The following is a 230,686-nucleotide window of genomic DNA, read 5'->3' on the forward strand; positions in this document are numbered from 1 at the left end:
GCCATTAATAATGTTAGTGCGGCTACTTAAGCTCATAGGGCCGACTACAAAATCTTTTAATAATGCTGAGGTGTCGGGTTGTTGCCCTTTTATTGAATCATCAATGCTAATATTAAGCATAAAAAATTCACCCGCTAATACTGGGTTTTTATCAACGCTTGCCTCCAAAGTGGTGGCGGCCATTAATGGCATGGCAGTTAATAGCAATAAACAGCAAAATAATCGCATTACCATGATTTTTCTACTCCTGTTGGACGACGTTGATATTGTCTTTTTTGGGCTTCTAATTGCATTTTGTTTCTTAATAAAATAGCGGGATCGTCGGGCACTTTTCTTAATAACTGATTTAGTTGCTGTGCTTTTTCTTTTTCTTCATTAGTGAGCTCAGCGGCTTGTGCCTGCATGGCTTGTTGCTGTGCCTGCTGTTTTTGCTCATCAGAGGGCGGTTGCTCACTCATTTCATTAGGTTGATTTTGCGGCTCATCTTGCTGCGGTTTATTCTGATCTTTATTTTCATTTTGTTGGCTTTGTGACTGAGCTTGCATATCAGGCTCATTCTGTTTGTCTGATTGCTCACCAGATTGGCCTTGTTCATCTTTTGATTGTTCCGAGGACTGATCTGATTGCTGTTGCTCACTATTTTGGCTGCCCTCTTCACTTTTATCTGCGTTGTTTTTCTCGCCATTTTTTTGCTGATCTTGTTTTGAATTATCTGCATCATCTTGACTTTGCTCATCTTGATTTTGCGAATCATTGCCTTGCTGATTTTCTTGGTCTTGCTGTTGATTCAGTAACTGCTCAACAAGCGCTTGATTCTCAGCGGCTTCACTAAAGTTATCTTGCTTTACTTGCGCTTGTTTATACGCGTCAATGGCAGCCTCTAATTGTCCTGCTTTAGCCAAGGCGTTGCCATAGTTATAATAACCGGTTGCTGACTTATCTTGGCTAAACTCATTTAAGGCAGCATCAAATTGCCCTTGCTGATAAAGTGCAGCCCCTTTGAGATCGCTTGAGCGAGCCTGGGCTGCTTGTTGATACTCTTTGTTGTTGTATGCCTCTAATGCCCGTTGATCCGTATTTTTAAACAGGGTTGGCAGCTCTGCGGCATGCGCATTTTGTTGAGGTAAAAAGCTAAGTAATAGTACTGCGCTAACTAATGCAGAACGTCTAAATAAATACAAAGCTAAAGGCAGTAAAATAAGCAAACCATAAATACCGGCGTCAATTCGCCATAAGGCTAAATTTGGTTTTTCACTTTTTAATACTTCACTGTTTGCTTGCGGTGAAAAAACGGCAATATCGCTATTGCTTGGCTGATAATCGGCAAACTGCCCACCACTATTTTTTGCAAGTCCTTCAAGTAATGATGCATTGAGGGTTGGCACCACAATTTGACCATAATTATCTTTTAAAAACCCGCCTTCAGGTAACTTTATAGGGGCTCCTTGTGCGGTGCCTACGCCGTAAATATTAAGTCGATATTGACTACTGTTGGTAAAACGGCTTACATCGCTTTGCTGTTGTTGCTCAATACCATCGGTGATCAAAATAATATCGCCATCGAGGTAGCCGGCTTGGCTTAGTAGCTCTTGTGCCATATCTAAGCCAGCGAGTACGTTTGAGCCTTTATCTGGCATAATTTCAGGGCTTAAACTAGGAATAAGGTTGGCAAGAGTCTTAGCGTCGTTGGTCAGTGGTGAAATGGTATAGGCAGTGCCTGCGTAAGCCACTAACGCGGTATCGCCTTCTTTGAATAGCTCAACCATATCGAGGGCTTTAAAACGTGATTGCATTAATCGATTGGGAGCAATGTCGGTGCTATACATAGAGTAGGACATATCCATGACAATAACGCGGGCACTTTTACTTTGAAACACGGGTACTTGTTTCTCTTCAAAGCTTGGCCCTGCACTAAATATAATCGCTAAATTGCAAAATAACGCAACCAGCCACAGCGGCTGGCGAGCTTTATTGTTTGATTCACTCATTACAAATGATGCCAAGTGCGGCGCAATAAGTGGCGCTGACTGGGTTTTTTTATGTTTTAGTAAGGCGATAAAAAATAACCCTGAGGCAGGGAGTAACAGCCATAAAATAGCAGGACGAATAAATTCAAAATCCATTAGTTTGGCTCCTTCATTGCGCGCACCGTTTTTATCAATGCCATTGTACTTATGAGTAAAATGGCCAGTAATAACGGATAATAGAACAAGGCTGTTTGTGGGCGAAAGGTTTGCTCATCGGCACTAATTGGTTCAAGCTTATCAAGCTCAGCGTAAATCTGTTGCAGGCCAGCGACATCTTTTGCTCTAAAATACAGACCGCCTGTTTGCTCAGCAATTTTTTTCAATAAACTCTCATCTAGGTTACTGCCCCCAGAGCCCATATTAAATAAACTAAAGCCGCGCGGGTTATCTGAACCGACTCCGATGGTGTACACTTTTATACCTTCTTCACGGGCAAGTAACAGTGCATCTTCTGGGTTTAAATTTCCCGCGGTGTTTTGTCCATCTGTAAGCAACACCACAATACGGTTACTTTCTTTTTTACTGGCAAAGCGTTTTACCGATAAACCTAAAGCGTCACCAATCGCCGTGGCGCGTCCTACTAAACCAATTTGCGCCTCAGAGAGCATTTTACTGACGGTTTTCACATCACGCGTCAATGGGGTTTGTAAAAAAGCGGTATCACCAAACAATATAAGGCCGAGTCTGTCGCCTTGGCGCTGCTCTATAAAGTCACTTAGCACTGCTTTAACCATGGTTAAACGGTCAACATATTGGCCATTGTAAGCCATGTCTTGTTCGGTCATTGACCCTGACAAATCCACAGCGAGCATTATATCGCGGCCTTCGTTGGGTAGCGATATGGGCTCATCTAACCACGTTGGATTTGCTGATGCGGTCACTAATAATAACCATAGCAACCACTCGATAATATTCAATTTACGCGCACTTGGCTCTATGCTTTGATTGCTTAAATTATGTGATGCAAAACTTGGAATGCGCAGACGCGTGTTGGCATCATTGGCGGCGGGTTTTAATAGTAACAATACTAAAGGCAGCGGCAGTAATAAAAACAGCCATGGCCAGCTAAATTCAAACATGCAGCGGCTCCTTTAGTTTAAATTGTTTAATGGCTTGGCGAAATTTATCACTGAGGGCTGCCTGTGTTTGATTAGCGTTATATAGGCTTAAAATTTCTTCTTCTGTAAAGCCAATAGCTGAAAGTTGGTTTAATGTGTTGCACCAATGCGTTGTTGATTGCGCGGCCAAACGCGGATCGTAATAGGTGATCACTAAACGCTTTAAAATGACATGTAATTGCTGCGCTGACTGTTGTTGATTAGCTAATGCAATGGCATCACGTTTTGGCTTTTTAAAGCGATAATTTTTATAAATTATGACAATTAAGCTACACAATAAACACACAGCAATTGCAATAACAACCCACCAAGCAGGAGCGAGTGGCCACCAGTCGACTTGGGTGGGAGCAATAATATCGTGTAGACCATCAAGTGGAGAGGTTTGCATGATTTATTTTCTCACTAATTGCAGTTCCAGCGCAGTGGCTGCATCAAATGATAATAGGGTGAGTCCAGACTTTGTTAAGCGATTAATGCGCGCGCTAAATGCGTGCTCGGCATTTTTGGCAAATCGTTGTCTAAAGCTCTTGTCCATTAAGGGCAGGGCAAATTGCTGATTATTAGCACTGACGGTTACCGTTTGTTTAAAAGCAGGTAATTGATGTTCAAAGGGGTCGCTAATATGACACCCAATCAGTTCGCAATGACGCGCTAAAAGTTCAAGTTGCTTAAAGCTGGCGTCATCCAAGGCGTTAAAATCAGACACGATATAAACCAAACTACCGGGCTTAGCTAAGTGATTTAAACGTTTGAGGTTATCGCTAAAATTATTCGCGGCCGGCTTATCAATGTTTTCAAGAGCCAGCTGATGCGCATCGCATAAATTATGGCATAGTTTTAATACCGCTTTTTCACGAGCGCTGGGTTTTAGCTCTAAATGCGAGTGCTGATTAAACACAATACCGCCAATTCTGTCGCCACGCTGACACGCTGACCACGCAACTAAGGCGCTAATATGTGCTGCTTGCACCGATTTTAACAGTAATTGCGAGCCAAATAGCATTGAGTTTGAAAAGTCAGTAAACACAAATACCGGGCGCTCTTTTTCCTCTTGAAAAAGTTTAGTGTGGGTTTCGCCTGTGCGCGCGGTAACGCGCCAATCAATAGAGCGTATATCGTCACCGTTTTGATAATGACGCACTTCGGCAAATTCCATACCCCGGCCTTTGTGGGGCGCAAGGTATTGCCCCGCCAAGGTGTTTTTTATTCTAACTTTAGGTGCCAGCTCAAGCAGTTGCGCTTTTGCTTTATAATACATCAGCTCTTTAAGCGATAAATTAACACCATGGCTATGGCTTAATTTAAGCCATGCCTGAGAATCAACGTGTGTTTGCATAACTTAAGGTACTGCGACTAGTTCAACAATACGGCTAATAACCTGATCTTTTGTAATACCATCGGCTTGTGCTTCGTAACTTAGAATAATGCGATGGCGCAATACATTATGTACCACAGCTTGTATATCGTCAGGTGATACAAAATCACGACCACTTAACCACGCATGAGCGCGGGCACATTTATCCAAAGCAATCGTGGCACGTGGGCTGGCTCCGTATTCTATCCAACGACCAAGTTGTTCATCTAAGTTTGCACCTTCTCGAGTGGCTATGATCAGTTGCACTAAGTACTGCTCTAATGGCTCGGCCAAATACAGACCTAAAATTGCTTTTCGCGCAGCAAATAAATCGGTTTGTGAAATTTGCTCAAGCACTGGGGCCTCATCATTAAGTGCTTCACCACGGGTTAAACGTAAAATATCAAGCTCATGCTCAGCACCTGGGTAATTAATACTTAGGTGCATTAAAAAACGGTCTAATTGCGCTTCTGGTAGCGGGTAAGTACCCTCTTGCTCAAGCGGATTTTGTGTTGCCATCACTAAAAACAGGTCACTGAGTGGATAGGTGTTTTTGCCCACCGTGACTTGGCGCTCGGCCATCGCTTCTAATAATGCCGATTGAACTTTTGCCGGTGCTCGGTTTATTTCGTCCGCTAAAATGAGGTTATGAAATAAAGGGCCTTTTTCAAATACAAACTCACTGGTTTGTTGGCGATAAATATCGGTGCCGGTCACATCGGCTGGTAATAAATCTGGGGTAAACTGAACACGCTGAAACGAGCCTTCAATACCTTTTGCTAAGGCATTAACAGCGCGTGTTTTTGCAAGCCCCGGTGGGCCTTCAACTAATAAATGACCATCGGCTAAAATAGCAATTAATAGTGCTTGAGTGAGCGCAGGCTGGCCAATAATTTGGGTGTCTAAATACGTTTTTAATTGTGAAAATGCGTTAGCTGCCATAATAAGTGGACTGTCCTCGTCAGCTTAAATAATACCTAAATTGGTTAGGTAACAAATACTGAGCTAGTTATAAGGTTTATAAGTGGATAACTCAAGAGTTAGACTGATTTTTTAAAAATAGTTCGTTATTTTTTAACGATTTTTTAGCCTAACATAAAACTTTGTAAAACCAGCTAAAAAAGCCTATTGTATTACCCTCATACAATGTATGTAGTGATTTACAATGGCGCTTTTGTATTAATTTACCTTTATCTATTGGCTTTATCACACGGGTTGTTTAGAATCGGAGAAAACATACAGGTCTGACCTGTCAGCGGGAGAGAATAATAAATGTCTGAGCAAAACATACTTAAAACACCAAAAGGCGACCGTATTGCCATCGTAAGCGGCTTACGTACTCCTTTTGCTAAGCAAGCGACTGCGTTCCATCATGTACCAGCGTTGGATATGGGTAAGTTAGTAGTTAATGAAATGCTTGAGCGATTAAATTTCGACAAGTCAGAAATCGATCAATTGGTTTTTGGGCAAGTAGTACAAATGCCAGAAGCGCCAAATATTGCGCGTGAAATTGTATTGGGTACTGGGATGCCAGTATCGGTTGATGCGTACTCTGTATCGCGTGCTTGTGCGACGAGTTTTCAAGCGATAGCAAACGTTGCCGAATCAATTATGGCAGGCTCTGTAAGCGTAGGCATTGCCGGTGGTGCCGATTCATCATCTGTATTGCCAATTGGTGTAAGTAAAAAATTAGCGGGTAGCTTAGTTGATTTAAACAAAGCACGTACGCTTGGTCAGCGTTTAAAAATATTCTCAAAACTACGTTTAAAAGATTTATTGCCAGTGCCGCCAGCGGTTGCTGAGTACTCAACGGGTTTATCAATGGGACAAACAGCCGAGCAAATGGCTAAAACCCATAACATTAGCCGTGAAGATCAAGATGCCTTAGCGCATCGTTCTCACTCATTGGCAACTCAAGCCTGGGCTGATGGCAAGCTTAAAGATGAAGTAATGACGGCTCATTTACCGCCTTATAAAAGCTTTATTGAAGAAGATAACAATATTCGTAAAAACTCAACGGTTGAAGGTTATGCCAAGCTTAAGCCGGTATTTGACCGTCAACACGGCTCAGTCACTGCAGCCAATGCAACCCCATTAACCGATGGCGCAGCCGCAGTGTTAATGATGAGCGAAAGCAAAGCAAAAGCATTGGGTTACGAAATTTTAGGCTACGTACGCAGTTTTGCGTTCTCAGCCATTGGCGTAGAAAAAGACATGCTAATGGGGCCGGCTCACTCAACGCCTATCGCACTTGATAGAGCAGGTATTACGTTAGCTGATTTAGACCTTATTGAAATGCACGAAGCGTTTGCATCGCAAACCTTAGCGAATATGAAAATGTTTGCTTCAGATAAATTTGCACAAGAGCACTTAGGGCGTAATAAAGCCATAGGTGAAATTAACATGGATAAGTTTAACGTGAACGGCGGCTCGCTTGCATATGGTCATCCATTTGCGGCAACCGGCGCGCGTTTAATTACACAAAGTTTATACGAGCTTAAGCGTCGTGGCGGTGGTTTAGCGTTAACGACTGCCTGTGCTGCGGGTGGTTTAGGTGCAGCCTTTGTATTGGAGAGTGCGTAATGACAGATTCAGTATTTAATTTAACGGTTGATGATAACAAAATAGCCGTAGTGACCATTGATGTGCCGGGTGAGAAAATGAATACCCTGCGAGATAGCTTTGCTGATGATTTAAAAGCATTATTAGCACAAGCTAAAGAGCACGCAGTTAAAGGTATGGTATTTATTAGTGGTAAAAGCGATAACTTTATTGCTGGTGCCGATGTTAAAATGCTAGACAGCGTGCAAAAGCGTGAAGATGCATTAGCTATTAGCGAATTATGCCATCAAGCATTTTTTGATATGAAAAAGCTTCCGTACACCACAGTTAGTGCTATACATGGCGCAGCGCTTGGTGGCGGTTTAGAATTTGCTTTAGCCTGTGATTACCGCGTAGGTACAGATAGCGATTTAACTAAAATTGGTTTACCAGAAGTACAACTAGGTTTATTACCTGGCGGTGGTGGTACACAGCGCTTAACTAAAATCGTGGGCATTCAAAAAGCCCTTGAGTGGATGCTAACCGGAAAACAAATTCGTCCTAAACAAGCTAAAAAAGCCGGTGTATTGGATGATTGTGTACCACAAAGCGTACTGCTAAAAGTGGCCAAAGAGTTTGCGGCAAAGAAAAAGCCACAAGCTAAAGAGCCTAAACTTGATAAGATCAGTCAGCTATTAGAGTCAAACCCATTTGGTCGTAACTTTATCTTTAAAAAAGCTAAAGAAAACGTTCTTAAAAAAACCGGTGGTCATTACCCTGCGCCGCTTGCAATTATTAAAGCGGTACGTGCAAGCGTAGAGCTTGATGAAATGAAAGCATATAAAACCGAAGCAGAAGGTTTTGCCACATTGGTAATGAGTGATGAGTCTAAAGCGCTGCGCGGTATTTTCTTTGCAACCACTGAAATGAAAAAAGAATGGCGCAATGATGATGCTCCCGCGATTAGTAAAACTGCCGTGTTAGGTGGTGGCTTAATGGGCGCAGGTATTGCCCATGTGAGTGCGGTCAAAGCTAAATTGCCGGTGCGAATTAAAGATGTGGCAGAGCAGGGCATAAGTAATGCCATGAACTACACATACAAAATTTTAGATAAGCGTCTTAAACGCCGTATTATGTCTAAAGCCGATATGCAGTTAACGATGAACCGTATTACCGGCACTACCGATTACAGCGGTTTTAAACACATAGATTTAGTGATAGAAGCCGTATTTGAAGATTTAGAGCTTAAGCAAGGTATGGTTGCTGATGTAGAGCAGCATTGCCAAGCGAATACTATTTTCGCAAGTAATACTTCGTCATTACCTATTTCGCAAATTGCAGCTAAAGCAGCGCGTCCTGAAAATGTAATTGGTTTACATTATTTCTCACCAGTAGAGAAAATGCCACTGGTAGAAATTATTCCTCACGAAGGCACCTCAAAAGAAACGATTGCTCGTGTAGTTAACTTTGCGCGTAAGCAAGGTAAAACGCCAATTGTGGTAAAAGATATGGCTGGTTTTTATGTTAACCGTATTTTAGCGCCATACCTGAATGAGGCGGCAAACTTAATGCTTGCCGGTGAGCCAATTGAAAAAATTGACGCAGCCTTAGTTGAGTTTGGTTTTCCAGTAGGGCCGTTGGCACTGCTTGATGAAGTCGGTATTGATATTGGTTCTAAAATCGCGCCAATTCTTGAAAAAGAACTCGGTGAGCGTTTTAAAGGCCCAGATGCTTTCTCGCGCATGATTGATTCAAAACGCTTAGGCCGTAAAACGGGTCGTGGTTTTTATGAATACGACAAGAAAGGCAAAAAGGTTGATGAGTCAGTCTATGAGCTACTAGGTGTAACCCCAGCTCCACGTTTAAATAAAAACGAAATTGCTAAGCGTTGTATCTCACAAATGCTTAATGAGGCCGTTCGCTGTTTAGATGACGGTATTATTGCCAGCCCGCGTGATGGTGATATTGGTGCTATTTTTGGTATTGGTTTCCCACCGTTCTTAGGTGGCCCGTTTAGCTATATGGATAAATTAGGCGCAGGTAAAATAAGCTCTGATATGTCTACTCTGGCTAACAGCAACGCTATTTTTACACCTTGTGATACTTTACTTACAATGGCTGACAAGGGCGATAAGTTTTACACAACAGCCGCTAATAAAGCTGAAGTGGAGTTAGCGCAAGGTGATGATAAATCAACTGACACTCCAAATGAGACGACTGAACAGAAAGATTAATGTTTTAAGTTAACGTAAAAAAGCCGCAAATTATGCGGCTTTTTTGTGTTCGATAATCAACAATAATACTTAATCAATCGAATTGGTAAAAGTTGCGTCTGGACGCTTATTTACAGTAACGCTTCAATGGCCTTTTTATCTTTATCAGGCATGTTGTCGACCACCAAATTAAACGAGTTATCAATCATACGCTCAATTTCACCCTGTGGTACTGAGCCATCTAAAATCACGGTATTCCAAAGACGTTTATTCATATGATAACCAGGAATAACGGCAGGGAAAATATCTCGTAATGATTGCGCCTCATCAGGATCGCACTTTAAGTTTAGCCACCAAATAGGCTCGCCATTTTCGTCGGTTTCACCCTCATTGCTAAGTGCAAGAGTGGCAAACATTTTATGATTTACTTTATACACATCAACATCTTTAGCAAAAGGCTGGGTTAGTTTAACTAACGGCTTGTTCATTAAATAGGTATGTACAGTTTGTTGGTTCATGAGCCATTCCTTGAGGTCATAATCGATAACTTAACCATAGCAGCTTTTTGCCACTAGATAACACGAGTTTAAGTCTAAATTACAGATTTATGAGTCAGTACGAAGTAAGAAGCTAATCATATCACTTTATTGTTGAACAAAATCAGTTTCGTGGTATGTTTCTCGCAATCAAAAAAACAATAGGAATTCACCCATGCCAAAGGCAAGTGATGTTAAAAAAGGGACGGCTATTGACTTTAATGGCCGTGTATTAGTAGTAAAAGATATCGTACGTTCTGTACCACAAGGTCGTGCCGGTGGTAGTTTATACCGTATGCGTTTATACGATGTGGTCACGGGTAGCAAAGTTGACGAAACATTTAAAGACAGCGACATGCTTAACCTTGCGGATTTAACCCGTCGTGAAGCGATGCTGTCGTACATTGATGGCGATGAGTATGTCTTTATGGATAATGAAGACTACACGCCTTACAACTTGGCTAAAGACGCGATAGCTGAAGAGATTCAGTTTGTTAACGAAGAGACCCAAGGCGTGCATGTTATTGTGATTGATGGTGCGCCAGTTGGGCTTGATCTTCCTTCAAGTGTTGAGCTTGTAGTTGAGGAAACCGACCCTTCAATTAAAGGTGCTTCAGCCAGCGCGCGTTCAAAGCCTGCTCGTTTATCAACCGGCTTAACTATTCAAGTGCCAGAGCATATTTCTACGGGCGATCGCATCCGTATTAATACTGCAGAGCATAAGTTTATGGGCCGTGCTGACAAGTAAGCCGCTATAAATCTATGATGATTAGCCGAGTATTTAAGTTGCTCGGCTTTTTTGTGTCTGATTTGCCCCTCAAATTGATTCAGCATTATTGCTGAATAGCAGCATGCGTTGCTTCAAATTTAGCCAATTTAACGCTATTATACGCGCCTTATTTTTGAGCTGGTTGAGGTGGTGGTGTTATTTATTTTGCTTAGCGGTGTATTTATAGCGCTTATGTATTTAGAAACCATTAAAAAGGGCATGCCTGTTAAACGCTGGTTATTTTTAGGTGGCGTGTTTGGTCCTGTTGCTTGGTGCTTGTTTAATATACATTATCGACGTGCATTGATACGCAATATAGGTGTAAATGCGTGTCTATGGCGTGCTTAACTGGTCGCTCTAATTAAACTGAGTTTTGATTGGCTTTGTTGTTGTTTTAAAAACGCAGTAAATTCATCTTTTGAGAGTGGTTTAGAGTAGTAATAACCCTGCAGTGTTTCACAGTTTAGCTCTTCAAGTATGCTTATTTGTGACGCTTGCTCCACCCCTTCGGCAACTACATGCAAATCAAGGTTATGCGCAATAGTGACGATAGAGTCCACCATATTGCGGCCACGTTCAGTCTTCATATCATCGATAAAGGCTTTATCTACCTTAAGCGTATTGAGTGGAAACTGCTTTAAATACGCAAGTGATGAATAGCCGGTACCAAAGTCATCCATTGCTAAGTGAATTCCGCGGGCACTTAAAGAGCGCATAATCGCAATGGCTTCTTGTGGATCGTCCATTACGGTGCCTTCAGTTATCTCAAGCTCTAAAAAGTACGAAGGCAGTTCATTTTTTTGTAAAATCACATCTATGCGCGAGGTTAGATCGGGTAGGCTAAATTGTTTTGCTGATAAGTTAACAGCAACACGGGCATTAAATAAACCTGCATCTAACCACTGTTTTACATCGCGACAAGCTTTGTTTAAAACTACTTCACCAATTTCAATAATTTGCCCTGTTTCTTCGGCAATTGGAATAAATACCCCTGGGCTAATAACCCCCTTTTTCGGGGTAATAAAACGTACCAACGCTTCCATTCCAGCAAGCTTACCAGTACGAATATTCATTTTAGGCTGGTAATACACCTCAAAATGATCTTCTTTTAAGCCAAAGCGCATTAGGTTTTCTATTTGCAGTCGTTTTACTGCTTGGCGGTTCATGGTGTCATTAAAGAACAGGTAGCTATTGCCTTTCTTTTTAGCATGATACATCGCAGTATCGGCGTTCTTTAATAGTATTTCGGGGGTGTTACCATCTTCGGGGAACAACACTATACCAACGCTTGAGGTGATAGCAAGTTCATGGCCTGCCATTTTAAATGGTGTAGCTATGGCCGCCAAAAACTGTTTAGCCATGCGAGTGATAGTGAGAATATCGTTGGTGTTTGACATAACTAGCGCAAATTCATCGCCGCCAAGGCGGTAAAATACGTCATTTTCACGGGTGAGCTTATTTAAACGCATAGCAAGCTTTGCCAGTAAACTATCACCTAATTGATGGCCTAATGAGTCGTTTATCTTTTTAAAGTTATCTAAATCAAATACGAGTAATGCATGATGAGAATGCTGCTTTGCAAGTTTTTGTAAGTCAGAAAAAAACAAATTACGGTTAGGTAAGCTGGTGGTGCGATCTCGATTTGATAAATTATTCAGTTCAGATTCGGTTTTTTTACGTTCGGTTAAATCTGAATACACCACCACATAATTGGTTATTTGATTTTGTGCGTTTTTAATTTCATCTATTGAAATTTCAAATGGCAGCAGAGCATGATCGCTATTGCGAAGCTTTACTTCTTCTTGAATATGTTCGTGCTTTCTAACGGTATTTTTTATGGATTCTATATAGCTTTTGTCGTAACCGGCTAAATGAAACTCTTTCTTTAGGTATTGCTCGCGTACGCCGCCAAACAAAGTTAAAAAGCTGGGATTAATATCCACAAGCCTAAAGTCTTTATCATAAATGGCCAGCGCATCAGTGAGTGACTCAACACATTTTGCAAATAAGTTAAGTCGATCTTCCGTTGATTTTAACTGCGAGATATCTCTGACTGTGCCAGTCATTCGCAGTGGGCTTAGGTTAGCGTCTTTTTCAATGATTTTTCCGCGGTCGAGCACCCAGTGCCATTTACCAAAGCTGTCTTTAATACGATAAGTTGCTTCAAAAAAAGTACTTTCTTCGGCAAAGTGTTTTTTTAGTAGGTAATCAACATGGGTTAAATCGCGGGGGTGGATCAAGCTTTTATTCGGTGGAAATTCTACTAGGTTATTACTATTCATCACGTATTTGTCATTGATACGAATAACTTTACCGGTTTTGATATTCCAATCCCATAGAGTATCACCACTGCCTTCTACGGTACTTTTTAATCGTTTTTCAGAAAGCTGTAATTGAGAGTGTGAACGCTTGAGTGAGTGAACAATCGTTAACAAATAAACCACAACTAACGACATTATTGCGCACACGCTCACGACCAACGCATTTAAATTCAAGTTAAACGATGACTCGAATGCACTCGCTGAGTAGGCTGTGGCCAAAGAGGCCAACAATAGAATGTATTTTATTATTTTTATTTTTTTCATTGTCTTACTTCTTATTAACAAAAGACAATCTAAATCAAGCGCGAGCAAGAGTCAAAGAGAATGCGAATAAAGTGGTAGTTTCTCAGACAAATTCACAGATTTGGCACTTAAAAGCTCATATCTTGGGCGATCTGCATTAAAAATTTCAGCGGCGTAGGCTTTTAAATGTTCAAGCGTTAATGCGTTTAAAGAATCCAGCAGGCGTTGCTGCATATTAAACCGATGATCGCCATTACCTATAGCAAGCCATAAACGTTGTGAACGTAAACGCAAATTTTTGTCTTTTTCAGCAATATGGGTTGTTAATCCATGTTTTTGTTGCAGCCAGTCTTGTTCTGTTAGTTCATTAATTGTTGCTAAATACTGGATAATAAATAAATTATGCCTGTGCAGTAACGTGGTGGGCTCAAATTTTGGTGATTGTATATAAAAGGCAATACCAGCACGGGTATTAAAAGGAGCGTATCCTGCCCCTACTAAATAACCGAGTTGTTGCGTGGTTCTGAGTTCATTAAAGTAATCTTGATTAATTAAATGATTTAGCGCCATCATTTTCACTTTTTCATTAACGTCATCGCTTTGTGCTTGGTAGTAAATCACCATGGCATTATCGCTGCAGGCAAGTTCAAGCTCGTAGCGGGTCACTTTAGTGATTTCATAAAGTGGGCGCTTTAAATCGTCGATAACGGCTGATTTTTTAAGGTGCTGGGCGACCTTCTTTTGAAACTCAAGCGCATCATTTTGCTGCCAATTACCATGTAAAAAAGACTCAACATGAAGGGCATTAAAAAACGCTTGTCTAAATTCATTAAACTGATGGAAACAGGTGTCTTTGAGTGCATTTGCTAACTCGTCAGGCTGAGGATTCCACGGCATTATTTTAGCGCCTAAAATACTAAATAGCTCACTAACGGGTTTGTTTTGATTGCTATTACGCCAGTGTCTAACTAATTGCTTTTTATATTCTGCAAAGCGTTTGGCACAAATTTTTACGTTAAATAGTGCATCAATCAGCTGATCGACTAATTCGAGTTGGCTTGAAGAAAGCCCCGCAGTGTGAAGCGTTAAGCCACCTTGATGAGAGGTTAAGTGATAACTTAAGCCCGCAAGTTCCGCTGGGTAAAACTGTTCGCCAACACTGTCCATGAATAAATCTGAAAATAACCGCGTCAGTGCCATATGTTTCACATCTTTTACTGCAAAGTCAGAGTCCATGGCTAAATAAAAATGCCCTTTGGCGACTCTAAAGGTGGCGTCTTGTTTAAACCAAAAGTCAAAGCCGGCTTCTTTTACCAGTAATGTTGGATGTCGTTGCTGTGATTCAACCGGATATAAAATGACATCTTTAGCTAAATAAGGATTAGCCGTGGGCAATAGCATTTCACTTTGTGGCTGGCTAATCTGTGCAAGTGCTTCGAGCCAATGTAGCGACAATTTTTCAATTTTATAGGGGGTGTTATACCAAGCAGCTGTGTGTTCAGGCTCTACATCAGGATGAATAAGCACTAAACGCATGTTGTGCGGAGTTAACCACTGCATAGCCATTTCATGCGTGCTGGCTTTAAAGCCCTCCATTAAATAGTCACCCTGTAAGTAATTAACTTCATCGTAATGTTGCATGTTAATACTTAAATTACTGACCCAATCAATTAGGCGAGACTTTTCTTGGTTATCAAATGCGATTTGTAATAGTTTTTGCTTATCTTGATATAGGCGAGGTAATTTGCTGGTGTTGTTATTAATTAAACAAATGTATTCAAACACCATTTCAATAATATCTTCGTAGTATTCAATGCCTTCATCGGTCAGCGCCATACTAATATTAAAGTCTTTGAAATTACTGCCATTAATTCCGCCACCTGCAGAGAGGGCATTGATCCAACCTTGCTCTTTAAGCACAGAATACAACGAGCCTTGCCCCTCATAACCTAGTAAGTGCGCAATAAAGCTGACCGTTTTATGACGATAAAAATCGTCAATGTTTGGCATGGCAAAGCTAATAATCAGCTTTTGTACATGCTTGTGTGGCTCAATATGAAGCAACTTACCCAAGTCTTGGCTGCGATAAAGCGGCGCTTCTATAGGTGGCTTTAATTGGTGTTTATCTCCCTTTATCTGGTAGAAATACTGGGTTGCCCATGCCTCAAGTGTATCTAATGACTCATTGGCACAAATCACTAACGTCATCCACTGAGCTTGGTAATGCTGATTAAAAAAGTCACGTAATTCATCACTAATACAGCGTTGTCTATCGGCTAACGTTTGTAAGTTGCCTACGGAAAATTTAGCAAAAGGATGTTCTGGGTTAACCGTTTCTTTATGCACTTGATAAATTCGACGGCCATCGTCTTTAATTTTTAATTTAAACTCAGCCTCAATAGCATTACGTTCTTTTTCTGTTTCAGCGGGGTTTAGTGTAGGCGCTATAAAAAACCGGCTAAATTGCGCTAATGCTGTTTCAATATGATGGTTATTAATATCAAAGAAATAGCAGGTATGCTCTGTGCCAGTCCACGCGTTGGTATTGCCACCAGACTGCGAGACAAAATTATTAAAACTTCCTGATTCAGGATAAAGGTCAGTGCCTAAAAACAACATATGCTCTAAAAAGTGCGCTAGGCCTTGTCTATCAAGTGGATCATCAAAGTGACCAGCGTTAACAGCCATGGATGCGGCAGCTTTTGCTGAGTCTTGATCGTGCACTAAAAGTACTTTTAGACCATTGTCCAGTGTTAGTGTGCGGTAAGCTCTGTTATCATTGGTGCTGATTTTCAAATGATGCTCCTGAAACTAAACGTATAATTGTTAACAACAGATGATAACTTCAGGAATGCAATGCTATTTACCTGAACATCATGAAAGAACTATTTTAAGAAAATAAATAGGTTTGAGTTATTAATATAGCGGAAATTCGAGCAAACTGGCTACTGTTTTATATTCTTTAATTGGTTGATTTTTTATGAAAACAATCTTGATAATGCGTCATGGTGAAGCAATACCGATGCACTCTGATGATGTCAGTAGAAATTTGACTCCTTTGGGCCATCAGCAGGTAGAAAAAATGGGGCTGTGGTTACAAAAAAAGCATGCTCCAACGGGGTTATTAGTGAGTCCTTATGTAAGAGCGCAGCAAACAGCTGAGGGTGTTAAAAAAAATAATACCTTTTTATTTGAGGAGACCTGCCAAGATATTATTCCTGAAGGTAACCCGCAGGTTGCTGCAGATTACTTAGAAACGTTAATCGCGCTTCATCCAGAATGCGATACTTGGCTTGTGGTTGCCCATATGCCTATGGTGAGCTATTTGGTTGATCAGTTGTGTGCTGGGCACATGCCTATTTTTAATACCGGCGCTGTTGCACAAATTAGTTATGATGAAACTCGCCACAAAAGTGATTTTATCACCATTAATGCACCAGCGAATGTAGATGCATAGCGTGTAAATTAGCATTTAGCTAAGCCACTTTCTATTAAATAAATGTCAATACTTTTAGGTATTTGTCTACAGTAGAATTGTTAACCACATACTAAAACTCACCACACTCAAAACTGTCGATAAAACAACCGCACTGGCTAACGTATCTTGATGTTGTTTTATTTGGCATGCAATTAAGTACGCATTAACCCCCAAGGGGGATGCGCTCAATAATACGAGTACTTTTAACAGCGACTCATTAATAGCAAATACATGTGAGCCTAACACTAATACTAAGGCGGGCAATATAACTAGCTTTAACAGGCTGGCAATAGCTGCCGCTTGCCAGTTATCGCTAATTTTATAAAAAGCTAAGTTTGCGCCTAAAACAAATAACGCACAGGCAATGGCAGGTTTAGCTAAAAGCGCTAAGCCATTAGTTAAATCAGAAAATAAAGTAATCCCTGCTAAATTTACCAATAAACCCGTGCTAATACTCAATACGACAGGATTGAGTAACATATTTTTGGCAAATGTTGACCAAGAAAACACATGACTGGCACTGTTTGCACTAATTAAAAAGGTAAGGGTGAACAATAGCGCGCTATGGAAGGTGATGATCATAAAAATAATGCCCATCATTTGCTCACCTAATGCTGCAATAATAATGGGCAAGCCCACCAATACGGTATTTGAATAACTACTGCCAAGGGCAAATACACTGTGACGTTCATATTGAGGATGTTTAGAGAGAGTGTAGCGGTCAATAATGAGCGCAAAAAAATAAATTAAAATAACGGGAATATAAAAGCTTAAAAAGCCATTTAAGCTCACGCTGGTTTTTAGGTCTGCCTGGGCCATATTTAAAAATAAAAAACTGGGTACACTAATGTAAAAAGTAAATTTACTGAGCCCTGTTATATGAATGCGTTCTAAAAACTGACTTCGGCTTGCTATGTAGCCGCATAACACAATAAAAATAAGCGGAAATATAATCGAAAATATATGCACTAAAAAAGACTCTTATTGATTGGCTCTAGTGCTCAGCGTCTAAACTCATCACTTTGCGGTAAGTTAATTAATATGAGTACCGCCCCTTTACCGCCATACTCAAGCGGAGCTTGGTGCATAGCAATTACATCGGGGTGTTGCACTAAATATTGCGGTACTTTATGCCTGAGGATATGGCCGCCAATTCCGTGTACAACACAGGCACAATAGTAATGCTTTTTTTTACACTCATGAATAAGCCCTGCGAGTTCATCTTTGGCTATCTCTTTATTTAAGCCATGCAGGTCGAGGGTTAAATCAGGAATAAAATCCCCTCGACGAAGTTGTTTGGCTAAAAAACGATCCTGACCCTGTTGTACATAATTAACGGTACCATGCGTGTCTATATCGGGTACATATTCATCAGAAAAGAAAAATTCTGACTGTTGTTGCTTTTTTTGCTGGGCAAATTGCTTCGCTTGTGACACTTTAGGTTTATTGCTAAAACGGTGAGTGTCTTGTTTAAATACACGCGCACCACTGATACTTTGACGGAACAAGTCAATGTCGTCAGGACTAATTAGGCTGTTTGAGTGGGGATCTTTTTTCATAGCGGCAGTCTAAACAAAAAAGCGGTAAAAATCGAGTAAAAAGGTGTGATACCCAAGCAGCTTTGAGGTGCATAGTACAGCGCCATTAGGGTTAGTTAAAAAGCGATTTATACTGCGTTATTGATTTGAACAATAGAGTGACTATTATTTGCAATCAAAGCCTTACCTAAATCGCTTTTAATACTAACTGCGCTCGCACCTAGAGGTGGCTTGGGTATACAATAGGGCAATCATGGGGCCAATGATGCGCCCCGATTGAGTTTATTTTTTTGAAAGTAGCAGGCAGATAATACTGATGAGTGAATTACTAATAGAAGAAGCAACCCTAGATGAAGCTGTTGCAGAACTTTCAACCTTACACGATTGGCTTCGTTGGACAACTAGTCAATTTGCAAGTAGCGGTATTTTCTTTGGTCATGGCACCGATAACGCATGGGATGAAGCGGTAAGTTTGTTATTACCGGCGCTTAGTTTGCCTATCGATGCACCCAAAGAGCTGATGCATGCGCGTTTAACCAGTACTGAAAAAAATCGTTTAGCGGGCTTGATTGCCGAGCGCATTAACGATTTTACCCCAGTACCTTACCTTACCAACATTGCATGGTTTGCTAACATGCCATTTTATGTGGATGAACGCGTATTAATTCCTCGCTCGCCTTTTGCTGAGCTTATTAATAATCGCTTCACCCCTTGGTTAGAAAAACCAGAGTCAGTAGGGCGTATTTTAGATTTATGTACAGGCTCAGGTTGTATTGCTATTGCCTTGGCACAAGCGTTCGAGAATGCGCAAGTTGATGCGGTTGATATATCCTATGAAGCGCTTGAAGTGGCTGATATTAATATCACTGACTATCAACTAAGTGACCGCGTATTACCGATTCAGTCTGACGTATTCAGTGGTGTACCTGGGCAAAAATACGACTTAATCGTAGCAAACCCACCGTACGTTGATGCTGAAGATATGGCTGATTTACCACGTGAATTTCACCATGAACCAGAGCTAGGATTAGCATCGGGACACGATGGTCTTGATGTAACACGTACTATTTTAGATCAAGCTAGTGAGCATCTAACAGATAACGGTTTGTTATTTGTCGAAGTAGGTAACTCTATGGTACATATGGATGCACTGTATCCAGGCGCACCATTTGAATGGATTGAGTTTGAACAAGGCGGATTAGGGGTGTTTGTTATTAGCAAACAACAACTAGATGCCTACTTTGCACAGTAATAATTAGTACTAGCCATTCATCCGAAATGGCTGGGCAAAACAATAGCCGAGTTAATCCTCGGCTATAAGTCATTAGGAATGAGGAAAGTTAATGGCAGGTAATAGCATAGGGCAGTTATTTAAAGTGTCCACCTTTGGCGAAAGCCACGGCGTTGCATTAGGCGGCGTAGTGGATGGCACGCCCGCAGGCCTTGAAATCACCGAGGCCGACATACAACACGATTTAGACAGACGCAAACCTGGGCAAAGTCGCTATACCACGCAGCGCCGTGAGAGCGACCAAATCAAAATTTTAGCGGGCGTTTTTGAAGGTAAAACCACTGGTACCAGCATTGGTTTATTAATTGAAAATACCGATCAACGTTCACAAGATTATGGCAAAATTAAAGACGTATTTCGCCCAGGCCACGGTGACTATACCTACTGGCACAAGTATGGCCTTCGCGATTACCGTGGTGGTGGCCGTTCATCTGCGCGCGAAACCGCTATTCGGGTTGCCGCAGGCGCTATTGCTAAAAAGTATTTAAAGCAATTTCATGGTATTGAAGTACGTGCGTGTTTGAGCCAATTAGGGCCAATTAAAGCCGAAAATTACGATTGGGATGAGGTGGAAAATAACTTATTCTTTTTCCCAGACGCTAGCAAGCTTGAAGCACTCGATGAATATATGCGCGAGCTTAAAAAGCAAGGCGATTCAGTGGGTGCCAAAGTAAAAGTAGTGGCTAAAAATGTGCCAGTTGGTTTAGGTGAGCCGGTATTTGATAGGCTAGATGCCGAACTTGCCCATTCATTAATGAGTATTAACGCTGTAAAAGGCGTTGAAATTGGCGATGGCTTTGATGTGGTTGAGCAAAAAGGCTCAGAGCACCGTGATGAGTTAACCCCTGATGGTTTTACCTCAAATCATGCCGGCGGCGTATTGGCAGGTATTTCTACAGGGCAAGATATAATCGCATCCATTGCGCTTAAGCCAACATCAAGCATTACCATTCCCGGTAATAGTATTAATACCGAAAATGAAGCGGTCGAGATGATCACTAAAGGTCGTCACGATCCTTGTGTAGGCATTCGTGCTATTCCGATTGCTGAGGCAATGATGGCCATTACTTTAATGGATCATTTACTACGTCAACGCGGTCAAAACCCACATGTTAACCACGAACATGGGCCAATTAAAGGCGCTATTTAAGCGCCTTACGTTTAAAACTATACTAAACGGGCAATAGTGCGTTTAGTATATACAGGCTATACATCTTTATTGCCGCTCAATAATTTAAATGTGCTCAGCGCACCTAAAAATAAGAGAGCTGTTAGTATGCAAAAAAACAATCAAGCTTCCATCTCACAAACTGAATATAAAGCCACCATAAAACGACTCGAAGAGTTTAGCCGCTTTACTGATAGCAGTATTGGTATTCCGTTTACTAAATTTAAATTTGGTGTCGAATCATTGATAGGGCTTTTACCTGTGATAGGTGATTTAGCAGGGCTTATTTTGTCTGGCTATGTACTAATTGAAGCGCAGCGCTTAGGTGTTAGCAAGCGAGTAAAAAGCCGTATTATTATAAATATGTTGATTGATTTTGTTGGCGGGCTCATTCCATTTTTTGGAGATATTTTTGATGCCATGTTCAAAGCAAATACGCGCAATACCCGCATACTTAAAAAGCATTTAAGCGATAAGCTAACCACAAACCCATAAACATTATTAGTTACAACGTGTGTAATTAGCCCTGTTATTAACTATTTATTTGGCATCAAAAAAGTACTTAGCGAGTATTTCTTTTTGTTGACCAAATTGATCAGACACTCCAATTCCAATCCCAATTATTTCCCCTTGTGCCTGCGGCGGCTCAGCGTGCAGCGCTTTTTGTACTAACGCTAATGCAGGATTTTTCTCATTTGCAAGTAGGGTTAAATGCGGCTGAAAATTCTGAAATACATTAGGGCTGCCATAACGTTCAAAAGCCACAAGTTTATTAGGGTAATGCTTTACCCAACTAGGCACTGGTGCTTGATGATCGCGAAGCGGCTCAAGCTTAAGGGTAACCTCATCTGCCAATCGTTGTAATTGATATGATTTTTCTAAATTTATAAATGCCCAATTACTTGGTGACACACTAAATCCATTGGCTTTTATCTCAAACGACTGATGTTCTTTGGCAATACGCTCTACCATTTGCTTAATTTCGTTTTGTGCTTCAAGTGGGTAATCCGTTAAATACAAGGTGGCGTGCACGGGTAACCCTTGTTGGTAAAACGTAGTAATTTGGTGCGTAGCTAATTTATCGCTGGTGTTAGCGACTAGCTCAACAATAGGCTTAGAAGGAATAGCAAATACGTTAATACTTATGCTTTTTGCATAACTGCTGGTAGAAGTAGCCAAGAGTGTTAAAAAAGTAAAAGAGATAAATAGCCACGAAAAAGAGCTGTGTTGTTTAACCATAAGAGTGAGTCAATTTAGGTTTTTGGTTGGCATATGGTAAGCGCAATTAAGTGATCAGTAAATAAGTGCATAAAGTTTTATATTTTTGATTTTGTGACTAATATTACTTTAGCTCCATACGGATTATGAATATTGTTTTTAGCAGTATTCAACTCTCTGTATTTATTGCTCTTAAAAGTGCTTCAAGGAAAGTTCAATGATATTTAAAGCGTTAAATAAGTTAAAAAGAACAGTGCGCTTTTCTATTCGTTTAACGGTTGTGGCTGTATTTGTATTGGCAACGTCTATTACCGCCATTATAGCCACTAGTTTACAGTATTACTTCAGCGAAAAAATGGCACTAGAGTCTAACCTGCTGCATTTCAATATGACCACGCAATCTGTTGCTGATTACCTATCACGCATCAATGAAAAATCTGAAAATACTTTATATATGATGGTAAAAAACACCTCGTTAGTCGGTGAAAACCTTTCAGATAAAACAGAGCTACGCAATGTATTAAGTGAAATGATGGATTTGAACCCTTTGTTTTATGCTTTTTATATGGGCTATAACAATGGTGACTTTTTTGAGGTTATTAATCTTGAAAGTAGTGTGATGGTTCGTCAGCGCCTTGGTGCAACTGATAATGACCGCTGGGTCGTTATTCAAATAAAATCTGAAGAAGGGCAAAGAATACAGCAAACGCTTTATTTTGATGCGTCATTTAGCTTAAGAGAAAAAACCAAAAAACCGACGTATTTTGATCCCCGCGAGCAAGCATGGTTTAAGCAAGCAAACTCACAGCAAGTAAACAAAACCAAGCCTTATCTATTTACCCATTTACAAACCTCTGGGCAAACGTATTCGATTAAAATAGCGGGTAAAAACCATGTGCTTGGCTTAGGGATTATCGTTGATAACATGTCTAATTATTTAATCGAACAGCAACAGCGTTTGGAGATGCACAGCTCAACACAGTTACTTATTTATAACCGAGAAGGAGAAATTATTGCATCAAATCAGCCCTTTAGCTCAACGGTTGAGGCAAGGCTAAATCGGTTGATACTGGATGAGCAACAGCAAAAAATAGTTGCCAAATATCCTACTATCACAGTTTCAAATGAAACCAATTGGGCACCTATGGATTTTAGTGTCAGTGGTAAGCCTAAAGGCTACAGTGTTGAATATATAAATGCGATTGCTGAACTGTTGGGTATTAAGATAAATTATGTTAATGGACTTAGTTGGCAAGAATTACTTAATTTATTTAAAAATAATCAGATAGATGTACTTCATCCTGTAGTTAATACCACAACGAATAATACCTTAGGTATGCTTAGTACACCCATGGTAAATTTGCCTTTGAGTATTGTTAACCACCAGAGCAACCCACCAATCACCCACATACAGCAACTTGCTGGTAAGTCAGTTGCAGTGGGTGAGGGCTGGTCAATTGTAAAAACATTGCAAGCGCAATTTCCAGAAATTAACTTAGTAGAGGTTCCCAATACAAAAACGTTGTTAACGCATGTAGCCAATGGTGATACCTATGCGGGAATAGACAGCAAGGCGGTATTACAATATATCCAACAACAATTTTTTATTGATGGGGTTCAGTATAATCAACTAGATGAAGAAAGTGCCGCGCTTTTTTCAAATGACTATCACTTATTATTTCATAACCAAGACGCTCAATTAAAAGCCTTGTTTGATTACGCCGCCACGCAACTTCCTCTGCAATTTAAACAACAACTTAGTGATAAATGGCTTAATACTAATCCAGAGAAAAAATCAAAAGTTGTAGGCACTGTTCCTGATGAGCAATTAATCACTTTATTGGATTATGATAGTAACTTCTCTAAGCTACAGTTAGTGAACATTAATGGTAAAGAACAGTATGTTTTTATTAAGCCACTATCTGATTATTTAGCGCTAGCCAGTACGGGCTATTTAGCCATTATGGTTTCTAAAGAAGATGTATTGAGCTCCACAAGAGAAAAAATAAAGCTTTCAATAATAATTACAGTTGCCTGCTTAATTATGATGTTACCAGTGTCGTGGTTTTTTGCATCCCCCATTGTCGGTCCTATTAAAACGCTGGTGGGTGAAAACAATAAAATTAAAAATCGGCAGTTTAAGCAAGTCTCAACCTTAAAAAGTCATATTAAAGAAATTAATACTTTAGCTTACTCTATGGTTGATATGAGTAAGTCGATACAGCAACATGAAGACAGTCAAAAAGCACTCATGGCGTCGTTTATCGAGTTAATAGCACAAGCCATTGATGATAAATCTCCCTATACAGCGGGGCATTGCGAGCGCGTACCTGAGCTCGGTATTGAGCTTGCTAAGGCCGCTTCAGAGTCAGAGTTACCCGCTTTTAAAGGGTTTAAGTTTAAAAATGATGATGAGGTTGCAGAATTTAGTTTAGCCGCTTGGCTACATGATTGCGGTAAAATAACCACTCCAGAGCACATAGTTGATAAAGGCACTAAGCTGGAGACTATTTATAATCGTATTCATGAAATTAGAACGCGTTTTGAGGTACTTTGGCGAGATGCCGAACTTGATTACTATAAATCATTGCAACACAGTCCTCAAAATCAGCTCGACTTAACCAAGCAGTTGGCAGCTAAACAGCAACAGTTGCTGGACGACTTTGCTTTTATTGCACAATGTAATATTGGCGGCGAAAAAATCACAGAAGCTGCCCTTGAGCGTTTAACTGCGTTGAGTAATATTACTTGGCAGCGTCATTTTGACGATAAGTTGGGGCTTTCACCAGTAGAAATGTATCGCTATGAAGGGACTGATGACACGCTTCCCATCACAGAAAAATTACTCAGTGATAAACCTTGGCACTTAATTCCTCATGATAAGCCGATTGAATATGATGAGCGTTTAGGGATTAAAATTGCCCCATGTAAATATAAATATAACCTAGGGGAGTTTTATAATTTAACAGTTTCAAGAGGCACTCTTACTAAAGAGGATAGGTTTAAAATTAATGAGCACATGATAAGTACGATACGCATGCTCGATACACTGCCGTTCCCTAAGGAACTTGAGCGCGTACCGCGTTATGCCTCTACCCATCACGAAACATTAATCGGCACAGGCTATCCGCGTAAACTCAATGCGGATGACTTATCGATACCAGAACGAGTATTGGTGCTAGCTGATATTTTTGAAGCCCTAACGGCGGCCGACAGGCCCTATAAAAAGGCAAAAACACTCAGCGAGTCGATGAGTATATTAGCCAAAATGGTGGCCGATCATCATGTTGATAAAGCCGTGTTTGAACTGTTTTTAAGTTCAGGTATTTATCTTGATTACGCTAAACGCTACCTCAGTGCTGAACAAATAGATGAGGTAGATATCTCTCAATACTTGTCATAACAACAATGAGCATGACTCAGCGTGTGTAAACTTAAAGAGATTTATGTGAACATCGCTTTAAATCGCTAGCTTTTTACTTTGTGCAGAAAAGTACGTACAATTCGCCTCGTTTTTAGTGCGCTTTATATTAGTTTTATATGGCTATAAAGCATCGGGTTCAAACGAGTATACGAAATATTTATGCATCAAATAGCGGATTTAATTTCTATTTTCGAACACACTTTTTTCCAAAGCTATAATACGCGTTTGGTAAAAGGTGAGCACGAGCCTATCTACATTCCCGCAAATGATACAACGCCTTATCATCAAATTGTATTTGCCCATGGTTTTTACGCCAGTGCGCTGCACGAAATAGCCCATTGGTTAGTAGCAGGTTCTCAGCGCCGCTTAGTTGAAGATTATGGTTATTGGTATTGCCCCGACGGGCGCGATGCTTTACAGCAAGCAGAGTTTGAATCTGTAGAGGTAAAACCTCAAGCAATAGAGTGGGCATTGAGTGTGGCTGCTGGGTTTGATTTTAACGTATCGGTAGATAATTTAAATGGTGAACAAACCTGTCGATTTACGTTTCAATCGCGTGTACATGCAAAGTTATTACAGCTGCTGCAAGACGGATTTAACCCACGTACTACAAGGTTACTAAAAGCACTGTGTAAATTTTATAACACAACGTGGCCTTTAAATGCTGCGCAGTTTTCATGGCATTCTCCCGAGGAGCTAAAAGATGCAGTTTAAGTTAGGGCTGATTGTAAACCCGGTTGCAGGATTGGGCGGTAGCGTGGCGTTAAAAGGCAGTGACGGCGAAGACACCGCCGCTAAAGCCATTGCATTAGGCGCTGAGCCTAAATCAAATAGCCGCACTAAAGCTGCACTTGAAGTGCTTGTACCTCATCAGTCAAATATTACTATTTATACTGTTAATGATGAAATGGGGGAGCAAACAGCAAAATCACTCGGCTTTAATACGCAAGTGGTTTATCAAAGTAGCTCACCCACAACCAGTGACGATACTGAAGCGGCAGCTCGTTTATTACAGCAGCAAGGTGTAGATTTAATTTTATTTGCAGGTGGCGATGGCACAGCACGTAATATTTGCCATGCGGTAGAAGACTCTGTACCTGTGTTGGGCATTCCTGCAGGGTGTAAAATTCACTCTGGAGTATATGCCATAACGCCAAAAGCTGCAGGCCGCGTAGTTGAAATGTTAGTTAAAGGTGAGTTGGTAACGCTAAGCGATGCCGATGTCATGGACATTGATGAAGTCGCCTTTCGCCAAGGAACAGTAAAAGCAAAACGTTATGGCGAAATGCAAGTACCCAGTGAAGTGCGCTATGTACAAGCGGTTAAAAATGGCGGTAAAGAAACCGATGAATTGGTACTTGCTGATATTGCCGCTTATGTGGTCAGTGAAATGGATGTCGATACCCTCTATGTAATGGGCAGTGGCTCTACCGTTGGCGCGGTGATGGAAGAAATGGGACTTGAGAACACGCTGCTCGGTGTTGATTTAGTTGAAGATCAAGCTTTAGTAGGCCAAGACTTAACAGCTCAACAATTACTTGAACTTACGACAGGGCGTGAGACAAAATTAGTGATCACCTTGATTGGCGGTCAAGGGCATATTTTTGGTCGAGGTAATCAACAACTCAGTCCTGCGTTAATTAAAGCGATAGGCCGCGACAATATTATTGTAGTGGCAACAAAAACCAAATTACAGGCTTTAAATGGCCGACCGCTAATTTGTGACACCGGCGATAGCGAGTTAGATGATGAATTAAGCGGTTATATCCGTGTAACCAGTGGGTTTAACGACCATATTATGTATGCAGTAGGTCATCAAGATGGGCTGCACCTTGAGGAGAAGTAACACATGAGTTTAGTAAATTACATAGATGCTGCGCAGCAATATTTTGATGATTTAGTGATAAAAGCCACTGATGATGAGCTATTTGCCGGCGGTTATTTACGTGGTCACTTTGATTTAGCGGTAGGGTATGCCCAAGTTGAGGAGCTAAATTTAGAAATTACTGAGCTAAACGACACCGTTGAAAAAAGCCTAGTAAAAGCCTATCGCAATGGCGAACTTAATGAAGACGATAAAGCACTCGTAGTAAGAATATGGGATGAAGTAAAAGCACTCGCATAAGCTTTTTTATTCATTTATAACTGCGCGGCCACTGAGCCGCGTTTTTTTGTGCCTAAAAAAGAACTTGTTTATTCAGTTAAAATTTACCTCATTCCTTAGATACGCTAAAGTAGCACAGTCTAAATTCTAGGGAACAAGTGAAATGAATAACAATAATGATGCGACAATGCCAACGGGCATAGTTGCGCGATTTTTAAATTTTGTTGAGCGGGTAGGGAATAAGCTGCCTGATCCAGCAATTATCTTTTTGTTTGCCATGTTATTAATCTGGTTTTTGTCTTGGTGGTTTTCAAGCGTCACATTTGATGCAATAGACCCTCGTACTGGCGAAGCCATTATCATTAATAACATGCTTGCCAGCGATTCGTTGGCCACTTTTTTATCTTCTATGGTAAAAACATTCACCGGTTTTGCGCCACTGGGTGTAGTGCTGGTTGCAATGCTAGGTGTGGGCGTTGCAGAGCATTCGGGCTTTATTAATACCGGCCTTAAATTAATGCTCAAAGTAACGCCTAGAAAATTACTAACACCCTCAATTATTTTGGTGGCTATTGTGAGCCATACGGCTACCGATGCAGGGTATGTGTTAGTTATTCCTCTTGCTGGGGTAATATTTTTTGCCGCCGGTCGTCATCCGCTTGCCGGTATTGCAGCGGCATTTGCTGGGGTAAGTGGTGGCTTTGGTGCTAACTTTATTCCATCTGGAATTGACCCATTACTGCAAAGCTTTACCCAAAGTGCAGCACAAATTATTAATCCGACAATGAGCATTAACCCGCTTAATAACTGGGGCTTTGCTTCAGCATCAAGTTTATTTATTGTGATGTTAGGTTGGTATATCACCGATAAAATTATTGAACCACGTTTAAAAAATTCACCCGTTGATGGCGAAACTCAAGACCTACCAGCATTTGAAGATGCGCGTAGTGACGAAAAGCGCGCCTTTCTTATTGCAAGTAGCGTAATGATTGCAGGTATTGCGTTATTAGCGTACGTATCCGCACCAGCTGATTCAGCGATGCGCAGCAGCGATGGCTCTTTAACAAACTTTAGCTCACCACTAATGCAATCAATAGTACCGCTGATATTTTTGTTATTTTGGATCCCAGGCGCAGTATATGGTTTTACCGTAGGCACCTTTAAAACCTCTAAAGACATGATAGATGCAATGAGCAAAGCCATGAATGGTATGGCGTATTACATTGTTATGGCATTCTTTTGTTCATTATTCATTGCTGCATTTAGTAAATCAAACCTAGGTGCATTGCTGGCAATTGAAGGGGCTCAAGTATTAAAAGCAATGGAGTTACCGAGCTCTGTAACGGTCGTAGGGATTATTTTCTTAACTGGTTTTGTAAACTTATTTGTTGGTTCAAGTTCGGCTAAGTGGGCACTATTAGGTCCGGTATTTGTGCCTATGCTAATGCAACTCGGTATTTCGCCAGACTTAACGCAAGCGGCGTACCGTGTGGGAGATTCTAGCTCTAATATTATCACCCCGCTCATGCCATACTTCCCACTAGTTGTGGTGTACTGTCAAAAATACGTTAAAGGCACAGGCATAGGTACGCTTATCGCGATGATGCTACCGTATTCAATCGCCTTTATGATTGGCTGGAGTATCTTCTTGCTAGGCTACTGGGCACTCGGTATCCCATTAGGACTTGATGCCAGCTACGTGTACCCAGCAGTAGCGCCTTAACAAATATAATCGCTATAAAAAAGTAGAAGCCCCACCATGAACTGGTGGGGTTTTTTAGAACTTTAAATTAAGCATAATTTATTTAATCGGATTAGATAATAACCCTCTTAGCTTGAGTGTGCATTGAGGGACTTAAAGTAAATGAATAACAATAAACAGATTAGTAGTGTATTTACATATTCATATTTTTGGATAGCTATAATTATACCGGTTGGCTTATCTTCTTTACTGATGAGTTTTATTTTTATAAACGATGGCCTATCAGTTGAATGGCCGAATAAGAAAACCTTATCTGTTTTCTTAGAGTATATGAATGTTCCCTTATGGATTTTAGGTTCAGCATTACCTCTTGCTACTCTAGCAACTGCTAACTTTCGTGCATTACAGTTTCAATCTAATTTGAATTACCAGGAAAGAACAATAAAAAGGCAAGAATTTGAGCATAAAATAGATCTTTATCATAAAGAGTTAACTCTATTTAAAGAAAAATTCTCTGCAGTTATATTTAATGGTAACTTTAAATGCATTCGACCTGAAGATGCTACATTAATTTTTACACGCTTTTATCCAAAACCAACAAAAAAAAGAAGATCCATATTTCGAGATAGATATTGAGAAAATAGAATATATATATGAATTTATGAAACTATTCGAGGCTAAAGTATTTGAATTCGGGAAAATAGCAAACACTAAAAGAAATAAGCTGAAGTTTATAAACTTATTGTTCCCAGACTTTTCGGAAGAGCAAAAAATAGAACAAGAGAATTCTATAAATATATATACATTAAAAATAGTATATCTTTTAGGGGTTATGGACGCGACTCTTTTACAAGTTTGTCACGCTATAGGTATTCGCCACTTTTCAATTCAAAAAGAGCCTATTACTTTAATTATAAAATTAATTATAGATATTTACGCATTACAAACTAGCTTTCTTGACGATGGAGAGTCTAAAAATAGCTTTTATTTCTCTCAAAAAAGACAAAGTGCCTTAGTCGATATTTTAAATTTATGGATAAAATATAGTTCAATTTCTAATGTTAAGGCAGATGAATATACCGCTGACGACTTTCGACATGAGTGCTTTATAACAGAAGTATTGAGAAGTCAGCCCAGATAGAAATTAATTACAAATACATAAAATTTGATTTCTTTTTAAAGAGTTATTCTTAATAAAGATTAAATTATATTTTACGATTAATTCTCTATGTTTTATATGTAGTTAAAAATTTAACGCCTAGCTGCTCAAACCTTTCACCTTGAACCTATTATCTTCAAATTTCAGACACAAAAAAACCTTGGCACTTTCATGCCAAGGTTTTTTTACTAAAGAGTCGTTGCTTACTTAGCGGTAAAGCTAACTGGGCGACGTTCTTTACGAGGGCCGCTACGCTTATCAGGGCGTTGACCATCTTTATTAAAGCTACGCTTCTTGTCACCAGCAGGGCGTTCAGAACGCTCGCCGCGTGGCTCAGAAGGGCCTTGATCTTGTGTTAATGTCATACCCATTGGGCGTTTACAAATAAACACTTTTTGGAAGTGATCAAGTACATCTTTAGGCATGTTTTGCGGTAATTGTACCGTACTGTGACTGTCGTGAAGACGAATGTCACCAATAAACTTGCTTGAAATGTCTGCTTCGTTAGCAATTGCGCCAACAATGTTCTTAACCTGAACACCATGCTCACGACCTACTTCGATACGGTATGTATCCATAGGACCTGCATCACGACTGTTACGCTCGCGTGGTTTACGCTCAGCGCGCTCACCACCACGTTCAGGGCGTTCGTTACGACGACCACGGTCATTGCTACGAGGATTACGATCATTACGTTCGTTACGCTCACGCGGTTGAATCTTAACTTCTTCAACTTTAATTGGTGATTGTTGCTGTGCTAAACACAGTAATGCACCCGCTAAGTCTTCAGGAGCCAGCTCAAGTTTTTGTGCCATGTTGGCAGCCACTTCATTGAAGAAAGTAATATCTTTGTTTTCAAGAGCAAGCGTAAGCTTTTCTTGTAATGCATTGATACGTTTTTCTTCAACAACTTTAGCTGTAGGTAATTCAACTTGTGCGATTTCAGATTTAGTATGACGAATGATATTTTTAAGTAAATAACGCTCGTTATGCTTAACGAAAAGAATCGCTTTACCAGTACGACCAGCACGACCTGTACGGCCGATACGGTGAACGTAGGCTTCAGAATCTTGTGGAATGTCGTAGTTGATAACTAAGCTTAAACGGTCTACATCAAGACCACGTGCCGCTACGTCTGTTGCAATAACAACGTTTAGCATGCCGCTTTTTAAACGATCAACCGTGCGCTCACGCGCTTGCTGGTTCATGTCACCGTTAAGTGGCGCCGCAGAGAAACCTTCGCGCTCTAATAATTCAGCAAGTTGCACTGTGTCGTTACGCGTACGTACGAAAACAATAGCACCTTCATATTGTTCAGCTTCTAAGAAACGAACAATCGCTTTATTTTTATGAACATGGGCATTCCAAAACACTTGTTCAACTGATGATACAGTTGAGTTGCGCGCAGAAATATGAACCTGTTCAGGGTTATTCATATATTTGCTGCTGATGTTTTGAATTTGCTTAGGCATAGTCGCAGAGAAAAGACATGTTTGCTTTTCACGCGGTGTTTTTTCCATGATGCTTTCTACATCATCGATAAAGCCCATACGTAGCATTTCATCGGCTTCATCAAGTACAAGTGCTTGTAAAGCATCAAACTTGATAGTGCCACGGTTTATGTGATCGATTAATCGACCTGGTGTAGCAACGATAATCTGTGCGCCACGACGAAGTGCGCTCAGCTGGATGCTGTAGCTCTGGCCACCATATAGTGCCAATACTTCAACACCACGAGTGTGTTTTGCATATTGTTCAAATGCCTCAGCTACTTGGATCGCAAGCTCACGGGTAGGTGTGAGTACAAGGATCTGTGGCTGTTTCACAGACGGGTCAATATTATTTAGTAATGGCAGTGCAAATGCTGCTGTTTTACCTGTACCCGTTTGTGCTAGTCCCAGTACGTCCTTTCTTTCTAGCAATAACGGTATACATTGAGCTTGGATTTCAGATGGTGTCTTGTAACCCAACTCTTCAACTGCCTTTAAAATTGCAGGAGAAAGATTTAGAGATTCAAACGTGACTGGTTCTGACATTAATACGCCTCAACGAATTTAAAGAGGCGCGCATTGTATAGGAAATGCGAGGCAAATGCTTGTATAAATTACAACTAATTTATATGTGTTTGATGTTGGTCGAAATTTAACCAGCTTCAATTGTGCGTTAATTGAGCTGGTTAACACTCTGTCTACAAAATTACTGGTAAAGGCCTAGGTTTTCTTTAGCATAAGCTTCAAATTCAGTGAATCCACCAATATGAGTTTGGTCTACAAAAATCTGCGGTACGGTTGGGCATGGTTTGCCTGCAGACTTCTCTAAATCTTCTTTACTGATACCTTCTTTGATGATGTCGATGTAGCGGTATTTAAAATCATCGCGATCATTAGCAAGTTGCTCTGCAACATCTTTAGCGCGAACACAAAAAGGGCAGCCTTCACGGCCAAAAATTACTGTTAACATAACGCTCTCCTCAAATTAGTTGACCCTAGTGTAACTAATTTCATTTTTTATTACAGTGCAAAAAAACGATTATTGCGTTCGCTTTTTTTAGGGCCTGTAAAAAAATAAAAATATTTTATAAAAAAATCTTGAAATAAAATTGCCCGCCCATAAATAGTTATTTGAGGACGCCTGATGGGTCTTCAGTAAATCAGAACTATTTGAAAATTATATTATTAATTAACTTTTGCCGTTACTTGTTCAAACGAAAAGTAGCAGCAATATATCGCTTAAATATGAGGATATTATTATGCGTACAGTAGATTTATCACCCCTATACCGTTCATTCATTGGTTTCGATCATTTAGCATCATTAATGGATGCCGCTGCACGAACTGATAAGCAGCCAAGTTTTCCTCCTTATAACATCGAAGCGCTTGATAAAGACAAGTACCGTATCACTATGGCAGTCGCTGGATTTAGTGAAGACGAGTTAACCTTGCAATCTGAAAACAACACTTTGGTTGTATCAGGCACCAAAGCAGGTAAAGAGCAAAATGATGAGCGTAAATTTATTCATCAAGGGATTGCCGAGCGTAACTTTGAGCGTAAGTTCCAGTTAGGCGACCACGTTAAAGTACTTGGTGCAGACTTAGCCAATGGCTTACTAAGCATCGACCTTGAACGTGAGATCCCAGAAGCGCTTAAGCCACGTAAAATCGAGATTGGCTCAGGCAATATGCTAGAAAGCAAATAGTTAAGCTAGCACACGTATTTTCCCTGTGAAAAGCCGCCATTTGGCGGCTTTTTGCGTTGTTAGTCTTTTAAGTTTATTTGCATTTGTTTTAAAGCGTTAATTTTATCTATCGCAACTTGCAGTTGTTCTTGTGAAAGCTTTTTTTGTCGGCCTTTAGCCAGTAATTCTTCAAGTTTTAATATTTTGGCTTGTGCAGCAATAACAAAACGTTGCTCTAGCTGTCTTTGCTGTTCAAGGTGGAAATCTTGATATGCCTGGTGATTATTTAAATCACCGCTGTACTGAGCAACTGGCTGAGTATTTTTTACTATGTTGGGTAAATAGGCAGGAGAGGTTATTGGTGGCAAAGGCTGAGGGCTCGTTTTGTTAGTTGTAACCGTGTTTAATTGCGTGCTTTTTAGCTCTTGGGTCATGTCAGCAGTAGTCAGCTCAAGTGACGTTATTTGCTTAACACTTTTAGCTTGGTTAAGGGAATCAATATTCTTTATCGTTGGTTTACTAGTATATTGAGTAAAAAGTGCGTACATACCAACACAAGCTACAACAACAGAAACGAAAACTTTTTTGCTCATAAAATTACTCCTGTCTTATTTTGCCACTTGAGCCAAGTATCCTCATACTGTTGTACCGCTTTTTGTTTTGCGATGGCCTTTGTTGCTTGGTATCGAACGGTTTCATCTTCTGGCGAAAAGTACTCAAACTGATGCTCATAACTGTGTATCACCACCCATTCACCACTGGGTGTACGTATAACAGGAGAAATAGTGTTTTCTTTAGTTGTGAACGCAAGTTGTACAACCCAGCTACTTTTGTTTTTACGGTTTAATTCACTGTTGTATTGAGCATATATATCTTGTTTTCCTGATATTACTAATGCTTGTTTTAGCGTTTTGTTACCGGCCAAGGTGCGAAAACCTACAGCATTGGCTCGATGAGCAAATTGAGCTCCATGGGCTTTTACGTGGCTTAAAAATTTAAACTGCGATTTATTGGCTTGATAAAATGCTTTAATTTCGCTTTTGTTTACTTGTTTCTCTAGTTTTTCAAGAACGGGGCTTTGCATATGCATCATTGTATTTATACCTAGCCAGCTTTGAATGGAGGGGCGCAGAATATCTCCTTGAGCTATTTCATACAGATGTTCAATATCAATATTCTGTTTTGCCAAAATCGGTTTGGCTTTTGAAAACGCTATATTGAATTGCCGTTTTTTTATTAATTCACTTTTGAATAGTTCACTATCTCCTCTGTGGAGTTTAAAGCGTACCTGCATTGATAATGCATCGACAAATTCATATAAATTAATAGCGTTATACAAAAGAGGGGTTAAATCAAACTGCTGTATTTTTTTGATGGCGCTTTGCACATACTGGCCATTTTTAGGGTAGGGCCCTAATGTGTGTTTAAGCCATTGCTTATCATAAGTTTCAAGCTTTATCGGGCTTGACTGTGCGCTTATAGCTAATTGTGAATCGAACAGATTTTTTAAGTAACGTTCAACATGGTATTGAGTACTAAAACCAACGGCAGATTGTCGTTTTATTATCGCAGGGGTTTTTAGCGCAGCTTGTTGTAATAAAAACTGATTCTCATACAGACGAGTTCTAACTTCATTGATTGTAATATCAGGGTTGTGCTTTAAATAAGCACGATGCATAAAGTTAATTTCATCACTGCTGTATTGTGTAAATGATGCCATTACTAGGGAGTGGTAAAACACGCCTAGTAATGTAATCACTAAAATAGCCATTTTTTTCATTAGCGAGCAACCATGGCGTGGTTTAATAAGTGCACCACCATTGCTATTGCATGGGGCACGACCTGCTTAGCTATATTAAGGCGATCAAAATGATCTTCTGAGTTGAGTACAATCCCACCTTGTGCATAAGAAAATGAACCGCCTTGAGTTAATAATGGGCGAACATCTTGGCTATTTTTATCTAAAGGCGAGAACGTTTGCATTGCTTGAGTAACGAGTGATAAATCGTTGAGCTGCTCTTGGTCATAGTAATCGTTTACCCAACTTTCCCAGCTAGAATGATTTAGATCTGATGTGGTCCATGTGTGGTGAGGCTGTAATAAATCAGTAGTATGGAACACAAACCCTAATACTTGGGGATTGCCGCTTTGTAAGTAACTTTGATACCAATATTGCCCTAAATTATCGATAGGTTGAAATGGCATTTCTTCAAAGTCATCGTACATAGAATAGGTTGAGTTGCTATCGATTCTGTAGTGAGATTCTGTTACACCATAACTGTTATATTTTGAAGAGTCGGCATTGAACCAACCTGTTTCTCCCCCTTTACCATCATCAAGATAGTCACCTTTAAGCCAAGCAGATGCAAGATTATCAATAGTTCCCCAAACGGTGAGCTTTTCATAATTATAACCACCAAAATCGTTTCCATGTTGGTCTGCACCTTGGGTATGATTTTGAAAATGCCAATAGCTTGTATATTTAACTATACTTTGCGCTGCTCCCCATACTGGCGCTTGAACACATGAACCTGTAATAGCACCACAGAAAAAGGTGTCTTCAAAGTCATCTACATCATAAGCAGCTTGTCCCAGCAGCTCGGCTAATTCAGAGATTGTCAGATTGTTTTGTGCAGCGTACTGACGTAGGGCAGCATATTCGGTGCTGGCTGGGTGTTGCTGCATATAATTTACGGCATCAAGAACAATACGTTTGTGAGTTTCTTGACTAAAAGCTTGAGCTTGGCTTGTACCGAGCAATAAAAGTGTCGCTGCCATTAATTGTTTTTTCATTTTATTCTCATCATAGTCTGGAGTAAGAGGTGCTATTAAAAAATAAGCTCATTACACTGACATGACAAATAAATTAAACATTTAATTAACAATATTACCTATTTTGGTACTTTAATATTAACTATCAAGAATGCTGCCGTCAATTGACGGCATTTATATTTAAAGCTTTTCAATATTATTTAAATAGTTGTTAGCTTGCTCTAAGGTTTCTTGGCGCAATGATTCATCTTGTTTATCCCAATTGCGATAAACCATGCCTATCCGTGGATTTTTTTCAAGCCGCTCTCGGTGTGTTTGCATAAATTGCCAATAGAGGCTATTTAACGGGCAAGCGTCTTTTCCTACTTTTTCTTTCACCTTATATTGGCAGCTTTTACAGTAGTCGCTCATTTTATTTATATAGTTGCCGCTAGCCGCATAAGGCTTGGTAGCAATGATGCCATCGTCAGCAAATTGGCTCATCCCTCGTGCGTTAGGCATTTCTACCCATTCAATAGCATCGATATAAACACCCAAATACCATTCATCCACTTCATCAGGGTTAATAGCGGTTAGTAAACAAAAATTACCTATTACCATTAAACGTTGAATATGATGGGCATACGCGCTGTCTAAGCTTTGTGTTAATGAGTGGCTTAAGCAGTTCATTTTTGTTTTACCATTCCAAAAATAACGTGGCAGTGCACGGGTTGCATTAAGCTGGTTTTTGTTAGCGTAATCGGGCATGTTTTTCCAATACACGCCACGCACATATTCGCGCCAACCCAGTACTTGACGAATAAAGCCTTCAACCTGAGAAATAGATATTTCACCTTGGCGTTGTTGGTATTCTTTGACCACACGGTCGATAACATAGCGAGGGTGTAAAATTTTGGCATTTAACGCAAATGATAACCGGCTGTGATAAAAGGTATCTTTATCAGGGCATTGATCTGTCATCGCATCTTGAAATTGACCAAAGCGGGGAAGTAAATGTGCACAAAAGTGATCAAGTGCGCTTATTGCTTGTTTACGGGTTGTTGGCCAGCTTAATTGGGTTTCTATTTGCCCAAAGTATTTTATTTTATGTTTATCTAAACGCTCAATGATGGTGCTAACATCATTTTTAAATAATTTGGGTTTGGGGATATCGGCTAAATCGCTTTTTGAAAACTTATTACGGTTATTAGCATCAAAGTTCCATTGACCGCCTTGAGGTTTGTCATCATCCATTAAAATATCAAACTGCTTACGCATTGCCCGATAAAAATGCTCCATAGTGACGTGTTTATCTTTTTTAAAGCGTTTGTCTATATCGTTAAATGCTAATAAAAAATGCTCGCTGTCACAGGCAGTCACAGCTAATTCGCTGTTAGTGGCAAAGTCGTGCAGTTGTGTTTTTAAACGGTACTCATCTGGGTATTGATATTCAATTGAGGTGCATTCATGTTGCTTAGCTAAGCGAGTTAAAAGAGCGGGTAGGTCATCATCGTCTTTGGTGTCATCTAACGTTAAATGCAACACGTCAAAGCCGGCATCTTTTAAGGCGTTAGCGAAGTTTTCCATGGCTTTAAAAAAGGCTGATATTTTTTGCACGTGATGCTTTACGTACTGCGCTTCTTGCATGAGCTCGGCAATAACAAACACGGTGTCATCGGATTTATCTTTAAACCAAGAATGAGCGGGGTTTAGCTGGTCACCTAAAATTAGTTTTAAGGTTTTGAATTTTTTCATAATGAGCCAAAATTATTTTTATACGCTGTATTTTAAAAAGCGATCGATTTCTACATGTCGTTTTAATCATAGAGCAAAGCAATAAACAGCATTGCTTTTTTTATCAACTTATTACTTATTGTGGTTGCTAATTTAGGTGTACATCTTTATAATAGCGGCCATTGTTTAGTAGGTTATAAAATTTACTAACAGCGATATTAAGTTATTAACTTTTTATCTATTGGCGCGGGATGGAGCAGTCTGGTAGCTCGTCGGGCTCATAACCCGAAGGTCGTTGGTTCAAATCCGGCTCCCGCAACCAATCTTAATAGTAGGTTTATACTTACTACTTTATATCGCGCATTCTAAGTAATGCGCGTTTTGCGTTTAAGCTAATGAAGTTTAATTTGGTCAGGGTACTGACTCGCAACCAAGCTTGGCCCTAGGCCACACAGTTTTGCGTTTTTTGGTGTGACGCCCCGCTTGGTTCGGGGCGTTGTTGTATCTGCACCGTTTGATTTGATGTTTATCGATTAAATCAAAATTTAAACTCAGTATTTTAGGGCTATAAGCCCTTTTTTTGTTTGTATGGAGGATTTTCGTGACAAAACTTGAACAAGATTTAGTAACCATGTTAACGCCTGCGGTAGAAATGTTAGGCTTTGAATTACATGGGCTTGAGTTTGTACAAGCGGGTCGCCATTCTACCTTAAGAGTATACATTGCTCATGAGGATGGGATTTCAGTTGACAACTGCGCCGATGCAAGTCGTCAAATTAGTGCGATTTTAGACGTCGAAGACCCAATTACAAACGAATACGATTTGGAAGTGTCGTCTCCTGGTGTTGATCGTCCATTATTCAAACAAGATCACTACGAGCAGGCGCAAGGAGAGGAAGTACGCGTGCGTACTAAGCTTCCACAAGATGGTCGCCGTAATTTTAAAGGCGACTTAATAGCAGTTAGCAGCGATATGATCACACTATCTAGCGATGGTGCGGAGCATTTAATCATGCTTAGTAACATTGAACGTGCGAACATAATCGCAAAGTTTTAATTCGAGTGCGAAGGAATAGGGCAAGCGAGGCATTACCCATGGCAAAAGAAATATTATTGGTTGCTGAAGCCGTTTCCAATGAGAAAGCGGTTCCAAAAGAAAAGATTTTTGAAGCTCTAGAGTTCGCATTAGCGACAGCGACAAAGAAAAAGCATGATGGTGAAATTGATGTACGTGTTGCAATTGACCGTAAAACCGGCGATTACGATACCTTCCGTCGCTGGCAAATAGCTGAAGTTTTAGAAGATGGTTCTTTAGAGAATCCATACAGCGAAATCACGTTAGAAGCTGCTCAAGTTGAAGAACCTGACTTGAAAATGGGCGACTACGTAGAAGAGCAGATTGAATCAATTAAATTTGACCGCATAACAACACAGATGGCTAAGCAAGTGATCGTACAAAAAGTACGTGAAGCAGAGCGCGCCTTAGTCGTTGAAGCATATAAAGATCAAGAAGGCGAGCTGGTAACGGGTGTTGTTAAAAAAGCAACCCGTGATGCAATCGTACTTGATTTAGGTAACAACGCAGAAGCGGTTATTTATCGTGACGACATGCTGCCGCGTGAAAACTTCCGCCCGGGTGATCGTATCCGCGGTCTTTTATATGAAGTGAAGCCTGAAGCACGCGGTGCACAATTATTTGTAACCCGTTCTAAACCAGAAATGCTGATGGAATTATTCCGCATTGAGGTGCCAGAAATTGGCGAAGAAATGATTGAATTACGCGCTGCAGCACGTGATCCAGGTTCACGCGCTAAAATCGCGGTTAAATCTAACGATAAGCGTATTGACCCGGTTGGTGCGTGTGTTGGTATGCGTGGCGCACGTGTTCAAGCGGTATCGTCAGAACTTGGCGGTGAGCGTGTTGATATCGTACTTTACGATGACAACCCTGCACAGTTTGTTATTAACGCAATGGCACCAGCAGAAGTGGCTTCAATCGTAATGGATGAAGATACACACTCAATGGATATTGCTGTTGAAGCTGATAACTTAGCACAAGCTATTGGTCGTAATGGTCAAAACGTACGTTTAGCAAGCCAATTAACTGGCTGGGAATTAAACGTAATGACCGTTGATGAAATGCGCGCTAAGAACGAAGCTGAGTCAGATAAGTTAATTAACTTATTTACTGAAAACTTAGATATTGATGACGAATTTGCATCATTACTTATCAACGAAGGTTTCTCAACACTTGAAGAAGTTGCTTATGTTCCGGCTTCAGAGTTTTTAGAAATCGACGGCTTAGATGAAGAAACAGTGGACGTATTACGTTCACGTGCAAAAGATGCATTAACAACGAAAGCCCTTAAAACGGAAGAAAGCTTAGAAGGCGCTGAGCCTGCTGAAGACTTACTTGCGCTTGAAGGCTTAGAGCGTCATTTAGCATTTGTTATGGCAAGTAAGGGTGTAGTAACACTTGAAGACTTAGCTGAGCAAGGCATTGATGAGCTTGTAGATATTACAGAGCTATCTGCAGAGAAAGCGGGCGAGCTAATTATGGCTGCACGTAATATTTGTTGGTTTGCAGACGAGTAATTTATTAACGGAGGTATTAGAGACTATGGCAGAAGTAAATGTTGAAAAACTAGCCGGTGATATAGGTACAACTGTTGATAAATTGCTACAGCAGTTTTCACAAGCCGGTATTACTAAACAAGCAGGCGATAATGTAACAGAAGCTGAAAAAGCAACGTTACTTGATCACCTAAGCAAGCAACATGGCGGTACTGGATCTGAAGGTCCAGCGCGTATGACATTGCAACGTAAGAGCAAAAGCACATTAAGTGTGACTGGCTCTACGGGTAAAGCAAAGGCTGTGCAAGTTGAGGTTCGCAAAACCCGCACTTACGTGAAAAAAAGTGCTGTTGAGCAAGAGCAAGAACAGCAACGTCTAGCCGCTGAAGAAAAAGCGCGTCTTGAAGAGCAGCAAAAAGCTGAACAAGAAGCCGCAGAATTGAAAGCGAAACAAGAGGCAGAACGTAAAGCGAAAGAAGACGCTGATCGTAAAGCCAAAGAAGAAGCTAAACGCAAAGCAGATGCTGAGCGTAAAGCGAAACAACAGCAGATGACCCCTGAGCAAAGTGCTAAGTCTGAGAAAGATCGCATCGAAGCTGAGCGTCTGCAAAAAGAAGCAGAAGAGGCCGCATTGAAGAAAGCTGAAGAAGAAGCGAAACGTCAAGCAGAAGAGGCAAGAAAGCTAGCTGAAGAGAATTCAGCACGCTGGAAGAAAGAAGAAGAAGAACGTAAGAAACGCGAAGAAACCGCGGATCACCACCTTACGACTTCAACTTACGCACGTGAAGCAGAAGATGTAGCAGATGCTCGCGAAGAGCAAGGCTCACGCCGTGCGAAGAAAAAGAAAAAAGCGCCAGCAAAAGATAAATTTGCAGCGTCTAAAGGTAAAAAAGGTAAGCTAAAAGCGCCAGCGTCATTACAGCACGGTTTCCAAAAACCAACGGCTGATGTTAAAAACGAAGTGCGTATTAGTGAAACAATTACAGTTGCTGAGCTTGCGTCACGCATGGCTGTTAAAGGCGCTGAAGTTGTAAAAACAATGATGAAAATGGGTGACATGGTTACGATTAACCAAGTTATTGACCAAGAAACTGCGCAACTTGTTGCAGAAGAAATGGGCCATAAAGTTATCATCGTTAAAGAAAACGAATTAGAGCAAACAGTACTTAATGACCGCCATGAAGATGGTAAGTCAGAGCCACGTGCGCCAGTAGTAACTGTTATGGGTCACGTTGACCACGGTAAAACATCGACGCTTGATTACATTCGTTCAGCTAAAGTTGCATCAGGCGAAGCCGGTGGTATTACACAGCACATTGGTGCATACCACGTTGAAACTAACGGCAACATGATCACTTTCTTAGATACTCCGGGTCACGCCGCATTTACATCAATGCGTGCTCGTGGTGCAAAAGCGACTGATATCGTAATCCTAGTAGTTGCAGCTGATGATGGCGTAATGCCACAAACTAAAGAAGCGGTACAGCATGCTCGCGCAGCTGGCGTTCCTTTAATTATTGCTGTTAACAAAATGGATAAAGAAGGCGCAGATCCAGATCGCGTTAAAAACGAACTAGCTCAGCTAGACGTTATCCCAGAAGAGTGGGGCGGCGATACACAGTACGTGCACATTTCAGCAAAAACTGGTTTAGGTATTGATGACCTGCTAGAAGCTGTATTAATGCAATCTGAGCTTTTAGAATTAAATGCGCCGACCGAAGGTATGGCTGCAGGTGTTGTTATTGAATCACGTCTTGATAAAGGCCGTGGTCCAGTAGCGTCTATTCTTGTTCAGTCAGGTACGCTTAATCAAGGTGACATTGTATTATGTGGTCTTGAATACGGCCGTGTTCGTGCTATGCGCGATGAAAACGGTAAAGATATCAAGTCTGCAGGTCCTTCTATTCCAGTAGAGATTTTAGGTCTGTCTGGTATTCCAGCTGCCGGTGATGAAGCAACTGTAGTTAAAGATGAGCGTAAAGCACGTGAAGTTGCACTTTACCGTCAAGGTAAATTCCGCGATGTTAAACTAGCACGTCAACAAAAAGCGAAGCTTGAAAACATGTTTACTAACATGACTGAAGGCGACGTATCTGAAGTTAACGTGGTACTTAAAGCAGACGTTCAAGGTTCAATCGAAGCAATTTCAGACTCACTAACTAAGCTTTCTACTGATGAAGTAAAAGTGAAGATTGTTGGTTCTGGTGTTGGTGGTATCACTGAAACTGATGCAACTCTTGCGGCAGCGTCTAACGCGATTGTGGTTGGCTTTAACGTTCGTGCTGATGCATCAGCGCGTAAAGTGATTGACTCTGAAAACCTAGATCTTCGTTACTACAGCGTAATCTACGCGCTTATCGAAGAAGTTAAGCAAGCCATGTCTGGTATGCTTGCTCCTGAGTTTAAACAAGAGATCATTGGTCTTGCTGAAGTACGTGACGTATTTAAGTCTCCAAAAATTGGTGCAATTGCCGGTTGTATGGTTACTGAAGGTACTATCAAGCGTAGCGCACCAATTCGTGTACTTCGTGATAACGTGGTTATTTACGAAGGCGAGCTTGAGTCATTACGTCGCTTTAAAGATGACGTTGCTGATGTTCGTAACGGCATGGAATGTGGTATCGGCGTTAAGAACTACAATGATGTTCGCGTTGGTGACCAAATCGAAGTATTTGAAACAGTTGAAGTACAACGTACTCTTTAATTGTTATTAGGTGGTTTTGGACATTCAAGGTTGTACCTCGATAGCCCAACATAACCTATGCTAAGATTTTAAATGGGGGCTCAGCCCCCATTTGTGTATCCATTATTTAGTTAGCTTATTATTATTTTTCAATAAGTTATAATTTTAGGAAAGTGAAATGAGAGAATTTTCTCGCACTGATCGTGTTGCTCAGCAAATTCAAAAAGAAATTGCGGTGATTTTACAACGCGAAATTAAAGATCCACGCTTGGGCATGGTGACAGTGTCTGCGGTAGAAATATCGCGCGATTTATCTTATGCCAAAGTTTTCATTACTGTGTTTAACACCGAAGATGAAAATGCAGCCAAGCAAAGTGCCAAAGTACTTAACGAAGCAACCGGTTATATCCGCTCGTTGCTAGGTAAACGTATTCGTGCGCGAATCATGCCTGAGCTTAAATTTGTGGTTGATAATTCATTAATGGAAGGGATGCGCATCTCTAACTTAGTGGACTCTATCATTCGTGAAGATAATGCTAAGCATGTTGATGATGAAACAGATAGCGAAGAAGGCACTAAAGACTAATGGCAAGACGCAGTAAAGGCCGTCCAGTTGATGGTATTTTGTTGTTAAACAAACCAGAAGGCATTTCATCAAACAAGGCATTACAGCAGGCTAAAGGTATTTATTTTGCGCAAAAAGCGGGGCACACAGGTGCGCTCGATCCGCTTGCGACCGGTATGCTGCCTATTTGTTTTGGTGAAGCCACTAAGTTTACCCAGTTTTTACTCGATACAGATAAAACCTATGTTGTGCGAGCAAAACTGGGTGAGCGTACTACCACGTCAGACTCTGATGGTGAAGTGGTCGAAACGCGTGATGTTAATGTTACTGCTGAACTGCTTACACAGGAAATTGCTAAATTTTTAGGTGAGTCAGATCAATACCCATCAATGTACTCAGCGCTTAAATATGAAGGCAAGCCTTTATATAAATATGCGCGTGAAGGCATAGAAGTTCCTCGCAAATGTCGAAAAATTAACGTATTTAGCTTAACGCTTGATGAGTTTGATGAGCAAGCCAACGAAATACAAATGACTGCCCATGTATCTAAAGGCACATATATTCGTACTATCGTTGATGACTTAGGTGAAAACCTTGGCTGCGGCGCGCATGTGATTATGCTGCATCGTAGTGCTGTAGGGCATTACCCAGCAGATAAAATGGTCACACTTGAGCAGTTAGAAACGTTATTAAATCAAGCGAAAGAACAAGACGTTGCGCCTTCTACTTACCTTGACGAACTATTATTGCCAATGGATACCGCGTTAGTTGATTTACCTGTTGTGGAAATTACTAAAGAGCAGGGAATAGCATTTAGCCATGGTCAAGCTGTGGTGCTAGGTAAAGAATTACCTGAAGGTGCAATAAAAGTTCTGGCTGACGGAATCTTTATTGGTACTGGTGAACGTAATCCTGATGGCCATCTAAAATCAAAACGTGGCTTGTCTAATCAGCAACCAGAGTAAAGTTTAACTTGTAGTTATGCTGATAATTGGTAGAATACGCCCGCTTAATCGTTTTGGCTGAATTAGTGATCGGCTAAAGCACCTATTAAATTTAACTTTTGGAGTTATTATGTCACTAAGCAATCAAGAAAAAATCGATATCATTGCTAAATTCGCACGCGCTGAAGGCGACACTGGTTCACCTGAAGTACAAGTAGCATTACTTACTTTTGATATCAACAAGCTTCAAGGTCACTTTGCTGATCACAAGCATGACTTCCACTCACGTCGTGGTCTGCTTCGTAAAGTAAGCACTCGCCGTAAACTGCTTGATTACCTTAAAGGTAAAGATATCTCGCGTTACACTGCGTTAATCAAAGAGCTTGGCCTACGTCGCTAAGAACTTGATTATCAAAAGGGGAGCTTTTTAGCTCCTTTTTTTGTGCTCACATTTTCTCGTCTTCCCCAGTACTTCTCAGTAAACCCCTTGAAATATCGAATAAAAGCCATACTATTATCTTTCACAAAGCGAATGTTTTTGACATTGCTGCAAGCACTATTTTATCTCGGTGCTAAGCTCGCAATTTTACCTGACTTTGTTATATACTATGGCGCGTAGATAAAAAGGTTTATCTACGGTTATTTACATCATTGCCAATTGTAGTACTTAATTGATTTCCAACTGAATACAATTATGTACTGTAATTGGTACTTTGATGAAAACTTAATTAATACTAAAAATACATTTAAGGAATATTTTAAGTGCAAGCAATTATAAAAGAATTTCAACTAGGTCAACACACAGTGACACTAGAAACAGGTGCTATCGCTCGTCAAGCAGACGGCGCAGTACTAGCAAGCATTGGCGATACGTCAGTACTAGTAACGGTTGTTGGTAAGCGTGAAGCTCAACCAGGTCAAGATTTCTTCCCACTAACTGTTAACTACCAAGAGCGTATGTACGCTGCTGGTCGTATCCCAGGTGGTTTCCTTAAGCGTGAAGGTCGTCCTAACGATGGCGAAACACTTATTGCACGTCTGATTGACCGTCCAATTCGTCCACTTTTCCCTAATGGTTTCGTAAACGAAGTACAAGTTATCGCGACAGTTGTTTCTGTAAACCCTGAAATCCAACCTGATATGGTTGCGATGATTGGTACATCAGCAGCACTTGCTATCTCTGGTATCCCGTTCAGCGGTCCAATTGGTGCATCACGTGTTGGTTACATCAACGGTGAATACGTACTTAACCCGACACTAAAAGAGCTTGAAGAAAGCCAACTTGATTTAGTTGTTGCGGGTACTGATAACGCCGTACTTATGGTTGAATCAGAAGCAGACGTACTTGCTGAAGACGTAATGCTAGGCGCAGTTGTATACGGCCATGAGCAATCACAGTCTATCATCAAGGCAATCAACGAATTTAAAGCAGAAGCAGGCAAGCCTACTTGGGATTGGACTGCACCTGAGAAAAACGTTGCATTAGAAGAGAAAGTAGCAACACTTGCTGCTGATAAAGTAGGCGAAGCTTACCGTATTACTGATAAAGTAGCGCGTAAAGAAGCATTAACTGCAGCAAAAGATGCCGTAGTTGAAGCGCTTACTAGCGAACTTGCTGAAGGCGAAACGCTTGATAAGCAAGAAGTAGGTAAAGTATTCGGTTCACTTGAGAAGAAAATCGTTCGTGGCCGTATCGCTGCTGGCGAAAAACGTATCGATGGTCGTGAACCAGATATGATCCGTGCACTAGATGTAATGACTGGCGTACTTCCACGTACTCACGGTTCTGCAATCTTTACACGTGGTGAAACGCAAGCATTAGTAACAGCAACACTTGGTACAGAACGTGACTCACAGTTAATCGATGATTTAACTGGCACGCACAAAAACCACTTTATGCTTAACTACAACTTCCCTCCATTCTGTGTAGGTGAAACGGGTTTTGTAGGTTCTCCTAAGCGTCGTGAAATCGGCCACGGTAACCTAGCTAAGCGTGGTATCCAAGCTGTAATGCCAACATTAACTGAGTTCCCTTACTCAATTCGTGTTGTATCTGAAATCACTGAATCAAATGGTTCATCTTCAATGGCATCGGTTTGTGGTACGTCTCTAGCGCTTATGAACGCGGGTGTACCAATTAAAGCCTCTGTTGCGGGTATCGCGATGGGCCTAGTTAAAGAAGAAGAAAACTTTGTAGTACTTTCAGATATCTTAGGTGATGAAGATCACTTAGGTGACATGGACTTTAAAGTAGCGGGTACAACTAACGGTATCACTGCACTACAAATGGATATCAAGATTGAAGGTATCACGCAAGAAATCATGCAAATCGCGCTTAAGCAAGCTAAAGCAGCTCGTTTACACATTCTAGGTGTGATGGACGAAGCGATTTCTGCACCTTCTGAAGAGTTATCTATGTTTGCTCCGCGTATTTACACGATGCAAATCCCACAGAAGAAAATTGCTGAAGTAATCGGTAAAGGTGGCGCAACTATTCGTCAACTTACTGAAGAAACAGGTACTACGATTGAAATCGGTGATGATGGCACAATCAAAATTGCTGCTACAGACGGTGAAAGTGCAGCAAATGCAATTAGCCGTATTGAGCAATTAACTGCTGAGCTTGAAGTTGGTACTATCTACGAAGGTAAAGTTGTACGTATCGTTGACTTCGGTGCGTTTGTAAATATTCTTCCTGGTAAAGATGGCCTAGTGCATATCTCACAAATCAGCACAGAGCGTGTTAACAACGTTGCTGATCACCTTAGTGAAGGTCAAGAAGTTAAAGTTAAAGTACTAGAAGTAGACCGCCAAGGCCGTGTACGTCTAAGTATTAAAGAAGCAATGGAATCAGCAGCACCTGCAGCTGACGAGTCTAAAGACGCGTAATTGCTAATCTTTCATCCAGATAATTACTGGATAGTATAAAAAGGGGCTGTTTAGCCCCTTTTTTTATGCTTTAATGTTAGCAACCTATTATGTTCAAGACGTTAAGTAACATATAACAAGAATGAACCTTACAAGACAGCTTATGTCTTATCTATTTGCTACTTACCTCGGTATTAAGGATTTTAATGAGACTTAAACATTTAGCCTTGGCATCTTTTGCTATTTTGTCTTTAAGCGCTTGTCAGGCTACTACTAAACCCGCTGCTATTATTAATGTGCCATTTACTGCGCCACTTGCATCAGACTTTAGAAATGAAATTGCCATTGCTCGTTTTTCAGAACTATTAAATAGGGCAGACTTAAGTAAAGAGCAACAAGCAAAGCTGTATTATGACCGTGGTGTGCTGTTTGATAGCTTAGGCATGACAACTTTATCGCGAATTGATTTTAACCGAGCAGTTAAACTGAAACCTGATTTGGCTGAAGTGTATAACTTTTTGGGGATTCAACATACCTTGATGCAGCAATACGAAAAAGCATACGAGTATTTTGATTCAGCCATAGAGTTAGACCAAGAACATGAATATGCGTATTTAAATCGTGGTATTGCTTTGTACTATGGTGATAGAGCGACGCTTGCAAAGGATGACTTTAAAACGTTCTTGGAGCGCTCTCCTAACGATCCTTATCGTGTGCTGTGGCTTTATTTAGCGCAAGCGGCACAAGATAAAACTCAGGCACTCGCTTCGTTAAAAGCTAATGCGGCGGCCCTTGATGAAAATGAATGGGCATACCAGCTTATTGCCTTGTATGTAGGTGATATGAGTGAAAAAGCATTTTTTTCAGGGATAGCCGATGGTGTAAGTTCACAACAAGAATATGCTCAACGTTTATGTGAAGCTTATTTTTACTTAGCTAAACAGCACCAAGCCGCAGGTGAGCTCTCAATTGCAACAGATTACTTTAAGTTGGCGCTGGCAACGAACGTTCACGAATTTATAGAATATAAATATGCGCGTTTAGAGCTTGAGTTGATGGCAAGTGAAAGCGCGGGCTAACTTTTTTAAATTAAGTATTTTATTACTGTGCGCTAGCTTAATTAGTGGCTCCAGTAATAAACAAAATAGCATTGGCTTTTGGCAAGTATTGCACGCCAAAGCCAATGTGATTGATAGTTATTGGCAATTCCCTAGTTACTTTGCATCGCATATTTTACAACTCCCCCCGACCTCATTAGCCACCTTAGCACGCAATAAAATAGCCCATGCACAATACGGATATGGGTTATCATTAATAGCCAATAATCAAACTGAAACCGCCAAGCTCTTTTGGCAAGCAAGCCTCGATGAGATAACAATTAAACAACAAAAACATCTCGCAGCTTCATTGCTTGCTCAACAGCGCTGGCAAGATTTAGCGTTATTAAAAGCCCACAATAAGCTCCCTAAAGGGGATGCCTTTTATCATTTACAGTTACAACAGCGTGCTCCCTTCGATGCATTAAACCAACCCTTTATGAATAAATTAGGGTTTTTGGTAGCGAGCGAGCAAATTGAGATACAAAAGCAATGCACATTTAATGTGCTAATGCTGAGCGATCACCGTGATGGTTTATATAGGCTCAACCACTTTGTGAAAAAATACGCACAACACCCAGAGCCTAGTAGTAATGCATTTTGTTTTTCAAAGCCTATATATGTTGGTAATGCAATTGGTTGTAACAGCACTAAAGCAACGCTTGCGCAGTGCGATTGGCAACAGTCATCACTTAAGCAGCGGCTTCCTAAAGGATTCGATTTTGCGATTATGATGCCCAAGCAAGGTACTGCCAATGTGCATCAGGGCTTAATGCATATTAACTCGCAGGCTAATTATGCAGTCTTTTTACATGAATTAATGCACTTTAATGGTTTTGAAGATGAATACGCTTTACCAGCAAAAAAACAAGCTTGGCTTTGTCAGCTTGAGGGGTTGGTTGCCCCTAACTTGTTTATTGCTCATAACACTGATGCGCCAAAAGGATGGCACAAAAGCAAAAGCTGTCAGCAAGGAGGTGTTGCTTATAAGCCAAGCGCACAGTGGTCTATTATGCAATATCAACAGGTTGGACTTTCAGAGCAATATCGGGCTTTGTGGCAAACTCATATAGAGCAACATGCAGATTTATTCCCGCGCTTTTAATCATTAAATAGAGTGCTTTTAGGTTGTTTAACCAATGATTATATGAGCCTATTAAAACTGCTTAAAAGCTGAGCCGGTTTTATCCCAGTTCATTAATTTATAGACTTTTTTGTTTGATTATTGCCCCGCTAGAAGCGCTTTCTATAGACAAAAACCGTGTTTATCAGTATAACTGTACGTATTAATGTTGTTAAAAAACAGATATAAAACGTATACCCAAGTCACTTTGGTATTTAATAATAACAAGTAGCGAATTGATAAACTTTATGATTCAAAAAGGCCCTTCATTATGACTTTGCTCTGGATACCCCTGTTATCCTTATTAGGCAGTGTTATTTCTGCATGCACCGGCAAACTTTCTCGAAATCAGGCAACGAGCCTAACGGCTATTACGCCTTTAGCCGCGCTTGCAATTACACTTTATCATGCGCCTGCGGTTCTCGCGGGAGAAACCATTCGTTTTAGCGCGCAGTGGATACCTGCTTTAGGGCTGGATATTTCCTTACGCTTAGATGGATTGAGTTTACTGTTTTTATTTATGATTTTAGGAATAGGGCTGCTGGTTATTTTGTATGCCCGTTATTACCTAAGTCAAAACGATTCACTGCCAAAGCTATTTAGTTACTTAATGTTATTTATGACCGCCATGCTGGGCATTGTTATGTCAAACAATGTGATTCAGTTATGGGTATTTTGGGAGCTAACCAGTATTAGCTCGTTCTTGTTGATTAGTTACTGGTGGCATAAATCAGAGGCGCGCAAGGGGGCGCGTATGGCACTGGCGGTAACCGGTGCGGGTGGTTTAGCATTACTGGGCGGCTTAATGCTGCTAGGTGATATTGTTGGAAGCTACAACCTAGACACTATTTTAGCTAGCAAAGCGATTATTCAATCACATGATTTATACGAATTAGCGCTGGTGCTAGTATTACTAGGCGCCTTTACCAAGTCTGCACAATTTCCGTTTCATTTTTGGTTACCCCACGCCATGGCAGCACCTACGCCTGTTAGTGCCTATTTACACTCTGCCACTATGGTAAAAGCGGGTATCTTTTTACTTGCGCGTTTTTATCCAGCACTGGCGGGTACCGACACTTGGTTTTTATTAGTCGGTTTGACGGGTTTAACTACACTTTTATTTGGCGCTTATATCGCGTTATTCAAACATGATTTAAAAGGCTTATTAGCCTATTCAACAATTAGTCATTTAGGCCTAATTACTCTATTACTCGGCCTAGACACACAACTTGCAACCGTAGCCGCTATTTTTCATATTATTAATCATGCTACGTTTAAAGCGTCGTTATTTATGGCCACGGGTATTATTGACCATGAAACCGGCACGCGTGATATGCGCAAACTCAATGGCATGTGGCGCTACTTACCTTATACGGCCACATTGGCGATGGTGGCCGCTGCCGCTATGGCGGGTGTACCGCTATTAAATGGTTTCTTATCTAAAGAAATGTTTTTTGCTGAAACACTGCATCAGCAGGTGCTTGGCTCTATGTCTTGGTTAATTCCGGTGCTAGCGACTGTTGCGGGCGCGTTGTCGGTGGCGTACTCATCACGCTTTATTCATGACGTGTTCTTTAATGGTGAGCCCATTGATTTACCACGTACCCCTCATGAGGCGCCGCGTTATATGCGTGTGCCTATCGAAATTTTAGTGGTGCTATGTATTTTAGTGGGTATTTTTCCACACTTTGCCGTTGACGGTATCTTGTCGGCTGCTTCACTAGCCGTACTTGGTCAAGCAATGCCTGAGTATAAATTGACTATTTGGCATGGTTTCAACTTACCTCTACTTATGAGTGGAATGGCGGTGATTGGTGGTTTATTTATTTACGTTAATCGTAAGTACTTGTTCCAGTTCCAGGCGTCGTTACCTCCTTTTAATGCTAAAAAAATCTTCGAGCGTTTTTTAGCGGTTGTGGTCAATTGGTGTCAAAACAAAATCCAATCAACAGAAAATGGCTCATTACAACGCTATGTATTTATTATGTTAGGTGTTGTATTACTTGCCTCAGGTTGGCCATTATTTGAAATGAAACAGCTAGCTGGCAGTGTACCTAACACCCCAGTTGATATTCAAAATGCTATAGGTGCAGGGCTACTGATTATTGGTGCTATTGCTACCGTTATTTGGCATCGAATTCGGATGGTGTCGTTATTAATGCTGTCGATTGTGGGATTAATGGTGTCGGTAGCGTTTACACGTTTTTCAGCGCCTGACTTGGCCTTAACGCAACTTACAGTAGAAGTTGCGACCATCATATTATTAATGTTGGCACTGTTTTTCTTACCGCAAAGTACGCCAAGAGAGTCAAGCTCGTTGCGTATTTTACGTGATGTGGTTATTTCCTCTACGGTGGGGGTAATTATTGCTAGTATTTGTTATGCATTACTGACCCGTCCTCTTAATTCAATTTCTGAATTCTTTGTTGCTAATGCTAAAACAGGCGGTGGGGGTACTAACGTTGTTAACGTTATTTTAGTTGATTTTAGGGGCTTTGATACCTTAGGTGAAATCACCGTGTTAGGGATTGCAGCACTGGGTATATTTAAACTGTTATCAAGAATTCCGCTTTATATGCCAGCAAGCGACAGTGAAGGGCGCCCATGGTCTAAAGACCGTCACCCTATTTTATTGGCTTGTATTTCACAAAGCTTATTACCATTGGCGCTATTAGTATCCGCTTATATTTTCTTACGTGGTCATAACTTACCGGGCGGTGGATTTATTGCCGGCCTAGTGACCTCTATTGCCTTTATTTTACAATATATGGCCCATGGTACTGCGTGGATTAATGAACGTTTTGATGTTAACTATCGAAAAATTATTGCATCAGGTATCGCTATTGCCATGTTTACGGGTGTCGGAAGTTGGTTCTTCGATAAACCATTCTTAACTACCTGGTTTGATTACTTTGATATTCCGTTTGTTGGTAAAACAGAGCTAGCTAGCGCCATTGTATTTGACTTGGGCGTGTACTTAACCGTCGTTGGCGCGACGCTAATGATCCTTGCGAGCTTAGGTAATATGACAGCGAACGCAGAGAAAGAAGAGGTAAATATTTAATGGAACTGTTATACGCATCTTGCGTTGGCGTGCTAGTCACCTGTGGTGTGTTCTTATTATTAAGAGCGCGCACATTCCCAGTGGTACTGGGGCTGACAATGATTTCTTACGCGGTTAATTTGTTTTTATTCTCATCAGGGCGCTTAACTATCAATAAAGCGGTGGTACTTGGAACTGGCGCTGATTACGCCGATCCGCTGCCACAAGCCTTAGTATTAACAGCTATTGTGATAGGATTTGCCATGACTGCGTTTGTGGTTATTTTATCGATACGAGGGCGAGCAGATTTAGGGAATGATCATGTTGATGGCACCCTAACCAGAAGTAAACGCAAGGAGAGAAAATGATTCAGCATTTAGCATCTTTGCCTGTTTTAATGCCTATGCTAGCGGCAATCATTCTGCTACTGCCACCGTGTGGCAAAAGTTTATTTGCACGGCGATTAACTTCAAGCCTAATGGCTATTTTAACCTTTGTAATTACAGTATTACTGCTGGTTCAGGTTAAAGATAACGGGATTATTGTTTATGCAATCGGTAACTGGTCAGCGCCGTTTGGTATTGTACTGGTAGCAGATATGCTCTCAACTTTACTGGTTACTTTAACCGCCTTTTTAGGTCTTGGTGTAGTTTTATATGGGTGTGCCGGCGATGACGAGCAAGGCAGCTTTTTCCATCCCTTGGTTCATTTTTTAATATTAGGGGTAAATGGTGCGTTTTTAACGGGTGATTTATTTAACGTCTTTGTCTTTTTTGAAGTGTTACTAATTGCTTCTTATGCGCTATTAATGCACGGCGGCGGTAAACCAAAAACACGTGCAGCACTGCATTACGTTATTTTAAACTTGGTTGGCTCAAGTGTATTTTTAATCGGCTTAGGTATTTTATATGGGGTATTGGGTACCCTAAACATTGCTGATATGGCTAATAAAGTACCGCAGTTAACCGGTGATGATGTTTATTTAGCTAAAGCGGGCGGGTTACTATTGCTTGTAGTATTTGCCCTTAAAAGTGCACTATTACCACTGCATTTATGGCTCCCAAATGCCTATTCAAGTGCGACACCTGTGGTTGCTGCATTATTCGCGATTATGACCAAAGTAGGTGTTTACGCCACTTTACGCGTATATACAGTGGTATTTGGTGAGCAAGCCGGTGAACTTGAGCATATGGCGCAGTCTTGGCTATGGGCGTTGGCCATTGCTACTATAGTGATTGGGGCAATCGGGGTGTTGGCAGCACAAGATTTACGTAAGCTTACCGCAAACTTAGTACTGGTTTCTGTGGGTACTTTAGTGGCACTGGTTGCACTTCAAAATATAAACGCCACAGCTGCACTATTGTATTATTTGGTGCACTCAACGTTAGTGACTGCAGCACTATTTTTACTGGCTGATTTAATTGCAACTCAGCGAGGTAAAGCCGGCGACAGATTAGTTGGCGGACGCGCAGTTAAACAACCATTCTTGTTGGGAGCGTGTTTTATTATCGCTGGACTAACCGTCATAGGTATGCCGCCACTTTCAGGTTTTGTAGGTAAAATTTGGATTTTAAAAACCACCTTAAACAGTGAGCAAGCACTGGTATTTTGGCCTGTTTACTTAATTATGAGCTTAGCGTTAATTGTTGCTATATCACGTGCAGGCACGAGTTTGTTTTGGGAGCATAAAGACAAAGGCGGTGAGGCTGCTGATGTTGCTAATGCACATACGTTGCAAGTTATCGTACTTGTTGGCCTGCTCACAAGCTCAATACTGTTGGTTGTTTTTGGTGATTTGGCAACGCAATATGCACTTGAAACAGCAACACAACTTCATGATATTAGTGGTGGTATTAATGCGGTACTCAAGGGAGGTCTGTAATGCGCTTAGAAGCTCGTTTTCGTTGGTTACCCACACCGTTTCGTAGTCTATTTTTATTTATAGTATGGCTATTATTAAATAACAGTGTGTCTGTAGGGCATATTATATTGGGTGCATTGTTAGCACTGCTTATTCCTTTATTTAGTATGTCGTTTAGAGATCCACAACCACTCATATTAAAGCCTGGCTTGGCGTTTAAGCAGTTACTTATTGTGCTTTACGATATTATTGTGGCTAATTTACAAGTGGCTTTATTAATACTGGGCCCTTCAAAAAATTTACGTCCAGGTTTTGTTAAAGTACCTATCGATTTAATGCATGAAATGCCAATTACTATTTTAGCTAGTTGTGTGTCTTTAACGCCGGGTACAGTAAGTGCTGAGGTTTATCCTCTCATTAAGTCACTTAATGAAGATGATGAACCTGCGCAGCGATATTTATTAATTCACGTGTTGGATTTAGATGATGAGCAAGCACTTATCAAACAAATTAAAGCACGCTACGAAGCTCCCCTAAAGGAGATATTTCAATGTTAGATACAGTATTACTGATTGTTTTTTCAATGGTTGGATTGTCATTACTACTAAATTTATGGCGACTTATTATTGGTCCATCAGTACCAGATCGTATTTTGGCGCTCGATACAATGTATATTAACGTTATTGCATTGATTATTTTATATAGCATCAGTATGGGAACAGGTTTATATTTTGAAGCCGCTTTGCTTATCGCAATGTTAGGCTTTATAAGTACCGTGGCAGTATGTAAGTATTTACTTCGTGGCGATATAATTGAGTAAGGTATTAAAATGATAAGTGAATGGATCGTATCAATATTGCTGTTGTTAGGTGGGCTCTTTATTTTAATTGGCTCTATTGGCTTAATTAAACTGCCGGACTTTTTTATGCGTTTACATGGGCCAACTAAAGCAACCACTTTAGGGATGGCAAGTATACTCACGGCTGCGATGGTATTTTTTGCCAATTCAGCTAGTGGCTTAAGCGTAAAAGAAATATTAATCACTATATTTTTATTAATCACGGCGCCCATTAGTGGTTATATGCTAATTAAAACCGCTATTCATCATAAGTTAAAAGCCAAAGATGGAACGAAAGGACTCGATAATATCGAAAAAGATTAACCCTAACAAACGACAAAAAGCCGAATAATGGTAGTTATTCGGCTTTTTGTTTTTTAGTTGTTCCCATTTACAACACTTATTGAACATGTGAGTATGGCGTAAATTCAAATACAAAAAGGATATTAATATGTGTAAGGTATTACTTTTATCACTACTTATTTTTTCAACTAACTTATATGCAGCGCAAACTACTAAGCAACAAAAAATTGATGAGCTGGTAGAGGTGATGGATATGGACGCCATGGTTGACTCTATGTATTCTCAAGTTGAGGGCATGATGCAAAATATGTCGGTGCAAATGGGTGTAAAGCCAGATGAAAAGCCAATATTTGATAAATATTATGCCGATATGACTAAGGTGCTAAAAACCAAAATGAGCTGGCAAAAAATGCAGCCTATGATGGTTAACCTTTATGATAAGCAATTTAGTGAGCAAGAGATTAGCGATATGCTCGATTTTTATAAAACAGAGTCAGGGCAAGCTATTTTGAAAAAAATGCCACAGGTGATGCAAGCATCTATGCAAATGTCACAATCTTTAGTGCAAGAAGCCATGCCTGAGATCCAAGCAATTGCTGGGCAGCTAGGTGAAGCACTTAAACAATCGCGTAGCGAAGCAAATTAAACTATAGTTAACCTAACTCGTAGCAAAATAACGTCTACATTTTCTAGCAGTCACTATTTTGTGACTGCTGTATTCTTCCTCTTCTTTAAGCAAACGTAATCACTTATTTAATGTGCCGATAACGCATTCCCTGAGTTTTAAAATAGCGGTTGACCTTTGTGTTACACATAGGTTTATTATATCACTATTAAAACCCGATGGAGTGAGTTATGTATGTTAAACAGCTAGCTAAAATCATGGGAGTGACCCAAGATACAGTGCGGCACTACACGCGTATAAAGTTACTTAACCCCATTCGTAGCCAAAGCAATGGCTATCAAGTGTATACCGCTGCCGATCAACAGCGTTTAAAGTTTATTATTAGTGCACGGCAACTTGGTTTTTCTATTAAAGATATTCAGCAAATAGTTGCTCAGTCGGAGCAAGGGAATTGTCCGTGTCCACTGACACGACAATTAATAGCAAAGCGACTTGAAGAAACAGAGCGGCTATTTCAAGAAACACTCAAACTAAGAACGCGTATGCAAGCAGCGGTAAAACAGTGGGAAAACTCAAGCGATGGTGCCGCAAGTGCTGATATATGTAGTTTAATTGAGACCTTTGTAGATCCCCTTAACGAACAAGTTAGTTCCGAGGAAGCAAAATGAGCAACAATAAAGACACAGTGCAAAATTTTATAATTGAAGGTGCCAATTGCGGCAGCTGCGTCGCAAAAATAGAAAAAGCGCTAAAAAGCGTATCAGGTGCGCAGCGTGTTGAAATGAACTTTGCTGATCGCAGTGTGCAAGTTGAAGGCAATGTGCCATCAGCAGAGCTGATTGAAGCAGTCGAAAATATTGGTTACAAGGCTAAGCCAATGAATAGCGAGTCGGAGCAAGACGCGCTAGATGAAAAAGCCAAAGCCGATAACGCACATTATAAAAAGCTAATGCGTAATATGGTATTGGCGCTAGGCGTTGGCGCTCCGCTTATGTTGTATGGGCTTATTTTTGATATGAGTGTCACCACCAACGCGCAGCGCATTGGCTGGTTTATTGTTGGTATAGTCACTTTAGTGGTTATGGCCATTGCGGGTAAACAGTTTTACAACGGCGCATGGCAGTCATTTAAAAACCACACCGCCAATATGGATACACTGATTGCGTTGGGCACAGGTACCGCGTGGTTGTATTCTATGGTGGTAGTCATTGCGCCAAGCGTGTTACCCGAGGTGGCTAGGCATGTTTATTTTGAAGCCTCAGCGATGATCATCGGTTTAATTAACCTAGGCCTTGCCTTTGAAGTAAAAGCCCGCGGTCGTACTTCTGATGCGATAAAACGCTTAATCGGTTTGCAGCCAAAAACCGCTCGGGTAGTGCGTGATAACGAAGAGCAAGATATAGCTATTAGTGAGGTACTAAAAAACGAGACTGTGCGTGTACGCCCCGGTGAAAAAATCCCTGTGGATGGTGAAGTCATTGAAGGTCACAGCTCAGTGGATGAGTCAATGCTCACGGGTGAGCCTATGCCAGTGAACAAAATTGAGGGCGATACCATTGTTGCAGGCAGCATTAATAAAAGTGGCACGTTGCTATTTAAAGCCACCCATATTGGCAGTGAAACCACACTTGCCAGTATTATTAATATGGTTAAACGAGCACAAAATTCTAAACCCTCCATAGGGCATTTAGCCGATGTAATATCCGGCGTATTTGTTCCTACGGTAATGATTATTGCAGTGCTCGCGGGCCTTGCTTGGCTTAATTTTGGTCCCGAGCCGAGCATTGCTTATGCGGTAGTGGCCGTGACTACGGTGCTTATCATTGCCTGTCCGTGTGCGCTGGGTTTAGCAACCCCTATGTCAATTATGGTTGGGATAGGTAAAGCCGCTGAATCGGGAATACTTATCCGTAATGGAGAAGCGCTGCAAACTACCTCTAAAATAACCACCATGATTTTAGATAAAACCGGCACGATCACAGAAGGTAAACCCACCGTTACCGATATCATTAATTTTAATGATAGCGATAAAGTACACGTCCTTAAGCTTGCTGCTAGTCTTGAAAGCGGCTCTGAGCATCCTTTAGCACAAGCTATTGTAAGTTATACTGAAAATGAAGATATCACGATTGAAAAAGTCAGCGATTTTAACGCTGTGACGGGGAAAGGTGTTACAGGCACATTTGATGGACAAACTTTATTGTTTGGCAATGAAGCGCTTATGAGCCAACATAATATCAGTATTGCAGAGGCAAAAGAGCAAGCTGAGCAATTAGCCAGCGCCGCTAAAACGCCAATGTATTTTGCTATTGATACCCAACTACAAGCCATTATAGCGGTAGCCGATCCGATAAAAGACGATTCAGCAGAGGCCATTAAACGTCTACAAAAAAAAGGTATCCATGTTGTTATGCTGACCGGTGATAACCAAGCTACTGCCAGAGCCGTCGCTAACAAAGTCGGTATTAAGGACTTTATTGCCCAAGTAATGCCTGATGACAAAGCCAGTGAAGTAACTAAACGCCAAGCTAAAGGTGAAATAGTCGGTATGACGGGTGATGGTATAAACGATGCGCCGGCACTGGCACAGGCCGATGTTGGGTTTGCTATTGGCACTGGCACCGATGTGGCGATAGAAAGCGCTGATATCACCTTAATGCGTGGTTCATTACAGAGTCTTGGCGATGCCATTGCGGTTAGTAGCGCCACTATAGTCAATATTAAGCAAAATTTATTTGGTGCATTTATTTACAATGTGGCAGGTATTCCAATTGCTGCGGGGCTGTTATATCCATTCTTTGGTATATTACTCAACCCGGTTGTTGCAGGTGCTGCTATGGCGTTGTCATCACTAACTGTGGTCACAAACGCCAATCGCCTGCGCTTTTTTAAACCCAGTAAATCGTAATTTTATAAATAGGAGTAGCATTATGTTGATGATCAATATACTCGGTGCGTTGTTAATTGCGGTTATTATATACTGGTTTTGGCTATACAAACCTAAGCAAGTGCAGAGTAATAATAACAAAATAACGATAGTGGTTAATAACGGCGTTTATTATCCTGCCCATATTAAAGTGGCTGCTGATAAAAAAATAACGCTGACGTTTAATCGACAAGACAGCGCCCCATGCGCCGAAACGGTGGTGTTTCCTTCACTCGATATCAGTAAAACGCTCGCTATGGGTGAAAATAACACTGTTGAGCTGCCGGCACTTAAAGTGGGTGAATATGCTTTTCATTGCCAAATGCAAATGTATAAAGGCACGTTAGTAGTGTCTTGAATATCAGATTAATAAAACTAAAAATGGCTCTGATGCGTATGTTCAAGCAGAAAACTTAGAAGGCGTAGTATGAATAAATTAAATCCTAAAAAACTGCTTAATAGTAAATGGACAGCGATCCCAGCAATTAATAAGGATAAACATTTTATTATTGTTGAGGTTGAGTTTGATGAAGACGGCAACGTCATTGAATGTATCACTGAGGCGGTAATGTCAAAAAAACAATACCCAATCCAGTGGCGCGATTTAAAAGATCAACAAAAATGGCTGCAAGGTTGGAAATAAAGCAGGCTGTTTAAAACACATTGCTCACGCTCATAGCCCTTATGAGTATGAGCGACTAGTTTATTGTTTTTTAGAGCAACACATTGCTAGCGACTCTCCTCTATTACAGCTTGTTTTCATCCCAATTCGCCATTTGGCAACAAAACGATAGTTTTTAAATCGTTCTTCAAAAGTTTTTATAAAAAATAATAGAAAAATTATTTTAGTTATTATATTTCAATGCGTTATGCGTATTATTTTATACCGTTAAAGTAAGTATGTCGGATGTGTTCAGAGTCGGTTTATTCTCATAACTGCTCTAAACATGATTTTTCCGGTTTTTTCATTCCCATGTCTCTTTTTATTATAATTTAACTTATTGATTTTAAATGTTTATTTATTTCAGCCTCAGTGGTTGTTGCTAAAAAGCAACAAAATCATGGTTTATTTTTATTAAAATGCTTCAAAATCATTCTAACTGCATGTTTTTAAATAACTTTAAAAACATGGCATCGAAGTTGTAATACCTAAGCTGTATTTAGCAAAAAACGTGATAAAGCACATCGCTTCATCACACAACCTAATGAAGGAATTACATTATGAAAACACTTAAATCAACACTGGTATTAATGGCTTTAGCTTCTTCATCAGCGGCTTTTGCAGCAACCGATTTTGACACACTCGATGTGGATGGCAACGGCGCTATTAGCCAAGCTGAAGCATCAGTTGACGCCTCACTTATGAGCCAGTTTACTGAGCTTGATACTGACCAAAACGGTGAGTTATCTAAAGCAGAGTTTTCTAAGGCGTAACCAGCTTTAGTGCTCAATACTACTACTGATTCTGAGTTGCCCAAGACAACCTAAATAGGCAAGGGAGCCTATGACAAAGAATCGCAAGGATATGAGGTTGATAGTTTTGAGCCAATTATTTTTTATTTGACGAACATTGCACACTTTGAAGGATTATATTATGAAAAAGTTACAATCAACACTGGTATTAATGGCGCTTGCTTCTTCATCTGCAGTATTTGCAAGCACAGACTTTGAAACGCTTGATGTAGATGGCAGTGGCACCATCAGCCAAGCAGAGGCATCGGTTGCTGCTGAGCTTATGGAGCAATTTGCAGAGCTAGATGTAGATGGTAATGGTGAACTTTCTAAAGAAGAATTTTCAGCGTACTAGTTTCCCTTAAGGATCTTTGAAAAGGACTTCTTACCATTTTAATTAAGGCATTTAGCCTAAGGATTAATTATGAAAACATTTACTAAAACACTCGCTTTAATTGCACTTGCTTCATCTTCAGCGGCTTTTGCTGCGGTTGACTTTGATTCTTTCGATACTGATGGCGACGGCGTTATTAGCCAGTCTGAAGCACAAGCTAACTCACAACTAGCTCAATTATTTGATGATTTAGATGTTGATAGCAACGGTGAGCTTTCAAAAGAAGAGTTCGCAAAAATTCAGTAATTACATTACGGATGAAAGCGTTTATGTAATTTATAAACGAGACATAAAAAGCAGCTAAGTAGTAAATACTCAGCTGCTTTTTTGTGCGTGGCGGGAAATAGTGTGTGCAGTTGTCACTAAAATAGTGCAATGGCATCAATGTATTTAATTTAATCTATTGATTTTTAAGTTCTTTAATTTTTGGTTTTAAACTTGCTTAGCTGTTGATTAGGGTATTTAAGGAGCCTAATTATGGCGAGAATGAGTTATATCAGTAGTGTAGAGCGCTATAACGAATATGAGCAGATAATACATAGCTTATTAGAATCAATTTTAATGAGTATAGATGACGGCATCGCTAATAATCGTGATATGCGCTATTTAACAAAGCATTATCCTTTTTTAGAATTACAATACTGTTTGGACGAGAAGGGCTCACAACAGGGCAATAACGTTTGTTTTAAACGTGCCTACAATAAAAAATTAGCACAGAGAGGCAATAATCAGGATTTAAGTGAGCGGCCTTATTTTTTAAATGTAAAAGCCTGTAATGCTATTTGTTTTACTGCGCCTTATATTTCTATTGCGACCAACCATTTATGTATATCTGCGATTAAAGAATTAAACAAACCTATCAATAATCAACATTATTTAGTTGTTGATGTAAGTTTAACGCAGCTTATTGAGTTTGTGATGGGTGATACCGCACGTGCGACTATGTCACCTTATTTTAAAGCAGGTTATGGCATTATTGTGGCGTGCTTATTTAGTTTGGTGCTTTTTTTACTCAACATCGTATTTATCGACATCTATGAATTAATAACTCACGTAAATAGTTCGTCCGATCCCCTAGAACCCTTTAGCATCATTATTTATATCACGTTAGCATTGGCTGTTTTTGATCTTGGCAAAACAATTCTTGAGGAAGAAATCCTCATGCATAAAGATATTTTTAGACACTCATCAACACGACGAACCATTACCCGGTTTATCTCTACCGTGTTAATTGCTATATCAATTGAAGCACTACTCACTATGTTTAAAGCCGCATTAGGGCAATCAGAGTATTTAATGCCAGCTATAGCGATGATGCTTGCAGTGGTGGGACTTTTAATTGCTTTAGCGATATATGTGTATTTAGGGGCAAAAGCTGAAACATTGCTTACACAGGCACGGGTAAAACTAAAATCCTCCGAGTAGGAGGATTTTAAATAGTAATGTTTAATTGTATTTATTGTTTGTCAGCGGTGCGTTTAGTTTTAAAGTCAGACTCGCTTGTCCATTTTGGCCAATCACCGTTATTCGCCAGTTGTGAGGCTATATCAACAATCAGTTCTACATCTTGTTTTACCCCACCTAATGACCAATCTGCTGAGTAATCGTCAGCTTCTTTATGGTATTTATGAGTGATGTAGTCAGGATCGGTATCACCTAGGCTCATAAACAGTAAGCTTGGCACACCTTGTTTGGCGAGTGAAAAATGATCCGATCTAAAAAATAAGCCATTTTGCGCACGAGGATCCAGTTTAACTTGACGTCCTTGCGCGTTTGCGGCTTTAGCTAAATAGTGTTCCATAGTCGAGAGGTCTTTACCGTACTGTAAAATATAGTCGGTGCTATCGAGTACGTTCATCCCATCAATATTTAGTAGGGCAACCATATTCTTTGTTGGGATCACGTCACCAGAGGCAAACTGCGCTGAACCAATTAAACCGGTTTCTTCGGCGGTGAAGTTGGCAAAAATAATCGAGCGTTTAAACGGTGTTTGCTGATGCATTTTTTGCATTATTCGAGCAATCTCAAGGGTGGCCGCGGTGCCTGATGCGTTATCAACGGCGCCATTATAAATTTTAGGACCGCTGTCGGTTTGTTTAGTGCCAAAGTGATCCCAATGGGCACTAATAACGATGTATTCATCTGGGCTTTCACTGCCTGTGATTTTTGCGACCACATTATGTGATTTTGCATGTGACACTTCGTTTTTAAATGCAAGGGTTGCTTTTAAATTCAACGCTTTAGCTTGAAATTGCTCACTAAGTGCTTGTTGCTTTAATTGTTGGTAATTTAAGTGTGCTGATGCAAATATTTGCTCGGTGGCATCGAGTGTTAGCCAGCCCATAACGGGCAATTCAGATGCATTGAGGTTGTTATCCATTAGACTGTATTTAGTGCCGGTATTTGAGCTTTCAACTACCCCCCAAGGGTATGCGGCAGGAGCTGTTTCGTGAACAATAAATACCGCTTTAGCGCCTTGGCGCGCGGCTTCTTCATATTTATAAGTCCAACGACCATAATAAGTCATGGCATTACCAGTAAATAACGTATCGTCTTGAGTGGCAAAGCCCGGATCGTTTACCAGCACAATAACGGTTTTACCAGTTACATCAATATTGGCGTAGTCGTTCCAGTTATATTCAGGGGCATTTATACCATAACCGACAAAGACCACATCAGAATTTCGAACATCAATAACTGGCTGCAATTGTTTAGTACGAGCAGTAAAGTCTTTACCCGCTTTAAAGCTTAAATCACCCATGGTCAATTGCATGTTTTGATCTGCGGTGATCATGGCCATTTTAACCGGATGTAAAAAATCACCGTTATAGGCACCAGTTAACCCTATGGCTTTGTATTGTTCACTCAAATAGCCAACGGTTTTTACTTCACCCAATGTTAAAGGACCGCGACCTTCAAAGTCATCAGAGGCAAGGGTTTTAATATGCTGTTTTATATTATTTAAACTAATGCCCGGACTGTTTTCGAGCGAGGAAGTGGGGGTTGCAGACTCTGAGCAACCCGTTAGTACAATAACTAAAAAAAATGTGATGGTTTTTATATAAGACATAATAAGTTAGGAAATAATATTTTTTCGACTATAACCCCAAACAATAACACAATGCGAATTTTTATCCCTTTTAAACCTATTTTTATGCAGCTTACCTCTTTGGCCCTTTACCCATTAATCGCCATTAGGTAAGTTAAAAATAATAACAAAAGGGATAAGTAATGAAGCAATTTAATCGTCGGGATTTTTTAAAGGCAGCCAGTGTAGCTGCCGCTGCAGGTGTGGTTAGTGGCTGCGCATCTAGTGGCAGTGTTCATACTAGCGCGCCTATGCAACAAGGGCGCTCCGTTATCGGTTTGGTCGCACCTAAAATGGATGTGGTGAGAGTAGGGTTTATTGGTGTGGGTCAGCGCGGGTATGGCCATGTAAAGCGTATGAGCCACATTGAAGGTACTCAAATAGTGGCTATTTGCGATACTCATACAGAGGTTTTAGAACGTGCCGCTAATTATTTAGTTGATACGGGAGTGGCAAAGCCTGCATTGTATAGTGGCAGTGAGCGCGCTTATCAACAAATGCTCGAACGACAAGACATTGATATTGTGATTATTTCAACACCATGGGCATGGCATGCGCCAATGGCTATCGATACCATGAACAGCGCAAAACATGCTTTTGTTGAAGTGCCTCTGGCACTGACTGTTGATGAAATGTGGCAAATTGTCGATACCGCAGAGCGTACGCAAAAAAACTGCATGATGATGGAAAATGTTAACTACGGCCGCGACGAGTTAATGGTATTAAACATGGTACGCCAAGGTGTATTTGGGAAGCTGTTACATGGCGAAGCGGCGTATATTCATGAACTGCGCTGGCAAATGAAAGAGCTTGAGCACAAAACAGGCTCATGGCGAACGCAGTGGCATGCAAGACGTGACGGTAATTTATATCCTACGCATGGATTAGGGCCGGTATCGCAATACATGAATATAAATCGTGGCGATCGGTTCGATTTTTTAACCTCAATGAGCTCACCTTCACTTGGCCGAAGCGCCTATGCGCAACGTGAGTTTGCTGCCGATCATCCCCGTAACCAGCTCAATTATATTGCTGGTGACATGAACACGACGCTGATTAAAACTCTCAAAGGGCGCAGTATTATGGTGCAGCACGATACGACAACCCCTCGGCCGTACTCACGACATAACTTAATACAAGGCACGAATGGCGTGTTTGCAGGTTTCCCTAATCGTATTGCCATTGAAACTGGTGGCTCAAAAAGTTTTCATGAGTGGGATTATGATATGAGCGCATGGTATGAGCAGTACGACCATCCCTTATGGACAAAAATGGGTGAAGAGGCGCAGCGCAATGGTGGTCACGGTGGCATGGACTTTTTAATGTTTTGGCGGATGATTTACTGCTTAAGAAATGGTGAACCGCTAGATCAAGACGTTTATGACGGGGCGGCATGGTCGGTTATTTCGCCGTTATCAGCCCAGTCTGTGAGTGAGCGTAGCCGCTCAATAGATATTCCCGATTTTACTCGCGGGGCATGGCAAACCGCACAGCCTTTGGGCATTGTAAGCTAAGCCAAATAAAAAAAGAGCGCATGCGCTCTTTTTTTATTTATTGGTTATGTTTATTAGCTACTTCTCACATCAACCTTGAGTTTAAGCTTTTGGCCTGGCTGTAAGTATTTTTGCCCAGCCAAGTCATTCCATTTAATTATATCGCTCACGGTTAAATTAAACTTAGAGGCTATACGCGCTAATGAATCACCCCGACGCACTTTATAAGTAATAGTGCGATTGGTGTTATTCGCTGACTCTTTAGGCTGATTTGCTGATTTATAAACAACCAATTTTTGATTTAAACGCAGTACTGCATTTTTCTTCAGCTTATTCCACTTAGCTAATTCACCTATAGTGACATCGTATTCGCGGCTTATGTCCCACAATGTGTCACCACTTTTTACCGTGTGTGAGAGCTTAGTACGCAAACTTTTATTAGCGGCCGCGCGTACTTGCTGAGGCAAATGTTCACTGTTAATTTTACCATCTGTTAGCGGCACTAAAATTTGTTGGCCAACACGAATTACGTTTGAATTAAGCTTATTTAATGACTTTATTGCATTGGTGCTAGTGGTAAATTTACTGGCAATTACCGACAGGCTATCACCTTTTTTTACTTTATATTGTTGCCAGCGAAGACGATTTTTAATGTCAGTTGCAGCCAATTTTTCTGTAAATTGCTCTACTTTATCGGTGGGTATTAATAAAAAGTGTGGGCCATCAGGGTCTGTTGCCCAGCGGTTAAATCCAGGGTTTAGTCTGTATAGCTCGGTAAGGGTCATGTCAGCCATGTCGGCTGCCAGCGCTAAATCAATTTGTGACTCAATATTGACCACTTCAACCACTTGCGCGTTAATGATAGGCTTCCATGACACATTAAAATCATCAGCGCGCTTTAATAAATCGGCTAATGCTAATAATTTAGGCACGTAGGCAGTGGTTTCACGAGGTAAATCAAGTGACCAAAAATCGGTAGGTAAATGCTTTTTACGATTCTTTTTAATCGCACGCAGTAAGCGGCCTTCACCTGAGTTATAAGCTGCAATTGCGTTCAGCCAGTCACCCTCAAGGGTTTTGTGTAAGTATGAGAGATAATCAAGCGCTGCGCGAGTTGATTGCACAATGTCGCGACGGCCGTCATACCACCAGTTTTGTTTTAAATCAAAACGCTCGCCGGTTGCTGGCATAAATTGCCAAATACCCGATGCGGTGCGATGCGAGTAGCCATAAGGGTCAAAAGCACTTTCTACTATAGGTAAAAGTGCAATTTCGATTGGCATTTCACGCTTTTCAATTTCTTCAACAATAAAGTGCAAATACGGCTCAGCACGTTTAGAGATACGATCTAAGTATGCTTGATGGCGCGCATAATAGTTACGCTCAGCGACCACTGGGCGATTTTGGGGAATATCGATAGATAATTGGTAACGAATACGCTCCCAAACATCGTCAAACACAGGGGCTTCCTCTTCGATATCGTTCACTTGTTGATATTGCGCGTTCATCATCAGCGCCGTGCTAATATCGTTTGGGCTTGCGCCTTCAAGCTGGTCTAGTGCCTGATTTTGTGAATCTGTGTTTAACGTTGTCAGTGTTTGACAACCGCTTAGCGTCATCACTAAGACCAATAAAAGAGGAGATTTATTCATAAATACCAATACATAGGGTAAAAAACTCGGCGAATACTACCCATAATGAGTCAACATTGCCACTTATGACCGTTAAAAGTTCCAAACAAATATGATTAGAAAATGTTAACTTGTTGTTTATTAACTAATCGTTTTATTATTGTTGTTGCTAGCGCATGTTTAACCTTGAAAGGTCAACAGGCCCAAATTAAAAATGATCTTTGAACTTTCTCAGACTAGCAAAGTTTTCCCAAGGTTCATTGTTTTTTGTAACTAAACAATATTCTTTTGGTATTAATTCTGTAATGTTTGGCAAATTACTACGCATAAAAGGGTTAATTTTCAGCTCATGGCCTATGGTACTTGGCAACGTTATTTCATCTTTATTACGCAATTCATCTACTTGCTGGCTGTAAGCGAGTAATTCGGGGTTTCGTGGCTCAACCGCTTTTGCAAAGGCCAAGTTTGCTTGGGTGTATTCGTGGGTGCAATACACTTTGCAATCACTTGGCAGTGCTCGCAACTTATTAAATGAATGCCACATTTGCTCTGGGCTGCCTTCAAATAAGCGCCCACAACCACCACTAAATAGGGTGTCGCCAGTAAAGGCAAGTGCATCATTAACATAACAAATATGATCGAGTGTGTGGCCAGGCGTGGTGATAATATTAAATGAGGTGCCTAAAACGGTAATCGTTTGGTCTTCATTTAAAGGCATTGTTATTCCTTTAAATGGACTGTTACTTGGGCCGTAAACCTCAACGTTTGGATACTGTTTTACTAATTGGGCAACGCCATCAGTGTGATCATAATGATGATGCGTTATCAAAATACCGCCTAGGGTTAAATTATACTGTGCTAAATGCTCAGTGACCGGCGCAGATTGGCCAGGGTCAACCACCCACGCTTGATTATTATGCTCGGTGGTTAAGCACCAAATGTAGTTATCAGAAAAGGCTTTAATTGCTTTGACTTGCACCATGTATCGTTGCTCTATAAAGTGGTATTTAATTAATATTATAACGAGCTTATATAATGAAACCAGCCCTTAGTTTTCAAGAAGGCCCCAAACCGTTGTCATGGCAACAGTTTCCGCATGGTGATTATTTACGTTGTGATATAGAACGCAAATTGTCGCCGTGGTTACCACGTATGTTTGGCTATCATATGCTTAAATTGGGTAATTTAAGTGGCGAGTTAGATACCAGCAAAAGTTCCATTAAGCATCAAGTATGCGTTGCAGAGCCAGGCCCTTATACCGGAGTGGTGGCTGACATAGACGAACTGCCTTTTTATGAGCACAGTATAGATGCGTGCATTATGAGCCATTGTTTAGAGTATCACTCAGATCCGCATCATATATTACGTGAGGCTCATCGTACGCTTATTCCCGGCGGTTATATTGCCATTACCGGTTTTAATCCTTTTAGCTTTTGTGGGTTAGCGCAATTACTGCCATTTAGTGGTCAAAAATTACCGTGGACAGGGCGCTTTTTTACCCCTGCACGCGTTAAAGACTGGCTTAATTTGCTTGGGTTTGAAATTGTGGCCGATGAGCGCTTTATTTATTCATCGTTGGCACGCGGTAACCGGTTGTCGCGGTTTGCGTTTTGGCGCAGCTTTACCAAGCAATATTTAAAACCTATGGGCAGTGTATATTTGCTGGTGGCACGAAAGCGTGTTGCGCCACTTACGCCAATAAAACCTAAGTGGCATGCACGGCCACAATTTGCGCCAATAAAAGGGGTAGGGCTTAGGCAGACCTCAAAGCAACATTATCAGCAAAATAAAAAATAGCATGATGTAGAGGGTTACGGTTGGTAACCTTCATCATCAATTAAGTTGTTGCCGCTGGCCGCATCACGGGCAAGGTCGTCAACAATTTCATTATATTTATGGCCACTGTGACCTTTTACCCATTTCCAAGTAACATCGTGCTCGGCGCAGGCTTTATCGAGACGTTTCCATAAGTCGACATTTTTAACCGGCTTTTTAGCAGAGGTTTGCCAACCGCGTTTTTTCCAATTGGTGATCCACGACTCAATGCCTTGTTTTACGTATTGGCTATCGGTAGTCAGGGTAACAGGACATGAACGATTAAGTGATTCTAGCGCAACAATGGCAGCTAGCATTTCCATGCGGTTGTTTGTTGTGAGTTTGTAACCTTGACTTAATTTTTTTTCGTGGGCTTCATAAATCATAAAAATACCATAACCACCGGGGCCTGGATTACCTAAACACGAACCATCGGTGTAAATCTCTACGGTTTTTTGCACTGTTTTACCTTGATATTATGTACAATAAAGTGATTATAGAAAGATACCAGAGTCAGGCTTAATTCGATATGGCACGCAGACAAATAGTTTTAGATACAGAAACCACCGGCATCGACCCTAAACAAGGGCATCGAATCATTGAGATTGGCTGTGTGGAGCTAATGAATCGCCGGTTAACCGGCAATAATTTTCACGTTTACATAAATCCACAACGCAGCATTGAAGAAGAAGCAATCGACGTTCACGGTATTACCAACGAATTTTTACGTGACAAACCGCTTTTTAGAGACATTGCCCAAGAGTTTTTTGACTATATTAAAGACGCAGAACTCGTTATTCATAACGCGCCGTTCGATATTGGCCATATGGATAATGAATTTGCGTTATTAAATCAAGGTTATCAAAACACCCATGATTTTTGTGGCGTGCTTGATACCCTTAAAATGGCGCGTGACTTGCATCCAGGACAAAAGAACAACCTGGATGCGCTTTGCCGTCGCTACGATGTTGATAACACTAAGCGGACGTTACATGGCGCCTTACTGGATTCTGAAATTTTAGCCGATGTTTACCTGGCAATGACCGGTGGACAAGTAAAGCTAAACCTAAATCAAAACAAAGATGACTCAAGTGAAGATCAAAAAGGCGGTATTAGACGCCTAAGTAGCGACAGGGCGCCTTTGGTAGTTATAGCAGCAAGCGAAGCAGAGCAAAGCGCACATCAAACGCGTTTAGACATTGTACAAAAGGAGGGCGGCCATTGTTTATGGCGCGCTGAATAGGGCATTATTATGAAAACGCTATTAGTAGTTTCACTGCTTTTAATTGCCGTGTGTTTCCACCCCGATGCACACAGCGTAAAGCAAGTTGAAGAGTTAAAAGGCAGCGGTAAACAAAATGAAATCCCGTTACTGGATAACCGTTTTCGTATAGATGACAAAATTGATGAAATAAAATTAATATTTTTTAGACGTCCTGGCTCGCCTGCCGTTATTTTAGTTAGACCCGATGGCACTAAGTACTTTGCAACCAATGCGGTAAGAAACACCAGCCTAGATTGGTACGACGAATTAAATTACGATCTAGTGGTTATTCGCAACCCTATGCCTGGGCCATGGCAAGTTATTGGCCAAATAATGCCACAGAGCCGTATTGTTGTAATTGGTGAGCTATCGCTTAAGGTTGATCCACTCCCTAAGATTCTTTTTCAGGGTGAAACTGTAAAGGTAACCGGTGAGATTTTAAATGATGGCGAGCCCATTCGCGCTAATCTTTTCAAAGATGCGGTATCGCTCAATGTGAGTTTTGTGAGTACTAATAATGAAAATTTTGAAAATTTTGGAGCGGGCATACAGCAAGTTACTGAATTTAAAGACGATGGCTACGGATTTGATGAAAGTGCAAAAGACGGTGTGTTTACGGGTGAGTTTACTTTAAATTTTACTCCAGGCGAGTGGCGGCCAGAACTTTATATTACCACCGATGTCCTTGAGCGACGAGTTGTTCAAGACACGATAGTTGTGCATGAGCCGCCTTTTAGTTTTACCTCAGTTGAAGCAACCGATGAGGGGGACGATCACCGTATTACTATAAATATTGATGAAAAGTTATTAAAGCCTGAAACCGTTATCATGCAAGGGAAAATTTATTATCCCAATAATGAAGAGCAAGTATTTTACTTAGACACTAATAACACCGCAGTAAGAGAACTGGCTTTACAAGATTACGGATGGGGACGTTACAACATTGAAATTTCTGTGTTTGGCTCAACAGTAAATGACAGAGAGTTTATGGCTACGTTGCCAACCTATTTATTTGAAATAGAAAGACCGATAGAAGTTATTCCTGAAATTCCAAAAGCGAGCCTCATTAAGGAAGAAAATATTCCAGAGCCTGTTATAAAACCAAAAGTAATGGCAACCGGTGTAATGGTAAGTTTAATTATTGGTGGGAATTTGGCCATATTATTTATTGGTTGGTTATGTATTCGTGTTTTTGTGCAGAATAAACCAATAAAACTTAAATTGAATTTTGCTTTTTTAAAGAAAAAGAAAGCAACCGAGGCAAAAAAATCAGAACAGCAAAAAACAACTGATGCAGAAAATGGCTCAAAAAATGACAAAACAGGTGAAATTTTAAACCTTTCGATGTCAGATGACTAAAAAACCTGTAAAAAAACAAAAAAGCCCTTGACGAAGTAGGGGCTGGTTCGTATTATTCACGCCGCTGTCAGGGGAGACTCAGACAGCAACGAAAATGCGGAGTGGTAGTTCAGTTGGTTAGAATACCGGCCTGTCACGCCGGGGGTCGCGGGTTCGAGTCCCGTCCACTCCGCCAATTTTCGACAATTTGTAAGTAAAAGCTGGAGTGGTAGTTCAGTTGGTTAGAATACCGGCCTGTCACGCCGGGGGTCGCGGGTTCGAGTCCCGTCCACTCCGCCAACACTTACACAACATATGGTTGTAAAACATATTCTTATTATGGAGTGGTAGTTCAGTTGGTTAGAATACCGGCCTGTCACGCCGGGGGTCGCGGGTTCGAGTCCCGTCCACTCCGCCAATAAGAAAAAATAACAGTTTAAATACGCGCTGGAGTGGTAGTTCAGTTGGTTAGAATACCGGCCTGTCACGCCGGGGGTCGCGGGTTCGAGTCCCGTCCACTCCGCCAACTATTTAAACACTGTTATATTACAAAATTTGTATGCTGGAGTGGTAGTTCAGTTGGTTAGAATACCGGCCTGTCACGCCGGGGGTCGCGGGTTCGAGTCCCGTCCACTCCGCCAACAAATTAAGTAATGACAAGTAAAAAGATATCTCTGCGGAGTGGTAGTTCAGTTGGTTAGAATACCGGCCTGTCACGCCGGGGGTCGCGGGTTCGAGTCCCGTCCACTCCGCCATTTGATATCGTAACAAAATTAGTAAGTGCATTACCCCATGCACATACCACTGCGGAGTGGTAGTTCAGTTGGTTAGAATACCGGCCTGTCACGCCGGGGGTCGCGGGTTCGAGTCCCGTCCACTCCGCCACTTGTTATTTCCTCAATAACAAGCAATAAATAATTTACTTATTAATAAATCCAAACATCATTTTTATCAGCTATCAGCTATCAGCTATCAGCTATCAGCTATCAGCTATCAGCTATCAGCTATCAGCTCGACTCTTATATACTAACCTGCTAATATTCTTGTCTATTCTTCAATATTCAGCTTCTTATCTCTGCATGAATTACCAAGAATCTAATCTCACTTTAAAAAAGGAAGCATTAAGATGAGTACATTAGGTCAGCAATTAAAGCAGCTAAGAAATAATAAAAAATTGAGCCAACCTGAATTTGCCCAGCAAGTAGGTATATATATCAAAACTTGAAAACGATAAATCAATTCCCTCGAATGAAATATTTAGAGCTTTATTGATAGCATTAGACCTTTCAATTGATGAGTTTATGAAGCCCCTTACCTACAGCCATGACAAAACAAGACTCATGCAAATACCCGATTTAGAGCTGTGGTTTAAAAGTAAAGCAGTAAAGAGCTCAGTCGCACAGCGTAAAATTATATACCTCGCTATGTTTCTGATTTCTTTTGGCTGTGCATTATTTTATGCAGGACATAAAAATTATCTGTTCAATGAGCGCTTTTACGAATATAAATCACTGGGTGTGATCAAAAATGATGAACCTCTAAATATATATACTCATTGGAGCAATTATATTATTGATTCAAACCGAGAGAAAAGAGAGGAAAAAACTCGTGAAATGCTGGCCAGAAGGGTACCCAGTTTTAAGTTAATGGATGAATACATCGGTGAATCATTTGTTGAAGAAGTCGAGGGAGGTAAACGACTTTATAACGTAAATGAACTCTCGCGAACAATACCACATGCAGGCAATAGTTGGTTTGAGTTTTTAGGTATTTTGGCTGCTGTATTTGGTTTGGCGTTCGCTTTACTGGAACCCAGATTAACCAAGCAATAAAAAAGTAATAAAAAGCCTGCGTACATGAAAACGCAGCAGGCTTTAATATAAATTGGCTTCCAATTATCCTTGTGGGCCAAATAACTCTTTTAAGTAAGTATCTAAAAAGTTGAGGTAGGCGTTTGAGGCGCTGATACGGTTTTCTTTTTTGCTAAAACCGTGTCCTTCATCATCAAATAATACATATTCTACTGGCACACCATTAGCTTTAACCGCAGCAACCAACTCATCGCTTTCAACTTGTAATACGCGTGGATCATTAGCACCTTGTATCACCATTAAAGGCTTAGTGATGTTATCGGCATGAAACAGCGGTGAAATAGCACGGTGACGTTCACCATCGGTGGCAGGATCGCCCATTTCATCGTAAAGCGCCTTTTTAAAGCTTTCCCACCATGGTGGAATTGAGTTCAGTGTGCGTACCCAGTTAGTCACACCAAAAATATTGATACCTACTTTGAACTCTTCCGGTTTAAAGGCAAGCGCGGCTGCGGTCATAAAACCGCCGTAGCTACCACCCATGATGCCGATTTTATCTGCATCGACCCAATCTAGGCTTTGTAAGTGTTTTTTACCGTAGATAATATCTTGTAGATCATCGGTGCCATGTTTTTTATCGTCTAAATGGAAAAATGTTTTACCATAGCCTGAGCTACCGCGGTTATTGACGGCAAAAATAGCATAGCCATGATTAACTAAATGTTGCTGCATTGCGCTATAACCAGTTCGGCTTTGCCCACCTGGGCCGCCATGCACCCAAATAAGTGCAGGTACTTTATTGGTGCTGCTGGCTTGTTTTGGTTTGTATAATACGCCCGGTATTTCTAAACCATCAAAACTTTTAAAGCGCACAATGGTGCTCTCTACTAAGTCGTTTTGATCTATATCTTCACTTAATGTGTTGGTAAGTTGCTTGGCTTCATTACTGCCAACTTGCCAAACAAATAAGTTGCTTGGTGAGGTATCTGAATTTAAATAAAACGCCATGGTTTTCTCATCGCTTGAGAAATTCACACCACGTAGATTTCCCGCAGGTAATTTAGGCATGGCAATTTCATCCCCTGTTTGCGTGTCTTTTACTGTGACCTTTGTGCTGGCATCAGCATTTACACCGCTTACTTGGTATCGCCCAGATTTAGAAAAATCAATAAAGCTAACGTCCCAATCATCTTTTAATGCTGGACTGTGCTTGCCTGTGGCGAGCTCATATTGCCACACCTCTGAAAACTCTCCTTTAGCGTCTGTTGAGTAGTATAAATATTTGCTGTCTACAGAGAAGGTCTCAGGCGTATATTGTGCTGGTGTATCGTGTTTTGAAATTAATTGCGGCTTGAGGGTTTTCTTATAGGTATCAAGAATAAACGTATCGCTGTCTTTATTGGTATTATTTTTAGACAGCGCAATGTAGCGTCCATCGGGGCTAATTGCGCCCACATCTAGTCCTTGTGTGTTTTGATAAACGGGCGTGACTTTATAGGTTTTGCTATCTACGCGATACAAGTCCATAAACTTGGCATCGCGTTGATTACTGGTAATAAAAAACTGACTGCCATCTTTAGTAAAGCCTGCAAAACTCGCGCGGGTTTCTTCCCCTGGGGTTAAATCTTTGATTGAACCATCAACTTCACGCACATAAACATGGTAGCGCTCATTACCGCCTGAGTCCTTGGTAAATAGTACACGCTCATCATTTGGGAAATAGCGAATAGGGTAGGTGCTGTCTTCAAAATTGGTTAGGCGCGTTTTGCTACCTGTTTTTACGTCAACTTCATACAAGCTGTAAATACCGCTTTCATCGCTACTAACTAGAACTTTATCGCTAGTCGGGGAAAAGCTACTGCCCATGATAGATGTTGTATCAAAAAAGGTTTTAGCGTTATAGGTTTTTACTTGTCGTGTTTGCTCAGTTGCCACAGGGGTAGAGGCTGAATTATTAGATTGACTGCAACCTGTTAATGCAATTGATACTGCACAGGTAATACAGGCAAATTTGAGGGCTTTTTTCATAGATACATTCCTTGGATTATAATTATGGACTTTTAGTGTTAACCGAAGGTTTTTTAAACGCAAGTAATTAGCCTATTCGAACTGCAATAAAGTGTTACAAACCATGTAGCCCACGAAAATAGAAAACCAGTTATAATTCACTTTCAAAATCAGGGAGTATTTATGATAGAAGTCATTGGGTTACATAAACAGTTTGCTGAAAACGTATTGTACAGTGGTTATAGTGTGCAGTTTTGTGCACCTAAAATATGCATTGAAGCGCCTAATGGCCAAGGTAAAACAACGCTGTTGATGATGTTGGCAGAGCTCGAAACGCGCCAAAGTGGGCAGATTTTATTTTCTAAAAAAGCATTAACCGAACCGCATAAACAAGTTGCTATAGCCTCAGACTGTATTGCTTTACCTGACTTTCTTACGGCAAAGCAAATTATTAACTTGTCCGTGAATACGCTGGGTTGTGATTGGCCAACGACAATAATAGATGGGTTTAATTTCAATGAATTTTTAAATACTCGTTTTGATGCGCTGTCGTCAGGTAATCAAAAGAAATGCCAGTTAATTTTAGCGCTTATGCGTGATGCACCTTATTTACTTCTAGACGAACCCAGCGCAGCACTTGATCAAGCCAGTATTCAGTATTTATTAGTACTGCTTGATGAATATCTAATAGATAAGCCAAATGGGCAAATAGTCATCACCTGCCATGAACCAGCGCCATTTATTGAGCGTGGCTTTGAGTGTATACCGTTATGATTGCAAATTTAAAACAATCAATCGGGCAATATCGCTCTTTTATGGATTATCGTTATCAGGCTTACAAAACTGAACTCACGCAATTATTGTTACAACTAAAAAGCTTTGGGTTGTTATTTTTAGTGGTGTTAGGCTCGTCAGTGTTGGGTTTGATATTGCTACTTTTTTTAGGCCTTGGAAAAATTATAGACAGCAGCGCAGCACCCCAATACGGTGCACAAATGGCTTTATTTTATTTGTTACTACAAAGTGTGATGCTCAGCGCAATGAAGTCAGCAATTAAAAATAGTAAGCAGCGGTTATTTCAGCAAACTATTGCACGATCAGTTTGGTTATATTTAGTCGATATTAAACTATTAACGCTCAGTAATGCATGGCTTATAGCCAGTGTATTAATTGCGCTAGATTTAACGCTATCACAATGGGTTAAAGTACCGCATTTTATTGTATTTATGTTGCTGCAGTTTAGCTTGGGCGTTTTGTGTTTATACAAAACCAGCGCACTGGTATATGGCTTTTTGTTTAGCACGATATTAGTGCTGGTTCCTATTCATATGCAGCCGCTCAATTATCATATGGGCTTTGCTTTATTGTTTGCGCTGAGCCTTTTTGTCCTCGTGGTTAATGTTAACGGGCGTATTGCAGTAAGTTCATTATTGGGCTTTTGGTTTTGTTATTTATTAAACCATTGTTGGACACTTGTTTGGCGCGTGTCGTTACTTTTATGTGTATTCATGGCATCAGCTGCGCTAATAAACGAACGTGCTGATTTAGTACCTATACTTGTGATATTAGCCATGGCTTTTATTGTACTCTTTAGTAGTTCATTGCAATTTGATTGCGGTAGGGTGTATGAGCAGTATCGATTGTTTTTTAAAACATGCGAGCAAGAACGTGCCTTTTATATTAGCCAGTTTTTACCTAGCATATTGCTGTTTTTATTAGCCACAATAAGTTATAGCGTTATTTTTGGTCACACTCATATTGTATTATTTGTCATTGGAAATATGTGGTGTGTATTACAGGTTTACCTTGCACAAAAAAAACCAGCGCATTATGCGCTGGTTTGGCTAATTTCAACAGGGTTGCTGCTAGCTTTACTAAACTAGTTAAGCGGCATCTGCCTTTTTAGATTTAGCTTTGCTATTACGCGCTGCTTTGCCGGCAAGTAAATCTGCAGGGTCAAAGTCGTCAACGTTAATAACGTCTAAGCGAGCTTGTTCAACAGCTGCTAACTTATCAGCTTCAGCTTGGCTTAAAATGCCGGCTTCTAAGCCCATTTGCGCCACTTTATCAAGTTGGAAGAATGGCAATTTAACGCCTTTCTCTTTACATACGCGTTCAAATAAAGGCTCTACCTCTAGCACATCTTTAAGCGTTTGCTCTTGACGACCTACAAGGTTAAGCGGCTCGTTTGTAAGGTATACATAACTTGCTAAACGATTACGCGTTTCGCTAGGCACTTGCAGTAATTGCGCTAGTTTATGCTCAAGTTTGTCGGTAGGTTTACGAACCGGGCGACCAAACGGGAATAACAATACTTTTAATACGCCACGAAGTGGTGCAGATGGCATATTGTTGATTAAATCAGCAAGCGCACGTTGACAGTGGTAAAGGTGATCCTGACAGCTCCACTGAACCAGTGCAAAATCTTCTTTTTTACGGCCTTCGTCGTTATAACGTTTAAGCGTTGCAGACACTAAGTAAAGGTAGCTTAATAAGTCACCTAAGCGTGCTGAAATACGTTCTTTACGTTTAAGTGAACCACCAAATACTGCCATACTAATATCAGACATAAGTGCAAGCGATGCACTAAAGCGTGAAGCTATACGATAAAACTCTGCCGTTTCGTCTTTGTACGGCACACTAGTAAAGCGAGCGCCAGTAAGTGCAAGCCACTTAGTGCGTACTAGGTTAGACATGGTAAAGCCAATGTGGCCCATTAGCGCTTTATCAAATACGTTAAGCGCTTCTTCGCGGTCTTCAATTTCACACGCACCTAGCTCGGTAAGTACAAATGGATGACAACGAATAGCACCTTGACCATAAATAATCATATTACGGGTCAAGATGTTTGCACCTTCAACGGTAATGGCAATAGGTGCACCTTGATAGCCACGACCTAAATAGTTATTTGGCCCAAGCATGATCCCTTTACCGCCTAGCACGTCCATTGCATGAATGGTGGCATCGCGCATTTGCTCGGTAAGGTGGTATTTAATAATAGCCGAAATCACAGATGGTTTTTCGCCTAAATCAACCGCGCCAGTAGACATACTTACTGCAGCGTCTGAGCTGTAAGCATAACCGGCAAGCTTCGCCATTGACTCTTCAACCCCTTCCATTTTACCAATTGGCAAGCGGAATTGACGACGAATACGGCTATAAGCACCGGTTGCTACAGCAATCATTTTAATGCCACCGGCTGAATTTGACGGCAACGTAATTGCACGACCAACCGATAAACATTCAACGAGCATACGCCAGCCTTGACCAGCCATTTCTGGGCCACCAATAATGTAATCAAGTGGTACAAAAATATCTTTACCGCGAGTAGGGCCATTTTGGAACGGCACATTAAGCGGGAAGTGACGACGACCGATTTCTACCCCAGGGGTATCTGTTGGGATAAGTGCACAGGTAATACCAGGCTCTTTAACGTCACTTAATAATCCATCTGGATCTTGTAATTTAAATGCTAGACCAAGAACCGTAGCTACAGGTGCAAGTGTAATGTAACGCTTGTTCCATGTAAGGCTTACACCCACTACTTCTTCGCCATTCCATTGCCCTTTACATACTACACCGTAGTCTGGAATTGAGCTTGCATCAGAACCTGCCTCTGGCGAAGTAAGAGCAAAACATGGAATTTCTTGACCGCTTGCTAAACGCGGTAAGTAATGATTTTTTTGATCTTCAGTACCGTAGTGCTGTAATAACTCACCCGGGCCTAACGAGTTAGGTACACCAACAATTGACGAAAGCAATGTTGATTTACTGGTTAGTTTTTGCAGTACACACGATTGTGCAAATGCAGAGAATTCTAAGCCGCCGTATTCCTTTTTAATGATCATGGCAAAGAATTTGTTATCTTTTAGATATTGCCATACATCCTGAGGTAAATCAGTTAGCTCATGCGTAGCTTCCCAATCGTCCAGCATACTACATACAACTTCAACAGGGCCGTCGATAAATGCCTGCTCTTCAATAGTAAGTTTTGGAACTGGATACTGATGAAGCTTTTTCCAATCTGGGTTACCACAAAATAAATCAGCTTCCCACCAAGTTGTACCGGCATCAATAGCTGACTTTTCGGTGTCAGACATGCTCGGTGTAACTTTTTTGAAGACCTTGAAAATAGGCTTGATAATATATTGCTGACGAATGCCAGTAACAGAAAGAGGCACTGCGATGATTAAAAAGATCACCCAGCTAATTAAACCAAAAGCACCAGCAAAGGTACCAATTAATAATGTTGCGGCAGAAACACCAAGTGCTGTGTTCCAACTCGCTCTGTGGTAAAGCGCAATGCTGAGCAGTGCGATTAAACCGAGTGTAAATATGAGTGTCATTGCTAATTCCTTAATAGAGGTCAGACCACCTCGTTTAGAGTAGCGCTAGTAACGCTAAGTTTCAAGTACATTACTTAGATTAAAGTGTAGTTATCGGTACGATTATTACAATGCGTTGTATGTTATACGAACAGTTTGGCTGTAATCGTTTATTTTGGCTTATCATAAAAAATATAAGCGTTAAAAAATCAATTAATCTAGTAGTAATATAAGTTTAATTAAGTAAATATACTTATGATTTTCAGTGTACGCTTATTAAAAATAGAACGATATTCTATGTTTAGCTTTTTAAAGGTTTATTTATTTTATGTGTGAATTACTTGGCATGTCGGTTTTTTAGATTTCATCCAGTATTATGTTGTCGCAACCCCCTGTCAAGCCCCATTTAACCTAGTCTAAAGCTGTTTATTTTGTCTCGTTCTGTTATTGTTATCGCAAGACAAACTGAGACCAAAACTGTGACCAATGTGGTGGTCACAGTTTCAAATGGCAATATATGAACTTTACAGACAAATCAATTAAGGCGCTTAAGGCCAAAGAAAAACGCTACGTATTAACCGAGTCAGGTAATTATGGGGAAGGGCGTTTACAAATAAGGGTTAGCGAATCTGGCGCTAAAACGTTTCGGGTTCAGTATCACATAAACGGTAAGCGCAAAGTAATCGGCCTTGGTAATTACCCTACTGTTGATCTTAAAAAAGCGCGTAGTAAACATGCAAAAATAGCAGTCTTGTTAAGTGACAATATCGACCCGCAAGAACACCAATTAGAAACTCAAAAAGCCGAGTTCGAATCATCGGCAAAGCGTACCATGTTAAAAATGCTCGATGACTTTAACGTATTCATAAGTACACGCTGGGCAGAGTCAACAATAGACCGAACTGAAAAGCTAATTAAAAGAAACATAAACCCGTTTATAAAACCCGAATTAATGCCCGACGAGTTCACAATCGACATGGCCCGCGACATTATTTACCGTGTTTATAACCGTGGCGCTAAAGAACAAGCGCGACTAGTTCGCAGCGTACTAATGAGCATATTAAAATTCGCCATAGATTTTGATAACTCACCAGAGCAATATAAAAAGCCAAACCTCTACGATATTAAAACTAATTTCATCAGAGACATTAATTTTGAAACGCCAAAAAACAAAGGCGAACGCTGGTTAAATGAAGCCGAACTAAAAAAAGTATGGAATGCAGACGACCTACCTTATTACACCCATCAATACATAAAACTGGCTTTACTGCTAGGTGGCCAGCGCGTAAACGAGGTTTACGGATCATACGTAAGTGATTTTGACTTAAAAAGCAAAACATTCACCATTCCCGCTAGCAGAATAAAAGTACAACAGCGGGGCGATCATATAGTGCCATTGTGCAAAACCGCAATTCCCATTATTCAAGAATTAATGCAACAAAGCGGTAAAGCAGGGCAAATGTTCCCGCATCGCGACAACCCAACAGCAACCGCCCATGTATCAACATTAAGAATGGCAATATTACGATGGTGCGAAAAAAACAAAGTGCCAAACTTTAATCCTCGCGACCTACGCCGAACGTGTAAAACACTCATGGGCAAAGCAGGCATAGATAAAATAAACCGCGACATACTGCAGCAACACAACAAGTTTGATGTATCAAGCGTGCATTACGACAGATACGACTATATGAAAGAAAAACGCCAAAGCATTGAGGTGTGGGAAGACTTTATATATTGTGCCATAAAGTAAGCTTAGTATTGTTAAAGGTCTGGAAAGAGCGAATAGCAGTCATTCAGGGTGCGTTAGCTTAGTCATAATAAGAGGATACTTTCCCCTTTTTCACATGTTTAAATAAGCTACATTAAGCATAATATTTATAAATGGTAATAACTTACACTATTTGTTATTAATATAAGTTCATAAAATAAGGATGTTTTCACGCTAAAATAGGGAAAGTGTCCATTGATAAAGTTGTTATACCTAAGGGAGAGCTCCTTGCAGCCTGAAACAAAACATAATTCAGCAACACGTTGCGGAGACATTCTTCGGAAAGCCCGTCAACAAAAAGATGATGTCAAGACAGTTGAAGCGTGGAGAATTGTTCTCGGTGATTCCAGCGATATGGAGTCTTTTGAAGTAATTCGCCTTGTTGAGCTTCTTCGTTCAGAGCTAAAAGCAACCGCTCGAAAACTGTCGAAAGCTGGTGTTCCTCAAAACATTTATAAGCCTCATTTCACGAAAGCTTATCAAGCCACAGCAGTGGAAAGCGTCAACGCTGGCTGGAAGAGCTTTAAACAACACATTACTAATGAACTCCTAGTTTGTTTGGATTTTTCGGCATTCATCATTCCGGAAAATGAGGCAGAATTTGACCAATCGCACATTGATACAATCGCAGAATTGGTTGCTGATCTAAGAGAATCATTGGAGATTTCAGAACTAGATTCAGAGCTTGAGCATTTTGTACTTGAACAAATATCGCTTTTGGAACGCGGGTTACATGATTTACAAATTCGCGGTAGTAAGGCGGTTCAAAAATGTTATGTCGACGGTTTGGGGGAAATCCTAGAGAATGCTGAAGTAATTCGGGAAAACTCATCCGAGCCAGTAGTCGGTAAAATTAAGATAGCTTGGGGGCACGTTCAATCCGCTACTGAAAAGGCTGCCAAGCTCAACAAGTCAGCGGATACTTGGGGCAAAATAATCGAAAAAGGCGCAACAGTCGTAGATCAACTGTCCAAATTAACTTAGGTATAACAACGTCTTGCAGCCGACCCGCTTTCCGCTACTTCCCTTCGGTCATCCGCTCCAAGCGGTCGGCTGAAGGCAGGCGTCATAAGCCTAATTTTATTTATACCTTCTCAACGGGTTAATATAAACATTTAAAATTTTAGTAAGAGGTTTTATGCAAAAGATTATGTTTCTTTTGGTTCCGTTGTTAGTTGCTGGATGTCAATCAACATCAGCTCCTAGCAAACAGACAAAACAATTAGAAAACTATACACACCTAGTGTGTCAGGTAAAAAAACAAAATGTTGGTAATTTTTCAGAAACAATCATCTTTGATAAGGACTATCAGACAATGACGATTGGTGACGAGACTTTATCCTGCACAAGTGACAAGTACAAGAACTGTGTGGCAAAACTTGAAACACCTACAGGCTACAAATTTTACACTGTTAGTACGTATACATACAAATATCCAGGATCAGGTTATTTAGATATGGCAGAAATCAATAATAAAATGCTTGTAAATGCATCGTACGCAGAGTTGGAGTGCAATCGCCGATGAGTAAATTTAAGTCAGTATTAATCATGTTTTCTTTGCTAAGTAGTTCGTTACAAGCATTCGAATTTGAGAACACAACTTGCTCAATAGCTAAAACAAAAAGTGATTCAAGCCCTTCCGTAGTCAAAGCTATTAAACTGGGTAAAGTTAGAACCATGACAAAGGAAGAATCCATAAAATTTGGTCGATGGGACCAAGTAACCGATTCTATGGACTTTATTGATGTTGAAGTTTATATCAATAATGGAAACGTTAATCGTAGTTTTTATAGAGTAGTGAACGGAACTTTGCATCAATCTTTCCCGTCAAGAGATGGAGAATATTCGTTTAGAAGAATCGTACCTTCAAATGATTCAAAAATTGGTAGATACGATCATGTCAATATTAAGGGCTCTACTCTAAAGGCCACTATTCTGAATACACTTAGTTGTGAAAAGAACTTGTTCTAATTTATTTAAACAGGCTTATAACAAGTGACTAAGGTTATGAGTGTCCGCAATTGGCACTTTTCGGACATTACAATTAACAATTCTTTCCAATGCACTATGCTCTATTTAATATAAACATGTTAATTAGAGTTCGCCCCTATGAAAATATTTTTCTCTATAATACTTGTAGCGTTGATAATTTATTCCCATGTTTATAATTTTCAGCAGAAAATACTTTATATTAGTGTCGATTCCTTTAATTTATTGCCGGGTTCGGATGAGTCAGTGATTGTTTCATTTGGTAAAAATGAAAACGACTTTCATGCGTTTGCGATAAAAAAGAAAGATATAAAGCAGGGCGTTGAGCTTGTATCAAAATCAAAAGATAACCCTAACTTTTCTGTATTTGCAGACTTAGAGGGTGAAGCGCTTGTTCGCTCTGAACAGGCAGAAACATTCGCAAAGGTTAAAATTTTGAGTGTTGATAAGCAAAACCAAAGAGCGGTATTTTTAGTTGAAGCTAATTTATTAAACATAAATACAAATGAGCTTAATAAATTAGATACAACAAAAGTGATTGTGAAAGGAGAGCCTTTTTTAAAGTTAATGTAACTTCTGTCTATCCTAAGGCTAAATTAGCCCTATGCATTCTAATTGACTGAGTTACAACACCTTCAATATTGTACTGGTCAAACTCTGTGAGCTTAACTGGTTCATTTTCTGGGTTGGCTGAAAGTAAAAGGTTATTTTTTAAATCTGCTATCTTGCAAACAAACAACCCATTTAACACCGCAACAATCACATCACCATGTTTAACTTTTGCCGCCCTATCTATAACTAATAAATCACCGCTAAATATTCCAACACCTTCCATGCTCCTTCCACTTGCTCGGCCAATAAAAGTAGAGTCACTTAAAAGGCTGTTATCTAAACTTTTCTCCAGCTCTTTTATGCCTGGTCCTACATCAACATTAGAATCAATCATCAAATAACCCTATTTATAAAAATAATTTAAATTAATTTTAGCCCTGTTTAAGCCACTTTTAAAACAATGTTCGGAAGAATAAAGGCTAAATAATGTGCTTTTTAACAAAAGCTATAAGACATTGCCACCATTAAAGTAAATAGTATAAAAGTTAAAAAAACGAGTAAAAAACAGGTGTTTTTAGTGTTGAAAACAGGTAAAACCGCGCACTATTAAATTGTTATAAATCAAGTTGTTCGGAAGATTAAACTGGGTTTATATACAGTGCTTTGAGTTGCTATTATAAAATTTATCATTACAATGAAATTGACTCCTTAATTAGGAATCTTTTAACAAACAAAAGGAACACAGTATGAACAAGCAATATGCACACGGAAAACTAGCACGCATCAATGCTGGTGTAGCAAGAAATAAAAATGGCGGTGGCGGCGGCGGTGTAGAGCCACCAAAAAAGAAGTAAGCCATTAAATCTATTAACCAGCATTACTGCTGGTTAATTACACAACCAAGGAAAACACATGATTGATTTTATAACCGCCACAGACTGGACAATAAGAGCTTTAGAAATGCTCATTATTGTATTTTTACTCGCAACGCTTAACAAACACCGATCAGCGTTATTTTTTGGTGGTAAGAGTAATTTAAAATCAATTGATGATCACACAATGCATTCATGCTTTATTGCAGCGATTACCGTGATGGTATTTCACTTTGTAAGCTCAAGCTTGGCGCAATACATAATTACAATAGAAATGAGCAAGCTAGCACTCAGGCAGTTTTTTTACTTCACCATGTTTAGCTGCTCAATGGCATTTGTTGTTGCGTTATTTTTCATGCATAGCATTAGGGGTTGCACGTTCTCAACAACAGCGCGTTTTTGCTTATACCTTGCACTAGCTCAAGCAGTTGTGCAGCTAATACAATTTATAATGCGCGGCCTGCTAGATAACAGCATGCTGTCACCCGCTTATAGTTTTAGCGTTGTTGCACTAAATATATTATCGCTAGGTGTTGTTGCTATATACCCAGTTAAAAAGTTTACTGACCTACTAACCAAAGAGGGAATTTAAATGCCGTTACTCATAGTAATGTTTATTTGTTTAACAATGGCGTTATGTATAACTGGGGTCGCTATAGTACGCGGCCAAAACACAACAGGCATAGAAACCATGCTTAAACATAAAATAAAGCACTTTATGCCAGAGGGAACAGCGGCCCAACAAGACGATTACGGTGTAGCCTACTCTATAGTTATGGATTTAGGCGCCACAATAGAGCAGCCAGATAACTGGGATAAAATAGAATCAATGAACGTGGCACATAAACGCGCCACCATATTTAGAAACCAAGCACTTAAAAAGCCAACTAACTTACCCCTTGCACAAGAACGGCCCATATTCAAACTTGTTAAATAACCCGCTAATGCGGGTTTTTAAATATTCGAGATATAAAAGTGGGCTTTTTTTTATCTTTCTTGGGTACTTCGTGTTCTTTAAAAAGGTCTTTATAGCCAAAGTCATGCAAGCTAGCGTGTACAATTTCTCTAATGGGGATAGTTATTAAAAACCTTGCGCCATCATCTTCTTCATTTTTAAGGAGATAATCAAAAATAGGTTGATAGTCAGTAACCAGTTCAAGTCGCAATTCATCATCACACCTATAACCACTCTTAAAAGGCAGCACCATAATATCATTAAGATGTTTGGCTCCATGAAATGCGTAGCCAACATAAACTTTTCTATTTGATAAAGTGAATGCTATCGGTATTCCTGTCTCATTACTTAAAAAGAATAGGCTAGAAAATTCAGATAAATCATCTGTATCAGCTATCTTACTAAAAGCACCGTACATTACATCTGCTTTAGTTGATTTTGAAAAAAGCATTGCAAGCAACAGAAATATCCATGGGGTTACGAATGAAAGCGACAATGCAATTAGGGAAACCTGAACAAAGTTGAGAAACCAAAAAGGTACATAGATTGAAGGAGCAATATCATTGAAAATATTAATCAATAAAGGGCTTAAAAAACCAACAAAAAAATAGTTGTCGGAGTCTGAGTTACACAGCCAATATAAAACAAAAGCTAAAACAAAAATACCACTGCCATAACAAGCTGAAAGTAAAAAAGTATGATAGCCGTTAGACTTACTGAACTTTGGTGAAGTGAAATGACTATTTTTACAAAAAATATAACCAACAATTGAAATTAGTAAGATAATAAAAACGGTAGGCTTAACCATAAAATTCCCTTTAAAAAAAAAGAGCCCTTAGGCTCTTTCTTCATTGCGTATGTAATCAATCTGTCGTTTAACTTCATCACTTTTTCTAAATGATTTCATATCAACTTTAAATGAACCGTTCTTACGCATAATCATTCTTATCTCATTATTTTTGCTTTCTTCTACACCAGGTGCAAAAATATCAGCTAGATAAATTCTTAATTGTTCCAACATATAGCCTCCTTAGTAAGATGCTAACAATGGACTTACATATTTATACAAATGTACATTTGTTTAAATGTTTACCGTGTAAATAAATATAACTGACGCCAAAGTCATAGACAAGTAAGGGATTATCCGTATTTGTCTCATGCAGTCTCAAACCGTTGTAAGTAGCAGCCTAGCGCTACATAGAACATTTAGTTATATACACTGTCAATATTCGAAAATAAGTATTTTTCTAATATTATTCTAATACTTTTTTAATATTTATCGTATTCGATTTTGGTTCGCCTTGTTAAAAAGTGCGCTATAAATTAATGTATAAACCTACATATTACGGAAAATAAAAGGAATAAGTATGATCAAGGTCGGAACGTGGGTGCTCGGGGTGTTATCACTTATATCAGTAATAATGTATTTTGATTTAGGCGATCACCTATCAGGGGTAATTTGTATGTTTGCCGCTGGGTTTTTCTTCCCGCCTGTGCTCAACAAAATAAACAAAACAAACAAAGAAAAAGCCGAATCAAAGGGCAAAACACATAAAGACATAACCCAAAAATCAGCCGTTATATTTGGCATTATCCTATTGGCCATTGCTGCTATTTTAAGTAGCGGTAGTAATACCGAAACCAATAACAACACACAAAGCACACCTACTGAACAAACCCAAGAGCGCAAACAGTTAAAACCAATAGATTTAATTTATCAATTAAAATCAAAAGTTGACGAGCTAGACTATTGGTTTAAAGGGCCATTCAAAGAGAGCGATAAGCTAAGATTTTATGACGTAAAAAAGAATTATGATAAACAGTTAGATGTTATCTGCAGCGATTTTGATAGGTTAGTAGAAAATACAGGCAATCTTAATAGTGAATATTATGATGAAGCACTTGCTTGCAGTAACTTTGAGTTAAGCCTTGTTCACGTAATTCAAAATTTAAATCACGGTACATATGCCGAAATACCAAAACTAAGGCAGAAGCTTGAACCAGCCTACCAAAACTTAAAGCAACAAGTAGATGAAGAAATAAAACGATTAAATAACAAGTAACTAAAAAGCCCGCTAAATGCGGGCTTTTTTATGCTGTTTTTTGGCTATTGGCGGGTTTGCTTGCGCGGGCGTCAATAATCGGTTTTAAGTCTTTTAGTAGTAATTTACCGCAGTCGTTAATATCAATTTTTTTATCTGGGTTTACCCTAAACCAATCAAGATGGAAAAACATCATTAACGATTTAATAGACGTATCAATAAACTGCTCTTCAAATTCTTCTTCATTTAACAAGCCAAGTTCATCAATCACATCGCCTGGTGCAAACTGCCCAGCGGCCGGATTTGTCTCGCCTGTTATAAGCCATAGCGAATATTTTTTAAATTGTGGGTGATTAGCAACTTTCAGCAAGGATTGAGTGCCAACATCATGATTGCCTGACTCATACTTTTTATACGAGCTAATGCCAATACCTACCAGCTCAGAAAATTTAATTTGATTTAAACCAGTAGTTCCGCGAATTAATTTAAATTTTTCGCCAAGTGAGATTGACATGGTTCATCCTTATGATCTACGATAGTCACACGGGTCATGATTATGACCTTTAAGAGTATATTAAAATCAATTTATGTTCCTTTTGCAGGTTAATAAAGCAAAAAGGCCTTTTAACTAACTAGGTTAGCATAAAAAGTACAAAAAAAGGAACTGTACACAGTGCTATTAAATACGATGAGGAATAAAGAATGGATACTAAAAAATACCGCACAACACTACTAGGTGAGCCTATTAGCGAAAGCGAAAAGTTTTTAAGAGCCAAAGATATTACAGAGCTTTGCTGTATTTCTCGCGCAATGATTTACAAGTTAATGGCTGCTAATAAATTCCCACCAAGTCACCGCATAGCTGGCGACCGTGTTTTTTGGTTAGCGACCGATATTAACATTTGGCGCTCAATGACACCGGAACACTTTCATAACCAATTTGGTGATCAGATAAAAGCCCAAGCAGAAGGTGCAGCAGCATGAACCAATCAAATATAGCCGATCACTACCGCCGCAATTTACGCGGCGAAGTTATCACCATTAACGACCGCTACTTACGCCCAGCCGATGTGGCAGAAAAGTGCGGTATTCACCGTTCAACAATTTACCGCTTAATAGAGCGCGGCCAGTTTCCTAAATCGCACAAGGCATCAAGCGGCCGTGTGGTATGGGTTGAAGAAGACATAGAAGAATGGATGCGCCTAGGCGCTGAAAAGTTTCACGAGTTTTACGGCCAACATAAAGCAAACTAGGAGCATAACCATGGCAAATGCATTAGTTAAACAAACCGAAAACGCACAACCTGCACCATTAAAAGCAGTAGAAGGGCGCCACATACCAAAAGGCTTAGCTGAAATAAAAGCATTAATGAGTGATAGAACGCGCACACCAGGTTATGTGTTTAATGCTGTTTTAACCGCTAAGCAACGCAAAATAGTGTGTATTGCTGCGGGGCTTAAACAACGTCATGTTGAAATGAGCTTTTATCAGTTTAATTTTCAAGAGCGTGATGCAGTTCGCAAAGGCATTTTAGCGTTACAAGACATTGTTGCCGCTTTTACTGAAGCAAATGTACTTGGGCGCGAAAACTTCGAAAGAACCCCGCCTAAGTTTGATGTTGTTCCGCATTTAGTTGAACAGTTAAAAACTGATTCACAAGCACATTAAGGAACGGCCATGACTCCCGATCAGCTAATCAATCAAGACAGTGGCAATGTTGAGTTTTACACGCCAGCTAAAGTTTTGAAGTATGTGCACCAAATGTTCTCCGTTGTTGGTTTAGACCCTGCAAGCAATTCGATTGCAAATAAATCAGTGAGAGCAATGAACTACTTCACTAAAGAAGATGATGCATTAACTCAAAAATGGATTGCAAACACAGTTTGGTTAAATCATCCATTTAATAAAGGTGAACTTGCCTGCAAACCAAAGTGCGTTAAAAAAATATGTAACGACCCGAGCTACCATAAGTATCGCGGCCACTGCATTACCGAAGATATAGCAAGCAACGGCGATTGGATTGACTACTACTTAGAGCAATTTGCACTAGGTCACTTTAAAGAAGCAATGAACATTACCTTTGTTAATAGCTCAGAAGCATGGTGCCAAAAGTTATTAAACGCAGGTTTAAGCTGTTTTATTGATGGCCGCACACATTTCAACGACCCACAAGGGAATGTAAAAAAAGGCGCACCAAAAGGCTGCTTTATTACCTACCTTGGCGATAGAACCGACGAGTTCCGCAAAATATTCTCAGCGCTTGGCGTTGTGAAATAACACCTAAAACAACACCCAAAGGAATACTAAAAATGACCACTATCAAAGACCAAGATCTATCTAAAAAACAGTTAATACTGAATATTGTTGAACACGCTATTGAGCAAGCCAATTTTACTATCCGTCTTTTAAACAAACGTAGCACCGTACACATGCTAATACAGTGCGAAGACACGCTAACCGACTTGCTACCAATCGTAAAACTGATTGCTGATGATGATGTTAATTTTGAACGAGCATACAGCTTAATGAGCATTGCATTAAATGCCGTACAAACTGGTGGCGAGCCAATGGAAATAGAGCTGTAGCGCCGTGGCTAACCCAATCCCGCTCGACCTTGACGCCCTTAACCTATCAAGCATAGCTAAGGGCTTAATTTCGTCTATTACTGATATTGACGACTTTAATTACCTTGCTAGTAACTTGGAAAAGGTGCCTGTGTCGCTGCAAAGTCGCATGGCCCGTAAATACATTGATCGTTACACCGAAAAAAAAGCGGGGAGCCAGTTCCGTGCTAATACATGGATGCACCGCACTATTGCGCGTTTAAAGCCTCGCTTTGGTGTTCTGCTCAGTATTACTCACAATATGCCATTGCCATGGCATATTCTAAGTAGTGTTGAAAAAACTAAAAAGCATGCAGGCACTCTTGCATTAGAGTGCCTTGAAAAAGCACTTGATGTAAGTGAGCAAAACCAGCAATTACCGTATGAAAAAATAGTACGCCTTACCTACGAAGGGGTTGCAGGGTATGCCAAACAGTTTGGCGTAAACGTGCCATTTTACGACATGCGCGAAGACGACCTACCACAAGCCTGTTTTGAAATCGCCTTGCTTAAACTGCAATGCGATAAATGGTGGGCTCGCCAATTAAAAACCCTGCGTAAACAGTTTTTGGAATTACTAGAAATTGCAACCGGCCAAGTGGGTAAAGACCTTTACTACGACAAAAAAAACCAAAAACCTAAACGCCGGGGTATTAGCCCGTATTCATCAAAACAAGCACAACGTGAATTTAGCTTTGCCCAAGCCAGTGGTCGCCAGTTCCTCGAAATGATGGAACTACAAAGCAGCGACGGCGATGTAATTAACTTAATTGAAGCCGTAAAAAGCGGCATGGCAAACCCTGCTAACCGCCGTAATGAGCTAATGCTACGCATCCGTGAAACCGAAGAACTAGCCGACGAAATGGGCTATGTTGCCATGTTTTACACCATTACTTGCCCTGCGCGTTTTCATGCCAATGCAAGTACGTGGGACGGTTCAACCCCTAAAGATGCGCAAAATTATTTAACCACAACATGGGCGCGGGCACGGTCTAAATTAAACCGCCGTGAGCTTAAGTACTTTGGTGTACGTGTTGTAGAGCCACATGCTGACGGGTGTCCGCACTGGCACATGATGTTATTCATGCCAAAAAACAAACTTCAAGAAATCAACGCTATTTTGCGTTGGTACTTTATTCAAGAGGATAAAAGCGAGCTTTACGATCGTTATGGCCCCGAGCTTACCCGCGCAAAAGTATTCAATAAATTTGTAGATATAAACACCCATGGCACCCACATAAAAACAGTAGAAGCCTGCGTTAAATACCGTGCAGGGACTGAGAAAACCAAGTTATTTAAAATCTATAAACAAAAGCGCAGCGAGTGGGGCTTTGCTAAAAAGAAGGCTAACGAAGTAGCCATACAACGCAATAAAGCAGAGGCCGAGAAAGCCAAGGCTGAAAAAAGAGAACCTAAAAAGTTTAAGGCGAAAAACCATAAAGCGCCTACCAAATTTTACCGTACTTTTAGCCCACGCTTTGACGCGGTAAAGCTCGATAAAAGCAAGGGCAGTGCAGCGGCCTACATTGCTAAATACATTAGTAAAAATATTGATGGTTACATGCTGACCGATCATGTTGACGCCGACACAGGCGAAAACCTGCAAGAGCAAGCCAATCCCGTTTTAGCCTGGGCAAGTACGTGGAATATTCGCCAGTTTCAATTTCAAGGTTCGCCAAGCGTTACGGTTTGGCGAGAGCTTCGCCGTATGCCAAAAGGCAAACCAATTAAAGACGAAATAATAGAGCCTATTCGGTACGCGGCAGATAACGCTAATTGGAAAGACTACGTAAAACTACAAGGCGGTATGTGTATTGGCCGCGCCGCTAACTTTAAATCAATGTACGAAGACACCCCAATGGGTAACGACTACGCCGAAGTAGTTCGCCGCATTAAAGGGGTTGTAACCAACATTGATTACAAAGCCGTGCTTACACGTTTGTTTAACAATGTGCATAACGTAACGGATGCAACCAGCTTAAAAACCCGTCTTATCGAATGGACAAGGCAACTCAAAGGTACAGCAGAAAAACTCGCAGCTAAGGCTAGCACCAACGTCGGCGCAGCCGACCTATCTTGGTCTAGTGGTAATAACTGTACGCCTATAGCCGTGGGCTCTAGCGCCGAGTTAATACTCGATATGGTGGGGTGTGATGAAAAACAGATCACAGAGGTTAAAAAGGATCTTAATAACGGCAAGAGGATCGCCAGAGACGACCAAATTTACCAAATTAAAAACGGCCAACTTCATGTTTTAGACGAAACCGCGCAAATAAAACACAACAAGCACCTCGCTATTGAATACCGAGCAAAAACACTCGCCCAAAAATCGGCAAGCTGGCATGTAACAGAGAATCACTGGCAGCAAGCTCGCCAATTAGTAGACCTTGCTTATCAATACGCCCAGCTAGACGGGCGCGAAACCCTTAATGCAACGCGCAATGAACTCGGTGAGTTCCATTACGGCGAGCCTAAAAACGGCCTTATCACCATTGGCGATTGGGACTTAGCAATTTTAGTAAACAATAACAGCGCATCAGCAATCAGCGACAACGATTGGTGGTCACTGGATTTAATGGCGTAGGAGAGAAAATGACTATTCAAATTTCAAAAGTACTCATGCCAAAGGCATGTATTAGTTGCCAGGCGTTTTGCCCAAAAGGATATGCAGAGGATCAGCACAGCCCGTTTATTACTAAATTCGACAAGCCCGCGCCTAAAACCCAATACGGCCAATGCGGGAAAACCAATAACAGCGTATTTGCTACAGAAATTTGCACCGGCTACCAGCAAGAACCTAACGCCGATGTATTTGCAGTAACCAATAGACCACAACCAAAACAACAGGAGAACAGCCATGGCAACAGGTAAAGTAAAAGCGGGTGACGTTTTCAACAACTGGACAGTATTAAACGAAGACCGCCGCAACCGAGGTGTGCAGCATTTTATGTGTAAATGCATATGCGGAACCACTCGCGTAGTACGTAAAGATAACTTAGGGCTTGTTCAAGGTTGTGGCTGTGATCGCAAAGCTTACAAAGCCCGCACTGGTGAAACCAAACCACGCTCTAAAAAAGCGCGCATTGTGTCACCCAAGACAGTAAGCACACCGATAAAAATATCACATCATGAAAACCAAGAGCCACGGCCGCAATATATTGAGCGCAGCAAATCAACCCGTGAACTATTAGAAGAACGTTTAGCACAAAAGCAGTTAGAAAAAGAATTAAGCGAATTATGGTGAACCATGAAATCAACAGTTAAACGCCGCAACTGGGTATTTCACTCAGTTGTTAAGTCAAAAATAAAAACACCACCCACAAAAAAGCCCGCATAATGCGGGTTTTTAATGGCTAATGCTTAAATTGTAGTAGCTCATATCCGATCTTACAGTTTAAAAGAACGGGTTTAGACTTCGCCTGACAGGCGGCTTTGAGCGATAACCGGACACTGAAAAAGTTAAATTTATTCCCGCTTTTTTGAGTAGGAGCCTAATTTTGTCCGATAACATTATTAACCGCCGCTTTGGTGCAAAATAACAAGCTTAATTCCTAGCTATTTTAATTACTTGTTTACAAAGGTAATTATTGGTGAAATTATCAGGGTATGTAATACACGCCGTTTTGGTGTGTTATAAACCACCAAAATGGTGTTCAATAAGCTGTTATGCGAACAAGGATGCTCATGCAATCTCATTATTATAAAATTTGGGACGAATTCATTTCAGAACGAAATCAATTATTTTCAAATTCAAAATTTGAAAATAATAATGAAAAATTCATTTGGGCATTATTTTCTAGAATTAATTCGTTAAGTGATGAAATCATTTTCCTAGCTAGAAATTCGCGGTTTACATCAAGCCAAATATTAATGAGAAGCGCGCTTGAAACTTACATTGATTTAAAATGTTTAGTCGACGACGATACATTTATCGATGTATTAATGCAGGCAGAAAGAAAATCAGAAATAACATACTTAAAAAACTTCGATCATAGTAATAGATACTACGGGTCAATATCTAAAGATAGTGTAGAGAATAAATTAAGTGAGCTTAATAGTTCAAATGACAAGTCTAAAGATTTTACTATCTATGATAAATTTAATAAAGCTAACGAGTTAGAAGCATACAAAACTGTGTACAACCACTTATGTCGGTTCTCACATGGTAATCTGACGGCATTAGCGTCTAAAAACTTTGAAGATGATAAAATTCAGCTGAACACTTCAATCACTGATTCTGAATTAATATTTATACTTTCATCTTCTATAAATTTAGCAATAGCATCTTCAATTGAAGTTTCAATCAAACTTGGCTTAGGAGAAGAACATATAAAGTTGTTCCAAAACTTTCTCAATGAAGTTAATGCAGTTGCGAAAAAGTTCGCATAACAAGTTACTCAAACGGACGCTAAACAGTTGGCTAGCGCTCGTTCCTCGCAATTTTAGCCAACTATTTTTCGCCGCTTAGTAGGGCGTTAGCCATAAAGCACTTAAAGGAATAATCGTGTCCCATAAAAAAGTCGAAATAACTGAGTACAACTATATAGAGAAACTGGAAACAACTTACTTTAATATTTCCGATACAAACCCATCTGTAAGTTGCACAAATCCACTATGTAATAACCCTAATGTTGCGGCTAAGTTTGATGTTGCTCAATTTAGTTGTGAAGGTAAAGAAAGTATTGGTCGAGACTGTAAAAGGCTATTCGAAGTAAAGTTAATTAACTAGTTAATTATGGCTAACAAGTCATTAAAGCAGGACAAAAAACAGTTGGTTTTTGCTCGTGCCTCGCTTATTTTAACCAGTTATTTTCTTGCCTATTAATGAGGCGTTACCACCGTCCGCTCATGGCACTTATGCGACTGTAAGATTTGATTAAGCCCTAACAATAAAACCTGACAGATAAAGTTAAGACTTATTCACTAAATGGCTAAAGCCCAATTAACTCTAATTGCTCTTCACGCGGTAAGTTTTTAATTAGCGATGCCGCTAATTGCGCAGTGGTTTTACAAGGCGGATTTAAGAAGTGATCAAACGATTGGGTAATACGAAACGTAGCCCCGCATTCTTTTGTATTGGTGCATGAACAATATAAATTAACAACATGGGCGCTTTGCTTTTCGCGTGATGTAATTGTTGCTTTAGCTTCGCAATTTGGACAAGTAACCCGCGCCATAATAACCACCAATCGTTAATAAAATACACTGTTATTATATACAGTGATTTTGTGTATAACAAATAAGCATTTAACTATTTATGTTTAACCTAAAAGCGCAAAAGTATTTCTAAATGGGTCTTGATAATTTACGAATATTTTAAAGTAGTGTTATCTTACTACTTAGTTATTAATCACTCTAAATTAAAGAAATATATATGAAAAATATTTTGGTGCTATTTACTTTATTCTTAACTGCCTGCAGTAGCACAGGTGTTATACCTATGGATGATGGAATTTACATGATTGCTAAAAGAAGTGCGCAAGTTGGTTTTGGTCCTCCTGATGGAGTTAAAGCAGATGTTTACATTGAAGCGAATCAATTCTGCGATAAGAAAAATAAGAAGGTTAAAACAGTAAAACTCGATATGACAAACTCAGGGTTTGCAAAGCCTGGTAATGTGTCACTTGAATTTAAATGTGAATGAAGTCAGTTGCCTGACTTCTCATTTATAACTTTTAACTATTCGGTTCTAAATCAAAATTTAGCTGTAATTTACTGCCAATTTCAGGATCCCTTGCCACTTCATCACTCATTAATTTAATAAGTGGTTTAGTCTCGTTTTTAAAATACATGGCATCGTATTTAGTCGGGTCGCCAAGGCCTGCATTGTTAGCCGGAATAATACCCGCCAAGCCCGGTGGAAAACGGTGGGCGTTGAGTATATCTTGCGCCGATACGTTTTTAACGTTCATAAACTCGTCTTTACTTTCAAAATTACCTACAGGGATTATTTGTAAGCCCTTTTCTTTACCGTTGGGTATGTTTACGAATAACGAACGGAAGTTACCCACGCCTTTACTGTCTTGAATTTTTTCTTTTATGTCGTCTTCAATGTCAGGGTCTAAGTTAGGATCAGTCGCATACATAATAAAACCCATGTGCGCGCCGTTTAAAAAGTACTTACGGCGGAACAGCGTTGCGTCTTCATTTAATAACGTGGCTTGTAACCCGCCTAAGTAATCGGCCAAGCCATACACTTGTTGCACGGGATCGTATTGGCGAACCCAAATAATGTCGCGCTTTTTATATTTTTTTACTTGGCTGTTACGCTCAAGCACTACCGCGCCACCATCACCGCCAACACGGGTACGGTAACTAGGCAGCGGGAACAATCGCACAGGTGTCCTAAAACCATTACGTATTTTTAATAGTGCCACATCACCAAATTGCACTAGGTTTAAAAAGCCCGCTTGTACTTGCTGCGCACTCATACCGCCATTAATAAAACGGCTCGCGGCCATGTTTGCACGGCTTTGCACTATGCCGCCGTGCTGGGCATTACGCCGTGTAAGGTTTGCTAATAAATGGCGGTCTACTGGTGGTTCCCAATACTGGTCGGTATCGTTATAAAATAGTGAGTCGTAATCGGTTAGCCACATGTCGGGCATTACTTGCTCAGGCAAGCCAAACACAACGGGCGCATTTTGTTTATTTTGTTGATCGTGCGGCTGGTCAGTTAACTGCTCAGCGTTTTGGTCTAATTCTGCATGGTCCATCGTGATTTTCTCTTATGTGCATGGTTAAGGGGTTCGTTAATAACAGCGTGGCTAATAGCAAAAAATACATCTGCATGGCCTATGGTGTTATCGCGGCTGGCTTTAAATGTTATGGCGCCGCCCGAGTCGGTACTGGTGCGGCGTATTGATAGGCAGCTCATAGCAATGTCTTTGTGGGATGCATCCCATTCAAGTCGGCCACCTTCAATCAGGTCTATCATTTTAAGTACTAATCGGGTTTTACTGCCTACGCTGTAATGTATGGCGGTGGCTTCACGCGGGTAAAGTGTGCTTAATGAATCAAATACCCCCGCACCAATGCCGGTGGTATCTACACCAATATAAGTAACGCGATACTTAGCGTATATTTTTTGAATTTCGCTCACGTGGTGCGAAAAGTTCATCCCGCGCCAATAGTGCTTTTCAAGTATTCTAAATTTTTCGCCCGCTATTTCAGGTGGGGCAACCACCACCAGTGCAGCGTTATCGCGGGTGCGTGATGGGTCGTAACCTAACCACACCTCACGGTTACCGAATGGCTGCACAGCATTGGGTTTGTGATCTTGCCAGCGGGTGGCATCAACCATGGCTTTTTCAAGGTCGCTGAATTTAAATATACTGTCGGCATCGTCCACAAAAATGCACATAAACAGGTTATTAAAATCATCGGCGTTGTATTCATCGCGCAGTTCTTCAATGTCGAACAACTCACAACCACCGCGTAGCGCATCTTCAATAGTAACTACATAGCGCCATTGTTTATCGGGGCACAGCCTGCCGTTATCGCGTAATTCATCAAAGCTGGGGAACTCAATTTCTTCACGTTCGGCACGACCTTGTCGCCAGTGATCACCCGTCCAAAATGTATAAGCAGGGTGCGCTTTAGTTGAAGGGGTCGAAAAATACGTTTTACGCCACTTTTTATGCGTGGCCATGGCACTGGCTAATTTGTTTAGCTCGTTAAACTTACCAATCCAAAAGTATTCATCTACATAAACATGGCCGTGGTAACTTTGCGCGGTTTTGCTGTTGGTACTTAAAAACCGTAATTCGGCATCACCGTGGGCAGTGTGCAAAGTAATGGGGTTACCGGTGAGCTCTATTTCAAAAAACTCTTGCGCAATGGCAATTATATAACTGCGGAACACCTCAGCTTGCGCACGACTAGCAGAGAGGAATATTTGCGGGTCGCCACTTAATACCGCATCTTTAAACGCTTCACCTGCAAAATAGTAAGTAGCCCCAATTTGGCGGCTTTTTAGAATATTACGAATACGCTGGTGCAAGTTTTCGTGCATGGTTTTTTGGTAACCAAATAACGAGTCGTACCAGGTGCCAAAGTCTTCAGCGGTTAAATGACTAACATCATTTTTTCGCTTACGGCCTTTGCTTTTTTTACTGTCTGTGCCGCCGCTATTATTGTTTTTATTACTGGGTTGGTTAGTGCTGTGGGGTTGTTCGGCCTGTGCTGCTTTTTCTTGCTGGGCGCGCTGTTTTTTAAGCTTAACGTGCTTTTCTATCAGCATGTCGAGCTCTTTTATTTGGTTGCCTGTTTTGTCGCTTACATCGGTAAGTATTAAAATGCGCCTTGCAATGGCTTCGTCTACGTCTTCTTCGCGCAGCATATCGCGCCAATTGTATTTATCGGCCCAATAGTAAATAACACGGTTATTTGGTAACGCCAGTTCCGCGCGTATTTCGTCGGGGGTGTGGTGGCGCAAATAAAGCCGTTTTGCTGCTTCGCGTATTTCGGGTGAATAAGCCATTACGTGGTATAAGTCGCTCATAAAATTAATAACTAGCCACAGTGTATTGGTTTACAATAAGCTTATAACCGCATAAAAACCCTCACGTTTCCTAAAACCCCAATCTAGGAATTACCAAAAAGCTAACCAATGTATTCAGCCTTTTTTTATGGCTATGCTGCGTTTAAATATTAAGTAACGCTGGGCTAAGTAATGGCAAAACAATCAGGTTGGGTAATAGCAGCAACAGAAGGTGCAACGGTAGACGGGCGCACCATTTCAAAAGAGTGGATCACTCAAATGGCTGCATCGTATTCGGTTGATGAATACACCGCGCTTATTTGGCCTGAGCATTTTCGTTCAAGTTGGGGCCCAAGCGAGGGCAAAAACTGGGGCACTGTTGACGAAGTAAAAGCCGCTAAACAAGGGGGCAAATTACGCCTGTTTGTAAAAATTACCGCTAACGACTACCTACTAGCTGCCAATAAAGACGGCCAAAAGCTGTTTATGTCTATCGAGCCAAACCCCGATTACAAAAGCGAAGGGCGCTGCTACTTACAAGGCCTTGCTGTTACCGACTCGCCAGCCAGTTCTGGCACCAGCCGCTTAAAATTCTCTATTGGTGATAACGAAGTAAATCACGAATATAGCCAACTCGAAACGCTACAACACAGTGACTTTATTACCACCAATAGCGAACCAACTACCCCAAATAGCAAACAAGCCAAAGCGCAAAGCTTAATGGCGCAACTATTTAGCTTATTTTCTAGTGATCAGCAGCCAGCCGATCAGCAAGATGAAATCACCGAGGAAGACACCATGAAACAAGAACAGTTTGACGCCCTCATGGGCAAGTTTGACGGATTAGAAACCAAGGTGACCGACCTTGAAACTAAATTCAGCAAGCCACCAAAAGCCGAAGAAACCCCGCCAGTTGAAGAGCCAAAAGACGACGAGCCTGAAAACGATAAAACCGCAGCAGGCGTAACCGCTGAGCAGTTTAGCCAGCTAATGGAAAAAATGGACGGCTTTAGCAAAAAAGTAGACGGCATAGAAAACAAATTTAATGCCCTTAGCCAAGAGCAGCAAGGCCAAGAGCCCGACCCAGTAGGCGGAGAAACCGTAGACCTGGTTTAACCAAACGCTTAACCACGTTTACCTTTATTAATGCATAACAGAGCGAGATAACGCATGCACTTAAATCAAACAGCCGCTGGGTTTTTACAAAAATACTCGGTGCAAGTAGCAAAATCATTCGGTGTGGAAGACGCATCACACAAGTTTGCCATTTCAGACCCAATGGAAACCAAACTGCGCGCCGCGCTTTTAGAGTCGGTCGAGTTCCTACGCATGATCACGACCATGCCAGTAGACCAAATTAAAGGTCAAGTTGTAAAAGTAGGTAACTACGGCATTGCAACAGGCCGTAAAGCCGGTGGCCGTTTTACATCAGAGCAAGGCGTTGATGGGCATACCTATGAATTGGTTGAAACCGATTCATGCTCAGCAACTACATGGGCGCTGTTATCTACATGGGCTAACGCCGGTAACTTAAATCAGTTTATGAAACTGATTAACCAAAATGCCACGCTGCGTTTTGCACTCGACATGCTGCGCGTTGGTTTTAACGGTGTATCAGCTGAAGCGACCACAGACCCAGTTACCAACCCAAATGGTGAAGACGTAAACAAAGGCTGGCATCAAATCGTTAAAGAAAAAGCGCCTGGTCAAATCGTGACTGACACAATCTATTTTGATCCTAAAGGTGCTGGCGATTACAAAACGTTAGACGCCATTGTAACCGAGCTTAAAAACACGCTTATTCACCCGTCATTACGAAGCGACCCGCGCTTAGTTGTACTAGTCGGTGCAGACCTTACTGCAGAAGCGCAAACGCAAATGATGAACCAAGCTGACAAGCCAAGTGAACAAGTTGCAGCCCAGCAAATGGATAAAAACATTGGTGGCATGCGCGCCTACACACCGCCGTTCTTCCCGGGTAAACGCATTGCTATCACTATTTTAAGCAATTTGCATATTTATACGCAAAAAGGCACCGCGCACCGCAAAGCCAAAGATGAAGAAGATCGCAAGCAATACGAAAACTCATACTGGCGTAACGAAGGTTACGCACTTGAAGAGTTTGAAGTCTATGCCGCGATTGACGAAAGCGCGATGGTTATTGGTCCTAACCCAGCGCCTTAATCATTAATTGCTAGGCCTAACCGCCTAGCTTTAACTCCAATTATTAAAAGGTAACCGTGCCATGAGTGCCATTGCTAATTTTAAAAAACGCCGCCTAGCTGAAAAAGCCAAAACAGGTGATGCACAAGCGACAATTACGCCTGAAACCACCGCGCTTAAATTGCTCTCGCAGCTACTGGGTTGCGACGAATCAAAAGCCATTGAAACAGCGCAAGAATACGTTGAGCAAAACATTACGTTTTTTTGTGAAGATGATTTGCCAACTCTGCATGTTGATAGCGAAAAAGAACAGATTGATGTTTCACCCGTTGAAGATGCAACCGACGAGCTAAACGAAAGCATTAACACTGCAAGCAATGCCGCAGGCGAAATTGAAAGCGCCGCAGATAAAGCAAGCGATGCTGCCAGCGATTTAGCCTACCAAGCCGACGATATTAACGCCGCTAATAGCGACTTAAAAGACACGGTTGAAGAGCTAAAAAAGCCGTCGGCGGCGCAAGAATCCTCCAGTTCAAAGAGCAAAACCAAGCAAAAAAACAGCTCGAAAAAGTAAGCCTAACTGGTAAAGGGCAATACGCCCCAAGCCTGCACTTACAGCTTATTGAATTAGAAGACGACTTAAAACGCTTAAAAAGCTATGTAACTCGCGCCGACAAAATCACCCACAAACGTGATGTGTTATTGCCAAAATGGTTACCCATTGTTGAAGAGTATTTAGCAAAAAAAGGAAAACAAAATGAAGACAACCCGATTTATGCGTACTGCACGATTTGGCTGTTTGATGTTGGCAACTTCGCTCGTGGGCTTGAGTTTGGTTTCAGAGCCATTGAGCTTAACCAACCCATGGCAAGCAGCATTCGCCGTAAGTGGCCTGGTTTTATTGCCGACACTGTTTTTGAGTGGGCAAGCACCCAAGCAGAAAAAGGCAACAGCATTGAGCCGTATTTTGGGCAAGTGTTCAGCAAGGTTGCGAACACATGGAAATTACCTGAGCAAGTTACGGCTAAGTACTACAAGTTTGCAGGCCTTGCGTTACTGCGCAGCAAAAACGGCGACATATCGCCATCGCATGTGGGCGACGTGCAACGCTTACAGCAAGCCGATGGCTACTTAGCCAAAGCCGCCGAACTGCATAAACACGCACAAGTTAAAACAGTAAGAAACAAAATAGCCATGAGATTAAGAGCCATTGCCGAGTTAAACGCTCAGTAATAGCCAAAGCTCCAAACCCTCCAGTGCACTAGCCGAGCGTTTAACGGGCGACCGTTAATAACCGCGTCGACGCTAACTGCACTGAACCCAAATTGAATAGGTATACGGTATGTCATTTGGATACGAAGCAACAGCACAAAACAGCATTGAAATAGATGCTCAAAGCGGCTGGCCAGCGTTAAGCACTGGCGAGTTTCGTGATCATCGCCGCATACCTGAGTTTTACGAAGAAACCGTAATAGCCGACTCATTAAACCGCAGCGCATTAGAAGTGCAGCAGCAACTAAGTAACTTTTTCATGAAACAAGCAGACACGGACGTCACTTTTACGCTTGTTAATGGTGTGCCTAACTTTAACGATAAACAACAAAGTGTTTACCGTGGTGCCGTGTATGCCCGTTCGCATGCCGATTTAATGGGGTATTTTTCAGCGGTTGACCAAAAAGACGCAGGCAACAACAAAGCCGATAGTGTTGATCAGCAAGATGCCATTTTAGCGCAGTCTAACCGCAGCATTCGTTTATTGCTTGGCCTTGGCCGCGCCGGAGTGCACACGCTATGAGCCAAACCATTACCCAATTACAGCAACTAACCGACTTTTTAAACACCAGTTTAAAAGGCGCTATTCACACCAACAACATAGATGCCTGGCAAGAACGTGGCACCTTAATAATAAGCGGTGAAGACAAAGGCCAAGACGGTTACCTAGTTGCCAAGTGGAAACACACCGGCGTAATAGCCATTGAAAAATTTCCGCATCGCAAAATTAACCCGTACAACTTGCTTGCTCTTATTGCTGCATTTTTAACAGACAGCAACTGGCCACGCGACGACTACGCCCTAGACGACCCTGAAATAGACATAGACGTAGTAAGCAAAGACAACGCAACCGTACTGATCGACGTGCAACTACTAGACGACATTGAGCTAATACCCGCCGACAACGGCCCTATTTTATTTAATGGCGCCCGTTATTACGTATCGCTAGCGCCAATCAGCATTGCCGAAGACGTAGACGTAAATATTAAGGGGCAATCATGAGTTTAGTGATCACCCCAAATAGCAAACAAGCATTAAGCGCTAAACAACAGTTGCAACTACTGGCGTTACCACCGGCTAAACGCATTAGGCTATTAAAAAAATTAGGCCGCTTTGAGCGTAAGCTTGCGCGCCAACGCATACGCACACAAACCACGGTAGACGGTAAAAAGTTTGCAGGGCGCAGCGACGGTAAAAAAACCAAAGTGCTTAAACGTATGGGTAAAACATTAGAACCCTATGTAAAAGCTAGTAAGCGCTTAGAGCTTAAACATAAAAATTCATTTACGGGACGCATTGCAGCGCTACACCAAGAGGGTGGCACAGAGCGAATGACTGCCAGCCGCATGGTGCGTATTCATGGCAAACCAGATTACCAAGCGCCGTGTACCCGAAGCCAAGCAAAAGCATTAGCCGCTGAGGGTTACAAAGTACGCAGGGCAAAAGGCAAAGGCTACCGCCGCGCCACTATTAAAGAAATTGCAGGCAGCTTAACTCATGGCAAAGCCACATTAGTGTTAAGTGAGTTACGCGGCCAAAAAAGCCGTAAAAGCTGGCAAATACCGGTAAAAGCGCGACCGTTTTTAGGCGATACAACCACCAACGTACAGCGCGAACTGGCAACAATATTAAACCAACTCAATAAACGAGGATAAACACATGTCACTAGGTAAAGTGCAAGTTAACAATTTGAATTTAGGGCAAGGTGACATCCAAGGTGTTGAGCGACACTTCTTGTTTGTTGGCCGTGCAGGTTCGGTTGATGAAGAAAGCCAATTATTTAGCATTGGCGCTAAAACCGACTTAGAAAAAACTTTTGCAGATAGCCCACTGCGCGATCAGCTTATTGCTGCGCAATTAAACGCAGGCCAAAACTGGACCGCAGCGGTTTACCCAATGGCCGAACTGGAAACCATTGTTGATGCCATTGACCGCGCCAACGAAGTACAAAGCTTTGAAATGGTAGTGGTATGTGCTGAGCAAACAGCAAGCGCAGAACTCACCGATATTCATGATCACCTAACATCATTGCAAGCCACATTAGGCCGTTTTGTATCGGCATTGGTTGCCGTGCCAGGTATTGATGTAGCCACGCAAACATGGCCCGCTTATGAAGCCGCAACCATTGCATTGCAAGCCGATATTGCCGCGCACTTAGTAGTACCTGTACCGCAATTACACGGTAATAACGTAGGCGTATTGGCTGGGCGATTATGTGACCGCAGCGTAAGTATTGCCGACAGCCCTATGCGCGTAGCCACTGGCAGTGTGTTAGGCCTAGGCGCGGCACCCGTTGACAGCGAAAACGAGCCGCTATCTCTTGCCACATTAGAAACCCTAGCAAATAAACGCATGAGTGTGCCGCAGTGGTACAGCGATTTTGAGGGCATTTACTGGAGCGATGCCCAAACGCTAGATGCCGCAGGCGGTGACTACCAATACCTTGAGCATTTACGCCCCGTGCATAAAGCCAGCCGCGAAGTGCGGGTATTAGCTATTCGCCGTGTTGCAAACCGTGCGCTTAATTCAACGCCTAACAGCATTGAGCTAAACAAGTCATATTTTATGAAACCGCTGCGCGCTATGAGCAAAAGCACCACCATTTTAGGCACGCAGTTTCCGGGTGATATTAAGCCGCCAGTAGAGGGCGATGTAAATATTGTATGGACCACAAACAAAGCGGTGGTTATTTACTTGGTAGTTCGCCCTTACAACTCACCGAAAGAAATTACCGTCAACATCATGCTTGATTTAAGCAGCAACTAGGAGCACTAACCATGCGTTTATCTGGAATGAATTTTAACGTGAACTTGGGTGACATTATGGTCCAAGTTGACACGGCATCACTGGCTATTACCGACAATAGCGCCGTGAGCCAAACAAGTGGCGTGCCTGATGGTTTTGTTGATGGCGATGTAGCGGCCAGCGGTGAGCTGTCGGTTAACGCCAGTAACTTTGCGCTTATATCGGATGCGGCAAAAAGTGCCGGTTCGTGGCGTGGCATGGAACCGTTCGACATTATGTTTTATGCAAAAACCAGCAAAGACGAGCTAAAAGTAGAAGCGTTTGGTTGCCGCATTAAGCTAAGCGATATTTTAGACATAGACAAAAAAGGTGGCCAAGCCAGCCTGTTTAAAATTCCGTTTGATGTAACCGACCCCGACTTTGTAAAAATTAACGGTGTGCCGTACTTACGCGCCGAAGAAATTGAAAACATAGTGCAATAAAAGGCAGTTAGTAAATGGATGATCTAGACCACTTAGTAATTGCACAGGAACGCGCTGAAAAACGATTTACCGATCAGCGCTTAAAAGGACTTAACAACAGCCGCGTGATCAGTGCAACGGATTGCATTGATTGCGGCGACCCAATACCCAAAGCGCGACAAAAAGCCATAAAAGGTGTGCAGCGCTGTGTACCGTGCCAATCGTTAAGCGAGTAGCAAAATGAACAAATTAAAAATCAGGTTGATAGGCGAGTTAATAGAACGTGAGGGCGGTTATGTAAATGACCCAACCGATCGTGGTGGTGAAACCATGTACGGTGTTACCAAGGCAGTTGCCCGTGATTTTGGCTTTACGTGTGCTATGCATGACTTGCCCTATCAAACTGCATTTTTAATTTACGAGCAACAGTACTGGGCACCGTTAAAGCTTAGCGATGTTAGTAAATTGAGTGAAACACTCACCGTGCAGCTGTTTGATTTTGCGGTTAACTCAGGCGTGTTAAGTGCAGGCAAGGCACTACAAAAAGCGTTAAATGTGCTTAACAAATGCCAAAGCCTTTACCCTGATTTAATAGTTGATGGCATAACCGGTAGCCGAACCATAAAAGCGTTAAATAGCTATGCTGCAGCGCGAAAAAATGATGGCTTAAATGTATTGATTGGTGCAGTAAGCGGCCAGCGAATTAGCTTGTTTATTGATATTGCGGCCAACGACGAAAGCCAAGAAAAATACACCTACGGGTGGTTACACCGCGTAGTTAATTTATAAGGAGCTAGATAATGGAATGGAAAAAAATTGCAAACACAGTAGGCGGTATTGCTGGCGCAGTAGCTCCTTTATTAACTGGCCCTGTAGGTTTAGCGGTAAGTATTGGTAGCCAAATTGCGGGCGCATTAGGCACAGAAAATACGCCAGAAGCGGTGGCTGCTGAGTTAAAAAATAACCCTGATGCAGCGCTTAAGTTGCAACAGTGGGCACACGAAGAACGTGAGCAAATACGCCAGGCTAATATTGAGCTGCAAAAAATTGCACTTGAAGAATACAAAGCGGATTTAAACGACCGCCAAAACGCACGAACTAACAATAAAGATCATTGGATGCCGTCAACGCTCACCATCTTACTGTTTGTTTTGTTCTCTGCGGTATTAGGTGCTTTGTTTTACGGCCCCGACATTGAGCGAAACCGTGACCTAATAGTGTATTTGGTTGGCAACTTGTTCGTGTTGCTAGCTAACGCCGCTGCATTTTGGTTAAGCGCTACTAAAAGCTCGAACGATAAAGACAAATTAATGAACCTAATGCAAAAAACGGCAGGACAAGGAGTAGCAAAATGACCCAAGTAGCAACGTGGCTCATGGTCGCCATTGCATTTATTAGCTTAGTGCTAACCATATTAGTGCCGCTGTTAGTGAGCTTGTTTAATGCCCACAAAGCCACGGCCAAAGAGCTAAGCGACCATAAAACCCATGTGGCCGAAACCTACGCCACCAAAACCGACTTTGAAAAATTAACTGATCGTATGGAAAGCCGTATGCGAGATGGATTTGAAACGTTACAAAAATTATTAACTACTCATTCTAAGGATTAACCCATGAACAAGAACATTACTTTAACAATAGCAGGTGAAGAACTGGGCTTTGACGTTACCACCGAAAATTATAACGGCTACCTAAACGACATTATGCCTAATAACAAAGTAGCGCCCGCGCATAACTTTGTAATGCGCTCGGTTGTTGATAGTGACAAAGAACAATTACGCAAAGTGTTAAGTGATTCGCCAGGCGCAGCAATGCAAATTTGTGGCTTGCTGCAGCAGGAGTTTGCGCCAGCAATTGAAATTAGCGTAAAAAAATAGAATCGCTGGTTGAAGCCATAGGCAACAACCAGCTTGAGCAATTGCTAACGTATCGGCGGCAAATATTGCCCCACGAAGACGATAGCGAACTAAACATTGCTCGGGCTGCATGGCTTATTAAGCGCCAGCGAGAAGATTTAGAAAACATAATTACCAATGCCGTGTGCAAAGCCTTTGGGGGCAAGTAAATGAGTTTACCGCAACAGCTAATGTTTACCGTTGGATTAGTTGACCAAATAACTAAGCCTATTGCCAAAATAAGCAATAGCTTAAATGGGTTAACCAATGACTATCAACGCGGCACCATGAAAATGGCGTCGGGCGTTGCGGGTATTGCGGCCAGTGGTTATGCACTGCAAAACGCATTGATGCCAGCCATTGAAATGGATCGTGCATTGGGCGAGGTTAAATCGCTTGGCGTGCGCGAATCGGCACTAAAGCAACTAACCGATACTTCATACGACTTTGCCCTTAAGTACGGCAAATCGTCTACTGAATTTGTTAAATCGAGCTACGACATACAAAGCGCCATTGCTGGGCTTAACGATGCCGATTTATCAGCGTTTACACTATCGAGCAACGTACTTGCTGCAGCCACTAAAGCGGATGCAGGCACTATTACCAATTACATGGGCACCATGTATGGCATTTTTAAAAACCAAGCTAATGCCATGGGTAAAAGTGAATGGGTTGAACAGCTAACAGGCATGACGGCCAGTGCAGTACAAGCGTTTAAAACAACGGGCTCAGAAATGTCGAGCGCGTTTACCGCCATTGGTGCGCAAGCAACCACAGCAGGTATTGCCATGAATGAACAAATGGCAGTTTTAGGTACATTGCAAGCAACCATGTCGGGCAGTGAAGCCGGTACAAAATACAAATCGTTTTTAGCCGGAGTGGGTAAAGCGCAAGACGCGCTAAACCTAACTTTTACCGACAGCCAAGGCGCGATGCTGCCTATGGTCGACATACTAAACCAAATTAAAGGCAAATACGGCGAAACCATAGACGTAGCCGAGGGCGACGAACTTAAAAAAGCATTCGGCTCAGCCGAAGCGGTTGCCACCATAAACTTACTGATGAATGACATTGACGGCCTAGGCCAATCAATCGATTCATTGGGTAATGTAACCGGTATGCAGCAAGCCGAAAAAATGGCAATGGATATGACCGACCAAAGCCAGCGGCTAGCACAAAGTTGGTACGTAATACGCGCCGCTTGGGGCAGTGCAATACTGCCAGTGTTTAATAAATTTGTAGGCCTTATTGCAGATATGGGCACTAGTGTTGTGTGGTTTACCGAGGCGTTCCCTAATTTAACTAAATGGATAGGCTATGCCGCTGTGGGTGTGCTTGGCCTTGTGGCCGCAGGCGGATTATTTACGCTAATGATGGGCGCAGGGAAAATGGCTATGGTTGCATGGACAGTAGGCGCCATGGCGTGGGGCGGTATAACGGCTGCACTCACCACTGGGTTAACTTTTTTAAAAGGTGCCATGCTGGCGCTAAATATTGTGATGTATGCAAACCCAATAGGTTTAATTGTGGCGGGTATAACCTTAGCAATAGCCGCTGTTGGCGCACTGATTTATTACTGGGACGATTTAAAAGCCACCATGGGCGAGTGGGGCTGGATAAAAGCCATTGGCGGTATTTTTAGCAGCGTTTGGGGCGGCATAAAAAGCATATTTAACGACACGATGGATTGGATAATAGACAAACTAAACCTGATCCCCGGTGTTGATATTGATACCAATGTTGCAAGCACTTCTGTTGCAAGTATTAGCGCAATAGAGCCAATCAGAAGTAAAGCCGAAAAAGGTGGCATTACCCAGCAAATTAGCAACGCTAACCAACAAAAATCGACACACATTGCCAGCGTAACGATTAACCCAGCTAAAGGCGATACCAATTACATGAACTTTGTTGAGATGCACTCATGAGTATTTATCGCGATTTACAAATTAAACATGGCGACGTGGTGTTAGATGCAGGGCACAACCCCATGTATTTAACCGATCGTGATGTGATTGCTCAAGACATTGTGCATGCCATTTTAGACACAGGCCTTGCAAACTTATTAGTAAGCGAGCGAGGAACGGGCGTTACACAGGACACCCAAACGCAAATAAAGCTATTGGTTGAAGATGATGTGCGCATTATGCCGGGCACGGTAAAAGTTGAGCAAAACGAGAATCAAAAAGGCCAATGGTGGGTACATGCTAAAACCATCGAATTTGGCGCTATTTCATCATTGATCATAGAGGCGCAATAATGGCTGATTTAACCCCAATAATTGACTTTAAACGCATTGTAGAAAAAGCGGGTATACCCACCACCGAAGAGGGCTGGAAAACGCTATTTAAACAAGACGTAGATGAAAGCGGCAGTATTATTGCTAACGACTCGCCTTATTCACCATTTTGGCGACTTATTAGCGCGATTGTGGCAAAGCCTGCCACATGGGTAGTGAACAAAATATTAATTGAAAAAATACTCCCTAATCTGTTTTTGCAAACGGCCACTGATAGCGAGTTTATTGAAGCCAAAGCATGGGAGCACGACCTAACGCGTAAAAGTGAAGAGCGAGCACATGGCAAAGTGCGATTTAATCGCGCAGCAATTACAGGCCCAGGTTTATTAATTAGTGCTGGCACGGTAATACAAACCGACGCGATAAATGGCACAGTTTACCGTGTGCTAACGGTTGATGATGTAATTTTACCTGAAAACCAAGCAAGCGTATTAGTGCCTGTTGTTGCCGAAAATGCAGGGTCAGCATACAACCTAGGCGCAGGTTATTACCATATTTTACCTGAGTCAGTAACGGGTATTGCCAGTGCAGTTAATGATGAAAACTGGCTTGATGCGCTTGGCGCTGATGCCGAGACAAACCAAGATTTAAAACTACGCACCCGTAACGCATTTACCGCTGCAGCGCCTTGGCACATTGACGCCGTTTATCGCGCTATTTTAACCCAGCGCAGTGGCCTTGATACCGACAATATATTTTTTGAACACGATGCACCGCGTGGCCCTGGTACTGCCAATGCCTATATTTTGTTAGACACAGGTACACCCAGCCAAAGCTTAATTGATGATTTAAACGAATACGTAATGGAAAAAGGCTTCCATGGTCATGGCGACGATTTACAAGTAATTGCCATGCCAGGTGTAAATGTGAGTGTAGGTGTAACTGTTTACCCGCATGGCTATTTATTAGCGACCCAAGTAACCGCATTACTAACAAACGTTGAAAACTTTATACGCAGTGCGTTTAGAGAAAACACAGATTACACAGTGACTAAAACACAGCCAGCCAGCCGCTTTAGCTTTAGCCGATTAAGCCAAGAGTTACATAGAGAGTTTGACGGTATTGACTCACTAAATTGGCATCAAACCGATATAACCAGCCAAAACAATGTACCGCGCTTAAACACGTTAACCATTGAAAACGGTAATGCACTATGAACATAAACTGGCAAGCGCTAACTAAAATGCCGTACTGGCTAGCTCGTCCAGCAAGTGAGCTGGATAAACTACGCCAAGCCGCTGTTATTTATTGGCAGCGTGTAGCCGACATGCTGGCATGGCCTGCAAAGCAACTTGACCCAATGACCGCCGAACTTGAGTTGGTTAATTTGCTCGCATGGGAGCGAGACATTACCCAAATACCTAACGAAACAGAGCTGATGTACAGAACGCGCGTTAAGTATGCTTTGCCATTTGCTAAAGGGGCAGGGAGCAAAAGCGGCTGGCTTGATATGTTTGAAAAGCTCGGTATGCCATGGATAACCATTGATGAGCGAATAAGCGTTGCAGATTGGGACGTTGTAAGCCTGCAATTGCTAGATACAGACTTAGGCGAACGCCAAAATTTAATAAATGCATTATGCCGCCAATATGGGCGAACGACTCGTCGTTATGAATACGTGACTATTGCAAAGCAAACGCTAGTTGCACCAATTAGATATTTTGAAGGCGATAGTGACTTTTCTGTTGCCACGTTATGCACAAACTTATTACCAGCAAACCGATTTATGACGATGGACAGCCAAGCTGAATTTACCGTCGCGCATGTTAAACAGGAGTACTAAACCATGGCACAAGTTATAACGATTGCCGGCGAAAAGCTATTTGCAGCAAAGGCGCAAGCGAATCAGCAATTAGATATTGATACGTTTATTTTTGCGAACGTGGCTGGGCAAGACTCAACCGCTGCAATTGATCGCAATGAGGAAATTCCAACTGGTTCCGTTGTTTTTCAGCAGGACGTTCAACAAACAGGCCGCATTAACGATAATGTAGTTGTTTACTCTACTGTGTTGGATAGCTTAACGGGTCCGTTTGAATTTAACTGGGTAGGCTTATATTCATCAGTTAACCAAACATTAGTTGCTATTAGCCATGTACCTACCGTTGCAAAAACGATTACTGCGCCAGGTAGTGCTGGTAATACGCTAAATCGTAACTTTGGCATTGAGTACTCAGGCATAGCTGATTTGGCAGGTATTAGCGTATCGCCAGAAACATGGCAGCTTGATTTTAGTGCCCGTTTAAGCGGCATGGACGAGCTAACTCGCCAGCTAGCTAGTGATATGAACGGCAAAGATTGGTTTATTGATGATGGTTTTAAAGTAGTTTCGCGCTCAACCGCCAATACATTTAGCGTAACACCGGGCATAGGCTATGTAAGTGGCCTGCGTGTGGAATTAAAGAATGAGCAAATATTAACTTTGCAAAGTTATCCGCAATTTGTATATGTAGATGCCTACTTTGATGGAAATGCGTCTAGTACATGGAAACCAAAAGTTGCGTTTACGGTTTCTGATGCGGAAATAGATGATTACATTGATGTGAATGGCACACAGCATTATGTACTTAAGATAGCGAAGATAACTGCTTTAGATGCGATTGACGACCTGCGAAATATAAATGGGTTAAAACAGCAAATTGAAAACCATATTAATGAAACTGAAAGCGCCCACAAAGCAAGCGCTATCTCTTTGGCTGTTAAAGCAAATGTGACTGTGAAACCCACGACGCTACAAGACACACTTGATTGGTATGGTGTGTATGTGGCGCAGTTTATTCGTTTGGGTGATGAAACGATAAGTGATGCGTTTAACAGAGCGTTAGATTATTGCCGAAGTGTGCCGTATAAAGGCACCCGCATTATATTCCCAAGAGGGCAGCTTTATAAATACGATGATGATCACAGAATCGGAAACTTGTCTCACTGCGTTATTGATTTAAACGGCAGTAAAGTACAAAGGCGTAGTGCTTCTACATTCTCGTCGACAACAACACAAATAATACCATCTGGTACGAGTTTAAATGCGCGAGAAATTTATGTAGCCGATGCGAGTAAGTTTAAAGTTGGTGATTTTGTTTATTCCATTAAGGGAGTTGGTTTAGACAATATAAGCTCGGATGCACGTGAAATATTGAGCATTGATGGTAATAAATTAACTATATCTGGTGCCTTTTATTACAAAGGAACTGAATATGGCAGTAATACGCCGACTGGTGCGATTATTTGTAAGCGAGTTAACTTTATTGGCAGTGGAGGTAGTTCGTTTGAAAGTACTATAAATGATAAGTTTGTAGTGTGTAACGGCGAAATAGACGGAAACGCAGCAGGCCAACCCTCTCAAGCATGGGTATTTAATTCTGAGATAGTGCTTATGTCTAATAAGGGCGCTATCCATAACATGACGATTCGTAATACAGCTGCTGAATGTATTGTTGGCCACGGTTTAGATGTAAGCAACAATCAGTTTTTCGATTTGGGCGGTTCTTGTTTTCATACTTCTGTACATGACAATGGATTACCAATTACAGGTGGTTCATGGTTTAGAGAAAACCAGTGTGAAAGAACGAACCTTGCAACTCAGGCTGTGAGTGGCCATGCAGAAGGACTTGTAACATTTAGTTGGGGAGCCGGCCGCTTAGTTGTAGCTAATAATATTTGTAAAGACGGAACGGAGCCGTTTTTAGGAACATTTGGATCGCCAGCAGAAGACAACCCAGATAAGTATTTGGTTGTTCATAATAATATAGTTGAGCGATTCCCAACGTTTATGAACTATTTGGCGGCAGATGCTTTAGGCGTTTCACTTACAGACAATATACTAATAGACACAGGTGTTGAACCTCAAGTTCAGGAAGCGATATACGCTAACCCTTCTATTAAATGTAGCGGTAATATTTCTGTGGGTAGCAATGGTCGCCCTACACTTGAAAACGTATCTCGCGATGAGCGGTTGGCAATTGGTAATGATGTACAATTGCAAGCTAGACAAAGAGCGGTAATTAGTGACCCAGGCGCACATGAAGGGCTAAGCTTGGCTTACACGCCAAATCCTATTAACGCACAGTTTGTATTACAGGGTTTTAATACAATTACGGAAGATGCAGTGCGTGTTAACAGAAATTACAAAAGAAGTTTATACACGGCGGGAGGGAATGCATCAGGCACGTTTACTGAATATTGGACGGATGAAGATCTTAACCTTGGATACCTTATAAACCCGAGTTCGGGTGCGGGCGGTAATTTTTCATGGGCTACTTATAATGGTGGTGTGCGTAAACACTTATCGATTGATGATGAAGGTGTATCTTTTAATGGAATGCAGTATGGGCGAGCTACTTATTATGGAGAAAAGGATGTTGATGGTAGTTGGCGTGTGATGATATTGGGAGGAGATTTAGTTCATCAAAAAAGAGTAGCAGGGAACTGGGTAACCAAACAAACTGTTGCTGGACAATAGTTGATATGCTTACCCTTAACTCGCTATCAATAACACTTAAGTCACTTCGCATTACGGCAAGTCAAGAGCTTGCCAGCGAAGACGCCAGTGGCCAATCATCAAGTACTGATCAGGCTGAAACCGGTATTAAGGCTAAAACGTTGGCTGTGAGTGGTTTTTTACCTTTCACTATGGCTGATAACTTGGCCGATTTGTTTAATTTAGCCGAAGCGACTGAGGGCGGAGCGCGTGTTATTTATCGTATAAGTAATCGCACAGCAAATACGCTGGGGGTTAAGCAAGTGCGTTTTAGCAGTAAAATTGAAGCTGTTGAACAAGAAACTACCCGACAATGGGCAGTGAGTTTTACGCTTAGTGAGTGCAGGTCGGTGCCTGAAAAAGTAGAGGAACGTGCTCCCCAAGCGCAAGCTAATCAGCAAGGCGGTGAAAGCGAAGTGCAATACGCTAATTTACAACAGCACCTTCAAGATAACTTTGCAAAATTGAGAACTGCATAATGGCCACCGCTAATGCTCGTTTTATTGCTCGCGCTCATATCAATAGTAAAAAAGTTGATATGAAAGATCACTGGGTTGTGCTGCAGGCATCAACGCCAGGCAATTGCCAAATAACCGTTAACCAAAAGGTTGATAAGTTAGCACCGGTGACGGTTGATTTAGGTTGGGGCGATATGATTGACCGTGTATTTAACGGCTATGTTGAACGTGTACTACCTGCAGTTAATGGCTGGTTTACGCTTTTTTGCCGTGAGTGGTCTGCATCACTTGCTTACAATTTAACGGTGATGCTGCGCCATCCAACTATGCGCCAAGTGCTTGATGAGATAACAGCACAAACGGGCGTTGATTTTGTAATACCCAATAAAGCCTATGCTGATACAGCCATACCGTGTTTTTACTCTGATAGTTCAGGCTATGCCATGTTAAACAACATAGGCCGTGCGTTCCGTATTGCTGATTTTGTGTGGTATCAACAGGGTAACGGTAAAGTGTTTGTTGGTAGCTATGCTGATTCGTTTTGGTTTGATAAACCTGTGACAATAGCAAAAGAACTCATGACTGATCATCAAGCTGGCAAAACCGCAAAAATGCCAGCCGCTCCAATGATACGCCCAAACGTTTCAGCCAATGACGAACGTATAACCGCCGTTGAGTTTCAAGGCACAAACATGCAAATAAGTTGGTAACAATGGAAAAAGCGATATTAAGAATTGTGCGTCGGTTGTTTCCAGAACTAACCGGCCAACTACATTTACCACGATGGGGTAGAGTAGTTGCATTGCCCGAACTACCGGCCATCGATGGCGAACGTGGCAGCGATGCGTTTTATCCTCGCTATGCTGTAAACGTTCAACTCATTGACGAAAATGGCACAGACACTAAATCAAAACCACTTCAAGCCGTGCCACTTCCATTACCAGGTGCAGGCGATAAAGCAGGCCGACTAGAACCGCCGGCTATTAATTCAATTGTAGAAATTGGTTTTGCTTACGGCAGAGCCGATAAACCATTCATTAGAACAGTATTGCCCTTTGGTTGGGACTTACCTGCAATCAAAGAGGGTGAAACCCGTACTCAAGTACGCGAAGGTGTTTATCAGCATATTGATGAACAAGGGAACTTTGAAAACAAAACAGATGAATCATTAAAAGAAATCATTGGCAAATTAGCCGACCTACAATGTGAAACCCGCAAAGTAATTGCAGGTAAAGAACAAGAGCATAAGAGCCCTAAGACCTGGCTCGGTAGTGACGACGAGAACGTACTTAAATTACTATCAGAACTAATGGCAACAGTAAAAGATATAGCAGCAGAATGCGCAACACATAAGCACACAATAACAATGCCCCCACCGATAACCGCCGCAGTGTTTACGAGTAAAGCAGGTGAAGCTGCAGCCCAAAAATCTAGGCTAGACCCAATAACAAAGTAATACACAAGCCACTCAAACAAGCCCAGCATCACGCTGGGCTTTTTAGTGCGTGCCACTCGCTGCAGTAAAGTTATCGCTATCTATGTTGGCCAGCGAGGTTCTAGCCACGGAAACTAACCCCACGCAGAATGTATGCCACGAAATCCGCACTCTTCCTCACCCTCCTGCGCGCTCTTTATCGTTATTTTTTTACAGTTTTAAAGTGCTTCATTTAAGGCGCCAGCCAGCGCCCTATATAAGACTCTTAGCGGATCAAGGATCTGAAAAGATCGAAACTAATTTCACTGTTTTGCAGTTTAACGGCCTGTTATCTATAAAGAATTTAAAATAATAAATCATTTAAACAATAACTTAGCTCGTTTACGTGAGGTTTTAAATATCAGAGCGAGTTTCTTAAGAGACAATAAAACTAATATAAAACAATAATTTAATCAAAAACAAAAATGAAATTGAAAAACACTAAAAAAGCATGCAAAAAAATCGATTTTTGTAAAAGCTAAACACATAACTGTTTGCCTTTATTCTGGTGATGTTTAACAATGTCACTATCAAGCTTATAAATAATTTAAATTTAGCGTTACAAAAACAAAACAACGACCAAAACTGTGACCAAAGGAAAGTTTTAATTTCATTTTTATTTATAAGTAATTATTTTTAAAGGTTTATTTGTTTTATGTGTGAATTACTTGGCATGTCAGCCAATGTGCCAACGGATATTTGTTTTAGTTTTTCAGGGTTGTTGGAGCGCGGTGGCAATACGGGGCCGCATAAAGATGGCTGGGGCATTACTTTTTATGAAGGCAAAGGTTGTAGAACCTTTAAAGATCCCGAGCCAAGTTACCAGTCAGAAATAGCTAAATTAGTTAAAGCTTATCCGATTAAAAGCGTATCGGTGATAAGTCATATTCGTCAAGGCAACCGCGGGCGAGTGTGTCTTGAAAACACCCACCCGTTTACTCGTGAGTTGTGGGGGCGTGAAATAACCTATGCTCATAACGGGCAGCTTTCAAATTATCATGATTTAAAACCTGAATATTATCGACCTGTGGGTAATACCGATAGCGAGTTGGCATTTTGCTGGTTGCTTGACAAAATTCGTGAAAAGTACCCGCAGCGACCAAGTAATATGGCGTCGGTTTTTAGATATGCGGCTAAGCTTTCGCATACGCTACGTGAAAAAGGCGTGTTTAATATGTTATTGACCGATGGTGTATTTGTTTTAGCGTATTGTACTAATAATTTACATTACATAACGCGCCGTGCACCGTTTGGTAAAGCAACACTTATTGATGCCGACATGGTGGTCGACTTTCAACAAGAAACCACACCAAACGATGTGGTAACGGTTATAGCAACAAGGCCGCTAACCAACGATGAACGCTGGCAAAAAATGCAGCCAGGAGAGTTTGCGTTATTTAAAATGGGTGAATTAATGTAGGTTGGTAGAGTAAAACGAAACCCAACTTAAAGTTTCAAATCTAAGTATTAAAATGAAAAGCCCAAGTTATGGTTATCACACTTGGGCTTTTCGTATTGCATCTTGTAAGTAATTTATTAGGGGGTTATTTCGTTTTTAACTTGTGCAGGTAAAGCCGGTGGATTGATCACGGTAAACCATTTCATCTGCACTTCAAACTGTTCCACACCTTTTTCACCTTTCCACATGCGCACTAGCATATAATCCATTTCTGGGGCAAACCATGCTAAGGCTTGGCGTTTGTCATTGTCGTATAAACGTTTTACTTTAATGGCTTCTACGTTACCAATCGGTAAGGAAATCATTTCGGTTTCTACCACTTCAAAGTCGTAGTCACGGCAATTACCTTTTTTATCAACCAGTGGAAACGAGAAACTAGTTTTTCCTTTTTTAAGTCCTTCTCGAACTTGCACTTGATAAGAAATACCATCTTGGAAGTTATCATGCCATTGGCATTTTAACGGGTAGTCGCTGGTGTTACTGGTGACAGTTTGTGTTTGACGATCAAAGTTAATTTCATACTTTTTGTCAGGCCCAGTCCCCGTGCGGATCATAGAGTACTGAATAGGCTCTACTTTATCGTTAGCAAAGCTAAAAGTTGATGACTCTTGACGTGAGTCAGAGAAAATCATCCATTCAATATCGCTATGGTAAGTGACTTGGTAGTTATTATTATCGAGTTTTTTAAGCGTCCGCTCGGCTGTACCATGATTTGCGCCTTTGCGCAAAATATCGTAGCTGGCTTGATACTGGGTTAACTCACCTGCAATCAGGCTGGTAGGAAGTAATAAAGTGCCCGCACATAATAGCCAGGCACTTAATTTTTTATTTTGGGTAGTGCGCGCCGTGTGCAGGAAGTTGTTTTTCGTCAAGAACTGCATAATCTGCTTCCATCGTAAGTCGTTGTTCACTGAACCACTTGACCACCAAAGGATAAATTATGTGCTCTTGCGCATGCACACGCTTAGCGAGCGTGTCTGCTGTATCGTCTGCTAATACAGGCACTTTGGCTTGAAGAATAACGGGTCCGCCGTCTAATTCTTCAGTTACAAAGTGAACACTAACGCCGTGAACGTCGTCTTTTGCATCAATTGCTCTTTGGTGGGTATTCAGCCCCTGGTACTTAGGCAACAAAGATGGATGAATGTTCAACATTTTTCCAACATATTTTTGCACTAAGTTAGGAGTTAGAATACGCATAAACCCAGCTAATACAACTAGATTTGGTTCAAAAGAGTCAATTATATGCATTAACTGGGCATCGTACGCTTCGCGTGAGTCAAACTCTTTATGGCTCAGCACGTGTGTGGCAATACCTGCATTTTTTGCACGCTCTAACCCATAAGCGTCTGCTTTGTTACTAATAACAGCCGCTATATGGGCGTTTATCTCGCCGCTTTCACAGGCGTCTATAATGGCTTGTAAATTTGAGCCACTGCCTGAGATCAAAACTACTAGACGAGTGGGTGCCATTACGCAGCACCACCTACAATTTCAACTTGCTCTTCGCCAGCAACGGCATCTTGGATTTCACCAAGGTGCCATGCGTTCTCGCCAAGATCTTTTAAGATATTTAAGCTATTTTCAAGCTCATCCGCAGGTACAACTAACACCATGCCTACACCACAGTTAAATGTGCGGTACATTTCGTGTGTTGTAATGTTGCCGTTTTCTTGCAACCAGCTAAACACACTTGGCCACTGCCAGCTATCACCTTTAACAACCGCTTTAGCAGATTCAGGTAATACGCGTGGGATATTTTCCCAAAAACCGCCACCAGTAATATGCGAAAGGGCATGCACGTCTACTTGCTTGAACAACTCAAGTAATGGTTTAACGTAAATACGTGTTGGTTCTAAAAGGTGCTCACCTAAGGTTTTGCCATCAATCACTTGATTAGTATCAGCGTTAGAGACTTCTAAAACTTTACGAATTAAAGAGAAACCATTTGAGTGAGGACCGCTAGAAGCAAGGGCAATAAGTTGATCGCCTGCAGCTACTTTAGTGCCATCAATAATTTTTGATTTTTCTACCACACCGGTACAAAAGCCTGCCATGTCGTAGTCTTCACCATCATACATACCTGGCATTTCAGCTGTTTCGCCACCAATTAGGGCACAACCTGAAATTTCACAACCTTTACCAATACCGGTTACTACGTCGGCTGCTGTGTCTACATCTAGTTTACCCGTTGCATAGTAATCTAGAAAAAACAGGGGTTCAGCGCCTTGTACTATTAAATCATTTACACACATCGCAACTAAGTCGATACCTACAGTATCGTGCTTTTTAAGGTCAATTGCTAAACGTAACTTAGTGCCTACACCATCGGTGCCTGCTACAAGTACGGGTTGCTTATAACCTTCAGGAATTTCGCAAAGTGCGCCAAAACCACCAATTCCGCCCATCACTTCAGGACGACGAGTTTTTTTAACTACGCCTTTAATACGCTCAACAAGTGCATTACCAGCGTCGATATCTACGCCCGCGTCTTTATAGCTTAGAGACTGTTTTTGTTCGCTCACAGGTTTTCCTCAAAATAGTTGTTTTGATGCTTACTTAGAAACGCGCGTATTTTACAACAATTGCAAGGGCGCGGCTAGTTGAAATCTGGATTTGATTTTAAAGACAAGGACACTTGTCCGCTAGTTGCTGTATTAGTAAACAAAAAAGCGCCCAATGGCGCTTTTTAATATGGAAATAAAAATTAATCCTACAAATTAGGCTTTAGCTGTAAGTATCGCTCTAAGTGGTGCAGGGTAGCCTTCAATGGTTTTACTGGTGTCAGCGGGGTCTAAAAAGTCAACTAAAGATTCGTTTTCCATCCAGTCAGTTTTACGCTGCTCGTCGAGCGTTGTAATAGCACAATCTTTAATTTGCACATCTTTAAAGCCAACACGTTCCATCCACAATTTTAATGCCGCAGTGCTTGGAATAAACCATACATTACGCATTTTCGCGTAGCGGTCGGTCGGTACTAATACGGTGTTTTCATCGCCTTCAATAACTAATGTTTCAAGCACGAGTTCTCCGCCTGGGCGAAGCTGTGCTTTTAATTGCGCTAAAAAGTCGATAGGGGAACGACGATGATAAAGCACCCCCATTGAAAATACTGTATCAAACGCTTTGAGCTCTGGCAGGGCTTCTACACCTAATGGTAACAAATGCACGTTTTCATCTGGGTTAAAGTGTTTAATTGCCTGAAACTGGCACAAAAATAAGTCAGATGGATCAATACCCACTACAAACTGAGCACCTTCACCGCGCATACGCCATAGGTGATACCCCGAGCCACAACCAATATCTAATACAGTACGGCCTTTTAATGGCTCAATATGCGGTAGCAGTCGATCCCATTTCCAGTCGCTGCGCCATTCGGTATTTATTTCAATACCGTGAACGTTAAACGGGCCTTTACGCCAAGGCATCATCCGTTTTAATAAATGCGTGGTTTGCTTTTTTTCGCCTTCAGACATTTCGCCAGGCGCACCTATTGCTACTTTGCTGACAATATCAACTTGGTTTGTTGATACCTCGGGTAAGTTTTTCAGCACTTTTTGCCATTGTGGCAAATCGCCATGACTTGCCTCTTGTTGCCAATGCTTTAATTGCGCAGGCAAGGTTTCTAGCCAGTGGCTAAGTGGGCTTTGTGCAATCGCAGCGTAAAATTGGTTAAACCATGCAGACATGTGTCACTCTCTAAATTATTTAATTGCTACCATTGAGCAAAAATTAAAACATTGATACCACACTTGGGTTTGGCTAAAACCAATGTCGCTTAAACGTTGTGTATGTGTACTAAGTGTATCGGGGCGCATTACGTTTTCAATGGCAGTACGCTTTTGGCTTATTTCAAGCTCAGAGTAGCCATTATGGCGTTTAAAGTCGTGGTGCAAGTCAATCAGTAAGTTATCGCACTGCTCGTTTTCGGCTTTAATTTTTTCACTTAATAACAAAACGCCACCGGGCTTTAAATTAGCGTATATTTTTTCAAGTACCGCTTTGCGCTGCGCTGGTGGAATAAACTGCAGGGTAAAATTCATCGCTACTACTGAGGCATTTTGAATATCAAGCTCGTTAATATCACCTAATGTAACCGTTACAGGAACGTCCGATCTAAATCCTTGTAAATGAACCTTACAACGCTCCACCATGGCTTGTGAGTTATCTACAGCAATAATGTGGCAGCTATCTGTTTGAATATTACGGCGCATACTTAAAGTAACCGCCCCTAACGAGCATCCTAGGTCATACAAATTTGAATTTGGCTGAGCATACTCACCCGCTAATTTTCCCATAGTACTTACAATAGTGGCATAACCGGGTACCGAGCGTTGGATCATGTCGGGAAATACTTCAACCACGTTTTGATCAAAACTAAAGTCTTTTACTTGTTGCTCAGAGGCATAAATACTGTCTTTTATACTCACGAAGGCAGTCTCTTTGAAAATAATAGTGCTATTTTAACATTTTATGCTGGATAGTCAGTGATAAATTCAGTAGCTTGACTAGAATTATGAAGAATAAGTATAAAAGAGATTATTAAATGAGCAAAAGTAAGGTTATTAGTACCGACGATATATTAGCAACATTATGCCACTCAGTAACGGGTGTACTTTCATCAGCCAGCGGCAACGAGATCAGCTATTCAGCCATGGTACAAAAAATAACGCGTACTTGTATGCGACCAGACATAGGCTGTTTTGTTTTATTTGACGGGGGCTTTACCGGCTTAGTTGTTACCAACTTTACGGCGCAAGCGGCCATGGAAATTTATGGCGATTATATGCGTAACATGGGTATGCCAGAAGACGAAATCGCACACAGCCACTTATCTGATGACGTTTCAAACGTGATGGGTGAGTTGATGAACCAAATAGTGGGCGACTTCACATCAAAAGTACGTGAACAGCTGCATACCTCTATTACCCAAAATCAGCCAAAAATGATGGCTATTAATAAACAAGTGCAAATATCGGTTGATACCACTATGGATCGTCCGCAAGCACGTCGCGTAACGTTTACGACTCGCAACCAAAATATCTTCTATTTAGAATTAGCGATGGATAAAACAGAGTTTATTAAACTTCACGACTTTGACATTGTAGAAGCGATAGACCCAGACGATATTATCGAAAATGAGGCTAAGCAAAAAGCGGATAAAGAAAAAGCGAAACAGCCAAAGCAAGATGATAGCGATGACGACTTTATGGCCGAATTAGGGCTTTAACGTTTTTACGTAGGCTGGGTTAAGTGAAACGAGACCTAACACGCTTTTAAGCTCTTAGCTGTCAGATTAGAAAGTGACAATAATAAAAACGCGATTTATATCGCGTTTTTTGTTAACGAGGGCTTTCATTGTGAACTCGTGTGTCATTATTTTGGCTGACCGCTGACCGCTGACCGCTGACCGCTGACCGCTGACCGCTGACCGCTGACCGCTGACCGTCAATTATACGGATTCTCACCCATCGCAATAGCCACACAAAAAATCCGTAAATCTAGCTCTAGCTGATGGTACTGTGGCTCCATATGGCAGCACAGTTTATAAAAGCCTTTATTGTGGTCTTTTTCTTTAAAATGCGCGAGTTCGTGCACCACTAATGCTTTTAATAATGGCTCTGGCGCGCGCAGTAAATCGCTGTTTATTGCTAAATCGTGCTTGCGGGTTTTACCTTGCATACGGTACGTGTGGGTACCGAGCGCATTGGTAACCATATCACCTTGTTTTTTAAACGCAGCGCGTCCAAATGGCGGGGCGTTTTTTAAATACTGCTTTTTAAGCTCAGTGGCGTAGCTATACAGTAACTTATCACTGGTAATACGATGCGCCTGCGGGTATTTTTTAAGTAAATACTCACTTACTTTTCCTGCTTTTATTAGGCTTAATACTTGCTCAACGATATTGGCAGGGTAGCCGGTAAAGTAACGTGCGTATTCACTCATTATTGTCTCTGTATTTTGAATTTATTTTTAAAAAAGTGCTTGCTGGTGGGCTTCTTTTTCGCCACTAAATGGATTGAGTACATTGTGATTATACCCCAAATCTTGGCAAAACTGGCGAGCCAGCAGCGGCGCTTGGCGGTTATCAGCGGTATGAAAAAACACATAAGGACTTTTGCCCTCATCAAGCCACTGAGTTACTTTGCTAAGCCAAGGCTGATAAAAGGTCTTATAATCGTTTTCTAAATCAGCAATAACAAAACGTGCCATAGGCTGCGAGCCCGTAGCAATAGCGTGAACTGGTAAATGCGGTTTTTTCTGTTGTGCGTCTATTAGCGCTTCGGTGGTTGGCTTTACTGCAAAGAGCGCCCGAGTATCCATAGCAATACGGTTTATATTATTTGCCATTAAAAGCTGATTAAGTGCGATTTCGGCCTCACCTTTTTTAAAAAAATCAGGGTGGCGTACCTCAACCCCATAGTTTAGCTCTTTAGGAAGTAACTCAATAAAAGCGGCAAGCTTAGCTAAATGTTGTGGCGCAAACGCTTTAGGTAATTGCAGCATTATTTGCCCTGTTTTTTCAAATAGAGGGGCGAATAAATTAAGCCAATTAGTTAGCTCATGTTGCACGTTAGTAAGTTGGAGTTCGTGACTAAAGCGCCGATGAAATTTAAAGGTAAATTTAAACTCATCAGGTACACTGGCAGCCCATCGTAATACAGTGTCAGGCGAGGGATCGGCGTAAAAGCTAGTATTACCTTCTACCGAATTAAAATGCTGCGCATATTCGCTAAGCATATCGGCATTTTTACACTGGCGTGAAAATAAATTTCCTTTCCATGCGCTGCTCGACCACTGCGGGCATCCAATATATAGCATACAAACAAAAGCCTTGTTATAAAGTGCCGGTAGTGTAACAAATAACAAAACAGTGCGCTGTAAATTCCACCCCGAAAGGTAAACACGCCCTAGCATCTTCAACCTACTTGGGTATAATGCAGGGCTTAATTTGATTATTTTGAATTGCTAGCGGCTTTATTTTCATTTTGGTGTTTATAAAAACTTTTAAAACAACAGTGTTTAACCGCTATATGCCTTTTATCTGACAGGAAAACTATGCGCTCTATATACTGCGGACAGCTAAATAAAACTCACGTAGATCAGGAAGTTGAACTATGTGGCTGGATCAACAAACGACGTGACCTTGGTGGACTTATCTTTGTCGATTTACGCGATAGAGAAGGTTTAGTACAAGTTGTATTCGATCCGGAAGTTGAAGGATTAATGGAAACAGCTAACAAACTTCGTCAAGAATTTTGTGTTCAGTTAAAAGGGATTGTACGCGCTCGCCCAGATAGCCAAGTAAACAAAGATATGGCAACTGGCGAAGTAGAAATTTTAGGCACGGGTTTAACGATTATTAACCGCTCTGAGCCTATGCCACTTGATTTTAACCAAGTGAACTCAGAAGAACGTCGTTTAAAATACCGTTATTTAGATCTACGTCGTTTAGAAATGAGCGACCGCATTAAATTACGTGCTAAAGCAAGCAGCTTTGTACGTCGCTTTTTAGATGAAAATGGCTTTTTAGATATCGAAACGCCAGTACTAACTAAAGCAACGCCAGAAGGTGCTCGCGATTACTTAGTACCAAGTCGTGTACACAAAGGTAGCTTTTACGCATTACCGCAGTCGCCACAGTTATTTAAGCAATTGTTGATGATGTCGGGTTTTGACCGTTACTACCAAATTGTTAAATGTTTCCGTGATGAAGACTTACGTGCTGACCGTCAACCTGAATTTACTCAAATAGATTTAGAAACCTCGTTCATGAGCTCTGATCAAGTACGTGGTATGACAGAAAAGATGATCCGTGAAATGTGGCAGTCATTACTAAATGTTGATTTAGGTGATTTCCCAATTATGCCTTACTCTGAGGCAATGAGCTTATATGGTTCTGATAAGCCAGACTTACGTAACCCAATGAAGCTAATTGATGTAGCCGATTTAGTAAAAGACGTAGAGTTTAAAGTATTCTCAGGCCCAGCAAATGATGAAAAAGGCCGTGTTGCAGTGCTAACTGTTCCAGGTGGTGCATCACTTTCTCGTAAGCAACTAGATGACTACACTAAGTTTATCGGTATTTACGGTGCTAAAGGTTTAGCATGGATGAAAGTAAATGACCGCGATGCAGGCGTTGAGGGCGTGCAATCGCCAATCGCTAAATTCTTAAATGAAGATGTGATCACGCAGTTACTTGAACGTACTAATGCACAAACAGGCGATATCATTTTATTTGGTGCGGATAAACGCAACACCGTAAATGAAGCCATGGGCGCACTTCGTTTAAAAATTGGTATTGATTTAGAAATCACTAATTTAGATAGCTGGGCACCACTTTGGGTTGTTGACTTCCCAATGTTTGAAGAAGATGACGAAGGCACATTACACGCTGTACACCATCCATTTACTGCACCAAAAGATATTAGTGCCAGTGAGCTTGAAGCAAACCCAGCAGCGGCTATTTCAGATGCTTACGATATGGTATTAAACGGCTACGAAGTGGGCGGTGGCTCGGTACGTATTCACAATGCAGATATGCAAGAAGCGGCATTTAGAATTTTAGGTATTGAAGCGCAAGAGCAACAAGATAAATTTGGTTTCTTACTTGATGCTCTTAAATACGGCACACCGCCGCATGCAGGTCTAGCGTTCGGTTTAGACCGTTTAGTTATGTTGTTATGTGGTACTGATAACATTCGAGACGTTATTGCTTTCCCTAAAACAACACAGGCATCGTGCTTATTAACCGATGCACCAAGCAAAGCTAACAGCGATTCGCTGACAGAGCTTGCAATTAGTGTAGTTGAGAAAGAATTACCAAACGAAGAATAAAGCTAGTTAAACCATAGTGTTTAGTTAGATCAAAACCCCTTAGGCTAAATACCTAAGGGGTTTTTTGTTTTGCATAACCCAATTTAGGTACTTTATATTTATAAGCGAGTTATTTAAAGAAAGTCATTATTTCCATCAGTCATTTTCAAACTTTACAGCAAATGAAAAGCGCTTTAGCGATATTTCTGATGAAGAAATATTCTCTTTTAAGACAATCATCTTTTATTAACATAATGGTGTTAGCACATGCTGTTAAAAAGAAAATTTTCAGGAAGTTATCAGTTCAAGTTTATTACTCATGTTACTAAACCAAGAACAAAAAAATATATTAACTTGAATCGGGGAGCTGCTTTGATCAAAGGCGAAACTAAAAAATAACTATTAAAGCACCTTTATAATATTAGGCTTATTATAAAGGTGCTAGATAGGAGAGTGGAGCAATAGTAATTGCTTAATTTATGCAAGATCTAACAGGATATGTGATCAAAAGAAAGATGCCAAATTAGCTGTTGTTTAAGCTAATTTGCAATTTTATATGTTTTTGTTATGTTCACTTTTTAACAAGGATGTTAGTAATATAAATATGGAGTCTTTCCTGCTTTGTCAGCTAACGGTAACTTGGAGGTTCGCTGATGTCATTTTCTGAAATATTGAGAAAGATCAATAATCATATTGGTACTCATAAAGTCCATTTATGTCCCAAAGTAAAAGGCCGTTTAGTTAATTACGGAACTCCTCTTGCTAATGTAAAAATATCAAGAACACTTAGTTATTCTGATGGTAAATACACAAAAGATGAGTGTTTTACAGATAGCAATGGCGCATTTGAAATGCCAGAAATGAGCTTAAGATCCAGCCAACCTGCTTTGCTATTAGCTGAAAGGTTTACTTCTCAGAGGATATTTGCGCATTATGAAAATGATGTTTTCTTATTATGGTCAAGTGAGAATTCAGGTATAAACACGAAACCTGCATACGCAAAGAAGTTACGGACCTTAAATGGTGATATTTCTGACGAAGAAATCTTATTCTCTTTTAAGGATAATGATCTTTTTCATGAATATAAAGGCATTAGTATATGCCGTTGGAAAGAAAATTTTCAAGAAGTTAACAATGATGATCTATACAAGTTTATTGGTCAGGATAGCTAAACCAGAATAAAAAATATATCAACTTGAATGGGGGCTGTTTTTGTCAAAGGCGAAACTTAAAAGGTAACTATTAAAGAACCTTTATAATATCAAGCAAACTAAACACTTGTTAGATAGTAGATTGGAGCAATAGTAGTTGCTTAATTTATGCAAGATCTGACAGGATATGTGATCAAAAGAAAGATGCAAGAGTAGCTGTTATTTTAGCTAATTTGCAATTTTACATTTTTTTGTTATATTGCTTTTTTTACATGGATGTTGGCAATATAAATATGGAATATTTCCTACTTTGTCAGCTAACGGTAACTTTAAGGTTTGCTGATGTCATTTTCTGAAATATTAAGAAAGATCAATAATCATATTGGTACTCACAAAGTACATTTATGTCCCGAAGTGAAAGGCCGTTTAGTTAATAATGGTGCGCCTCTTGCCAATGTAAGAATATTAAGAACACTTAGTTATTCTGATGGTAAATACACAAAAGATGAGTGTTTTACAGATAGCAATGGCGAATTTGAAATGCCAGAAATGAGCTTGAGATCCAGTCAGCCTGCTTTGCTAATAGCAGAGAAAATAAGATGGCAGGAAATTACAGCTCAATACGGTGGCGACAACTTTATATTATGGTCAAGTAACCCTAGTGGAATTTCTGTTATTCAAGAGTATGTCGATAAGTTGAACTCGTTGAATGGCGACATTATTAATGAGGAAGTTTTTTTTTCTTTTAAAGGTACATCGTGTCAGAATTCGTACTGTGCAAAAAGTATCTGTCGATGGGACGACGATTTTGTTTTAATAGATCTTGAAGCCGATTTTGAACGGATGATAAGCGGAATTTTATAATAAGGATATTGGAATGAGTACAAATATGAATGTATTAACACCGGAGTTAGCAGCATTGTTTGCTTCGGTAGCTTATGATGTAAACCGTAACGGCGGAACTCAAACAAGTCTCTACCATAGTAGGTTGGCAGTAGGGTTTTCTTTTGAAAGTGATAATTTGCAAGCAATTAGTGGCAGTGTTTTAGAAAGAATATTTAAACATACAACTCCTTTCGGCTGTATAGCAAAAGGCAAACGAGGGCCATTTGAAGGTGACTTTGTAATAGCCTTAAGAGGGACGGAAAAGAAGCGTGATGTTATTACTGATTTACACTGTGGTGTGAATACATGCGCTAATGGGCAACCTGTTCATGCTGGATTTAATAACACTTTTAATTCATTAAAGCAGCAGCTTGAAGATTACTTCAAATTAGCCGCTTCGCAATCAAAAACAGGTCTAAATATTCATGTTGTTGGTCATAGCTTAGGAGGTGCGTTAGCTAATCTAGCTACAAACTGGTTAAAGAAACACTTTAACGCTAATGTAAAACTATATACCTTTGGTGCACCTAGAGTGGGGTATCCAAGCTTTGCACTAAAAACCGTTTATGCGACCGATAATGGTATCTATCGTTGTGTCCATGCAGGTGACCCAGTTCCGCTAGTGCCTGTATGGCCTTTTGTGCATACCGAGGATGAATACATATTGCATGGTGCACCGACGATAACACCAAAAGCTCACAGTATGACGGAAGAAACACCAGGGTATTTACATACTGCTAGTTGCTTTAAGAGCTATGCTGCAATCAATAAAGGGAAGGAATCTAGATTAAGACGACAAGTAAAACTTGATTATGATAAGCGCTTGCAGGCTAGGCCCACAACTCGTTGGGCAAGAACAATTGGCGAAGCAATTATAACTCATTTACATGCGTCAGGCAGATTACATGCGATACAAGCTGATATTTCAAATACCCTTACGGTTTACGATAAAATTGCAAAAGTGTTAGCAGACAGTATTGATATATCAAAAGGTAACGCCGAAGATGTAAGAGGTATTTTGGGGCACATTCTCTCATTTTGTGGATTACCCTTTAAAGCCATTGAATTAACTTACAAGTTTATAAGGAGTACTTTAACTCTAATGATAAACACCTTGACCAGTATGGCAAAACTAGCACTCAAAGGTTTATAGCACGGTGCTTGGTGTGGAAGTTAAGTAAGGCAGGTATTGATTGGCAGCTTTAATTGCAAGCAGTTCACACACATCTGCATGTATTACTGTTGCTTCGGTTACGAAGACCAATCAGCACAATAAGCTGTAGTAACTGCAAATTTAACTGCAATTATTATCGATGAAATACAATTGCAGTTTAGCCGCAAGAGCTTACGGCTAATACGTTATTATATTTACTATTAGCAAGCAGGGCCATTTTTGTTGCGCGCGCTAGCAAGTGCGCGAGCTATGCTCAGTAGCTCAGGCGAAATATCATCCGCGCCATCTTTAATTAGTTTAGTTACATCACCTGATGAATATAAACTATCACGCGGTGATTTAATCCCAAGCTCTCTCACAAAGTCTTTGGTTTTACCTGTACTGCCGGTTTCAATAAACTTAAAAATAATACGTTCGTTGTTACTTTTCGGCTCGGCTTGTAACACTTTAATTTCTTCTTGGTAGGCTTCAATTCTACTTTGTAGAATGTCGATGCGTTGTTCAATGCTGCTGTATGATTTCATGAATGGATTCTTTTGCGATAATAGTAAAACAATAATCGCTATTATCGCACAAATTAGTAAAGGAGCGTGCTAACCTTTATAATAAAAATTAATACTAGTTAAAAATATATAGATAATACAATGAAATGCATGTTAAAAATTATAAAAAAGCGTTTAATATTAAGTGCGCTGACTTTAAGCACTGCGCTATTTGCATCATCAAGTTATGCCCAAGACGATGTAGTGATTGATGATAGTCGTAATCGCTCTATACCTGTAAATATTACCCTACCAACTAACCACCTTAAGTGCAGCGCGCAAGTCAAATGCCCAGTGGTATTTATAAATGCGGGGTATGGCATTAGCCACAATGAATACACTTTTGCGAGTAAGTTATTTAATGCGCAAGACTATTTAAGCATTGCGGTAGCGCATGAGCTTAAAAGTGACCCTGCACTTAATGGTGCGCAGCCATACCTGACTACCCGTATGGAAAATTGGCACCGGGGTGTTGTAACACTCAAGTTTTTAGTCAACGAGCTAAGTGTTAAATACCCTGAGTATGAGTTTACAAAACTCACTTTATTTGGTCACTCAAATGGTGGAGATATCTCAGCCTTGTATGCAGCTATTTACCCAAATGAAGTAAGCCAATTAATTACGCTCGATCACCGCCGCATGTTATTGCCACGCAATAAAAACATACATGTGCTCACACTTCGAGGTAGTGATTACCCAGCCGATGCGAACGTGCTTTTAACCGACCAAGAGTTAACGGTTTATCCCGTTACGCAAACGTTTATAGCAGAATCACGCCACAACGATATGTACGATGGCGGGCCTAAATGGCTGGTGGATAGAATGAGTAAAGAGGTAGCGGCGTTTTTAGATAATTAGCTAAGATATATATCAAGCCAACATTATGCTGGCTTGATATATAAAGGTTTAAGCTGACGCAGAATTTTTAGTGCGATCAAACAAAGCATGTATATTATTGCAGGTTACCCTTGGGGTGTAGCAAACTGCTTTATTGGTTGTTCCTTTATTTCCATATCTTCTGTAGGAATTGTTAAAAGTGAATAGTTTGTTCTAATTGTGATGATATCGGCAAATTTACCATTAATGTACAAGTTTACAAATGGGGTAAGTGTTCCCACCAGATACCTCTTACCTGGATCTAATGCAAACCTCTTTTCTATGCCTTTTAGTTCAATAAATTTGACTTCTAGGGGCTCGAATTCTAATGATGACAATTGCTTGTAGGCGCGTCTGCGTCCCTGTATGGGTTGCTCTGACATACCTGTATCTAAGTTATTCTCTTTTAAATCGTAATAACTATTTTCTTCAAATACATACATCGAGTTTAAATCGATTCCTTGCTTATTAAAAGCGAGAGAGCTTAGCTTAACTTTATATGGTGTTGTGTTAGCTAATCTGATATTCGTTATACACTTAGTATCTATATGACAAAAAGTGAAAGAGGAGGTAGCGATAGGACTTTCGATAGCTTCTTCATTAGCAAACGATGAGTAACTAATCAAACAAAATATAGTAATAATAATTCTTTTCATTGGGCTGCTCGTACTGCACTTTCAAATGCGTATGAAGAGGATAAAATTTCTTTTCTATCTTGGGCGCTTTGGTTTATTCGTGCGTTTCGAGCGATTATATTAAGCTCTTTCATAGCTGTTCTAGCGTTATATGCTGTATCTTCAGAAGTCCATACCGCGTGACTAAACTCGTGAACGATAGTATCAACTTTTCTGTCAGTTCCTACTTCGAAAAAGCTCTTACCAAACCCTATAATTCCATATCTATCATAATAAGTAGCATCTCCAAACCCTGTGCATTTATAAAGTTTATGAGGGGTTAAAAGCATTGAGCCGATAAGGTTTATTATTTTGCGTGCTTGGCGAATTAGAAATGTTCGTGTTGCCTCAAAATTAATTGAATTAATAAAACCATATTGTTTCATAATTGATTCGAATTTTTCTTTTTTCTTTTCATCTAAGTTAGCAGGGTTGTGTAATATATTAATAAAAGTTGTTAATGCTTTTGGGGTAATTAGCATAGCTATTTCAATTTGTTTTAGTTCAGATAAAGTTAACTCGATACCTGTTTTGTTTGTTACTTCGTAAATTGAAAAGTTATTGCGCTCATAGTAAGTATTTTTATTCATACTATTTATACCTATCCTTGGTTATATAATTTTACTAACAAACTACTAGAATTGTACCTATTATTCAACCTCTATATTTTATCTCAGATTGTGAGGTTGCTTCATTGAACATCTAAGATAGCGCAGCCACAGCTGCGCTATCTTAGATGTTCTTTAGTCACTCCACTAATTCACTCACCACCAAAGGGCTATTATGTAGCGTTTTATGCACAGGGCATTTATCGGCTATTTCGAGTAATCGATTTCGCTGAGCGTCAGTTAAATCTCCTTGTAAGGTTATTTTGCGGGTAATGGCCTCTAGATTGCCGGTTTTTTCGCAATCATCACAATCTTGGTTGTAATTGCGGGTATGGTTAAGCTCTACTTTTATATGCTCTAGCGGTAACTCTTTGCGACTTGCATACATGCGAAGTGTCATTGCAGTACACGCTCCAAGCCCAGCGAGTAAATGATCATAAGGGTCTGGGCCTAAGTTTTTACCACCAACATCAGTAGGCTCATCAGCAAGCCATGTATGGTTTTTAGTACTCACGTGCTGAGTGAATTGATGATCTTTTTCTTCAACTAATACACTGCCGTTAGTTAATTTTGCACTATAGGGTGTTTTCTCGTATTTAACATAGCGATTAGCCCACGTAGCAATGACATCGGCTGCGTAGTTAGCGTCTTCTTTATTGCTGAGTAAGTGATCGGCATTATCTAAACTTATAAAGCTTTTTGGATGCTTGGCAGCGGCGTAAATTTTTTCGGCTTCACTAATATTCACGGTGGCATCAATAGGAGAGTGCATAACCAACAAAGCACGCTTAAGCTTGCCTATATGGCTGTTATCGTATTTGGCGATGTCATCTATAAATTGCTTTTTAATCGTAAACTCACGCCCAGCTAAACACACTTTTGCTTCACCCGATTGGTTTATTTCATCTAAATGAGCAGCAAAGTTATGAGTAACATGCTGGGCATCTGATGGCGCGCCTATAGTCGTAATAGCTGACACTTCGGGTATATGCTCTGCTGCTGCAAGCACCGCAGCACCACCTAAGCTGTGACCTATTAATAACTGAGGTGCTTTAAAGTGTGTTCTTAAGTGATTGGCAGCAGCCACTAAGTCTTGAATGTTTGATGAAAAGTTACTGTTGGCAAAGTCACCGTCGCTATTACCAAGCCCTGTAAAATCAAAGCGTAATACAGCAATGCCTTGCTGAGTGAGTGCGCGGCTTATTCGTGTTGCAGCCGCTACATCTTTAGAGCAGGTAAAACAGTGGGCAAATAAGGCATAAAATTTCACCTCACCAGAGGGCTGTTCAAGTTGTCCAGCAAGTTCTAATTCACCGCTTTTAAAAGAGACTTTTTGTCGCATGGGAATACCTTAACTAATTGATAAAGTGTGTGGTGCTGATAAATAAGAGATTGGTACGGTGGGATGAAAATTCAATATTGGCATTATTTTGATCTCGATCAAGCTAGAAAGGGCTTGCCAATTGAGTGCGGACATATGTCCTTATAATTTCAAAGGGGTTTGTCTATCCTCGCACAGCATAAAAATGCAGCCTTTATTACTTGAATTAAGTAGTTAAGCTATATTTGAATGTAATACCAGTTTGCATAAACCTGTGATTAATTTAATGTATTAAGTCGTTGTTTATCGTCGTTTAAAAAACCTTATCTAGAACAAGTAGATATAATTTTTTTGCGTAGTTAGCATGTAATATTTAGTTAATTTAATGGATCTTTACTCAAGCGAATTGGTAAATGGCTTCTAACAACCTACTTACTGGAATGTACCATGCAATTACCCACAGTTGATTATAAAGCGGACGATGCGGCTGCGCAATTTGTTGAATCGTTGAGAAATACTGGTTTTGGCGTATTAAAAAACCATCCTATTCCGCAATCTTTAGTTGAGTCTATTTATAAAAATTGGCAAGACTTTTTTAACTCAGAGCAGAAGCATGAGTTTTTATTTTCAAAAGAAACGCAAGATGGCTATTTTCCACCGTCGGTATCAGAAGTTGCTAAAGGCCATACAGTAAAAGACATTAAAGAGTACTTTCATGTTTATCCTAAAGGCCGTGTTCCTGCTCAATTAGAAGCTGATGTGCGTGAGTACTACCGTTTAGCTAATGAATTTGCGGCAACATTATTAAGCTGGGTTCAGGCTGAAGCGCCTGAAGAAGTCCGTGCTAAGTTCTCTATCGATTTAAAAGATATGATTGCCCAGTCTGAGCAAACGTTGTTGCGTATTTTACATTACCCGCCAATGACAGGTGATGAAGAGCCAGGTGCTATTCGTGCTGCTGCGCACGGTGATATTAACTTATTAACCGTATTGCCAGCGTCAAACGAGCCAGGTTTACAAGTACAAAAAACCGATGGCGGTTGGTTAGATGTGCCATGTGATTTTGGTAGTTTAATTATTAATATTGGTGACATGCTACAAGAAGCATCAGGTGGCTATTTCCCATCAACGATTCACCGTGTAATTAATCCATCAGGTAAAGCAACAACCAAATCACGTATTTCATTACCTTTGTTTTTGCATCCTCGTCCAGATGTGGTGTTATCTGAACGCTACACAGCAGATAGCTACTTACAAGAGCGTTTACGTGAGCTAGGTGTAAAATAATCCTTTAGCATATGTAATGCTCAGGTAAATAAAAAGCGGCTGTTTAGCCGCTTTTTTAGTATTTGTGTGTATTGATTTGACACAAAGTAAATAATGGCATGCATTCTGAGCTACTAAAGGTATAATGCGCGCAACTGGCCACTTTGGCCTAATTTGAAATAGAGAGTTTATATGAGTTTTGATGGTTTAGGTTTATCACAGTCTTTAGTTAATGCGGTTTTAGAAAAGGGCTATGAAACGCCAACGCCTATTCAGGCTCAAGCTATCCCAGCAATTATTGCGCGTCGCGATGTAATGGCCGCAGCACAAACAGGTACCGGTAAAACCGCTGGTTTTACTTTGCCACTAATTGAGCGTTTATCGTCGGGCACTAAAGCAAAAAGTAATCATGTACGTGCGCTTATTTTAACGCCAACCCGAGAGCTTGCGTTGCAAGTAAGCGAAAACGTTGAAGAATACGCTAAGCATTCTGATGTGAGTTCGTTTGTGGTTTACGGTGGTGTAAAAATTAACCCACAAATGCAGCGCCTGCGTAAAGGGGTTGATATTTTAGTGGCCACACCTGGGCGCTTAATTGATTTACACAATCAAAACGCGGTTAAATTTGATAGCGTTGAAGTACTGGTTTTAGATGAAGCCGACCGTATGTTAGACATGGGCTTTATCCACGACATTAAACGCTTAATTGCAAAAATGCCTGAAAAACGTCAAAACTTAATGTTCTCAGCAACCTTTTCTGACGACATTCGTGCATTGGCCAAAGAGTTAATTAACGATCCGGTTGAAATTTCAGTCGCTGCCAAAAACACGACTGCTAAAAGCGTGACTCAATGCGTGTACGCAGTAGATAAAGCGCGTAAAACGGCCTTATTAAGCCATTTAATTCGTAGCAACAATTGGCAACAAGTACTGGTATTTAGCCGTACTAAACACGGTGCTAACCGTTTAGTTAAGCAACTGGAACGTGATGATATTGTTGGCGCAGCAATCCATGGTAATAAATCTCAGGGCGCACGTGTTAAAGCATTGGAAGGCTTTAAAAGTGGTGAAGTGCGCGTATTAGTGGCAACCGATATTGTTGCCCGTGGTTTAGATATTGTTGAGCTTCCACACGTAGTTAACTACGACTTACCTAATGTATATGAAGATTATGTTCACCGTATTGGCCGAACTGGTCGTGCGGGTGCATCAGGGCATGCCATTTCGTTTGTAACGGTCGACGATGCAGTGGATTTATACGGTATTGAACGCTTTATTGGCGAGTTAATTCCTCGTGCTGAAGAAGAAGGCTTTGAACCGGCTAACCCTGTTGCTGAGCGCGCCCTCGATGCTCGCCCACTGCCTGCTAAAAAGCCAAAGAAAAAACAACCATTTAATAAGCCTAAATCTGATAGCAGCAAACCTAATAGCAAAAAGCCTAACAATGGTGGCAATGGTACAGGCCCACGTCGTGGTGGCTCTAAAAAGCCAGCAGCAAAAACAGACGAGAATGCACAAAACCCTTGGGCAAAGCGTCAATCGGTAGGGGGCACTGGTCAGCGCCGTCGTCGTCCAGCAAATAACGACTAATTGTCACTGCGTTTAGTTAAACGCAGCTGCAAAAAAAGCGCTAGCTTTAAGGTTAGCGCTTTTTTTGTTTTTAATTTATCAGTAAGTAATTAATGCCTAGGCCAACAAACAGCGTAACGCTAACACTCAGTAACGTGCCTAGCATCACATATTCCGTGAGTTGTTTATCTTTACTGGCACTTAAGTCGCCAAATCTAAACACGGATTTGGCGGCAATTAAAAACCCAAGCCCAGCAAACTGATCTAATAAAATAAATGTCAGCATAAGTACTCGTTCGAGCATACCAATACTTTGTCCTGCTAAAGGGAGGCTACCATCACTAGAAAAGTGATTAGTTAAACGCTCTAACATCATTCTTATAAATACCGCACTGGGACTTAAAATAATAAGGTAACCAGTTATAACCCACAGCACTTTTTCGTTGAACAATAACGCCATAAAATTGTTAGTAAATTGCTGATTATCAGTGAGCCAAATGCTTATCACAACAAGGACGGTGATATGGGCAATTTGGTCTAATAAAAAAGGCACCACGCCTTTATTTGAATACGATTTTGCAATATCAATAAAGTAGTGGCTGATCATAATAATACTGGTGGCCAGTAATACGCTGCTTAGTTGTTGCCAGCCAAAGCTATATTCCCAAAGTGCAACAACGACAGCGCTGGTAACTCCGTGAATCAATACATGGTAGTAAAGTTTTTTTGCTTTAAAATGACGGGTGTTTCTGTCGTTTACCCAGCTCATGGGTTGCCAATAAAAATCAGCGAGTAAGTGGCCAATAATCAGTGCAACGAGTAATAGTGAAAATTCCATTAGTCATGTCCTTGCTGTATGCTTTTAAGCTGTTGTTGTGCATGTAAAATAAATCGTTCTATCAGCTGATAGTTAGCAAGATTAAGCAGCTTAGTAACGTTTTCTCGGCTGGTGTTGAGCTCATTAGCTAAGGCTGCATGGTTGTTATTAGTATGGGTTAAATATACATACAAAGCATTTGCTTGTTTTTGGGTTATTTTACACAGTAATACATCGACAAACGCTAGGTTTAGCTTAAAGCTCTCATCAACTGGTTGTTTTGCAATAGCAAATGTAAAGCGCTGGTTTGTCATTTTATCTAGCTCATGACCAGAGAGAGTAAACGCAGAGCCTGTAGCGGTTTTTATACTCGTACCAGGGTTATCTATGTGTCCCAATGCCATGCTTTGACGCAATTCATAGCCGGCAGATTTGAGCTGTAGATAGATAAGAATAGCGGTGGTAACTAACCGTTCACTTTTTTCTACTTGCAGCTGAAATGCATCCCCACGGTAAATATCCCAAGATGTTGTTTTATTACAATTTGCACGTAAACTTTGCTCTAGCTGATAAAGCATGGCATCGTATTGTTGTTTAGGTATTTTTTGCGATTTAATTATATCGCCGCTGATCACACCAATCATATAAATCCAGATAGATTATTTATATGTAACTAATTTTGGTTACATCTTAAAATGTAACCGTATTTGGTTACATTGGGTTTGGTAACTAATTTAGGTTACTTAACACGCAATTGCAAGTATTACTCATTAGGACATAATAATGACCTCACAACAAAGCAGTAAACCTCGTGTAGGTATTTTTGTCGATGTACAAAATATTTATTACACCTGTCGCGAGAGCTACGGTAAAAACTTTGATTACAATGCCTTTTGGCGAATGATAGAGCAACAATACGATATTAAATGTGCGTTTGCTTATGCAATATACCGAGGTGATGAAAAGCAAAATCAGTTTCAAAATATTTTGCGCGCTATTGGCTTTGAAGTAAAACTAAAACCCTTTATTCAACGCCGTGACGGCAGTGCCAAAGGCGATTGGGATGTAGGTATAACCATAGATATGTTAGAGCAGGGAAAGCAGCTTGATAAGGTTATTTTACTCTCGGGTGACGGTGACTTTGCGTTATTACTTGGGCACTTAAAAAATCAATACAATGTTCCGTGTGATGTATACGGTGCTGATAAATTAACCGCAGAGGTACTTAAGCAAAGTGCTGAGCAATTTCATTTAATTGACAATCAGTTACTACTTTAAAAAGTATAAGCGCTGCGTTGGTTCGGTGTATTTTTGAGCAGAATGCCCACCTTCAACATGAGCATTTTTAATACAGCGGGTGCATAGATTAATTAAGCCTAATTTAGGCTTTTTTTATGGCGGTAATAAATTGGGTTTAGTGGATGATTATGGTAATTTTAAGAATCAATTAGTATCAAGGAATTACATGCTTAACTACAGTAATATGCCATTAGACAGAGGCTCAAATGCGCGCAAAGACCCTACTTGGGTAGACGCAAAAAAAACAGCAGACAGCTTATGGCTTTTAGTTAAAGGCAATCACACCTTATTTGCTAACAGTAGCCCTGAGGTGGTGTATTTGGCTTACCTACAGGTGGCACATTTAGATTTAACGCAGGCTATTTTTTTAGGTTCAAATGAGCAGGATAATGCCGTATTTGCGCTAGATGTAACCGCACTCGAAGAGTCGTTATTAGCAACGATTATTGATGGCGCCCAGTTTGCAGATATTCGCCAGTTTGGTACACAGGTGGCGCTTGAAGATGGCTCAAATGCAGCGCTTGCCCGTGGGTTGTGTTACTGGCATGCCACTCATAGTTTTTGTGGTCGTTGTGGTACCAAAAATCACTTAGTTGAAGCGGGTCACTCTCGATTATGCGACAATCCTGCGTGTTTGCACCAGACTTTTCCGCGTACCGATCCTGCGGTTATTATGGTAGTAACTAGAACATTTTCTGATGGGATTGAACGCTGCTTATTGGGTCGCCAAGCAACTTGGCCAAAAGGATTGTATTCATCGCTTGCAGGCTTTGTTGACCCTGGTGAAACCCTTGAGCAAACCGTGATCCGAGAAGTAAAAGAAGAGGCGGGTATTACTGTGGAAAAAGCTGAATATATTGCTTCGCAACCTTGGCCGTTTCCTTCGTCAATTATGCTAGGTTTTATTGCCACAGCAAGCAGTGATGAAATAAGCACAGAGCAAGATGAACTTGAAGATGCAAAGTGGTTTTCTCGCGAAGAACTTGCGCAATTTAAAGATTGGCACCATCAAGGGGAGCATTTAAAGCTACCTAGAGCTGATTCAATTTCGCGTTATTTAATTGAATATTGGCGTACTCAGATAGAAGGATGAATCATGTCGAGCAAAAATAAAAATACTCAGTTAGTCTCATCAGGGCGCAAAAAAGCGTACACCCATGGCGTAGTCAATCCTGTGGTACAGCGTGCTTCAACGATTGTGTTTGATTCTGTGAGTGAGCTTAAAGAAGCGGCTAAAACACGCGGTGATAAAACGTTATTTTATGGCCGTCGTGGTACCACTACGCATTTTGCCCTGCAAGAGGCAATTACTGAACTCGAAGGGGGTGAAGGCTGTGCCTTATACCCATGTGGCGCGGCAGCGATAAGCCAAACATTGTTATCGTTTTTAAAGTCCGGTGATCATATTTTAATAGTGGATACTGTTTACGAGCCAACCCGTGATTTTTGCGACAAGATTTTAGCGGGGCTGGGCATTACTACGACCTATTATCCGCCCATGATTGGCGCAGATATAAAAGAGTACATTCAAGACAATACCAAAGTGTTGTTTTTAGAATCTCCGGGTTCAATTACCATGGAAATTCAAGATGTTCCCGCTATGGTGCAAGTTGCAAATGATCATAATGTGATGACGGTGCTTGATAACACTTATGGTAATGGTTTGCACTATCGCCCACTTGAACATGGTGTTGATATTAGTATTCAAGCGGCAACCAAATATATTGTAGGTCATTCAGATGTGATGATGGGCGTAGCTGTAGCGAATAAAAAATATTGGCCAACACTTCGTGAACACTCTTATTTACTCGGGCAATGCACCAGTGCAGATGATGCGTATTTAGCACTACGAGGTTTGCGTACCATGGCGGTGCGATTAAATCAGCATGAAAAAGCGGCTATTGAGGTTGCTAAATGGTTAGAGCAGCACGAGTTAGTTGATCATATTCGCCACCCAGCATTTGAAACATGTCCTGGGCATGAATTTTTCAAACGCGATTTTGACGGTAGTAATGGTTTGTTTTCGTTTGTAATGAAAACCGGTAACCAAAAGGCCATTGATGCTTTTTTAGATAGCTTGCAGCATTTTAAAATGGGCTTTTCTTGGGGAGGCTTTGAGAGCTTAGTAACGGCAAACCTATCAATGAAAGGGCTGCGCTCGCAAACAGGATGGGAGCATGGACCTGTTATTCGTTTGCACATTGGCTTAGAAGATGCTGAAGATTTAATTGCCGACTTACAGCAAGCATTCGCTATTTATGAGCAACATTTATAATTATTAATTGTTTAAATTACATTATTTGTTACAAAGCCTACCTCTGAGTAGGCTTTTTTTTGCTAGCAATTCAACGTGTTTACACTTAGTGTTGTTAAATAACGCTTATTTTAAAGCATGAACAACGTCATTAAGGATAGTCAATGGCAACACCATTACCAATAAACGTAGGGCGCTTAACTCAAATTGCGGGTTTTGAGCTTGTACGTATGTTTTTAACTAAACGAGGACTTATTGCACTGGCGGCTTTTGCGCTAGTGTGGCTTGTTATTTTACGTTACCCCATAGGGCAGGCAGTGGGCATTATCAGCTCCCCCGATTTTGAACAAATAGCCCGTGATATTTCCGGCTCTATTGGATTAAATAAGTTACTTGATTGGCCTGAAGCCGAATTTGCTATGTATTGGCTGATTGCCTTGTATAGTTTTCCTGTTTTTAGCTTATTTATTTGTAGTGATCAAACTGTGGGTGACAGAGAGAGGGGGACTTTAAGGTTTTTATCACTGCGCTCAACCCGCTTTGAAATACTCTTTGGTCGATTTTTAGGGCAGTTAGCGGTACTAACCTGTTTAGTTGGCATTACATTGGTAGCGACATTGGCGGTGCTCGGGTTTCGCGATCCGAGCTTACTTGCTGGTGGCGTTGGCCGTGCAGTTTCAATATTTTTAATTCTCATTGTTACTTTTGCGCCGTTTGTTGCGTTAATGAGTTTGATTAATACTTTTGCGAGCTCATCTCGCTTATCTATTGTGTTAGCCATTTTATATTTTACAGCCGGTGGCATTATTGTTGGATTGCTGGAGTGGCAAATACCCGCATTAAGTGTGCTTGATTATTTATTCCCTGGTGTGCAAATAGAGTTATTAGCGGGACAGAACTTACCGCTATTGAGTGCATTGGCTATTCCGCTTGTGCAAACAGCGGTGCTACTTGTGGTTGCGCAACGTGTTTTTGCAAGGAGCTCACTATGAAATCATTAATCACAGGGTGTAATTTAAGTAAATCGTACGGCTCAAAACTGGCTCTTAATAATGTGAATTTTGAGATTCAAAAAGGTGCTCCCGTTGCGCTTGTTGGCCCTAATGGCGCAGGAAAAACTACTTTATTTAGTTTGCTGTGCGGCTATATAGCCCCTAGCATGGGAGAGCTTGAAATACTCGGCCATAAACCAGGCAGCGCTGCTTTATTTAATAAAGTGAGTGCATTACCGCAAGATGCCCAGCTTGATCCGCGTTTTAATATAGATAAACAACTTAGTTTTTATGCCAAGCTACAAGGCATGAGTACTAAGCAAAGCCACGTAGAGGCACTTCGTGTGCTTGATTTAGTGGGCCTTAGCGAAATTGCAAAAAACCGCGCTGGGGATTTATCCCACGGTATGCGCAAGCGTGTAACCATAGCGCAAGCATTAATTGGCTCACCACAAATTGTAATGTTAGATGAAGCCACGGCAGGGCTTGATCCTATTCATGCCAGAGAAGTGCGCGAGTTGGTATCTCAGTTAAGTGACCAAGCGACGTTTATTTTAAGTTCACATGATTTAACTGAATTAGAACGACTGTGTTCCCAAGTACTCCATTTGGATAAAGGCGTATTAAGCGAGCACCAAACTAAAGCAGTGAACACCGATAAGCACTTTTACACCTTAATGCTTAGCGACGTGTATCAAAATGTGGAGCAACAACTCCAAGCACTTGAGGGGGTGAGTCGTGTTTATATGAGCCAGCACAAAGAGTACGTGATTGAGTATCAACCAACCAGTGATCCGCTCGATATAGCACTATTGCAATTTTGTCGCCAACATAATTGGCAGTATCGGCAGTTAGTAAATGGCCATACATTAGAAAATCAAATATTTAAACAGGAGAAACTATAATGGGACTATTTAGTGGTTTAATGGGTAATGCCAGTGAAGTGGATGACGCTGATTTAGAGAAAGTGTTGGCAAATACCCTTATTGAAGGTGAGCAAGTTGAAAAAGCGTATAAAGTTGTCCGTGATATGTTTATCTTTACTAATAAGCGACTTATTTTAATCGATAAGCAAGGCGTGACAGGGTCTAAAATGGAAATGATCAGTATTGCCTATTCTAAAATTACTAAATTCAGTAAAGAGAGTGCGGGGCACTTTGATTTAGACGCCGAGTTAAAAATATGGGTAGGTTCAGATCCAACGCCTATTAGCAAGGACTTTAAAGCAGGTGATAACATAAATGATGTTTATAGGATAATCAGCCAGTATTCATTATAGAAACAAACAAAAATCGGTGTAAAATTAAAGTAATTGTTTACAGCTTGTTGCGATTACTTTAACATAAATTACTCCAACACTTTCTTACAAATTCCCTAACAAATACAATTGCTTGATTCAGTTTTCGTTCAGTTTCGCGGCGTTAGCATACCCCCACTTTAGCAATGTAGTTAAAGTACAAAAACAATGTACATAGGGATGTTTCATTATGAAAAAGTTAGCAATTATTATTTCAGGTCTTTTATTATCAAGTGCTGCACACGCTGCAGATAGCTATCAATCAATCAGTAACTTAGGCTACACAGATACTGATAACAACGATACTATCAGCGTGGACTCTACTTACTACTTCTCTCCAAAGAGCACACTAGGTCCATACGACCAATTCGAATACATTAACAAGCAAAGCAACGTATTTGGTGGCTACGCTGATGACGATTTTGGCGATGTGACTGCTATTGGTGGTGAATACTTCGTTGAAGATTTTGTTGTTGGTGCGTCTTACCAAAATGCTGATTACAACTCTAACAACGAGTCATACACACTTTCTGCTGGTTACTTCTTCAACCCTGACTTACTTGCAAAAGTAAGATTTGTTGATCAAAAAGATGGTGATAACGTTACATTCTTTTCTTTAGCATACAACCACATGCTAAACGATACAGATTACGTAGGTATCACTGTAGAATCAGATGATGATTTTGATTCTCGTTCAGTAGCTGCTAAATACTTTGTTGATTTACAACAAGGTAACTACTTAACAGTAGAAGGTACATTTGTAAGCCTTGACGAAGCAGATGATCAATGGAACGTAGAAACAAACTACTATTTCTCTAAAGCGACTTCTGTATTTGCAGCTTACGATAAAGAAGACAACTACAGCTTTGGTGCTCAACACTTCATCAATAAAAACATTGGTTTAAAAGTGGGTTACGGCAACAACGCAGATGACTCAGATAACGATGCTTACTTTGCTAACATGCGTTTTCAGTTTTAATTAAATAATTAAAACCAGTTAAGTAGTAAAAAGCCCACATTTTGTGGGCTTTTTGCTGTGTGTAATAAATTAGTGACTTTACTCATCGTTATATTGTAATCGCAATAGAATAACTTCATCATTTAGTGGCACTCGTCTGACAGCCCATTGTATTTAAATTAAGATCGGTCATAATTAAATCAATGTTTTTATAACTGTAAAAGGAATGTGCTTATGTCAGTATTTATTATATTACTGGTTGTGGTGGTCGTGGTGTTTGCGATTAAAGATATCCGCCTTAATTTAATTACTCGACCTACTTTTAAGATGTTTAAAAAGGTGTTGCCGCCATTATCGCAAACAGAGCGAGAAGCCATGGAAGCAGGCGATGTTTGGTGGGATGGCGAGTTATTTAGTGGTGAGCCTGACTGGCAAAAATTACATAATTATCCGCGACCTAAGTTAAGTGAAAAAGAAACTGCATTTATAGATAATCAAGTTGAAACTTTATTAGCCATGCTTGATGACTATAAAATTGTACAAAAAGACAAAGATTTACCTTTAGAGGTTTGGGACTTTTTAAAAACCGAAGGGTTTTTTGCAATGATCATCCCTGAAAAATTTGGGGGTCTTGAATTCTCTGCTATTGCTAATTCCACCATAGTGTCAAAAATTGCGACTAAAAGCTTAACGGCCGCCGTAACGGTCATGGTACCAAATAGCTTAGGTCCTGGTGAGTTATTACTGCATTACGGAACAACTGAGCAACAAAATCGTTGGTTACCTAGCCTTGCAAAAGGCGACGATGTACCTTGTTTTGCATTAACGGGCCCAGAGGCTGGCTCTGATGCTGGCAGTATTCCAGATTCAGGCGTGGTGTGCAAAGGCGAGCATGATGGTAAGGAAGTGTTGGGACTGCGTTTAAATTGGTCAAAACGTTACATTACCCTTGCGCCTGTGGCGACTGTGTTAGGTCTTGCATTTAAAATGTACGATCCAGATGGATTGTTAGGCGATGAAAAAGAGCTCGGAATAACGTGTGCACTTATTCCAACTGATCACCCAGGTGTTAAAACAGGCGAGCGTCATTACCCACTTAACATGGCGTTTATGAATGGCACAACGTACGGTAAGGATGTATTTATTCCGCTTGATTGGATTATAGGTGGCCAGCAAGGGGCAGGGCGCGGTTGGCGCATGCTAGTAGAGTGTTTAAGCGCAGGGCGTGGTATTTCATTACCGGCATTAAGCACAGCAACAGGGCACTTGGCAGCTAAGATGACCTCGGCTTATACAGTTGTACGCCAACAGTTTGGCGTGTCAATTGGGCAATTTGAAGGCGTACAAGAAGGGTTGGCACGTATTGGTGGACTAACTTATGCATTGGAATCATGCCGATTAATGACAGCTGGTGCTATTGATTTAAAGCTAAGCCCGTCAGTAGTAACTGCAATTGCAAAGTACCACATGACAGAAATGGGTCGAACGGTAATGAATGATGCAATGGACATTCATGCAGGTAAAGGGATTCAGGTTGGGCCTAATAACTATTTAGCACACGGTTATATGGGTATTCCCGTCTCTATTACCGTAGAGGGCGCCAATATTCTTACCCGTAACCTTATGATATTTGGCCAAGGTGCAACCCGTTGTCATCCTTTTGTGTTAAAAGAAATGGAAGTTGCAGCAATGGATGACGATGATGCTGCACTTGAGCAATTTGATGGCTTGTTAATGAAGCACATTGTATTTGCACTGAGTAATGCAAGTATGGCCTTGGTGCATGGTTTAACTCGCAGCTACTTTGCTAAAGCGCCTGTGTGTGGAGAGACGGCCGTCTATTATAAACAATTAGGTAGAATGAGCCGAGGATTGGCGTTTACAACGGATGTTGCAATGTTGATGTTAGGTGGTGAACTTAAACGTAAAGAAATGATATCGGCACGTTTAGGCGATGTGTTAAGTCATTTATATATTGCATCAACGGTATTAAAGCGTTTTGAAGATGAAGGGCGTCAACAAGCTGATTTGCCTTTTGTAAAATATGCTATAGAGACATCGTTATATGCAATAGGCCAAGCATTTGATGGCTTCTTTAAAAACTTTTCTAATCCAGTGATTAACTTTGCACTTAAGCGTATTGTTTTTCCATTAGGTAACCATTATCACAAACCAAGTGATGCGATTGCCCAGCGTATTTGCGATCACATGACTCAACCAGGGGTATTTAGAAATAGACTTACCCATTTGTGTTATGTGGATGAAAATGCCGGAACGGGTGTTATGGAAAATGCTTTCTTAGCAATGCACGATATGCACAATCAATTTAAGCAGTTGAAACAGTGGCAACGAAAAGGCAAGGTGCCTGCCACCTATGATATTGAACAAGCGATTGATTACGCACTTGAACACGAGCTCGTAACGAAGGTTGATGGTGAGGCAATGCATCATGCTAATAAGCTAAGAATGCAGGCTATTGCGGTTGATAACTTTAAACCAGAAGACATCTAACGCTGAGTTATAATAATAAAGAAGATAATAAAAAAGCCTTAAATTTATGATTTAAGGCTTTTTTATGTTGTGTATTTTTTAAGCTCGAATATACGGTTATCGTTACTAAGGCTCCGAATGACTGATCAGCGCCCGTAAGGATCGGCGATGATTTTATCTACGTACCACTTACCTTTTATTTTAAGCATTTCAATGCTGCGGAAATCATCGATTTTTTTACCATTAAAATAACCGGTAAACACAATGTTTATTTTAGCTTGATTGCCATACTGTTCTCGCAGGCTTGAATTTGACATATCAATTTCAATCACAACTTCATCGTACTGTAAATTAATAAGACTACGCGCAAACTGTTTCGCCGTCCCATACGATTTCATTATGCGGGCTAATTTAGGTGTTGCGAAATCGCTGGCTTTTTGCAAGTTATGCTGGTTATAAAGCGCATCAAAATACACAGTAGCAGTGTCGCCTGGACGATCATTGTCAATGTACTGCTCTTTAGGTTTAGTATTTTCATTACAGCCAACGATCAAAATACTAAAAATGAGCACAAAAATGGTTAAAATTGTTTTCATATTTGGTCAGGTTGATTACTTATACATAAAGTGTGTGATGGAATGGAGAAGATGTAAAGAGGAGTGAACTAAATAGATAGTAACTTATTAAAAAAGCAATAAAAAAGGATGTTAAAAAACATCCTTTTTTAATCAGATCGCTTGATTATTGCACAAGCTCTTGTTCGCTAAACTCTTCGTCAAACATCGGGCTTGATAAGTAGCGCTCTGTTGCACTTGGCAAAATAACCACAATATTTTTATCTGCATTTTCAGGACGTTCAGCAATACGTTTCGCTGCAACCACAGCTGCACCTGATGAAATACCAACTAAAATCCCTTCTTTTTTCATTAGCTCGTGACACATTGCTATACATTCTTCATTAGAGACTTGCTCTACACCATCAATTATTGATAGGTCTAAATTCCCAGGAATAAAGCCTGCACCAATACCTTGAATCTTATGTGGCCCAGGTTTTACTTCTTCACCAGCAAGTGTTTGGCTAATTACCGGAGAGTGGCTTGGCTCTACAGCGATTGATTTTACATCTAAGCCTTTTTCTTTTTTAAGATAACGGCTTACACCTGTGATAGTTCCACCAGTACCAACGCCTGCAACAAAGAAATCGATTTTGCCATCAAGTGCATCAAAGATTTCTGGGCCAGTTGTTTCAAAGTGAATTTTAGGGTTTGCAGGGTTTTCAAATTGTTGTAATAAAATAAACTTTTCAGGGGCTGATGCTTGAATTTCTTTGGCCTTAGCAATAGCACCGTTCATACCTTTAGCACCGTCTGTTAGTACAAGATTAGCACCGAGTGCTTTTAATAGCTTACGACGTTCTAAGCTCATGGTGTTTGGCATTGTAAGCGTTAATTTGTAGCCGCGTGAGGCTGCTACAAATGCCAGTGCAATGCCCGTGTTACCTGATGTTGGCTCTATAAGCTCTTTATCTTTGGTAAGTTGACCTGATTTTTCAGCTTCCCAAATCATCGATGCACCAATACGGCATTTAATACTAAAGCTTGGGTTACGCGACTCAACTTTAGCGTATACATTCCCACCTGTAACACGGTTAAGTTTTACCAACGGTGTGTTACCGATGCTTAGTGAGTTATCTTCAAAAATAGTAGACATAATGTTCCTTTAGGTACAATCTGATCAACACATTAACAGTTAGTCTGTTAACTTTATAAGCCTACTTTACTGTGAGATAAAAAAAGTTAAAGTAAGCTTTGGCTATAACATATATTAATTCCGCTTATAACGGATTGAACTAAAAACTCAACCTGTTATTTTTTTAGTTATTAAAAAGGTGAACTTGAGGCCATTTGTTCGTTTTTAACTTTGTACTGTATTTTTTGTTTATGTAGTCGTTATTTAAACAAATCAACACTACATACTTATATTTTGTTGGTTAATTGTGCAAATGAACTGCGGTTGAACAGTTTATTGACACAAACTATTCAAAACATGATAAAAACACATTATCTAAATTCAATAAAGTAATCACCATGAAGTTAATCTTAAAATTAATTGCCGGTATTGTGGCCGGTATTTTAGTCGGACTCTATATTCCCTTAACTGGCGTTGAGCTTTTATACACAGTAAAAGAGCTTATTGGCCAGCTTATTAGTTTTACAATTCCACTGATTATTTTGTTTTTTATTGCCTCTGGGATTGCCGGGCTTCCTAAAGGATCAGGGCATTTACTGGGAAAAACGGTTGGTTTTGCTTACGGCTCAACAATTATTGCCGGTACCTTAGCGTTTTTATTAGTCACAGCGATTATTCCGTTCCTAAGCGGTGGAATTTCATTTGAAGCTGAAGCAGTCACCGAGGTAGGTAGCTTTATTGACTTAGAAATTCCACCATTAATGGGTGTAATGACTGCTTTAGTCACAGCATTTGTATTTGGTATTGGTATGAGCCAGCTAGGTTTAGACACATTAAAAACGGTGTCTGATCAAGGGCGCGATATTATAGATGGTTTACTTGCTAAAGTAATTATCCCAGCATTACCGTTTTACATTGCGGGTGTGTTTGCTGAAATGACCGTGGCAGGTACCGTTGTTGATACATTACAGGCCTTTGGTGTAGTACTCATTGCCGCATTAGTGATGCATTGGTTATGGTTGAGTGTGCTTTATATTGTATCGGGTCTATTACTTAAGCGTAATCCTATTGAGCTAATTAAAAACATGCTACCTGCGTACTTTACTGCATTAGGAACCATGTCGAGCGCGGCAACCATTCCAGTCTCTTTGCAATCAAGTAAAGCAAATAATGTTAAAGAAGATGTAGCTAACTTTACAGTCCCATTATGTGCCACTATTCATCTATCAGGTTCAACAATTACAATAGTTACCTGTGCTATGGCTGTGATGTTTTTATCGCCTAGCATGGAAGTACCTTCACTAATGGCTATGCTGCCATTCATTATGATGCTAGGTGTGGTTATGATTGCTGCACCAGGTGCCCCAGGTGGCGCGGTAATGTCGGCGTTAGGTTTATTAACTAGTATGCTTGGTTTCAACGAAGGTGCAGTGGCACTAATGATTGCGCTGTACCTTGCACAAGATAGCTTCGGCACTGCGTGTAATGTAACTGGCGACGGTATCATTGCTTTGTGGGTAGACCGTTTTAGTGAAAAAGCCTCAGCTTAAATCACTATGGCGTATTTACCTACGATAGGTAAATACGCTTTGACAATATTGGGTCATAGCGACCGACGGCGAAAGCATAATATTAGTTATGGTTTCGTATTATCTATGCTAATGTTGAAAATTAATTTTGTTAACTTGCATCTTATTAGGCTAGTGAGGGTGTTCCATTGATTAACGTACTTTTAGTTGATGACCATGAACTTGTGCGCACAGGGATCAGACGTATTCTTGATGACATACGTGGTTTTAAAGTAATAGGTGAAGCTAAAACAGGCGAAGAGGCTGTGCAGTTTTGTCGTCAACATGCGCCAAATATAGTATTAATGGATATGAACATGCCTGGTATGGGCGGGCTTGAGGCAACTAAAAAGATTTGCCGTTATTGTCCCGATGTAAAAATTATTGTGCTTACAGTTAATTGTGAAGACCCATTTCCGAGCAAGGTTATGCAAATTGGTGCTCATGGTTTTTTAACCAAGGGGGCAGGATCTGATGAAATGGTGCGTGCTATACGTTGCGTGCATGCAGGGCAACGTTATATTGCGCCAGAAATAGCACAGCAAATTGCGCTTGCGCAGGTTACTGGGCGAACTGATGAAAACCCATTTCAAAGTTTGTCTGAGCGTGAACTGCAAATTATGCTGATGATCACCAAAGGTGAAAAAGCACAGGATATTGCTGAGCGCTTAAATTTAAGCTCTAAAACAGTAAACAGTTATCGCTATCGTATGTTTGAAAAGCTTAACGTAGGGGGCGATGTAGAGCTTACTCATTTAGCCATACGTTACAAAATGATTGATATAGATATCTCTTACTAGTCGATATATATGTCTGAATTTGATCATGCCCAGTTTTTAAAAACATTATCGAGTGAGCCTGGCGTTTATCGCATGCTCGATAATGACAACCAAGTTATTTATGTCGGTAAAGCTAAAAGTTTAAAAAAACGGGTGAGCAGTTACTTTCGCAGCAACATTACCGACAGCAAAACCCGTGTTTTAGTGAGTAATATTTGTAATATTGAAGTCACACTTACTAATACAGAAACAGAAGCGCTTCTGCTCGAAAATAACCTCATTAAGAAATATCAGCCACGTTATAATATTCTGTTACGTGATGATAAATCGTACCCGTACATATTACTCACGAATCATAAGCACCCTCGTTTAGCCTTTCATCGTGGTAGCAGAAAAGTAAAAGGCGAATATTTTGGCCCGTTTCCAAGCGCTGGAGCCGTATCAGAAAGTTTGCGCTTAATGCAAAAAATATTTCCGGTACGTCAATGTGAAGACGCTTACTACCGTGCGCGTAGTCGGCCATGCTTGCAATACCAATTAAAACGTTGCTCTGCGCCGTGTGTTAATAAAGTCTCTGAAGATGAATACGCGCAGCAAGTTGATTATGTCCGTAAATTTTTAACCGGTAAATCCCATGAAGTAATAGCCGAACTTATCGCTAAAATGGAAAAAGCCAGTGAGCAGCTTAACTTTGAACTCGCAGCTAAAGTTCGCGACCAAATTATGCTATTGCGTAAAATGCAGGAACAGCAGTCTATCTCAGGTAATTTTGCTGAAATGGATGTTGTAGGTTTTGCCCATTTAAATGGCTTAAATGGGATTCATCTACTAATGATCCGCGATCATAAAGTGCTGGGTAGTAAGACTTACTTTCCAAAGGTGCCTAAAGACTCACAGGAGCAGGAAATCTTAACCTCTTTCTTAGGCCAATATTACTTAGCACCGGGAGCAACAGGACGCATTGCCAAAGAAATCATCTTACCATTTGAAATTGAAGAAAGTGATGCGCTCAGCGAAGCACTAACTCAAATTAGTGAACGTAAAGTATCGCTTAAAGTGGTTACCCGTGGTGAGCGAGCACAGTACTTACAGTTAGCCAATAAAAACGCATTAAATAGTATTACGGTTAAGCAAAGCACTCAAGACTCTATAAACAAGCGTTATGCTCAATTAAAGGCTGCCTTGCGTCTTGATGACATTAATCGCATGGAATGTTTTGATATCAGCCACACCATGGGCGAAAACACCGTGGCCAGTTGTGTTGTTTTTGATTCTCAAGGGCCTAACAATAAAGAATATCGTCGTTACAACGTCACGGGCATAACCGGTGGCGACGATTACGCCGCTATGGAATTTGCACTAAACAAACGTTATAACAAGTTAGTGGATGAAGATAAAATTCCTGATGTTATTTTTATTGATGGTGGTAAAGGCCAATTAGGTAGGGCAGAACAATACTTTGAAAACTGGCCGCATGCAAAAATGCCACTATTAGTTGGGGTTGCAAAAGGCACTAGCCGTAAACCAGGCCTTGAAACTTTACTTATTGACGGTGGGCGTAAAACTATTCCTATGGATTCGGATGCACCCGCACTGCATTTAATTCAGCATATTCGCGATGAGTCGCATCGCTTTGCTATTGCAGGACATCGAAATAAGCGTCAAAAACAGCGAACTCAGTCGCTATTAGAAGAAATAGATGGCGTTGGTTCAAAGCGTCGACAAACATTATTAAAATATTTAGGGGGCATGCAAGGCGTAAAAGCTGCTAATATAGAACAGCTAAAGAAAGTTCCTGGGATCAGTCCTGACATGGCTGAGAAGATATTTAACCATTTGCATGACAAGGGCTAGCCCTATGTGCGAATATAGAAAAAAAGACATATCCAAGTAGTTATGTGGAATATTCCAAACACACTCACAACGTTTAGACTCTTTCTTATCCCCATTTTTTTGGTGATATTTTATATGCCTTATTCATGGGCATTCTTTGTTGCTGCCTTTATTTTTTGGCTTGCTTCAATCACTGACATACTCGATGGCTATTTAGCGCGTAAGCTTGAACAATCAACGCCTTTTGGTGCGTTTTTAGACCCTGTTGCTGATAAAGTAATGGTGTGCGCTGCCTTGGTTGCTTTATCTGAGCATTATCAATCTTTGTATATGACTATTCCTGCACTTATTATTATAAGCCGTGAAATTGTTATATCGGCGCTACGAGAATGGATGGCTGAGCAAGGCAAACGCGGCAATGTAGCTGTATCCGATATGGGTAAGTTAAAAACCGCAGCGCAAATGTTAGCCATTATTGGCCTAATTTGGCAGTACGATACCTGGATGATGTATTTAAGCTATGGCTTACTTTATATAGCGACGTTTTTAACGCTCAGTTCTATGGTGCAATATTTAGTTGCAGCATGGGCAGAATTGACCAAAAATTGATTGTAAACGTCTAATAACGCACCATTTTAGATAAAAAATAATCAAACAGTTCAAAAGTAGCATTTTTTGTGTTGACGCGTTTAATAATCTCTGTAGAATGCGTCCGTGTTGAGAGGGCATAGCCCCCTAGATAAACAAAGCGGCACTAGCTCAGTTGGTAGAGCGCGACCTTGCCAAGGTCGAGGTCACGAGTTCGAGCCTCGTGTGCCGCTCCAGTTTATCTTAAAGCTAACCTAGTATTGAGGCGGAATGGCAGAGTGGCCATGCACCGGATTGCAAATCCGTTTACCCCGGTTCGACTCCGGGTTCCGCCTCCAATCAACACTCCACACGCTTTAATTAGCAAACTCGATGCCCGAGTGGTGGAATTGGTAGACACAAGGGATTTAAAATCCCTCGACTAACAAGTCGTGCCGGTTCAAGTCCGGCCTCGGGCACCACGTTGTGGTTTGGTTACATACACCAATATGTAACTTATAAAAAATATTATTTAGAATTAATATGATGCGGCACTAGCTCAGTTGGTAGAGCGCGACCTTGCCAAGGTCGAGGTCACGAGTTCGAGCCTCGTGTGCCGCTCCATATTAGTTTTATCCACTTGCTTTAAATAGCAAACTCGATGCCCGAGTGGTGGAATTGGTAGACACAAGGGATTTAAAATCCCTCGACTAACAAGTCGTGCCGGTTCAAGTCCGGCCTCGGGCACCACTTTTAATTATTGACCAAGTTAATTAAAAGTTGATAAATACTTATTTTATGAGGCACTAACTCAGTTGCCAGAACGTTTTACCGCGACATGGTCGCGCACCAACGTACAAATTACTGATAAAGTTTTATGCGGCACTAGCTCAGTTGGTAGAGCGCGACCTTGCCAAGGTCGAGGTCACGAGTTCGAGCCTCGTGTGCCGCTCCAAATTATTTGATATGTTTAGGCGGAATGGCAGAGTGGCCATGCACCGGATTGCAAATCCGTTTACCCCGGTTCGACTCCGGGTTCCGCCTCCAAATAATTACTCCACACGCTTTAACTAGCAAACTCGATGCCCGAGTGGTGGAATTGGTAGACACAAGGGATTTAAAATCCCTCGACTAACAAGTCGTGCCGGTTCAAGTCCGGCCTCGGGCACCACTTTATATTCTTTCCGTAAAATCTAATTAAATCATCATATCTTTATTACTAAGTCCCTTGAAGCACACTAATTTGCTACCCCCTGTTGTTAGCAATAATGGTTTGTTGCAAGGTCTGATACATACTCTTGGCTCACCAATAGACTGTCATTGAACACTTCAGACTTTTTTACAAGTTAATCAAGGTGTAGTGTAGGTCGTTAGCTAAATCATAAACTAGACTCTTTAATACCAATTCGCTTAATTAAGCGGTCTATTTTGAGGCAGGAAAAACGGGTTGATAGCTAGGCAAAAAAAATCGCTATTTAGTTGTTCTAAATGAGAATTTTTCAACACAGATAGCGACACGTTTAGCCCCGCAAAATGATTGAGTATTATTGCGGATTGGTATAATAAGCGCAGTGTTAGTTATTATGGTTATGCAGTAATGTTTATAAACCTAAGCAGGGATGTCGTTATAAGCATTCAGACCTACTACATAGGTTATTAAATTTACTTGTAGGATGATGCTTATAATGTTTGGATAAGGTGAGCTTATAGGTAGGTTGGGCGGCTTTAATAACGTCTATCTTCACACTAGTAATTTATAAGTGACTACTGTTATCAGTAACTTTTAGATTAAAGTTAAATCAATAAAAAACCCGAAATGACAATGGCCGTTTCGGGTTTTTAACTTGAAGTTATAAAAACTAATTATTTATGCCAAATACCTTTTGGAATAGTTTTATTGAGTTTGTCGTTCTTACTTGGATCAAACGTCGGTAACTTTCCGGCGCGTCGCTGAGCGTTATAATCTTTAGCAAGCCACACGACAACACCTGAGAGCATAAATAATGCGATTACGTTCACTATTGCCATTAAGCCCATAGATACATCAGCTAATGTCCACACTAGTGGTAATTCGCCCAATGCACCAAACATTACCATACCTAACACTAATAACCTGAAGATCAACATGCCAGATGCGTGGTTATGTTCTAAGAATAATAAGTTCGTTTCAGCATACGAGTAGTTAGCCACAATAGATGTAAATGCAAAAAACAAAATAGCGACTGCTACAAATGTGGCACCCCAGCTGCCTACATGTTCTTCAAGGGCTGCTTGTGTAAGCGCTATACCCGTTACATCTGAGCCTGGCACTAATTGCTCTGATAATAAAATAAGAGCAGCAGTTGCAGTACAAATAATAATAGTATCTACAAATACACCCAGCATTTGTACATACCCCTGTGAAACAGGGTGAGGTGGGTTTGGTGTTGCCGTTGCTGCAGCATTCGCAGCACTCCCCATACCGGCTTCGTTTGAGAACAAGCCGCGCTTGATCCCTTGGATCATCGCTTGCATTACCCCATAACCAATTGCACCGGCACCCGCTTGCTCAATACCAAAAGCACTTCTGATCACATGCATAAATACATCAGGTAACTCAGTGTAATTTACAGCACATATATAAAGTGCAACCACAAGGTAAGCAGCAGCCATAAATGGAACGGCTAATTCAGCAAATCGAGAAATGGTTTTTAGACCGCCAAATATAATAATACCTGACCCAATAACAAGAGCGATACCGACTATATAGTTAGGGATACCAAAGGCGACTTCAAAAGCCGCAGCAATAGAATTTGACTGTACTGCGTTAAAAACTAAACCAAAGGCTAAAATTAAGCACAATGAAAAGACAACACCCATCCAACGCTTACCAAGTCCGTACTCCATATAATAGGCCGGACCACCACGGAAGTTACCTTCTTCATCTCGTGTTTTATAAGCTTGTGCCAATGTACTTTCAGCAAAGCTAGTAGCCATACCAATTAAAGCAATTAACCACATCCAAAAAATAGCACCTGCGCCACCTAAATAAAGTGCAACGGCAACACCTGCCATATTACCAGTACCAACACGGGCTGCTAAAGATGTACAAAATGCTTGGAAAGAAGAAATGCCGCCGTCAGAGCCTTGACGACTTTGAAACATGACTTTAATCATATGTGGAAACTGTACAAATTGGATAAAACCAAGACGTATTGTAAAAAATAGCCCTGCTGCTATTAATAAGTACACTAAAATATGACCCCATAAGAGACCACTTATACTATTTATTATATCTGTCATGTGCGTTACCTAGTGAACGAGTTGTAAATATCGGGCGCAACTTACCACAAGCACAGTAAATAGTTTAGTAAACAGCGTAAAAAAATGAGTTATCCACAGGGTTTTGTGGGTAACATGTGTGTCTGGGTGGGGTATCTTTGGGGTAAAAATTAAATGCAAAAAAGCCTTTAAAAACGCTTGCGTTAAAATCGATTCGCCCTATAATGCGACCCCACTGAGACGGCAGAGCGCAACGCATAGCGAGGCAAGAGCTACTCAGTGAGTCGAGTAAAACTTAGTTTCGAAAACTTTTAAGTTTAACAAAATTAAGTGTTGACAAAAAAATAGGAAAGCGTAATATGCGCAGCCCTAGCGAGTTAAAGTTAAACGCTTTAATCGCAACGTTCTTTAACAATATAAAGCAATCATCTGTGTGGGCACTCGTACAGATTGAGTTCTAACAGCCAAGCTATTTAGGTAGTGAGGCAAACAAATTTAGAGTCTCAATTTAAACTGAGTGACCAACAGAATAGTTACTTAGGTAATTATTCTGCACAGTCAATTCAATATCGAAAGATATTAAATAAATTCAGAATTCATTGAGCTGTCGAAAGACATAAAACTTTTTAATTGAAGAGTTTGATCATGGCTCAGATTGAACGCTGGCGGCAGGCCTAACACATGCAAGTCGAGCGGTAACATTTCTAGCTTGCTAGAAGATGACGAGCGGCGGACGGGTGAGTAATGCTTGGGAACATGCCTTGAGGTGGGGGACAACAGTTGGAAACGACTGCTAATACCGCATAATGTCTACGGACCAAAGGGGGCTTCGGCTCTCGCCTTTAGATTGGCCCAAGTGGGATTAGCTAGTTGGTGAGGTAATGGCTCACCAAGGCGACGATCCCTAGCTGGTTTGAGAGGATGATCAGCCACACTGGGACTGAGACACGGCCCAGACTCCTACGGGAGGCAGCAGTGGGGAATATTGCACAATGGGCGCAAGCCTGATGCAGCCATGCCGCGTGTGTGAAGAAGGCCTTCGGGTTGTAAAGCACTTTCAGTCAGGAGGAAAGGTTAGTAGTTAATACCTGCTAGCTGTGACGTTACTGACAGAAGAAGCACCGGCTAACTCCGTGCCAGCAGCCGCGGTAATACGGAGGGTGCGAGCGTTAATCGGAATTACTGGGCGTAAAGCGTACGCAGGCGGTTTGTTAAGCGAGATGTGAAAGCCCCGGGCTCAACCTGGGAACTGCATTTCGAACTGGCAAACTAGAGTGTGATAGAGGGTGGTAGAATTTCAGGTGTAGCGGTGAAATGCGTAGAGATCTGAAGGAATACCGATGGCGAAGGCAGCCACCTGGGTCAACACTGACGCTCATGTACGAAAGCGTGGGGAGCAAACAGGATTAGATACCCTGGTAGTCCACGCCGTAAACGATGTCTACTAGAAGCTCGGAACCTCGGTTCTGTTTTTCAAAGCTAACGCATTAAGTAGACCGCCTGGGGAGTACGGCCGCAAGGTTAAAACTCAAATGAATTGACGGGGGCCCGCACAAGCGGTGGAGCATGTGGTTTAATTCGATGCAACGCGAAGAACCTTACCTACACTTGACATACAGAGAACTTACTAGAGATAGTTTGGTGCCTTCGGGAACTCTGATACAGGTGCTGCATGGCTGTCGTCAGCTCGTGTTGTGAGATGTTGGGTTAAGTCCCGCAACGAGCGCAACCCCTATCCTTAGTTGCTAGCAGGTAATGCTGAGAACTCTAAGGAGACTGCCGGTGATAAACCGGAGGAAGGTGGGGACGACGTCAAGTCATCATGGCCCTTACGTGTAGGGCTACACACGTGCTACAATGGCGCATACAGAGTGCTGCGAACTCGCGAGAGTAAGCGAATCACTTAAAGTGCGTCGTAGTCCGGATTGGAGTCTGCAACTCGACTCCATGAAGTCGGAATCGCTAGTAATCGCGTATCAGAATGACGCGGTGAATACGTTCCCGGGCCTTGTACACACCGCCCGTCACACCATGGGAGTGGGTTGCTCCAGAAGTAGATAGTCTAACCCTCGGGAGGACGTTTACCACGGAGTGATTCATGACTGGGGTGAAGTCGTAACAAGGTAGCCCTAGGGGAACCTGGGGCTGGATCACCTCCTTATACGATTTAGAACTTATTTGTTCGTAGTGTCCACACAGATGATTGTTAGTTAGTTTGCTCTTTGAGTTGACTAATTAATATGCTCTTTAAAAATTTGGAAAAGCTGATAATAAAATTCGTATGAATACAGTGTATTTGTACAGAGTTTTCAAAAGTAAAAAAGAATGATAGCAGTATCATTCAGTGCCATTTAATGAACGTTTCGTTTGTTGATTGGTATCTACTTTAGTATTCAATATTAACTTCTGGCGAAGTTAAACTGTCACAAAACAAAGACCCGTTTGGGTTGTATGGTTAAGTGACTAAGCGTACACGGTGGATGCCTTGGCAGTTGGAGGCGATGAAGGACGTATTAACTTGCGATAAGCCTAGTCAAGCTAGTAAAAAGCACTTGAGACTAGGATTTCCGAATGGGGAAACCCACCTGCTTGCAGGTATCGTTAACTGAATACATAGGTTAACGAGGCGAACGCGGAGAACTGAAACATCTAAGTACCCGTAGGAAAAGAAATCAACCGAGATTCCGATAGTAGCGGCGAGCGAAATCGGAACAGCCCTTAAGCTTATTATGTGTTAATGGAAGGCTCTGGAAAGTGCCACGATACAGGGTGATAGTCCCGTACATGAAAACGCATTTTAAGTGAAATCGAGTAGGTCGGAGCACGTGAAACTTTGACTGAATATAGGTGGACCATCATCTAAGGCTAAATACTCCCAACTGACCGATAGTGAACCAGTACCGTGAGGGAAAGGCGAAAAGAACCCCTGTGAGGGGAGTGAAATAGAACCTGAAACCGTGTACGTACAAGCAGTAGGAGCCCACTTGTTGGGTGACTGCGTACCTTTTGTATAATGGGTCAGCGACTTATATTTTGTAGCGAGGTTAACCGATTAGGGTAGCCGTAGGGAAACCGAGTCTTAACTGGGCGAATAGTTGCAAGGTATAGACCCGAAACCCGGTGATCTAGCCATGGGCAGGTTGAAGGTTGAGTAACATCAACTGGAGGACCGAACCCACTAACGTTGAAAAGTTAGGGGATGACCTGTGGTTAGGAGTGAAAGGCTAATCAAACCGGGAGATAGCTGGTTCTCCCCGAAATCTATTTAGGTAGAGCCTCGGACGAATACTTACGGGGGTAGAGCACTGTTAAGGCTAGGGGGTCATCCCGACTTACCAACCCTTTGCAAACTCCGAATACCGTAAAGTAATATCCGGGAGACACACGGCGGGTGCTAACGTCCGTCGTGAAGAGGGAAACAACCCAGACCGCCAGCTAAGGTCCCAAAGTCATAGTTAAGTGGGAAACGATGTGGAAAGGCCCAGACAGCCAGGAGGTTGGCTTAGAAGCAGCCATCCTTTAAAGAAAGCGTAATAGCTCACTGGTCGAGTCGGTCTGCGCGGAAGATGTAACGGGGCTAAACTATGCACCGAAGCTGCGGATTCAAAATTTATTTTGAGTGGTAGGGGAGCGTTCTGTAAGCGGTTGAAGGTGTACCGGGAGGTATGCTGGACGTATCAGAAGTGCGAATGCTGACATGAGTAACGATAATGCGGGTGAAAAACCCGCACGCCGGAAGACCAAGGGTTCCTATCCCATGTTAATCAGGGTAGGGTAAGTCGACCCCTAAGGCGAGGCCGAAAGGCGTAGTCGATGGGAAACGGATTAATATTTCCGTACTTGGTATAATTGCGATGGGGGGACGGAGCAGGCTAAGCAAGCATGGCGATGGTAGTCCATGTGAAAGTGTGTAGGCTAGCGACTTAGGTAAATCCGGGTTGCTGTTAGGCTGAGACACGAGACGAGTCACCAAGGTGATGAAGTTGCTGATGCCATACTTCCAGGAAAAGCCTCTAAGCTTCAGATTATACCGAATCGTACCCCAAACCGACACAGGTGGTCAGGTAGAGAATACTAAGGCGCTTGAGAGAACTCGGGTGAAGGAACTAGGCAAAATCGTACCGTAACTTCGGGAGAAGGTACGCTCCGATTGGTGATGAGACTTGCTCTTTAAGCTGATTGGAGCCGCAGTGACCAGGTGGCTGGGACTGTTTATTAAAAACACAGCACTGTGCAAAATCGCAAGATGACGTATACGGTGTGACACCTGCCCGGTGCCGGAAGGTTAATTGATGGGGTTATCTTCGGAGAAGCTCTTGATCGAAGCCCCGGTAAACGGCGGCCGTAACTATAACGGTCCTAAGGTAGCGAAATTCCTTGTCGGGTAAGTTCCGACCTGCACGAATGGTGTAACCATGGCCACGCTGTCTCCACCCGAGACTCAGTGAAATTGAAATCGCAGTGAAGATGCTGTGTACCCGCGGCTAGACGGAAAGACCCCGTGAACCTTTACTACAGCTTGGCACTGAACATTGAACCTACATGTGTAGGATAGGTGGGAGACTTAGAAGCAGAGACGCTAGTTTTTGTGGAGTCGTCCTTGAAATACCACCCTTGTAGTTTTGATGTTCTAACGTTGGCCCCTGAATCGGGGTTACGGACAGTGCCTGGTGGGTAGTTTGACTGGGGCGGTCTCCTCCCAAAGAGTAACGGAGGAGCACGAAGGTTGGCTAAGTACGGTCGGACATCGTACGGTTAGTGTAATGGTAGAAGCCAGCTTAACTGCGAGACAGACACGTCGAGCAGGTACGAAAGTAGGTCATAGTGATCCGGTGGTTCTGAATGGAAGGGCCATCGCTCAACGGATAAAAGGTACTCCGGGGATAACAGGCTGATACCGCCCAAGAGTTCATATCGACGGCGGTGTTTGGCACCTCGATGTCGGCTCATCACATCCTGGGGCTGAAGTCGGTCCCAAGGGTATGGCTGTTCGCCATTTAAAGTGGTACGCGAGCTGGGTTTAGAACGTCGTGAGACAGTTCGGTCCCTATCTGCCGTGGGCGTTTGAGAATTGAGAGGGGTTGCTCCTAGTACGAGAGGACCGGAGTGAACGAACCGCTGGTGTTCGGGTTGTCATGCCAATGGCATTGCCCGGTAGCTACGTTCGGAACTGATAAGCGCTGAAAGCATCTAAGCGCGAAGCAGGCCTCGAGATGAGTTCTCACTAGACTTTTAAAGTCTCTGAAGGGCCGTTGAAGACTACAACGTTGATAGGCAAGATGTGGAAGTGGTGTGAGCCATTAAGCTAACTTGTACTAATTACCCGTGAGGCTTAACCATACAACGCCAAACGCGTTTTATGCGACAGTTTAAGCAAGAAGTTAATAGACTAAAGTAGATACTTGAAGACTTTTATTATCAGAATTCCAAATTTTAGTAAGCTTGATTAAATCGAACTTACACCAAATTTGCTTGGTGACAATAGCGTTTTGGACCCACCTGACCCCATGCCGAACTCAGTAGTGAAACGAAACAGCGCCGATGATAGTGTAGCATTTGCTATGTGAAAGTAGGACATTACCAGGCTCCAAATAAGAGAAAGCCCGATTCGAAAGAGTCGGGCTTTTTTACGTCTGCAGGAAGTGAAAATACAGATGCAAGATAAAAGGTAACAGGTTAAAGGAAGAGAATTGATCAGAGCCTAATGCATACTCCATGCATCGGTTATGCATTCTCTATCGTTATCGGCACCATGACTCCAAACACGAAAAAGCCCGACTAGCAGTCGTTGGGCTTTTTCGTGTTTGGAATAAAGTGAAAATGCAGGTCAAGGTAAAAGGTAATAGGTTAAAGGAAGAGAGTTGATCAGAGACTAATGCCTACTCCATGCATCGGTTATGCATTCTCTATCGTTGTCGGCACCATGATATTCTACTGCCTTATAGCTACGAAGTAGCGCAGCGACTCTTAATACAAGAAAGTTCGACTTAATCAGCAGCTTTAGTCACTGTAAAAATATAATTTTGCTTTGTTAGTGGCTTTGATTTAGGATCAAAACAGTTTAAAACCAATATTGATTTGCCTGTGTATAGATTATTAATTAGCGCCTTATCCATTTTCTTTTGTGTTTCTGTATCTGCAGTTGAAGTAACTGATCTATATCAAGATATTTTGGTTGTAGAAGATAAATCTCGTGATGCGCGTTTAGACGCTAGTCGCAAAGCGCTTCTTAACGTACTAGTAAAAGTGAGTGGTGATAAAAGTGCAGATGAAAATCAGATAGCACAGCAACGCACCAAAGATATATCTGATTATATGCTTAAATTTGAATACGATGAGCGTATTCCTGGAACGCTTAAGTTACTAGTTAAATTTGAAGCGCGAAAGATCAATGCACTAATAAAAGATCTTAATTTGCCGTTGTGGGGAGCTCAACGCCCACTGGTTGCCATCTGGTTAGGCATTGAAGATAACAGGCAGCGAGAGCTGGTTACTCAAGAGAGTTATCCTCAGTTAGAGCAACTGATTTACGACAAAGCAAGCCGCCGCGGTTTACCGGTTGTTGTGCCTTTACTCGATTTACAAGACAGACGGCTTGTTGGTGTCCCTGAAGTTTGGGGAAATTTTTCTGGGCCTGTAGAAGAGGCATCTAAACGCTACAGTGCTGAGCGAAGTATTACTGCTAGAATGTATCAAGCGTTTAACTCTGATAATTGGGTACTAGATTGGCGCTTTACCAATGATGAAATGTTTGAATCTAACCGTATCACTGGCTATAGACAGCAAATTGTTGCGCAAATGATTGATGATTTAGCACAAGATTTAGCTGGTGAATATGCGATTGATCCTAATGCTTATTATGAGCAGCGTACTGCCAATTTAACTTTAAAAGGGACTGAGAGCTTTGTTGATATTGAATTGGCTAAGCGCCGCTTAATGAATCTAAGCGTAGTAACTCAAGCTGTTATTTTACGCAAAACACCCGATTCGGTTGAGTTTGAGCTTCATCATACGGGGACTGTGAGTGACCTTAAAAAAGCCCTTGGCCTGGATAACGCCTTTAAAGACTATGTTGATCCTCGTGCTTTTTATCACATAGTTGATGAGCAAAGCCTAGAGTATCAATGGGTTGTAAATTAATGCTAACTCAAGAGCCAATACAAATGGCATTGCCGGTTACTTTACCGGACGATGAAACATTTGCATCCTACTTTGGCGGTGAAGACTCACTCGAGGTAAATCATCTCAAAGATAGCTTTTCTAAGCTTGCTCACTCTTTTCAGTATACCTATTTGTGTGGCTTAGGAGATTCTGGTAAATCTCACTTACTATATGCTACCTGTATTCAAGCACAAGAGCGTGGCTTATCTAATATGCTGCTTTCCATGCGCGAGGTCATTCATTTTGGACCAATGGTTTTAGATGGGCTTGAAGCATTGGATGTATTGTGTATTGATGATGTGCACTTGGTAGCAGGCAATGATGCATGGGAAAAAGCGTTATTTAACTTTTTTAATCGCTTTAATGAGCCCAATAAAATGCTGGTAGTGACTGCCGATTTACTGCCTAACATGCTTAATATTAGCTTGCCCGACTTAGAATCCCGTTTAAAGTGGGGCACTACGTTTCAAATTCGTTCTATGAGTGACGATGATAAAGCACAGGCGCTGGTTAAGCGTGCAAATATGCGTGGGCTTGAACTGAGCGATGAATGTGCGCGATTTTTATTAACGCGTTTGAGTCGTGATATGCGTGCTTTATTGGATGTATTAGACAAATTAGATCACGCATCCATGGCTGCACAACGAAAATTGACTATTCCTTTTATAAAATCAACGCTAAAGCTGTAGTAGGTCTAGAATCTAGACCCTGCTTTCAGTTATCATTAGCTAACTAAATTGTAATCACCTTCTGTGAAAGATCAGGTATCGAATGAACTTAGAAAACATATTAGCGCAAGCACTTGAGGCGGTAGCCAGTGCCAGTGAAATCGCGCAGCTAGAAGAGATCAGGGTTAACTATCTTGGTAAAAAAGGCGAAATTACCAGCTTACTTAAAACGTTAGGTAAAATTGCCCCTGAAGAACGTAAAGAAGCAGGCCAAGTAATTAACCAAGCTAAGCAAGACGTGCAAGTTGCGATTAATGACAAGCGTGAATTGTTAGCAAGTAAAGCATTAGAAGAAAAACTAGCAGCAGAAACAATCGATGTAACTTTACCTGGGCGTGTTATGCCATCGGGTGGTTTGCACCCAGTAACTCGCACCATTGAGCGTATTGAAAGCTTCTTTGGTGAACTTGGCTTTGCTGTTAAATCAGGCCCTGAAGTTGAAGATGATTTTCATAACTTTGATGCGTTAAATATACCAGAGCATCACCCAGCTCGCGCCGATCACGATACCTTTTACTTTAATCCTAAGCTGGTTTTACGTACTCAAACCAGTGGTGTACAAATTCGTACTATGGAAACTGAGCAACCGCCACTGCGTATTATTTCGCCAGGGCGTGTATACCGTAACGATTACGACCAAACACACACGCCTATGTTCCATCAGGTGGAAGGGTTGATGGTTGATACTGATGTAAGCTTCACTGAGCTTAAAGGTATTTTACATGACTTTTTACGTAACTTTTTTGAAGAAGACATGGAAATTCGTTTTCGTCCTTCATTCTTCCCGTTTACAGAGCCTTCAGCAGAAGTGGACGTGATGGGTAAAGACGGTAAATGGTTAGAAGTATTAGGCTGCGGCATGGTTCATCCTAACGTACTTAAGTCTGTAGGCATCGATCCTGAAAAATACACAGGTTTCGCTTTTGGTATGGGTGTTGAGCGCTTAACCATGTTGCGTTACGGCGTAAACGATTTACGTGCATTTTTCGAAAATGACTTAAAATTCCTAAACCAGTTCCGTTAAGAGTGAAGAGATAAAATGAAATTTAGTGAAAAGTGGTTAAGAGAGTGGGTAAATCCTGCAATTGATACGCAAGCTCTTTCGGAACAGCTTTCAATGGCTGGTTTAGAAGTAGATGGCGTTGAGCCGGCAGCAGCCAAATTTAATGGCGTTGTGGTAGGTGAAGTGGTTGAGTGTGGCCAGCACCCTGATGCAGATAAACTACGTGTAACAAAAATTAATGTTGGTGGTGATGAACTGCTTGATATTGTATGTGGTGCACCAAATTGCCGCCAAGGTATAAAAGTTGCAGTTGCCACTGTTGGCGCAGTGTTACCAGGCGATTTCAAAATTAAAAAAGCCAAACTTCGTGGTCAGCCTTCACACGGCATGTTATGTGCGTTTGATGAGCTAGGTATTAGTGAAGAAGGCGATGGCATTATGGAATTGCCACTTGATGCGCCTATTGGTACAGGTTTACGCGAATATTTAGCGCTTGATGACAACATTATTGACGTAGATTTAACGCCTAACCGTGGCGACTGTCTTGGTATTAAAGGGCTTGCCCGCGAAGTCGGCGTACTTAACAGTATTGATGTAAATACATTAAGCATTCCAGCGGTAACCCCGACAATTGAAGACAAAGTATCTATTGAGTTGGTTAACGATGATGCCTGTCCTCGTTATTTAGGGCGTGTTATTAAGGGCATTAACCTAAACGCTGAGACGCCATTATGGATGGTTGAAAAGCTACGTCGTAGCGGTGTACGTTCAATCGATCCGGTTGTTGATGTGACTAACTTTGTATTATTAGAGCTTGGTCACCCAATGCATGCATTTGATTTAAATGCGATTGAAGGTGGAATTAAAGTACGTAGTGCAAACCCAGGTGAAGAGCTGGTTTTATTAGACGGTAATACGGCTAAATTAAATGAATCGACATTAGTGATTGCCGATCATCATAAAGCACTAGCCATTGCTGGTATTTTTGGCGGTGAGCAATCGGGTGTTACTGAAAAAACAGCTGATATTTTACTAGAAAGCGCATTCTTCAACCCAGTGGCTATTGCAGGACAAGCACGCAGCTATGGTTTGCACACTGATGCATCTCATCGCTATGAGCGTGGCGTAGACTTTGCACTACAACACGATGCCATGGAGCGCGCTACAGCGTTACTTCTGGAGATTGTAGGTGGTAACGCAGGTCCAATCGTTGAAGCTGTTGCTGCTGATAAGTTACCAAAAGTAACTGAAGTACGTTTACGTCGTTCACGTTTAGACCGTGTTATTGGTCATCACATTGACGATGCAAAAGTAACCGATATTCTTACGCGTTTAGGTCTTGATGTTAAATTTGACAATGATAGCTGGAGCGCTGATGTACCAAGCTACCGCTTTGATATTCGTATTGAAGAAGATTTAATTGAAGAAGTAGCACGTGTATACGGTTACAACAGTATTCCTAATGTGGCACCAACTGCAAAACTTAAAATGACCACACATGATGAGTCAACTGTTGCACTGAGCCGTTTTCGTAATGCGCTAGTAACCCGTGGCTATCAAGAAGCCATTACTTACAGTTTTGTTGATCCTAAAGCGCAAGCTATTTTACATCCAGAGTGTAACGCATTGGTATTGCCGCACCCAATTTCAATTGAAATGTCAGCGATGCGTGTAAGCTTAATGCCTGGCTTATTGGCATCTGTTGCGTATAACCAAAACCGCCAGCAGCCACGTATTCGCTTATTTGAACATGGCCTTAAGTTTATCAGCGATGAAAGCGCAGAAAATGGCGTTTACCAAGTGCCGGTTATTGGTGGTGTTATTACCGGGCTTGTGCATGGCGAACATTGGGTTGAAGAAAAACGTAACGTTGATTTTTACGACCTAAAAGGGGATGTTGAAGCATTACTTGCTATTACCAATGATGTTAGCCGCTTTGAAATTAAAGCCGAGCAATCAGATGGCCTTCATCCTGGTCAATCAGCCGTTATTTATGTTGATGGTAAAAAGGTAGGTTTCTTTGGTGCATTACACCCTCAAGCGCAAAAATCGTTAGATATCAATAACGCTACTTTTGTGTTTGAAATTGAAATGTCGGCATTAGAAAAAAGAAATTTACCGCAGGCTGTTGGGGTGTCTAAATTCCCATCAAATCGCCGCGACATCGCTATTTTAGTACAAGACAGCGTTAAAATAGGTGATATTTTAAACGTCATCGGAAAAGTTGGCGGAAATCAATTGGTTGACCTAAACTTATTCGATGTGTATAAGGGCAAAGGTATTGAGCCAAATTATAAGAGTTTGGCGATTGCTCTAACACTGCAAGCGGTTGATAGAACACTCGAAGAGAAAGATATCAATCAGGTAGTTGATAACGTGGTGGCCGCACTGGCCGAACAGTTTAATGCATCGTTGAGGGACTAGATATGGCGCTTACTAAAGCCGACATAGCTGAACACCTATTTGAAAAGCTCGGGATCAATAAAAAAGATGCCAAAGATTTAGTTGAAGCGTTTTTTGAAGAAATCCGCTCAGCGCTTGAAAAAGGCGAGCAGATTAAGCTCTCTGGATTTGGTAACTTTGATCTTCGAGATAAGAAAGAAAGGCCGGGACGTAATCCGAAAACGGGAGAAGATATCCCAATTTCAGCACGTCGCGTGGTTACCTTTAGACCGGGGCAAAAGTTAAAAACCCGTGTTGAAGTAGGCACAAGCAAAAAGTAAATAAAAAGGCAGCGTAAGCTGCCTTTTTTGTATCTGTATTATTATTTCCGGGGGGAAATAAACGTTCCTTGATCTATTTGCTGCAAAGTTTGCTCGGCTAACCTATCCAAACTTTCTAAACTTTTACCTTGCGCTATTAATTGTTGCTCAATTAACAGTATATCAATATGTTCAATACCAGAAAGCTGAGCTATTTTGGCAAAAATATAAGCATGTTTATATTGTTGGTGTTTATAAAACAGGCTGATTAAAGACATATAGATTTCAGGGTTCGGTTCATGCTTCGCTTTATTCAGCGCTAGCGTGTTGTATAAAAAATTAATCGCTTTTTCTTCATCAACCTTAATGTAATAAGACGCTAAGTAAAATTGCATCTCAGCACTTTGTTCAACTTCTGCAGTATGTTCTAAAGCGAGCAAACGTGTTAATGCACTTTCGTCATTGTTTCTTGACCAATGATAATAAAGCAAGCCCGGGTGGCTGGTGTGTTTTGTCTGTTGATAAATCCGTGCCATTTCCCTCATGCTCGTTAAGTGGGCATGTCGGCGAGCCGTGGTTTTGCTTTTTAGTTTTATGTGCTGAATGTTGGCTGCCAAAGCAATACATTGATTGTAATGCTCAAACGCTTTAAGTAATTGATATTTGTGTTCATCGGTTGGTTGTAAAGATTCAAGATGACGAGAAAAAATAGTACGTTCTCGCTGCGCTTTACAGTGACTATCTTGGTTAAGATCACTACATATGGCCGGCGATTCAACGCAAATATCTTCAACGGTTAAAGATTCTTCACAGCCTGTAAGCAACATTGCAAAGGCGAGGGTTATGCGCTTAAAAGCCATCCGAGTCTCTCAAATTATTAGGGTCTGTTGACCTTTCAAGGTTGAATTTGCAGCAGTCTGTTTGGTATTGAGACAAGGCAGAGCCTATGTGGTGTGGTTATTCCCCATAAATAGGCGATAACGTAGCATCAATGCCAAACAGGCGCTGCCCGAAGGGTTCTGCCTAGGTGCGATTTACTCTTTGCTGCTCGGTTTTGACTTAGCCCACTAGGTTACAAACCTCGCGCCGCGATTAAATTGTCCCTAGTTTGAACAAATTTTAATCCGCAAAGGTCAACAGACCCTCATATAGTATTATTCTAGCCTAAACTTTAGTCTCTAACAGTAGAGAATAAAATGAGATTAAATTAGAATAGGCCTGCCCGAAGGAATGCGTTGCTCTCAAAATTCGATGCATTCTTAGGCTATCCGTTCAAAATTGTTTAATTAGGTAAAAAAAATGACCTCATCTCACGAGTTAGAATACACAAGTAGCTGGCAAGAACGTCAAGATTACGCAGAAAGCATGCAGCCTATTATTGGTAAATTGTACCGTAATCGTGGTATCGAAATCGCTGTTTACGGCCGTCCATTAGTAAATTCAAGCACTATTGATATTATCAAGTCTCACAAATCAGTAGCTCAATTTGAAGGGACTAAACTGCGCCTACGTGAAAGCTTCCCATTCTTAGAAGCTATCAGCAAAATGGAATTAAATTCTGCCCGTATCGATATTGGTAAATTAGCATACAGCTATTTATACACAGATGCAGCGAATGGTCGTTCAGTAGAAGAGTTTGTTAAAGATGAACTTGCTGAAATTGTTGACTCTAAACCAAAAGCACCACGTGACGTTGTACTTTACGGTTTTGGTCGTATCGGTCGCTTATTAGCGCGTTTATTAATTGAAAAATCAGGCCCGTATGCCGATTTAAACCTTCGCGCTATTGTTGTGCGTGGCGGTAAAGATGGCGATTTAGAGAAACGTGCAAGCTTATTACGTCGTGACTCTATCCATGGTCCATTTAATGGTTCTATCACTATCGATAAAGAGCGTAATGCAATTAAAGCGAACGGTAGCTACATTCAAGTTATCTACGCTAACTCGCCAAGTGAAGTTGATTACAGCGCCTACGGCATCGAAAACGCATTAGTCGTTGATAACACAGGTATCTGGAAAGATGAAGCCGGCCTTGGTCAGCATTTAGAATCTAAAGGGGCTGCAAAAGTATTATTAACAGCGCCTGCTAAAGGTAATATTAAAAATATCGTTTACGGTGTAAACAACCAAGATATTTTACCGGAAGACAAAATTGTCTGTGCAGCAAGCTGTACAACCAATGCGATTACGCCAACACTTAAAGCATTAAACGATCAGTTTGGTATTAAGAATGGCCATGTTGAAACGGTTCACTCGTACACTAATGACCAAAACTTAATTGATAACTACCACAAAGCGGAACGTCGTGGTCGTGCTGCGGCGCTAAACATGGTTATCACTGAAACAGGTGCTGCGAAAGCGGTTTCTAAAGCATTACCAGAGCTTGAAGGTAAACTAACAGGTAACGCAATCCGTGTACCTACACCAAACGTATCGTTAGCTATCTTAAACTTGAACCTTGAAAAGAGTACAACGGTTGAAGAGCTTAATGCGTTTTTACGTGAAACAGCACTTCACTCAGACCTACGTGATCAAATTGATTACACAGCATCAACTGAAATCGTCTCTACCGATTTAGTGGGTAGCCGTTACGCAGGTGTTGTTGATTCTCAAGCAACGATTGTTGATGAAAACCGTGTTGTTCTTTACGTATGGTACGACAATGAGTTTGGTTATAGCTGTCAGGTAGTTCGCTGTATGCGCGACATGGCAGAAGTCTCATTCCCAAGTTTACCTCGATAAACACATGAGCTATTAAGAAAAGCCAGCACTTGCTGGCTTTTTTAGGCCTGAAGATTTTTAAAGTGAAGCGGTTATGGTACGCTTTATTAAATTGGGTACGCGTTTATACACTTTTAAAGTGCAGTGACACGTATTTACCTCTTGGCTAAGTGCCTTAGTCAAAGACACACAGTTAACTAATAGGTTTGTTGTAATGAAAATCAGTAGCAATTTCGACAGTGGTAATATTAAAGTTATTGAAGCCACCGATCCGTTAAATATTCAGCTAGAAATTAATAAAGATCACCAGTCTGAGTTTTATCAGTGGTTTCACTTTCGTCTTGAGACAACGCCTTATCAACTTCATCAGTTAAATATTAATAATCTTGATAAGTCTGCATACCCTGATGGTTGGGTAGACTACCAAGCTGTCGCTTCATACGACCGTCAAACATGGTTCCGTGTACCGTCTTCGTATGAAAATGGCACATTAACATTTGAGCTTGAGCCTGAGTGCAGCAGCGTTTACTTCGCCTACTTTGCACCTTACAGCTACGATCGTCATTTAGACTTATTAGCATGGGCGCAAAGCCAAGAAATTTGCCAACTAGAAACACTAGGCCAAACACTTGATGGGCGTGACATGAGCGTGCTTAAAATTGGTCAGCCAAGCGCCGATAAAAAAGTAATTTGGATCACTGCCCGTCAACACCCAGGTGAAACAATGGCAGAGTGGTTTGTAGAAGGCTTAGTACACAAGCTACTTGATGATGAAGACCCTCATGCAGCAGCGTTACTATCAAAAGCGGTATTTTATATCGTGCCAAACATGAATCCAGATGGCAGTGCACGCGGTCACCTACGCACTAACGCTAAAGGGGTTAACTTAAACCGTGAATGGCAAACACCCAGCATGGAAAACAGCCCAGAAGTTTACTTAGTGCTTAATAAAATGCGCGAAGCCGGCTTAGACATGCACCTAGACATTCATGGTGATGAAGCCATTCCATATAATTTTGTTGCCGGTAGCGAAGGCATACCAAGCTATGATGCACGCCTAAAAGGCTTAGAGGATAGCTTTAAGGCCGCGCTTTTAACTATTACTCCAGAGTTTCAAGATACGCATGGCTACGATAAAGACGAACCAGGTCAAGCTAACCTAACAGTAGGTTCATCAGCGACAGCAGAAGAATTTAAAGCACTTACTTACACAGTAGAAATGCCATTTAAAGATAATAATGACTTACCCGATCCAGATTATGGTTGGTCAGATCGTCGTTCTTATCAATTTGGACAAGATACTTTAGCAGCCATTGTTAATGTTGTAGACAACTTAAGATAAAACGTTTGTTTCAAAGGGTATCAATAATATTGATACCCTTTTTACTTTTAGCTAAACCAACCGTACCAAAAAATAAGAATCATTTACCCACCACAGCACTAAAACGTTTCAATACACCTTCTCGACAGATTTAATACCATATAGTCTAAATCAATTTGCACTTAGTTAAACCTTGTCTTAGCAGGCTCAATATAAATAAACAATAAGTTGTTTTGAAAATTAACTGTTAACAATATTGGGTACTTAAGTTAATATCGATTGAGCAATAAGAAAGACGGAAAAGATTAATCCCTTATTTCGTAAAGCTTATAACAGGTATTCTGAGTAGCAGAGTATGGTAATTAATAATAATAAATATAACTGTGAGGATGTTCATGGAAGCTTTTGTAAGCGCCGTTAATGATGTTGTTTGGAGTGATGCACTCATCTATTTATGCCTAGGCGCAGGCTTATTTTACTCCGTACTAACTCGATTTGCTCAAGTTAGACATTTTAAAGAAATGTGTAAGCTATTATTTAGCCCTAACACCTCAGAAAAAGGGATTTCATCTTTTCAAGCTCTTGCTGTCTCATTATCTGGGCGAGTAGGGGTTGGTAATATTGCCGGGGTTGCAGCCGCAATTGGTTTTGGTGGCCCTGGCGCTATTTTCTGGATGTGGGTTGTTGCTTTTTTAGGTGCAAGTACTGCATACGCGGAGTCAACATTAGGTCAAATTTATAAATTAGAAGAAGACGGCCAATACCGCGGTGGTCCAGCGTATTATTTTGACCGTTGCTTAGGGCAAAAATGGCTGGCTGTATTATTTGCTGTGTCGGCAATTATAGCCTGTGGGGTTTTCCTACCGGGCGTGCAAGCAAATGCTGTGGGCAACGCATTCACTCAAGTATTTGGTGATGGCACTATGGTGTCTACAAGTTTTGGTGAAGTAGGCAGTTTTAAACTGGTTGCGTTGGCCATTATTCTTATTGTTTTAGCGTTTATTATTTTTGGTGGTATAAAGCGCATTGCTAATTTTACGCAAATTGTAGTGCCATTTATGGCGCTTGGTTACATCGTATTGGCCTTAATTATCGTATTTTTAAATATAGACAAAGTCCCGGGTATTTTCTCGCTCATTATTGGTGATGCATTTACAGCCCAAGCAGGTTTTGGTGCTGCAATTGGCTGGGGTGTTAAGCGTGGAATATACTCTAATGAAGCCGGCCAAGGTACAGGTCCTCATGCTGCGGCTGCGGCAGAAGTTGATCACCCTGCACAGCAAGGTTTAGTGCAAGCTTTTTCTGTTTATGTTGATACACTTTTTGTATGTACAGCAACGGCATTAATGATTTTAATGACGCAGCAATACAATGTAGTCGGTACTTTGCCAGAAGGGCAATTCATTATACAAAATGTGGATGCGGCAACTGAAGTGGGATCAGCAGCATTCACCCAAATGGCGTTGTTTAGTGTATTTGGTAGCTTTGGAGAAGCGTTTGTAGGTATCGCTTTATTCTTCTTTGCTTTTACCACCATACTGGCTTATTACTTCATTGCTGAGACAAATATCGCGTACTTAAATCGCTACTTTAAAGGAAGTATTCCGCTTGTAGTGGTAAAACTTATGATTATGTTTATGGTAGCCTACGGCATGGTTAACAGTTCCGGTTATATTTGGACTATTGGCGACATAGGCGTTGGCTTAATGGCGTGGATCAACATATTGGGTATATTAGCCATTTTCTTTGTCGCTAAACCGGCCTTAACATGTTTGAGTGATTATGAAGACCAGAAGAAAAAAGGTGGCCAAATCACATTTGATCCCGTTAAGTTAGGGATTAAAAACGCCACCTTCTGGGAAAAACGTCTTGAAAAGCAATCTAAAGACGCTGAATAAACAGATCCCAATAACCTAATATCATCTATTGGGTTAAATTCAAAAAAGACAAAGAGCAATAAAACAAGTACAATGAAAAGCGCCGAAAGGCGCTTTTTTTATGCGTAGTATGGAGAGAGATGTATGGCGATTACTCGTTGCCCCAAATGTGCAAAATCAATTTCAGATAAACATTCGCAGTGTCCACATTGCCAAAGTAACGTTGCTGAATTAAATGCCGAGCAAGTTCAACAACTTCAACGTGAGCAGCGAATTAAAAAGCAGCAAATGTTTATGAACCACTCCTTTTTAGCGCTGATCTTATTTTTAGGTGGCTTCTTTTGTTTGTACTTCCTACAACCTCAAGAAAAAACACTTCAGTGGTATGCGTATACCTCGGCCATTGGCATTGGCTGTATTTGGTACCTTATTAACCGTATTATTTTAGTGACTCTGAAAAAGAAAAAATGACATGAATATTGACAACCTAGTACAGAATATTACTCCAGAATTATTTGAGCGCTTACAGTATGGTGCGGCAACGGGAAAGTGGCCAGATGGCACGCCTTTATCAGATGAGCAAAAGCAACAAACAGTGCAACTAGTGATGTTGTACCAAGCAAAAGTAGCACAATCAAACGAGCAGTTTACCATTGGTGCAAATGGAGAAATGATCCAAAAAACCAAAGCGCAACTACAAAAAGAATTCAAATCAGATAACGAAATAGCTAGGTTCAGTGAAAATGATCTTTAAACACCTTTTTACACCAAAATGGAAACACCCAAAGCAACAAGTTCGTTTAGATGCGATTGAAAAACTTGATGTGGCACGTGACGTAACAATTTTAAGCACCTTAGCCCTTGAAGACTCATCGGCTGAAATTCGTCGTAAAGCACTGCAAAAAGTAAACGACTTACCACTGTGGTGGAAAGCTTACAAACAAGATCAGGCATTGAAAGATGTTGCTGAACAACAAATCTCATCGGCTGTATTAAACAGTGAAAGTAGCTTGTCGGCGCAGATTAAAAATGAGTACATTGAACGCTTTGCACCGGTTAAAACCCTTGAAAAACTAGCATTTGCTGAAAAAGAACTGCAAGTGAGAGTTAAGCTATTAAAACGCCTAGCTAACCCTAAACTGATTGAAAAAGCCTTTAAAGAAGCAAACGAAGAGCTGCAAAAACAGTTAGTTGATTTAGTCATTACTCAGCAGTTAACTAAAGCACTGTTAAAGCATGCTCAAGGTGAAGCCAAAGTTGCGCTAGAAAGTCATCTTGAAAACGAGCGTTTAGCGCTTGAAATGCCATCGCAAGTTGAAAACGCAACCCGTGTTATTTTAGCCAAGCTTAATGCATTGCGTGATAAAAATGACTACGCCATTGTTGACCCACAAGCTGCAGAACTCATGGCGCAGTGGCAAGCTCTTGAATTAAAATGGCTAAGTGAAGAACATGTAAAAACCCTTGATGCTAAATATATATCAATTACCGATAAGCTTGATGCTCACATTGCCACATTAAAAGCGCAACATGAAATAGAGCAGCAACGTTTAGCGCAGCAACAGCGCCAAGTGTTAGCGTTAGCTACGTTAGAAGCATTAAGTGAAGAAATTGAAAATGCATTGCAACTTGGATTAGAAACCCCAGAGCAAATTCAGCAAGATTGGCTTAATGCAAAAGTAGCACAAGCAAAAGACACACTAGATAAAACGCAATTGATGGCTGATCAGCAATCAAAACAAGTGATTAATAAGCTTGAGCAACTATTTTTACAAGTAGCCAAGTTACCTGAGCTAACTACGGCGATCAAAGAATATAAAATTGCCTACAGTACGCTTATTGAAATAAAACCTGCAGAGCAACTTAGCGATTACGATCAACAGTTAACAGCGTTCAATGACACATTTAAAACTGCACGTAGTCACCTAAATGTACTTAGCACTGATTTACAAGCGTCATTCAAAACTCAGCTTAACAGCCATAAAAAGCAATTTTTAGCCGCAATGAGCGAACTCACTAAGCCGCTTGAAAAAACCCAGAGCCAAGCTAAACGCAAGGCACGTGATGTAAAACGTTTAATTGAAGAAGGGCGCTTTAACGTTGCATTTGGTGTATTTAAAGGCTTCGAAGAGCTATTTAACGAATTGACCGAAAAATATCAACAACCGTTGGTTAATTTAAAAGCAGACCTAGAAGCGCAATTAGCCGATGCTAAAGATTGGCAAAAATATGCGGCCGCACCAAAACGTGCAGCACTTTTAGAAGAAGTAACAGCGTTAGTTGATGAGCCGTGTAACGATCCACAACAGCGCGCTGATCAAGTTAAAGTACTTCGCAAGCGTTGGAACGAGCTAGGACGCCTTGATACAGAGCAAGAGAAACAACAGGGCAACGAGTTTGATGAAAAAATTGAGCTTTTATTTGCCCCTTGTCGCAGCTACTTCGCTGAGCAAGAAGTGCAACGTGAAGCAGCAAAAGCAGAGCGCGAGCAATTGATTGCTGATATGCATGCACTGCATTTACAAGCAACTGATACGGCTGATTTAGATTGGAAACAACTAGAAAGCAACTATAACCGTTTGCAAAAAGCATGGCGAAGTGTGGGTAAAGTTGATCCGAAAACATACCGCGTGTTGAACGAGCGTTATAAGGCAGAGCAGCAACAGGTTGTAGCGTCACTTAACGCGTTTCATAAAGGCAATGCCGCACTTAAAAATGAGCTCGTTGAGCAAGCACAGCAATTATCACAAAGCGATAATTTAGCAGACGCTTGCCAACAGCTAAAGCAGTTACAGCAACAGTGGCAAACCATAGGGTTTGCAGGCTTAAAAGCTGAAAACGCATTGTGGCAAAAATTCCGTCAGTTTAATGATGCAACTTTCACTAAACGAAGCGAAGAATTTGAACAGCAAAAGCGCGAACAAAGCGAGTCAGATAAGCTGGCAACAACTGAGCTGAATGAGCTTGAAGCAGCATTAAATAGTGTAGAAGGTAAAGCCCAATTACTTGACTTGCAAACCAAAGTTAAAGGGTATACACAGTTTAAATCGTTAACCCCTAAAGTGTCTGCTTTGTTATCAGCCATAGATGAAAAACTGACAGGCTTAGCGGCTAAAAATGAGCAAGCTAATTTAGATGCTTTATTTGTTGCACTTGAGAACAACGAGCCAATCCCGAGTCAATTTAATGGTGCAGTTAAAACAGCATTGAGCTGTGAGCAGCTGTTAACGCGTATGGAAATACTTGCGAGCGTAAGTTCGCAAAACTCATCGCAAAGAATGGTAGAGCAAGTAGCCATGCTTGATGATAAGCACCGTGGCGAACACGCTGATTTAAATTATTATTTAAAGCAGTTATTAGCACTCAGCGAGGGTTCAGTCACAGCTGACACACTAGCAAGGTTAAAAGTTATTTTTGCTATAAATTAAGCGCAATCACTTTTATCAACTAAAATGAAAAAGCCGCTATTAAAGCGGCTTTTTATTATGGTTACTTACTGCCTATACGATTAACCAATAGGGTTTTGCATGAAAATTTTTGTTTTTATTTCACTACTATTTTTAACTGCCTGTAACAGTACGCAGGGTATTTCGGTTTATTCATTTACAAATTCAGAGGTTGAGTCGTTACTAAATAAACAGTTACCTAAATTAAGTGAAAAAGTTAGCCTGATGGGCTTACCTGTGCAGTTTGATGTGAATGATTTAAGCGTTAATATTGGCCCAGATAATAGTGATTATGTTTTATTAGGTGCAGATTCTAGCGCCGAGATTAATGCTTTTGCATTAAAGTACCCAGTGCGCTTAAAGCTGCAAATACAGGGCACTCCTTTTTATGACAGCGAGAAAAAAGCGGTATTTTTACGTAATGTTAAGTTACTCGACTCAAGCATTGATGCCGGTGGCTTTAAAGGTAATTTAGAAGTGCTGGATAACGAGGCCATGGATGTAATGAATGCTTTTTTAGCCGTTAACCCCGTTTATAAGTTAAATATGAACGATCCTAAAATGGCATTATTAAGTAATTTACCTTTAGATTTAAAAGTAGTAGAAGGCGCTATTAAGCTAGTCCCTCGGTTATAATTTAGATCCAATAGGCGTAATAAAACGTATTAGTTGACCTTATTATTAATAGATTAGGTTAATTATGGCTAATGAGCGATCCGTTCCCACATCTCGACTTTCACGTTTTGCAAAGTTAGGCTCATTAGCCACTGGCGTCGCCACGAATATGTTAGTGGGCGGGGCTAAAAGTGCGCTTTCTGGTAAAGGCTGGGATAATAAAAGCTTATTGCTTCAGCCTAAAAATATTGAAAACCTAGCCACTCAACTCTCACACCTGCGCGGTGCGGCAATGAAGCTTGGGCAGCTGCTTTCAATGGATGCTGGCGACCTACTAACCCCCGAACTTGCTCAATTGCTGTCTTTATTGCGCTCAGATGCCAACCCGATGCCACACAAACAACTGGTTAGTGTTTTAAAAGAGCAGTGGGGAGAGGATTGGTTATCGCGTTTTTCTCATATTGAGCTCAGGCCGTTTGCGGCGGCGTCCATTGGCCAGGTTCATTTAGCTTATAAAGAAAATGGCGCGCAACTGGCAGTTAAAATTCAATACCCTGGAATCGCAAAAAGTGTAGTGAGTGACGTAGATAACGTGATCACTTTACTTACCTTATCGCGGTTATTACCTAAAGAGCTGGATATTAAACCCTTAGTGGCAGAAGCCAAGGCACAGCTATTAGCCGAGGCCGACTACACTCGAGAAGCTGAGTATTTAGCACGTTACAAAAACCTGTTAGCAGATAACGCGCATTTCAAAGTCCCTAGCGTGTATCCTCAGCACAGTACTGCGCAAGTGCTAACCATGGAGTATGTAGATGCCAAGCCTATAGAGGGCATTACATATTTACCACAATCAGAGCGAAGTCGGGTTGCTGAGCAACTGATTGATTTATTTTTTAAAGAAATGTTTGTCTTTAATTTAATCCAAACCGACCCTAACTTTGCAAATTTTCATTACCAACCTGAATCACAAAAAATAGTATTATTTGATTTTGGTGCCACACGAGAAATTACCCCAGCACTAAGTAATGCCTATCTAGCTTTATTTAAAGCTGGTAGTAATAACGATCGTGAGGGGGTGCTCAATGCCGCCACCGATATTGGCTATTTTAAAGATTCCCTCAAAGACAATTACAAAGAAAAAGTGATTGATTTATTTTTAATGGCCTGCGAGCCACTGCGCTATAACGGCGAGTTTGATTTTAAAAATAGCGCGCTTGCTAGCAATATTAAAGATGCAGGCTTGCAGTTAAGCGCACAGTCGCAGCAATGGCATACGCCTCCTGTTGATGCGTTGTTTATTCACCGTAAGCTAGCGGGCTTGTATTTAATCGCAGCACGGCTAGAAGCAAAAATAGATATTAAGGCATTATTTAGCTATTACTAGGTGCTAAAGCAAGAGAGAATTGGCATAATACTCGCGATATTTCGCGAGGTCTGCAATGATAAAAAACTTTTTAAACGATCCTACTTTATTACTTAATGCGGTAGGTGAGGGCATATATGGATTTGATTTATCTGGTAATGCGGTGTTTGTAAACCCAGCCGCAGAGCGAATGACGGGTTGGACGGCCGATGAATTATTAGGAAAAAAAATACATCAATATCATCATCATAGCCATGCCGATGGCACGCCTTATCCTGCCGATGAATGCCAAATTTACTGCACCATGTTTGATGGCAAACGCCGCGAGGTTAAAAACGAAGTATTTTGGCGTAAAGATGGCAGCGCCTTTGCTGTTGAATATACCTCCACCCCTGTTTATAAAAATAGCCAGCTTATTGGTGCCGTGGCCGTTTTTCGCGATATATCAGCGCAGCAGCGAACCCAAACCGCGCTCCAAGATGCTTTAGCGCAAGTAAAGCATTTAAGCGAGCAGCTCAAAGATGAAAACGACTATCTTACTGCCGAGCTAAATCAGGATTGGCAAGACTCAGGGCTAGTAGGGCGCAGTGATGTATTTCAACGTATGTTGCAGCAAATACAGTTAGTGAGCGAAACCGACAGTACGGTGTTGATACTTGGCGAAAACGGTACTGGCAAAGAGCTGGTGGCGCGTAACTTACATAGATTAAGCAAGCGCAATGAGCAGGCGTTTATAAAAGTTAATTGTGCGGCGTTTACCCCTAGCTTATTAGAATCGGAGTTGTTTGGACACGAACGAGGCTCGTTTACCGGCGCAAATGAGCGACGTAAAGGGCGTTTTGAACTTGCTGATAAGGGCACTTTATTTTTAGATGAAGTGGCAGAGCTGCCGTTAGAGTCACAAAGTAAATTATTACGAGTATTACAAGAGCGCGAATTTGAGCGAGTAGGGGGCAGCCAAACCCTAAAAGTCGATATTCGTATCATTGCTGCAACCAATCGTAACTTGTGGGAAATGGTACAAAAAGGCCAATTTAGAATGGATTTATACTACCGTTTGAACGTGTTTCCTATCAAAGTACCAGCACTAAAAGAGCGAAAAGAAGATATACCTTTTTTATGTCAAAACTTAATTGTTCAAATAAACAAGCGGCTAGGTAAGCAATTACAGGGGTTAAGTAACAAAGCTATCAGGCAACTACAGGCCTATGACTGGCCAGGCAATATCAGAGAGCTGCAAAACGTGTTAGAGAGAGAAGCTATTTTATCTACACAGCCCACACTGCAGTTAAGTCAGCCGCTAAAAGCCGGTGATGCGAATGCTGTTAACCCAACGCTTACACTGGATGAGGCGCAAAGGCAGCATATTATCTCCGTACTGATGTTATGTAACTGGAAAATTGCAGGCGAACAAGGCGCGGCAAATAAGTTGGGCTTACCTGAGAGTACGCTTCGCTCAAAAATGCGAAAATTAGCAGTGCATCGTACTCGTTAACTCGCGATATATCGTGCATGTCGTTAAGTGTCGCGAATTTTCGCTTGGGTAGTATATGTAAAATCAATTAATATCAATAAGTTAAATTAACTTTCACTGTGGTCTGAAAGTTGCAAAATCGTACTTAATACCCGTCACTATTAAGTAAGTAACATGAAGTTTGATATTAAAGAAGAAGACATGATCATTAAGCCCTACAAAGAAGAAGGGCCGATTTATATACGCGAGCAAAAAGGGTTTTTTCAGCGTATACGCCGTAATTTAGGTTGGCTGCTAATGCTCAGCTTTATCGCCATTCCTTGGATTCAATATAACGGTCAGCAAGCGGTTTTATTGGATGTGGCCACCCAAAAGTTTACTATTTTTGGCCTAACCTTATTACCTCAAGACTTTATGATTCTCGCCATGCTATTTATGGTGGGGGCGTTTGCCTTATTTTTTGTGACCAATTGGCTTGGCCGTGTGTGGTGCGGCTATACTTGCCCGCAAACAATTTGGATGTTGATGTTCTCTTGGGTGGAACAACGTATTGAGGGAACGCGTAACCAGCGTATTAAGCTTGATAAAAGCCCATGGGATATTACCAAGTGGCGTAAAAAAATCACTAAGCACAGTGCATGGCTGGTTATTTCACTCTTAACTGCCACTTCTTTTTTAGCGTATTTTATTCCAGCTAAAACCTTATACTTAGAAATGGTTAATTTTGAATGGTCTGGAATTACCAGTTTTTGGGTGTTTTTATTTGCGTTTTGTACCTATGGCAACGCAGGTTTCTTACGAGAAAAAATGTGCACAGTGGCGTGTCCGTATTCGCGCTTTCAATCGGTAATGTTTGATAAAGACACGCTGGTGGTAACCTACGATAGCGAACGAGGTGAAAACCGCGGCCCACGTAAACGCAAAGCCGATCCTAAAGCGCTTAATTTAGGTGACTGTGTAGACTGTAACTTATGTGTTGAAGTATGTCCTGCTGGGATTGATATTCGCAATGGACTGCAATATGAATGTATTAACTGTGGCTTATGTATTGATGCCTGTGACGATACCATGGATAAGTTTGGCTACGGAAAAGGCTTAATTAAATACGCCAGTGAAAAGCAAATGGCGGGGCAAAAAACTAATCCATTTAGGCTCAAGTTAGTGGGCTATGGCGCTTTAACTGCGCTGTTAATTATTTCTATGTTTGCTTGGATGCTACAACGTACGCCTATCGAAGCCTCTGTGCTTAGAGACAGAAATGCACTGTATCGGGTAAATTATGAAGGGTTAGTAGAAAACCCTTATACACTCACCATCATTAACAAAACGCAGCAACCTCTGCATTATTCTATTTCAATTAGTGGGTTAGAAGGTGCGAGCTTGCAAAGTCCTAACGCTGTGTTGGTAGAGCCAGGGTTGATGAAAAGTGTTCCTGTAACGGTTACTGCCGATGGATATGATATACCCACGAAGGTGAGTAAGCTGCAGTTTAAAATTACCGCACAAGAGGACAATAGCATTTCAATTACTAAAGAGAGTCAGTTTTATAAAAACTAGCCCATTCGGTTTTTCGTTGACTATACCTCGGTCGTGTAATTAATTTACTCGGCTGAGGTAAGCTGACTTTTTATAAATGCCTTAGCGCTTGGCAAGTCATCAAATAAGCAATCTTGTAAATGAGCGTCACGTCCTGAGCTGTGCATAATACGTTGTAGTTGCCTTATGGCTATGGGAGAGGTGAGTATAAAGGCACTCATTATGCAATTATTTATCCCCATTGTTTGGCTAACATCGATCATATTTTTTTCAGCGTCAGGGGTGGCGGCCACAACGTCGGGCGAGTGGCTAATATAGCCCCAAGGTTGATGTTTAAACGTTGCAATGGTGTCTAACAGAGCGGCTTTAAAGTGATTTAATAACTCAGGGTTTAAGTTGCCTTTAAATTGCGCAATAACAATATTACCCTCAACATAAAAACTGTAACTGCCGTAATTATTTTTAAATTCCAATAACCGCTCCTTTGTCTGCACCTTACTATGTGCTGATGAATACCATAACTATTACTTATTAATAATGTAGTCCAACGCACCCGAAATTGCCGCAACTTGCGCTAATATGCACTCTTCAGGGTTGGCCGTTGCACTATCTGGGTAAACTTCAGTGGTTGTAACGTAGGTTGCATCAGATAACCCCATGCATAAACCTAACTCTTTTGCTGCATAGTTTATTACCCCAAATTGTTCTTGAGGTACACCAATTAATTGTTTATTTTCATCGCTTGGAGCGATGTGTGTGACCTTTTCAACACATTCAATAATAGCTTTTTGAAAAGCAGGCTCTGGTTTGTTGCTGTCAGCGACTAAATAAAAACCGTCTGGTATATTCCAATTAGTATTTATTTTACCTTCGCGCGCTGCAAGTGCAGGGCGAAATTCACTGTTATCTGAATCAGTGGTTTCATGCAAATCGATATGCGCGATTAAATCAGTATTTAAAGATTGCACATAATTCATTACCAATGCAGATTCTTGCGCTGGGCTGCCTTCATAAAAAGAACGGTTTGGATCAATTGCCTCTGGGTTCCAGCGGTTTATTGTTTCATAACCCCATGGGCTAATGCAGGGAGTAATCACTAGATTAAATTTCTCTGCGTATTGAGTTGCCAATGTTTTTGCAAACCTTAACGCACCGTGTACTCCGCTGGTTTCGTAGCCATGTACGCCGCCAGTGATTAGCACTGTGTGTTTATTTTTATCAAAGTGTTGGGTTTTTAATGCAAACAAAGGGTAACTGTTTTGAGCATAATTAAGTTCACCATATTGATCTACAACAAGCGTATCTTTTAGCTCATTAATTAGCGTTAATACTTCATCGTTATAACTACGTTTAATTTTCTGGGCTTCAAGCCATTGGAGTTTATGATTGTTATTCCACTTTTCACCAGGGTTGCCAATAGGGTAGGTACTGTTATTCATATTAAACCTTTACGTTGAATTATCTCTGCGGGCTATAGAGCACATAGACCATAATGACGAAAATAAAGCGTTAGCTTAACGCTGACTAAAATAGCGCGCAAGTATATGCGATAGTCACTGCATTAGTTAATGGCTGAGCTTGAATGCGGATAGTGCCTTTGTTGCATAAAGTCTTCTAAAAACCATGCAGCAAATTCATGTCGGCCTTCTACATCGGCTTTGCTGTAAATATAGGACGCTTGTTGGCGTACGGTTTTTTCTTTTGTGTTTCTTAGTGCGCTTATTTCTTTAAAGCTTAAGCCTTTAAGTAATAACATCGCGACTTCTTGCTCACTGCGAGTCAATGTCCATTGTGAAAATTGGGTTTGAATAACACCACTGTATTCATGACGCGCATCCATCATTGCCTGTGATATGTTTTTAAGTTCTTTTTTTGAATGCACTAATTCTTGTTTCAGCGCATTAATATTGGCAGTACGCGCACGAATATCGCTAATTAAGTAAATAGCACAGGCTGCAGAAATGACAACGATTAAGCCCTCAGAAAAAATATGCCACTGCGGCACGCCTAAATGTATATCCGTTAGTACATCAAAAAAGTTTAGCACCATTATTATTAACAAGGTGGCTGCTATTAACTTGTCTCTCATTAAAACCTCTATTATCAATGTCTTATAAACACAATGGACAAATGTACCATAGCGTAATTTTCGCTATTTTTGGGTACGTTAAGGCGTTTGCCTGATGATTTAACCGTCTAAAAAAGTCATGGTTGATTCTATAAAATTAATCAAATGTGAACAAACGAAATGCTGTTAAATTTTACAAAAAAAATGCGTCATTTTTTGCGTATTCAATATACGTTATTTTTCTTCTTTACGGTGACTTTATTAACATTTAATCCTGTGTTTGCTTCGCAAAATTTAGCACCTGTAAGGCTTTCGTCACTCAGTGGTTTTGATGTTGAATTTGCGCCGATTCAAAAAACAGAGTTTATTAACGGGCAAAGTTTAATTGGTGAAGTCAATTTCAAACCTGGGGTCAATTATACGGTGCTGTTTGCGTTTGATGTACAGCAGGTTCGTTACTTATACCCTAACGGCAGCATGGTTGAAAAGGGCGCCACTATTGCAAGCGTTGAGGGCAGTGATGTACACCATTTTTTAGATGCCTATCAATCAGCAAAAGACATGCTCGCTATTGCTAAAAGCCATTACGACATAAACCAACAACACTTAAAAAACAAAATAATAAGAAGTTCTGAATGGGTTGAAATCACAAAAAGCTATTTTGAAGCCAAGCTAAATTTTGAACATATGCAACATCAAATGGCATTTTTAAACATTGATGATAATGAAAACGTGACCTTAGTGAGTCCAAAAACGGGCATTTTAAAACTCACTAATGAGTCGGGAAACCGTGTGATGGGTGACACCGCGTTTGATATTATCGATGCAAGTAGTATTCGCGTTAAGATTAAAGTCCCTCTTAGTTTTTCCAACACGTTAGCGCATTTCAAGCTGTCACAAAGTTGCAGCTTAAATATTGAGAGCTATGACAGTATTGCAGATAAATACCATCAAATAGTGTGGGCGTCGCCAAGCTCAAATGAGTGCCAGCTTAGACTGGGGCAAACTATCAAAGTCACACCGGTAAATAAATTAACGGGCTTTAAAATAGCAAAGTCAGCGGTGTTTGAATTTGAAGATGTTAATTACATTGCTTTAAAGTCTGGCGATAAGCTTGAGTTACTGCCGATTGAGCTCAAGGGTACACAAGGCAAAGACTATGTATTTACTGCTAACAAAAACCTAGATGATCAGCAGGTACTAAGAAGCTCGGTAAGTGCGCTACAGGGTATGTTGCTTCACTTAGGGAGAGAGTAAATGTTAAACCAGCTTATTAAGTTTTCACTTACTCAGCGTTTGTTTGTTAGTATTTTTGTTATTGTTGCTATGGCCATTGGTGCTAAATCTTGGTTAAGTATTCCGGTGGATGCTTTTCCAGAAATATCGCCCACCCAAGTTAAAATAGTTTACAAATTACCCGGCATGAACGCCCTTGAAATAGAATCGCAAGTAACACGGGTGATTGAAACCGAATTACTGGGTATTCCGTCACAGCAAATGCTGCGCTCTACCACTAAGTATTCTATTACCGATATTACCATTGACTTTGAAGAGGGCACCGACATTTATTGGGCCCGTCAGCAAGTTAATGAGCGTTTATTAAATATTTTGCCCACCTTGCCCAGTAATATTAGTGGCGGCATGGCGCCAATGAGCACGCCTTTGAGCGAGGTGTTCATGTTTACTATAGAAAGTACTCACTTATCGCTGATTGAAAAAAGAGAGCTTTTAGATTGGCAAATTCGTCCATTACTGCGCACTGTAACCGGCGTTGCTGATGTAAATAGCCTTGGCGGCTTTTCAAAAACCTATGAAATACTTCCCAATACTTTATTGATGCAACAGCATCAAGTCAGCTTTGATGAAATGAAGTTGGCAATCACGCAAACGAATCAAAACGGTGGCATAGGGCGCTTAGAAAAAGGCAACGACACCTTAATTCTGCGCACTGAGGGCAAATACACCGATATAACCGCCATTGAAAATACCGTGATTAAGTCCACTCAAAATAAGGTTATTCGGTTAAGTGATATTGCCACGGTACATGTTGGCAGTTTAACCCGTTATGGCGCAGTCACTAAAAACAGTGAAGAGGCGGTACAAGGGCTTATAATTGCGCTTAAAAATAGTAATACAGCGCAAGTTGTTGCAGATGTAAAAGATAAACTTCGCACTATTGAAGCGTCATTACCGCAAGGCACAAAAATTAATGTGTTTTACGACCGTTCTAACTTAATAAATACCGCAATTAGCACCATTACCAGCGCATTAGGCCAAGCGATTATTTTAGTGATAGTGCTACTTGCCTTGTTTTTAGGTGATATTCGCTCTTCATTGGTGGTGTCTTTGTCTTTACCTATGTCGGCATTGCTGACATTTATAATGATGAAGCAGTTTGATTTATCGGCTAATTTAATGAGTTTAGGCGGCTTAGTGATTGCCATTGGTATGCTGGTGGACTCATCGGTAGTTATTGTTGAAAATATAGTGAATCGGTTGGCTAACAATCAGCACCTCCCTCGGCTGCATGTTATTTATCGCGCCTGTAAAGAAGTCGCGGCGCCAGTGTTCTCAGGCACAATTATTATTATTATCGTGTTTTCACCGCTATTAATGTTAACAGGGTTAGAGGGCAAGTTATTTACCCCAGTGGCGCTCACTATCGTGTTTGCCATGCTAAGTGCGCTGTTGTTGTCGTTAACGGTTATTCCAATTTTAGCCTCATTGTTATTAAAAAATGAACCCGTAACCCAGCCTAAAATGGTCACGCTATTACAAGGTTTTTATACTAAAACACTTGCCCAAGCAATTAAAAAGCCGGTGGCTATTAGTGTTATATCGGTAGCTGTTTTAGTGCTCAGTGGGGTGTTATTTCAGGGACTTGGTAAAAGCTTTATGCCCGTTTTAGATGAAGGCGACATTATTGTGCAACTGGAAAAATCGCCGAGTATTTCCTTGCAAGCCTCGCTGGATATCGATAAACAAATTGAAGCCACACTGTTAAAAAACACCCCAGAAATCGTACAAATTGTTGCCCGTACCGGATCCGATGAACTCGGGCTTGATCCTATGGGTTTAAACGAAACCGATGTGTTTATGGAATTAGCGCCAAAAGATACGTGGCGTTTTGACTCCAAAGCGCTGCTAATCGAGGATATTCGACAAACACTTACGCAATTTCCAGGGGTAAATATTGGCTTTACTCAGCCAATACAAATGCGGGTATCAGAAATGCTCACCGGTGGCACCGGTGATATTTCGATTAAAGTATTCGGTAATAACATTGCGACACTTGCCTCATTAGCTGAAAAAATCACGGCACTTGCCACTAATATTGACGGTGCAAGTGATGTGCAAATGGCGCTTATCGAAGGGGGTAAATACGTAAATATTAAACTTATTCCTGAGATTGCCAGTCAGTTTGGTTTAACCACCGAAGGATTAAGCGATTATTTAAAGTCGCAATTAGAAGGCCTACAGGTATCGGCACTGCAAGAAGGAAACCGCGTGATCCCTATTGTGTTTAATGCACAAAAAGGCGAAAGCGCAGCACACTTTGAGTTATCGTCAATGAGCGCATTAAAACAAAAGTTAATTTTAATGCCCGACAACAGCCTACTACCACTTGAAGAGGTGGCTAATATTAGCTTTAAAACGGGGCCATTGTTAATAGAGCGAGAAAAAGCAAAGCGCTTTGCTTCTGTAAGCGTTAATGTGGATAACCGCGATGTGGTTAGTTATGTAAATGAACTGGAAGCTAAAATTAATAGCAGCATAAAGTTACCCAGTGGTTTTACCTTGTCGTTTGGTGGCGAATTTGAAAGCCAGCAACGTGCAACACAAAACTTGCTGGTGCTTATTCCTGTGGCATTAATACTGATTTTCATTATTTTATTTACCACGTTTAAATCCTTATCTAAATCAACGCTGATAATTGCTAATATTCCGTTTGCATTAATGGGGGGAGTGATTGCCCTATTTATTAGTAATGAATACCTCTCGGTGCCTGCATCGGTTGGTTTTGTTGCTTTACTTGGCGTAGCGGTACTCAATGGTATTGTGATGATCAGCTACTTTGAGCAAATAAAAATGTTTTCTGCCAATGTAACGCAGCGCATTTTAGATGGCGCAAGCAGACGCCTTCGCCCAGTGTTAATGACAGCCACAACCGCCATGTTTGGTTTACTGCCACTGGTATTTGCCACCGGCCCCGGCGCTGAGATTCAAAAGCCATTGGCGATTGTGGTTATTGGCGGGTTAATTACCTCAACAATTACAACACTTTATTTATTACCTATCTTTTATGGTTGGTTGGAGAAAAAACATGGCTGAACAGTTACTTTTTACCCTAAATGTACCCACAAACATAAAAGATGACGTGGTTGATATATTAATTGGCATAGACTGCATTACCGGCTTTAACTTAAAAAACATTGAAGGCTACAGTAAAGAGCACAGTGAATTTGACATTGCCGAGCAAGTAGAAGGGCATCGCAGCTTTTATCAGTTTGAGGTGCATATATTATTACCTGAACTTGCCATAGTAAAAACGGCGTTAAGCCCTGTTTGTAAGTACACGCCGTTAAAATATTGGGTTACGCCTATAGTTGAAAGCGGGCATATTGTTTAGCTTTTTGTATTAGGTTTATTTTATAAGCTACTTCAATTGGATTGATATTTGAGCTTATTTAATTGATCTTAACAACTTATCAATGTTTAATGAGGCGATATGTCTTAACTGATTTTTATTATGCACTTTCTCAATAAGTACTTCTTACTTAACGATCATCATACTGCCCATGATGAAGTCGCACACTGGCGGGTGAGTGCACTACGGATAATTTTAACGCTCGTTACTTTGCTCTGTTTTTTGGTCGTTTGTTATACATACACCCGCGCAATTGAATTTAACCTAATTTATATTGCAGTTATTACTATTAGTTTTTTCACTATTGCTTTTAGTCTTTTATTAGCAAGTAAGCGATTTTACACATTTAGTGCAAATGCACTTCTATTAACTATCGTTGCCGGTAGTTTATCAATGAATTTATTTTTAACTGACTTAGAGCTTGCCAAGGTGGGTTCTATGTTTATGTATTCATGTCCCATCATTGCTCTTATGCTACTCGGTTACAGAACGGCTTTGGCCTACGGTATTTTAAACATCATACCTTTTTACATGATTATTAATAATGTTGATTTATCCGGCTATTCAGGAATAGCAAGCCAATTACCAGAAGCTGACTTATATATTACAGGCCTAATATTTTTATTTTTTAATATTTGTATCCCACTTGCCACTGCGCGAACAATTGTTGCTGCCAAACGTTTAAACAAAACCATGTTAAATGCTAATAGCTTCCTTAAAGATAAAAACGAGCTTTATCGCACCTTATTTACTGAATCTAATAAAGCTAAAATTATTGTCGACGAAAATTTAGTAATTACAGATTTAAATCAACATGCTATTGAAATGTTTGGATTAAAAAACAGCTTGAAAGAAAAGGCTGTCAGAATTGATGGGTTATTCCCTGCACTTAATAGCAAAGAGTTAAATATAAAAAATCAAATCATAGAATATAAGAGTCGCTACTATAAGAGTAATTATCAGCAAATAGCAATGAGTACAAATTATCGAGTGTATGACTTTTATGATTGCACGCAAGAGCAGTTAATTAAACAAAACTTGTCTATGATGGAGCAAGAGAACAAACGTCTAAGGTTTAGAGACTCGCAAACGAAATTGCCTAATCGAGAGTGGTTTGAAATGCAATGCGATAGGTTAACGTCTAAATACCAAAAAGGGTTTTATATTGCCGTTACACAAAGCGCAAATAGTGAATATTTAAATTTAAAACTTAACAAAGCTGACTCGCAATCATTGCTAATTACTGCTTATAAGCGCTTAAAAGCAATGTCAGAGGGGCCTTTGCTTTGTGCGTCTATAGAAGGTGGCAAACTTGGCTTTATTATTGGTTCAAGCTCAAGTGAACAGCAAAACAAGTTATTAATACAAATTAAAAGCACCTTAGATCAAGCTTATGATGTGTTTGGTACTAATTACCAACAATCATTTTTATTTGGTTTTGCTAAGTGTCCTGAGCATGGTGAAAATAGTGCGATTGTTCTTAGTAATGCGTGTGAGGCGCTCAAACTCGCAGACTATAACTCGCCATTTAATGGTTACAATCAAAAACAATCACAGGCCTTTATGGAAAAGTATGAAATTTCCATGTTACTTGATGAAGCTTTGCAACAAAATGATCTGTCAGTACATTATCAACCTAAAGTGAATGCAAAAGGTGAATGTATAGGGCTTGAAGCATTAGCTCGTTGGCATAGCTCTGTACTTGGCAGTGTATCGCCCGCTGTATTTATTCCTATTGCAGAAGAGTATAGAATGATTAGCCGATTAACGGACTTAATTATTCAAAAAGTCTGCGCTCAAATTGCCCAATGGAGTAAAGTTGGTTTGCCACTTTTACCCGTAGCAATAAACATATCTTTACTCGATTTTAGCCAAGCTGATTTTATGTCAAAGTTGGTAAAATATTTGGCGGATTTTAATGTAAAACCGAATCAAATAGAATTAGAGCTTACTGAAACGTCACTTGAGGCTAACCAAGTTCACTCTCTAAAACTTATGCAAACTCTGCAAGATTGGGGGTTCACTATTACAGTGGATGATTTTGGTGTTGGATACTCGAATATTGCACGACTTGCTGATTATCCCATTGATAAACTTAAATTGGATCGCTCTTTAATAAGTAAGGTTACAAGCTCTACACGCCAAAAAAGCTTAGTTAAAGCCGTGCATGTGATGTGTGATGAACTTAATATTAAGTGTGTAGCCGAGGGAGTAGAAACCGAAGAACAGGTCCTAATAATGTCCGAAATGGGATGTAAAGAGTTTCAAGGCTATTACTTTTCTAAACCTATGAGTGCTCAGGTTTATGCTGAATATATAAATCAAAATGGTCTGCTTTTTACGACAAAAAACTTAGCTACGGCGAAAAGTAGCTGAATTTAACAACTAGGTTCTAGTGACCTTGTTGGATTGATATTTGTTTAAACTAGGGTAAAAAACTCTTTGGTGTTAAATGCTGCTGAAATATCTCAGCAGCATTTTAGCTGTACTAGCTTATTCAAACACTCCTTTTATAACTGCATGGGTGTTTTGCACCATTAATGTGCCGTTAGCCCATACATACTCAGGGGTTAGGGTCTCTTTATCGAGAAGGACAACATCCGCGTCGCTCGCTGCTTTAAGACGGCCTTTATCAACTCCTAAAATATCGGCAGGATTACTGGTTATGCTCATTAAAGCGTGCTCAATAGGGACGTTATATTCTTTGACTGCTTGCTGAAACGAGGTTAATAAAGATGCCTCTTTGCCCACCTCAAGCCCTAATAAATTAAAGTCTTTATCAAAAATAGGTAAACTGGCATGGCCATCTGAGCTCATAGTGAGTTGATTTGGTGCTACGCCTTGTTCTAAGCAGTAGGCAAGGGCATGGGCTGCTGCATATTCACCATGGGCTAAATCATAGTCGGTTGTGCTGGTGGTAAAGTCGATAGTACCGCCCTGATCACAAAAGTGAATACCGGCATCAAGAAGTGCTTTATTGCGGTTCATATGCGTAGGATAAAACTGTTTAAGCTTAATATCACTTTGCTCAGCCACCTGATGTAAAATAGTTAAATGGCTATCAACAGGGCCAACATGAATACTCACAGTGCCTTTTTTACCACTGAGCATACCGGCTACTTTGGCCTCTGCTGCCAATTCTGCTAATTGCTGTACCGTAGGTTGGCTACTACGATGATCAGAAATCGCCACTTCGCCAACACCTATAAACTCCTCTATATACATGATGTCGTCAGTAATTGAGTGGGTGAGTGTTTTCGCGGGTAAATGATACGAACCGGTATGGCAAAATACATTCAGCCCTTGCTCTTTTAGGCCTTTTGCTTTGGCAACCAAGTTGGTCAGTGTACGTGAGCTTGAATCGGTACCCAGTGCGGCCACCACCGTGGTGGTGCCCGATAAGGTTGCATCGGTTAGGTTCATTTCAGGGGTGCGGCTGGCAAATCCAGCCTCGCCACCGCCACCGGTAATATGCACTAAAGAATCAACAAACCCCGGCGCAACCAGCTTATTTTTACCGGCAATCCGTTTGACGAGTACACTGCTGTCGAGGGTTATATTTTCGTCAATAGCAATGATTTTACCACCGCCAATTAAAACATCTTGTGTGCCTAGGAAGGTAGGTGCATAAACGGTTGCACCTTGAATTAAAGTTAACATAACAAATTCTTTTTATTGATAATTAATAAAGTAAGCAAGAAATATAAAGCCGCTTGCTAATACAAAAAGTGCTAGGGCAAAGCGCCAAATAAACGCAGCCCATTCTCCCCAATCTAATTTCACTACCCCTAAACAACCAATTAAACTAGCTGAGGTGGGAATTAAAATGTTGGTTAATCCATCGCCTAATTGAAAGGCCAATACCACAATTTGCCTTGATACATTGAGCAAATCGCCAAGTGGAGACATCAGTGGCATAGTGATGGCAGCTTGCCCTGAACCCGATGAAACAAAAAAGTTAAATACACTTTGAAACACCAGCATTCCCCAAGCTGCAATGTAATCTGGCACACTGGCTATGCTGTTTGCACAGTAATAAAGCAGGGTGTTGAGGGTTGAGGGAGTGGTTAAATCACTACCCCCTAATAGTAATACAATGCCTTTAGCCAATGCGACCAATAACGCCGCTGGCAATAATTCTTGTGCACCGTGTTTAAACGCATCCGCGCACTCATTCGCGGTTAGCTTTTTAAACACGATGGCAATTATTGCACTGATAAGGCCAATGCAAAAAAACTGTGCAGCAAGCTCAGGAATATAATATTGGCGCGCCATCACCCCCCATACAACCCAAGCTATGCCCAATACAAACACTAATAATGTGAGTGCATCGGCTAGGCTAAGTTTAATCGTTGGCTGATCACCCGTTTTTTGGGGTTGTGTTTTTATCCGTTTTGCATAGCGCATAGTAAACACAAGGCCTACAAGGGTAAAACAAGCCCATGCTAACATACGAAAGCCCGCACCTGAAAACACTGGGATTTCAGCTATCGATTGCGCTATAGCAATGCTAAACGGGTTCATCCATGAGGTGGCAAAGCCTATTTGCGTGGGCACATAAGTTGTAAGTACAGTGACTTTAGCGTCGTAGCCAAGTTGTTGCATAATAGGGAGCAGCACAATACAAAAGGCAATAGCCTCTTCACCCATACCAAATACCGCGCCGCCTAACGAAAATAGTAAAAACAGTAAGGGAATAAACAGCCATTCAACCCGCTGGGTCTTATTAATAAGTGCCATAATACCGTTATTAATCGCACCGGTTTTCATAATAATGCCAAAGGCACCGCCAGTGATTAAAATAAACGCCATTACGCCAATCGCTGCACCATATTTATCACCCGATACGAGGCCTTCAAACAATACATTAGCTAAACCAATCTCGCCACCTTGTGCAAAAACAGGTGGTGATTGTTGGTCGTTAACGGCTTGATATTGTGAAAGCTGCACAGTATGGCTGTCAGGCTCAGCATTAAATACCCCAGGGGTAATAAATACCGTGGCCATATAGGCAATCACTGCCACGCAAAGCAAAATGATGCTTGCATCGGGCATAGAAAATTGTTTTTGTTTCATAATTTCACTTTAATAAAAGGTCATTCTGTTGATGCGTAAATAAACGCTTAAACGTACTTTAGCACTTAATAGGCAGTGTCACTGTAGCCATGACCTGTAATAAAAGGAATGCCGCAAAGCGTTTGCTTTGCGGCTAAGCGGTTAAAAACGGTAGCTAATACTTAATTTGTAATTAGCACCTAGGGCATTATGGTTGATTGAATCAAAGCCACGGCTTGAACCATAAAGTGTGGGTGGCTCTTTATCAAAAATATTATTGATGCGCGCGCGCAAAGTCAGCGATTTATTAACATAGTAACCCGCTGATAAATCCCAAACGAGCCAGTCATCAACCTGATGCTCACCTTTTGAGTCTAATACGCCAAGTGAATCTAGCTCATCAATTTCACGGCTACGCAGGCCTTCTATATCATCTTCGTAGCTGCTGGTGTAGTTTGCACCTAAGTTAAGGTAGTAACTTTGCGCTTCCCAATCTATTGACATACGCGCAATATTTTCAGGATAACGATAAGTTCCCACCAGCTTCTCTAACGAGTCAGACCCCGGTTTATTACGTTCAAACTCAAGGTAATGAGTGCCATCAAAGGCAAAGGTTAAATCGCCGCTTGGTAATACAAACCTATGGTCAAACTTAAAGTCTATGCCAGCTAATGTTTGTGTACCAGTGTTTTCAAGTGGGATTGCATGATCGCGAAACAGCGGTAAAAATAGCTCGTCATCACGTGGGTTAAATTCATCTATATAACTGCTTAAAATCTCAGTTAAATTAGCGCCGTCTTGCTCTATGTTTAAACCACTGTTGTCGGTGACATCACATAATGCTTCATCGTACGATATGCCTTGCTCGCCCGGTGGTACAATGCCACAGTGACGAAGTGACGCATCGGTTATGGCGCGATCTAACACAGCGGTCATGTTGGTATCGATTACTTCTTCATGATCAAACTGCCAATAATCAATGGTTAAATTAGTATTAGCCGAGGGACTCCATGCAAAACCGACACTAATAGCCTCAGATTCTTCTGCATTTAGATTTGGATTACCTAACTCTAACGAATTAACACTCACTTGGGTGCCATCACCCATACAGTATAAATCGGCTACAGCTTGGTTTGCACCACAGTCAAAAGTAGATTGTGTGGTTCTTAATTTAACGCCAGCCTGTGTTAATGATGGTGCTCTAAACGAGGTTGACCATGAACCACGAACAACTAACGAATCAGTTGGGCGATAGCTCAAACCTATTTTAGGATTAAAGGTGCCACCAAAATCATCGTAATGATCGTATCGACCTGCTGCTTGCAGCTCTATTTGCTCTGTGAGTGAAATACTTAATTCAGCAAACGCTGCATATTGAGTGCGATCGGCTTCTGATAAACTAGAGCCAAAGCCAAATACATCAACAAGATAGTCTTTATCTGCTTGAGCTTGTGAATCAAGCGAAGGAATGTCGCTTAGCTCTTCACGGCGTGCTTCTACCCCAAATGAGGCATAGGCAGGTAGGTCGTTAAAGGTAAATAGCTCACCATTAAAATTAGCATCCCAGCCGTAAACTGTACTTTCTCCGCTGCGTGTTGGGCGAGCTTGCGCTGTTGCCAAAACGGCATCATTAGCGGCGTCGCCTTGAAGGAAAGGGTTGTAAAAAGGCAGCAGTTCTCCCGATGCACAGTTTAAGTCAGTACCGTCATAACTTGCCAGCGTACCGTCTGAACATAGCTCGCCGGTGATAGCGCCATGGAACTGGTAACGATTATAAACTCCTGCAATCGCTTCTTGCTCTGAACGTGAGCGAGAAAAGGTTACCCCAGATTCCCAACCCCAATCACCAATTTCACCACTTAGACTGCTTACCAAGCGAAAGTTTTTCGTTTCTACTTCCACCGTTCTTGGGGCATTAAAGCGCGCATCAAATGCAAAACCATACACTTCTCGACCACTTTGGGTATCAAATGGGTCAATGTAGAGTTGATCTAATAAATCATTACTACCATCGGCATTATCGTAAATAAATAAGGCGTCTTCTAAAACATACGGGCCGTCGTCGTCATTAATTTGGTTAATAGGTGAGGGCGATGAGTACGCTTTTGCCTTGGTCTGACTGTAAAAAAAGTCAGTATGCCATTGCATACCACCAAGCTCACTATTAAACATAAAGCCGGTTGAAAGGCTTTCAAATGGCGTTTCTAGGTAATCATCTTGATTAGGGTAGTAAGCACAAATTTGTTCATCTAATTCAGTAGTAACTAATTCGGTTTTGCAGTTTGGTGATGGAAGTTCGTTACCATCTCGGCTGCTGAAATAATAAATATTAGGTGAGTTCTCCAGCTTAGGTAAATAGGAGTAACCATTCACTAAAGAGGGAGAGGCCGTGTAATTACGATCGGTCGCTTTAAAAGCGTTACGGTCATATATATCAGCAAATACCGTTAAGTTACTTTCGCCTATTTTTGTACCATAAACTAAGTTTAATTGTTTTTTACTTTCGTCATGCTGATCAAAGCTATCGGCAAACGAAGTATTAATTTCAGCGCCTTCAAAATCATCTTTTAAAATATAGTTAATAACACCTGCCACAGCATCGGCACCATAAACGGCTGATGCGCCTGTGGCTAAAATATCAATGCGCTCAATGGCGGCTAGTGGAATAGAGTTTACATCTACAAAGTTTTCAGTACCTGCAGCAAATGAACTAGGCGCAACTCGGCGGCCATTTATTAATGTCAGCGTTGCTGATGGCCCCATGCCTCGTAAGCTCGCTGCTGATTGACCGGCTGGTGTTGAAGTAGACGTACCGCCACTTTCAGAGGTTGAAAATGTGCCGCTTCCGCCCTTAAAAACAGATAAATCTTTGAGTAATTCATGAATGGTATTAGCGCCAGAGCGTTTGATTGCATCTTGGTCTAGTACGGTTAATGGGATAGTTCCCTCAAGATCAACGCCTTTTAAGCGAGATCCTGTTACTTCTACTCGTTCAATGTTGGTGTCGGTGTTGGTTTCTTGTGCATGTGCAAAAGTGATCGGGTTCAGTAATGCGCTTACTGTGGCCGCAATTGTTAGTTGACGAAACATCTTAAATACCTTTTGTCTTTTTAAGCGCACAAAAACATACAAACAGATCTGTGGCTTTTAATTGTTATATTTTTAGACAGGGCAGTGGTGAAATGACACGCTAAGCCCCTCACTGTGAAAAAGTGAGGTGGTGGGCTACTCGTCAAACCACTCCGAAAGGTAGTGTGGTGAGTAGAAATATGTTGTAAGCAAACGTGCTTTTTTAAACATAATTCTCATTCCAAAAGGTTTTTGACAAAGCCAGCAAAGGGGTGCTAGCTTACTCGCGTTTTAAAGTTCCTTTTTTTTATAGCAAGTGAGAGACGCTCTCGCAAGTTATTTCTTATAATTTTTTACATGAGTATAACATAATGGAACGAATATATTTACCAAACAAACGGTTAGCTAAATCGCGCATAATAACGGCTGTTTTTTCGTTTTTTATTGCTTTTTCGCTGCAGTTAAGCGCAAAAGAATCTGAACAAACGTTAGTATTAGTCGGCGGTGCACTCACAACGTGTGCTAGTTTAAGCCCTAAAAATTGTGAAAAAAACACACAAATTCCGGGTAAAATACATAATGTATTTGCGCTCTCCCACGCTAAAATTAGTCAAATAAAGCAACAATGGCCAAGTAAAAATACGCAAGCTAAAAACAAAACTATTAAAAATTTAGCAACAATGCAGGCTAAATCATCACCCACATTGTCAAAAAAAGAGCTGTTATGGTTATGGCGCGATATTGATAGTAAACAGCTCAATAGTTTAACGGATCAAGAATACAATTTTGTAATAGATATGCTTGAAGTAGCGCAGCTGCAGGGCGACAATACGCGACTAAAAGAGCAGGTCAATACCGCGCTTAATAGCGAATCCGCCGCGACAGATATTTTGCAATTTATATCGGGCAGTTTAAAAGTAAAAAGTACTAACCCGAGCATACTAGCCATTACCGCCTCAAGCAGAGACCCTTATGAATCTGCTGATTTTTACGAAGGATTACTTCGTTTTCCCAATGTAAATTCACAATGGCTTGCATTAACCCCTGCGCTTGCTAAAGCAATAACTACCAATAAATGTGATGATTTAAACACGCTTAGGCACTCTGAAATGGGGCTATATCAACGTGAACATATTTACCCTGATCGCACTCAAGCAGAATATTTGCTGTGTAAAAACGGCACAGACGCTTTAGTGCAGCTAATCAAAAATAGTACCGGTGTTATGTTTAATGGCGGCGATCAAAGCTTAACGCGCAAGGTATTGTTTGATGAAAATAATCAGCCATATCCATGGACAAAAGCGTTACAGTCTCGCCCTGTTGTTGTAGGTACAAGTGCAGGCACCGCAGTGCAAAGTGGCGGGCAAGCGCACGGTGGTAATGTGGTTATGATCACTAATGGCACAAGTTTATCGGCATTGAAAGAAGGCGCGCAAGCCATTGATGCGCCCAGTGAGCGCTCAAACAGCGATAGTTTAACTTACAACCGCTTTGGGGGTTTAGGCACATTTAGTTACGGTGTACTCGATACACACTTTAGCGAGCGAAACCGTACATTAAGACTAGGCACTTTGCTCGACAGCTTTGGTGCAAATCAAGCTCAACCCGCATTTGGTTTTGGTGTAGACGAAACCACCGCCTTAGTGGTTATTAAATCTGAATCAGGGAATTTAATGACCGTAATTGGTAAAAATGGTGTGGTGATGGTTAAATCAACAGGGCAGGCTCAGGCTGAAACTAAAACCTACAGTTACTCGTACTGGCCTGCTGGCAGTGTGATTGATATTAAAAATAATGATTTTACCTTAAGTCAGCGCAGTATTAGCCAAGCATTGCCAGCAATTAAAATACCGCCTTTGCCGGTTCAGCGTTTCGGCAGTATTTTAACGGATGCCAAATTGCGCTCTTTAACGCAAGCCATGTGCTTGAGCCAAGAACAAACAGCTGTTGGTCAGCAAGATGCGTTTATTATTAGTCTATCAACTAAGCCTGAGTCGGCTTATCACCGTATTAGTGCTGAGCAGTATGGCTGTGCGGTGAGTAATTTAGAAATTTCAGTGAGTACCTTTTAATTTAATTAAACACGCTGCTTAGTTGATTTTAGATTAAGCGGCCATACTATATTTAAAGCGTGTTATTAAATCACAACAAAAGGAAGGTTCATGAGTAAAGTAGCGGTTATTTATTTTTCTGGATATGGCCATACCAAAAAAGTGGCGGAATTTGTGGCTGATGGAGCAAACGCTCAGCTTATTGCAATCGATGAAAATGGTGATATTAAAGACACCGATTGGGATGCATTAAACAATGCAGACGCCATTATTTTTGGTGCACCTACCTATATGGGCTCATACCCTTGGCAGTTTAAAAAGTTTGTCGATGCCACCTCTAAAGTGTGGTTTACCATGGGTTGGAAAGATAAAGTGTTTGGCGGTTTTACTAATAGCGGCAGCCTAAATGGCGACAAACAAGTCACCCTAATTAGTATGCAAACGTTAGCTTCACAGCATGGTGGAATTTGGGTAAGCCTAGGGTTACCACCCGCCAATAAATTGGAATCAACCCGTCAAGACATCAATAACTTAGGCGGTTCGGTTGGCGTATTAGTACAATCACCTACTGATGCTGACGAAACGGCTATTCCATCAGGCGATTTAGAAACGGCTCGTTTATACGGTGAGCGCGTTGCTGAAATAGCAAAACGATTAAAGTAAAAATGACCTAAATTAAGTTTATTTAATCCGTAAAGCCACACTTAATTAGTGTGGCTTTTTAGTTTGATAGCCCCAGTTCTTGCTTATGCTCAAGTTGATATAAGCTTGAATATTCACGTTTATGCACTTCAAATAAATACGCTCTTAACTGCTCTTTACCATGGTGAATATGCTTTATTTTAGCTGCTATGCCACACTCACTGTGCCTAACGGGTTCTATGTCTAATGATATAGCCGCTTCATTGGGTAAAATAAATTGCATATTTTGTAACTCATCAAGTTCACTGTTTATTGATGTGGGTTTTAAAAATATTCCTGTGCTTGAGATAGATTCAATGCAAAAACCTTGGCTTTGAATATTTAATTCACTTAATCGCCAGCTACGTTGAGTGCCTTTAGTATCAATCACTTCTGGGGCTGCTAACACAGTACTGAAATGGCCTAATTCATCGGTTTTAAATTGAAGTGGAAACCACAGTTGGTAATGAGCTACTTCTGCTAATAGGGTTAATTTAGCCTGACCAAGTAAATGCGCAATACCATCTGGTATTGATGTTTGTACTGTTAGTTTTGTTTCATTAATTAATGCTGTACTTTGACTAGGTTCAAACAACCCAGATAAAAAGTTAATTTCTTCGTCAGACAAATCCATGTATTTTCCTTAATACGTAAACTGTAGATTCTATTCCTTACAAGGTTACTGCCCAATGAATGACCAGTTTATTATTTTGTAAGATTTGGCCTGTACGGCTTTATTTTTATACAATTTATAATCTCAACTTTCCTGGCTGAATTTATAAGTAATTGATTTAAATTAATTATATTTCATTTTAAGCTTGTTTAGTTAAATCACTGAATAAATCTTTTGGTATTCTAACCCCAATAACAGCAATAAGTTAAGTAATAAAGTGTACATAATTAAAGCGCTCTTCAACGTTTTTATACCAACTATGCGTAAATGAGACTTAGGTCTAGCTTACGAAGCATAAGGAAATACTTAGAATAGCGCCCAAATAATAATGGGGTTTAAGGGGTTCCAAATGCAATTAGAACGAATTCGTCGTAGTGACTTACACAACAAAGTGATGTCTGCAGAGCAGGCCAGTTTATTTATTAAAGACGGCATGACCGTGGGCATGAGTGGCTTTACTCGTGCTGGTGAAGCGAAAGCTGTACCACGTGCACTTGCCGAGCGTGTACGTGAAAACCCAATGAAAATTAACCTAATGACGGGCGCGTCATTAGGTAACGACTTAGATAAGCTACTTACTGAATCAGGTGCGTTAGCGCGTCGTATGCCATTTCAGGTAGACAGCACATTACGTAAAGCAATTAACAACGGTGAGGTCATGTTTATTGACCAGCATTTATCAGAAACTGTTGAACAGTTACGTAATCATCAGTTAACTATGCCAGATGTAGCGGTCATTGAAGCCGTAGCTATTACAGAAGAAGGCCACATAGTACCTACAACGTCAGTGGGCAACTCAGCAAGCTTTGCTATTTTTGCTAAAGAAGTAATTGTAGAAATTAATATGTTACACCAGCCAGAGCTTGAAGGGCTGCACGACATATACATTCCATCGTACCGTCCAACGCGTACACCCGTGCCACTAGTGAAAGTAGATGACCGTATCGGTAGTACTGCTATTCCAATCGATCCGGCTAAAATTGTGGGTATTGTATTTACCAATCAAAGTGACTCATTTTCAACAGTAACCGACCCAGATGCCGATACCGCCTCTATTGCACGCCATTTAGTTAACTTTTTTAAAGAAGAAGTAGCGCAACAGCGCATGCCTGCAAACTTAGGCCCATTACAAGCGGGTATTGGTAACATAGCCAACGCAGTCATGATGGGTTTACTAGACTCAGATTTTAAAGACCTCACTATGTACTCAGAGGTACTACAAGATTCTACCTTTGACTTAATTGATGCGGGTAAACTTAATTTTGCCTCTGGGTGTTCAATTATTTTATCAGAGCGTTGTAACGCACAAGTATTTAATAACCTTGAAAAGTACCGCGATAAGCTAGTACTTCGCCCACAAGAAATGTCGAATCACCCTGAAATTGTGCGTCGTTTAGGTATTATTGCAATTAACACGGCACTTGAGTTTGATATATATGGCAACGTTAACTCAACTCATGTGTGTGGTACTAAAATGATGAACGGTATTGGTGGCTCAGGCGACTTTGCACGTAATGCGCATGTATCGGTGTTTGTAACTAAATCAATTGCTAAAGGCGGCGCTATTTCAAGCGTGGTACCTATGGTAAGCCATGTCGATCATACCGAGCACGATGTTGATATTTTAGTGACCGAGCAAGGCCTTGCTGATTTACGTGGATTAGCGCCACGCGAACGGGCTGTTGAAGTAATTAAACACTGTGTACACCCCGATTATCGCAACGCTATGCTTGATTACTACGAGCGTGCTTGTGTACGTGGCGGCCATACGCCTCATATTTTAGAAGAAGCATTCAGCTGGCATACCCGCCTTGAACAACAAGGCACAATGAAGCAAAGCTAATACTTAAAACCCCGCATTTGCGGGGTTTTTACAAATACTTTTAATTTTGCTTTACAGAATGTTGTTATGACTTTGCCTATAAGGTGGTTTAAGTTTTTACTGTGTGCTGTAAAATAACCGCATATTATTGACAGACTCGCTATGGCGAGCAACACATAGAGCAACCACAATGGAAAACAAACTAACTGCAATCGACACCCTCGCTGAACTTGAAAGCTTTTTACTGCAAGTTGAAAACGGCGGCTTAGGTTTAACCGGCGTAGCAGGCGTGGGCATGGCAACTAACAATGCTGACGGCAGCCGTTTTGTCGCGGTGTTTGATGACAAGCAACAACTTTTATTAGCACGCGAAATTACCGAAGAGATTTTTCAAAGCGGCCAAGACATGGTGCGCAACGGCGTAGGGCGTAAGCATTAATTCCTTACTACTAATTTAAAAAGCGCCAAATGGCGCTTTTTTTGTGGTTTATTTTAAACAGGTGTTAAATATAAAATAAATTTATACTAACGGTGCTCTTTGTAATGGTTTTACTATATAGAAAAAAATAATCGATAAGGTGAGATTATGATGATTCAACCGTTATTAGGTGTTAGTTAGTATGGACTTTATTGCTATCGGACTTTTCTTTTTAGTCCTTCTAATCGCTTTATCTATTGTTTGGGGAACGCTAAAAACGGGAATTTCACCGATGATGAGCTCAAGCAAAGCGCGCCAAACTATGCTTGCTGCAATAAGCATGGATGAAAAAGGCGCATTAATTGATTTAGGTTCAGGTTGGGGAACGCTTGTTATACCGGTTGCCAAAAAGCATCCTAATAAACAGGTTATTGGCTATGAGTTATCGTGGTTTCCTTGGTTAATTTCAATGCTTTTTAAATATAGTTTAGGTTTAGATAACCTTACCCTCTATCGTAAAGACTTTAAAAATGCCGATTTTAGTACAGTGTCTACTCTGGTGTGTTACTTGTTTCCAGGTGGTATGGTAGCGCTTGAAGAAAAGTTAAAACATGACGTAGTTAATAATAAAATCACTATTGTGAGTAACACCTTCGCTTTGCCATCATATAAACCAACTAGAGTGATCAAGCTTAAAGATTTTTACCAAACACCAATTTATGTGTATCACTGGCAACCCAAATAGAGGAATATTATTTAGGGTCAGTGCTTAGTTGATGTCATATTTTTTATCCATAAGTTCATCTTCTCTGCAGACATTGGTTTGGCAATATAATAACCTTGCCCATGATAGCAACCCATACCGATAAGTACTTTTTCGAGCTCTTGTGACTCTATCCCCTCTGCAACTAGGTTATACCCAAATGCTTTACTTAGCGCCACGATACACGTAACGATGGACTTGTCTTCATGGTCTGATAGGAGCTTTTTAACAAAGCTTTGATCTATTTTTAATGTATCTAAAGGTAATTTTTTTAAGTAACTCAACGAAGCGTAACCTGTACCAAAGTCGTCTAGCGCAATACTTACCCCTAAATTTCGACAACCATTGAGAACGTCGACTGCTTGGTCAACGTTTCCAATTGTAGTGCTCTCTAAAATTTCCAATTCGAGGGTTTTTGGTTTTATATTATTAGTGCTGATGAGTAACTCTCTGAGGTTTTCAACAAAGCCCTCACTAAGTAAATGAGCTGGAGAGATGTTCACACTCATAGAAAGATGATTTCTTGTCCAAATTTTATGCTGTTTTAAGGCCTCAGCAAGTACCCATTCACCAATTAAAATACCAATGTGTGGATGCTCTAATGCCTCTGAAAAGTGACCAGGATAAAGTAAACCCAAAGTAGGGTGATTCCAGCGTATTAAGGCTTCAACGCCAATCAACTGGTGATCCATCAAATTGACCTTTGGTTGATAATGCAAAATAAATTCTTTGCGAGCAATGCCTTTTTCAGCAGCCAATAATAAATCATGTTTTGCATGCCTTAGGCTTTCTTCTTCTGGATCAAAAAACAGAATTCGGTTTGTTCCTGATCTTTTTGCTTGGTACATTGTTTGATCGGCTCTGCGTAAAATGTCATCACAAGTTAAGCCATCATCACTGGGAAGTGCAACGCCGATGCTGACTGAAATTTGAACGGAGCACGAAAACTCTGCTAATTTTATTGGGTCGTTTACCTCAATCAGCACCTCTTGTAACAGAGTCTCATATTCTTGTATCGTGTGCGCAGCCCCTCTTAATAAAAAGATAAACTCATCTCCGCCAATACGCGCGAGTGTATCTTCTTTGCGTAATGTGCTTTTTAGTCTTTGGGCAATAGTTTTCAAAACGAAGTCACCGGTTTCGTGACCGTATTTGTCATTAATGGGTTTAAAATTATCTAAATCTAAATAGGCAACGGCGAGCTTTTGCTCAGATGTAATGGCCTGTTGGAGTTGATCAATTAAAATAGGGCGGCTTGCTAAGCCTGTTAGGCTATCGTAGTGTGCCATGTCATGGAGTTTTTTTTCTAAGTTTGCGCGTTGAATGGAGCTAGATATAGAGTGTATCAACTGATCGCTTTTTAATTGATTTTTAAGTAAATAATCGCTTGCTCCTAGCCGCATAGCTTCTGCTGCTATTTTTTCATCTCCCAAGCCCGTGACCATAATCACAGCACAGTGGTTATTTTCAGTCTTTCTAATATTATTTAGCAGGGTAAGCCCCGATCCGAAACCTAATCGGTAATCAACAATGACACAATCAAACTCACCATGTTCAAGATAAGACATCGAGCTTTCAATAGAGGATGCCTCTGAAATTTTCGCCTGTATATTTGAGCGAGATATCATACGACGTATTTGTTCTCTATCAACCGCATCGTCATCAACAATGAGTAGGTTAATACTGTCGCAGGTTTCAAAATTATCTATTGAAGTTATCATATCCATATCTCTTGCAAAATGGCTTATTCAAGCTCAACGGCATGTATATAAGCATCCATAAGTGTCGCTAATTTGGCAAACTGCGGGCCAATTGCATGTTTCACCATATAACCTGCTACGTTGTTATGGTACGCGCGAGTGCGGTCGTTATCCTCATTGGAGGTTGTTAGTATAAATACAACGGTATCGTTTAATTTTTTATCTTTACGAATATGCTCTAAAAATTCAAACCCATTCATCACTGGCATATTCAGGTCTAGCAATACTAAGTAGGGCTCTGATATTACTTTTTGTTGTGCTTTTTCTCGTAACGCATCTAACGCCAGTTTTCCATTTTGTTTCCAAATTATTTTAATTTTAGGATCCACTTTTTTTAGGCTTCTTGTTACGGCTTCCGCGGCAACATCATCGTCTTCAACAAGCAGTATAGATAGATTTTTGATCATAAATTCTCTTTCCTTGCAAAGCGCGGCCACCAAACATGAAATGTAGACCCTTTTTGCGGTTCATTTGAGCTAACGGAAATGCGCCCACCATGAGCTTGTGCCAGACGCCGACTAATAGACAGCCCAATACCTGAGCCTGACTTATCGTCAGAGGTTGTTTGAAATAAACTAAAAATACGCTCGTAAGCCTCTGCTGGTATACCGGGGCCATCATCAGTCACAGTGATATGGCAAAGCGTATTTTCTGCTACACAACGAATCTCTATAGTTCCATCTTTAGTGTCGTGGTGTTTAATGGCGTTACTTAATAAATTGCGGACAACGGTTTCAAGTGGCGTCCATGCAGTGACGATAGTATCTAATTGAATGTCTTTATGAAGCTTCATTCCAGCCGGTAAATCTAACAGTTCGGTAACGTTAGAAATTAATTTATGCATATCGATTACTTGAGTATCTTGGGTAGCTTTACCCGCCCTTGCATAGGCCAATAAATTATCGATTAACGTCTCCATTTTATGAATACGATCATCAATACGCGTTAAGTTGTATTCTACTTCAGGCGTGGTAGTGCCTAAATCTTCTTTAATCCATTCAATTAAGTTTGAAATGCCCCGCAATGGAGAGCGTAAATCATGAGAGGCTACATAGGTAAACTCTTTCAGGCTTGTGTTATTTTCTTTTAGCTCAGTTTCCATTCGTTTTCGTTCTGTTATATCTAACAACGAAACAAATACCATGTCTTCATCATTGGTATTTATAAAAGGGCTCAAGCCCACTTCAACGGGGAATTCTTTACCGTCTTTGTGTAACGCGGTTAAATCTCTGCCTACTCCCATACTTCTTACACTGGGTTCACGGTGGAATGAATGACGAAGTGCTGAGTGATGTCCTTGGTAGCGCTGGGGCAATAGCATTTCCATTTTTTTATCGAGTAGTTCTATTTCACTGTAGCCAAAAGATTTGCATAACGATTGATTTACCGCTTGTATAATGCCTGCTTGGTCAACTATTAACACACCATGTGGCGCAGCCTGAATAGATCGTTGAAACATATTATTTGCGCGCAGCCTTTGCGATATATCAACCAATGTAGCTAAAACTAATTCTTGTTGTCCGTGTATTGGGTTTAAACCTATTTCAATTGGGATTTGTTTACCACTTTTTTGACTCGCAAATAACTCACGGCCTTCACCCATTAAGCGTTTTCGAGGGTTAGCAAAAAACTGACTCATCAAGTGGGTATGATTGGCTTTAAATTGAGCTGGAAGTAAACTATCTATGTTCATCCCTATGAGTTCTGAATCCTCATAGCCTAGTATTTCAGATAGTTGATTATTGGCAAAAAGGATCTGAGCATCAGTATTAACTACCATTGCCCCCATGGGTAAACAATTAACTAGTTGAGTTAAAAATGCTTCATCCATATTTACAGTTAAACTTGGTGAGTTAGATTTTTTATTTACTTTTTTAAGGTCCATCAAGCATCCCGCAAGTAAATTTAGTTCCCATAATATAGTAATAGTCGAACAAGTAATGAACAGCAAATCTAGCGAAAGATCATGTTATTTAAATGCTCATTTTAATGATTTCTTCTTATATTTTAGCGAGTCATTATGGACGTACTGTTCAGTGTAAGGTATATAAAAAAGGCGCGTTTCTTCCAGCTATTTACAAAAATAATTTCATACCAACACAAAGAGTTTAGGTTGACACTTGACCTGTCTATTACTCTATAGTTTACATTTAACATCGCACTTAAAAATGTATGGAGTTATATGTGTATCGTATTTCTGAGCTAGGTGCATTAGTTGGTTTGTCGAGGACAACTTTACTTTATTACGAAAAGCTTAATCTAATTTCTAGTAAGAGGTTAGAAAACGGCTACCGAGTATATAGCGAAAGAGATTTACAGCAGGTGCGTTTAGTTCAGCACTTACAAAGTGGTGGGCTGAGCTTGGCTGAATGTAAATCTTGCCTCGATAGTAAGTTAGATAGGTCTGTTCTTAAGTTTCGTTATGGCGAACTAGAAGAAGACATTAAACGAAAACAAAAGTCATTGGCTTTGTTGTCGTCCCTATTAGGAGAAAACAGTAGTAAGTCATGGCATGAAATGCTTAGCGAAGTCGCTCCAGATGCGCATATTGACTGGTTAAAAACTCAAGGGTTTAACGAAAAGCAAGCTCTAAGAATTAGATGGTTATCAAAAGATATGAACGAACATGACAAATATATGCAAGATTTTATGAACATATTTGCAGCACTAGAATCTTGGGGGCCTAATAGTGAAGAGGACACGAAAAAAGCGTTTCATTTACTTAGTAACAATCCTAAACGAATTTTAGAGATTGGTTGTGGTAAGGGTAACTCAACAATATCACTCGAAAGATTATCGAACGCAGAAATAATAGCGACTGACAATGATCAAAGTGCGCTTGATAAATTAGAAGATAAAATAAAGCAGCATAACTTGAGTGAGCGGGTATCAACTAAATGCATCAGCATGACAGAATTAAACTTTGGCACTAAAAAGTTTGACGTTATTTGGGCTGAAGCCTCGGCTTATGTAATGGGTATAGAAAACGCCCTAAAAAAATGGAAATCGTTACTCATCGACGATGGCGCTTTGGTTTTTAGCGATTTAGTTTGGTTAACTGACAGCCCAAGTCAAGATGCTATTGATTATTGGAAGAGCGATTATCCAGATATACAAACAGTTAATACTCGTAAATCACAAATAGAAAAAGCGGGCTACCAGCTTCAGCATACATTTACAGTATCAGAGCAGGCTTGGAAGAATTATTACGAGCCACTTGAACAGCGCTTACAAGATGTTGCATTAAAAATGACTGGGTCACGAGCTGTGGTTGATATTCAAAATGAAATAGATTTATATAAATCTCATTTAGGCGAATTTGGTTATCAGTTTTTTATTGCTAAAAGGCTTTAAGACATTAATAACCATGGGCTAAACCCATAGAATAAATAATTTTAGCTTAAACACTATCCATATTAACCGGTTGAATGGTGTTTTTAATTATTATTTGAAAAGTATTTAAACGAGGTGTGATGCCACATAATCTAAATACCATGGAAATCAAAAAGCAGAAAAACAGTCAATAAATTGGTTGGTGCGATAATTGTACGATATTTTTTTGTATTAAATTAGGTAGAACGAAAGGAAAATGGTTTTTATTGAATAAAACTAAGTTTTGAAGGGATTTAAATGGTCGGTATGGAGAGATTCGAACTCTCGACCCCTGCCACCCCATGACAGTGCGCTACCAAGCTGCGCCACATACCGACTTCGACTGCAATAGTACGTGTATTTTTAAAAAAATCAATAAGCATTTGTTTGTTTGGATGTTTATTGCGCAAGCGTTTAATATTAAGCGCTTGCGCCAGAAGTTTTACACGGCCTTACTCTTTATTTAACCACTGGTTGATCGTGTTATACATTTCATCTCGTAGTATTGGTTGCGCAGTTTTGTTAGGGTGTAAGTTATCGTTTTGCATTAGCTCGCTTTTGCCTGCTACTTTAAGTACAAAAAACGGCATTAAATACGAGCCTGTGGCTTTGCTAACACTGGCAAAACTATCGGTGAACATTTTACTGTAACGTGGGCCATAGTTAGGTGGAATATAAATTTCCATTAGCGCGGTTTGTGCATCTATTACTTGGCTTTTTTCAATTAGAGCGGTCAAGTTGTCTTGCATTTTAGTAACTGGAAAACCGCGTAGACCGTCATTAGCGCCAAGCTCTATGAGCACATGAGTTGGTTGATATTGCTCAAGCAATGCATCAAGTCTGCGCAGTGCGCCACCAGTGGTTTCACCGCTAATACTGGCATTAACTAAATTGATATTACGTTGCTCGGCATCGTATTTATCTTGTAACAATTGCACCCAGCCTTGTTCTTGTTTTAAGCCATAGGCTGCGCTTAAACTGTCACCAAGTATTAAAATCGTGTTGTTAGCTGCCGCAGTAAGGGGGTTAATAACTAAAAATAAAATAAATACAAAACGTAGGATTGAATGAGTCATATGTCAGCGCTTTCTCAATTAAATATAATTCAAGTAAATGGTTTGTCTAAAGTTGTATCTACCCTTGAAGGTGAGTTGTCCATCCTCAGCGACATCAGCTTTAATGTCAAGCACAGTGAGTCTGTTGCTGTTGTTGGCACGTCGGGCTCAGGTAAATCCACTTTATTAAGTTTATTAGCAGGGCTTGATACGGCAAGCAGCGGCGAAGTAATGTTAGATGGGGAGCCGCTGCACGAATTAGACGAAGAAGCGCGGGCCGCACTCAGAGCTGCAAAAGTTGGCTTTGTGTTTCAGTCTTTTATGTTGGTACAAAGTTTAACTGCACTTGAAAACGTGATGCTACCGGCAGAGCTTGCAGGTAAAGAAGACGCCAAAGAACAAGCGCTCGCTTTGCTTGAAAAAGTAGGCTTAAGCCATCGGGTTGATCATTACCCGTCGCAGTTATCTGGTGGTGAGCAGCAGCGTGTTGCGATTGCCCGTGCGTTTGTGGGTTCGCCAAAAATATTGTTTGCCGATGAGCCATCAGCTAACTTAGATAGCAAAAATGGCCATATGATTGAATCGTTATTATTTGATTTAAATAAGCAAAACGGTACAACCCTCATTTTAGTCACTCACGATGAAGCCTTAGCACAAAAATGTGAACGCATTATTCAAATAGAGGCGGGGGAGCTGGTACAAAATTCAACAGAGGAAATGGCAAATGTGGGCTAAATTAGCGCTTAAACTATTTTCTCGTGAGTTTCGCCGTGGTGAACTAACCGTAATAAGCGCAGCCATTGCACTGGCAGTATTAACCGTGCTTACTTTATCTATGGTAACTGAGCGAATTGCACAAAGTATTGCGCAAAAAAGCAGTGCATTTATAGCAGCAGATCGTGTTCTTGCCAGCAATCACGCCATAGATACCGCCTTTATAACCAAAGCAGAACAACAAAACTTACAAACTGCACAAATGGTGTACTTTGACACTATGCTGTTTGCAAACGATCAAATGCAGTTTAGCTCGGTAAAGGCTGCATCAAACAGTTACCCGCTTAAAGGCCAATTGAAAGTTAAGTCGGGTTTGAATGCTCAAACTGAGGTTGCACCCGGTGCGCCAAGCCCTGGTAACGTATGGTTAAGTGAGTCAGTTTTTTATAGCTTAAACATAAACGTAGGCGACCAAGTTGAATTAGGTGCCGCGTTATTTAATGTTGAAAAGGTGATTGTAGAAGAACCCGATGCGCCATTTAATGTGTTCTCTAGTAGCCGTAGGGTGCTCATAAACATAGATGATGTGGCAAAAACCGAAGTAATACAGCCAGGCAGTCGTGTATTTTACCGCCAGTTATATGCAGGTGATGAAAACGACATCAATAGTTTTTACGATTGGTTAAAGCCGCAACTCAAAGAAAACCAAAACTGGTATGGTGTAAAAGACCGCCAGTCTCCTATTTCAAATAGCTTAAACAGAGCCGAAAGCTTTTTATTGTTAGCAGGTTTGTTGGGCATTATATTAGCTGCAGTAGCCATTGCGGTGTCAGCTAAACGTTATTGTGAGCGCCAATACGACCCAGTCGCAATGATGAAAACTTTAGGCGGCAGCCGCGACATGATCCGCAAAATTTACCTTATGCACTTATTAATGGTGTGTACGATGGCGGTAGTTGTTGGCCTTGCTATTGGTTACGGTTTACAAGAAGTTGCAACTGGTTACCTTGCAAAAAGCATGGGAACCGAACTGCCCATGGCAGGGTTTAAACCGTGGTTAGTGGCCATTAGCACCGGGGTTATTTGTGCGGTTATGTTCTCTATTAAGCCATTGTTAGACTTATTTGATATTCCACCACTTAGAGTGCTTCGCCGTAATTTAGGCGATCGCCTTGCGGTAAGTAAAATCCATTTAGGACTTAGCGCCTTAACGGTATTTTTATTAATGTGGTTATTTAGTAACAATATTAAAATTACCCTTATTTTATTTGCCTCAACGCTTGCGCTTATTTTAGTGTTGTTTTTAATTTCTAAATTGATATTTGGCGGGGGCCGCAAGCTTGGTTTAAAGCCAGGTAACAGCTGGTCGTTGGCTATTGCGTCTATTCAAAAGCGCGCCAATGTTAATGCGGTGCAGCTAATTAGTTTTTCGCTAGCGATTAAATTACTGTTGTTTTTAATTGTGCTAAAAAACGACATTATTTCGGATTGGCAGTCTCAGTTACCAAGCGATGCACCTAATGCCTTTTTGGTTAATATTACGCAAAATGAGCTGGATCCGGTAAATGAATACTTAGCGCAAAAAGGCATTCAAGTGTCGGAGTTTTACCCAACGATTCGTGGCCGCGTGAATGCAGTAAATGGCGAAGCAGTAGCACGTGAAGTGTCATTGCAAGACAACGAGAAAAAAGACGAAGAAGCCCGCTCAGGCATTGGCCGCGAGCTTAACTTAACTTGGCTTAACGAAGTCCCCTCACAAAATGACATTATAGATGGCCAGTGGTTTGGCGATGACGCAGTAGCTGAGGCCTCACTTGAAGAGTCGATGATGAAGCGCCTTGATGTGAAAATGGGCGATACCCTCACGTTTTTAATTGGTGCGCAGTCGTTCGACGCTAAAATTACCAGTGTACGTAAAGTTAATTGGGCCACGCTTAAACCTAACTTTTTCATTATTTTAAGCCCTGATGTGTTGAGCAGCTTTCCGGCCACCTATATTTCATCAGTACGTATTGAGCCTGAGCAAAAGCGCGACTTTAGCCAGCTATTGCGAGCATACCCTACTATTACAGCGATTGATGTAGACAACTTTGTTAAACAAATTCAATCGACTATTGAGCAAGTGTCGTTAGCTATTGGCTTTGTACTGGCTATTGTGGTGTTGTGTGGCGCGTTGGTACTTATATCGCAGGTGCAAGCAAGCTTAGGTGAGCGCATGCAAGAAATTGTAATATTGCGTACGTTAGGTGCTAAAAGCCGATTAATAAAAAATGCCACCTTGTATGAGTTTTTATTACTGGGCGGTTTAGCCGGACTAGTTGCTGCATTTTTCAGTGATATAGCACTGTTAATAGTACAGCAGCAAATGTTTGATTTGGCAGGTAAGCTGCATCCTAATATTTGGGTTATTGGCCCCGTTGCTGGTGGCGTGTTTGTAGCAGGGTTAGGCTATTTTATGATTGCCCGTACGCTTAAACAAAATACTCAAGGCTTAGTGCGCGCTTTAGCGTAAACTTTGCGGCCAAATAGCGTTTAAATGCCTACTTTTTAAGTAGGCATTTTTGTTTTTGCTTTGTACTGGTAATTTATACAGTGCTCTGGCATTATTAGCACTATTAATAAATAACAATAATGAGAGTGCTGTTTGGCCATAATTTTAGGGATCGATCCGGGCTCGCGTTTAACGGGTTACGGTGTGGTTGCGCATCAAGGTGCCAAGTTTACATACTTAGGCAGTGGCTGTATTAAATTAGCCGATCATGACTTTCCCACCCGACTTAAAATGATTTACCAGGGCATTACGCAACTTATAGAGCAATTTTCGCCTGAAACATTTGCTATAGAAAAAGTATTTATGGCGCATAACCCTGATTCTGCTTTAAAGCTAGGTCAAGCCCGTGGTGCTGCGATTGTCGGTGCCTCTATGGCCGACTTACCGGTTTTTGAATACTCAGCACGGCAAATAAAGCAAGCCGTTGTGGGTAACGGTGGGGCAGATAAATCGCAAGTTCAACATATGGTTAAAAACATACTTAAACTGCCAGGTACGCCGCAAGCCGATGCGGCGGATGCGCTTGCAATTGCAATTTGCCATGCCCACTCTGAACAAAATTTAATAAAACTAGCGGGTAGCGCAAGCAAAACCGTTAGAGGACGTCTAAGGAAATAACAATGATAGGTCGCTTAAACGGCGTGTTAGTTGAAAAACAGCCCCCAGAAATACTATTAGAAGTGAGCGGCGTTGGCTACGAAGTACAAATGCCAATGACCTGTTTTTACGATTTGCCTAAAGTAGGCGACAACGCCATTGTGTACACTCATTTTGTAGTACGCGAAGACGCACAGTTATTGTTTGGCTTTAATAATAAAACCGAACGTGCGTTATTTAGAGAGCTGTTAAAAGCCAATGGAGTAGGGCCTAAATTAGGCTTAGCCATTTTGTCGGGCATGTCGGCGCAGCAGTTTGTAAGTTGTGTAAATAATGAAGATGCCACTGCCTTGGTTAAGTTGCCAGGGGTGGGCAAAAAGACCGCAGAGCGCTTAGTGCTCGAAATGAAAGACAGATTAAAAAATTGGGGTAATGACTTATTTACCCCATTTAGCGATAGCGCCGTAATAGAGCCTGCGAGCGATGCAACTATAGCCAATAATGCGGCCGATGATGCGGTTTCGGCGTTAGTGGCGCTCGGTTATAAATTGCCACAAGCGCAAAAAGCAGTAAAATCAGTAAGCAAACCCGATATGTCGACTGAGGTTCTAATTAAAGAATCTTTGAAATCAATGCTGTGAGTAAATTATGATCGAAGCTGATCGCTTAATAGATGCTGCTGAAAAAACCAACGAAGACACCATAGACCGTGCTATTAGGCCTAAGTTATTGGCCGACTATCGTGGTCAGCCGCATGTTAAGCAACAAATGGAAATATTTATTGAAGCTGCGCGCAGTCGTAGCGAAGCGTTGGATCACTTATTGATATTTGGCCCACCAGGCTTAGGTAAAACCACGCTTGCTAATATTGTGGCGAACGAATTAAACGTAAATATTAAAACCACCTCTGGTCCTGTGCTTGAAAAAGCGGGCGATTTAGCCGCATTGCTCACTAACCTTGAAGAAGGTGATGTACTGTTTATTGATGAAATTCACCGTTTGAGCCCGCAAGTTGAAGAAATACTCTACCCGGCAATGGAAGATTACCAGCTCGATATTATGATAGGTGAAGGCCCTGCAGCGCGTTCTATTAAGCTTGATTTACCCGCATTTACACTCATTGGTGCAACTACCCGTGCGGGATCATTAACTTCTCCACTGCGTGACCGTTTTGGTATTGTTCAGCGCTTAGAGTTTTACTCTGTGGAAGACTTATCGCATATTGTGGGGCGCTCAGCGCATTATCTTAGTTTAGAAATGTGTGACGATGGCGCGGCCGAAATAGCCAAACGTTCGCGCGGTACGCCACGTATTGCAAATCGTTTATTGCGCCGAGTGCGCGATTACACCCAAGTAAAGTCAGACGGTACGGTTAATGCTGAGGTGGCCCAACAAGCCCTCGACATGATTGACGTTGATAAAAGCGGTTTTGATTACATGGATCGTAAATATTTACTCGCCATCATCGAAAAGTTTATGGGTGGCCCTGTTGGCCTTGACAACTTAGCCGCGGCAATAGGCGAAGAGAAAGAAACCATAGAAGATGTGATTGAACCCTTTTTAATTCAACAAGGATTTATTCAGCGTACGCCGCGAGGGCGAATTGTCTCTGATAATGCGTACCACCATTTTGGCTTGTTACCTAAAAAAGATTAAATAACCAGAATAACTAGACTCTTTCTAAAGCCACTGTCATTTTAACGACAGTGGCTTTTTAGTATGAGCAAAAGCTAAATTTAGACGTATTTTACTTTGCCAATAATTCACTGAGCGTTAAGACATATCAGGCTATTGTGCGCCTGCTGTAACGTTACTGAGGCCGAGTGTAGCTGATTTGACAAATTGCGGGCAAAAAAAAGCCCGCAAATAATGCGGGCAAACAACAAGTTTAAGGAAGTAATCTAGGGAACTACGTTTTACTTATTGAGGTCATACCCCAAGAAGTAAAAAAGTAATACGAAATAAATCATATTACGAAGAACTGGATTCAATGAAATAGCTTTCATTTAATGCGCTAGCTCGGTATGGGAGAATAATACCGAAGCGGCAGAATTTGTTCAAACTAGAAAATTTATATTTTCAGATTAAAAAAACTAATAGCAAGGGTTTTCTGTTTTTACTTAATGTTGCATGTTAATTAACCATTAATTCTATAAGTTAATGAAATGCTTTGTTTATGTATATTAACATATAAACGTTCGGTATTAGTTTTACTATTACGTTAAGGTAAGCGTGTAGAGTTTATGAGTGCTTATGCATTAATTTTGAATAAACAGCGTATTTTTGTGACTCTTTAGTGAAATTAAGCGGGCTTATAGATAGCCTTATTGTTATTTATTTATACAGTAAAACAAGAGTTAAGTAGTAAAACTATTTTTTTAACGTTTTTTGTTGGCTATTCACAGCAATATCGTTGTCAGCAGGAAATACACTAGATACACTAGCTGAACTTTAATGGTGGCTAATGTGTTACAAAGTTACCTTACTCAAATAAATCAATTTGATGTTTTTAATTATTTAGGAGTTTAACGTGGGATCAGGGCTTAATTTTTTAGATCTAATTCTAGAAGCCAGTTTGCTTGTGCAATTAGTAATGCTAGCGTTGGTTGCTATGTCGGTTATGTCGTGGGCTATTATTTTTCAACGTAAAAAAGCCATCTCTGACGCCTTAGCAAATGCCAAAAAATTTGAGCAACGTTTTTGGTCTGGTGTTGACTTAAGTAAGCTATATAACGAAATTTCATCACGCGGTGGTCAATCAACGGGTATTGAAGCGTTATTCACCTCAGGTTTTAAAGAGTTTGCACGCCACAAAAAAAATACCTTTCAAAGTGCAGGCATTGTTATGGAAGGCACGCACCGTTCAATGCGGGTTGCGCTTTCTCGTGAAATAGAAAAACTAGAATCAAGCTTATCGTTTTTAGCAACCGTTGGGTCAATTAGCCCCTACATAGGTTTGTTTGGTACAGTATGGGGTATTATGAATGCCTTTATAGCCTTAGGTGAAGTAAAACAAGCAACCTTACAAATGGTTGCACCAGGTATAGCAGAAGCTTTGATTGCAACAGCAATGGGTTTATTTGCGGCTATTCCTGCCGTTATTGCCTATAACCGATTTGCTAATAAAGTTGAAAAGTTAGAATCTCATTACATTAACTTTATGGAAGAATTTGCCAATATTTTACACCGTCAAGCAGCTACCCAAATAGAGGCTCAAGCGAATGTACCAGCGTAAAAAGCGTCGCCCAGTCGCAGAAATTAATGTAGTACCATACATTGATGTAATGTTGGTGTTGCTTATTATATTTATGGCCACTGCGCCATTAATAACCCATGGCGTAAAAGTAGACCTACCAAAAATGGAAGAGTCAGACTTGGTTGATACCAAAGATACGCCGCCCATTATTGCCTCTATTGATTCGCAAGGTAAGTATTATGTAAGCATAGGTACTGATCCGGAAGAGCCAATGGAAGCATTAGATGTAGCCGCTGTAATTAAACTACAACTAATGAAAAACCCCGATACCCCAGTAATGATTAAAGGCTCAGGTAAAGTGTCGTATCAAGAAGTGTTACTGCTCATGGATTTTTTGAAGAATGCAGGTGTACCATCGGTAGGCTTAATGACCGAATCCTTTGAGGGGACCAAGTAGTCATATGAATACGTCGTTAATCAAATCAGTAATACTGCATTTAGCATTAGGGGGATTTTTGTATGCATCAGCAAACATTCATCAACCTAAACCTAAAGTAATGGAAGTGACGCTTAATGCCGCCATTCCTGAGCCAGAAAATGCGGTGTCTGCTGTGACCGTGGATCAACAGCAGGTTGAGCAAAAAATTGCTGAGTTACGCAAAAAAGAAGAAGATAAAAAGCGCGCTGAAGATAAACGCATTCGTGATTTAGAGCGCCGCGCAGCCGATGCACGTAAGCAAAGTGAATCTGAAGCAAGACGCATTAAAAAGCTAGAGCAGCAGCGCAAAGCTAAAGAGAAAGAAAGAGCTGAAGCCGAAGCTCAAGCTAAAAAAGCCCGCGAAATAGAACAACGTGAGCGAGCAAAGGCCAAACAAGCGCAAAAGCAAAAGCAAGAGGCTGAAGATGCTGCTAAAGCGGCTGCCGACAAACGCAAAGCCGAAGAAGCCGCGCTTAAAAAAGCGGAAGAAGAGCGTAAAAAACGTGCTGAAGAAGCTGAGCGTAAACGTCAGCAAGCATTGCAAGAACAAATACTGCAAGAGCAACTTGCCAAAGAGCAGGCTGCTCGTAATAAAATACGTCAACAGCAAGTAGTGAGTGAAGTTGATAAATACCGTGCATTAATTATGGCGCGTATTCAGCAAAACTTATTAATTGATGAAAAAATGAAAAACCAGCAATGCCGCATTAATCTCCGTCTTGGGTTTAATGGCTTGGTTACGCAGGTTAAGTCGTTAGGCGGTGATAAGTTAGTGTGTGAAGCTGCTTTAAGAGCGGTTCGCATGGCTGACACATTACCGGTATCGAAAGATAAAGACGTATTCGAACAATTAAAGAATATTAATATAACCATCGCGCCAGAGTTTTAAGGGATGACATGTTTAACAAAATTAAAATAGCCTGTTTAGTTTTAATATTAGGGTTTCAGGGCGTTGCACACGCGGCACTTGAAATTGTTATTACTGAAGGTATAGACGGTGCAAGACCGATTGCGATTGTGCCTTTTAAATACCAAGGTATTGGCCCTATTCCAGAGCAGCTTAGCGATGTTATTGCTGCTGATCTAATGCGCAGTGGTAAATTTAAGCCAGTTAGTGTTTCACAAATGCCTCAACAACCACATAAAGACGGCGATATTGATTACGGCGCTTGGGTTAATAAAGGCGTTGAAGCGGTTTTAGTGGGTGAAGTAGAACAGCAAACCAACGGACGTTACTTAGTACGTTATGAGCTTGTTGATGTTATTCGCGGCCAAATTACTGGTGGTGAAACACAAATGATGAGCAACGGTAAGCTTGTTCAAAGCCAAGACCATATTTTAGAAGCACGTCAAAGCGTAATTGGTGAAACTGGATTTCGTCGATACTCGCACCGCATCAGTGATGTTATTTATGAAAAGCTAACTGGCGAAAAAGGCGCGTTTTTAACAAAAATAGCCTATGTTATTGTACGTGATACCGAAGAAAAGCCTTATCAGTTAGTGGTTGCTGATTACGATGGTTTTAATGAACAAGTATTATTGCGTTCAAAAGAGCCATTAATGTCACCGGTTTGGTCACCTGACGGTACTAAGTTAGCGTATGTAACCTTTGAAAATCGCCAGAGCCAAATTTACATTCAAGACATTTATACGGGTAAACGCGAATTGATCACCAGCTACAAGGGAATTAACGGCGCGCCGCAGTTCTCGCCAGATGGTAAAAAGTTACTGCTAGTGCTGTCAAAAGATAAAACTGGTGCAACTGAGGTTTACTTATTAGACTTACTAACACGTAAAGAGACGCGATTAACACGCCATCGTAGTATAGATACCGAACCTTCGTGGTACCCAAATGGTGAAGATATAGTATTTACGTCGGAAAGGGGTGGTAATGCTCAGATTTATAAGTTAAATTTAAAAACTGGCAGAACGCAAAGATTAACCTTTGACGGTGACATGAACCTAGCGGGTTCTATTTCGCCAGACGGAAAAGAATTAGTGATGGTAAACCGTACTAACGGACAGTATCATCTTGCTAAGAAAGAGTTGGCTACAGGTGCGTTTCAAGTTTTAACACGAACTCGCCTTGACGAATCACCGAGCATAGCGCCGAATGGCTCGATGATTATATACAGCACGCTCCACAATAATAAACAGGTACTTGCGCTAGTATCGATGGACGGCCGTTTTAAAGCACGTTTACCTGTGCTTGATGGACAAGTAAAGGCACCGGCTTGGTCGCCATATTTACAGTAATAATTGCTGGTTTACTCAAAATAGGAATCTACTCAATGCAACTTAACAAAATACTTAAAGGCCTGCTAATTGCTGTGCCAGTAATGACACTAGCAGCTTGTAGCTCATCTTCAGATATCGACGAAAATGCAGCTAACCAGTCAAACCAAGCAACTGTTGAGCAAACAACAACGGATACAGTTGAAGTAGCCACAATGACGCCAGAGCAACAAGCAGAAGAGCAACTTCGTCAAAAGTACGAAGCGCTTCGTCAAGAGCAAATTATCTACTTTGACTTTGATAAAGCGACAGTTGAAAGCAAATATGCAGACTTACTTCGTGCACACGCTGAGTTTTTAGTTAAAAATCCTTCTGTTAAAGTATTAATTGAAGGCCACGCAGATGAGCGCGGTACGCCAGAGTACAACATTGCACTTGGTGAGCACCGTGGACAAGCAGTTGAAAAATACCTACAAAGCTTAGGTGTTTCTGCAAGCCAAATGTCAGTAGTTAGCTACGGCGAAGAAAAGCCAATGGTTAAGACTCGCACAGAAGCAGCTTTCGCTAAAAACCGCCGTGCGGTACTAGTTTACTAAGATAAGAGATATTATGAAGCCGAAAATTATTTTGGCAGCCATGATATTGAGCGGGAGCACCCAGTTAATGGCTGCTCCCGCTCCTGTTTCAGAAGCTGCAAGTTCACAGTCAAGCATTGAAAAGCGTTTAGCAACACTTGAAAGTATGATGCAACAGCGTAATTTTTTACAAGTAGAGTTACAGCAACAGCTCAATTTACTGCAAGATGAAGTTAGTCAAATACGCGGAGTAACTGAAGAGCAAAGCTATAAGCTTGAAAAAGTACTCCAGCGTCAACGCGAGCTTTATCAAGAAATTGAGAACCGTGTTAGCCAAGCGTATGCAAAGCCGACCGTTCCAGCGCCTACAACAGACTACACACAGCCAAGTAATGAGCAGAGCTACAGCAGCGATTTATCTGAAAACGAAGCGTACGAACGTGCTGTTGCGCTTATAATGAAAGATAAACGCTACGACCAAGCTATTCCAGAATTTCAAGCGTTCTTAACAACGTATCCAAATTCAGTGTACACCTCAAACGCACATTATTGGCTGGGACAACTATTAACGATTAAAAATGACGGTGTAAAAGCAGCCGAGCACTTTAAAGTAGTTGTTAACGAATTTCCAAATTCAAATAAACGCCCAGATGCGATGTTAAAGCTTGGTACACTTTTACAAGAGCAAGGTTTGAAGGCAGAAGCACAAAAAATACTGAATGAGCTTATCAATCAGTACCCAAGTACAACTGCTGCTAAATTAGCCACAGATCGCTTATCAAAATAAATGTTGATGCTTGATTAGACTGCTTTTTGTCATAAGCGGTCTAAAATTGCTCAACTAGACATAAAAACTTAAAAAAAGAGACAATTTCGGTTGCACTCATTTTATAAATAAGTATTATAAGCGCCCGCAGCAAACGAATGGTAACCCCACTCGAAATGCGACAAAAAGAGCGGGTCATTAGCTCAGTTGGTAGAGCAGTGGACTTTTAATCCATTGGTCGATGGTTCAAGTCCATCATGACCCACCATTCTTTATTGTTAATAAAGTTTGGTCTTAATCGGCGGATTTACGCAATGTGTTAACAAACACAATGAGCGGGTCATTAGCTCAGTTGGTAGAGCAGTGGACTTTTAATCCATTGGTCGATGGTTCAAGTCCATCATGACCCACCATTCTCTATTGAATGGTTATAATCGGCGGATTTACGCGTACTTACTTTTATAAGTAAATCAGAGCGGGTCATTAGCTCAGTTGGTAGAGCAGTGGACTTTTAATCCATTGGTCGATGGTTCAAGTCCATCATGACCCACCATTCTTTTTATATTAGAATGGTCTAATCGGCGGATTTACGCGTACTTACTTTTTATAAGTAAACCAGAGCGGGTCATTAGCTCAGTTGGTAGAGCAGTGGACTTTTAATCCATTGGTCGATGGTTCAAGTCCATCATGACCCACCATTCTTTACTGAATGGTTATAATCGGCGGATTTACGCAGCCTTACTTTTTATAAGTAAACCAGAGCGGGTCATTAGCTCAGTTGGTAGAGCAGTGGACTTTTAATCCATTGGTCGATGGTTCAAGTCCATCATGACCCACCATTCTCTATTGAATGGTTATAATCGGCGGATTTACGCAGCCTTACTTTTTACAAGTAAACCAGAGCGGGTCATTAGCTCAGTTGGTAGAGCAGTGGACTTTTAATCCATTGGTCGATGGTTCAAGTCCATCATGACCCACCATTCTCTATTGAATGGTTATAATCGGCGGATTTACGCAGCCTTACTTTTTATAAGTAAACCAGAGCGGGTCATTAGCTCAGTTGGTAGAGCAGTGGACTTTTAATCCATTGGTCGATGGTTCAAGTCCATCATGACCCACCACTTCTAGTACACTTTCTTAGACATGAAATATTTCCTACTATCTCCCTAATCTTTATTTATAAACTGCCTTGTTAGATTGCTATTATTTAGTGTTAGTTTCTCGTATAATTTGCACTATTAATTACACTGTAAATAAAGTGGACGAGAACAATGAGTTTAGCTCAAACTATTATGCCAGAAGGCTATATCTTTCCTCCTAAGCCAGCTCCGTTAACACAAGATGAAAAAGGCGAATATAAAGCGCGAATAAAGCAGTTACTGCAAGAAAAAAACGCGGTGCTTGTTGCTCATTATTACACTGATCCTGAAATTCAAGCACTCGCTGAAGAAACAGGCGGTTGTGTAGCCGATTCTCTAGAAATGGCACGCTTTGGCGCTAGACACGAAGCCGACATGATCATTGTCGCGGGCGTACGTTTTATGGGTGAAACCGCTAAAATTTTAACCCCCAATAAAACTGTGGTGATGCCAACACTTGAAGCGACTTGTTCATTAGATATTGGTTGCCCTGTGGATGAGTTTTCAGCATTTTGTGATCAACACCCAGACCGTAAAGTGGTGGTATACGCTAACACCTCTACCGCGGTTAAAGCGCGTGCTGATTGGATAGTTACCTCATCGTGTGCACTTGAAATAGTAGAGCACTTAGATGAGCAAGGTGAAAAAATTATTTGGGGCCCAGATAAGCATTTAGGCAGCTATATTCAAAAGAATACCGGTGCCGATATGATCATGTGGAACGGCGCATGTATCGTACATGACGAATTTAAAACCAAAGCCTTAAAAGACATGAAGGCATTGCACCCAGATGCGGGCGTACTTGTGCATCCAGAATCACCGGCTGAAATTGTTGAATTAGCCGATGCAGTTGGCTCTACTAGCCAGCTAATTAAAGCAGCGCAAACTATGCCTAATAAAAAGTTTATTGTAGCCACCGATCGCGGTATTTTTTATAAAATGCAGCAACTATGCCCAGAGAAAGAGTTTTTCGAAGCTCCAACGGCCGGTAGCGGCGCTACGTGTAAAACTTGCGCTCACTGCCCATGGATGGCAATGAATGGCTTACAAGCGATTGAGGAAGCACTGATTGATGCCAGCGGTAAAGAAGTGTTTGTTGACATGGATTTGCGCGAAGGCGCACTTAAATCATTAAATCGCATGCTTGATTTTACAGCCAATATGGCAAAATAATAGATGGCAATATAATGCATTAGATAAAGGCGATACTCAGGTATCGCCTTTTTTATTTGCTTATAGCTGGTTAGTTTGATTATTGAGCAGTTAAAAGCGTGATGTTAAAAAGGCCTTGCATCAAGCAAGTGTATTTCATACTATAGCGCGCTGTTGCAATGCAACATTGTGGAGAGATGGCTGAGTGGCTGAAGGCGCACGCCTGGAAAGTGTGTTTAGGTTAATCCCTAACGAGGGTTCGAATCCCTCTCTCTCCACCATTATAAATTATTGAAAATAAAAGAATAAGTACGTCAAATCCTCCTTTATTCTGCTCGGTGGTTCAATCGAGTGGTGCAATGTACTTAATCAAAGATAGAAATAATACTTATTATACTAGAATCCCTCTTCCTAAAGCATTACGGGACAGTGGATATCCATTTTCTGTAAAAATCTCCTTGAAGACCAAGGTCAGATCTATAGCAGTTGATAGAAATCTTTCAACCTCACTTTTTATTCGACGACTACTTCCTTATGTTTACTCTTGCGCCTCTGTTAATCAGTTCTCAGCATGGTTTCACGGTAAGGTCGCGGAGTTTAGAGAGCATAGCTTCAATAGCGACGTAATAGCTAATCAAGCAACTTTTGAGGGTAGCGAAATATTAGAGCCCTCGCTAAAAGTTAATTTATCGTCAGCGCTGGCTGAGTTTATTGAAGCAAAAGAAGCCGAGCAGATTTCATACCGCTCTCTTAATCAATTAAATCTAAGAATTAATCATTTTATCCAATGGTCAAAAGATCTTCCATTAAATACTGTCACGCCGAAAATGGCGATGGATTATCGAAATTTGTTGATAAATGAAGGCCGGAGTTACAAAACAAATCATAACTATCTATCAGCGATAAACCAGTTTTTTAAATGGTGCACTGTTCTGGAATATATCCAATCTAACCCTTTTGAAAAAATAAAACTTGGCCAGAAGCCAAGTAAGAAAAAGCATGAAGAAAGACTGAGATGGAATGAAGAACAGCTGGATCTACTATTTACCCATTTACAATCCAGATATCAAATTTTGAAACATTCTGAATTTAAACAAGCCGATCTCTGGGTGCCGTTATTATGTCTTTATGCGGGAATGAGAGTTTCTGAAGCTTGTCAGATTACTGTCGATTCTATCACTGAAGTTAATGGAATTAAGGTCTTTAACATCGACAGTGCTGATGAACATTCAAACTTAAAAACAGACAATGCTTACCGTCAAATTCCAGTCCATTCTCTTTTATTGGATTTAGGTTTTCTCAATTTCATTGCCAAGCAGAAGTCACGGGGAAAGAAATTACTTTTTAGTGAAAAGCCGGATGATGAGTATGGTGACTGGAGCAAAAAGATCAGTGCTCGATTTTTACGCATATTGAATAATTTAGGAATGAAAGCTGGTAATCGACCTACAATTTACGGATTAAGACATACATTTATTGACGAACTTCAACAGTTAGATGTTAATGAAAATATTGTTGCTGAATTGGTTGGACATTCTAAAGCAAATATAACGTTTGGAAGATATGGAAAGAAGTTAAACATTAAACTATTGAAAGAAAAAGTGGAGTTATTACCTAAAAAACTTATAAATCTGAAAATAATTGAAAAAAAATTTGAACAATTTCCACCAAAAAAATGATTAATGTTAACTCTATGAAAAATTTAGTATTTATTTTGGTGCTAATACACGATGAGTATTAACCAAACAATGTCGTATGGTGCTCATTGTGTATCAAAAAACCTATTAAAATCAGATGGTTGTAAGTTTTTTGATTTGACAGTTAATATCAATTAGTTATATCTTTGCCTCGCAGTTGCAATTCTGCAATTGCTTAAAAGGTAGTAACAATATGAGAATCGAAATATTTAAAATAGAGAATGAAACAAAATTAAGTGCTGTAATAGATCATGCCGTTCAATTGAAATGTTCAGGTTTGGCAGAGAGCACCATAATCGGACATATTAAAAAATCAAATCAGATTAAAGGCTGGATTGGCCAATATGCTGTAGGTCAGTTTAGAGAAAACGAATGGTTACAATTTGAAGCAGAGTTATTTGCAAAAGGATATGCACGTAGAACTATCAAGAACTTTATGGAAATTATTAATCCAACGATTAAACTTTTAACTAATTCGGGGTACTTGAAGTCTAACCCGCTTGGCAATAAAGGCTTTCCTGTAGCAAATAATAAACCACCAGAAGTATTCACAGTTAATGATATTCGACGCCTAATTACGATTGATAAATCATTTCGAACTGAAATTTTACTTATTCAGTTTGCATTGCTGACTGGGTTGCGAATAGGGGAGCTGCTTGCTCTGAACGAAGAGGGTTTTAACAGAGAAAATGGGCAATATCTCGTAGAATTCACCCTTGCTATGGGGGGATATAAAGTGACGAAAACAACATCCTCAAGGAGGCTAATAGATTTGTCTGAAAATGCGATTTCTATTTTGGAACAATTAATCTTGTTAGCTAAACAGCGCCGAACTTCGATAGTTAATGTTACTCAGAGAGATAATATTACTGTTCAAAGTTATACACGAACTATGCTGGCTTTTAACTCGAAACGTAATGAAATATTCAATCATGTTGACGACTTTAAAGCGGATTTTTTCAAAGCTCATTGTCAATCTCGAGGAATTAAATATATAGCGCCAAAAAATTTAAGGCATACTTTTGCAAGTCAACTTTTAACAAAGGGTATACCGCTAGCTTGGGTTGCTAAACAAATGGGGCACACAACAAAAGAAATGATTGAAAAGCACTATGGTGTTTGGATAAAAGAAGATGCAACAGAAACATACGACAAAGTTGAAGAGCATTTTAGTAAGTACTTTGAGCTTCCTAGTGTGAAAGCTGCAAACGATGATGTATTTGAAACCCAGCCAATTTCATTTTGGAAAAGATTACTTTTGACTTTCTGTAAAAAAGCAAGCTAGCAATTAGCTTATAGTAATTAAAGGCTCGAATAAGAATATGAATAATGCCTTTATTTACGAAACTACTAACTCATCAAAAATTAATTAAATTTATTTTTACATTTCAGTTTATTACCATTCTTGCAAAACCAAAATCTTAAAATACAGTTTTTCCAAATACTTATAGAAATTAACCAAGGCTATATTTTAGGTTTAATGTATATAAAACAAATGGCCAATTAAATCAGTGGTTTAGGCTTGTTGACTGTGTGAGTTATTTGTGTTTTTATTAATATAATCCTTGTAAAAATTAGTTAAATTCTTGGTGCAGGGTAGGTCAAATAATCACTATTATCATAGTTGTTATTTTGACTGTATGTCTGCTCCCGCAGTACATAATAATATTAATCAGACGATTAATGGATAATGCTTAAATAATAAAAAACAGGAAATAATAGCAGTCGTCATAACATAAAGGTAATGTTATGACTGAAAATCATACAAATACAGATGAACGCCGAGTTCATCGAATCACTACATATTTCTCAAAAACAGAACTTGCAGAATTCTTAAAAGCGTTTAAAAAATCAACTATTACTAATAGTAGTCAATTTATACGCCATCAATTAATGCTCTCAATTGATCCTGATGCAAAAATTGTCATCTCTATTCCCAAGATCAATAAAGATATAGCCATTGAAATGACAAACTGTGTTTCAGCTTTAAATCGTTTAGTTTCTTTTTTAGAGCAAGAGGTACTCACTGATGAAACAAGATCAGATGAGTCTAAAGTTGATAATCTGAATAAAGCTATAAAGTACGTAAATGAAGTAGATAAAGCTGCTTGGATGCTCGCTCACTTTTTTAAAGGTGATATTCACAAAAAGCATGTTATGCAAAATATGGCACTTATAACATTAAGTAGCAATGAATTGCTCGAATTAGCCGCTGTCTCCATAGCTGAGGGGGACTTCGTACAATGATAGTTGAATATATCAAAACTAAAAAACAAGATGCACGAGGCACAGCACCTATATTAGTAAAGTATATTTGTAATATAGAGAATGCCAATACAGGAAAAAGCCATGACACTGTTAAATTCATCGGTACGAGTTCTTCTCTGTGTGTACCTAACCCATTTTATTCGTTTATTTCCAGTTCTAAATTTGATGCTAGTAAAATGGAAGTGGATTGCAGTGCAATTATTGAAGAATTTGAGAAAGCTGAGAGTAAAAATCGAAGAGTTAAACATCCTTATCTTCATATTGTAATTTCGTTACGCGAAAATGAAACGCTAACGTCATCAAAATGGCATGAGTTAATAAAAGACTACGTAAATAAAATGGGGTACACAGATCACCATTGGTTTGCATGTTCGCATTCAAATACCATAAATCAACATGTACATATAATGCTTTGCTGCATCTCAAATACACCACCATACAAAAAACTCAAGGATGGTCAAAATTATAAAAAGTCAGCTTTAGTTCGACAAGAATTAGAAGAAAAGTACTCATTAGAGCACGATAATAATCCTTATATAGGTGACTTATGTAACAAAGTAAATAACCCTACGATTAAGACGAAAATTCATGAAGTTAGAAGCGTCATTGACAGAGTTATTGTTAATTCAAAGGCGGAACAATTATCATTGCCGGAATTTATAAAGGCTTTAATAAATAAAGGTGTTGGGTGTCATGTACAATTACAAAAGGGGGAAGTTAAAGGGCTGAGCTTTAGTATAGGCGGTAACTCGTTTAGGGCAAGTAAAATGGGTCTTGGGTATAAATTTAAAGACTTGCAGCAAAAGGGAATTTTTTATAATAAAGATGAGCATTGGGGAGCTGTAGAAGATTCTAACGAGTTAGAAATTAAGGTTACGGATTTAATTAGTAATGGCTTTAAACCAGCTGGAATGGAGCTAAGTGAGCCAAATCAACATTATGTTCTAATCCCTAGTCCGGAAGTAAAAAAGAATCCGTTAGACAAATCAAATCACAGTTATCAATTTTTTAAACTTTGGATTCCCGTTTCTACCCATGGAAAAACCAAACAACAAATTGAAAGTGAAATTATGCAAATGAAAATGATTCGACTACTGCTAAAAGTATATTTTCAGTGGTTATACTCTATAAATAAATCTAAACAAGAACAAAACGGCGTCAGATTTAAAAACTCAAATTATGGAATATCAAAAGGTATAAACTTAAGCAGTGAGCAACTGGGAAATATAGTTAAAGTGCCCAATAATTTTAAAATGTTAAAATTACACGATTGCTTACTAATTTCTAAAAAAGAGTTTCTACGCTTAAAAAGCAAAGACAAAAGAAAAATATCAAAACCGCCATCGCAATTTGCGATGGATATATCTATGTTTTAGATGTTCTCTTTCTGTCCCAAACTTGCCGTATTTTATATATATAAATATGATGATTTTGGGACACATTCAATTGTTTCAATCAAAATTATGTTGAATATTATCATTTCATATTCGTGACCCCCCACTTTTATCAAAAGTATACTAGCCCCCTAATAGGGATTGTTGGGTAACTCATTATAAGCTTTGCTCTTGATTAAATATTGGAGCAAAAAATGAAAGAAAGTAGAAAAATTATTAAGTGTAATTATGGTGAACGGTTTTATTTAGAAGCGGCAAATGACGAATGTTATTACACTGATCATAAACAATTAGAAAAGCAGCTAAAAAACAAGAGTGTGGCTGTTATATATTTAGCAAATTCAGTCAACCTAAAATACGTAGTTAACTTAGCTTTTAAATATCAATGCGTTCTATATATAAACAAAAACACCAAATATGACTTTTCAAATAGATATGACGATAAACAGTCGAAACTTGAAAATGCATTAACATTACTTAGTTTAGCTGAAGAGCCAAAACTGTTGAGTAACGCTGTCGAAATTGTATCAGACATACTTAAGCACCAAATTCCCTTTAAAATGTCCTTGTGCGATGCTCAAGGGCATTTAGAGCAAAATATTAACCCAAACCTAGATGTAAAAAAGGCTTTATCTCAGTTTTTCAAAAAATATCAACGACACCGTAAATATATAAAAAAGTACATAGAACCCGATGCTAATAATAATATAAAAATTGTTAAGCTCAGTTATCAATTTGAGTTACTAGATTATCTGAAGTCGCACAAAGGTATGTTTGTTCTTAAAAGTGGAATGGGCAGTGGTAAAAGTAAATATGGTGTCTCTGCTTATTTTAAAGACTTGTGCCGGAATTCAGAATATAAACCAACGATACTTACTCCAGATATTGCTTTATCAAAACAGATTGTTCCCGAGCAAGACTCTAGGCATTATCAAAGTAAAAATTTACCAAAGGATATTACGAGTTTGTCTGGCTTAGTTTGTTGTGTTAACTCAGCAACGACAAACGATAAATTTTTCAGGTACATACAGGAATCTCAAATCCTATTCGTGGAAGAGTTTGAGGAATGTGCTTTAGCGTTAACACAGCAGCTAATCAAAACAGGTAAGTTAAGTGAACGCGGAGACGCAATGGCACGTTTTTTTCAGTTACTTAATAAAGATAAAGTTATTATTGCGGATGCATTATTTAGTGATTTAAGTGCTAGACAAGTTATTGAAGCAACAAATAAAAACATCACAATAATTGAAAATACTGATCCAGTTCTTACTCCAAAAAGATCTGTAACAGTTATGAGCCGGAATGTTCATTTTAAACAATTGATAAATAATATTAATGCAGGCTCTACAGAAATAACGTTTTCCGATCAAGGCCAAAAGTACTCAAGTAAGTTTTTCCAAAGCCGCGACATTGTGAAAGCTAATGCTGAAAAAAAGCGGGATTCCGAGGTTAGAACACTAATTATAAATAGTACGTTTCTTAAGAGTAAAGGAGGTCAGGAGCTAATAAATGATTTTGAAAATAGGATTAACGAGTACGACTATATTCAAATATCACCCTCGTTAACATCTGGCTTAAATTTTGATTTTAAAGCAATAACTAGAACTAATTTATTAGCAGCTAAAACTATACTACCCACTCAATTAATTCAGTCTAGCGGAAGATTTAGGAGGGTTCTTGAAATACTTTTATCATTTTCACAGTCTCAAGGTATTTATCACCGTGACGCTGAAGCTATCAAATTCCAAGAGCTTATCGAAAATGTCAATGAAGACGAATACAGTGAAGAGGTTTCAGCAATTAACAATAATTCAGATGTTGAAAGGGTAATATCACGAATACAGCACAATAATTTCATGAGATATCATTATGAAAATAACGTATTAATCATGCTTGAACACCTAGGTGTAGAGGTTAAATACGACCGCCAAACTAAATTAGTAGAAAAATATCAA

The 230,686-nt window shown here is 40.6% G+C and carries 211 protein-coding genes, 25 tRNA genes and 3 rRNA genes (2 of these 239 cut by a window edge); 179 read left to right on the plus strand and 60 right to left on the minus strand.

The window, feature by feature from the left end:
• The 6 genes in view from ABZP26_RS05340 to ABZP26_RS05365 are tightly spaced (at most 3 nt apart) and all read right to left on the minus strand, a layout consistent with a single transcriptional unit that may run on beyond the window.
• Window positions 1–234, minus strand: partial view of a BatD family protein gene (locus ABZP26_RS05340; protein WP_368485435.1) — the 5' end (the start) only. 1,413 nt of this gene lie to the left of the window's left edge; the window shows 234 of its 1,647 coding nt (coding positions 1–234); it begins with the start codon at window positions 232–234; its stop codon lies beyond the left edge, outside the window.
• Window positions 228–2,123 carry a VWA domain-containing protein gene (locus ABZP26_RS05345; RefSeq protein WP_368485436.1) on the minus strand — a complete coding sequence of 632 codons (1,896 nt, stop codon included), beginning with the start codon at window positions 2,121–2,123 and terminating at the stop codon, window positions 228–230. The genes ABZP26_RS05340 and ABZP26_RS05345 overlap by 7 nt, the downstream gene beginning before the upstream one ends.
• On the minus strand, window positions 2,123–3,106 hold the full coding sequence (locus ABZP26_RS05350; protein WP_368485437.1) for a VWA domain-containing protein: 984 nt from the start codon (window positions 3,104–3,106) through the stop codon (window positions 2,123–2,125). Before ABZP26_RS05350 ends, ABZP26_RS05345 begins: the two co-directional genes overlap by 1 nt.
• Entirely contained in the window at window positions 3,099–3,533 is a 435-nt protein-coding gene (locus ABZP26_RS05355) for a DUF4381 domain-containing protein (protein WP_013464506.1), read from the minus strand. The genes ABZP26_RS05350 and ABZP26_RS05355 overlap by 8 nt, the downstream gene beginning before the upstream one ends.
• Before the next feature lie 3 nt (window positions 3,534–3,536).
• A complete protein-coding gene (locus ABZP26_RS05360; RefSeq protein ID WP_024602812.1) occupies window positions 3,537–4,481 on the minus strand; it encodes a DUF58 domain-containing protein in 945 nt (314 codons plus the stop codon).
• Between the two features lie 3 nt (window positions 4,482–4,484).
• On the minus strand, window positions 4,485–5,441 hold the full coding sequence (locus ABZP26_RS05365; protein WP_368485438.1) for an AAA family ATPase: 957 nt from the start codon (window positions 5,439–5,441) through the stop codon (window positions 4,485–4,487).
• A gap of 330 nt (window positions 5,442–5,771) precedes the next feature.
• On the opposite strand from ABZP26_RS05365, the gene fadI reads away from it, so the two are divergent.
• Together fadI and fadJ are read left to right on the plus strand one after the other, a co-directional pair.
• The gene (gene fadI / locus ABZP26_RS05370) at window positions 5,772–7,082 is read left to right on the plus strand and encodes an acetyl-CoA C-acyltransferase FadI (RefSeq protein ID WP_013464510.1); all 1,311 of its coding nucleotides are present in this window, start codon (window positions 5,772–5,774) and stop codon (window positions 7,080–7,082) included.
• Window positions 7,082–9,274 (plus strand): fatty acid oxidation complex subunit alpha FadJ, encoded by a 2,193-nt coding sequence (fadJ, locus tag ABZP26_RS05375; protein ID WP_368485439.1) that lies wholly within the window; start codon window positions 7,082–7,084, stop codon window positions 9,272–9,274. The genes fadI and fadJ overlap by 1 nt, the downstream gene beginning before the upstream one ends.
• Window positions 9,275–9,384: 110 nt before the next feature.
• On the opposite strand, the gene ABZP26_RS05380 is transcribed toward fadJ, so the two are convergent.
• On the minus strand, window positions 9,385–9,771 hold the full coding sequence (locus ABZP26_RS05380; RefSeq protein WP_013464512.1) for an MmcQ/YjbR family DNA-binding protein: 387 nt from the start codon (window positions 9,769–9,771) through the stop codon (window positions 9,385–9,387).
• 193 nt (window positions 9,772–9,964) lie between these two features.
• On the opposite strand from ABZP26_RS05380, the gene yeiP reads away from it, so the two are divergent.
• Together yeiP and ABZP26_RS05390 are read left to right on the plus strand one after the other, a co-directional pair.
• Entirely contained in the window at window positions 9,965–10,537 is a 573-nt protein-coding gene (yeiP, locus tag ABZP26_RS05385; RefSeq protein WP_024602810.1) for an elongation factor P-like protein YeiP, read from the plus strand.
• A 174-nt stretch (window positions 10,538–10,711) separates the two neighbouring features.
• Entirely contained in the window at window positions 10,712–10,906 is a 195-nt protein-coding gene (locus ABZP26_RS05390; RefSeq protein ID WP_138686387.1) for a hypothetical protein, read from the plus strand.
• Here the strand turns inward: ABZP26_RS05390 and ABZP26_RS05395 are convergent.
• On the minus strand, window positions 10,903–13,143 hold the full coding sequence (locus ABZP26_RS05395; protein WP_033103870.1) for an EAL domain-containing protein: 2,241 nt from the start codon (window positions 13,141–13,143) through the stop codon (window positions 10,903–10,905). The two genes, ABZP26_RS05390 and ABZP26_RS05395, sit on opposite strands and share 4 nt — an antisense overlap.
• 51 nt (window positions 13,144–13,194) lie before the next feature.
• Window positions 13,195–15,918 (minus strand): insulinase family protein, encoded by a 2,724-nt coding sequence (locus ABZP26_RS05400; RefSeq protein WP_368485440.1) that lies wholly within the window; start codon window positions 15,916–15,918, stop codon window positions 13,195–13,197.
• Between the two features lie 184 nt (window positions 15,919–16,102).
• Here ABZP26_RS05400 and sixA point away from each other — a divergent pair, with 184 nt between their 5' ends.
• Window positions 16,103–16,579 carry a phosphohistidine phosphatase SixA gene (sixA, locus tag ABZP26_RS05405; RefSeq protein WP_020476934.1) on the plus strand — a complete coding sequence of 159 codons (477 nt, stop codon included), beginning with the start codon at window positions 16,103–16,105 and terminating at the stop codon, window positions 16,577–16,579.
• Between the two features lie 66 nt (window positions 16,580–16,645).
• Here sixA and ABZP26_RS05410 read toward each other — a convergent pair whose 3' ends face one another.
• Both ABZP26_RS05410 and smrB read right to left on the minus strand, forming a co-directional pair.
• Complete coding sequence (locus ABZP26_RS05410) at window positions 16,646–17,569, minus strand: AEC family transporter (RefSeq protein WP_013464518.1); 924 nt, start codon at window positions 17,567–17,569, stop codon at window positions 16,646–16,648.
• Between the two features lie 32 nt (window positions 17,570–17,601).
• Window positions 17,602–18,159, minus strand: a complete 558-nt coding sequence (gene smrB, locus ABZP26_RS05415; protein ID WP_016899440.1) for an endonuclease SmrB — start codon at window positions 18,157–18,159, stop codon at window positions 17,602–17,604.
• Window positions 18,160–18,454: 295 nt separating this feature from the next.
• On the opposite strand from smrB, the gene prmB reads away from it, so the two are divergent.
• From prmB to ABZP26_RS05430, 3 genes are all read left to right on the plus strand, one after another.
• The gene (gene prmB / locus ABZP26_RS05420; protein WP_013464520.1) at window positions 18,455–19,390 is read left to right on the plus strand and encodes a 50S ribosomal protein L3 N(5)-glutamine methyltransferase; all 936 of its coding nucleotides are present in this window, start codon (window positions 18,455–18,457) and stop codon (window positions 19,388–19,390) included.
• A gap of 91 nt (window positions 19,391–19,481) precedes the next feature.
• Window positions 19,482–20,579, plus strand: coding sequence for a chorismate synthase (gene aroC / locus ABZP26_RS05425; RefSeq protein ID WP_076921556.1), 1,098 nt, complete (start codon window positions 19,482–19,484; stop codon window positions 20,577–20,579).
• 126 nt (window positions 20,580–20,705) lie between these two features.
• A complete protein-coding gene (locus ABZP26_RS05430; protein WP_368485441.1) occupies window positions 20,706–21,092 on the plus strand; it encodes a DUF4112 domain-containing protein in 387 nt (128 codons plus the stop codon).
• A 45-nt stretch (window positions 21,093–21,137) separates the two neighbouring features.
• Here the strand turns inward: ABZP26_RS05430 and ABZP26_RS05435 are convergent, their stop codons facing one another.
• Window positions 21,138–21,836: a 2'-5' RNA ligase family protein gene (locus ABZP26_RS05435; RefSeq protein ID WP_368485442.1), complete on the minus strand. Its 699-nt coding sequence runs from the start codon at window positions 21,834–21,836 to the stop codon at window positions 21,138–21,140.
• Window positions 21,837–22,032: 196 nt separating this feature from the next.
• On the opposite strand from ABZP26_RS05435, the gene ABZP26_RS05440 reads away from it, so the two are divergent.
• From ABZP26_RS05440 to ABZP26_RS05470, 7 genes are all read left to right on the plus strand, one after another.
• A complete protein-coding gene (locus ABZP26_RS05440; protein ID WP_368485443.1) occupies window positions 22,033–25,218 on the plus strand; it encodes an HD domain-containing phosphohydrolase in 3,186 nt (1,061 codons plus the stop codon).
• Between the two features lie 180 nt (window positions 25,219–25,398).
• Window positions 25,399–25,953 carry an elongation factor P hydroxylase gene (locus tag ABZP26_RS05445; RefSeq protein WP_368485444.1) on the plus strand — a complete coding sequence of 185 codons (555 nt, stop codon included), beginning with the start codon at window positions 25,399–25,401 and terminating at the stop codon, window positions 25,951–25,953.
• Window positions 25,943–27,085 (plus strand): ATP-NAD kinase family protein, encoded by a 1,143-nt coding sequence (locus ABZP26_RS05450; protein WP_368485445.1) that lies wholly within the window; start codon window positions 25,943–25,945, stop codon window positions 27,083–27,085. The genes ABZP26_RS05445 and ABZP26_RS05450 overlap by 11 nt, the downstream gene beginning before the upstream one ends.
• Before the next feature lie 3 nt (window positions 27,086–27,088).
• Window positions 27,089–27,364: a YfcL family protein gene (locus ABZP26_RS05455; RefSeq protein ID WP_024602794.1), complete on the plus strand. Its 276-nt coding sequence runs from the start codon at window positions 27,089–27,091 to the stop codon at window positions 27,362–27,364.
• 142 nt (window positions 27,365–27,506) lie between these two features.
• The gene (locus tag ABZP26_RS05460) at window positions 27,507–29,066 is read left to right on the plus strand and encodes an AbgT family transporter (protein WP_033103877.1); all 1,560 of its coding nucleotides are present in this window, start codon (window positions 27,507–27,509) and stop codon (window positions 29,064–29,066) included.
• Window positions 29,067–29,207: 141 nt separating this feature from the next.
• On the plus strand, window positions 29,208–29,681 hold the full coding sequence (locus ABZP26_RS05465) for a hypothetical protein (RefSeq protein WP_368485446.1): 474 nt from the start codon (window positions 29,208–29,210) through the stop codon (window positions 29,679–29,681).
• A gap of 25 nt (window positions 29,682–29,706) precedes the next feature.
• A complete protein-coding gene (locus tag ABZP26_RS05470; protein ID WP_350655143.1) occupies window positions 29,707–30,186 on the plus strand; it encodes a hypothetical protein in 480 nt (159 codons plus the stop codon).
• Between the two features lie 221 nt (window positions 30,187–30,407).
• On the opposite strand, the gene ABZP26_RS05475 is transcribed toward ABZP26_RS05470, so the two are convergent.
• A complete protein-coding gene (locus ABZP26_RS05475; RefSeq protein WP_016899447.1) occupies window positions 30,408–32,240 on the minus strand; it encodes a DEAD/DEAH box helicase in 1,833 nt (610 codons plus the stop codon).
• A 160-nt stretch (window positions 32,241–32,400) separates the two neighbouring features.
• Window positions 32,401–32,664: a GrxA family glutaredoxin gene (locus tag ABZP26_RS05480; protein ID WP_008114535.1), complete on the minus strand. Its 264-nt coding sequence runs from the start codon at window positions 32,662–32,664 to the stop codon at window positions 32,401–32,403.
• Window positions 32,665–32,953: 289 nt separating this feature from the next.
• On the opposite strand from ABZP26_RS05480, the gene ABZP26_RS05485 reads away from it, so the two are divergent.
• The gene (locus ABZP26_RS05485; RefSeq protein WP_008114537.1) at window positions 32,954–33,400 is read left to right on the plus strand and encodes an Hsp20 family protein; all 447 of its coding nucleotides are present in this window, start codon (window positions 32,954–32,956) and stop codon (window positions 33,398–33,400) included.
• 59 nt (window positions 33,401–33,459) lie between these two features.
• On the opposite strand, the gene ABZP26_RS05490 is transcribed toward ABZP26_RS05485, so the two are convergent.
• The 4 genes from ABZP26_RS05490 to ABZP26_RS05505 form a co-directional block, all read right to left on the minus strand.
• Window positions 33,460–33,972, minus strand: coding sequence for a hypothetical protein (locus ABZP26_RS05490; protein WP_064664045.1), 513 nt, complete (start codon window positions 33,970–33,972; stop codon window positions 33,460–33,462).
• Window positions 33,969–35,159, minus strand: a complete 1,191-nt coding sequence (locus ABZP26_RS05495; protein ID WP_064664046.1) for a peptidyl-prolyl cis-trans isomerase — start codon at window positions 35,157–35,159, stop codon at window positions 33,969–33,971. Before ABZP26_RS05495 ends, ABZP26_RS05490 begins: the two co-directional genes overlap by 4 nt.
• Window positions 35,159–36,172: a hypothetical protein gene (locus ABZP26_RS05500; RefSeq protein ID WP_064664047.1), complete on the minus strand. Its 1,014-nt coding sequence runs from the start codon at window positions 36,170–36,172 to the stop codon at window positions 35,159–35,161. Before ABZP26_RS05500 ends, ABZP26_RS05495 begins: the two co-directional genes overlap by 1 nt.
• Window positions 36,173–36,331: 159 nt before the next feature.
• Window positions 36,332–37,885 (minus strand): cryptochrome/photolyase family protein, encoded by a 1,554-nt coding sequence (locus tag ABZP26_RS05505; RefSeq protein ID WP_064664048.1) that lies wholly within the window; start codon window positions 37,883–37,885, stop codon window positions 36,332–36,334.
• Between the two features lie 224 nt (window positions 37,886–38,109).
• Here ABZP26_RS05505 and ABZP26_RS05510 point away from each other — a divergent pair.
• The 25 genes from ABZP26_RS05510 to ABZP26_RS05630 all read left to right on the plus strand — a co-directional run bounded on the left by ABZP26_RS05510 (window position 38,110) and on the right by ABZP26_RS05630 (window position 62,585).
• Window positions 38,110–38,186: transfer RNA gene (locus tag ABZP26_RS05510), tRNA-Met, on the plus strand.
• Window positions 38,187–38,465: 279 nt separating this feature from the next.
• Window positions 38,466–38,921, plus strand: a complete 456-nt coding sequence (rimP, locus tag ABZP26_RS05515) for a ribosome maturation factor RimP (RefSeq protein WP_008114543.1) — start codon at window positions 38,466–38,468, stop codon at window positions 38,919–38,921.
• Between the two features lie 38 nt (window positions 38,922–38,959).
• Entirely contained in the window at window positions 38,960–40,459 is a 1,500-nt protein-coding gene (gene nusA, locus ABZP26_RS05520; protein ID WP_064664049.1) for a transcription termination factor NusA, read from the plus strand.
• 25 nt (window positions 40,460–40,484) lie between these two features.
• Window positions 40,485–43,142, plus strand: coding sequence for a translation initiation factor IF-2 (gene infB, locus ABZP26_RS05525; protein WP_064664050.1), 2,658 nt, complete (start codon window positions 40,485–40,487; stop codon window positions 43,140–43,142).
• Between the two features lie 157 nt (window positions 43,143–43,299).
• Window positions 43,300–43,707 carry a 30S ribosome-binding factor RbfA gene (rbfA, locus tag ABZP26_RS05530; RefSeq protein ID WP_064664051.1) on the plus strand — a complete coding sequence of 136 codons (408 nt, stop codon included), beginning with the start codon at window positions 43,300–43,302 and terminating at the stop codon, window positions 43,705–43,707.
• On the plus strand, window positions 43,707–44,651 hold the full coding sequence (truB, locus tag ABZP26_RS05535; RefSeq protein ID WP_013464537.1) for a tRNA pseudouridine(55) synthase TruB: 945 nt from the start codon (window positions 43,707–43,709) through the stop codon (window positions 44,649–44,651). The genes rbfA and truB overlap by 1 nt, the downstream gene beginning before the upstream one ends.
• A gap of 109 nt (window positions 44,652–44,760) precedes the next feature.
• A complete protein-coding gene (gene rpsO, locus ABZP26_RS05540; RefSeq protein ID WP_006793376.1) occupies window positions 44,761–45,030 on the plus strand; it encodes a 30S ribosomal protein S15 in 270 nt (89 codons plus the stop codon).
• A gap of 362 nt (window positions 45,031–45,392) precedes the next feature.
• Complete coding sequence (pnp, locus tag ABZP26_RS05545; protein WP_013464538.1) at window positions 45,393–47,519, plus strand: polyribonucleotide nucleotidyltransferase; 2,127 nt, start codon at window positions 45,393–45,395, stop codon at window positions 47,517–47,519.
• Window positions 47,520–47,704: 185 nt separating this feature from the next.
• On the plus strand, window positions 47,705–48,577 hold the full coding sequence (gene nlpI, locus ABZP26_RS05550; RefSeq protein WP_368485447.1) for a lipoprotein NlpI: 873 nt from the start codon (window positions 47,705–47,707) through the stop codon (window positions 48,575–48,577).
• Complete coding sequence (locus tag ABZP26_RS05555; RefSeq protein WP_368485448.1) at window positions 48,561–49,700, plus strand: hypothetical protein; 1,140 nt, start codon at window positions 48,561–48,563, stop codon at window positions 49,698–49,700. The genes nlpI and ABZP26_RS05555 overlap by 17 nt, the downstream gene beginning before the upstream one ends.
• A 289-nt stretch (window positions 49,701–49,989) precedes the next feature.
• Entirely contained in the window at window positions 49,990–52,782 is a 2,793-nt protein-coding gene (locus ABZP26_RS05560) for a monovalent cation/H+ antiporter subunit A (RefSeq protein WP_368485449.1), read from the plus strand.
• Window positions 52,782–53,129, plus strand: coding sequence for a Na+/H+ antiporter subunit C (locus tag ABZP26_RS05565; RefSeq protein WP_013464542.1), 348 nt, complete (start codon window positions 52,782–52,784; stop codon window positions 53,127–53,129). The genes ABZP26_RS05560 and ABZP26_RS05565 overlap by 1 nt, the downstream gene beginning before the upstream one ends.
• Complete coding sequence (locus tag ABZP26_RS05570; protein ID WP_368485450.1) at window positions 53,126–54,643, plus strand: monovalent cation/H+ antiporter subunit D; 1,518 nt, start codon at window positions 53,126–53,128, stop codon at window positions 54,641–54,643. The genes ABZP26_RS05565 and ABZP26_RS05570 overlap by 4 nt, the downstream gene beginning before the upstream one ends.
• Window positions 54,643–55,179, plus strand: coding sequence for a Na+/H+ antiporter subunit E (locus ABZP26_RS05575; protein WP_016899457.1), 537 nt, complete (start codon window positions 54,643–54,645; stop codon window positions 55,177–55,179). The genes ABZP26_RS05570 and ABZP26_RS05575 overlap by 1 nt, the downstream gene beginning before the upstream one ends.
• Window positions 55,173–55,442 carry a K+/H+ antiporter subunit F gene (locus ABZP26_RS05580; protein ID WP_008114565.1) on the plus strand — a complete coding sequence of 90 codons (270 nt, stop codon included), beginning with the start codon at window positions 55,173–55,175 and terminating at the stop codon, window positions 55,440–55,442. Before ABZP26_RS05575 ends, ABZP26_RS05580 begins: the two co-directional genes overlap by 7 nt.
• A 9-nt stretch (window positions 55,443–55,451) precedes the next feature.
• Complete coding sequence (locus ABZP26_RS05585; protein WP_013464546.1) at window positions 55,452–55,784, plus strand: Na+/H+ antiporter subunit G; 333 nt, start codon at window positions 55,452–55,454, stop codon at window positions 55,782–55,784.
• Between the two features lie 127 nt (window positions 55,785–55,911).
• The gene (locus ABZP26_RS05590) at window positions 55,912–56,409 is read left to right on the plus strand and encodes a DUF2059 domain-containing protein (RefSeq protein ID WP_215522001.1); all 498 of its coding nucleotides are present in this window, start codon (window positions 55,912–55,914) and stop codon (window positions 56,407–56,409) included.
• A 209-nt stretch (window positions 56,410–56,618) separates the two neighbouring features.
• On the plus strand, window positions 56,619–57,056 hold the full coding sequence (locus ABZP26_RS05595; protein WP_215522002.1) for a MerR family transcriptional regulator: 438 nt from the start codon (window positions 56,619–56,621) through the stop codon (window positions 57,054–57,056).
• A complete protein-coding gene (locus ABZP26_RS05600) occupies window positions 57,053–59,296 on the plus strand; it encodes a heavy metal translocating P-type ATPase (protein WP_368485451.1) in 2,244 nt (747 codons plus the stop codon). The genes ABZP26_RS05595 and ABZP26_RS05600 overlap by 4 nt, the downstream gene beginning before the upstream one ends.
• 22 nt (window positions 59,297–59,318) lie before the next feature.
• Window positions 59,319–59,672 (plus strand): cupredoxin domain-containing protein, encoded by a 354-nt coding sequence (locus tag ABZP26_RS05605; protein ID WP_058154388.1) that lies wholly within the window; start codon window positions 59,319–59,321, stop codon window positions 59,670–59,672.
• A gap of 69 nt (window positions 59,673–59,741) precedes the next feature.
• On the plus strand, window positions 59,742–59,957 hold the full coding sequence (locus tag ABZP26_RS05610) for a TIGR02450 family Trp-rich protein (RefSeq protein WP_368485452.1): 216 nt from the start codon (window positions 59,742–59,744) through the stop codon (window positions 59,955–59,957).
• Window positions 59,958–60,535: 578 nt separating this feature from the next.
• Window positions 60,536–60,748, plus strand: a complete 213-nt coding sequence (locus tag ABZP26_RS05615) for a calmodulin (RefSeq protein ID WP_008467122.1) — start codon at window positions 60,536–60,538, stop codon at window positions 60,746–60,748.
• Between the two features lie 160 nt (window positions 60,749–60,908).
• Complete coding sequence (locus ABZP26_RS05620) at window positions 60,909–61,121, plus strand: EF-hand domain-containing protein (RefSeq protein WP_128583298.1); 213 nt, start codon at window positions 60,909–60,911, stop codon at window positions 61,119–61,121.
• Window positions 61,122–61,190: 69 nt separating this feature from the next.
• Window positions 61,191–61,406, plus strand: a complete 216-nt coding sequence (locus ABZP26_RS05625) for a calmodulin (protein WP_013464551.1) — start codon at window positions 61,191–61,193, stop codon at window positions 61,404–61,406.
• 231 nt (window positions 61,407–61,637) lie between these two features.
• Window positions 61,638–62,585 carry an EAL-associated domain-containing protein gene (locus ABZP26_RS05630; protein ID WP_016899465.1) on the plus strand — a complete coding sequence of 316 codons (948 nt, stop codon included), beginning with the start codon at window positions 61,638–61,640 and terminating at the stop codon, window positions 62,583–62,585.
• A 31-nt stretch (window positions 62,586–62,616) separates the two neighbouring features.
• Here ABZP26_RS05630 and ABZP26_RS05635 read toward each other — a convergent pair whose 3' ends face one another.
• Complete coding sequence (locus ABZP26_RS05635) at window positions 62,617–64,230, minus strand: M28 family metallopeptidase (RefSeq protein WP_138764353.1); 1,614 nt, start codon at window positions 64,228–64,230, stop codon at window positions 62,617–62,619.
• Window positions 64,231–64,391: 161 nt separating this feature from the next.
• On the opposite strand from ABZP26_RS05635, the gene ABZP26_RS05640 reads away from it, so the two are divergent.
• Window positions 64,392–65,762, plus strand: coding sequence for a Gfo/Idh/MocA family protein (locus ABZP26_RS05640; RefSeq protein WP_128583296.1), 1,371 nt, complete (start codon window positions 64,392–64,394; stop codon window positions 65,760–65,762).
• A 53-nt stretch (window positions 65,763–65,815) separates the two neighbouring features.
• Here ABZP26_RS05640 and ABZP26_RS05645 read toward each other — a convergent pair whose 3' ends face one another.
• Both ABZP26_RS05645 and gloB read right to left on the minus strand, forming a co-directional pair.
• The gene (locus tag ABZP26_RS05645; protein WP_138764352.1) at window positions 65,816–67,393 is read right to left on the minus strand and encodes a LysM peptidoglycan-binding domain-containing protein; all 1,578 of its coding nucleotides are present in this window, start codon (window positions 67,391–67,393) and stop codon (window positions 65,816–65,818) included.
• 187 nt (window positions 67,394–67,580) lie between these two features.
• On the minus strand, window positions 67,581–68,354 hold the full coding sequence (gloB, locus tag ABZP26_RS05650; RefSeq protein WP_128583295.1) for a hydroxyacylglutathione hydrolase: 774 nt from the start codon (window positions 68,352–68,354) through the stop codon (window positions 67,581–67,583).
• Window positions 68,355–68,407: 53 nt separating this feature from the next.
• On the opposite strand from gloB, the gene ABZP26_RS05655 reads away from it, so the two are divergent.
• Window positions 68,408–69,169: a class I SAM-dependent methyltransferase gene (locus tag ABZP26_RS05655; protein ID WP_008465729.1), complete on the plus strand. Its 762-nt coding sequence runs from the start codon at window positions 68,408–68,410 to the stop codon at window positions 69,167–69,169.
• 14 nt (window positions 69,170–69,183) lie between these two features.
• Here the strand turns inward: ABZP26_RS05655 and rnhA are convergent, their stop codons facing one another.
• A complete protein-coding gene (rnhA, locus tag ABZP26_RS05660) occupies window positions 69,184–69,648 on the minus strand; it encodes a ribonuclease HI (protein ID WP_013464557.1) in 465 nt (154 codons plus the stop codon).
• Between the two features lie 68 nt (window positions 69,649–69,716).
• Here rnhA and dnaQ point away from each other — a divergent pair, with 68 nt between their 5' ends.
• The 11 genes from dnaQ (at window position 69,717) to ABZP26_RS05715 (ending at window position 73,621) form a co-directional block, all read left to right on the plus strand.
• Complete coding sequence (gene dnaQ, locus ABZP26_RS05665) at window positions 69,717–70,430, plus strand: DNA polymerase III subunit epsilon (RefSeq protein ID WP_058154394.1); 714 nt, start codon at window positions 69,717–69,719, stop codon at window positions 70,428–70,430.
• Between the two features lie 9 nt (window positions 70,431–70,439).
• Window positions 70,440–71,810 (plus strand): TIGR03503 family protein, encoded by a 1,371-nt coding sequence (locus ABZP26_RS05670; protein WP_128583293.1) that lies wholly within the window; start codon window positions 70,440–70,442, stop codon window positions 71,808–71,810.
• Between the two features lie 98 nt (window positions 71,811–71,908).
• Window positions 71,909–71,985 (plus strand) — tRNA-Asp (locus ABZP26_RS05675).
• Between the two features lie 27 nt (window positions 71,986–72,012).
• Window positions 72,013–72,089: transfer RNA gene (locus ABZP26_RS05680), tRNA-Asp, on the plus strand.
• Between the two features lie 41 nt (window positions 72,090–72,130).
• A tRNA-Asp gene (locus ABZP26_RS05685) sits at window positions 72,131–72,207 on the plus strand.
• Window positions 72,208–72,238: 31 nt separating this feature from the next.
• A tRNA-Asp gene (locus tag ABZP26_RS05690) sits at window positions 72,239–72,315 on the plus strand.
• 38 nt (window positions 72,316–72,353) lie between these two features.
• Window positions 72,354–72,430 (plus strand) — tRNA-Asp (locus ABZP26_RS05695).
• A gap of 37 nt (window positions 72,431–72,467) precedes the next feature.
• Window positions 72,468–72,544 (plus strand) — tRNA-Asp (locus tag ABZP26_RS05700).
• A gap of 53 nt (window positions 72,545–72,597) precedes the next feature.
• Window positions 72,598–72,674, plus strand: a tRNA-Asp gene (locus ABZP26_RS05705).
• Window positions 72,675–72,915: 241 nt separating this feature from the next.
• The gene (locus ABZP26_RS05710) at window positions 72,916–73,014 is read left to right on the plus strand and encodes a helix-turn-helix domain-containing protein (protein ID WP_016899469.1); all 99 of its coding nucleotides are present in this window, start codon (window positions 72,916–72,918) and stop codon (window positions 73,012–73,014) included.
• A 43-nt stretch (window positions 73,015–73,057) separates the two neighbouring features.
• Window positions 73,058–73,621, plus strand: a complete 564-nt coding sequence (locus ABZP26_RS05715; protein ID WP_232311339.1) for a transcriptional regulator — start codon at window positions 73,058–73,060, stop codon at window positions 73,619–73,621.
• A gap of 63 nt (window positions 73,622–73,684) precedes the next feature.
• Here the strand turns inward: ABZP26_RS05715 and ABZP26_RS05720 are convergent, their stop codons facing one another.
• Entirely contained in the window at window positions 73,685–75,628 is a 1,944-nt protein-coding gene (locus tag ABZP26_RS05720) for a S9 family peptidase (RefSeq protein WP_058154396.1), read from the minus strand.
• A gap of 162 nt (window positions 75,629–75,790) precedes the next feature.
• On the opposite strand from ABZP26_RS05720, the gene ABZP26_RS05725 reads away from it, so the two are divergent.
• Both ABZP26_RS05725 and ABZP26_RS05730 read left to right on the plus strand, forming a co-directional pair.
• Window positions 75,791–76,381, plus strand: coding sequence for an ATP-binding cassette domain-containing protein (locus ABZP26_RS05725; protein ID WP_013464562.1), 591 nt, complete (start codon window positions 75,791–75,793; stop codon window positions 76,379–76,381).
• Entirely contained in the window at window positions 76,378–77,490 is a 1,113-nt protein-coding gene (locus ABZP26_RS05730) for a DUF6136 family protein (protein WP_368485453.1), read from the plus strand. Before ABZP26_RS05725 ends, ABZP26_RS05730 begins: the two co-directional genes overlap by 4 nt.
• On the opposite strand, the gene fadE is transcribed toward ABZP26_RS05730, so the two are convergent.
• Window positions 77,491–79,953, minus strand: a complete 2,463-nt coding sequence (gene fadE / locus ABZP26_RS05735) for an acyl-CoA dehydrogenase FadE (RefSeq protein WP_013464564.1) — start codon at window positions 79,951–79,953, stop codon at window positions 77,491–77,493. It abuts the gene before it with no gap.
• A gap of 496 nt (window positions 79,954–80,449) precedes the next feature.
• On the opposite strand from fadE, the gene ABZP26_RS05740 reads away from it, so the two are divergent.
• The 5 genes from ABZP26_RS05740 to ABZP26_RS05760 all read left to right on the plus strand — a co-directional run bounded on the left by ABZP26_RS05740 (window position 80,450) and on the right by ABZP26_RS05760 (window position 84,265).
• On the plus strand, window positions 80,450–81,685 hold the full coding sequence (locus ABZP26_RS05740; RefSeq protein WP_368485454.1) for a tyrosine-type recombinase/integrase: 1,236 nt from the start codon (window positions 80,450–80,452) through the stop codon (window positions 81,683–81,685).
• 246 nt (window positions 81,686–81,931) lie between these two features.
• Window positions 81,932–82,687 carry a hypothetical protein gene (locus ABZP26_RS05745; protein WP_368485455.1) on the plus strand — a complete coding sequence of 252 codons (756 nt, stop codon included), beginning with the start codon at window positions 81,932–81,934 and terminating at the stop codon, window positions 82,685–82,687.
• Between the two features lie 154 nt (window positions 82,688–82,841).
• The gene (locus tag ABZP26_RS05750) at window positions 82,842–83,228 is read left to right on the plus strand and encodes a hypothetical protein (RefSeq protein WP_368485456.1); all 387 of its coding nucleotides are present in this window, start codon (window positions 82,842–82,844) and stop codon (window positions 83,226–83,228) included.
• A complete protein-coding gene (locus tag ABZP26_RS05755) occupies window positions 83,225–83,674 on the plus strand; it encodes a hypothetical protein (protein ID WP_368485457.1) in 450 nt (149 codons plus the stop codon). Before ABZP26_RS05750 ends, ABZP26_RS05755 begins: the two co-directional genes overlap by 4 nt.
• A 138-nt stretch (window positions 83,675–83,812) precedes the next feature.
• Window positions 83,813–84,265, plus strand: a complete 453-nt coding sequence (locus tag ABZP26_RS05760) for a hypothetical protein (RefSeq protein WP_368485458.1) — start codon at window positions 83,813–83,815, stop codon at window positions 84,263–84,265.
• Between the two features lie 7 nt (window positions 84,266–84,272).
• On the opposite strand, the gene ABZP26_RS05765 is transcribed toward ABZP26_RS05760, so the two are convergent.
• Window positions 84,273–84,638 (minus strand): LexA family protein, encoded by a 366-nt coding sequence (locus ABZP26_RS05765; RefSeq protein WP_368485459.1) that lies wholly within the window; start codon window positions 84,636–84,638, stop codon window positions 84,273–84,275.
• A 518-nt stretch (window positions 84,639–85,156) separates the two neighbouring features.
• On the opposite strand from ABZP26_RS05765, the gene ABZP26_RS05770 reads away from it, so the two are divergent.
• On the plus strand, window positions 85,157–85,708 hold the full coding sequence (locus tag ABZP26_RS05770; protein ID WP_368485460.1) for a hypothetical protein: 552 nt from the start codon (window positions 85,157–85,159) through the stop codon (window positions 85,706–85,708).
• On the plus strand, window positions 85,709–86,053 hold the full coding sequence (locus ABZP26_RS05775; RefSeq protein WP_368485461.1) for a hypothetical protein: 345 nt from the start codon (window positions 85,709–85,711) through the stop codon (window positions 86,051–86,053).
• Window positions 86,054–86,057: 4 nt separating this feature from the next.
• On the opposite strand, the gene ABZP26_RS05780 is transcribed toward ABZP26_RS05775, so the two are convergent.
• Together ABZP26_RS05780 and ABZP26_RS05785 are read right to left on the minus strand one after the other, a co-directional pair.
• Complete coding sequence (locus tag ABZP26_RS05780) at window positions 86,058–86,879, minus strand: hypothetical protein (RefSeq protein ID WP_368485462.1); 822 nt, start codon at window positions 86,877–86,879, stop codon at window positions 86,058–86,060.
• Between the two features lie 27 nt (window positions 86,880–86,906).
• Entirely contained in the window at window positions 86,907–87,092 is a 186-nt protein-coding gene (locus ABZP26_RS05785) for a hypothetical protein (RefSeq protein WP_368485463.1), read from the minus strand.
• Between the two features lie 346 nt (window positions 87,093–87,438).
• Here ABZP26_RS05785 and ABZP26_RS05790 point away from each other — a divergent pair, with 346 nt between their 5' ends.
• The gene (locus ABZP26_RS05790) at window positions 87,439–88,134 is read left to right on the plus strand and encodes a hypothetical protein (protein ID WP_368485464.1); all 696 of its coding nucleotides are present in this window, start codon (window positions 87,439–87,441) and stop codon (window positions 88,132–88,134) included.
• Window positions 88,135–88,162: 28 nt separating this feature from the next.
• On the opposite strand, the gene ABZP26_RS05795 is transcribed toward ABZP26_RS05790, so the two are convergent.
• Entirely contained in the window at window positions 88,163–88,627 is a 465-nt protein-coding gene (locus tag ABZP26_RS05795) for a helix-turn-helix domain-containing protein (protein WP_368485465.1), read from the minus strand.
• Window positions 88,628–88,815: 188 nt separating this feature from the next.
• Here ABZP26_RS05795 and ABZP26_RS05800 point away from each other — a divergent pair, with 188 nt between their 5' ends.
• The 10 genes from ABZP26_RS05800 to ABZP26_RS05845 all read left to right on the plus strand — a co-directional run bounded on the left by ABZP26_RS05800 (window position 88,816) and on the right by ABZP26_RS05845 (window position 95,445).
• Complete coding sequence (locus ABZP26_RS05800) at window positions 88,816–89,097, plus strand: helix-turn-helix transcriptional regulator (protein ID WP_368485466.1); 282 nt, start codon at window positions 88,816–88,818, stop codon at window positions 89,095–89,097.
• Window positions 89,094–89,366 carry a helix-turn-helix transcriptional regulator gene (locus ABZP26_RS05805; protein WP_368485467.1) on the plus strand — a complete coding sequence of 91 codons (273 nt, stop codon included), beginning with the start codon at window positions 89,094–89,096 and terminating at the stop codon, window positions 89,364–89,366. The genes ABZP26_RS05800 and ABZP26_RS05805 overlap by 4 nt, the downstream gene beginning before the upstream one ends.
• A gap of 10 nt (window positions 89,367–89,376) precedes the next feature.
• Window positions 89,377–89,781: a hypothetical protein gene (locus ABZP26_RS05810; RefSeq protein ID WP_368485468.1), complete on the plus strand. Its 405-nt coding sequence runs from the start codon at window positions 89,377–89,379 to the stop codon at window positions 89,779–89,781.
• Window positions 89,782–89,790: 9 nt separating this feature from the next.
• Window positions 89,791–90,390, plus strand: coding sequence for a DNA N-6-adenine-methyltransferase (locus ABZP26_RS05815; RefSeq protein WP_368485469.1), 600 nt, complete (start codon window positions 89,791–89,793; stop codon window positions 90,388–90,390).
• A gap of 32 nt (window positions 90,391–90,422) precedes the next feature.
• Window positions 90,423–90,698 (plus strand): hypothetical protein, encoded by a 276-nt coding sequence (locus ABZP26_RS05820; protein ID WP_350314733.1) that lies wholly within the window; start codon window positions 90,423–90,425, stop codon window positions 90,696–90,698.
• 4 nt (window positions 90,699–90,702) lie between these two features.
• Window positions 90,703–93,300, plus strand: a complete 2,598-nt coding sequence (locus tag ABZP26_RS05825; protein ID WP_368485470.1) for a replication endonuclease — start codon at window positions 90,703–90,705, stop codon at window positions 93,298–93,300.
• Between the two features lie 8 nt (window positions 93,301–93,308).
• Complete coding sequence (locus tag ABZP26_RS05830) at window positions 93,309–93,587, plus strand: hypothetical protein (RefSeq protein WP_368485471.1); 279 nt, start codon at window positions 93,309–93,311, stop codon at window positions 93,585–93,587.
• Window positions 93,574–93,960, plus strand: coding sequence for a hypothetical protein (locus ABZP26_RS05835; protein ID WP_368485472.1), 387 nt, complete (start codon window positions 93,574–93,576; stop codon window positions 93,958–93,960). Before ABZP26_RS05830 ends, ABZP26_RS05835 begins: the two co-directional genes overlap by 14 nt.
• Before the next feature lie 440 nt (window positions 93,961–94,400).
• Window positions 94,401–95,105: a DUF5677 domain-containing protein gene (locus ABZP26_RS05840; protein ID WP_368485473.1), complete on the plus strand. Its 705-nt coding sequence runs from the start codon at window positions 94,401–94,403 to the stop codon at window positions 95,103–95,105.
• Window positions 95,106–95,220: 115 nt separating this feature from the next.
• Window positions 95,221–95,445 carry a hypothetical protein gene (locus ABZP26_RS05845; RefSeq protein ID WP_368485474.1) on the plus strand — a complete coding sequence of 75 codons (225 nt, stop codon included), beginning with the start codon at window positions 95,221–95,223 and terminating at the stop codon, window positions 95,443–95,445.
• Window positions 95,446–95,647: 202 nt separating this feature from the next.
• Here ABZP26_RS05845 and ABZP26_RS05850 read toward each other — a convergent pair whose 3' ends face one another.
• On the minus strand, window positions 95,648–95,893 hold the full coding sequence (locus tag ABZP26_RS05850) for an ogr/Delta-like zinc finger family protein (RefSeq protein WP_009838248.1): 246 nt from the start codon (window positions 95,891–95,893) through the stop codon (window positions 95,648–95,650).
• A gap of 197 nt (window positions 95,894–96,090) precedes the next feature.
• Between ABZP26_RS05850 and ABZP26_RS05855 the strand changes: the two genes are divergently transcribed.
• A complete protein-coding gene (locus ABZP26_RS05855) occupies window positions 96,091–96,360 on the plus strand; it encodes a hypothetical protein (protein ID WP_368485475.1) in 270 nt (89 codons plus the stop codon).
• 31 nt (window positions 96,361–96,391) lie between these two features.
• Here the strand turns inward: ABZP26_RS05855 and ABZP26_RS05860 are convergent, their stop codons facing one another.
• Both ABZP26_RS05860 and ABZP26_RS05865 read right to left on the minus strand, forming a co-directional pair.
• Window positions 96,392–97,432, minus strand: a complete 1,041-nt coding sequence (locus ABZP26_RS05860; RefSeq protein ID WP_368485476.1) for a phage portal protein — start codon at window positions 97,430–97,432, stop codon at window positions 96,392–96,394.
• The gene (locus ABZP26_RS05865; protein ID WP_368485298.1) at window positions 97,414–99,219 is read right to left on the minus strand and encodes a terminase family protein; all 1,806 of its coding nucleotides are present in this window, start codon (window positions 99,217–99,219) and stop codon (window positions 97,414–97,416) included. The genes ABZP26_RS05860 and ABZP26_RS05865 overlap by 19 nt, the downstream gene beginning before the upstream one ends.
• 171 nt (window positions 99,220–99,390) lie before the next feature.
• Here ABZP26_RS05865 and ABZP26_RS05870 point away from each other — a divergent pair, with 171 nt between their 5' ends.
• The 23 genes from ABZP26_RS05870 to ABZP26_RS05980 all read left to right on the plus strand — a co-directional run bounded on the left by ABZP26_RS05870 (window position 99,391) and on the right by ABZP26_RS05980 (window position 117,858).
• Window positions 99,391–100,314: a GPO family capsid scaffolding protein gene (locus ABZP26_RS05870; protein ID WP_368485477.1), complete on the plus strand. Its 924-nt coding sequence runs from the start codon at window positions 99,391–99,393 to the stop codon at window positions 100,312–100,314.
• 54 nt (window positions 100,315–100,368) lie between these two features.
• Window positions 100,369–101,382: a phage major capsid protein, P2 family gene (locus tag ABZP26_RS05875; RefSeq protein WP_024601302.1), complete on the plus strand. Its 1,014-nt coding sequence runs from the start codon at window positions 100,369–100,371 to the stop codon at window positions 101,380–101,382.
• A gap of 61 nt (window positions 101,383–101,443) precedes the next feature.
• A complete protein-coding gene (locus tag ABZP26_RS05880; RefSeq protein WP_368485478.1) occupies window positions 101,444–101,935 on the plus strand; it encodes a hypothetical protein in 492 nt (163 codons plus the stop codon).
• Window positions 101,936–101,982: 47 nt separating this feature from the next.
• Complete coding sequence (gene gpM / locus ABZP26_RS05885) at window positions 101,983–102,594, plus strand: phage terminase small subunit (protein WP_368485611.1); 612 nt, start codon at window positions 101,983–101,985, stop codon at window positions 102,592–102,594.
• A 109-nt stretch (window positions 102,595–102,703) separates the two neighbouring features.
• Window positions 102,704–103,156 carry a head completion/stabilization protein gene (locus ABZP26_RS05890; RefSeq protein ID WP_272452409.1) on the plus strand — a complete coding sequence of 151 codons (453 nt, stop codon included), beginning with the start codon at window positions 102,704–102,706 and terminating at the stop codon, window positions 103,154–103,156.
• The gene (locus ABZP26_RS05895; protein WP_024603011.1) at window positions 103,153–103,635 is read left to right on the plus strand and encodes a phage tail protein; all 483 of its coding nucleotides are present in this window, start codon (window positions 103,153–103,155) and stop codon (window positions 103,633–103,635) included. Before ABZP26_RS05890 ends, ABZP26_RS05895 begins: the two co-directional genes overlap by 4 nt.
• Complete coding sequence (locus tag ABZP26_RS05900) at window positions 103,632–104,288, plus strand: phage virion morphogenesis protein (protein ID WP_368485479.1); 657 nt, start codon at window positions 103,632–103,634, stop codon at window positions 104,286–104,288. Before ABZP26_RS05895 ends, ABZP26_RS05900 begins: the two co-directional genes overlap by 4 nt.
• A gap of 4 nt (window positions 104,289–104,292) precedes the next feature.
• Window positions 104,293–105,399, plus strand: a complete 1,107-nt coding sequence (locus tag ABZP26_RS05905) for a DUF2586 domain-containing protein (protein WP_368485480.1) — start codon at window positions 104,293–104,295, stop codon at window positions 105,397–105,399.
• An 11-nt stretch (window positions 105,400–105,410) separates the two neighbouring features.
• On the plus strand, window positions 105,411–105,860 hold the full coding sequence (locus ABZP26_RS05910; protein ID WP_350314745.1) for a phage protein: 450 nt from the start codon (window positions 105,411–105,413) through the stop codon (window positions 105,858–105,860).
• A 14-nt stretch (window positions 105,861–105,874) separates the two neighbouring features.
• Window positions 105,875–106,075 (plus strand): TraR/DksA C4-type zinc finger protein, encoded by a 201-nt coding sequence (locus ABZP26_RS05915; RefSeq protein WP_024602995.1) that lies wholly within the window; start codon window positions 105,875–105,877, stop codon window positions 106,073–106,075.
• 4 nt (window positions 106,076–106,079) lie between these two features.
• Window positions 106,080–106,628, plus strand: coding sequence for a glycoside hydrolase family 108 protein (locus tag ABZP26_RS05920; protein ID WP_368485481.1), 549 nt, complete (start codon window positions 106,080–106,082; stop codon window positions 106,626–106,628).
• A gap of 11 nt (window positions 106,629–106,639) precedes the next feature.
• Entirely contained in the window at window positions 106,640–107,194 is a 555-nt protein-coding gene (locus ABZP26_RS05925) for a hypothetical protein (protein ID WP_024602997.1), read from the plus strand.
• The gene (locus ABZP26_RS05930; RefSeq protein ID WP_368485482.1) at window positions 107,191–107,448 is read left to right on the plus strand and encodes a hypothetical protein; all 258 of its coding nucleotides are present in this window, start codon (window positions 107,191–107,193) and stop codon (window positions 107,446–107,448) included. The genes ABZP26_RS05925 and ABZP26_RS05930 overlap by 4 nt, the downstream gene beginning before the upstream one ends.
• A 3-nt stretch (window positions 107,449–107,451) precedes the next feature.
• The gene (locus ABZP26_RS05935; RefSeq protein ID WP_024602999.1) at window positions 107,452–107,715 is read left to right on the plus strand and encodes a putative phage tail assembly chaperone; all 264 of its coding nucleotides are present in this window, start codon (window positions 107,452–107,454) and stop codon (window positions 107,713–107,715) included.
• Window positions 107,716–107,903: 188 nt separating this feature from the next.
• On the plus strand, window positions 107,904–109,658 hold the full coding sequence (locus ABZP26_RS05940; RefSeq protein ID WP_368485483.1) for a phage tail tape measure protein: 1,755 nt from the start codon (window positions 107,904–107,906) through the stop codon (window positions 109,656–109,658).
• Window positions 109,655–109,990, plus strand: coding sequence for a DUF2590 family protein (locus ABZP26_RS05945; protein WP_368485312.1), 336 nt, complete (start codon window positions 109,655–109,657; stop codon window positions 109,988–109,990). Before ABZP26_RS05940 ends, ABZP26_RS05945 begins: the two co-directional genes overlap by 4 nt.
• Complete coding sequence (locus ABZP26_RS05950; RefSeq protein WP_368485313.1) at window positions 109,990–111,186, plus strand: baseplate J/gp47 family protein; 1,197 nt, start codon at window positions 109,990–109,992, stop codon at window positions 111,184–111,186. Before ABZP26_RS05945 ends, ABZP26_RS05950 begins: the two co-directional genes overlap by 1 nt.
• Window positions 111,183–111,812, plus strand: coding sequence for a hypothetical protein (locus tag ABZP26_RS05955; RefSeq protein WP_290187297.1), 630 nt, complete (start codon window positions 111,183–111,185; stop codon window positions 111,810–111,812). Before ABZP26_RS05950 ends, ABZP26_RS05955 begins: the two co-directional genes overlap by 4 nt.
• Before the next feature lie 3 nt (window positions 111,813–111,815).
• On the plus strand, window positions 111,816–114,488 hold the full coding sequence (locus ABZP26_RS05960; protein ID WP_368485484.1) for a phage tail protein: 2,673 nt from the start codon (window positions 111,816–111,818) through the stop codon (window positions 114,486–114,488).
• A 5-nt stretch (window positions 114,489–114,493) separates the two neighbouring features.
• Window positions 114,494–114,985, plus strand: a complete 492-nt coding sequence (locus ABZP26_RS05965) for an adenine glycosylase (RefSeq protein ID WP_368485485.1) — start codon at window positions 114,494–114,496, stop codon at window positions 114,983–114,985.
• Window positions 114,985–115,674: a hypothetical protein gene (locus tag ABZP26_RS05970; protein WP_368485486.1), complete on the plus strand. Its 690-nt coding sequence runs from the start codon at window positions 114,985–114,987 to the stop codon at window positions 115,672–115,674. The genes ABZP26_RS05965 and ABZP26_RS05970 overlap by 1 nt, the downstream gene beginning before the upstream one ends.
• Before the next feature lie 2 nt (window positions 115,675–115,676).
• Window positions 115,677–116,420 (plus strand): hypothetical protein, encoded by a 744-nt coding sequence (locus ABZP26_RS05975; protein WP_368485487.1) that lies wholly within the window; start codon window positions 115,677–115,679, stop codon window positions 116,418–116,420.
• A 673-nt stretch (window positions 116,421–117,093) separates the two neighbouring features.
• Window positions 117,094–117,858, plus strand: a complete 765-nt coding sequence (locus ABZP26_RS05980; protein WP_013464565.1) for a class II glutamine amidotransferase — start codon at window positions 117,094–117,096, stop codon at window positions 117,856–117,858.
• Between the two features lie 116 nt (window positions 117,859–117,974).
• Here the strand turns inward: ABZP26_RS05980 and ABZP26_RS05985 are convergent, their stop codons facing one another.
• From ABZP26_RS05985 to cmoA, 5 genes are all read right to left on the minus strand, one after another.
• Entirely contained in the window at window positions 117,975–118,769 is a 795-nt protein-coding gene (locus tag ABZP26_RS05985) for a DUF3108 domain-containing protein (RefSeq protein WP_368485612.1), read from the minus strand.
• On the minus strand, window positions 118,723–119,370 hold the full coding sequence (purN, locus tag ABZP26_RS05990) for a phosphoribosylglycinamide formyltransferase (protein WP_016899472.1): 648 nt from the start codon (window positions 119,368–119,370) through the stop codon (window positions 118,723–118,725). The genes ABZP26_RS05985 and purN overlap by 47 nt, the downstream gene beginning before the upstream one ends.
• Entirely contained in the window at window positions 119,370–120,422 is a 1,053-nt protein-coding gene (gene purM / locus ABZP26_RS05995; RefSeq protein WP_016899473.1) for a phosphoribosylformylglycinamidine cyclo-ligase, read from the minus strand. Before purM ends, purN begins: the two co-directional genes overlap by 1 nt.
• Before the next feature lie 195 nt (window positions 120,423–120,617).
• Window positions 120,618–121,586: a tRNA 5-methoxyuridine(34)/uridine 5-oxyacetic acid(34) synthase CmoB gene (gene cmoB, locus ABZP26_RS06000; RefSeq protein ID WP_024600781.1), complete on the minus strand. Its 969-nt coding sequence runs from the start codon at window positions 121,584–121,586 to the stop codon at window positions 120,618–120,620.
• Window positions 121,587–121,601: 15 nt separating this feature from the next.
• Window positions 121,602–122,327: a carboxy-S-adenosyl-L-methionine synthase CmoA gene (cmoA, locus tag ABZP26_RS06005; protein ID WP_008111640.1), complete on the minus strand. Its 726-nt coding sequence runs from the start codon at window positions 122,325–122,327 to the stop codon at window positions 121,602–121,604.
• A gap of 116 nt (window positions 122,328–122,443) precedes the next feature.
• Between cmoA and ABZP26_RS06010 the strand changes: the two genes are divergently transcribed.
• Window positions 122,444–123,127, plus strand: a complete 684-nt coding sequence (locus ABZP26_RS06010; protein WP_008111638.1) for a DUF3334 family protein — start codon at window positions 122,444–122,446, stop codon at window positions 123,125–123,127.
• Window positions 123,128–123,345: 218 nt separating this feature from the next.
• Here the strand turns inward: ABZP26_RS06010 and ABZP26_RS06015 are convergent, their stop codons facing one another.
• On the minus strand, window positions 123,346–123,843 hold the full coding sequence (locus ABZP26_RS06015; protein ID WP_016899476.1) for a M48 family metallopeptidase: 498 nt from the start codon (window positions 123,841–123,843) through the stop codon (window positions 123,346–123,348).
• 27 nt (window positions 123,844–123,870) lie between these two features.
• The gene (locus ABZP26_RS06020; protein ID WP_036956974.1) at window positions 123,871–124,719 is read right to left on the minus strand and encodes a DUF72 domain-containing protein; all 849 of its coding nucleotides are present in this window, start codon (window positions 124,717–124,719) and stop codon (window positions 123,871–123,873) included.
• A gap of 237 nt (window positions 124,720–124,956) precedes the next feature.
• Here ABZP26_RS06020 and aspS point away from each other — a divergent pair, with 237 nt between their 5' ends.
• From aspS to ABZP26_RS06040, 4 genes are all read left to right on the plus strand, one after another.
• Complete coding sequence (aspS, locus tag ABZP26_RS06025; RefSeq protein WP_036956955.1) at window positions 124,957–126,735, plus strand: aspartate--tRNA ligase; 1,779 nt, start codon at window positions 124,957–124,959, stop codon at window positions 126,733–126,735.
• Window positions 126,736–127,367: 632 nt separating this feature from the next.
• Complete coding sequence (locus ABZP26_RS06030) at window positions 127,368–127,886, plus strand: DUF6795 domain-containing protein (RefSeq protein ID WP_036956956.1); 519 nt, start codon at window positions 127,368–127,370, stop codon at window positions 127,884–127,886.
• A 321-nt stretch (window positions 127,887–128,207) separates the two neighbouring features.
• The gene (locus ABZP26_RS06035) at window positions 128,208–128,729 is read left to right on the plus strand and encodes a DUF6795 domain-containing protein (RefSeq protein ID WP_024601630.1); all 522 of its coding nucleotides are present in this window, start codon (window positions 128,208–128,210) and stop codon (window positions 128,727–128,729) included.
• A 13-nt stretch (window positions 128,730–128,742) separates the two neighbouring features.
• Window positions 128,743–129,903: a lipase family protein gene (locus tag ABZP26_RS06040; RefSeq protein WP_235190299.1), complete on the plus strand. Its 1,161-nt coding sequence runs from the start codon at window positions 128,743–128,745 to the stop codon at window positions 129,901–129,903.
• Between the two features lie 221 nt (window positions 129,904–130,124).
• Here ABZP26_RS06040 and ABZP26_RS06045 read toward each other — a convergent pair whose 3' ends face one another.
• Window positions 130,125–130,448, minus strand: coding sequence for a hypothetical protein (locus ABZP26_RS06045; RefSeq protein WP_008111621.1), 324 nt, complete (start codon window positions 130,446–130,448; stop codon window positions 130,125–130,127).
• A gap of 129 nt (window positions 130,449–130,577) precedes the next feature.
• Between ABZP26_RS06045 and ABZP26_RS06050 the strand changes: the two genes are divergently transcribed.
• The gene (locus ABZP26_RS06050; protein ID WP_024601632.1) at window positions 130,578–131,324 is read left to right on the plus strand and encodes an alpha/beta hydrolase; all 747 of its coding nucleotides are present in this window, start codon (window positions 130,578–130,580) and stop codon (window positions 131,322–131,324) included.
• A 104-nt stretch (window positions 131,325–131,428) separates the two neighbouring features.
• On the opposite strand, the gene ABZP26_RS06055 is transcribed toward ABZP26_RS06050, so the two are convergent.
• From ABZP26_RS06055 to ABZP26_RS06065, 3 genes are all read right to left on the minus strand, one after another.
• Window positions 131,429–131,998, minus strand: coding sequence for a hypothetical protein (locus tag ABZP26_RS06055; protein ID WP_024601633.1), 570 nt, complete (start codon window positions 131,996–131,998; stop codon window positions 131,429–131,431).
• Window positions 131,995–132,606, minus strand: a complete 612-nt coding sequence (locus ABZP26_RS06060) for a hypothetical protein (protein WP_024601634.1) — start codon at window positions 132,604–132,606, stop codon at window positions 131,995–131,997. The genes ABZP26_RS06055 and ABZP26_RS06060 overlap by 4 nt, the downstream gene beginning before the upstream one ends.
• 157 nt (window positions 132,607–132,763) lie before the next feature.
• Window positions 132,764–133,966 (minus strand): bifunctional alpha/beta hydrolase/OsmC family protein, encoded by a 1,203-nt coding sequence (locus ABZP26_RS06065; RefSeq protein ID WP_013464576.1) that lies wholly within the window; start codon window positions 133,964–133,966, stop codon window positions 132,764–132,766.
• Between the two features lie 426 nt (window positions 133,967–134,392).
• Between ABZP26_RS06065 and ABZP26_RS06070 the strand changes: the two genes are divergently transcribed.
• Together ABZP26_RS06070 and ABZP26_RS06075 are read left to right on the plus strand one after the other, a co-directional pair.
• Complete coding sequence (locus ABZP26_RS06070) at window positions 134,393–135,232, plus strand: isopenicillin N synthase family oxygenase (protein ID WP_013464577.1); 840 nt, start codon at window positions 134,393–134,395, stop codon at window positions 135,230–135,232.
• A gap of 171 nt (window positions 135,233–135,403) precedes the next feature.
• Window positions 135,404–136,801 carry a DEAD/DEAH box helicase gene (locus ABZP26_RS06075; protein WP_024601635.1) on the plus strand — a complete coding sequence of 466 codons (1,398 nt, stop codon included), beginning with the start codon at window positions 135,404–135,406 and terminating at the stop codon, window positions 136,799–136,801.
• 70 nt (window positions 136,802–136,871) lie between these two features.
• On the opposite strand, the gene ABZP26_RS06080 is transcribed toward ABZP26_RS06075, so the two are convergent.
• Together ABZP26_RS06080 and ABZP26_RS06085 are read right to left on the minus strand one after the other, a co-directional pair.
• Window positions 136,872–137,618: a DUF3307 domain-containing protein gene (locus tag ABZP26_RS06080; protein WP_024601636.1), complete on the minus strand. Its 747-nt coding sequence runs from the start codon at window positions 137,616–137,618 to the stop codon at window positions 136,872–136,874.
• Window positions 137,618–138,241, minus strand: a complete 624-nt coding sequence (locus ABZP26_RS06085; protein WP_013464581.1) for a hypothetical protein — start codon at window positions 138,239–138,241, stop codon at window positions 137,618–137,620. The genes ABZP26_RS06080 and ABZP26_RS06085 overlap by 1 nt, the downstream gene beginning before the upstream one ends.
• Before the next feature lie 139 nt (window positions 138,242–138,380).
• Between ABZP26_RS06085 and ABZP26_RS06090 the strand changes: the two genes are divergently transcribed.
• From ABZP26_RS06090 to ABZP26_RS06125, 8 genes are all read left to right on the plus strand, one after another.
• The gene (locus ABZP26_RS06090; protein WP_024601637.1) at window positions 138,381–138,875 is read left to right on the plus strand and encodes an NYN domain-containing protein; all 495 of its coding nucleotides are present in this window, start codon (window positions 138,381–138,383) and stop codon (window positions 138,873–138,875) included.
• 187 nt (window positions 138,876–139,062) lie between these two features.
• On the plus strand, window positions 139,063–139,989 hold the full coding sequence (nudC, locus tag ABZP26_RS06095; protein WP_024601638.1) for an NAD(+) diphosphatase: 927 nt from the start codon (window positions 139,063–139,065) through the stop codon (window positions 139,987–139,989).
• Between the two features lie 3 nt (window positions 139,990–139,992).
• The gene (locus ABZP26_RS06100) at window positions 139,993–141,171 is read left to right on the plus strand and encodes a cystathionine beta-lyase (protein ID WP_024601639.1); all 1,179 of its coding nucleotides are present in this window, start codon (window positions 139,993–139,995) and stop codon (window positions 141,169–141,171) included.
• A gap of 143 nt (window positions 141,172–141,314) precedes the next feature.
• A complete protein-coding gene (locus ABZP26_RS06105; RefSeq protein ID WP_024601640.1) occupies window positions 141,315–142,142 on the plus strand; it encodes an ABC transporter permease in 828 nt (275 codons plus the stop codon).
• Entirely contained in the window at window positions 142,139–143,047 is a 909-nt protein-coding gene (locus tag ABZP26_RS06110) for an ABC transporter ATP-binding protein (protein ID WP_368485488.1), read from the plus strand. The genes ABZP26_RS06105 and ABZP26_RS06110 overlap by 4 nt, the downstream gene beginning before the upstream one ends.
• A complete protein-coding gene (locus tag ABZP26_RS06115; RefSeq protein WP_013464587.1) occupies window positions 143,047–143,421 on the plus strand; it encodes a PH domain-containing protein in 375 nt (124 codons plus the stop codon). Before ABZP26_RS06110 ends, ABZP26_RS06115 begins: the two co-directional genes overlap by 1 nt.
• A 208-nt stretch (window positions 143,422–143,629) precedes the next feature.
• Window positions 143,630–144,418 carry a putative porin gene (locus tag ABZP26_RS06120; RefSeq protein WP_013464588.1) on the plus strand — a complete coding sequence of 263 codons (789 nt, stop codon included), beginning with the start codon at window positions 143,630–143,632 and terminating at the stop codon, window positions 144,416–144,418.
• Between the two features lie 213 nt (window positions 144,419–144,631).
• Complete coding sequence (locus ABZP26_RS06125; protein ID WP_368485489.1) at window positions 144,632–146,908, plus strand: acyl-CoA dehydrogenase; 2,277 nt, start codon at window positions 144,632–144,634, stop codon at window positions 146,906–146,908.
• 125 nt (window positions 146,909–147,033) lie between these two features.
• Here the strand turns inward: ABZP26_RS06125 and ABZP26_RS06130 are convergent, their stop codons facing one another.
• Both ABZP26_RS06130 and cysK read right to left on the minus strand, forming a co-directional pair.
• On the minus strand, window positions 147,034–147,483 hold the full coding sequence (locus tag ABZP26_RS06130; protein ID WP_013464590.1) for a hypothetical protein: 450 nt from the start codon (window positions 147,481–147,483) through the stop codon (window positions 147,034–147,036).
• A gap of 145 nt (window positions 147,484–147,628) precedes the next feature.
• A complete protein-coding gene (gene cysK, locus ABZP26_RS06135) occupies window positions 147,629–148,597 on the minus strand; it encodes a cysteine synthase A (protein ID WP_096038312.1) in 969 nt (322 codons plus the stop codon).
• A 377-nt stretch (window positions 148,598–148,974) separates the two neighbouring features.
• Here cysK and ABZP26_RS06140 point away from each other — a divergent pair, with 377 nt between their 5' ends.
• The 12 genes from ABZP26_RS06140 (at window position 148,975) to ABZP26_RS06195 (ending at window position 154,494) form a co-directional block, all read left to right on the plus strand.
• Complete coding sequence (locus ABZP26_RS06140; RefSeq protein WP_016899481.1) at window positions 148,975–150,126, plus strand: dicarboxylate/amino acid:cation symporter; 1,152 nt, start codon at window positions 148,975–148,977, stop codon at window positions 150,124–150,126.
• 167 nt (window positions 150,127–150,293) lie between these two features.
• A complete protein-coding gene (gene uvrY, locus ABZP26_RS06145) occupies window positions 150,294–150,944 on the plus strand; it encodes a UvrY/SirA/GacA family response regulator transcription factor (RefSeq protein ID WP_016899482.1) in 651 nt (216 codons plus the stop codon).
• A gap of 9 nt (window positions 150,945–150,953) precedes the next feature.
• Window positions 150,954–152,777 carry an excinuclease ABC subunit UvrC gene (gene uvrC, locus ABZP26_RS06150; protein ID WP_368485490.1) on the plus strand — a complete coding sequence of 608 codons (1,824 nt, stop codon included), beginning with the start codon at window positions 150,954–150,956 and terminating at the stop codon, window positions 152,775–152,777.
• Between the two features lie 42 nt (window positions 152,778–152,819).
• Window positions 152,820–153,365, plus strand: coding sequence for a CDP-diacylglycerol--glycerol-3-phosphate 3-phosphatidyltransferase (pgsA, locus tag ABZP26_RS06155; protein ID WP_013464594.1), 546 nt, complete (start codon window positions 152,820–152,822; stop codon window positions 153,363–153,365).
• A gap of 139 nt (window positions 153,366–153,504) precedes the next feature.
• Window positions 153,505–153,580 (plus strand) — tRNA-Gly (locus ABZP26_RS06160).
• 28 nt (window positions 153,581–153,608) lie between these two features.
• Window positions 153,609–153,682: transfer RNA gene (locus tag ABZP26_RS06165), tRNA-Cys, on the plus strand.
• 36 nt (window positions 153,683–153,718) lie between these two features.
• Window positions 153,719–153,805 (plus strand) — tRNA-Leu (locus ABZP26_RS06170).
• Between the two features lie 66 nt (window positions 153,806–153,871).
• A tRNA-Gly gene (locus ABZP26_RS06175) sits at window positions 153,872–153,947 on the plus strand.
• 39 nt (window positions 153,948–153,986) lie between these two features.
• Window positions 153,987–154,073, plus strand: a tRNA-Leu gene (locus tag ABZP26_RS06180).
• A gap of 129 nt (window positions 154,074–154,202) precedes the next feature.
• A tRNA-Gly gene (locus ABZP26_RS06185) sits at window positions 154,203–154,278 on the plus strand.
• Between the two features lie 18 nt (window positions 154,279–154,296).
• Window positions 154,297–154,370, plus strand: a tRNA-Cys gene (locus ABZP26_RS06190).
• Window positions 154,371–154,407: 37 nt separating this feature from the next.
• Window positions 154,408–154,494: transfer RNA gene (locus ABZP26_RS06195), tRNA-Leu, on the plus strand.
• A 692-nt stretch (window positions 154,495–155,186) separates the two neighbouring features.
• Here the strand turns inward: ABZP26_RS06195 and ABZP26_RS06200 are convergent.
• Window positions 155,187–156,605 (minus strand): alanine/glycine:cation symporter family protein, encoded by a 1,419-nt coding sequence (locus ABZP26_RS06200; protein WP_368485491.1) that lies wholly within the window; start codon window positions 156,603–156,605, stop codon window positions 155,187–155,189.
• A gap of 606 nt (window positions 156,606–157,211) precedes the next feature.
• On the opposite strand from ABZP26_RS06200, the gene ABZP26_RS06205 reads away from it, so the two are divergent.
• The 8 genes from ABZP26_RS06205 (at window position 157,212) to ihfA (ending at window position 168,199) form a co-directional block, all read left to right on the plus strand.
• Window positions 157,212–158,745: ribosomal RNA gene (locus tag ABZP26_RS06205) — 16S ribosomal RNA — on the plus strand.
• A gap of 292 nt (window positions 158,746–159,037) precedes the next feature.
• Window positions 159,038–161,924, plus strand: a 23S ribosomal RNA gene (locus ABZP26_RS06210).
• Window positions 161,925–162,055: 131 nt separating this feature from the next.
• A 5S ribosomal RNA gene (gene rrf, locus ABZP26_RS06215) occupies window positions 162,056–162,170 on the plus strand.
• The 16S, 23S and 5S rRNA genes sit together here, the layout of an rRNA operon.
• 498 nt (window positions 162,171–162,668) lie before the next feature.
• Window positions 162,669–163,724 carry a DUF2066 domain-containing protein gene (locus ABZP26_RS06220; RefSeq protein ID WP_368485492.1) on the plus strand — a complete coding sequence of 352 codons (1,056 nt, stop codon included), beginning with the start codon at window positions 162,669–162,671 and terminating at the stop codon, window positions 163,722–163,724.
• Complete coding sequence (gene hda / locus ABZP26_RS06225) at window positions 163,724–164,434, plus strand: DnaA inactivator Hda (RefSeq protein ID WP_024603126.1); 711 nt, start codon at window positions 163,724–163,726, stop codon at window positions 164,432–164,434. Before ABZP26_RS06220 ends, hda begins: the two co-directional genes overlap by 1 nt.
• A gap of 82 nt (window positions 164,435–164,516) precedes the next feature.
• Window positions 164,517–165,497 carry a phenylalanine--tRNA ligase subunit alpha gene (pheS, locus tag ABZP26_RS06230; RefSeq protein WP_013464600.1) on the plus strand — a complete coding sequence of 327 codons (981 nt, stop codon included), beginning with the start codon at window positions 164,517–164,519 and terminating at the stop codon, window positions 165,495–165,497.
• A gap of 15 nt (window positions 165,498–165,512) precedes the next feature.
• Window positions 165,513–167,900 carry a phenylalanine--tRNA ligase subunit beta gene (pheT, locus tag ABZP26_RS06235; RefSeq protein WP_368485493.1) on the plus strand — a complete coding sequence of 796 codons (2,388 nt, stop codon included), beginning with the start codon at window positions 165,513–165,515 and terminating at the stop codon, window positions 167,898–167,900.
• A gap of 2 nt (window positions 167,901–167,902) precedes the next feature.
• Complete coding sequence (gene ihfA / locus ABZP26_RS06240; RefSeq protein WP_008114070.1) at window positions 167,903–168,199, plus strand: integration host factor subunit alpha; 297 nt, start codon at window positions 167,903–167,905, stop codon at window positions 168,197–168,199.
• A gap of 41 nt (window positions 168,200–168,240) precedes the next feature.
• Here the strand turns inward: ihfA and ABZP26_RS06245 are convergent, their stop codons facing one another.
• Entirely contained in the window at window positions 168,241–169,038 is a 798-nt protein-coding gene (locus tag ABZP26_RS06245) for a DUF2989 domain-containing protein (RefSeq protein ID WP_368485494.1), read from the minus strand.
• A 439-nt stretch (window positions 169,039–169,477) separates the two neighbouring features.
• On the opposite strand from ABZP26_RS06245, the gene ABZP26_RS06250 reads away from it, so the two are divergent.
• The 10 genes from ABZP26_RS06250 to ccoG all read left to right on the plus strand — a co-directional run bounded on the left by ABZP26_RS06250 (window position 169,478) and on the right by ccoG (window position 182,555).
• Window positions 169,478–170,920, plus strand: coding sequence for a glyceraldehyde-3-phosphate dehydrogenase (locus tag ABZP26_RS06250; RefSeq protein ID WP_368485495.1), 1,443 nt, complete (start codon window positions 169,478–169,480; stop codon window positions 170,918–170,920).
• A 193-nt stretch (window positions 170,921–171,113) separates the two neighbouring features.
• Window positions 171,114–172,241, plus strand: coding sequence for a M14-type cytosolic carboxypeptidase (locus ABZP26_RS06255; RefSeq protein WP_013464604.1), 1,128 nt, complete (start codon window positions 171,114–171,116; stop codon window positions 172,239–172,241).
• 374 nt (window positions 172,242–172,615) lie between these two features.
• Window positions 172,616–174,118 carry a sodium:alanine symporter family protein gene (locus ABZP26_RS06260; RefSeq protein WP_096038315.1) on the plus strand — a complete coding sequence of 501 codons (1,503 nt, stop codon included), beginning with the start codon at window positions 172,616–172,618 and terminating at the stop codon, window positions 174,116–174,118.
• Window positions 174,119–174,241: 123 nt separating this feature from the next.
• Window positions 174,242–174,568 (plus strand): hypothetical protein, encoded by a 327-nt coding sequence (locus ABZP26_RS06265; RefSeq protein ID WP_096038316.1) that lies wholly within the window; start codon window positions 174,242–174,244, stop codon window positions 174,566–174,568.
• 1 nt (window position 174,569) lies between these two features.
• Window positions 174,570–174,851, plus strand: a complete 282-nt coding sequence (locus tag ABZP26_RS06270) for a YeaC family protein (protein WP_013464607.1) — start codon at window positions 174,570–174,572, stop codon at window positions 174,849–174,851.
• A complete protein-coding gene (locus ABZP26_RS06275; protein ID WP_368485496.1) occupies window positions 174,841–177,525 on the plus strand; it encodes a DUF349 domain-containing protein in 2,685 nt (894 codons plus the stop codon). The genes ABZP26_RS06270 and ABZP26_RS06275 overlap by 11 nt, the downstream gene beginning before the upstream one ends.
• 99 nt (window positions 177,526–177,624) lie before the next feature.
• A complete protein-coding gene (locus tag ABZP26_RS06280; RefSeq protein ID WP_036956135.1) occupies window positions 177,625–178,179 on the plus strand; it encodes a DUF1439 domain-containing protein in 555 nt (184 codons plus the stop codon).
• Window positions 178,180–178,243: 64 nt separating this feature from the next.
• Complete coding sequence (locus tag ABZP26_RS06285; RefSeq protein ID WP_368485497.1) at window positions 178,244–179,545, plus strand: ABC1 kinase family protein; 1,302 nt, start codon at window positions 178,244–178,246, stop codon at window positions 179,543–179,545.
• Between the two features lie 55 nt (window positions 179,546–179,600).
• Window positions 179,601–181,019, plus strand: coding sequence for a sigma-54 interaction domain-containing protein (locus tag ABZP26_RS06290; protein ID WP_368485498.1), 1,419 nt, complete (start codon window positions 179,601–179,603; stop codon window positions 181,017–181,019).
• A 153-nt stretch (window positions 181,020–181,172) separates the two neighbouring features.
• Window positions 181,173–182,555, plus strand: a complete 1,383-nt coding sequence (ccoG, locus tag ABZP26_RS06295; RefSeq protein ID WP_024601175.1) for a cytochrome c oxidase accessory protein CcoG — start codon at window positions 181,173–181,175, stop codon at window positions 182,553–182,555.
• 44 nt (window positions 182,556–182,599) lie between these two features.
• Here ccoG and ABZP26_RS06300 read toward each other — a convergent pair whose 3' ends face one another.
• The 3 genes from ABZP26_RS06300 to ABZP26_RS06310 all read right to left on the minus strand — a co-directional run bounded on the left by ABZP26_RS06300 (window position 182,600) and on the right by ABZP26_RS06310 (window position 184,623).
• Entirely contained in the window at window positions 182,600–183,007 is a 408-nt protein-coding gene (locus ABZP26_RS06300) for a hypothetical protein (RefSeq protein WP_024601174.1), read from the minus strand.
• Between the two features lie 51 nt (window positions 183,008–183,058).
• Complete coding sequence (locus ABZP26_RS06305; protein ID WP_036956142.1) at window positions 183,059–183,973, minus strand: M14 family metallocarboxypeptidase; 915 nt, start codon at window positions 183,971–183,973, stop codon at window positions 183,059–183,061.
• 122 nt (window positions 183,974–184,095) lie between these two features.
• On the minus strand, window positions 184,096–184,623 hold the full coding sequence (locus tag ABZP26_RS06310; protein ID WP_368485499.1) for a helix-turn-helix transcriptional regulator: 528 nt from the start codon (window positions 184,621–184,623) through the stop codon (window positions 184,096–184,098).
• A 183-nt stretch (window positions 184,624–184,806) separates the two neighbouring features.
• Between ABZP26_RS06310 and ABZP26_RS06315 the strand changes: the two genes are divergently transcribed.
• The 4 genes from ABZP26_RS06315 to ABZP26_RS06330 all read left to right on the plus strand — a co-directional run bounded on the left by ABZP26_RS06315 (window position 184,807) and on the right by ABZP26_RS06330 (window position 191,626).
• A complete protein-coding gene (locus ABZP26_RS06315) occupies window positions 184,807–185,859 on the plus strand; it encodes a hypothetical protein (protein WP_368485500.1) in 1,053 nt (350 codons plus the stop codon).
• Window positions 185,860–188,934, plus strand: a complete 3,075-nt coding sequence (locus ABZP26_RS06320) for an efflux RND transporter permease subunit (protein ID WP_036956145.1) — start codon at window positions 185,860–185,862, stop codon at window positions 188,932–188,934.
• Window positions 188,927–189,232 carry a DUF3240 family protein gene (locus ABZP26_RS06325; protein WP_013464618.1) on the plus strand — a complete coding sequence of 102 codons (306 nt, stop codon included), beginning with the start codon at window positions 188,927–188,929 and terminating at the stop codon, window positions 189,230–189,232. Before ABZP26_RS06320 ends, ABZP26_RS06325 begins: the two co-directional genes overlap by 8 nt.
• 120 nt (window positions 189,233–189,352) lie before the next feature.
• Window positions 189,353–191,626: an EAL domain-containing protein gene (locus ABZP26_RS06330; RefSeq protein ID WP_368485501.1), complete on the plus strand. Its 2,274-nt coding sequence runs from the start codon at window positions 189,353–189,355 to the stop codon at window positions 191,624–191,626.
• 117 nt (window positions 191,627–191,743) lie between these two features.
• On the opposite strand, the gene iadA is transcribed toward ABZP26_RS06330, so the two are convergent.
• The 3 genes from iadA to ABZP26_RS06345 form a co-directional block, all read right to left on the minus strand.
• Window positions 191,744–192,910, minus strand: coding sequence for a beta-aspartyl-peptidase (gene iadA / locus ABZP26_RS06335; protein ID WP_013464620.1), 1,167 nt, complete (start codon window positions 192,908–192,910; stop codon window positions 191,744–191,746).
• Window positions 192,911–192,922: 12 nt separating this feature from the next.
• Complete coding sequence (gene yfcC / locus ABZP26_RS06340; protein WP_368485502.1) at window positions 192,923–194,326, minus strand: putative basic amino acid antiporter YfcC; 1,404 nt, start codon at window positions 194,324–194,326, stop codon at window positions 192,923–192,925.
• A gap of 141 nt (window positions 194,327–194,467) precedes the next feature.
• Entirely contained in the window at window positions 194,468–197,395 is a 2,928-nt protein-coding gene (locus ABZP26_RS06345; protein WP_024601165.1) for a TonB-dependent receptor, read from the minus strand.
• A 350-nt stretch (window positions 197,396–197,745) separates the two neighbouring features.
• Between ABZP26_RS06345 and ABZP26_RS06350 the strand changes: the two genes are divergently transcribed.
• Together ABZP26_RS06350 and ABZP26_RS06355 are read left to right on the plus strand one after the other, a co-directional pair.
• Window positions 197,746–199,446, plus strand: a complete 1,701-nt coding sequence (locus ABZP26_RS06350) for a cyanophycinase (RefSeq protein WP_368485503.1) — start codon at window positions 197,746–197,748, stop codon at window positions 199,444–199,446.
• Between the two features lie 90 nt (window positions 199,447–199,536).
• Complete coding sequence (locus ABZP26_RS06355; protein ID WP_024601163.1) at window positions 199,537–200,088, plus strand: flavodoxin family protein; 552 nt, start codon at window positions 199,537–199,539, stop codon at window positions 200,086–200,088.
• Between the two features lie 58 nt (window positions 200,089–200,146).
• On the opposite strand, the gene ABZP26_RS06360 is transcribed toward ABZP26_RS06355, so the two are convergent.
• Entirely contained in the window at window positions 200,147–200,740 is a 594-nt protein-coding gene (locus ABZP26_RS06360) for a hypothetical protein (RefSeq protein WP_013464625.1), read from the minus strand.
• A gap of 388 nt (window positions 200,741–201,128) precedes the next feature.
• On the opposite strand from ABZP26_RS06360, the gene ABZP26_RS06365 reads away from it, so the two are divergent.
• The 3 genes from ABZP26_RS06365 to ABZP26_RS06375 all read left to right on the plus strand — a co-directional run bounded on the left by ABZP26_RS06365 (window position 201,129) and on the right by ABZP26_RS06375 (window position 203,764).
• On the plus strand, window positions 201,129–202,622 hold the full coding sequence (locus ABZP26_RS06365) for an acetyl-CoA hydrolase/transferase family protein (protein WP_013464626.1): 1,494 nt from the start codon (window positions 201,129–201,131) through the stop codon (window positions 202,620–202,622).
• 169 nt (window positions 202,623–202,791) lie between these two features.
• Window positions 202,792–203,040 carry a hypothetical protein gene (locus ABZP26_RS06370; RefSeq protein ID WP_008114111.1) on the plus strand — a complete coding sequence of 83 codons (249 nt, stop codon included), beginning with the start codon at window positions 202,792–202,794 and terminating at the stop codon, window positions 203,038–203,040.
• Window positions 203,041–203,221: 181 nt separating this feature from the next.
• Window positions 203,222–203,764, plus strand: coding sequence for a hypothetical protein (locus tag ABZP26_RS06375; RefSeq protein WP_368485504.1), 543 nt, complete (start codon window positions 203,222–203,224; stop codon window positions 203,762–203,764).
• Between the two features lie 17 nt (window positions 203,765–203,781).
• On the opposite strand, the gene ABZP26_RS06380 is transcribed toward ABZP26_RS06375, so the two are convergent.
• Genes ABZP26_RS06380 through ABZP26_RS06390 form a run of 3 tightly spaced genes read right to left on the minus strand, consistent with a single transcriptional unit; the run spans window position 203,782 to window position 207,427 of the window.
• A complete protein-coding gene (locus tag ABZP26_RS06380) occupies window positions 203,782–205,503 on the minus strand; it encodes an EAL domain-containing protein (RefSeq protein WP_368485505.1) in 1,722 nt (573 codons plus the stop codon).
• A gap of 23 nt (window positions 205,504–205,526) precedes the next feature.
• Entirely contained in the window at window positions 205,527–205,949 is a 423-nt protein-coding gene (locus ABZP26_RS06385) for a response regulator (protein WP_013464629.1), read from the minus strand.
• Window positions 205,946–207,427, minus strand: a complete 1,482-nt coding sequence (locus tag ABZP26_RS06390) for a PAS domain S-box protein (RefSeq protein WP_368485506.1) — start codon at window positions 207,425–207,427, stop codon at window positions 205,946–205,948. Before ABZP26_RS06390 ends, ABZP26_RS06385 begins: the two co-directional genes overlap by 4 nt.
• 299 nt (window positions 207,428–207,726) lie before the next feature.
• On the opposite strand from ABZP26_RS06390, the gene ABZP26_RS06395 reads away from it, so the two are divergent.
• On the plus strand, window positions 207,727–208,896 hold the full coding sequence (locus ABZP26_RS06395; protein WP_368485507.1) for a MerR family transcriptional regulator: 1,170 nt from the start codon (window positions 207,727–207,729) through the stop codon (window positions 208,894–208,896).
• A gap of 277 nt (window positions 208,897–209,173) precedes the next feature.
• On the opposite strand, the gene ABZP26_RS06400 is transcribed toward ABZP26_RS06395, so the two are convergent.
• Window positions 209,174–209,250: transfer RNA gene (locus ABZP26_RS06400), tRNA-Pro, on the minus strand.
• 116 nt (window positions 209,251–209,366) lie between these two features.
• Window positions 209,367–209,990, minus strand: a complete 624-nt coding sequence (locus tag ABZP26_RS06405; RefSeq protein ID WP_024601157.1) for an arylesterase — start codon at window positions 209,988–209,990, stop codon at window positions 209,367–209,369.
• On the opposite strand from ABZP26_RS06405, the gene ABZP26_RS06410 reads away from it, so the two are divergent.
• The 25 genes from ABZP26_RS06410 to ABZP26_RS06530 form a co-directional block, all read left to right on the plus strand.
• Window positions 209,991–210,704, plus strand: a complete 714-nt coding sequence (locus tag ABZP26_RS06410) for an ABC transporter ATP-binding protein (RefSeq protein WP_368485613.1) — start codon at window positions 209,991–209,993, stop codon at window positions 210,702–210,704.
• Window positions 210,694–213,195 carry an ABC transporter permease gene (locus ABZP26_RS06415; protein WP_036956153.1) on the plus strand — a complete coding sequence of 834 codons (2,502 nt, stop codon included), beginning with the start codon at window positions 210,694–210,696 and terminating at the stop codon, window positions 213,193–213,195. Before ABZP26_RS06410 ends, ABZP26_RS06415 begins: the two co-directional genes overlap by 11 nt.
• A gap of 132 nt (window positions 213,196–213,327) precedes the next feature.
• Window positions 213,328–213,852, plus strand: coding sequence for a crossover junction endodeoxyribonuclease RuvC (gene ruvC, locus ABZP26_RS06420; RefSeq protein WP_008114131.1), 525 nt, complete (start codon window positions 213,328–213,330; stop codon window positions 213,850–213,852).
• Between the two features lie 2 nt (window positions 213,853–213,854).
• Window positions 213,855–214,472 (plus strand): Holliday junction branch migration protein RuvA, encoded by a 618-nt coding sequence (ruvA, locus tag ABZP26_RS06425; protein ID WP_008114133.1) that lies wholly within the window; start codon window positions 213,855–213,857, stop codon window positions 214,470–214,472.
• A gap of 7 nt (window positions 214,473–214,479) precedes the next feature.
• Window positions 214,480–215,487, plus strand: coding sequence for a Holliday junction branch migration DNA helicase RuvB (ruvB, locus tag ABZP26_RS06430; protein WP_013464636.1), 1,008 nt, complete (start codon window positions 214,480–214,482; stop codon window positions 215,485–215,487).
• 874 nt (window positions 215,488–216,361) lie between these two features.
• Window positions 216,362–217,066: a protein TolQ gene (gene tolQ, locus ABZP26_RS06435; protein ID WP_016899821.1), complete on the plus strand. Its 705-nt coding sequence runs from the start codon at window positions 216,362–216,364 to the stop codon at window positions 217,064–217,066.
• Window positions 217,053–217,484: a protein TolR gene (gene tolR, locus ABZP26_RS06440; RefSeq protein WP_016899822.1), complete on the plus strand. Its 432-nt coding sequence runs from the start codon at window positions 217,053–217,055 to the stop codon at window positions 217,482–217,484. The genes tolQ and tolR overlap by 14 nt, the downstream gene beginning before the upstream one ends.
• Window positions 217,485–217,488: 4 nt before the next feature.
• Window positions 217,489–218,394: a cell envelope integrity protein TolA gene (gene tolA / locus ABZP26_RS06445; protein WP_368485508.1), complete on the plus strand. Its 906-nt coding sequence runs from the start codon at window positions 217,489–217,491 to the stop codon at window positions 218,392–218,394.
• Window positions 218,395–218,402: 8 nt separating this feature from the next.
• Window positions 218,403–219,761, plus strand: a complete 1,359-nt coding sequence (gene tolB, locus ABZP26_RS06450; protein ID WP_013464640.1) for a Tol-Pal system beta propeller repeat protein TolB — start codon at window positions 218,403–218,405, stop codon at window positions 219,759–219,761.
• 35 nt (window positions 219,762–219,796) lie between these two features.
• Complete coding sequence (gene pal, locus ABZP26_RS06455) at window positions 219,797–220,336, plus strand: peptidoglycan-associated lipoprotein Pal (protein WP_013464641.1); 540 nt, start codon at window positions 219,797–219,799, stop codon at window positions 220,334–220,336.
• A gap of 13 nt (window positions 220,337–220,349) precedes the next feature.
• A complete protein-coding gene (gene ybgF / locus ABZP26_RS06460; protein WP_024601152.1) occupies window positions 220,350–221,102 on the plus strand; it encodes a tol-pal system protein YbgF in 753 nt (250 codons plus the stop codon).
• Window positions 221,103–221,273: 171 nt separating this feature from the next.
• A tRNA-Lys gene (locus tag ABZP26_RS06465) sits at window positions 221,274–221,349 on the plus strand.
• Window positions 221,350–221,418: 69 nt separating this feature from the next.
• A tRNA-Lys gene (locus ABZP26_RS06470) sits at window positions 221,419–221,494 on the plus strand.
• Between the two features lie 64 nt (window positions 221,495–221,558).
• Window positions 221,559–221,634 (plus strand) — tRNA-Lys (locus tag ABZP26_RS06475).
• Between the two features lie 69 nt (window positions 221,635–221,703).
• Window positions 221,704–221,779 (plus strand) — tRNA-Lys (locus ABZP26_RS06480).
• Between the two features lie 65 nt (window positions 221,780–221,844).
• Window positions 221,845–221,920 (plus strand) — tRNA-Lys (locus ABZP26_RS06485).
• Window positions 221,921–221,985: 65 nt separating this feature from the next.
• Window positions 221,986–222,061 (plus strand) — tRNA-Lys (locus tag ABZP26_RS06490).
• Window positions 222,062–222,126: 65 nt separating this feature from the next.
• Window positions 222,127–222,202 (plus strand) — tRNA-Lys (locus ABZP26_RS06495).
• 150 nt (window positions 222,203–222,352) lie between these two features.
• Window positions 222,353–223,393: a quinolinate synthase NadA gene (nadA, locus tag ABZP26_RS06500; RefSeq protein WP_013464643.1), complete on the plus strand. Its 1,041-nt coding sequence runs from the start codon at window positions 222,353–222,355 to the stop codon at window positions 223,391–223,393.
• A gap of 170 nt (window positions 223,394–223,563) precedes the next feature.
• A tRNA-Ser gene (locus ABZP26_RS06505) sits at window positions 223,564–223,653 on the plus strand.
• 78 nt (window positions 223,654–223,731) lie between these two features.
• Complete coding sequence (locus tag ABZP26_RS06510; RefSeq protein ID WP_368485509.1) at window positions 223,732–225,051, plus strand: tyrosine-type recombinase/integrase; 1,320 nt, start codon at window positions 223,732–223,734, stop codon at window positions 225,049–225,051.
• A gap of 211 nt (window positions 225,052–225,262) precedes the next feature.
• Entirely contained in the window at window positions 225,263–226,354 is a 1,092-nt protein-coding gene (locus tag ABZP26_RS06515; protein WP_193051418.1) for a tyrosine-type recombinase/integrase, read from the plus strand.
• A gap of 464 nt (window positions 226,355–226,818) precedes the next feature.
• The gene (locus ABZP26_RS06520; RefSeq protein WP_193051416.1) at window positions 226,819–227,316 is read left to right on the plus strand and encodes a hypothetical protein; all 498 of its coding nucleotides are present in this window, start codon (window positions 226,819–226,821) and stop codon (window positions 227,314–227,316) included.
• On the plus strand, window positions 227,313–228,713 hold the full coding sequence (locus ABZP26_RS06525) for a relaxase/mobilization nuclease domain-containing protein (protein ID WP_368485510.1): 1,401 nt from the start codon (window positions 227,313–227,315) through the stop codon (window positions 228,711–228,713). The genes ABZP26_RS06520 and ABZP26_RS06525 overlap by 4 nt, the downstream gene beginning before the upstream one ends.
• 212 nt (window positions 228,714–228,925) lie before the next feature.
• Window positions 228,926–230,686, plus strand: partial view of a hypothetical protein gene (locus ABZP26_RS06530; RefSeq protein WP_368485511.1) — the 5' portion only. It continues 630 nt past the right edge of the window; the window shows 1,761 of its 2,391 coding nt (coding positions 1–1,761); it begins with the start codon at window positions 228,926–228,928; the stop codon falls past the right edge of the window.

The sequence above is a fragment of the Pseudoalteromonas sp. SD03 genome (assembly GCF_040937955.1).
GTDB lineage: Bacteria > Pseudomonadota > Gammaproteobacteria > Enterobacterales > Alteromonadaceae > Pseudoalteromonas > Pseudoalteromonas tetraodonis.

What these genes read in the sequence shown, in the direction of transcription:
- nudC (WP_024601638.1), top strand. Translation starts at nt 139,063, where the DNA reads ATGCTTAACTACAGTAATATGCCATTAGACAGAGGCTCAAATGCGCGC.
- ABZP26_RS05600 (WP_368485451.1), top strand. Translation starts at nt 57,053, where the DNA reads ATGAGCAACAATAAAGACACAGTGCAAAATTTTATAATTGAAGGTGCC.
- ABZP26_RS06405 (WP_024601157.1), bottom strand. Translation starts at nt 209,990, where the DNA reads ATGACTCATTCAATCCTACGTTTTGTATTTATTTTATTTTTAGTTATT.
- ABZP26_RS05895 (WP_024603011.1), top strand. Translation starts at nt 103,153, where the DNA reads ATGAGCCAAACCATTACCCAATTACAGCAACTAACCGACTTTTTAAAC.
- ABZP26_RS05860 (WP_368485476.1), bottom strand. Translation starts at nt 97,432, where the DNA reads ATGGACCATGCAGAATTAGACCAAAACGCTGAGCAGTTAACTGACCAG.
- ABZP26_RS05915 (WP_024602995.1), top strand. Translation starts at nt 105,875, where the DNA reads ATGGATGATCTAGACCACTTAGTAATTGCACAGGAACGCGCTGAAAAA.
- ABZP26_RS05920 (WP_368485481.1), top strand. Translation starts at nt 106,080, where the DNA reads ATGAACAAATTAAAAATCAGGTTGATAGGCGAGTTAATAGAACGTGAG.
- fadE (WP_013464564.1), bottom strand. Translation starts at nt 79,953, where the DNA reads ATGACACTCATATTTACACTCGGTTTAATCGCACTGCTCAGCATTGCG.
- ABZP26_RS05710 (WP_016899469.1), top strand. Translation starts at nt 72,916, where the DNA reads ATGAGTACATTAGGTCAGCAATTAAAGCAGCTAAGAAATAATAAAAAA.
- ABZP26_RS05490 (WP_064664045.1), bottom strand. Translation starts at nt 33,972, where the DNA reads ATGAGCAAAAAAGTTTTCGTTTCTGTTGTTGTAGCTTGTGTTGGTATG.
- gloB (WP_128583295.1), bottom strand. Translation starts at nt 68,354, where the DNA reads ATGGTGCAAGTCAAAGCAATTAAAGCCTTTTCTGATAACTACATTTGG.
- ABZP26_RS05475 (WP_016899447.1), bottom strand. Translation starts at nt 32,240, where the DNA reads ATGTCAGAACCAGTCACGTTTGAATCTCTAAATCTTTCTCCTGCAATT.
- ABZP26_RS05730 (WP_368485453.1), top strand. Translation starts at nt 76,378, where the DNA reads ATGATTGCAAATTTAAAACAATCAATCGGGCAATATCGCTCTTTTATG.
- ABZP26_RS06360 (WP_013464625.1), bottom strand. Translation starts at nt 200,740, where the DNA reads ATGGATTTGTCTGACGAAGAAATTAACTTTTTATCTGGGTTGTTTGAA.
- ruvB (WP_013464636.1), top strand. Translation starts at nt 214,480, where the DNA reads ATGATCGAAGCTGATCGCTTAATAGATGCTGCTGAAAAAACCAACGAA.
- ABZP26_RS06415 (WP_036956153.1), top strand. Translation starts at nt 210,694, where the DNA reads ATGTGGGCTAAATTAGCGCTTAAACTATTTTCTCGTGAGTTTCGCCGT.
- ABZP26_RS05585 (WP_013464546.1), top strand. Translation starts at nt 55,452, where the DNA reads ATGATAAGTGAATGGATCGTATCAATATTGCTGTTGTTAGGTGGGCTC.
- pheS (WP_013464600.1), top strand. Translation starts at nt 164,517, where the DNA reads ATGAACTTAGAAAACATATTAGCGCAAGCACTTGAGGCGGTAGCCAGT.
- ABZP26_RS05350 (WP_368485437.1), bottom strand. Translation starts at nt 3,106, where the DNA reads ATGTTTGAATTTAGCTGGCCATGGCTGTTTTTATTACTGCCGCTGCCT.
- ABZP26_RS05740 (WP_368485454.1), top strand. Translation starts at nt 80,450, where the DNA reads ATGAACTTTACAGACAAATCAATTAAGGCGCTTAAGGCCAAAGAAAAA.
- ABZP26_RS06260 (WP_096038315.1), top strand. Translation starts at nt 172,616, where the DNA reads ATGGAAGCTTTTGTAAGCGCCGTTAATGATGTTGTTTGGAGTGATGCA.
- ABZP26_RS05485 (WP_008114537.1), top strand. Translation starts at nt 32,954, where the DNA reads ATGCGTACAGTAGATTTATCACCCCTATACCGTTCATTCATTGGTTTC.
- ABZP26_RS06125 (WP_368485489.1), top strand. Translation starts at nt 144,632, where the DNA reads ATGTCAGTATTTATTATATTACTGGTTGTGGTGGTCGTGGTGTTTGCG.
- ABZP26_RS06250 (WP_368485495.1), top strand. Translation starts at nt 169,478, where the DNA reads ATGACCTCATCTCACGAGTTAGAATACACAAGTAGCTGGCAAGAACGT.
- ABZP26_RS05850 (WP_009838248.1), bottom strand. Translation starts at nt 95,893, where the DNA reads ATGGCGCGGGTTACTTGTCCAAATTGCGAAGCTAAAGCAACAATTACA.
- ABZP26_RS06520 (WP_193051416.1), top strand. Translation starts at nt 226,819, where the DNA reads ATGACTGAAAATCATACAAATACAGATGAACGCCGAGTTCATCGAATC.
- ybgF (WP_024601152.1), top strand. Translation starts at nt 220,350, where the DNA reads ATGAAGCCGAAAATTATTTTGGCAGCCATGATATTGAGCGGGAGCACC.
- ruvA (WP_008114133.1), top strand. Translation starts at nt 213,855, where the DNA reads ATGATAGGTCGCTTAAACGGCGTGTTAGTTGAAAAACAGCCCCCAGAA.
- ABZP26_RS05880 (WP_368485478.1), top strand. Translation starts at nt 101,444, where the DNA reads ATGAGTGCCATTGCTAATTTTAAAAAACGCCGCCTAGCTGAAAAAGCC.
- yeiP (WP_024602810.1), top strand. Translation starts at nt 9,965, where the DNA reads ATGCCAAAGGCAAGTGATGTTAAAAAAGGGACGGCTATTGACTTTAAT.
- ABZP26_RS05930 (WP_368485482.1), top strand. Translation starts at nt 107,191, where the DNA reads ATGACCCAAGTAGCAACGTGGCTCATGGTCGCCATTGCATTTATTAGC.
- ABZP26_RS05455 (WP_024602794.1), top strand. Translation starts at nt 27,089, where the DNA reads ATGAGTTTAGTAAATTACATAGATGCTGCGCAGCAATATTTTGATGAT.
- ABZP26_RS05725 (WP_013464562.1), top strand. Translation starts at nt 75,791, where the DNA reads ATGATAGAAGTCATTGGGTTACATAAACAGTTTGCTGAAAACGTATTG.
- ABZP26_RS06100 (WP_024601639.1), top strand. Translation starts at nt 139,993, where the DNA reads ATGTCGAGCAAAAATAAAAATACTCAGTTAGTCTCATCAGGGCGCAAA.
- ABZP26_RS06375 (WP_368485504.1), top strand. Translation starts at nt 203,222, where the DNA reads ATGGACTTTATTGCTATCGGACTTTTCTTTTTAGTCCTTCTAATCGCT.
- ABZP26_RS06345 (WP_024601165.1), bottom strand. Translation starts at nt 197,395, where the DNA reads ATGTTTCGTCAACTAACAATTGCGGCCACAGTAAGCGCATTACTGAAC.
- ABZP26_RS06010 (WP_008111638.1), top strand. Translation starts at nt 122,444, where the DNA reads ATGAGCAAAAGTAAGGTTATTAGTACCGACGATATATTAGCAACATTA.
- ABZP26_RS05670 (WP_128583293.1), top strand. Translation starts at nt 70,440, where the DNA reads ATGAAAACGCTATTAGTAGTTTCACTGCTTTTAATTGCCGTGTGTTTC.
- ABZP26_RS05855 (WP_368485475.1), top strand. Translation starts at nt 96,091, where the DNA reads ATGAAAAATATTTTGGTGCTATTTACTTTATTCTTAACTGCCTGCAGT.
- ABZP26_RS05565 (WP_013464542.1), top strand. Translation starts at nt 52,782, where the DNA reads ATGGAACTGTTATACGCATCTTGCGTTGGCGTGCTAGTCACCTGTGGT.
- ABZP26_RS05910 (WP_350314745.1), top strand. Translation starts at nt 105,411, where the DNA reads ATGCGTTTATCTGGAATGAATTTTAACGTGAACTTGGGTGACATTATG.
- ABZP26_RS05875 (WP_024601302.1), top strand. Translation starts at nt 100,369, where the DNA reads ATGCACTTAAATCAAACAGCCGCTGGGTTTTTACAAAAATACTCGGTG.
- ABZP26_RS06045 (WP_008111621.1), bottom strand. Translation starts at nt 130,448, where the DNA reads ATGAAATCATACAGCAGCATTGAACAACGCATCGACATTCTACAAAGT.
- aspS (WP_036956955.1), top strand. Translation starts at nt 124,957, where the DNA reads ATGCGCTCTATATACTGCGGACAGCTAAATAAAACTCACGTAGATCAG.
- ABZP26_RS05770 (WP_368485460.1), top strand. Translation starts at nt 85,157, where the DNA reads ATGATTGATTTTATAACCGCCACAGACTGGACAATAAGAGCTTTAGAA.
- ABZP26_RS05595 (WP_215522002.1), top strand. Translation starts at nt 56,619, where the DNA reads ATGTATGTTAAACAGCTAGCTAAAATCATGGGAGTGACCCAAGATACA.
- ABZP26_RS06015 (WP_016899476.1), bottom strand. Translation starts at nt 123,843, where the DNA reads ATGAGTGAATACGCACGTTACTTTACCGGCTACCCTGCCAATATCGTT.
- ABZP26_RS05900 (WP_368485479.1), top strand. Translation starts at nt 103,632, where the DNA reads ATGAGTTTAGTGATCACCCCAAATAGCAAACAAGCATTAAGCGCTAAA.
- rbfA (WP_064664051.1), top strand. Translation starts at nt 43,300, where the DNA reads ATGAGAGAATTTTCTCGCACTGATCGTGTTGCTCAGCAAATTCAAAAA.
- ABZP26_RS06050 (WP_024601632.1), top strand. Translation starts at nt 130,578, where the DNA reads ATGTTAAAAATTATAAAAAAGCGTTTAATATTAAGTGCGCTGACTTTA.
- ABZP26_RS06080 (WP_024601636.1), bottom strand. Translation starts at nt 137,618, where the DNA reads ATGGAATTTTCACTATTACTCGTTGCACTGATTATTGGCCACTTACTC.
- ABZP26_RS06060 (WP_024601634.1), bottom strand. Translation starts at nt 132,606, where the DNA reads ATGAATAAAAATACTTACTATGAGCGCAATAACTTTTCAATTTACGAA.
- ABZP26_RS05935 (WP_024602999.1), top strand. Translation starts at nt 107,452, where the DNA reads ATGAACAAGAACATTACTTTAACAATAGCAGGTGAAGAACTGGGCTTT.
- ABZP26_RS05980 (WP_013464565.1), top strand. Translation starts at nt 117,094, where the DNA reads ATGTGTGAATTACTTGGCATGTCAGCCAATGTGCCAACGGATATTTGT.
- ABZP26_RS06350 (WP_368485503.1), top strand. Translation starts at nt 197,746, where the DNA reads ATGGAACGAATATATTTACCAAACAAACGGTTAGCTAAATCGCGCATA.
- ABZP26_RS06055 (WP_024601633.1), bottom strand. Translation starts at nt 131,998, where the DNA reads ATGAAAAGAATTATTATTACTATATTTTGTTTGATTAGTTACTCATCG.
- uvrC (WP_368485490.1), top strand. Translation starts at nt 150,954, where the DNA reads ATGTCTGAATTTGATCATGCCCAGTTTTTAAAAACATTATCGAGTGAG.
- ABZP26_RS05775 (WP_368485461.1), top strand. Translation starts at nt 85,709, where the DNA reads ATGCCGTTACTCATAGTAATGTTTATTTGTTTAACAATGGCGTTATGT.
- aroC (WP_076921556.1), top strand. Translation starts at nt 19,482, where the DNA reads ATGGCAGGTAATAGCATAGGGCAGTTATTTAAAGTGTCCACCTTTGGC.
- ABZP26_RS05870 (WP_368485477.1), top strand. Translation starts at nt 99,391, where the DNA reads ATGGCAAAACAATCAGGTTGGGTAATAGCAGCAACAGAAGGTGCAACG.
- fadJ (WP_368485439.1), top strand. Translation starts at nt 7,082, where the DNA reads ATGACAGATTCAGTATTTAATTTAACGGTTGATGATAACAAAATAGCC.
- cysK (WP_096038312.1), bottom strand. Translation starts at nt 148,597, where the DNA reads ATGTCTACTATTTTTGAAGATAACTCACTAAGCATCGGTAACACACCG.
- pheT (WP_368485493.1), top strand. Translation starts at nt 165,513, where the DNA reads ATGAAATTTAGTGAAAAGTGGTTAAGAGAGTGGGTAAATCCTGCAATT.
- ABZP26_RS06065 (WP_013464576.1), bottom strand. Translation starts at nt 133,966, where the DNA reads ATGCGACAAAAAGTCTCTTTTAAAAGCGGTGAATTAGAACTTGCTGGA.
- ABZP26_RS06245 (WP_368485494.1), bottom strand. Translation starts at nt 169,038, where the DNA reads ATGGCTTTTAAGCGCATAACCCTCGCCTTTGCAATGTTGCTTACAGGC.
- ABZP26_RS06280 (WP_036956135.1), top strand. Translation starts at nt 177,625, where the DNA reads ATGAAAATTTTTGTTTTTATTTCACTACTATTTTTAACTGCCTGTAAC.
- ABZP26_RS05940 (WP_368485483.1), top strand. Translation starts at nt 107,904, where the DNA reads ATGAGTTTACCGCAACAGCTAATGTTTACCGTTGGATTAGTTGACCAA.
- ABZP26_RS06275 (WP_368485496.1), top strand. Translation starts at nt 174,841, where the DNA reads ATGATCTTTAAACACCTTTTTACACCAAAATGGAAACACCCAAAGCAA.
- ABZP26_RS06365 (WP_013464626.1), top strand. Translation starts at nt 201,129, where the DNA reads ATGCAATTAGAACGAATTCGTCGTAGTGACTTACACAACAAAGTGATG.
- ABZP26_RS05575 (WP_016899457.1), top strand. Translation starts at nt 54,643, where the DNA reads ATGCGCTTAGAAGCTCGTTTTCGTTGGTTACCCACACCGTTTCGTAGT.
- ABZP26_RS06265 (WP_096038316.1), top strand. Translation starts at nt 174,242, where the DNA reads ATGGCGATTACTCGTTGCCCCAAATGTGCAAAATCAATTTCAGATAAA.
- ABZP26_RS06120 (WP_013464588.1), top strand. Translation starts at nt 143,630, where the DNA reads ATGAAAAAGTTAGCAATTATTATTTCAGGTCTTTTATTATCAAGTGCT.
- ABZP26_RS05615 (WP_008467122.1), top strand. Translation starts at nt 60,536, where the DNA reads ATGAAAACACTTAAATCAACACTGGTATTAATGGCTTTAGCTTCTTCA.
- ABZP26_RS06285 (WP_368485497.1), top strand. Translation starts at nt 178,244, where the DNA reads ATGGCTAATGAGCGATCCGTTCCCACATCTCGACTTTCACGTTTTGCA.
- ABZP26_RS05765 (WP_368485459.1), bottom strand. Translation starts at nt 84,638, where the DNA reads ATGATTGATTCTAATGTTGATGTAGGACCAGGCATAAAAGAGCTGGAG.
- ABZP26_RS06090 (WP_024601637.1), top strand. Translation starts at nt 138,381, where the DNA reads ATGACCTCACAACAAAGCAGTAAACCTCGTGTAGGTATTTTTGTCGAT.
- ABZP26_RS06110 (WP_368485488.1), top strand. Translation starts at nt 142,139, where the DNA reads ATGAAATCATTAATCACAGGGTGTAATTTAAGTAAATCGTACGGCTCA.
- sixA (WP_020476934.1), top strand. Translation starts at nt 16,103, where the DNA reads ATGAAAACAATCTTGATAATGCGTCATGGTGAAGCAATACCGATGCAC.
- ABZP26_RS06255 (WP_013464604.1), top strand. Translation starts at nt 171,114, where the DNA reads ATGAAAATCAGTAGCAATTTCGACAGTGGTAATATTAAAGTTATTGAA.
- ABZP26_RS05445 (WP_368485444.1), top strand. Translation starts at nt 25,399, where the DNA reads ATGCATCAAATAGCGGATTTAATTTCTATTTTCGAACACACTTTTTTC.
- ABZP26_RS05430 (WP_368485441.1), top strand. Translation starts at nt 20,706, where the DNA reads ATGCAAAAAAACAATCAAGCTTCCATCTCACAAACTGAATATAAAGCC.
- ABZP26_RS06270 (WP_013464607.1), top strand. Translation starts at nt 174,570, where the DNA reads ATGAATATTGACAACCTAGTACAGAATATTACTCCAGAATTATTTGAG.
- ABZP26_RS05590 (WP_215522001.1), top strand. Translation starts at nt 55,912, where the DNA reads ATGTGTAAGGTATTACTTTTATCACTACTTATTTTTTCAACTAACTTA.
- ABZP26_RS05820 (WP_350314733.1), top strand. Translation starts at nt 90,423, where the DNA reads ATGACCACTATCAAAGACCAAGATCTATCTAAAAAACAGTTAATACTG.
- ABZP26_RS06320 (WP_036956145.1), top strand. Translation starts at nt 185,860, where the DNA reads ATGTTAAACCAGCTTATTAAGTTTTCACTTACTCAGCGTTTGTTTGTT.
- ABZP26_RS05365 (WP_368485438.1), bottom strand. Translation starts at nt 5,441, where the DNA reads ATGGCAGCTAACGCATTTTCACAATTAAAAACGTATTTAGACACCCAA.
- ABZP26_RS05865 (WP_368485298.1), bottom strand. Translation starts at nt 99,219, where the DNA reads ATGAGCGACTTATACCACGTAATGGCTTATTCACCCGAAATACGCGAA.
- ABZP26_RS06140 (WP_016899481.1), top strand. Translation starts at nt 148,975, where the DNA reads ATGAAGTTAATCTTAAAATTAATTGCCGGTATTGTGGCCGGTATTTTA.
- ABZP26_RS05605 (WP_058154388.1), top strand. Translation starts at nt 59,319, where the DNA reads ATGTTGATGATCAATATACTCGGTGCGTTGTTAATTGCGGTTATTATA.
- infB (WP_064664050.1), top strand. Translation starts at nt 40,485, where the DNA reads ATGGCAGAAGTAAATGTTGAAAAACTAGCCGGTGATATAGGTACAACT.
- ABZP26_RS05975 (WP_368485487.1), top strand. Translation starts at nt 115,677, where the DNA reads ATGGAAAAAGCGATATTAAGAATTGTGCGTCGGTTGTTTCCAGAACTA.
- ABZP26_RS06525 (WP_368485510.1), top strand. Translation starts at nt 227,313, where the DNA reads ATGATAGTTGAATATATCAAAACTAAAAAACAAGATGCACGAGGCACA.
- ccoG (WP_024601175.1), top strand. Translation starts at nt 181,173, where the DNA reads ATGAAGTTTGATATTAAAGAAGAAGACATGATCATTAAGCCCTACAAA.
- ABZP26_RS05630 (WP_016899465.1), top strand. Translation starts at nt 61,638, where the DNA reads ATGGCGAGAATGAGTTATATCAGTAGTGTAGAGCGCTATAACGAATAT.
- truB (WP_013464537.1), top strand. Translation starts at nt 43,707, where the DNA reads ATGGCAAGACGCAGTAAAGGCCGTCCAGTTGATGGTATTTTGTTGTTA.
- tolR (WP_016899822.1), top strand. Translation starts at nt 217,053, where the DNA reads ATGTACCAGCGTAAAAAGCGTCGCCCAGTCGCAGAAATTAATGTAGTA.
- nadA (WP_013464643.1), top strand. Translation starts at nt 222,353, where the DNA reads ATGAGTTTAGCTCAAACTATTATGCCAGAAGGCTATATCTTTCCTCCT.
- tolB (WP_013464640.1), top strand. Translation starts at nt 218,403, where the DNA reads ATGTTTAACAAAATTAAAATAGCCTGTTTAGTTTTAATATTAGGGTTT.
- ABZP26_RS05945 (WP_368485312.1), top strand. Translation starts at nt 109,655, where the DNA reads ATGAGTATTTATCGCGATTTACAAATTAAACATGGCGACGTGGTGTTA.
- ABZP26_RS05790 (WP_368485464.1), top strand. Translation starts at nt 87,439, where the DNA reads ATGATCAAGGTCGGAACGTGGGTGCTCGGGGTGTTATCACTTATATCA.
- ABZP26_RS06370 (WP_008114111.1), top strand. Translation starts at nt 202,792, where the DNA reads ATGGAAAACAAACTAACTGCAATCGACACCCTCGCTGAACTTGAAAGC.
- ABZP26_RS05905 (WP_368485480.1), top strand. Translation starts at nt 104,293, where the DNA reads ATGTCACTAGGTAAAGTGCAAGTTAACAATTTGAATTTAGGGCAAGGT.
- ABZP26_RS05835 (WP_368485472.1), top strand. Translation starts at nt 93,574, where the DNA reads ATGGCAACAGGTAAAGTAAAAGCGGGTGACGTTTTCAACAACTGGACA.
- ABZP26_RS05795 (WP_368485465.1), bottom strand. Translation starts at nt 88,627, where the DNA reads ATGTCAATCTCACTTGGCGAAAAATTTAAATTAATTCGCGGAACTACT.
- ABZP26_RS05580 (WP_008114565.1), top strand. Translation starts at nt 55,173, where the DNA reads ATGTTAGATACAGTATTACTGATTGTTTTTTCAATGGTTGGATTGTCA.
- ABZP26_RS06305 (WP_036956142.1), bottom strand. Translation starts at nt 183,973, where the DNA reads ATGAATAACAGTACCTACCCTATTGGCAACCCTGGTGAAAAGTGGAAT.
- ABZP26_RS05610 (WP_368485452.1), top strand. Translation starts at nt 59,742, where the DNA reads ATGAATAAATTAAATCCTAAAAAACTGCTTAATAGTAAATGGACAGCG.
- ABZP26_RS06380 (WP_368485505.1), bottom strand. Translation starts at nt 205,503, where the DNA reads ATGATAACTTCAATAGATAATTTTGAAACCTGCGACAGTATTAACCTA.
- ABZP26_RS06070 (WP_013464577.1), top strand. Translation starts at nt 134,393, where the DNA reads ATGCAATTACCCACAGTTGATTATAAAGCGGACGATGCGGCTGCGCAA.
- ABZP26_RS05750 (WP_368485456.1), top strand. Translation starts at nt 82,842, where the DNA reads ATGCAAAAGATTATGTTTCTTTTGGTTCCGTTGTTAGTTGCTGGATGT.
- tolA (WP_368485508.1), top strand. Translation starts at nt 217,489, where the DNA reads ATGAATACGTCGTTAATCAAATCAGTAATACTGCATTTAGCATTAGGG.
- iadA (WP_013464620.1), bottom strand. Translation starts at nt 192,910, where the DNA reads ATGTTAACTTTAATTCAAGGTGCAACCGTTTATGCACCTACCTTCCTA.
- ABZP26_RS05500 (WP_064664047.1), bottom strand. Translation starts at nt 36,172, where the DNA reads ATGAAAAAACAATTAATGGCAGCGACACTTTTATTGCTCGGTACAAGC.
- cmoB (WP_024600781.1), bottom strand. Translation starts at nt 121,586, where the DNA reads ATGTCTGCATGGTTTAACCAATTTTACGCTGCGATTGCACAAAGCCCA.
- ABZP26_RS05380 (WP_013464512.1), bottom strand. Translation starts at nt 9,771, where the DNA reads ATGAACCAACAAACTGTACATACCTATTTAATGAACAAGCCGTTAGTT.
- ABZP26_RS05760 (WP_368485458.1), top strand. Translation starts at nt 83,813, where the DNA reads ATGAAAATATTTTTCTCTATAATACTTGTAGCGTTGATAATTTATTCC.
- ABZP26_RS06390 (WP_368485506.1), bottom strand. Translation starts at nt 207,427, where the DNA reads ATGGACCTTAAAAAAGTAAATAAAAAATCTAACTCACCAAGTTTAACT.
- ABZP26_RS06385 (WP_013464629.1), bottom strand. Translation starts at nt 205,949, where the DNA reads ATGATCAAAAATCTATCTATACTGCTTGTTGAAGACGATGATGTTGCC.
- ABZP26_RS05560 (WP_368485449.1), top strand. Translation starts at nt 49,990, where the DNA reads ATGACTTTGCTCTGGATACCCCTGTTATCCTTATTAGGCAGTGTTATT.
- ABZP26_RS05440 (WP_368485443.1), top strand. Translation starts at nt 22,033, where the DNA reads ATGATATTTAAAGCGTTAAATAAGTTAAAAAGAACAGTGCGCTTTTCT.
- ABZP26_RS05355 (WP_013464506.1), bottom strand. Translation starts at nt 3,533, where the DNA reads ATGCAAACCTCTCCACTTGATGGTCTACACGATATTATTGCTCCCACC.
- ABZP26_RS05840 (WP_368485473.1), top strand. Translation starts at nt 94,401, where the DNA reads ATGCAATCTCATTATTATAAAATTTGGGACGAATTCATTTCAGAACGA.
- ABZP26_RS05950 (WP_368485313.1), top strand. Translation starts at nt 109,990, where the DNA reads ATGGCTGATTTAACCCCAATAATTGACTTTAAACGCATTGTAGAAAAA.
- ABZP26_RS06085 (WP_013464581.1), bottom strand. Translation starts at nt 138,241, where the DNA reads ATGATTGGTGTGATCAGCGGCGATATAATTAAATCGCAAAAAATACCT.
- yfcC (WP_368485502.1), bottom strand. Translation starts at nt 194,326, where the DNA reads ATGAAACAAAAACAATTTTCTATGCCCGATGCAAGCATCATTTTGCTT.
- ABZP26_RS05620 (WP_128583298.1), top strand. Translation starts at nt 60,909, where the DNA reads ATGAAAAAGTTACAATCAACACTGGTATTAATGGCGCTTGCTTCTTCA.
- ABZP26_RS06105 (WP_024601640.1), top strand. Translation starts at nt 141,315, where the DNA reads ATGGCAACACCATTACCAATAAACGTAGGGCGCTTAACTCAAATTGCG.
- ABZP26_RS06510 (WP_368485509.1), top strand. Translation starts at nt 223,732, where the DNA reads ATGTACTTAATCAAAGATAGAAATAATACTTATTATACTAGAATCCCT.
- ABZP26_RS05450 (WP_368485445.1), top strand. Translation starts at nt 25,943, where the DNA reads ATGCAGTTTAAGTTAGGGCTGATTGTAAACCCGGTTGCAGGATTGGGC.
- prmB (WP_013464520.1), top strand. Translation starts at nt 18,455, where the DNA reads ATGAGTGAATTACTAATAGAAGAAGCAACCCTAGATGAAGCTGTTGCA.
- ABZP26_RS05800 (WP_368485466.1), top strand. Translation starts at nt 88,816, where the DNA reads ATGGATACTAAAAAATACCGCACAACACTACTAGGTGAGCCTATTAGC.
- ABZP26_RS05720 (WP_058154396.1), bottom strand. Translation starts at nt 75,628, where the DNA reads ATGAAAAAAGCCCTCAAATTTGCCTGTATTACCTGTGCAGTATCAATT.
- ABZP26_RS06355 (WP_024601163.1), top strand. Translation starts at nt 199,537, where the DNA reads ATGAGTAAAGTAGCGGTTATTTATTTTTCTGGATATGGCCATACCAAA.
- ABZP26_RS05345 (WP_368485436.1), bottom strand. Translation starts at nt 2,123, where the DNA reads ATGGATTTTGAATTTATTCGTCCTGCTATTTTATGGCTGTTACTCCCT.
- ABZP26_RS05815 (WP_368485469.1), top strand. Translation starts at nt 89,791, where the DNA reads ATGACTCCCGATCAGCTAATCAATCAAGACAGTGGCAATGTTGAGTTT.
- ABZP26_RS05955 (WP_290187297.1), top strand. Translation starts at nt 111,183, where the DNA reads ATGAACATAAACTGGCAAGCGCTAACTAAAATGCCGTACTGGCTAGCT.
- ABZP26_RS05890 (WP_272452409.1), top strand. Translation starts at nt 102,704, where the DNA reads ATGTCATTTGGATACGAAGCAACAGCACAAAACAGCATTGAAATAGAT.
- ABZP26_RS05810 (WP_368485468.1), top strand. Translation starts at nt 89,377, where the DNA reads ATGGCAAATGCATTAGTTAAACAAACCGAAAACGCACAACCTGCACCA.
- nusA (WP_064664049.1), top strand. Translation starts at nt 38,960, where the DNA reads ATGGCAAAAGAAATATTATTGGTTGCTGAAGCCGTTTCCAATGAGAAA.
- hda (WP_024603126.1), top strand. Translation starts at nt 163,724, where the DNA reads ATGCTAACTCAAGAGCCAATACAAATGGCATTGCCGGTTACTTTACCG.
- ABZP26_RS06020 (WP_036956974.1), bottom strand. Translation starts at nt 124,719, where the DNA reads ATGCTATATATTGGATGCCCGCAGTGGTCGAGCAGCGCATGGAAAGGA.
- ABZP26_RS05830 (WP_368485471.1), top strand. Translation starts at nt 93,309, where the DNA reads ATGACTATTCAAATTTCAAAAGTACTCATGCCAAAGGCATGTATTAGT.
- ABZP26_RS06325 (WP_013464618.1), top strand. Translation starts at nt 188,927, where the DNA reads ATGGCTGAACAGTTACTTTTTACCCTAAATGTACCCACAAACATAAAA.
- ABZP26_RS05480 (WP_008114535.1), bottom strand. Translation starts at nt 32,664, where the DNA reads ATGTTAACAGTAATTTTTGGCCGTGAAGGCTGCCCTTTTTGTGTTCGC.
- ABZP26_RS06310 (WP_368485499.1), bottom strand. Translation starts at nt 184,623, where the DNA reads ATGAGAGACAAGTTAATAGCAGCCACCTTGTTAATAATAATGGTGCTA.
- nlpI (WP_368485447.1), top strand. Translation starts at nt 47,705, where the DNA reads ATGAGACTTAAACATTTAGCCTTGGCATCTTTTGCTATTTTGTCTTTA.
- pgsA (WP_013464594.1), top strand. Translation starts at nt 152,820, where the DNA reads ATGTGGAATATTCCAAACACACTCACAACGTTTAGACTCTTTCTTATC.
- ABZP26_RS05460 (WP_033103877.1), top strand. Translation starts at nt 27,507, where the DNA reads ATGAATAACAATAATGATGCGACAATGCCAACGGGCATAGTTGCGCGA.
- ABZP26_RS05395 (WP_033103870.1), bottom strand. Translation starts at nt 13,143, where the DNA reads ATGAAAAAAATAAAAATAATAAAATACATTCTATTGTTGGCCTCTTTG.
- ABZP26_RS05495 (WP_064664046.1), bottom strand. Translation starts at nt 35,159, where the DNA reads ATGAAAAAAATGGCTATTTTAGTGATTACATTACTAGGCGTGTTTTAC.
- ABZP26_RS06410 (WP_368485613.1), top strand. Translation starts at nt 209,991, where the DNA reads ATGTCAGCGCTTTCTCAATTAAATATAATTCAAGTAAATGGTTTGTCT.
- dnaQ (WP_058154394.1), top strand. Translation starts at nt 69,717, where the DNA reads ATGGCACGCAGACAAATAGTTTTAGATACAGAAACCACCGGCATCGAC.
- ABZP26_RS05970 (WP_368485486.1), top strand. Translation starts at nt 114,985, where the DNA reads ATGGCCACCGCTAATGCTCGTTTTATTGCTCGCGCTCATATCAATAGT.
- ABZP26_RS05785 (WP_368485463.1), bottom strand. Translation starts at nt 87,092, where the DNA reads ATGTTGGAACAATTAAGAATTTATCTAGCTGATATTTTTGCACCTGGT.
- fadI (WP_013464510.1), top strand. Translation starts at nt 5,772, where the DNA reads ATGTCTGAGCAAAACATACTTAAAACACCAAAAGGCGACCGTATTGCC.
- ABZP26_RS05360 (WP_024602812.1), bottom strand. Translation starts at nt 4,481, where the DNA reads ATGCAAACACACGTTGATTCTCAGGCATGGCTTAAATTAAGCCATAGC.
- pal (WP_013464641.1), top strand. Translation starts at nt 219,797, where the DNA reads ATGCAACTTAACAAAATACTTAAAGGCCTGCTAATTGCTGTGCCAGTA.
- ABZP26_RS05805 (WP_368485467.1), top strand. Translation starts at nt 89,094, where the DNA reads ATGAACCAATCAAATATAGCCGATCACTACCGCCGCAATTTACGCGGC.
- ABZP26_RS05645 (WP_138764352.1), bottom strand. Translation starts at nt 67,393, where the DNA reads ATGAATAAATCTCCTCTTTTATTGGTCTTAGTGATGACGCTAAGCGGT.
- ABZP26_RS06040 (WP_235190299.1), top strand. Translation starts at nt 128,743, where the DNA reads ATGAGTACAAATATGAATGTATTAACACCGGAGTTAGCAGCATTGTTT.
- ABZP26_RS06200 (WP_368485491.1), bottom strand. Translation starts at nt 156,605, where the DNA reads ATGACAGATATAATAAATAGTATAAGTGGTCTCTTATGGGGTCATATT.
- ABZP26_RS05570 (WP_368485450.1), top strand. Translation starts at nt 53,126, where the DNA reads ATGATTCAGCATTTAGCATCTTTGCCTGTTTTAATGCCTATGCTAGCG.
- ABZP26_RS06290 (WP_368485498.1), top strand. Translation starts at nt 179,601, where the DNA reads ATGATAAAAAACTTTTTAAACGATCCTACTTTATTACTTAATGCGGTA.
- ABZP26_RS05505 (WP_064664048.1), bottom strand. Translation starts at nt 37,885, where the DNA reads ATGAAAAAATTCAAAACCTTAAAACTAATTTTAGGTGACCAGCTAAAC.
- ABZP26_RS06075 (WP_024601635.1), top strand. Translation starts at nt 135,404, where the DNA reads ATGAGTTTTGATGGTTTAGGTTTATCACAGTCTTTAGTTAATGCGGTT.
- ABZP26_RS06130 (WP_013464590.1), bottom strand. Translation starts at nt 147,483, where the DNA reads ATGAAAACAATTTTAACCATTTTTGTGCTCATTTTTAGTATTTTGATC.
- ABZP26_RS05965 (WP_368485485.1), top strand. Translation starts at nt 114,494, where the DNA reads ATGCTTACCCTTAACTCGCTATCAATAACACTTAAGTCACTTCGCATT.
- ABZP26_RS06035 (WP_024601630.1), top strand. Translation starts at nt 128,208, where the DNA reads ATGTCATTTTCTGAAATATTAAGAAAGATCAATAATCATATTGGTACT.
- ABZP26_RS05635 (WP_138764353.1), bottom strand. Translation starts at nt 64,230, where the DNA reads ATGTCTTATATAAAAACCATCACATTTTTTTTAGTTATTGTACTAACG.
- ABZP26_RS05640 (WP_128583296.1), top strand. Translation starts at nt 64,392, where the DNA reads ATGAAGCAATTTAATCGTCGGGATTTTTTAAAGGCAGCCAGTGTAGCT.
- rpsO (WP_006793376.1), top strand. Translation starts at nt 44,761, where the DNA reads ATGTCACTAAGCAATCAAGAAAAAATCGATATCATTGCTAAATTCGCA.
- ABZP26_RS05925 (WP_024602997.1), top strand. Translation starts at nt 106,640, where the DNA reads ATGGAATGGAAAAAAATTGCAAACACAGTAGGCGGTATTGCTGGCGCA.
- ABZP26_RS06315 (WP_368485500.1), top strand. Translation starts at nt 184,807, where the DNA reads ATGCGTCATTTTTTGCGTATTCAATATACGTTATTTTTCTTCTTTACG.
- ihfA (WP_008114070.1), top strand. Translation starts at nt 167,903, where the DNA reads ATGGCGCTTACTAAAGCCGACATAGCTGAACACCTATTTGAAAAGCTC.
- ABZP26_RS06115 (WP_013464587.1), top strand. Translation starts at nt 143,047, where the DNA reads ATGGGACTATTTAGTGGTTTAATGGGTAATGCCAGTGAAGTGGATGAC.
- smrB (WP_016899440.1), bottom strand. Translation starts at nt 18,159, where the DNA reads ATGAAAAAAGATCCCCACTCAAACAGCCTAATTAGTCCTGACGACATT.
- ABZP26_RS05655 (WP_008465729.1), top strand. Translation starts at nt 68,408, where the DNA reads ATGAAACCAGCCCTTAGTTTTCAAGAAGGCCCCAAACCGTTGTCATGG.
- ABZP26_RS05465 (WP_368485446.1), top strand. Translation starts at nt 29,208, where the DNA reads ATGAATAACAATAAACAGATTAGTAGTGTATTTACATATTCATATTTT.
- ABZP26_RS06515 (WP_193051418.1), top strand. Translation starts at nt 225,263, where the DNA reads ATGAGAATCGAAATATTTAAAATAGAGAATGAAACAAAATTAAGTGCT.
- ABZP26_RS05960 (WP_368485484.1), top strand. Translation starts at nt 111,816, where the DNA reads ATGGCACAAGTTATAACGATTGCCGGCGAAAAGCTATTTGCAGCAAAG.
- ABZP26_RS05755 (WP_368485457.1), top strand. Translation starts at nt 83,225, where the DNA reads ATGAGTAAATTTAAGTCAGTATTAATCATGTTTTCTTTGCTAAGTAGT.
- ABZP26_RS05625 (WP_013464551.1), top strand. Translation starts at nt 61,191, where the DNA reads ATGAAAACATTTACTAAAACACTCGCTTTAATTGCACTTGCTTCATCT.
- purN (WP_016899472.1), bottom strand. Translation starts at nt 119,370, where the DNA reads ATGGCACCCACTCGTCTAGTAGTTTTGATCTCAGGCAGTGGCTCAAAT.
- ABZP26_RS06030 (WP_036956956.1), top strand. Translation starts at nt 127,368, where the DNA reads ATGTCATTTTCTGAAATATTGAGAAAGATCAATAATCATATTGGTACT.
- ABZP26_RS05780 (WP_368485462.1), bottom strand. Translation starts at nt 86,879, where the DNA reads ATGGTTAAGCCTACCGTTTTTATTATCTTACTAATTTCAATTGTTGGT.
- ABZP26_RS05435 (WP_368485442.1), bottom strand. Translation starts at nt 21,836, where the DNA reads ATGGTTAAACAACACAGCTCTTTTTCGTGGCTATTTATCTCTTTTACT.
- ABZP26_RS05470 (WP_350655143.1), top strand. Translation starts at nt 29,707, where the DNA reads ATGAAACTATTCGAGGCTAAAGTATTTGAATTCGGGAAAATAGCAAAC.
- ABZP26_RS06330 (WP_368485501.1), top strand. Translation starts at nt 189,353, where the DNA reads ATGCACTTTCTCAATAAGTACTTCTTACTTAACGATCATCATACTGCC.